The organism is Nocardioides sp. Kera G14 (assembly GCF_020715565.1).
Taxonomy (GTDB): Bacteria; Actinomycetota; Actinomycetes; order Propionibacteriales; family Nocardioidaceae; genus Nocardioides.
The window spans coordinates 2,092,268-2,322,953 of sequence record NZ_CP085839.1 but is presented as its reverse complement, the minus strand read 5'-3'; the positions used below and the strand labels follow the sequence as shown (position 1 = coordinate 2,322,953).

217 protein-coding genes and 1 pseudogene (2 of these 218 cut by a window edge) are annotated in these 230,686 nt (G+C 69.3%); 137 read left to right on the top strand and 81 right to left on the bottom strand.

Going from position 1 to position 230,686, the window contains the following annotated elements; genetic code table 11:
- The 3 genes from LH076_RS11400 to LH076_RS11390 form a co-directional block, all read right to left on the bottom strand.
- Window positions 1-57 carry the 5' portion of a glycosyltransferase gene (locus LH076_RS11400; protein ID WP_227780829.1) on the bottom strand. It extends 4,104 nt beyond the left edge of the window, so 57 of the gene's 4,161 nt are visible here — the first part of the coding sequence; it begins with the start codon at window positions 55-57; its stop codon lies beyond the left edge, outside the window.
- Window positions 54-410, bottom strand: a complete 357-nt coding sequence (locus LH076_RS11395; RefSeq protein ID WP_227780828.1) for a DUF4214 domain-containing protein — start codon at window positions 408-410, stop codon at window positions 54-56. The genes LH076_RS11400 and LH076_RS11395 overlap by 4 nt, the downstream gene beginning before the upstream one ends.
- Window positions 411-553: 143 nt before the next feature.
- On the bottom strand, window positions 554-3,049 hold the full coding sequence (locus LH076_RS11390) for a glycosyltransferase (protein WP_227780827.1): 2,496 nt from the start codon (window positions 3,047-3,049) through the stop codon (window positions 554-556).
- Between the two features lie 131 nt (window positions 3,050-3,180).
- Here LH076_RS11390 and LH076_RS11385 point away from each other — a divergent pair, with 131 nt between their 5' ends.
- The 5 genes from LH076_RS11385 (at window position 3,181) to mutM (ending at window position 7,769) form a co-directional block, all read left to right on the top strand.
- Window positions 3,181-5,253, top strand: a complete 2,073-nt coding sequence (locus LH076_RS11385; protein WP_227780826.1) for a hypothetical protein — start codon at window positions 3,181-3,183, stop codon at window positions 5,251-5,253.
- Between the two features lie 93 nt (window positions 5,254-5,346).
- A complete protein-coding gene (locus LH076_RS11380) occupies window positions 5,347-5,907 on the top strand; it encodes a YceD family protein (protein ID WP_227780825.1) in 561 nt (186 codons plus the stop codon).
- Window positions 5,908-5,993: 86 nt separating this feature from the next.
- Entirely contained in the window at window positions 5,994-6,179 is a 186-nt protein-coding gene (gene rpmF / locus LH076_RS11375; RefSeq protein WP_227780824.1) for a 50S ribosomal protein L32, read from the top strand.
- Window positions 6,180-6,201: 22 nt separating this feature from the next.
- Window positions 6,202-6,915, top strand: a complete 714-nt coding sequence (gene rnc, locus LH076_RS11370; RefSeq protein ID WP_265333816.1) for a ribonuclease III — start codon at window positions 6,202-6,204, stop codon at window positions 6,913-6,915.
- A 2-nt stretch (window positions 6,916-6,917) separates the two neighbouring features.
- Window positions 6,918-7,769 (top strand): bifunctional DNA-formamidopyrimidine glycosylase/DNA-(apurinic or apyrimidinic site) lyase, encoded by an 852-nt coding sequence (gene mutM / locus LH076_RS11365; RefSeq protein ID WP_227780823.1) that lies wholly within the window; start codon window positions 6,918-6,920, stop codon window positions 7,767-7,769.
- Between the two features lie 36 nt (window positions 7,770-7,805).
- Here mutM and LH076_RS11360 read toward each other — a convergent pair whose 3' ends face one another.
- The 3 genes from LH076_RS11360 to LH076_RS11350 are packed head-to-tail and all read right to left on the bottom strand — an operon-like array spanning window position 7,806 to window position 13,170.
- Window positions 7,806-8,423 (bottom strand): sulfotransferase family 2 domain-containing protein, encoded by a 618-nt coding sequence (locus LH076_RS11360; protein ID WP_227780822.1) that lies wholly within the window; start codon window positions 8,421-8,423, stop codon window positions 7,806-7,808.
- Window positions 8,423-10,795, bottom strand: coding sequence for a CDP-glycerol glycerophosphotransferase family protein (locus tag LH076_RS11355; RefSeq protein ID WP_227780821.1), 2,373 nt, complete (start codon window positions 10,793-10,795; stop codon window positions 8,423-8,425). The genes LH076_RS11360 and LH076_RS11355 overlap by 1 nt, the downstream gene beginning before the upstream one ends.
- The gene (locus LH076_RS11350) at window positions 10,792-13,170 is read right to left on the bottom strand and encodes a rhamnan synthesis F family protein (protein ID WP_227780820.1); all 2,379 of its coding nucleotides are present in this window, start codon (window positions 13,168-13,170) and stop codon (window positions 10,792-10,794) included. The genes LH076_RS11355 and LH076_RS11350 overlap by 4 nt, the downstream gene beginning before the upstream one ends.
- A gap of 168 nt (window positions 13,171-13,338) precedes the next feature.
- Here LH076_RS11350 and LH076_RS11345 point away from each other — a divergent pair, with 168 nt between their 5' ends.
- The gene (locus LH076_RS11345) at window positions 13,339-13,554 is read left to right on the top strand and encodes a hypothetical protein (protein WP_227780819.1); all 216 of its coding nucleotides are present in this window, start codon (window positions 13,339-13,341) and stop codon (window positions 13,552-13,554) included.
- 38 nt (window positions 13,555-13,592) lie between these two features.
- Window positions 13,593-14,834 (top strand): MFS transporter, encoded by a 1,242-nt coding sequence (locus LH076_RS11340; protein ID WP_227780818.1) that lies wholly within the window; start codon window positions 13,593-13,595, stop codon window positions 14,832-14,834.
- Here the strand turns inward: LH076_RS11340 and LH076_RS11335 are convergent.
- A complete protein-coding gene (locus LH076_RS11335) occupies window positions 14,831-16,000 on the bottom strand; it encodes an MFS transporter (RefSeq protein ID WP_227780817.1) in 1,170 nt (389 codons plus the stop codon). The genes LH076_RS11340 and LH076_RS11335 overlap by 4 nt on opposite strands.
- A gap of 49 nt (window positions 16,001-16,049) precedes the next feature.
- On the opposite strand from LH076_RS11335, the gene smc reads away from it, so the two are divergent.
- The 3 genes from smc (at window position 16,050) to LH076_RS11320 (ending at window position 23,181) form a co-directional block, all read left to right on the top strand.
- Window positions 16,050-19,607, top strand: a complete 3,558-nt coding sequence (gene smc, locus LH076_RS11330; protein ID WP_227780816.1) for a chromosome segregation protein SMC — start codon at window positions 16,050-16,052, stop codon at window positions 19,605-19,607.
- 79 nt (window positions 19,608-19,686) lie between these two features.
- Window positions 19,687-20,790, top strand: coding sequence for a signal recognition particle-docking protein FtsY (gene ftsY / locus LH076_RS11325; RefSeq protein ID WP_227780815.1), 1,104 nt, complete (start codon window positions 19,687-19,689; stop codon window positions 20,788-20,790).
- 3 nt (window positions 20,791-20,793) lie between these two features.
- Window positions 20,794-23,181 carry a glycosyltransferase gene (locus LH076_RS11320; RefSeq protein WP_227780814.1) on the top strand — a complete coding sequence of 796 codons (2,388 nt, stop codon included), beginning with the start codon at window positions 20,794-20,796 and terminating at the stop codon, window positions 23,179-23,181.
- Here the strand turns inward: LH076_RS11320 and LH076_RS11315 are convergent.
- Genes LH076_RS11315 through LH076_RS11305 form a run of 3 tightly spaced genes read right to left on the bottom strand, consistent with a single transcriptional unit; the run spans window position 23,151 to window position 28,698 of the window.
- Window positions 23,151-25,721, bottom strand: coding sequence for a CDP-glycerol glycerophosphotransferase family protein (locus tag LH076_RS11315; RefSeq protein WP_227783634.1), 2,571 nt, complete (start codon window positions 25,719-25,721; stop codon window positions 23,151-23,153). The two genes, LH076_RS11320 and LH076_RS11315, sit on opposite strands and share 31 nt — an antisense overlap.
- Entirely contained in the window at window positions 25,721-28,213 is a 2,493-nt protein-coding gene (locus tag LH076_RS11310; protein WP_227780813.1) for a rhamnan synthesis F family protein, read from the bottom strand. The genes LH076_RS11315 and LH076_RS11310 overlap by 1 nt, the downstream gene beginning before the upstream one ends.
- Window positions 28,210-28,698 (bottom strand): hypothetical protein, encoded by a 489-nt coding sequence (locus LH076_RS11305; RefSeq protein ID WP_227780812.1) that lies wholly within the window; start codon window positions 28,696-28,698, stop codon window positions 28,210-28,212. The genes LH076_RS11310 and LH076_RS11305 overlap by 4 nt, the downstream gene beginning before the upstream one ends.
- Before the next feature lie 207 nt (window positions 28,699-28,905).
- Between LH076_RS11305 and LH076_RS11300 the strand changes: the two genes are divergently transcribed.
- The 13 genes and pseudogenes from LH076_RS11300 to LH076_RS11240 all read left to right on the top strand — a co-directional run bounded on the left by LH076_RS11300 (window position 28,906) and on the right by LH076_RS11240 (window position 40,288).
- Window positions 28,906-30,213 carry an ammonium transporter gene (locus LH076_RS11300; RefSeq protein ID WP_227780811.1) on the top strand — a complete coding sequence of 436 codons (1,308 nt, stop codon included), beginning with the start codon at window positions 28,906-28,908 and terminating at the stop codon, window positions 30,211-30,213.
- Complete coding sequence (locus tag LH076_RS11295; RefSeq protein ID WP_227780810.1) at window positions 30,210-30,548, top strand: P-II family nitrogen regulator; 339 nt, start codon at window positions 30,210-30,212, stop codon at window positions 30,546-30,548. Before LH076_RS11300 ends, LH076_RS11295 begins: the two co-directional genes overlap by 4 nt.
- A gap of 24 nt (window positions 30,549-30,572) precedes the next feature.
- Complete coding sequence (locus LH076_RS11290; protein ID WP_227780808.1) at window positions 30,573-30,911, top strand: P-II family nitrogen regulator; 339 nt, start codon at window positions 30,573-30,575, stop codon at window positions 30,909-30,911.
- 16 nt (window positions 30,912-30,927) lie between these two features.
- Window positions 30,928-33,147, top strand: coding sequence for a [protein-PII] uridylyltransferase (locus tag LH076_RS11285; RefSeq protein WP_227780807.1), 2,220 nt, complete (start codon window positions 30,928-30,930; stop codon window positions 33,145-33,147).
- 11 nt (window positions 33,148-33,158) lie between these two features.
- Window positions 33,159-34,715 carry a signal recognition particle protein gene (gene ffh, locus LH076_RS11280; protein WP_227780806.1) on the top strand — a complete coding sequence of 519 codons (1,557 nt, stop codon included), beginning with the start codon at window positions 33,159-33,161 and terminating at the stop codon, window positions 34,713-34,715.
- 2 nt (window positions 34,716-34,717) lie between these two features.
- On the top strand, window positions 34,718-35,086 hold the full coding sequence (locus tag LH076_RS11275) for an NYN domain-containing protein (protein WP_227780805.1): 369 nt from the start codon (window positions 34,718-34,720) through the stop codon (window positions 35,084-35,086).
- Window positions 35,087-35,095: 9 nt separating this feature from the next.
- The gene (locus LH076_RS11270) at window positions 35,096-36,172 is read left to right on the top strand and encodes an amidohydrolase family protein (RefSeq protein WP_227780804.1); all 1,077 of its coding nucleotides are present in this window, start codon (window positions 35,096-35,098) and stop codon (window positions 36,170-36,172) included.
- A 161-nt stretch (window positions 36,173-36,333) separates the two neighbouring features.
- On the top strand, window positions 36,334-36,819 hold the full coding sequence (rpsP, locus tag LH076_RS11265) for a 30S ribosomal protein S16 (protein WP_227780803.1): 486 nt from the start codon (window positions 36,334-36,336) through the stop codon (window positions 36,817-36,819).
- Complete coding sequence (locus LH076_RS11260) at window positions 36,819-37,061, top strand: RNA-binding protein (protein ID WP_227780802.1); 243 nt, start codon at window positions 36,819-36,821, stop codon at window positions 37,059-37,061. The genes rpsP and LH076_RS11260 overlap by 1 nt, the downstream gene beginning before the upstream one ends.
- A gap of 67 nt (window positions 37,062-37,128) precedes the next feature.
- Window positions 37,129-37,716, top strand: a complete 588-nt coding sequence (rimM, locus tag LH076_RS11255) for a ribosome maturation factor RimM (RefSeq protein WP_227780801.1) — start codon at window positions 37,129-37,131, stop codon at window positions 37,714-37,716.
- Window positions 37,713-38,396: pseudogene (trmD, locus tag LH076_RS11250) on the top strand (tRNA (guanosine(37)-N1)-methyltransferase TrmD); the annotation flags it as partial. The gene rimM and the pseudogene trmD, both read left to right, overlap by 4 nt.
- 69 nt (window positions 38,397-38,465) lie before the next feature.
- Window positions 38,466-38,891 carry a GNAT family N-acetyltransferase gene (locus LH076_RS11245; protein ID WP_321573742.1) on the top strand — a complete coding sequence of 142 codons (426 nt, stop codon included), beginning with the start codon at window positions 38,466-38,468 and terminating at the stop codon, window positions 38,889-38,891.
- A 158-nt stretch (window positions 38,892-39,049) separates the two neighbouring features.
- On the top strand, window positions 39,050-40,288 hold the full coding sequence (locus LH076_RS11240; RefSeq protein ID WP_227780799.1) for an ammonium transporter: 1,239 nt from the start codon (window positions 39,050-39,052) through the stop codon (window positions 40,286-40,288).
- 61 nt (window positions 40,289-40,349) lie between these two features.
- On the opposite strand, the gene LH076_RS11235 is transcribed toward LH076_RS11240, so the two are convergent.
- Window positions 40,350-41,582, bottom strand: coding sequence for a Fic family protein (locus tag LH076_RS11235; protein ID WP_227780797.1), 1,233 nt, complete (start codon window positions 41,580-41,582; stop codon window positions 40,350-40,352).
- A gap of 112 nt (window positions 41,583-41,694) precedes the next feature.
- Here LH076_RS11235 and rplS point away from each other — a divergent pair, with 112 nt between their 5' ends.
- From rplS to LH076_RS11195, 8 genes are all read left to right on the top strand, one after another.
- Window positions 41,695-42,045 carry a 50S ribosomal protein L19 gene (rplS, locus tag LH076_RS11230; protein ID WP_227780796.1) on the top strand — a complete coding sequence of 117 codons (351 nt, stop codon included), beginning with the start codon at window positions 41,695-41,697 and terminating at the stop codon, window positions 42,043-42,045.
- Window positions 42,046-42,081: 36 nt separating this feature from the next.
- The gene (lepB, locus tag LH076_RS11225) at window positions 42,082-42,816 is read left to right on the top strand and encodes a signal peptidase I (protein WP_227780795.1); all 735 of its coding nucleotides are present in this window, start codon (window positions 42,082-42,084) and stop codon (window positions 42,814-42,816) included.
- A gap of 7 nt (window positions 42,817-42,823) precedes the next feature.
- Complete coding sequence (locus LH076_RS11220; RefSeq protein ID WP_227780794.1) at window positions 42,824-43,528, top strand: ribonuclease HII; 705 nt, start codon at window positions 42,824-42,826, stop codon at window positions 43,526-43,528.
- A complete protein-coding gene (locus LH076_RS11215) occupies window positions 43,525-43,827 on the top strand; it encodes a DUF2469 domain-containing protein (RefSeq protein ID WP_227780793.1) in 303 nt (100 codons plus the stop codon). The genes LH076_RS11220 and LH076_RS11215 overlap by 4 nt, the downstream gene beginning before the upstream one ends.
- A 192-nt stretch (window positions 43,828-44,019) precedes the next feature.
- Complete coding sequence (locus tag LH076_RS11210) at window positions 44,020-44,517, top strand: TadE/TadG family type IV pilus assembly protein (RefSeq protein ID WP_227780792.1); 498 nt, start codon at window positions 44,020-44,022, stop codon at window positions 44,515-44,517.
- Between the two features lie 41 nt (window positions 44,518-44,558).
- A complete protein-coding gene (locus tag LH076_RS11205) occupies window positions 44,559-46,319 on the top strand; it encodes a pilus assembly protein TadG-related protein (protein ID WP_265333815.1) in 1,761 nt (586 codons plus the stop codon).
- A 131-nt stretch (window positions 46,320-46,450) separates the two neighbouring features.
- Window positions 46,451-46,939 carry a TadE/TadG family type IV pilus assembly protein gene (locus LH076_RS11200; RefSeq protein ID WP_227780790.1) on the top strand — a complete coding sequence of 163 codons (489 nt, stop codon included), beginning with the start codon at window positions 46,451-46,453 and terminating at the stop codon, window positions 46,937-46,939.
- Complete coding sequence (locus tag LH076_RS11195; RefSeq protein ID WP_227780789.1) at window positions 46,939-48,774, top strand: TadE/TadG family type IV pilus assembly protein; 1,836 nt, start codon at window positions 46,939-46,941, stop codon at window positions 48,772-48,774. Before LH076_RS11200 ends, LH076_RS11195 begins: the two co-directional genes overlap by 1 nt.
- Before the next feature lie 12 nt (window positions 48,775-48,786).
- Here LH076_RS11195 and LH076_RS11190 read toward each other — a convergent pair whose 3' ends face one another.
- Window positions 48,787-48,930, bottom strand: a complete 144-nt coding sequence (locus tag LH076_RS11190; protein ID WP_227780788.1) for a hypothetical protein — start codon at window positions 48,928-48,930, stop codon at window positions 48,787-48,789.
- A gap of 261 nt (window positions 48,931-49,191) precedes the next feature.
- Here LH076_RS11190 and LH076_RS11185 point away from each other — a divergent pair, with 261 nt between their 5' ends.
- Genes LH076_RS11185 through LH076_RS11170 form a run of 4 tightly spaced genes read left to right on the top strand, consistent with a single transcriptional unit; the run spans window position 49,192 to window position 53,242 of the window.
- The gene (locus tag LH076_RS11185; RefSeq protein ID WP_227780787.1) at window positions 49,192-49,560 is read left to right on the top strand and encodes a YraN family protein; all 369 of its coding nucleotides are present in this window, start codon (window positions 49,192-49,194) and stop codon (window positions 49,558-49,560) included.
- Window positions 49,560-51,140: a YifB family Mg chelatase-like AAA ATPase gene (locus LH076_RS11180; RefSeq protein WP_227780786.1), complete on the top strand. Its 1,581-nt coding sequence runs from the start codon at window positions 49,560-49,562 to the stop codon at window positions 51,138-51,140. Before LH076_RS11185 ends, LH076_RS11180 begins: the two co-directional genes overlap by 1 nt.
- The gene (dprA, locus tag LH076_RS11175; RefSeq protein ID WP_227780784.1) at window positions 51,137-52,279 is read left to right on the top strand and encodes a DNA-processing protein DprA; all 1,143 of its coding nucleotides are present in this window, start codon (window positions 51,137-51,139) and stop codon (window positions 52,277-52,279) included. Before LH076_RS11180 ends, dprA begins: the two co-directional genes overlap by 4 nt.
- A 9-nt stretch (window positions 52,280-52,288) precedes the next feature.
- Entirely contained in the window at window positions 52,289-53,242 is a 954-nt protein-coding gene (locus LH076_RS11170) for a tyrosine recombinase XerC (RefSeq protein WP_227780783.1), read from the top strand.
- Here LH076_RS11170 and LH076_RS11165 read toward each other — a convergent pair.
- Entirely contained in the window at window positions 53,132-53,800 is a 669-nt protein-coding gene (locus LH076_RS11165) for a M23 family metallopeptidase (protein WP_227780782.1), read from the bottom strand. The two genes, LH076_RS11170 and LH076_RS11165, sit on opposite strands and share 111 nt — an antisense overlap.
- Window positions 53,801-54,157: 357 nt before the next feature.
- On the opposite strand from LH076_RS11165, the gene rpsB reads away from it, so the two are divergent.
- Window positions 54,158-55,003, top strand: coding sequence for a 30S ribosomal protein S2 (gene rpsB / locus LH076_RS11160; RefSeq protein WP_227780781.1), 846 nt, complete (start codon window positions 54,158-54,160; stop codon window positions 55,001-55,003).
- Between the two features lie 54 nt (window positions 55,004-55,057).
- Window positions 55,058-55,867: a translation elongation factor Ts gene (gene tsf, locus LH076_RS11155; protein ID WP_227780780.1), complete on the top strand. Its 810-nt coding sequence runs from the start codon at window positions 55,058-55,060 to the stop codon at window positions 55,865-55,867.
- Between the two features lie 78 nt (window positions 55,868-55,945).
- Here the strand turns inward: tsf and LH076_RS11150 are convergent, their stop codons facing one another.
- From LH076_RS11150 to LH076_RS11135, 4 genes are read right to left on the bottom strand one after another with little or no spacing between them, the layout of a single operon-like run.
- Window positions 55,946-56,491, bottom strand: coding sequence for a cysteine hydrolase family protein (locus tag LH076_RS11150; RefSeq protein ID WP_227780779.1), 546 nt, complete (start codon window positions 56,489-56,491; stop codon window positions 55,946-55,948).
- Window positions 56,491-57,276, bottom strand: a complete 786-nt coding sequence (locus LH076_RS11145; protein ID WP_227780778.1) for an MFS transporter — start codon at window positions 57,274-57,276, stop codon at window positions 56,491-56,493. Before LH076_RS11145 ends, LH076_RS11150 begins: the two co-directional genes overlap by 1 nt.
- Window positions 57,261-58,187 (bottom strand): MFS transporter, encoded by a 927-nt coding sequence (locus LH076_RS11140; protein WP_227780777.1) that lies wholly within the window; start codon window positions 58,185-58,187, stop codon window positions 57,261-57,263. Before LH076_RS11140 ends, LH076_RS11145 begins: the two co-directional genes overlap by 16 nt.
- Window positions 58,184-58,609, bottom strand: coding sequence for a MarR family winged helix-turn-helix transcriptional regulator (locus LH076_RS11135; RefSeq protein ID WP_227780776.1), 426 nt, complete (start codon window positions 58,607-58,609; stop codon window positions 58,184-58,186). The genes LH076_RS11140 and LH076_RS11135 overlap by 4 nt, the downstream gene beginning before the upstream one ends.
- A gap of 71 nt (window positions 58,610-58,680) precedes the next feature.
- Between LH076_RS11135 and pyrH the strand changes: the two genes are divergently transcribed.
- Genes pyrH through LH076_RS11115 form a run of 4 tightly spaced genes read left to right on the top strand, consistent with a single transcriptional unit; the run spans window position 58,681 to window position 61,201 of the window.
- Complete coding sequence (gene pyrH / locus LH076_RS11130; RefSeq protein WP_227780775.1) at window positions 58,681-59,397, top strand: UMP kinase; 717 nt, start codon at window positions 58,681-58,683, stop codon at window positions 59,395-59,397.
- Between the two features lie 59 nt (window positions 59,398-59,456).
- Entirely contained in the window at window positions 59,457-60,011 is a 555-nt protein-coding gene (gene frr / locus LH076_RS11125; RefSeq protein WP_227783632.1) for a ribosome recycling factor, read from the top strand.
- The gene (locus tag LH076_RS11120) at window positions 60,008-60,865 is read left to right on the top strand and encodes a phosphatidate cytidylyltransferase (RefSeq protein WP_227780773.1); all 858 of its coding nucleotides are present in this window, start codon (window positions 60,008-60,010) and stop codon (window positions 60,863-60,865) included. Before frr ends, LH076_RS11120 begins: the two co-directional genes overlap by 4 nt.
- A gap of 9 nt (window positions 60,866-60,874) precedes the next feature.
- Window positions 60,875-61,201 carry a hypothetical protein gene (locus LH076_RS11115; protein WP_227780771.1) on the top strand — a complete coding sequence of 109 codons (327 nt, stop codon included), beginning with the start codon at window positions 60,875-60,877 and terminating at the stop codon, window positions 61,199-61,201.
- A 4-nt stretch (window positions 61,202-61,205) separates the two neighbouring features.
- Here LH076_RS11115 and LH076_RS11110 read toward each other — a convergent pair whose 3' ends face one another.
- Window positions 61,206-61,901: a hypothetical protein gene (locus LH076_RS11110; protein WP_227780770.1), complete on the bottom strand. Its 696-nt coding sequence runs from the start codon at window positions 61,899-61,901 to the stop codon at window positions 61,206-61,208.
- A gap of 87 nt (window positions 61,902-61,988) precedes the next feature.
- On the opposite strand from LH076_RS11110, the gene LH076_RS11105 reads away from it, so the two are divergent.
- From LH076_RS11105 to rlmN, 6 genes are all read left to right on the top strand, one after another.
- Window positions 61,989-63,239 (top strand): HupE/UreJ family protein, encoded by a 1,251-nt coding sequence (locus LH076_RS11105; RefSeq protein ID WP_227780768.1) that lies wholly within the window; start codon window positions 61,989-61,991, stop codon window positions 63,237-63,239.
- 157 nt (window positions 63,240-63,396) lie between these two features.
- Window positions 63,397-65,310, top strand: coding sequence for a purple acid phosphatase family protein (locus tag LH076_RS11100; protein ID WP_227780767.1), 1,914 nt, complete (start codon window positions 63,397-63,399; stop codon window positions 65,308-65,310).
- A 167-nt stretch (window positions 65,311-65,477) separates the two neighbouring features.
- Window positions 65,478-66,809, top strand: a complete 1,332-nt coding sequence (locus LH076_RS11095; protein ID WP_227780766.1) for an EfeM/EfeO family lipoprotein — start codon at window positions 65,478-65,480, stop codon at window positions 66,807-66,809.
- Window positions 66,806-68,029 (top strand): Dyp-type peroxidase, encoded by a 1,224-nt coding sequence (locus LH076_RS11090; RefSeq protein ID WP_227780765.1) that lies wholly within the window; start codon window positions 66,806-66,808, stop codon window positions 68,027-68,029. Before LH076_RS11095 ends, LH076_RS11090 begins: the two co-directional genes overlap by 4 nt.
- Window positions 68,030-68,106: 77 nt before the next feature.
- Window positions 68,107-70,191: a phospholipase C gene (locus LH076_RS11085; protein ID WP_227780764.1), complete on the top strand. Its 2,085-nt coding sequence runs from the start codon at window positions 68,107-68,109 to the stop codon at window positions 70,189-70,191.
- A 140-nt stretch (window positions 70,192-70,331) separates the two neighbouring features.
- The gene (gene rlmN / locus LH076_RS11080) at window positions 70,332-71,456 is read left to right on the top strand and encodes a 23S rRNA (adenine(2503)-C(2))-methyltransferase RlmN (RefSeq protein WP_227783631.1); all 1,125 of its coding nucleotides are present in this window, start codon (window positions 70,332-70,334) and stop codon (window positions 71,454-71,456) included.
- A gap of 58 nt (window positions 71,457-71,514) precedes the next feature.
- Here the strand turns inward: rlmN and LH076_RS11075 are convergent, their stop codons facing one another.
- Genes LH076_RS11075 through LH076_RS11065 form a run of 3 tightly spaced genes read right to left on the bottom strand, consistent with a single transcriptional unit; the run spans window position 71,515 to window position 74,437 of the window.
- Complete coding sequence (locus LH076_RS11075; protein WP_227780763.1) at window positions 71,515-72,468, bottom strand: alpha/beta hydrolase; 954 nt, start codon at window positions 72,466-72,468, stop codon at window positions 71,515-71,517.
- Window positions 72,465-73,094: a TetR/AcrR family transcriptional regulator gene (locus tag LH076_RS11070; RefSeq protein WP_227780762.1), complete on the bottom strand. Its 630-nt coding sequence runs from the start codon at window positions 73,092-73,094 to the stop codon at window positions 72,465-72,467. Before LH076_RS11070 ends, LH076_RS11075 begins: the two co-directional genes overlap by 4 nt.
- A complete protein-coding gene (locus LH076_RS11065; protein WP_227780761.1) occupies window positions 73,091-74,437 on the bottom strand; it encodes a flavin-containing monooxygenase in 1,347 nt (448 codons plus the stop codon). The genes LH076_RS11070 and LH076_RS11065 overlap by 4 nt, the downstream gene beginning before the upstream one ends.
- Before the next feature lie 94 nt (window positions 74,438-74,531).
- Here LH076_RS11065 and LH076_RS11060 point away from each other — a divergent pair, with 94 nt between their 5' ends.
- The 3 genes from LH076_RS11060 (at window position 74,532) to LH076_RS11050 (ending at window position 77,755) form a co-directional block, all read left to right on the top strand.
- Window positions 74,532-75,269 (top strand): SDR family NAD(P)-dependent oxidoreductase, encoded by a 738-nt coding sequence (locus LH076_RS11060; protein WP_227780760.1) that lies wholly within the window; start codon window positions 74,532-74,534, stop codon window positions 75,267-75,269.
- A gap of 128 nt (window positions 75,270-75,397) precedes the next feature.
- Window positions 75,398-76,540 carry a family 16 glycosylhydrolase gene (locus LH076_RS11055; RefSeq protein ID WP_227780759.1) on the top strand — a complete coding sequence of 381 codons (1,143 nt, stop codon included), beginning with the start codon at window positions 75,398-75,400 and terminating at the stop codon, window positions 76,538-76,540.
- A gap of 69 nt (window positions 76,541-76,609) precedes the next feature.
- Window positions 76,610-77,755, top strand: a complete 1,146-nt coding sequence (locus tag LH076_RS11050; protein ID WP_227780758.1) for a glycosyltransferase family 4 protein — start codon at window positions 76,610-76,612, stop codon at window positions 77,753-77,755.
- Window positions 77,756-77,778: 23 nt separating this feature from the next.
- Here the strand turns inward: LH076_RS11050 and LH076_RS11045 are convergent, their stop codons facing one another.
- The 3 genes from LH076_RS11045 to LH076_RS11035 all read right to left on the bottom strand — a co-directional run bounded on the left by LH076_RS11045 (window position 77,779) and on the right by LH076_RS11035 (window position 80,564).
- Window positions 77,779-78,678, bottom strand: coding sequence for an LOG family protein (locus tag LH076_RS11045; RefSeq protein WP_227780757.1), 900 nt, complete (start codon window positions 78,676-78,678; stop codon window positions 77,779-77,781).
- A 78-nt stretch (window positions 78,679-78,756) separates the two neighbouring features.
- Complete coding sequence (locus LH076_RS11040) at window positions 78,757-80,091, bottom strand: NAD(P)/FAD-dependent oxidoreductase (RefSeq protein WP_227780756.1); 1,335 nt, start codon at window positions 80,089-80,091, stop codon at window positions 78,757-78,759.
- Entirely contained in the window at window positions 80,091-80,564 is a 474-nt protein-coding gene (locus LH076_RS11035) for an Lrp/AsnC family transcriptional regulator (protein ID WP_227780755.1), read from the bottom strand. The genes LH076_RS11040 and LH076_RS11035 overlap by 1 nt, the downstream gene beginning before the upstream one ends.
- A 148-nt stretch (window positions 80,565-80,712) precedes the next feature.
- Between LH076_RS11035 and LH076_RS11030 the strand changes: the two genes are divergently transcribed.
- From LH076_RS11030 to LH076_RS11005, 6 genes are read left to right on the top strand one after another with little or no spacing between them, the layout of a single operon-like run.
- The gene (locus tag LH076_RS11030; RefSeq protein ID WP_227780754.1) at window positions 80,713-82,269 is read left to right on the top strand and encodes an APC family permease; all 1,557 of its coding nucleotides are present in this window, start codon (window positions 80,713-80,715) and stop codon (window positions 82,267-82,269) included.
- Window positions 82,266-83,432, top strand: coding sequence for a spermidine/putrescine ABC transporter substrate-binding protein (locus LH076_RS11025; protein ID WP_227780753.1), 1,167 nt, complete (start codon window positions 82,266-82,268; stop codon window positions 83,430-83,432). Before LH076_RS11030 ends, LH076_RS11025 begins: the two co-directional genes overlap by 4 nt.
- The gene (locus LH076_RS11020; RefSeq protein WP_227780752.1) at window positions 83,416-84,582 is read left to right on the top strand and encodes an ABC transporter ATP-binding protein; all 1,167 of its coding nucleotides are present in this window, start codon (window positions 83,416-83,418) and stop codon (window positions 84,580-84,582) included. Before LH076_RS11025 ends, LH076_RS11020 begins: the two co-directional genes overlap by 17 nt.
- Window positions 84,582-85,493 carry an ABC transporter permease gene (locus tag LH076_RS11015; RefSeq protein WP_227780751.1) on the top strand — a complete coding sequence of 304 codons (912 nt, stop codon included), beginning with the start codon at window positions 84,582-84,584 and terminating at the stop codon, window positions 85,491-85,493. Before LH076_RS11020 ends, LH076_RS11015 begins: the two co-directional genes overlap by 1 nt.
- Window positions 85,490-86,761: an ABC transporter permease gene (locus LH076_RS11010; RefSeq protein WP_227780750.1), complete on the top strand. Its 1,272-nt coding sequence runs from the start codon at window positions 85,490-85,492 to the stop codon at window positions 86,759-86,761. Before LH076_RS11015 ends, LH076_RS11010 begins: the two co-directional genes overlap by 4 nt.
- An 11-nt stretch (window positions 86,762-86,772) precedes the next feature.
- Window positions 86,773-88,161, top strand: coding sequence for an NAD(P)/FAD-dependent oxidoreductase (locus LH076_RS11005; RefSeq protein WP_227780749.1), 1,389 nt, complete (start codon window positions 86,773-86,775; stop codon window positions 88,159-88,161).
- Between the two features lie 12 nt (window positions 88,162-88,173).
- Here the strand turns inward: LH076_RS11005 and LH076_RS11000 are convergent, their stop codons facing one another.
- From LH076_RS11000 to LH076_RS10965, 8 genes are read right to left on the bottom strand one after another with little or no spacing between them, the layout of a single operon-like run.
- Window positions 88,174-89,004 carry an SDR family NAD(P)-dependent oxidoreductase gene (locus LH076_RS11000; RefSeq protein ID WP_227780748.1) on the bottom strand — a complete coding sequence of 277 codons (831 nt, stop codon included), beginning with the start codon at window positions 89,002-89,004 and terminating at the stop codon, window positions 88,174-88,176.
- A gap of 40 nt (window positions 89,005-89,044) precedes the next feature.
- Window positions 89,045-89,821, bottom strand: a complete 777-nt coding sequence (locus tag LH076_RS10995) for an enoyl-CoA hydratase/isomerase family protein (protein WP_227780747.1) — start codon at window positions 89,819-89,821, stop codon at window positions 89,045-89,047.
- Window positions 89,818-90,858, bottom strand: coding sequence for an acyl-CoA dehydrogenase family protein (locus tag LH076_RS10990; protein ID WP_227780746.1), 1,041 nt, complete (start codon window positions 90,856-90,858; stop codon window positions 89,818-89,820). Before LH076_RS10990 ends, LH076_RS10995 begins: the two co-directional genes overlap by 4 nt.
- Window positions 90,855-92,012: an acyl-CoA dehydrogenase family protein gene (locus LH076_RS10985; RefSeq protein WP_227780745.1), complete on the bottom strand. Its 1,158-nt coding sequence runs from the start codon at window positions 92,010-92,012 to the stop codon at window positions 90,855-90,857. Before LH076_RS10985 ends, LH076_RS10990 begins: the two co-directional genes overlap by 4 nt.
- Window positions 92,009-93,172: a CaiB/BaiF CoA transferase family protein gene (locus tag LH076_RS10980; protein ID WP_227780744.1), complete on the bottom strand. Its 1,164-nt coding sequence runs from the start codon at window positions 93,170-93,172 to the stop codon at window positions 92,009-92,011. The genes LH076_RS10985 and LH076_RS10980 overlap by 4 nt, the downstream gene beginning before the upstream one ends.
- On the bottom strand, window positions 93,169-94,164 hold the full coding sequence (locus tag LH076_RS10975) for an NAD(P)/FAD-dependent oxidoreductase (protein WP_227780743.1): 996 nt from the start codon (window positions 94,162-94,164) through the stop codon (window positions 93,169-93,171). The genes LH076_RS10980 and LH076_RS10975 overlap by 4 nt, the downstream gene beginning before the upstream one ends.
- Window positions 94,165-94,171: 7 nt before the next feature.
- Window positions 94,172-95,335 carry a hypothetical protein gene (locus LH076_RS10970; RefSeq protein WP_227780742.1) on the bottom strand — a complete coding sequence of 388 codons (1,164 nt, stop codon included), beginning with the start codon at window positions 95,333-95,335 and terminating at the stop codon, window positions 94,172-94,174.
- On the bottom strand, window positions 95,332-95,880 hold the full coding sequence (locus tag LH076_RS10965) for a hypothetical protein (RefSeq protein ID WP_227780741.1): 549 nt from the start codon (window positions 95,878-95,880) through the stop codon (window positions 95,332-95,334). Before LH076_RS10965 ends, LH076_RS10970 begins: the two co-directional genes overlap by 4 nt.
- Window positions 95,881-95,972: 92 nt before the next feature.
- Between LH076_RS10965 and LH076_RS10960 the strand changes: the two genes are divergently transcribed.
- On the top strand, window positions 95,973-97,319 hold the full coding sequence (locus tag LH076_RS10960; RefSeq protein WP_227780739.1) for a D-arabinono-1,4-lactone oxidase: 1,347 nt from the start codon (window positions 95,973-95,975) through the stop codon (window positions 97,317-97,319).
- A 29-nt stretch (window positions 97,320-97,348) separates the two neighbouring features.
- Complete coding sequence (locus LH076_RS10955) at window positions 97,349-97,774, top strand: MarR family winged helix-turn-helix transcriptional regulator (RefSeq protein WP_227780738.1); 426 nt, start codon at window positions 97,349-97,351, stop codon at window positions 97,772-97,774.
- A 24-nt stretch (window positions 97,775-97,798) separates the two neighbouring features.
- On the opposite strand, the gene LH076_RS10950 is transcribed toward LH076_RS10955, so the two are convergent.
- Complete coding sequence (locus LH076_RS10950; RefSeq protein ID WP_227780737.1) at window positions 97,799-98,104, bottom strand: putative quinol monooxygenase; 306 nt, start codon at window positions 98,102-98,104, stop codon at window positions 97,799-97,801.
- A 27-nt stretch (window positions 98,105-98,131) separates the two neighbouring features.
- Window positions 98,132-99,529 (bottom strand): aspartate aminotransferase family protein, encoded by a 1,398-nt coding sequence (locus tag LH076_RS10945; protein WP_227780736.1) that lies wholly within the window; start codon window positions 99,527-99,529, stop codon window positions 98,132-98,134.
- Window positions 99,530-99,616: 87 nt separating this feature from the next.
- Here LH076_RS10945 and LH076_RS10940 point away from each other — a divergent pair, with 87 nt between their 5' ends.
- From LH076_RS10940 to LH076_RS10915, 6 genes are read left to right on the top strand one after another with little or no spacing between them, the layout of a single operon-like run.
- Complete coding sequence (locus tag LH076_RS10940) at window positions 99,617-101,275, top strand: amidohydrolase (RefSeq protein ID WP_227780735.1); 1,659 nt, start codon at window positions 99,617-99,619, stop codon at window positions 101,273-101,275.
- Window positions 101,276-101,289: 14 nt separating this feature from the next.
- On the top strand, window positions 101,290-102,729 hold the full coding sequence (locus LH076_RS10935) for a gamma-aminobutyraldehyde dehydrogenase (protein WP_227780734.1): 1,440 nt from the start codon (window positions 101,290-101,292) through the stop codon (window positions 102,727-102,729).
- Window positions 102,730-102,731: 2 nt separating this feature from the next.
- Window positions 102,732-103,739: an ABC transporter ATP-binding protein gene (locus LH076_RS10930; RefSeq protein WP_227780733.1), complete on the top strand. Its 1,008-nt coding sequence runs from the start codon at window positions 102,732-102,734 to the stop codon at window positions 103,737-103,739.
- Window positions 103,740-104,960, top strand: a complete 1,221-nt coding sequence (locus LH076_RS10925; protein WP_227780732.1) for an ABC transporter substrate-binding protein — start codon at window positions 103,740-103,742, stop codon at window positions 104,958-104,960.
- 12 nt (window positions 104,961-104,972) lie between these two features.
- Window positions 104,973-105,821, top strand: coding sequence for an ABC transporter permease (locus LH076_RS10920; RefSeq protein WP_227780731.1), 849 nt, complete (start codon window positions 104,973-104,975; stop codon window positions 105,819-105,821).
- Window positions 105,821-106,618, top strand: coding sequence for an ABC transporter permease (locus LH076_RS10915; protein WP_227780730.1), 798 nt, complete (start codon window positions 105,821-105,823; stop codon window positions 106,616-106,618). Before LH076_RS10920 ends, LH076_RS10915 begins: the two co-directional genes overlap by 1 nt.
- A gap of 64 nt (window positions 106,619-106,682) precedes the next feature.
- On the opposite strand, the gene LH076_RS10910 is transcribed toward LH076_RS10915, so the two are convergent.
- Complete coding sequence (locus LH076_RS10910; protein ID WP_227780729.1) at window positions 106,683-108,176, bottom strand: HNH endonuclease signature motif containing protein; 1,494 nt, start codon at window positions 108,174-108,176, stop codon at window positions 106,683-106,685.
- A 186-nt stretch (window positions 108,177-108,362) separates the two neighbouring features.
- Here LH076_RS10910 and LH076_RS10905 point away from each other — a divergent pair, with 186 nt between their 5' ends.
- Window positions 108,363-111,080: a hypothetical protein gene (locus LH076_RS10905; RefSeq protein ID WP_227780728.1), complete on the top strand. Its 2,718-nt coding sequence runs from the start codon at window positions 108,363-108,365 to the stop codon at window positions 111,078-111,080.
- Between the two features lie 74 nt (window positions 111,081-111,154).
- Here LH076_RS10905 and gabT read toward each other — a convergent pair whose 3' ends face one another.
- Window positions 111,155-112,486, bottom strand: a complete 1,332-nt coding sequence (gabT, locus tag LH076_RS10900; RefSeq protein WP_227780727.1) for a 4-aminobutyrate--2-oxoglutarate transaminase — start codon at window positions 112,484-112,486, stop codon at window positions 111,155-111,157.
- A gap of 18 nt (window positions 112,487-112,504) precedes the next feature.
- Between gabT and dxr the strand changes: the two genes are divergently transcribed.
- The 7 genes from dxr (at window position 112,505) to LH076_RS10865 (ending at window position 120,713) form a co-directional block, all read left to right on the top strand.
- Window positions 112,505-113,605, top strand: a complete 1,101-nt coding sequence (dxr, locus tag LH076_RS10895; protein ID WP_227780726.1) for a 1-deoxy-D-xylulose-5-phosphate reductoisomerase — start codon at window positions 112,505-112,507, stop codon at window positions 113,603-113,605.
- Window positions 113,602-114,924 (top strand): M50 family metallopeptidase, encoded by a 1,323-nt coding sequence (locus LH076_RS10890; protein ID WP_227780724.1) that lies wholly within the window; start codon window positions 113,602-113,604, stop codon window positions 114,922-114,924. The genes dxr and LH076_RS10890 overlap by 4 nt, the downstream gene beginning before the upstream one ends.
- 50 nt (window positions 114,925-114,974) lie before the next feature.
- Window positions 114,975-116,105, top strand: coding sequence for a flavodoxin-dependent (E)-4-hydroxy-3-methylbut-2-enyl-diphosphate synthase (gene ispG / locus LH076_RS10885; RefSeq protein ID WP_227783630.1), 1,131 nt, complete (start codon window positions 114,975-114,977; stop codon window positions 116,103-116,105).
- A 31-nt stretch (window positions 116,106-116,136) separates the two neighbouring features.
- Complete coding sequence (locus LH076_RS10880; protein WP_227780723.1) at window positions 116,137-116,985, top strand: GNAT family N-acetyltransferase; 849 nt, start codon at window positions 116,137-116,139, stop codon at window positions 116,983-116,985.
- Window positions 116,986-116,998: 13 nt separating this feature from the next.
- Window positions 116,999-117,361 (top strand): DoxX family protein, encoded by a 363-nt coding sequence (locus LH076_RS10875; RefSeq protein WP_227780722.1) that lies wholly within the window; start codon window positions 116,999-117,001, stop codon window positions 117,359-117,361.
- 79 nt (window positions 117,362-117,440) lie between these two features.
- Window positions 117,441-119,201, top strand: coding sequence for a proline--tRNA ligase (locus tag LH076_RS10870; RefSeq protein WP_227783629.1), 1,761 nt, complete (start codon window positions 117,441-117,443; stop codon window positions 119,199-119,201).
- Between the two features lie 3 nt (window positions 119,202-119,204).
- A complete protein-coding gene (locus tag LH076_RS10865; protein ID WP_227780721.1) occupies window positions 119,205-120,713 on the top strand; it encodes an acetyl-CoA hydrolase/transferase family protein in 1,509 nt (502 codons plus the stop codon).
- Between the two features lie 128 nt (window positions 120,714-120,841).
- On the opposite strand, the gene LH076_RS10860 is transcribed toward LH076_RS10865, so the two are convergent.
- Together LH076_RS10860 and LH076_RS10855 are read right to left on the bottom strand one after the other, a co-directional pair.
- Window positions 120,842-121,300, bottom strand: a complete 459-nt coding sequence (locus LH076_RS10860) for a DUF4439 domain-containing protein (RefSeq protein WP_227780720.1) — start codon at window positions 121,298-121,300, stop codon at window positions 120,842-120,844.
- Entirely contained in the window at window positions 121,297-121,746 is a 450-nt protein-coding gene (locus LH076_RS10855; RefSeq protein ID WP_227780719.1) for a hypothetical protein, read from the bottom strand. Before LH076_RS10855 ends, LH076_RS10860 begins: the two co-directional genes overlap by 4 nt.
- An 81-nt stretch (window positions 121,747-121,827) precedes the next feature.
- Between LH076_RS10855 and rimP the strand changes: the two genes are divergently transcribed.
- The 7 genes from rimP (at window position 121,828) to LH076_RS10820 (ending at window position 128,999) form a co-directional block, all read left to right on the top strand.
- Window positions 121,828-122,325 carry a ribosome maturation factor RimP gene (rimP, locus tag LH076_RS10850; protein ID WP_227780718.1) on the top strand — a complete coding sequence of 166 codons (498 nt, stop codon included), beginning with the start codon at window positions 121,828-121,830 and terminating at the stop codon, window positions 122,323-122,325.
- A 1-nt stretch (window position 122,326) separates the two neighbouring features.
- Complete coding sequence (nusA, locus tag LH076_RS10845; protein WP_227780716.1) at window positions 122,327-123,304, top strand: transcription termination factor NusA; 978 nt, start codon at window positions 122,327-122,329, stop codon at window positions 123,302-123,304.
- Window positions 123,305-123,364: 60 nt separating this feature from the next.
- Window positions 123,365-123,691, top strand: coding sequence for a YlxR family protein (locus tag LH076_RS10840; protein ID WP_227780715.1), 327 nt, complete (start codon window positions 123,365-123,367; stop codon window positions 123,689-123,691).
- 100 nt (window positions 123,692-123,791) lie between these two features.
- Window positions 123,792-126,644, top strand: coding sequence for a translation initiation factor IF-2 (infB, locus tag LH076_RS10835; protein ID WP_227780714.1), 2,853 nt, complete (start codon window positions 123,792-123,794; stop codon window positions 126,642-126,644).
- Between the two features lie 24 nt (window positions 126,645-126,668).
- Window positions 126,669-127,148: a 30S ribosome-binding factor RbfA gene (rbfA, locus tag LH076_RS10830; protein ID WP_227780713.1), complete on the top strand. Its 480-nt coding sequence runs from the start codon at window positions 126,669-126,671 to the stop codon at window positions 127,146-127,148.
- Window positions 127,145-128,041, top strand: a complete 897-nt coding sequence (gene truB, locus LH076_RS10825; RefSeq protein ID WP_227780712.1) for a tRNA pseudouridine(55) synthase TruB — start codon at window positions 127,145-127,147, stop codon at window positions 128,039-128,041. The genes rbfA and truB overlap by 4 nt, the downstream gene beginning before the upstream one ends.
- Window positions 128,042-128,063: 22 nt before the next feature.
- Complete coding sequence (locus LH076_RS10820) at window positions 128,064-128,999, top strand: bifunctional riboflavin kinase/FAD synthetase (RefSeq protein ID WP_227780711.1); 936 nt, start codon at window positions 128,064-128,066, stop codon at window positions 128,997-128,999.
- A 15-nt stretch (window positions 129,000-129,014) separates the two neighbouring features.
- On the opposite strand, the gene LH076_RS10815 is transcribed toward LH076_RS10820, so the two are convergent.
- Entirely contained in the window at window positions 129,015-129,725 is a 711-nt protein-coding gene (locus tag LH076_RS10815) for a L,D-transpeptidase family protein (protein ID WP_227780710.1), read from the bottom strand.
- 182 nt (window positions 129,726-129,907) lie between these two features.
- Between LH076_RS10815 and rpsO the strand changes: the two genes are divergently transcribed.
- The 3 genes from rpsO to LH076_RS10800 all read left to right on the top strand — a co-directional run bounded on the left by rpsO (window position 129,908) and on the right by LH076_RS10800 (window position 133,868).
- Window positions 129,908-130,183 carry a 30S ribosomal protein S15 gene (rpsO, locus tag LH076_RS10810; protein WP_227780709.1) on the top strand — a complete coding sequence of 92 codons (276 nt, stop codon included), beginning with the start codon at window positions 129,908-129,910 and terminating at the stop codon, window positions 130,181-130,183.
- A 155-nt stretch (window positions 130,184-130,338) separates the two neighbouring features.
- Entirely contained in the window at window positions 130,339-132,570 is a 2,232-nt protein-coding gene (locus LH076_RS10805) for a polyribonucleotide nucleotidyltransferase (protein WP_227780708.1), read from the top strand.
- On the top strand, window positions 132,567-133,868 hold the full coding sequence (locus LH076_RS10800) for a M16 family metallopeptidase (RefSeq protein ID WP_227780707.1): 1,302 nt from the start codon (window positions 132,567-132,569) through the stop codon (window positions 133,866-133,868). The genes LH076_RS10805 and LH076_RS10800 overlap by 4 nt, the downstream gene beginning before the upstream one ends.
- A gap of 14 nt (window positions 133,869-133,882) precedes the next feature.
- Here LH076_RS10800 and dapB read toward each other — a convergent pair whose 3' ends face one another.
- Complete coding sequence (gene dapB / locus LH076_RS10795) at window positions 133,883-134,626, bottom strand: 4-hydroxy-tetrahydrodipicolinate reductase (RefSeq protein ID WP_227783628.1); 744 nt, start codon at window positions 134,624-134,626, stop codon at window positions 133,883-133,885.
- A gap of 68 nt (window positions 134,627-134,694) precedes the next feature.
- Here dapB and LH076_RS10790 point away from each other — a divergent pair, with 68 nt between their 5' ends.
- Window positions 134,695-135,210: a class I SAM-dependent methyltransferase gene (locus tag LH076_RS10790; protein ID WP_227780705.1), complete on the top strand. Its 516-nt coding sequence runs from the start codon at window positions 134,695-134,697 to the stop codon at window positions 135,208-135,210.
- A gap of 102 nt (window positions 135,211-135,312) precedes the next feature.
- Here the strand turns inward: LH076_RS10790 and LH076_RS10785 are convergent, their stop codons facing one another.
- Complete coding sequence (locus LH076_RS10785; protein ID WP_227780704.1) at window positions 135,313-135,930, bottom strand: DUF3043 domain-containing protein; 618 nt, start codon at window positions 135,928-135,930, stop codon at window positions 135,313-135,315.
- 135 nt (window positions 135,931-136,065) lie between these two features.
- Between LH076_RS10785 and LH076_RS10780 the strand changes: the two genes are divergently transcribed.
- The 9 genes from LH076_RS10780 (at window position 136,066) to erpA (ending at window position 145,636) form a co-directional block, all read left to right on the top strand.
- On the top strand, window positions 136,066-137,241 hold the full coding sequence (locus tag LH076_RS10780; RefSeq protein WP_227780703.1) for an efflux RND transporter periplasmic adaptor subunit: 1,176 nt from the start codon (window positions 136,066-136,068) through the stop codon (window positions 137,239-137,241).
- Window positions 137,238-137,945, top strand: coding sequence for an ABC transporter ATP-binding protein (locus LH076_RS10775; RefSeq protein ID WP_227780702.1), 708 nt, complete (start codon window positions 137,238-137,240; stop codon window positions 137,943-137,945). The genes LH076_RS10780 and LH076_RS10775 overlap by 4 nt, the downstream gene beginning before the upstream one ends.
- Window positions 137,942-139,171 (top strand): ABC transporter permease, encoded by a 1,230-nt coding sequence (locus LH076_RS10770; RefSeq protein WP_227780701.1) that lies wholly within the window; start codon window positions 137,942-137,944, stop codon window positions 139,169-139,171. Before LH076_RS10775 ends, LH076_RS10770 begins: the two co-directional genes overlap by 4 nt.
- Window positions 139,172-139,179: 8 nt before the next feature.
- Entirely contained in the window at window positions 139,180-140,115 is a 936-nt protein-coding gene (locus LH076_RS10765; protein WP_227780700.1) for a hypothetical protein, read from the top strand.
- The gene (locus LH076_RS10760; protein ID WP_227780699.1) at window positions 140,112-141,815 is read left to right on the top strand and encodes an HlyD family efflux transporter periplasmic adaptor subunit; all 1,704 of its coding nucleotides are present in this window, start codon (window positions 140,112-140,114) and stop codon (window positions 141,813-141,815) included. The genes LH076_RS10765 and LH076_RS10760 overlap by 4 nt, the downstream gene beginning before the upstream one ends.
- 67 nt (window positions 141,816-141,882) lie before the next feature.
- Entirely contained in the window at window positions 141,883-142,605 is a 723-nt protein-coding gene (locus LH076_RS10755) for a response regulator transcription factor (RefSeq protein ID WP_321573698.1), read from the top strand.
- A 7-nt stretch (window positions 142,606-142,612) separates the two neighbouring features.
- On the top strand, window positions 142,613-144,034 hold the full coding sequence (locus LH076_RS10750) for a sensor histidine kinase (protein ID WP_227780698.1): 1,422 nt from the start codon (window positions 142,613-142,615) through the stop codon (window positions 144,032-144,034).
- Complete coding sequence (nadA, locus tag LH076_RS10745) at window positions 144,031-145,233, top strand: quinolinate synthase NadA (protein ID WP_227780697.1); 1,203 nt, start codon at window positions 144,031-144,033, stop codon at window positions 145,231-145,233. Before LH076_RS10750 ends, nadA begins: the two co-directional genes overlap by 4 nt.
- A gap of 49 nt (window positions 145,234-145,282) precedes the next feature.
- Window positions 145,283-145,636, top strand: a complete 354-nt coding sequence (gene erpA / locus LH076_RS10740) for an iron-sulfur cluster insertion protein ErpA (protein ID WP_227780696.1) — start codon at window positions 145,283-145,285, stop codon at window positions 145,634-145,636.
- A gap of 180 nt (window positions 145,637-145,816) precedes the next feature.
- On the opposite strand, the gene LH076_RS10735 is transcribed toward erpA, so the two are convergent.
- The 3 genes from LH076_RS10735 to LH076_RS10725 form a co-directional block, all read right to left on the bottom strand.
- Window positions 145,817-146,011 carry a hypothetical protein gene (locus tag LH076_RS10735; protein ID WP_227780695.1) on the bottom strand — a complete coding sequence of 65 codons (195 nt, stop codon included), beginning with the start codon at window positions 146,009-146,011 and terminating at the stop codon, window positions 145,817-145,819.
- 91 nt (window positions 146,012-146,102) lie between these two features.
- Window positions 146,103-147,086 carry a carbohydrate kinase family protein gene (locus LH076_RS10730; RefSeq protein WP_227780694.1) on the bottom strand — a complete coding sequence of 328 codons (984 nt, stop codon included), beginning with the start codon at window positions 147,084-147,086 and terminating at the stop codon, window positions 146,103-146,105.
- Window positions 147,087-147,097: 11 nt separating this feature from the next.
- On the bottom strand, window positions 147,098-148,231 hold the full coding sequence (locus tag LH076_RS10725; protein WP_227780692.1) for a cysteine desulfurase family protein: 1,134 nt from the start codon (window positions 148,229-148,231) through the stop codon (window positions 147,098-147,100).
- Window positions 148,232-148,432: 201 nt separating this feature from the next.
- Here LH076_RS10725 and coxB point away from each other — a divergent pair, with 201 nt between their 5' ends.
- Genes coxB through LH076_RS10710 form a run of 3 tightly spaced genes read left to right on the top strand, consistent with a single transcriptional unit; the run spans window position 148,433 to window position 151,310 of the window.
- Window positions 148,433-149,206 (top strand): cytochrome c oxidase subunit II, encoded by a 774-nt coding sequence (coxB, locus tag LH076_RS10720; RefSeq protein ID WP_227780691.1) that lies wholly within the window; start codon window positions 148,433-148,435, stop codon window positions 149,204-149,206.
- The gene (ctaD, locus tag LH076_RS10715) at window positions 149,203-150,888 is read left to right on the top strand and encodes a cytochrome c oxidase subunit I (protein WP_227780690.1); all 1,686 of its coding nucleotides are present in this window, start codon (window positions 149,203-149,205) and stop codon (window positions 150,886-150,888) included. The genes coxB and ctaD overlap by 4 nt, the downstream gene beginning before the upstream one ends.
- Window positions 150,885-151,310: a cytochrome c oxidase subunit 4 gene (locus LH076_RS10710; protein ID WP_321573697.1), complete on the top strand. Its 426-nt coding sequence runs from the start codon at window positions 150,885-150,887 to the stop codon at window positions 151,308-151,310. The genes ctaD and LH076_RS10710 overlap by 4 nt, the downstream gene beginning before the upstream one ends.
- Window positions 151,311-151,498: 188 nt before the next feature.
- Here LH076_RS10710 and LH076_RS10705 read toward each other — a convergent pair whose 3' ends face one another.
- The 5 genes from LH076_RS10705 to LH076_RS10685 are packed head-to-tail and all read right to left on the bottom strand — an operon-like array spanning window position 151,499 to window position 156,887.
- Window positions 151,499-152,548 (bottom strand): LLM class flavin-dependent oxidoreductase, encoded by a 1,050-nt coding sequence (locus tag LH076_RS10705; RefSeq protein WP_227780688.1) that lies wholly within the window; start codon window positions 152,546-152,548, stop codon window positions 151,499-151,501.
- Between the two features lie 44 nt (window positions 152,549-152,592).
- Window positions 152,593-154,224 carry a cytochrome b gene (locus tag LH076_RS10700; protein ID WP_227780687.1) on the bottom strand — a complete coding sequence of 544 codons (1,632 nt, stop codon included), beginning with the start codon at window positions 154,222-154,224 and terminating at the stop codon, window positions 152,593-152,595.
- Entirely contained in the window at window positions 154,224-155,336 is a 1,113-nt protein-coding gene (locus tag LH076_RS10695) for a ubiquinol-cytochrome c reductase iron-sulfur subunit (RefSeq protein ID WP_227780686.1), read from the bottom strand. The genes LH076_RS10700 and LH076_RS10695 overlap by 1 nt, the downstream gene beginning before the upstream one ends.
- On the bottom strand, window positions 155,333-156,202 hold the full coding sequence (locus LH076_RS10690; RefSeq protein ID WP_415753125.1) for a c-type cytochrome: 870 nt from the start codon (window positions 156,200-156,202) through the stop codon (window positions 155,333-155,335). The genes LH076_RS10695 and LH076_RS10690 overlap by 4 nt, the downstream gene beginning before the upstream one ends.
- 34 nt (window positions 156,203-156,236) lie before the next feature.
- Window positions 156,237-156,887, bottom strand: a complete 651-nt coding sequence (locus tag LH076_RS10685; protein WP_227780685.1) for a heme-copper oxidase subunit III — start codon at window positions 156,885-156,887, stop codon at window positions 156,237-156,239.
- 53 nt (window positions 156,888-156,940) lie between these two features.
- On the opposite strand from LH076_RS10685, the gene LH076_RS10680 reads away from it, so the two are divergent.
- Genes LH076_RS10680 through LH076_RS10665 form a run of 4 tightly spaced genes read left to right on the top strand, consistent with a single transcriptional unit; the run spans window position 156,941 to window position 160,548 of the window.
- A complete protein-coding gene (locus LH076_RS10680) occupies window positions 156,941-157,873 on the top strand; it encodes a cytochrome c oxidase assembly protein (RefSeq protein ID WP_227780684.1) in 933 nt (310 codons plus the stop codon).
- Between the two features lie 10 nt (window positions 157,874-157,883).
- The gene (locus LH076_RS10675; protein ID WP_227780683.1) at window positions 157,884-158,288 is read left to right on the top strand and encodes a hypothetical protein; all 405 of its coding nucleotides are present in this window, start codon (window positions 157,884-157,886) and stop codon (window positions 158,286-158,288) included.
- Window positions 158,285-159,316, top strand: a complete 1,032-nt coding sequence (gene trpD / locus LH076_RS10670; protein WP_227780682.1) for an anthranilate phosphoribosyltransferase — start codon at window positions 158,285-158,287, stop codon at window positions 159,314-159,316. The genes LH076_RS10675 and trpD overlap by 4 nt, the downstream gene beginning before the upstream one ends.
- Window positions 159,313-160,548, top strand: coding sequence for a hypothetical protein (locus LH076_RS10665; RefSeq protein ID WP_227780681.1), 1,236 nt, complete (start codon window positions 159,313-159,315; stop codon window positions 160,546-160,548). The genes trpD and LH076_RS10665 overlap by 4 nt, the downstream gene beginning before the upstream one ends.
- Here LH076_RS10665 and LH076_RS10660 read toward each other — a convergent pair.
- From LH076_RS10660 to LH076_RS10630, 7 genes are all read right to left on the bottom strand, one after another.
- Window positions 160,527-161,504, bottom strand: coding sequence for a Gfo/Idh/MocA family oxidoreductase (locus LH076_RS10660; RefSeq protein ID WP_415753343.1), 978 nt, complete (start codon window positions 161,502-161,504; stop codon window positions 160,527-160,529). The two genes, LH076_RS10665 and LH076_RS10660, sit on opposite strands and share 22 nt — an antisense overlap.
- 5 nt (window positions 161,505-161,509) lie before the next feature.
- A complete protein-coding gene (locus LH076_RS10655; protein ID WP_227780679.1) occupies window positions 161,510-162,595 on the bottom strand; it encodes a DegT/DnrJ/EryC1/StrS family aminotransferase in 1,086 nt (361 codons plus the stop codon).
- Window positions 162,592-163,176 (bottom strand): acyltransferase, encoded by a 585-nt coding sequence (locus LH076_RS10650; RefSeq protein ID WP_227780678.1) that lies wholly within the window; start codon window positions 163,174-163,176, stop codon window positions 162,592-162,594. The genes LH076_RS10655 and LH076_RS10650 overlap by 4 nt, the downstream gene beginning before the upstream one ends.
- Complete coding sequence (locus LH076_RS10645; RefSeq protein WP_227780677.1) at window positions 163,173-164,603, bottom strand: DUF2142 domain-containing protein; 1,431 nt, start codon at window positions 164,601-164,603, stop codon at window positions 163,173-163,175. Before LH076_RS10645 ends, LH076_RS10650 begins: the two co-directional genes overlap by 4 nt.
- A complete protein-coding gene (locus LH076_RS10640; RefSeq protein ID WP_265333814.1) occupies window positions 164,600-165,505 on the bottom strand; it encodes a glycosyltransferase family 2 protein in 906 nt (301 codons plus the stop codon). The genes LH076_RS10645 and LH076_RS10640 overlap by 4 nt, the downstream gene beginning before the upstream one ends.
- A 170-nt stretch (window positions 165,506-165,675) precedes the next feature.
- Window positions 165,676-165,954 (bottom strand): Lrp/AsnC family transcriptional regulator, encoded by a 279-nt coding sequence (locus LH076_RS10635; protein ID WP_227780676.1) that lies wholly within the window; start codon window positions 165,952-165,954, stop codon window positions 165,676-165,678.
- Between the two features lie 4 nt (window positions 165,955-165,958).
- Complete coding sequence (locus tag LH076_RS10630; RefSeq protein WP_227780675.1) at window positions 165,959-167,749, bottom strand: DEDD exonuclease domain-containing protein; 1,791 nt, start codon at window positions 167,747-167,749, stop codon at window positions 165,959-165,961.
- Between the two features lie 89 nt (window positions 167,750-167,838).
- On the opposite strand from LH076_RS10630, the gene LH076_RS10625 reads away from it, so the two are divergent.
- From LH076_RS10625 to LH076_RS10615, 3 genes are read left to right on the top strand one after another with little or no spacing between them, the layout of a single operon-like run.
- On the top strand, window positions 167,839-168,045 hold the full coding sequence (locus LH076_RS10625; protein ID WP_227780674.1) for a hypothetical protein: 207 nt from the start codon (window positions 167,839-167,841) through the stop codon (window positions 168,043-168,045).
- Window positions 168,046-168,072: 27 nt separating this feature from the next.
- Window positions 168,073-169,062 (top strand): C40 family peptidase, encoded by a 990-nt coding sequence (locus tag LH076_RS10620; RefSeq protein ID WP_227780673.1) that lies wholly within the window; start codon window positions 168,073-168,075, stop codon window positions 169,060-169,062.
- 14 nt (window positions 169,063-169,076) lie between these two features.
- Window positions 169,077-170,246: a hypothetical protein gene (locus LH076_RS10615; protein WP_227780672.1), complete on the top strand. Its 1,170-nt coding sequence runs from the start codon at window positions 169,077-169,079 to the stop codon at window positions 170,244-170,246.
- A gap of 50 nt (window positions 170,247-170,296) precedes the next feature.
- Here the strand turns inward: LH076_RS10615 and LH076_RS10610 are convergent, their stop codons facing one another.
- The 10 genes from LH076_RS10610 to LH076_RS10565 form a co-directional block, all read right to left on the bottom strand.
- Complete coding sequence (locus tag LH076_RS10610; protein WP_227780671.1) at window positions 170,297-170,446, bottom strand: Flp family type IVb pilin; 150 nt, start codon at window positions 170,444-170,446, stop codon at window positions 170,297-170,299.
- Between the two features lie 82 nt (window positions 170,447-170,528).
- Window positions 170,529-170,747: a Flp family type IVb pilin gene (locus LH076_RS10605; RefSeq protein ID WP_227780670.1), complete on the bottom strand. Its 219-nt coding sequence runs from the start codon at window positions 170,745-170,747 to the stop codon at window positions 170,529-170,531.
- A gap of 143 nt (window positions 170,748-170,890) precedes the next feature.
- Complete coding sequence (locus LH076_RS10600; RefSeq protein ID WP_227780669.1) at window positions 170,891-171,550, bottom strand: response regulator transcription factor; 660 nt, start codon at window positions 171,548-171,550, stop codon at window positions 170,891-170,893.
- Window positions 171,547-173,157, bottom strand: coding sequence for a sensor histidine kinase (locus LH076_RS10595; RefSeq protein WP_227780668.1), 1,611 nt, complete (start codon window positions 173,155-173,157; stop codon window positions 171,547-171,549). The genes LH076_RS10600 and LH076_RS10595 overlap by 4 nt, the downstream gene beginning before the upstream one ends.
- On the bottom strand, window positions 173,157-174,080 hold the full coding sequence (locus tag LH076_RS10590) for a type II secretion system F family protein (RefSeq protein ID WP_227780667.1): 924 nt from the start codon (window positions 174,078-174,080) through the stop codon (window positions 173,157-173,159). The genes LH076_RS10595 and LH076_RS10590 overlap by 1 nt, the downstream gene beginning before the upstream one ends.
- Window position 174,081: 1 nt before the next feature.
- Window positions 174,082-175,077, bottom strand: coding sequence for a type II secretion system F family protein (locus LH076_RS10585; RefSeq protein ID WP_227783623.1), 996 nt, complete (start codon window positions 175,075-175,077; stop codon window positions 174,082-174,084).
- Between the two features lie 5 nt (window positions 175,078-175,082).
- Window positions 175,083-176,651 carry a CpaF family protein gene (locus LH076_RS10580; protein WP_227780666.1) on the bottom strand — a complete coding sequence of 523 codons (1,569 nt, stop codon included), beginning with the start codon at window positions 176,649-176,651 and terminating at the stop codon, window positions 175,083-175,085.
- A 5-nt stretch (window positions 176,652-176,656) separates the two neighbouring features.
- A complete protein-coding gene (locus LH076_RS10575; protein ID WP_227780665.1) occupies window positions 176,657-177,847 on the bottom strand; it encodes an AAA family ATPase in 1,191 nt (396 codons plus the stop codon).
- Between the two features lie 14 nt (window positions 177,848-177,861).
- The gene (cpaB, locus tag LH076_RS10570) at window positions 177,862-178,605 is read right to left on the bottom strand and encodes a Flp pilus assembly protein CpaB (RefSeq protein WP_227780664.1); all 744 of its coding nucleotides are present in this window, start codon (window positions 178,603-178,605) and stop codon (window positions 177,862-177,864) included.
- A 79-nt stretch (window positions 178,606-178,684) separates the two neighbouring features.
- Window positions 178,685-180,487, bottom strand: coding sequence for an AMP-dependent synthetase/ligase (locus tag LH076_RS10565; protein ID WP_227780662.1), 1,803 nt, complete (start codon window positions 180,485-180,487; stop codon window positions 178,685-178,687).
- A 114-nt stretch (window positions 180,488-180,601) separates the two neighbouring features.
- Between LH076_RS10565 and LH076_RS10560 the strand changes: the two genes are divergently transcribed.
- From LH076_RS10560 to LH076_RS10540, 5 genes are read left to right on the top strand one after another with little or no spacing between them, the layout of a single operon-like run.
- Window positions 180,602-181,048, top strand: coding sequence for an SRPBCC family protein (locus LH076_RS10560; protein WP_227780661.1), 447 nt, complete (start codon window positions 180,602-180,604; stop codon window positions 181,046-181,048).
- Between the two features lie 11 nt (window positions 181,049-181,059).
- Complete coding sequence (locus LH076_RS10555) at window positions 181,060-182,238, top strand: ArsA family ATPase (RefSeq protein WP_227780660.1); 1,179 nt, start codon at window positions 181,060-181,062, stop codon at window positions 182,236-182,238.
- On the top strand, window positions 182,235-182,588 hold the full coding sequence (locus LH076_RS10550) for a DUF5304 family protein (protein WP_227780659.1): 354 nt from the start codon (window positions 182,235-182,237) through the stop codon (window positions 182,586-182,588). Before LH076_RS10555 ends, LH076_RS10550 begins: the two co-directional genes overlap by 4 nt.
- The gene (locus LH076_RS10545; protein WP_227780658.1) at window positions 182,585-183,523 is read left to right on the top strand and encodes an ROK family glucokinase; all 939 of its coding nucleotides are present in this window, start codon (window positions 182,585-182,587) and stop codon (window positions 183,521-183,523) included. Before LH076_RS10550 ends, LH076_RS10545 begins: the two co-directional genes overlap by 4 nt.
- A 4-nt stretch (window positions 183,524-183,527) precedes the next feature.
- The gene (locus LH076_RS10540) at window positions 183,528-184,592 is read left to right on the top strand and encodes an ROK family protein (RefSeq protein WP_227780657.1); all 1,065 of its coding nucleotides are present in this window, start codon (window positions 183,528-183,530) and stop codon (window positions 184,590-184,592) included.
- Here the strand turns inward: LH076_RS10540 and LH076_RS10535 are convergent.
- Both LH076_RS10535 and LH076_RS10530 read right to left on the bottom strand, forming a co-directional pair.
- Window positions 184,549-184,998: a hypothetical protein gene (locus tag LH076_RS10535; protein WP_227780656.1), complete on the bottom strand. Its 450-nt coding sequence runs from the start codon at window positions 184,996-184,998 to the stop codon at window positions 184,549-184,551. The genes LH076_RS10540 and LH076_RS10535 overlap by 44 nt on opposite strands.
- 4 nt (window positions 184,999-185,002) lie before the next feature.
- On the bottom strand, window positions 185,003-185,779 hold the full coding sequence (locus LH076_RS10530; RefSeq protein ID WP_227780655.1) for an alpha/beta hydrolase: 777 nt from the start codon (window positions 185,777-185,779) through the stop codon (window positions 185,003-185,005).
- A gap of 25 nt (window positions 185,780-185,804) precedes the next feature.
- On the opposite strand from LH076_RS10530, the gene LH076_RS10525 reads away from it, so the two are divergent.
- Window positions 185,805-186,509, top strand: coding sequence for a lysophospholipid acyltransferase family protein (locus LH076_RS10525; protein WP_227780654.1), 705 nt, complete (start codon window positions 185,805-185,807; stop codon window positions 186,507-186,509).
- 57 nt (window positions 186,510-186,566) lie between these two features.
- Here the strand turns inward: LH076_RS10525 and glpK are convergent, their stop codons facing one another.
- Both glpK and LH076_RS10515 read right to left on the bottom strand, forming a co-directional pair.
- Window positions 186,567-188,030, bottom strand: a complete 1,464-nt coding sequence (glpK, locus tag LH076_RS10520) for a glycerol kinase GlpK (protein ID WP_227780653.1) — start codon at window positions 188,028-188,030, stop codon at window positions 186,567-186,569.
- 21 nt (window positions 188,031-188,051) lie between these two features.
- Complete coding sequence (locus LH076_RS10515; protein WP_227780652.1) at window positions 188,052-188,993, bottom strand: NADP-dependent oxidoreductase; 942 nt, start codon at window positions 188,991-188,993, stop codon at window positions 188,052-188,054.
- Between the two features lie 23 nt (window positions 188,994-189,016).
- Between LH076_RS10515 and LH076_RS10510 the strand changes: the two genes are divergently transcribed.
- The gene (locus tag LH076_RS10510; RefSeq protein WP_227780651.1) at window positions 189,017-190,369 is read left to right on the top strand and encodes a class II 3-deoxy-7-phosphoheptulonate synthase; all 1,353 of its coding nucleotides are present in this window, start codon (window positions 189,017-189,019) and stop codon (window positions 190,367-190,369) included.
- Window positions 190,366-191,358 (top strand): threonine aldolase family protein, encoded by a 993-nt coding sequence (locus tag LH076_RS10505; protein ID WP_227780650.1) that lies wholly within the window; start codon window positions 190,366-190,368, stop codon window positions 191,356-191,358. Before LH076_RS10510 ends, LH076_RS10505 begins: the two co-directional genes overlap by 4 nt.
- 77 nt (window positions 191,359-191,435) lie before the next feature.
- On the opposite strand, the gene LH076_RS10500 is transcribed toward LH076_RS10505, so the two are convergent.
- Genes LH076_RS10500 through pknB form a run of 4 tightly spaced genes read right to left on the bottom strand, consistent with a single transcriptional unit; the run spans window position 191,436 to window position 195,682 of the window.
- Window positions 191,436-191,915, bottom strand: a complete 480-nt coding sequence (locus tag LH076_RS10500; protein WP_227780649.1) for a GNAT family N-acetyltransferase — start codon at window positions 191,913-191,915, stop codon at window positions 191,436-191,438.
- A gap of 43 nt (window positions 191,916-191,958) precedes the next feature.
- On the bottom strand, window positions 191,959-192,843 hold the full coding sequence (locus LH076_RS10495) for a DMT family transporter (RefSeq protein ID WP_227780648.1): 885 nt from the start codon (window positions 192,841-192,843) through the stop codon (window positions 191,959-191,961).
- Entirely contained in the window at window positions 192,840-193,736 is an 897-nt protein-coding gene (locus LH076_RS10490) for a deoxyribonuclease IV (protein ID WP_227780647.1), read from the bottom strand. The genes LH076_RS10495 and LH076_RS10490 overlap by 4 nt, the downstream gene beginning before the upstream one ends.
- 20 nt (window positions 193,737-193,756) lie before the next feature.
- A complete protein-coding gene (gene pknB / locus LH076_RS10485; protein WP_227780646.1) occupies window positions 193,757-195,682 on the bottom strand; it encodes a Stk1 family PASTA domain-containing Ser/Thr kinase in 1,926 nt (641 codons plus the stop codon).
- A gap of 24 nt (window positions 195,683-195,706) precedes the next feature.
- On the opposite strand from pknB, the gene LH076_RS10480 reads away from it, so the two are divergent.
- Window positions 195,707-196,105 carry an Rv2175c family DNA-binding protein gene (locus tag LH076_RS10480; RefSeq protein WP_227780644.1) on the top strand — a complete coding sequence of 133 codons (399 nt, stop codon included), beginning with the start codon at window positions 195,707-195,709 and terminating at the stop codon, window positions 196,103-196,105.
- Window positions 196,106-196,123: 18 nt separating this feature from the next.
- On the opposite strand, the gene LH076_RS10475 is transcribed toward LH076_RS10480, so the two are convergent.
- Window positions 196,124-197,197, bottom strand: a complete 1,074-nt coding sequence (locus tag LH076_RS10475; RefSeq protein ID WP_227780643.1) for a polyprenyl synthetase family protein — start codon at window positions 197,195-197,197, stop codon at window positions 196,124-196,126.
- Window positions 197,198-197,229: 32 nt separating this feature from the next.
- Between LH076_RS10475 and metF the strand changes: the two genes are divergently transcribed.
- Window positions 197,230-198,126, top strand: coding sequence for a methylenetetrahydrofolate reductase [NAD(P)H] (metF, locus tag LH076_RS10470; protein ID WP_227780642.1), 897 nt, complete (start codon window positions 197,230-197,232; stop codon window positions 198,124-198,126).
- A gap of 2 nt (window positions 198,127-198,128) precedes the next feature.
- Here metF and LH076_RS10465 read toward each other — a convergent pair whose 3' ends face one another.
- Window positions 198,129-199,403 carry a phytoene desaturase family protein gene (locus LH076_RS10465; RefSeq protein ID WP_227780641.1) on the bottom strand — a complete coding sequence of 425 codons (1,275 nt, stop codon included), beginning with the start codon at window positions 199,401-199,403 and terminating at the stop codon, window positions 198,129-198,131.
- Between the two features lie 15 nt (window positions 199,404-199,418).
- On the bottom strand, window positions 199,419-199,994 hold the full coding sequence (locus tag LH076_RS10460) for a DUF4126 domain-containing protein (RefSeq protein WP_227780640.1): 576 nt from the start codon (window positions 199,992-199,994) through the stop codon (window positions 199,419-199,421).
- 45 nt (window positions 199,995-200,039) lie between these two features.
- Here LH076_RS10460 and LH076_RS10455 point away from each other — a divergent pair, with 45 nt between their 5' ends.
- The 3 genes from LH076_RS10455 (at window position 200,040) to LH076_RS10445 (ending at window position 201,537) form a co-directional block, all read left to right on the top strand.
- A complete protein-coding gene (locus LH076_RS10455) occupies window positions 200,040-200,564 on the top strand; it encodes a hypothetical protein (protein ID WP_227780639.1) in 525 nt (174 codons plus the stop codon).
- Between the two features lie 42 nt (window positions 200,565-200,606).
- Window positions 200,607-201,032, top strand: coding sequence for an SAV_6107 family HEPN domain-containing protein (locus LH076_RS10450; protein ID WP_265333813.1), 426 nt, complete (start codon window positions 200,607-200,609; stop codon window positions 201,030-201,032).
- A gap of 85 nt (window positions 201,033-201,117) precedes the next feature.
- Window positions 201,118-201,537 (top strand): DUF3040 domain-containing protein, encoded by a 420-nt coding sequence (locus LH076_RS10445; RefSeq protein ID WP_227780638.1) that lies wholly within the window; start codon window positions 201,118-201,120, stop codon window positions 201,535-201,537.
- A gap of 9 nt (window positions 201,538-201,546) precedes the next feature.
- Here the strand turns inward: LH076_RS10445 and LH076_RS10440 are convergent, their stop codons facing one another.
- Genes LH076_RS10440 through LH076_RS10430 form a run of 3 tightly spaced genes read right to left on the bottom strand, consistent with a single transcriptional unit; the run spans window position 201,547 to window position 205,869 of the window.
- Complete coding sequence (locus LH076_RS10440; protein ID WP_227780637.1) at window positions 201,547-203,703, bottom strand: transglutaminaseTgpA domain-containing protein; 2,157 nt, start codon at window positions 203,701-203,703, stop codon at window positions 201,547-201,549.
- Window positions 203,696-204,880, bottom strand: a complete 1,185-nt coding sequence (locus LH076_RS10435; RefSeq protein ID WP_227780636.1) for a DUF58 domain-containing protein — start codon at window positions 204,878-204,880, stop codon at window positions 203,696-203,698. Before LH076_RS10435 ends, LH076_RS10440 begins: the two co-directional genes overlap by 8 nt.
- 11 nt (window positions 204,881-204,891) lie before the next feature.
- Window positions 204,892-205,869, bottom strand: a complete 978-nt coding sequence (locus LH076_RS10430) for an AAA family ATPase (protein ID WP_227780635.1) — start codon at window positions 205,867-205,869, stop codon at window positions 204,892-204,894.
- A gap of 157 nt (window positions 205,870-206,026) precedes the next feature.
- Between LH076_RS10430 and mraZ the strand changes: the two genes are divergently transcribed.
- The 21 genes from mraZ (at window position 206,027) to LH076_RS10325 (ending at window position 226,539) form a co-directional block, all read left to right on the top strand.
- Window positions 206,027-206,452, top strand: a complete 426-nt coding sequence (gene mraZ / locus LH076_RS10425; RefSeq protein WP_227780634.1) for a division/cell wall cluster transcriptional repressor MraZ — start codon at window positions 206,027-206,029, stop codon at window positions 206,450-206,452.
- Window positions 206,453-206,621: 169 nt separating this feature from the next.
- Entirely contained in the window at window positions 206,622-207,656 is a 1,035-nt protein-coding gene (gene rsmH, locus LH076_RS10420; RefSeq protein ID WP_227780633.1) for a 16S rRNA (cytosine(1402)-N(4))-methyltransferase RsmH, read from the top strand.
- Window positions 207,657-208,103 carry a hypothetical protein gene (locus LH076_RS10415; RefSeq protein ID WP_227780631.1) on the top strand — a complete coding sequence of 149 codons (447 nt, stop codon included), beginning with the start codon at window positions 207,657-207,659 and terminating at the stop codon, window positions 208,101-208,103.
- 59 nt (window positions 208,104-208,162) lie between these two features.
- Window positions 208,163-209,941, top strand: a complete 1,779-nt coding sequence (locus LH076_RS10410; protein WP_227780630.1) for a peptidoglycan D,D-transpeptidase FtsI family protein — start codon at window positions 208,163-208,165, stop codon at window positions 209,939-209,941.
- 11 nt (window positions 209,942-209,952) lie between these two features.
- The gene (locus LH076_RS10405) at window positions 209,953-211,506 is read left to right on the top strand and encodes a UDP-N-acetylmuramoyl-L-alanyl-D-glutamate--2,6-diaminopimelate ligase (RefSeq protein ID WP_227780629.1); all 1,554 of its coding nucleotides are present in this window, start codon (window positions 209,953-209,955) and stop codon (window positions 211,504-211,506) included.
- A gap of 36 nt (window positions 211,507-211,542) precedes the next feature.
- Window positions 211,543-212,631, top strand: coding sequence for a phospho-N-acetylmuramoyl-pentapeptide-transferase (gene mraY / locus LH076_RS10400; protein ID WP_227780628.1), 1,089 nt, complete (start codon window positions 211,543-211,545; stop codon window positions 212,629-212,631).
- Window positions 212,631-214,118: a UDP-N-acetylmuramoyl-L-alanine--D-glutamate ligase gene (gene murD / locus LH076_RS10395; RefSeq protein WP_227780627.1), complete on the top strand. Its 1,488-nt coding sequence runs from the start codon at window positions 212,631-212,633 to the stop codon at window positions 214,116-214,118. Before mraY ends, murD begins: the two co-directional genes overlap by 1 nt.
- Before the next feature lie 29 nt (window positions 214,119-214,147).
- On the top strand, window positions 214,148-215,404 hold the full coding sequence (ftsW, locus tag LH076_RS10390) for a putative lipid II flippase FtsW (protein ID WP_227780626.1): 1,257 nt from the start codon (window positions 214,148-214,150) through the stop codon (window positions 215,402-215,404).
- A 17-nt stretch (window positions 215,405-215,421) separates the two neighbouring features.
- Window positions 215,422-216,495: an undecaprenyldiphospho-muramoylpentapeptide beta-N-acetylglucosaminyltransferase gene (gene murG / locus LH076_RS10385; protein ID WP_227780625.1), complete on the top strand. Its 1,074-nt coding sequence runs from the start codon at window positions 215,422-215,424 to the stop codon at window positions 216,493-216,495.
- Window positions 216,492-217,931 carry a UDP-N-acetylmuramate--L-alanine ligase gene (gene murC, locus LH076_RS10380; protein WP_227780624.1) on the top strand — a complete coding sequence of 480 codons (1,440 nt, stop codon included), beginning with the start codon at window positions 216,492-216,494 and terminating at the stop codon, window positions 217,929-217,931. Before murG ends, murC begins: the two co-directional genes overlap by 4 nt.
- Window positions 217,924-218,679, top strand: coding sequence for a cell division protein FtsQ/DivIB (locus tag LH076_RS10375; protein ID WP_227780623.1), 756 nt, complete (start codon window positions 217,924-217,926; stop codon window positions 218,677-218,679). Before murC ends, LH076_RS10375 begins: the two co-directional genes overlap by 8 nt.
- A gap of 177 nt (window positions 218,680-218,856) precedes the next feature.
- Window positions 218,857-220,026, top strand: coding sequence for a cell division protein FtsZ (ftsZ, locus tag LH076_RS10370; RefSeq protein ID WP_227780621.1), 1,170 nt, complete (start codon window positions 218,857-218,859; stop codon window positions 220,024-220,026).
- A gap of 14 nt (window positions 220,027-220,040) precedes the next feature.
- On the top strand, window positions 220,041-220,760 hold the full coding sequence (gene pgeF, locus LH076_RS10365; RefSeq protein WP_227780620.1) for a peptidoglycan editing factor PgeF: 720 nt from the start codon (window positions 220,041-220,043) through the stop codon (window positions 220,758-220,760).
- On the top strand, window positions 220,757-221,476 hold the full coding sequence (locus LH076_RS10360; protein ID WP_227780619.1) for a YggS family pyridoxal phosphate-dependent enzyme: 720 nt from the start codon (window positions 220,757-220,759) through the stop codon (window positions 221,474-221,476). The genes pgeF and LH076_RS10360 overlap by 4 nt, the downstream gene beginning before the upstream one ends.
- A gap of 35 nt (window positions 221,477-221,511) precedes the next feature.
- Window positions 221,512-221,985: a cell division protein SepF gene (locus LH076_RS10355; RefSeq protein ID WP_227780618.1), complete on the top strand. Its 474-nt coding sequence runs from the start codon at window positions 221,512-221,514 to the stop codon at window positions 221,983-221,985.
- A 24-nt stretch (window positions 221,986-222,009) separates the two neighbouring features.
- The gene (locus LH076_RS10350; protein WP_227780617.1) at window positions 222,010-222,300 is read left to right on the top strand and encodes a YggT family protein; all 291 of its coding nucleotides are present in this window, start codon (window positions 222,010-222,012) and stop codon (window positions 222,298-222,300) included.
- A gap of 141 nt (window positions 222,301-222,441) precedes the next feature.
- Window positions 222,442-223,263: a DivIVA domain-containing protein gene (locus tag LH076_RS16975; protein ID WP_321573696.1), complete on the top strand. Its 822-nt coding sequence runs from the start codon at window positions 222,442-222,444 to the stop codon at window positions 223,261-223,263.
- 217 nt (window positions 223,264-223,480) lie between these two features.
- On the top strand, window positions 223,481-224,353 hold the full coding sequence (locus LH076_RS10340; RefSeq protein ID WP_227780616.1) for a TraR/DksA family transcriptional regulator: 873 nt from the start codon (window positions 223,481-223,483) through the stop codon (window positions 224,351-224,353).
- A complete protein-coding gene (gene lspA / locus LH076_RS10335; RefSeq protein ID WP_227780615.1) occupies window positions 224,326-224,856 on the top strand; it encodes a signal peptidase II in 531 nt (176 codons plus the stop codon). Before LH076_RS10340 ends, lspA begins: the two co-directional genes overlap by 28 nt.
- Window positions 224,853-225,794: an RluA family pseudouridine synthase gene (locus LH076_RS10330; RefSeq protein WP_227780614.1), complete on the top strand. Its 942-nt coding sequence runs from the start codon at window positions 224,853-224,855 to the stop codon at window positions 225,792-225,794. The genes lspA and LH076_RS10330 overlap by 4 nt, the downstream gene beginning before the upstream one ends.
- 70 nt (window positions 225,795-225,864) lie before the next feature.
- Window positions 225,865-226,539 (top strand): hypothetical protein, encoded by a 675-nt coding sequence (locus LH076_RS10325; protein WP_227780613.1) that lies wholly within the window; start codon window positions 225,865-225,867, stop codon window positions 226,537-226,539.
- Here the strand turns inward: LH076_RS10325 and mmuM are convergent.
- Entirely contained in the window at window positions 226,529-227,422 is an 894-nt protein-coding gene (gene mmuM / locus LH076_RS10320; protein WP_227780612.1) for a homocysteine S-methyltransferase, read from the bottom strand. The two genes, LH076_RS10325 and mmuM, sit on opposite strands and share 11 nt — an antisense overlap.
- Before the next feature lie 99 nt (window positions 227,423-227,521).
- On the opposite strand from mmuM, the gene dnaE reads away from it, so the two are divergent.
- Window positions 227,522-230,686, top strand: the 5' portion of a protein-coding gene (dnaE, locus tag LH076_RS10315; RefSeq protein ID WP_227780611.1) for a DNA polymerase III subunit alpha. The gene runs 405 nt beyond the window's last position; the window shows 3,165 of its 3,570 coding nt (coding positions 1-3,165); its start codon is at window positions 227,522-227,524; its stop codon lies beyond the right edge, outside the window.

The following is a 230,686-nucleotide window of genomic DNA, read 5'->3' as shown; positions in this document are numbered from 1 at the left end:
GGTGAAGCCCAGCCGCGTGACGTCCGTGACGTCGATGTAGGTGGTGGGGTGCTTCATCGGACGATCGCCCCCATCCGCTGGCCCTCGTCGGAGGTGTGGATCTCCTCGAGGAGGTCACTGCGCGAGAGACCCTCGTTGAGCCGTCGGCGCCACGCCCGAACCTCGCGCGGTGCGGGGAGGCGGTTGAGCAGGCGGGTGTACAGCGCGGTGACGAAGACAGCGTCATCGTCGAGCCCGAGGAGTGCGGCACGCGGAACGTCGAAGAGCGACCAGGAGACCACTTCGGCGGGCTCGAGCGCCGGCACGCGAGGGTTGATGCCCTCCTCCTGCCAACGCTCGGCGACAGACTGGGCTACAGCTTCGTAGATCTGAGCGAATCCGGCGGGCGCCGAGCCCTGGTGCTCTTCCACGTCATCCTCCTCGTGCTCGCCGCATTCACCTCCACGGTGCGGGCGCCAACGGGAGGGCGGCTGGAGCATGCAGAGTCTTACGGGCGCATCCTCCAGCGGCAAATTCTGCCGGTCAGTGCGGTGAACAGTGCGTGCCGAGCGTCTCAGCGCGTCCTCGCGTGGACCTTCCGGCGGACCGAGCGGAGGCTTCTCATGCCCCGTGCGGCGATACGACGCCAGAGTGGAGTCCGACGGGATCCGTCCGTGCTCTCGAGTGAACGACGGGCAGCGGCACGCCTCTCGGAGCGGCCCTGCGCAAGCGCGGCACGCATGCGGGCGCCGGCGATCTCGACATTGTGCAGCTCACGAATGTCGGCGGCTGCCCGCTCTCCGACCGCGGCGGCACGCTCCGGCTGCTGGATGACCGTGCGCATGAGGTCGGCTGCCTCGTCGAGGTCGGGCTCAGCCCAGGGCACGCCCTTGAGGTACGGCCCCATGTCCTCCGGGACGGTGCCCGGCTCCCACCCCACGAGGAAGGAGTTCTCGTCGTCCATGAACTGGACTACGCCGCCGTACCGCGTGGCGATGACCGGCTTGCCCCAGGCCATGGCCTCGGCAAGAGTCAGACCGAGCCCCTCGGCCTTGTGCAGGGAGACATAGGCGGCACAGTGCGCGACGAGGACGTGGCGCTCGTCGTTGGGCAGATACTCCTCGATCAGGATCAGGTCGTCGCGGGCTGCCATCTGGATGCGCAGTCGCTCGGCATCGGTCGACCGCTTGTCGCCGTTGATCGTCTTGATGACCAGCTGAGGGCCGTCGGGCGCCGGCTCCGGAAATGCCCTGAGGAACGCGGTGACGAGTCCGAAGGGGTTCTTCCGAGCGGCGTAGCTCATGAAGTCGAACGTGAACAGGAAGTACGGACGGTCGGGAGACAGCCCGAAGCGGGTCGGCAGCTCGGCGAGTTCGCCTTCACGCTGAGGTAGCGGAGGAAGCACCGTCCGGACCGGGACGCCAGGGGACTTGGCGGCGATGGCGTCGCGGATGAAGTCCGTCGCCGCCCACACCTCGTCGACGAAGCGGAATCCGCGGGCCTGACCCTCAGGAAAGTCCTCGAGCTCCCAGTACCACATCCCGATCCGGTGGGTGCCGCGCACGGTGTCCCCGACCTGTCGGACGACGTCCCGGGTCTCCGCTCCGTTCACGCACAGCAGAGTGGTGTCGTACAGGTACGGGTCAGAGACACGGTAGGCGGCAGCCTGGCGGTGCGAGAGGCGGCGCGAGACGTCGAAGGTGGACGTCGGCTCGCCGGCTGCATGGAGGGCCTGGTCGACGAGCCGACCCGACTGCCCCAGGCCCAGCTCGGCCGACAGGTAGCCGACGAGATTGACGCCCTCGGGTCGGCTCCCTTGGACCGCCTCCGACGGCTGTGCGGCGAGGGTGACCTCGCCAGCACGACGCAGGAGCGCCGAGTCGAATGCCGTGGCTCCCTGGGTCCCACGCTTGAGACCCCACTGACCGAGCCGGGCGCTGTCGACGCCGGGCACGTGGGGCAGTTTGTGCTGGAGGTCGCGACGTGCGCCGCGGGCCCCGATGAGGTAGCGGGCGGCCGGGCGCGGGTGGGCCGGGGGCAACAGCTCGAGACTCCACCGCTCGACGTCGTCGCTCGTGGCAGGGTCGCCGACGGCGCCGATCAGGTCAGGGACCTCCCCGCCGATGAGGTGCGATCGCCGGGCCTCCTGCCGGAGGACACGGTCGAAGAGTGACCGGGGAGGCTCCTCGTACGAGGCATCCACGATCTCGCCGTCGGCCAGGCGCTCGGCCGCGATGCGAGACAGGGGAGTGAGCAGCGCCCGGTGCTCGCTCGCCAGCAGGGCAGGCCGTACGACGTCCGACGGTGCCAGGATCCACGGCTTCGTCGGGTCGAAGCCGCTGAGGTCGATCGCAGTCACCGGCTCGCTGTCGAGGCGAAGCGTGCTGTCGTCGCCGTACTCGAACCGCGAGTCCTGCGAGCCCCGCCACGGTCCGACGAGTACCGAATCGCCCCGAAGGACGGTCGTCGGTGTCGACGCGGCGAAGCTGTCCAAGGCGCCGAGCGCGTGGCGCCAGTCGGCGGCGAGGATTCTCAGTGCATCCAGGTCGGCGCCCGGACCGAACCCGACCAACGAGCGGGTGAACAGGGTCGTGGTGGGCGTCGGCACTCCGATCGCGCCGAATTCCGTCGCGTGCGTGACGCGGGAATCGGGAAGACCGCGGCTCCCGAGCATCTGCGCACCCACGCGTGGCAGCACAGCGGTGGAGGCACCCGCTTGCGGGACGACGGTCTCCAGGTCTCCGAGTACGACGACCCCTGCGCGGACCAGTGCGGCGGCCGGCGCGCCGGCCGACAGGGCGGCCGCGACGCCCAGAAGGCCGGCGTAGAAGGACAGCTCGTCATGGTCGAGAGTGGCTACCGCGAGCCTCGCCTCGTCGGCCACGCCGGCGGACCGCGCGAGCTCGGCGAGGTCCAGGACGTCCTCGCTCCCGACGCTCTGGTAGCGGCCGTCGACATCGACGACACAACAGGCCGCTGCTCCGGCTGTCAGCACGGATCGGACGGTGGAGCGCGCCAGGCCGACCTCGTCGTAGGTGGCGACGACGACGGCTGTCGGACGGATGATCACGGCTGCACAGCCTACGGGGGCCGATCGAGGGCGGGCGAATCCACCGTCGGGCGCTTTACGGGCAGTCGCCGTCGAGCTCCGGAGGTGGCCCATTAGGGTGATCGCCGCCCATGCTCGCGCGAGGAGGACCGGTGCCGCACTTTGTGAACGACACTGATGAGCGGCGCACCGGGATCGTGCGCCGGTTCCTCGTCGCGGCGCCGGATCTCGTCCTGGCGCTGTTCATCGCCGCATGCCTAGCGGTGACGATCGCGGTCGTCTTGGAGGACTTCACGCCGTGGCTGGTTGGCCTGGCCTTCGTGATCTGCGTCCCCATCCTCATGCGCCTCCTTCCTCCACTGCCGGAGGGAGGCACCGCCCAGGTGGTCGGAGCGGTGGCCTCGCTGCTGGTGCCGACGGTGTGGGTCGTGCTCAACGCGAGGTATGTCGCCCAGCTGTTGTGGGTCACTCGAGACCCGGCCATCTACACCGTGAGCGCCATCTGGCTCACCCACCACCGCACGGCTGGCATCGACACCCATGCGACGTTGGACCTCCAGGCTCAGGTGCACGGGCTCAGCGCCTCCTTGCTGCCGTTCTCGGCGGGCGACGCCAGCGGCGTGGTGCATGGGCAGGGCGGCCTGACGCTGCCCGCGCTGATGGCGGTCGGTGGCTGGCTCGACGGGCTCGACGGAGTCCTCAGGACGAACCTGCTGATCGGAGCGGTCGCTCTCGTCGGCATGTACGCCGTTGCGCGGCGGTTCATGCGGCCGTGGCTGGCTCTGGTCGCCCAGGCGGCCCTCGGTCTGGCCGTCGCCTTCCTCTATCTGATGCGGGCTCCGTACTCGGAGGGGATCATGACGATCTCCGCCATGGCGGGACTGATCTGGTTGGTGACCGCGCTGCGGTCGGGTCGCCCCGCCCTCGCGGCCGCCGGCGGCGTCTTCCTGGGCGTGGGGTCGATGGCGCGCATCGACGGTCCGGTGGTTCTCGTCGGCGCTGCTGTCCTGGCCGTGATCGTGCTCTCCGCCGCCCCTCTGACCGACTTCGCGGTGACGCGCCGGCTCATGCTGACCTTTCTCGGCGCAGGATTCCTGTCCAGCGTGGCCGGACTGGGATCGCTGTGGATCAGCCAACGCCGCTACGTGCACGACCTTCGTGGCCAGGCCGTGCAACTCTGGGCCGGGACGCTGTGTTGCCTGGTCCTGGTCGGCGCTGTCCTCACTGTCCGTGCCGTCGCGCGCCGCCGCGGCTGGTCTGGAGGGGTCGGTGAGGTGTGGCGACGACGCGTCGGCGTGGCAGCCGGCGTCGGCGTACCGCTCGCGTTCCTCTTCTGGTGGAGCCGTCCGCTGTGGTGGCAGGCTCACTTCACTCCGGCCGGCTCCGTCTATGCGAGCGTCATCGAGACCTGGCAGCAGCAGGCCGGGCTCACGGTCGACGGCACCCGCTCCTACGACGAACTGACGCTCCACTGGGTCGTCTGGTACTTCGGCTGGAGCACGGTCGCGCTGGCTGCGGTCGGGCTGGGCATCATGTTCACGAGGGGCATCACTGCGAGACGGCTCGATCTTCTGGCCGTGGTCGTGCCCGCAGCCGTGGTCGCGACCCTCTACTTCGACAAGGTCAGCATCACACCGGACCAACCGTGGGCCTATCGCCGGCTGCTGCCCGTGATCACGCCCGGCCTTCTCGTGGGTGCTGCCTTCGCCATCGAGTGGTGGCTGTCACGGACGCGTCCCGCGTGGCAGCGGTACGGCGTCGGGGGAGTCGCCGCGGTCCTCGTCGTGGGTGGTCCGATCCTGTCCTGGAGCTCGCTGCTCACCATGCCGGAAGGGGTGGGGACCCGCGCCGCCGTCGAGAAACTGTGCCGCGGCCTGACCGCCGATGTGGTCCTGGTCGCGACCGGCCACGAGCCGGCCAATCTGCCCGTGACGGTGCGAACCGTCTGCGGACGTGAGGTCGTGAGTGGAGACGCGACCGACGTCAACCTGCTGCGTGAGCTCCAGGCGCGGGCCGGGCGGGTCCAGGTCGTCGCCTTCTCGAGCAGGGACCTGCCGCAGGGGACCGAGCTCGGCGATCCCAACGTGCGGCAGACACTCCGCTTCTGGAAGCACGGCCTGGCCGAACTCCCGCAGGGCTACGCCCAGACGACCTGGCGGATCTGGATCGGCCATCTTGAGCACGGCCGCGTGCTCCAGGACCCCGCCCCCGATTCCGTTCCCTGAGGCGCTCCTCACCTTCCGGCCTCGCCGATCGGAATGTGCGAGATGGCTCCGCAGATGAGGGCCCTGAACCGCGGGCGACGTTATCGTGACAGAGTGCCTTCCCTTGACCCGCGTGCCCCGCTGGTGATCGACACCCACGAGCTCGGTCGCCGCCCCGGCTCGCAGCGCGAGCTCTCCCTGACGGTGCCGGCGCCCGCGGACCTCGGCATCGAGATGTTGAAGGTCCCCGAGGGAGCCGAGCTCGACCTCGACCTGCGCTTCGAGGCGGTCATGGACGGCGTACTCGTGACCGCGGACGTCACCGCCGAGCTGAGCGGGGAGTGCGTGCGCTGCCTGGAGCCGATCGACGACGAGATCGACGTCCACTTCCAGGAGCTCTACATGTACGACGACACCCGCGACGCGGCCACGCTGGACGAGGACGAGGACGTCAGCCTCACCGACGGTGACCTCGTCGACCTCGAGCCGGTGCTGCGCGACGCGATCGTCCTCGACCTCCCGCTGCAGCCGCTGTGCCGCCCGGACTGCGCCGGCCTGTGCCCCGAGTGCGGCGCCAACCTCAACGACGAGCCCGACCACGGCCATGAGGCGCCGATCGACCCGCGCTGGGCCAGCCTGACGGGTCTCGCCGAGGCCGGGAACGACGCCGAATAACGCCCGGCGGGCAATCCGCCCTAGACTCTTCCGGTTGCCGAAAGTTGGCGACCCCCATCTTGTACGTTCGGTTAGAGGAGAAGATCGTGGCTGTTCCGAAGCGGAAGATGTCGCGCAGCAACACGCGCCACCGTCGTTCGGCGTGGAAGGCCGTTGCGCCGACCCTGGTCACCTGCGCCAACCCGGCGTGCGGTGCGAAGCACCTGCCGCACCGCGCCTGCGGTGAGTGCGGCCAGTACGGCGCCAAGGCCGAGCGCCGCCAGGTTCTCTGAGCCCATCACAGGTAGCAGTCGGGTGACCGACTACACCGACTACCAAGCACTCCGCTCGCAGCTCGGGGATCCAGTACTGGACCCCGAGCTGCTTGAGCTTGCGCTGACGCACCGCTCCTACGCCTACGAGCACGGGGGCCTGCCGACCAATGAGCGCCTCGAGTTCCTCGGCGACTCGGTGCTCGGCGTCGTCGTCACGGAGACGCTCTACCGCATGCATCCCGACCTCCCCGAGGGTCGGCTCGCGAAGCTGCGTGCCGCGGTCGTCAACGCCCGCGCCCTTGCCGGCGTCGGCCGCAGCATCGGCCTCGGCGCCGAGGTCAAGCTCGGCCGGGGCGAGGAGGCCACCGGCGGCCGCGACAAGGACTCGATCGTCTCCGACACCGTCGAGGCGCTCATCGGCGCCGTCCACCTCTCCGGTGGCATCGAGGTCTCCTCGGTGCTCGTCCACCGCCTCTTCGATCCGCTGATCGAGGCCGCCTCGGCGCTCGGTGCGGGTCTGGACTGGAAGACCTCCCTCCAGGAGCTCGCCGCCGAGCACGGTCTCGGCGTGCCCGATTACGTCATCACCGACGAGGGACCCGACCACATGAAGGTCTTCCACGCCCAGGTGCGCGTCGGCGGCAACCTCTACGGCAACGGCTCCGGCGGCTCGAAGAAGGTCGCCGAGCAGGGCGCAGCCGAGACCGCCTACCTTGAGATCCAGGCGGCCGCGGCTCCTTCCGCCGATGCCTGACCGTGCCTGAGCTGCCTGAGGTCGAGGTCGTCCGCGCGGGCCTCGAGCGTCATGTGCTCGGCTCGCTGATCTCCTCGGTCGAGGTCCTGCACCCCCGCCCCGTCCGGTCGTACGTCGCCGGCCCGGACGCCTTCGCCTCCGCGATGACCAGCCGCTCGATCGTCGCTGCCCGACGTCGAGGCAAGTACCTCTGGCTCGCGCTCGACGACCCGGAGTCCGGTGACGCGTTGACCGTCCATCTCGGCATGAGCGGGCAGATGCTGGTGCAGCTGCCCGGCGCTGACCCGGAGCGGCACCTGCGCGTCCGCTTCGGCCTCGATGCGCGCGAGATGCGCTTCGTCGACCAGCGCATGTTCGGCGGCCTGGGGATCAGCGTCGGCGGAGCCACCATCCCGCCGGAGATCGCGCACATCGCGCCCGACCCGCTCGAGGCGGCCTTCGACCCGGATCTGGTCGTCGCCCGGATGAAGCGCTCCGCGTCGGGCATCAAACGGCTCCTCCTCACCCAGACCCTGATCAGCGGAGTGGGGAACATCTACGCCGACGAGGCGCTCTGGCGGGCCGGCGTACACGGGGAGCGGGCGGGCAACAGGCTCACCAAACCGCAGCTGCACAGGGTGATCGAGGCCGCCACCGCGGTGATGCGGGAGGCGCTCGGCCAGGGCGGCACCTCCTTCGACGCGCTCTATGTCAACGTCAACGGCGAGTCCGGCTACTTCGACCGCTCGCTCCACGCCTACGGGCAGGAGGGTCGGCCGTGCGACCGCTGCGGCACGCCCATCCGGCGGGTGCAGTTCATGAACCGGTCGTCGTACTTCTGTCCGGTGTGCCAGCCGGCACCGCGCGCCCGCTGAACGGTTGTCTCAACGGTCCGGCTCCGACCACTCGACTCAGTAGCCCAGGAGGCGGAAGTCGTCGGCGTAGTACTCCCGCAGCATCGCCTCGACGGTGCTGTTGATCTCCACGCTGCTGCTGGGCAGCGCGAATCCGGAGCTGTCGTGGACGTGGCCCATGTGCTCGGAGATGCCGAGGTCGAAGCGTGCGTCGAGGCCAGCGGCGATGACGTCCAGGCCCTCCTCGAAGCGATAGATGTCGCAGTCGTCGAGCGCGAACTCGACCTGCGGGCGCATGTGGTTGTCGCCGTGGAACGGGTTGTCGGCGAGCCTGACGAGCTGATCCTTGAGCCAGAGCTCGACGACGTCCGCCGCGCCGAGGGTGGGGTCGCGCGAGCCGCGTCGGCGCCATGAGTACTCCGACCGGAAGCGGGCGACCGGGTCACGCACGATCATGAAGACGGCGTCCACCTTGCTCACGTCGACCGTGGCCATGAGAAGCGGCGCGTGGAAGTGCTGAGGGGCGCAGGTGAGGCGGGTGACGACGGCGCGGTCGTCCTCGTACATCCATCGCGTCCAGCCCGCCGCGATCATGGCGAGCTCGAACGAGGCGCCGCCCGTCTTCGGCACGTGGACGAAGAGGACGCTGCGCTCGCCCTTGGTGAAGATCGGCATCAGCGGAACTCCGCCCTCACCCGGGCGACGACGCGCGCCGCCGCGCCGTCATCGACGTGGTCGAAGAACATCGAGCGCTTCCTCTCGTACGTGGCGCGCTCCTCGGCCGTCGGCTCCTCGAAGACGTCGTCGAGGGCGGCGGCGAGCTCGTCGAAGGTGCGGCAGACAGGGCCCGGCAGGACCTGGTCGAGCGGATAGAAGAGTCCCCGCTCATCGGAGGAGTAGCGGTCGAGGTCGTACGCGAAGCTGAGGACCGGCCGACCCGTGAGCTGGAAGTCAACGAGGCAACTGGAGTAGTCGCTGATCAGGGCGTCCGCCGCACGGTACAGCACCTCGAGATTCGGGAAGCGCTCGCTCGACAGGTCGATCGGGTCCAGGGGGGCGAGCAGCTTCGAGTAGGTCCGCGCCGTGTCGGCCATATGCTCACGGACGCCGATGACGGCGTTGTGGTGCTCGGCCCATTTGGCGAGGCGCTCGATCTCACTGGGCGAGAAGGCGTAGTAGGCGTTCTCCTGGCCGTTCTTGAAGGTCGGCAGGAACATGACGAGGCGGCGGTCACCGACGTCGCGGCGGAGACTGTCCAGGTCGGCGCGCATGTCGGCGGGCAACCGCGTCTCATCGCACGTGATGAAGTCGTTCCGCGGCAGCCCTGTCGGCCACATGTCGTGGACGGTGAGGGGATGGAAGGCCGCGCCCATCGCGAGGCTGTCTATCCGGCTCGAGGTGATCACGGCGGTGCAGCCCAGATGGATGTTGGAGATGATGCTGCGGGCGGACGTGTCGACCGAGGCGTTGCCGAAGCGCTTCAGCGGGATGCCGTGCCACAGGTTGATCACCCGGTGGGCCGGGATCAGCGGCCACGGGATGTTGAGCAGCGGTCCGTGCTTGGTGAAGACGAAGCCCGCCTGCAGCAGCCAGTCCTGGCCCTCACGGCTGCGAAGCGGCACCACGACCACGTTCTTCCCTTCAACGTCGATGTCGAGGGCGCGGGTCAGCACCACCTTGGTGATCGACGGGTCCATCCGGACCTGTTCGAAGACAGCGCGGTCGTTGCCTCCGAGGGTGTTGTCGTAGGCGCAGACGGGGAACGCCCAGACGTCGTCGCGTGGGTGTGCGGACTGGTCAGCCAGGACGAACTGTTCGTCGGAGAGCGGCAGCCGGCGGGTCAGGGCCTCGATCTCGGTGGCGGTGTCGCGGTCGGCTCCCGAGCGCAGACGCCAGTCGGTCACATCGACGCCGTAGGGGTTGTCGGTGAGCAGCCGTCGCTTGAGCAACGGAAAGCCGGCCGCCACCAGGTCGAACGCAGGATCGCCGAGGACCGGATGGTAGGGGTACAGGTCGGGCACGAAGGTCGCGAACCGGTGGCCGTGGCCGATCAGCAGCTGGGTGAGACCGATCTCCAGGCTGATGGCGCCGGTCTTCGATTCCACGCCGCGCGCTCGGCCCAGCCACTTCCGGAACTCCGGGCGGTCCACGACCGGCCGACGGAACGCCAAGAAGTAGGAGCCAAGGTGGAAGTCGGCCAGCTCGGCACCGACCAGCATCTCATCGAACACGTCGGCGAGCTCTGCGGCGGGGATTGTGGCCGCTTGTCGGGCACTGTCGTTCAGCGGGCAGAAGCGCCGCGTCACGGGATTGGCGGTCGCCTGCAGCGCCCACCAGTCGCAGGGCTCCGCGGCCATCCGGGTGAAGGTCTCCTCGAGCGGGCGGACGAGCAGTGCGCTGTCGTTCACGAGCAGGAGCTCGTCGTACGTCGTCAGCCTCTCCCAGCCGACATGCTCCTCGGCGAGGAGCGCATAGGAGCCGAAGTCGTAGGTGCTGTGGCGGCCATCCCAAGCGCCCTGCGTGAGCGGTCCGAGCTTGTCGATCTCGCCGGGGAGGAGGTCGGTGTCGAAGCGCACGAAGACGTCGCCGTAAAGGGAGAGCTCGCGTATGTAACGGACCAAGGTCGCGTCCACCAGGCCGTCAGGATCGTAGGCGGCCACCAGCACACACCGACGTACGTCGTCCCCCAGTGCCGCCGGCTCCCGCCACTGCGGCGCGCTTGGCCGGTGGGTGGCGAGCCGCTGCCGCTGCCCCACGGCGGCGAAGTGAGCGAGCGGATTCATGTCCGGCGCCTGCGACAGGTGGGTCATCGAGTACCAGAGGCTGTCGAAGCCACGCATCGGCACCCGACCCTCGCGCCAGCCGTAGAGGCAGTAGTGCGCGAGCGGATCGAGCTCGGAGCGGTCCACCTCGGGATACATCCGGACGTAGAACTCCGGGTCGAAGTGCGATCGCGCAGCCAGGGCCTCGGTCAGCAGCCGCGTGTCGGCGTCGAGCCCGTCGAGATGCCGGAGGAAGGTCTTCGTGGTTGGGAAGGACACGCTCATCGCGCGACTCCTGTCGTGGCCAGCGCCCGGAACGTGCGCGTGATCGCCTCGCCCCGGATGGTGAACATGGGCCGCGGTGCGGGCACGGTCTCGAGGTCGTCGATCCCGCCGTCGGCGTACGTCGGCAGGCCGGCCAGCTCGCGCAGGCCGACCATCGGGGCCTGCCCGTCGCCGATCCTGCGGCACGGGATCCCGTGGGCGATCAGGTCGAGCAGGAGGCCGTCGTCGTCGGAGACGACGGCCGCGGCCGAGCGGAGCACGGCGGTGCGCCACGCGTAGCGCGAGGCCGAGAGGTCCAGCGCTGCGCCGCCGAGGAGACGCGCCCAAGGCCGGTCGAGATCACCGGCGACGGATCGGACGCCGAGGACCAGGTCGTGACGGCTGGCGTCGGCGATCAGCTGGTCGGCCTCCGCCCGGGTGAGCGTCGCGGTCTCGAAGGCGGAGGGCGCGAGAAGCAGGAGCCGGCGGCCGGCAAGCTCGGTGCTGAGCCGGTCCATGTCGACCCGGATCTCGTCCGGGAGCCGCTCCGGCGGCAGGGCGAGCAGATCATGCGCGGGGAGACCGGTCATCCACCCGAGGTCGTAGGTGGCGGGCCAGTGGTGGGGGAGGGCCAGCAGGAGGTCCATCTCCCCAGCGGAGAGCAGGGCGGTCGCTCGTGCCAGTGGCAGCACGCGGTCGGGATTGATGGGCGCTTCGGAGAGCACCGGCGCGGTGAACCCGTCGCGCGTCACGACCACCCGGCGGTGCTCGGTCTGCATCGCGACGCCGACCGACTGCCATGGGTCACCGGAGACCAGGACGGTGGCGGATGTGAGCAGGGCCTGCTGGCCCGCGGGGCTTGTGACGGGATGCGTGGTCACAGGGCTTGCTGCGGCAGCGTATGGCGACGTGTCGAAGGCGATCGCGCGGGTGAGGACAGTCAGCTTCCGCCCGCCGGAACGGGCTGCCTCGTGGAGCAGGGCCAGGTTGCTCTCCGAGAGTCGGTGGGTCGTGGGGTCGACGACGAAGGTCCACTGCCGGTTATCCTTCGGCGTCGCCTCGTCGGCCTCCCAGAACTGGTCCGGATTCATGGTGTGAGGCACCGTGACCGTTCCGTTGGGAAGGGGGCGGACCGCGAAGCTGCGGGCGATCCGGCTGTGGTCGCCCGTGCGGTCCAGTCGCTCCTGCATCAGGTCGACGCGAGCCTCGGGTACGAGCGCGAGCAGCTTTTCACGCCAGGCCGCAAGGCCGGGCGTCTGGTAGTGGTTGTGCTCGAGAAAATACTGCTTGAGCAGCGGGAAACCGCTGTCGATCAGCCTCAAGGCCCATTCCGTGAAGATCGGGTGGAAGGGATACAGGTGCTCCATGAAGGTGGCCATCCGGTGGCCGCGGCCCAGCAGCAGATGGGTGAGGCCGACCTCGTACTTGAGGATGATCAACAGCTTCGAGGGCTGGCGGGCGACCGAGCCGATGAGCTGACGGAACACCGGGTCGTCAAGCACCGGGCGACGGAAGGCCAGGAAGTAGGAGCCGACGTGGAAGTCGTAGACCGGGCTGTCCTCGAAGGCGATGACGCGCTCATTGACGACGTCCTCCAGCCGGATCGGCTCCGCGAAGTGGCTCATCGAGTCGTCCAGGACCGTTCCTGCGAGGCCCTTCGTCGCCTGGAGTCCCCACCAGTCGGCGGCCGTGGCGTCCATCCGGGCAAACACCTCGTCGAGCGGGCGCACCAGGTAGCAGCTGTCGTTGACGAACAGGACCTCGTCGTACTCCTCGAGCCGCGACCATCCGACGAGGTCCGTGGCGAGCATCGAATAGGAGCCGAAGTCGTAGGCGCCGTGACGGACCGACCAGGCGCCGGCCGTCACGTCGGCGAGTTTGGCCAGCTCGTCGGGGTGGAGGTAGCAGTCGGCGAGGAAGAAGACGTCGCCGTGTCGGGCGAGCTCGGTGACGAAGTGGATCGTGGCGTCGTCGACCAGGCCGCCGGCGTCGTAGGCCGCGAACAGGATCGCGCGTCGGACCTGGCCGGGCGTGAAGGTGACGCCCTCGCTCCGGGGACGCGGGTCCGGTCGCGCCTCCAGTCCCGCCTCGCGGCCGAGCACGGCGTAGTGCAGGAGCGGGTTGATCCGGTCCTGGCTCGGGTCGAGGTGGTTCGCCCAGTACCACCAGACGTCGAAGTCGCGTCGCGGCTTGCGCAGCTCGCGCCAGCCGAACCGGCAGAAGTGGTCGACCGGGTCCATGCCGGCCTCGGCGACGGCGGGATTGGTCTCGAGATAGAACGACCGATCGAGGAGGTCCGCGGCCGCCTGGCGCTCGAGTGCCTGCACCTCGTCTGCAGGGATGGCATCGAGCGCAGCCGTGAATGCCTCGGCGAGAGACGCCGCTTCCTCCGACACGTGATGGCCCTCTTCCTCTCTCGGTGACCAGGTCGAGAGCTCCATCGGCGTCGGGACCTCGGTCCTGATGGGTTCCGGGACAATCGACGCGGGTTTGACCCAGCTCACACTCGGTGGGACGATTCGAGACGGTCCAGCACACTCCCCGATCCCCGCGAAGGACTCGTCATGGCCAAGGCACTGATGGGGCATCTCCCCACCGATCTGCGGACTCCCCACCCCCTCGTCACCGACAACGCGAAGCTCCGCGCCCGCGTTACCGAGCTGACCGAGCTCGTGAACTCCCTCAAGGCTGAGAACGACACTCTGGTTGCCCGTGTGGCCGAGCTCGTCGAGGCCTCGATGACCACCACGACCGAGTCGGCGGAGCTCCAGCCCGCCTGATCCACCCGGTCCTTTCCGGGCACTAGGCTGCCCGGATCATGAGCCGACTCCTGACGCTGATCGCACCCGATCAGTTGGGGGTCGGCTTTCGTCTTCTCCTGGCACAGTCGTGGCTCAACGCGCTCGGCGGCGGCATGGCCACGGCAGCCGGCCCCCTCCTCGTCGCCAGCCGCACCCATGATGCGCGCCTGGTCTCGCTGGCCGCGCTGCTGGACTGGCTCCCCGGCTTCGCCTTCGGTCTGTACGCCGGCATGCTGGCCGACCGCCACGACCGCCGTGTCCTCATGATGATCGGCAACGCCCTGCGGGCGGCGGTCCTGGCCGTGCTGGTCGGCTGCCTGGCGTTCGGTGCGGCGCCGATCGTCGTGGTGCTGCTGACGATGCTGGCCCTCGGCATCGCCGACACGCTGGCCCAGAGCGCCGGGCGCACCGTGCTGCCGATGATCGTCGACAGGGTGGACCTCGGCATCGCGAACGCGCGCTTCCAGTTCGGCTGGATGGGGATCAACCGGCTGATCGCGCCGCCGCTCGGCGCCGGCCTCTTCGTGGTGGCGCAGTGGGTGCCGTTCGTGACACAGCTGGTCTGCGCCGGTCTCGCGATCGTGCTGCTCGCCCAGCTCGCGCTGCCGCCGCACGGCGTCGCGCCGGACGACCGGCGCCATCCTGTGTCGGAGATCCGAGACGGGTGGTTGTGGGCGTGGCACAACCCGGCTGTTCGGACGCTCAACCTCCAGATCGTCTGCTTCAACCTCGCCTACGGCGCTGTCTGGGCGACGATGGTGCTGTACGCCCACGAGCGGCTCGGCCTGGGCGACCTCGGCTACGGCCTGCTGCTCGCCGCGATCGCCGTCGGGGGCGTGATCGGCTCCTTCACGTACGGACTCGTCGAGCGGCACGTCAGCATCGGCGACATCATGCGCTACGGCCTGGTCTGGGAGACGTCGAGCTGGGCGCTGCTGGGGTGGACCGACCAGGCGTGGGTGGCGTTCGTCGTGCTCGGCCTCTTCGGCGTGCACGAGGGCTACTGGGGCGCCACCTACAGCTCCGTGACGCAACGCCTGATCCCGCACGACCTTCAGGGCCGGGTCGGCTCGGTCTACATGGTGCTGCTCACCGGCGGGCTGGTCCTCGGAGCCGCCGTCGCCGGGCCGATGTCCCACCACTGGGGCATCACCGCGCCCTACTGGTTCGGCTTCGCCTCCGCCGCGATCTGCCTGGCCGCGCTCTGGCGCGAGATCGGCCGGCTCGCCCGCGAGGACGAACAGGTCCGCGCGGCCTAGGCCGCTTCGCGGCGCTGGTCGAGGACCAGGATCGCCAGCGCACCGAGCGCCAACGCCGCGACCAGTCCGGAGAAGACCGTCGCCGACGACGTCAGGCTCCAGGCCCGCGCCGCGAGACCCTCGCCGATGACGGGCAGTGAGATGGCGACGTACGCGACGACGAAGAAGGCCGAGGACACACCCGCCTTCTCGTGCGGCTCGACGCGGGCGAGCAGCGTCGCGAGCCCCTTGGAGAAGGAGACCCCCTGACCGGCGCCGGCGACCGCGGCGGCCACGATGAGCACCCAGAGGTCCTCGGTCTGGACACCGACGATCAGGATCAGGAGGCCGAGCACGAGCAGGCCGATGCCGAGGTTGATCCCGACCGGAGTGCTGAGCGGTGTCAGCGCGACCTGCGCAAGCGCGGAGGCGCACATCGGCACGAACGCCACGAAGCCGACCAGCAGCGGGCTGGGGTCGGAGACCGCCAGCGCGACCAACTTCGGCGAGACCGCCATGATCAGCCCGGTCACCGCGAAACCGGCGAACCCGGCGGCCGCCGCCCCCACGAAGGTGCGGGCGATCGGCGCCGGCACGTCCGGCCGTTGGAAGGAGAGCCGCTCACCCGGTGTGCGCTCCACCGTCTCCGGTACGCCGACCAGCAGTGCCACGCCCACGAGGACGGCCATGACGAGGTGGATCCAGAAGGCGATCGTCAGCGGGTGGTCGAAGGCGTCGACCAGCGCGCCCGCGAGGAGCGGCCCCAGGCCGAGGCCGCCGATGTTCGCGACCGTCGCGACGAGCGGCGCCCGGCGCTGCCATCCGGAAGGTGCCGCCTCCAGGACGGCCGCAGTCGCCGTACCGACGTAGATGCCGGCCGACAGCCCGGAGGCGACCCGCGCGACCAGGAGCACCCACGTGGCGTCGGCGGTCAGGAAGACCACGTCGCTCAACGCCGACAGGCAGAGCCCGGCGAGCAGGAGCGGACGCCGACCGACCACGTCCGACCAGCGCCCGAAGGCCAGCAGCGCGACGAGGACCCCGAAGGCGTAGGTCGCGAAGATGACGGTGACCGTCGTGAGCCCGAAGCCGAGCTTCGCCTGGTAGAAGCCGTAGAGCGGAGTCGGCATCGTCGTGCCGAGCATCGTCACCAGAAACGCCGACACCACGACGAGGAATGAGCGCACCCGCTCAGGCTAGGCTGCTGCACCAGCGCGACTGAGACGGGGAGCCCGGATGTACCTGAAGAGCCTGACCCTCAAGGGGTTCAAGTCCTTCGCCTCCTCCACCACCCTCCAGCTCGAGCCGGGCATCACCTGCATCGTCGGCCCGAACGGGTCGGGCAAGTCCAACGTCGTCGACGCGCTCGCCTGGGTGATGGGCGAGGCCAGCGCGAAGAGCCTGCGCGGCGGGAAGATGGACGACGTCATCTTCGCCGGTACGTCGGGCCGTGCCCCTCTGGGCCGCGCCGAGGTCGTCCTCACCATCGACAACGCCGACGGCGCGCTTCCGATCGAGTACGCCGAGGTCACGATCTCCCGCACCATGTTCCGCTCCGGCGGCTCGGAGTATGCGATCAACGGCCAGTCCTGCCGCCTGCTCGACGTCCAGGAGCTGCTGTCGGACTCCGGCATCGGCCGCGAGATGCACGTCATCGTCGGCCAGGGGCAGCTCGACACGATCCTCCACGCGAGTCCGGAGGAGCGGCGCGGCTTCATCGAGGAGGCTGCGGGCGTCCTCAAGCACCGAAAGCGCAAGGAGAAGGCGCTCCGCAAGCTCGAGTCGACCGAGGGCAATCTCACCCGGCTCAACGACCTGCTCACTGAGATCCGCCGCCAGCTGAAGCCGCTGGGCCGGCAGGCGGAGGTCGCGCGGCAGGCGGCCACGGTCCAGGCCGACGTACGGGATGCGCGGGCGCGACTGCTCGCCGACGACCTCACCACCGCACGCCAGTCGCTCGAGGCCGAACTCGCCGACGAGTCGGCCCTCCTCGCCCGCCGGCAGGAGGTCGAGAAGGCCCTGGCCGAGGCCCGCGAGAACGAGAACGCCCTCGAAGCCGCGCTGCGTGAGGACCTCCCGGCGCTCTCCAAGGCGCAGGAGACGTGGTTCGGGCTCAACGGCCTGCGTGAGCGGCTGCGTGGCACGGCCTCGCTGGCCGCCGAGCGCCTCCGCAACGCCGGCTCGATCCCCGAGGTGGAGCCCGGTCGCGACCCCGAGGAGCTCGAGGCCGAGGCCTCTCGCGCACGGGAGCGGGAGGCAGAGATCGACGCCGAGGTCACGACCCATCGCGCAGCGCTGGACGAGGCGGTCAACAGGCGCAAGAGCGCCGAGGACGCCGCCGCCGAGGAGGACCGCCGGGTCGCCGCGCTCCAGCGTGCGGCCGCGGACCGCCGTGAAGGCCTGGCCCGGCTCACCGGCCAGGTCAACGCGCTGCGTACCCGCGCCGCTGCCGCGGACGAGGAGGTCGGCCGCCTCACCCTCGCCCGCGAGGAGGCCACAGCCCGCGCCGATCGCGCGCAGCGCGACTTCACCTCCCTGGAGACCAAGGTCGCCGGCCTCGACGCGGGGGAGGAGGGCCTCGACGCGGAGCACGAGGCCGCCTCCGAGTTGCTCGAGGACATCGAGGAGCAGCTCGCCAAGGTCCGCGAGGAGGCTTCCCAGGCCGACCGCGACCGCACCGGACTCGCGGCACGCAAGGACGCCCTCGAGCTCGGCCTGGCCCGCAAGGACGGTGCTGGTGCCCTGCTCGCCGTGAGCGACCGGGTGTCCGGCCTGATGGGCTCTGTCGCCGCCCTGCTCGCCGTCCGGAGCGGCTACGAGACGGCGGTCGCGAGTGCGCTCGGCTCGGCAGCGGATGCTGTGGCCGTCACCGACCCCGACGCGGCCGTGGCCGCCATCGGCCTGCTCAAGAGCGACGACCTCGGCCGCGCCGGGCTGCTCGTCGGCGGGGCGAGCGGCGACAGCTCCGGCTGGCCCACGATGAGCGGCGGCGCGACGTACGCCGTCGACGTCATCGACTGCCCTGAGGTCCTCCGCCCGGCACTCGCCCGGCTGCTCGACCGTGTCGCCGTCGTCGACGACCTCGACGCCGCCCGGGCGCTCGTGGCCTCCACCCCCGGGGTCACCGCGGTCACCCGCGACGGCGACCTGCTCGGCACGCACTTCGCCTCCGGTGGCTCCTCTGCCGGACAGAGCCTGATCGAGATCCAGGCCGCCGTCGACGAGGCCACCGAGAGGCTCGCCGAGGCCGTCGCCTCCTCGGAGCGACTCACCTTCGAGATCTCCCGCCTCGAGGCCGAGCGCCTCGAGGCCCAGAAGCGGGTCGACGTCGCACTCGCGAAGCTCCACGAGTCCGACGCGACCCTCGCCGCCGTCGCCGAGGAGCTCGCGCAGTACGGCGCCCACGCCCGTGCCGCCCGCGGCGAGGCCGAGCGCCTCACCCAGTCGATCAACCAGGTGCTGGCCTCCAAGGCCGAGGCGCTTGCCGGCCTGGCCGAGCTCGAGACCCGGCTCGCCCACGCGGAGGAGGCCGGCGACGAGGACGCCGAGCAGGAGGCGGTCAGCGCCCGGGAGGAGCTCGCGGAGGCCGCCCGCGTCGCCCGCCAGGCGGAGATGGATGCGCGCCTCGCCCTCCGCACCTCCGAGGAGCGGGCACGCGCTATCCACGGCCGCGCCGACGCCCTGCTCCGAGCTGCCGCGGCCGAGCGCGAGGCCCGCGCGAGGGCGATCGCCCAGCGCGAACGGCTGATCCGGGAGGGACGCGCCGCCGAGGCCGTCTCCGCAGCCGTCGCCCACGTGCTCGTCCGGCTGGAGACGGCGATCCAGTCCGCGGCCGAGGCCCGGACGGCCGTCGAGGAGGCCCGACGTGGACGGGAGCAGCAGCTGCTCGACGTACGCGCGACCGTGCGTCGGCTCGACGGCGAGCTCGCCGAGCTGGTCAACTCCGTCCACCGCGACGAGCTCGCCCGCAGCCAGCAGCGGATGCGGATCGAACAGCTCGAGGAGAAGGCCCTCGCCGAGCTCGGCCTCGACCCCGAGGTGCTGGTGACGGAGTACGGGCCGGAGGTGCCCATCCCGGTCGCGCCCGATTCGTCGGACCCGGAGGCTGAGCCGCCAGCGCCGATCCCCTACGTCCGCGAGGAGCAGACCAAGCGCCTGCGTACGGCGGAGCGTGCCCTGTCGATGCTCGGCAGGGTCAACCCGTTGGCGCTCGAGGAGTTCACCGCGATGGAGGAGCGGCACCAGTTCCTCACCGAGCAGCTCGAGGACCTGCGCTCCACCCGCCGCGACCTCCTCGACATCGTCAAGGAGGTCGACGCCCGCGTCGAGCAGGTCTTCACCGAGGCGTACGCCGACGTCGAGCGTGCCTTCGACCACGTCTTCGCCCGCCTCTTCCCCGGCGGTGAAGGCAGACTCGTCCTCACCAACCCGGAGAACATGCTCGAGACGGGCATCGAGGTCGAGGCGCGTCCTGCGGGCAAGAAGGTCAAGCGGCTCTCGCTGCTGTCGGGCGGCGAGCGCTCACTGGTGGCCGTCGCGTTCCTCGTGAGCCTCTTCAAGGCGCGGCCGTCGCCCTTCTACATCCTCGACGAGGTCGAGGCGGCGCTCGACGACACCAACCTCGGACGGCTCCTGGAGATCTACGAGGAGCTGCGGGAGAACAGCCAGCTGCTCGTGATCACGCACCAGAAGCGGACCATGGAGGTCGGCGACGCGCTCTACGGCGTCACCATGCGCGGCGACGGCGTCTCGACGGTGATCAGCCAGCGTCTGCGCGAGGTCGAGCCCGCCTGAGTGTGAGGCCAGTCGACGTCGCTGACGGGCGGCGCTCCTCGAAAGGGAGACGCTGGCAGCTCTCTGGTTGGATTGGGACATGACCTTGATCCTCATCCTGGTGGCCGTGGTTCTGCTGGTGGCAGTGGCGCTGACGACGGGGCTGGTCGTCGCGACGCGGCGCCGTCCACGGAGCGTCACGACTCTCACGCCGGAGAAGACCGCGCCGGAGGAGAGGACCTCGGTAGAGCCCGCCCGGCCCCAGGCGACGACGCCAACCCTCGAGCGTCCCGAGCCGACCGCCTCCCGGCTGGTGCGGCTGCGTCAGCGACTGGCCGGCTCCAACACCGCGTTCGGGCGCGGCCTGCTCTCCCTCCTCTCCAGTGACCGGCTCGACGAGGACGACTGGGAGTCCGTCGAGGACCTCCTGCTCACCGCCGACATCGGCGTGGCCCCGACGCAGGAACTGACCGAGCGGTTGCGCACCCGGTTGCGGGTCGAGGGCCCCGGCGATGCTCGTGCCGTCCTCCGCGACGAGCTGGTCACGCTGGTCGACCCGACGATGGACCGCCGCCTCCAGATCAGCGGCGCGGACGGCGCTCCCGGCGTGGTCCTCGTCGTCGGCGTCAACGGCGCCGGCAAGACGACGACGGTCGGAAAGCTTGCCCGCATCCTCGTCGCCGAGGATCACTCGGTCCTCCTCGGGGCGGCCGACACCTTCCGCGCCGCGGCCGCAGACCAGCTCCAGACCTGGGGCGATCGCGTCGGCGTCGACGTCGTGCGGGGGCCGGAGGGCGGCGACCCGGCGAGCGTCGCGTTCGACGCGGTCAAGCAGGGCCTGGACACCGGTGTCGACACGGTCGTCGTCGACACCGCGGGACGCCTGCAGAACAAGCAGGGCCTGATGGACGAGCTCGGCAAGGTGAAGCGGGTGATCGAGAAGACCGCTCCGGTCACCGAGGTGCTTCTGGTCCTCGACGCCACCACCGGCCAGAACGGCCTGATCCAGGCCCGGGTCTTCAGCGAGGCCGTCGCCGTCACCGGCATCGTCCTGACGAAGCTGGACGGCTCGGCCAAGGGCGGCATCGTCGTGCAGGTGCAGCGGGAGCTCGGCGTACCCGTGAAGCTCGTCGGCCTCGGCGAGGGTCCTGACGACCTCGCGCCCTTCAGCCCCGACGCCTTCGTCGACGCACTGCTGGGCTGACGGGTGGGCCTGCTCCGCTCCCTCCTGCGCCTTCCTCCGACGCCGGACGAGGACGAGCAGCGGCTGCTGGACAGCCCCCTCTTCGACGAGGAGTGGTACGCCGGCCAGGCAGACACTGCGTTCACCAGCCGCCTGGAGGCCGTCCGTCACTACCTCGCCGAGGGCGTCCGCCAGCGTTGGCAGCCCGGGCCGCTCGTCGACCCGGTGTGGCTGAAGGGCCGCTGGGACCTCGCCCGTCAGGCCCGCGTCGGCCGCCGTGACCCGCTGGGCATCTACCTCAAGCGTCAGCTCTGGCGCTTCCCGACGCACCCTCTGGTCGACGTCGAGCACTACCTCGCGCAGCGGCCGCAGGCGCTCGGCGACCCCGACGGACCGATGGGCGACTACCTCCGCGCCGGCCGTGACGCGGGAGCCCGGATCAACGACTGGCTCGACGTCGACCCCGTGGACTGGCTCCGGAGGCAGCGCGACCTCGTCGAGCGGCCCGTAGCCGATCCGCCTGAGGCAGCCGCCGTCCACGCAGCGCTGCCTTGGGACGAGCTTGCGGCCCGCCAGCAGGACGAGGCCGTGGTGAGCGTCATCATCCCGACGTACGACGACCTCGCTATGACGTGGTCCGCCGTCGATACGGTCACGGCTGCCGGCGCTCCGGCAGGCCGCACGCTGGAGGTCCTCGTCTGGGACAACGGTTCACGGCCTGAGATCGCGGCCGGCATCCGGGCCCTCGAGCTGCGTCACCGGCAGGAGGTGCAGGTGTTGCGCAGCCCGGTCAACCTCGGCTTCTCGGTCGGCAACGATGCCGCGCTTCCGGCGGCCCACGGCGCGGTCGTGCTCTTCCTCAACAACGACACGACCGTGCCCGAGGGCTGGCTCGAGCCGCTGCTCGCACGGCTCGACGAGCCCGGGGTGCTCGGCGTGCAGCCGCTCCTCATCTACCCGAGCGGGGCCGTGCAGTCGGCCGGTGTGGCGTTCCCGAGCACGGGCGGACTGCCGCACCAGCTGCTCCAGGGCTTCCCGATCGAGGACGCGGCCGCCGTCGACGCGCTCGGGCTCCACGCCCTCACCGGCGCGGGGCTGATGCTCCGCTGGGACGACGTCGTGGCGGCCCGTGGCTTTGACCCTGCCTTCGTCAACGGCATGGAGGACGTCGACCTCTGCCAGCGGATCGAGGCCGCCCGTCCGGGGGCGTTCCGGGTCGTGACCGCCCGGCCGGTGACGCACCACGAGTCGCGGAGCAAGGGCCGCTATCGCCGCTACAAGGAGAACCGCCGACGCTGGCTCGACCGCTGGGGAGACGGGCCGCTGGCTGCCGACGACGAGCGGCTCTGGGCCGCGGCCGGGTTCCGCGTCGTCGGCCACGAGCGCCGGTCGAAGGACCCCGACGCCGACCCGCGGCTGCTGGTCCCGGAGCCGGTGATCGAGCCCGAGCTGCGGTTCCACACCTCGCCGCGCCCGCTGCGGTGGGCGATCAAGAACCCCGCCGTCTCAGGCCCGGCCGGCGACCTCTGGGGCGACACGCACTTCGCCGATGCGCTCGCTGTGGCTCTGCGCGAACTCGGTCAGCAGGTGGTCATCGACCGGCGCGGCGAGTTCGAGCGCAGCAGCCGGGTCCACGACGACGTCGAGCTGCTCATCCGGGGACGCCTGCCGCTCGCCGTCGCGACCGACGGACCCGCGAGCATCGCCTGGGTGATCTCCCACCCCGAGCTCGTCACCGCGGAGGAGCTCTCCAGCTACGACCGCGTCCTGGCCGCCAGTGAGGGCTGGGCGGCGCAGCGTGGCGCGGAGTGGGGGATCCGCATCGACCCCCTGATGCAGGCGACCGACGCGGCGCGCTTCACCCCCGACGCCCCCGCGACCTCGGTCGACGATGGCGAGCTGCTCTTCGTCGGCAGCACAACCGGTCGTACCCGCCGGATCGTCGGCGACGCCCTGGCGGTGGGCCTGCGGCCGGCTGTCTACGGCAGCGGCTGGGAGGGGCTTCTGCCCGACGGCGTACTGCGCGCGTCGTATCTCGCCAACGACGACCTGCCCTCGTCCTACCGGTCGGCGCGGGTGGTGCTCAATGACCACTGGGACGACATGCGGGCGGCCGCCTTCATCTCCAACCGGGTCTTCGACGCGGTCGCGTGCGGCGCCCGCGTGATCAGCGACCATGTCGACGGCCTCTCCGAACTCTTCGGTCCTGCCGTCCAGACCTATCGCACGCCCGAGGAGCTGCTCGCGCTCGCCACCGCCACCGACCTCGACGCCGTCTTCGGCAGCACCGCTGAGCGCCTGGCCCTCGCCGCCGAGGTACGTCGACTCCACTCCTTCCACGCCCGCGCGGTCACCCTCGTGGAGATCGCGCAGGCTCTGGTTCAGGAGCGAGCTGCGAACTCGCCGAGGTAGAGCTCCTTCACCCGTTGCACGACCCGCCAGGAGGCACCGTCGTCGACGTGCTCGTGGAAGATCCGGCGCCGCCAGTCGTACTCCTCGCGGGCGGCCTCGTCGATGGGGGCGAAGACGCCGTCCAGCGCCTGCTCGAGCTGGTCGAACGTCCGGCACACGGGGCCGGGCAGCACCTGTTCGAGGCTGTAGAAGAGGCCGCGCTCCTGGTCGGAGTAGCGGTCCAGGTCGTAGGCGAAGCTGATCACGGGACGCCCTGTGATCATGAAGTCCACGAGGCAGCTGGAGTAGTCGCTCACCAACGCGTCGGCCTCGCGGTAGAGCACCTCCAGGTCCGGGTAGCGGCGGGACGACAGGTCGATCGGGTGGAGCGGGGCGAGCAGCCGGGAGTAGGTCCGGGCTGTGTCGGCCATGTGCTCACGCACGCCGATCACGGCGTTGTGTCTCTCGGCCCAGGCCGCGAGCCGGGTGACCTCCTCCTCGTCGAAGTGGTAGTAGGAGTCGGCCTGGCCGTCCTTGAACGTCGGGAGGAAGAGCACCAGGCGGCGCCCGGCCATCTCCCCTCGCAGCTGCGTGATCGTGTCTCGCAGGTCGGCCGGCAGCTCGTCGTCCGGTCGCATCACGAAGTCGTTGCGCGGCAGGCCGGTCGTCCAGACGTCGGGGAACCCGAGCGGTGCGAAGGCCGCCGCCATGGCGAGGCGGTCCATCCTGCTCGAGGCGATCACGACCCGGCTGCCGCCGTTGTTGCGCTGCATGGCGCGCTCGAGGCTCTCGGAGATGCTCACCGCCGCGGACCCGAACCGCTTGAGGGGGGTGCCGTGCCAGAGGTTGATGAAGTTGTGCGTCGTCGGCGGCACCGGCCAGTGGGCGTTGATCCGTGGACCGTGCTTGACGAAGATCTGGCCGCAGCGCGCCAGGAGTTCCTGACCGCTCCGGCTGAGCAGTGGCACGACGACGACGTTCTCGCCCTCGGCGTACACACGCCGGGACCGGGTCAGGATCACCTTCCTGATCGACGGGTCGTCCTTCACCTCCTCGAAGACGGCCCGCTCGTTCCCGGCGAAGGTGTGTTCGTAGGCGCACACCGGGAAGGCCCACCAGTGGTCGTACGTCGGCGTCCGGGCCTCGAGCCTGCGGAACTCGGGGAACGTCAGCGGGACGTCGCTGCGGATCGACCCGTCGGGCTCGCGGACGAAGGAGAAGCTCAGCTCGAGCTTGTCGGCGTCGGCGGCACGGACGAGGTTGCGCTCGAACATGTCGACCGGCGCGTCAGGCACCGACGCGCGGATGCGTGACTTCCACGTGAGCAGGTCGGGTGTCGCGCACGGGTTCTCTCCCAGGAGGTCGCGCTTCAGCAGCGGAAAGCCATGGTCGAGCAGGGTGAAGTACTCGTTCGTGTAGAGCGGGTGATACGGGTGGAGCTGATCGGACCAGGTGCGGAAGTCGAAGCCTCGACGGATGAGATGGTCGCTGAGGCCGATCTCGTACTTGAGGACTGACTTCGTCCGCTGCGACTGGGCCGCGACGGCCGTCAGCCGGCGTCGGAATCCCGGGTCGGTGAGGACGCGTCTCCGCACCGCCAGGAAGTAGGAGCCGACGTGCAGCCGGCAGTGCGGCCCCCACGGCTCGGCGCCGGTGCGATAGACCTTCCCCCGCTCGAGCGGAATCGGGTCGGTGGCGCCGTGGGCCCGGTCGAAGTCGAGCTTCGCGGCCTGGAGCCCCCACCAGTCCGTCCGCACGCCGGTCATCCGGGCGAAGACGCCGTCGAGCGGCCGCACCAGGTAGCAGCTGTCGTTGGCGAACAGGACCTCGTCGTACCCCTCGAGGCGCTCCCATCCCACGTAGTGGCTCGCCAGCAGCGCGTAGGAACCGAAGTCGTCGCCGCCGTGCGCCTCGGCCCAGGCCGCCGTCGCGAGTCCGTCCAGCTTGGCGAGCTCGTCGGTGGAGACGAAGCCATCCGCCAGGTAGTAGACGTCCGCGTGCCGGGAGAGCTCGCGGACGTAGTCGATCACGTACTCGTCGACGATGCCGTCGCGGTCGAAGCCTGCAAAGAGGCAGGCGCGGCGGGTGTCAGCGGCCAGCGGGGGAGCCTCGTGCCGGACGGGCTCGGTGGGCTGGGTCGGGAGGAGCCCGTGGTGTCGGCCGAGTATGAGGAAGTGCAGGAACGGGTTGATTCCCTCGGACGTCGGATCGAGGTACTCCGACCAGTACCACCACAGGTCGAAGTCAGCGGTCGGGTTGTTCAGGTACGTCCAGCCGCGGTCGCAGAAGTGTTCGAGCGGGAGTCGGCCTGTCAGCTTCCCACCGACGCGTGCGAGGTGCATGCGGTAGCCGATGGCGTCGAAGAGACCCGACGCCTTGACGATGTCCATCTCGCACGCGCGCCGATCCGACTCGGTCGGCGCCGGAGAATCGTGATCACCGCCTGGCTGCAGACCTTCCTTCAGTACGTCGCCGACGAGCGCCGTGCGTTCGGCGGGTGCCGCGGCGGCCCACCGCGACGCGAACGCCGACCAGGCCTCCTCGAACCGGGCGAGGTCCATCACGCCGACCCCTCCCTCGTCGCGGCACGGGTCCGCTCGACGACACGTTCGGCGCTCCGGTCATCCCGGAAGTCGAGGAACAGGTCGCGGAACCGCTCGTAGCGCGGCGTCGGCACCTCGCCGTGCGCATCCAGCGCCGCGTCGAGATGGGTCAGGAGGGACTCCGCGTCGTGTGTGACCGGCCCCGGGAAGAGATGGTCGAGGTCGTAGACCGTGGGCTCGGTCGCTTGGCCCGCGGGCCGGTGGCTCACGACGGCGGTCCCGCGGACGGTGACGTCGAGGGCCGCGCCGTGGACGTCGGTCCACACCAGGTCAGCCGCCCGCAGTACGGCGTTCGTCGAGCCGTATCGCAGGAACGAGGCGTCGATTGCGTCGACCTTGTCAGCGAGCAGTGCGGTGTGGCCGCGGTGGAGGTCGCCGTACGGCTCCCGGATGGCGAGGACGGCGTCATGACGGATCAGGAGGCTCCGCAGGCCACTGACGAAGGCCGCAGAGTACCGTTCCGCCGCCTCGCCCGGGCTGATGGCCTCCTCCGGGATGAGCAGCACGATGCGGCGACCCGCCGCCTCGGCGCGGAGCCGCAGGTACTCCTCCTGCAGTTCGTCGGGCAGCGAGTCGACGGGCATGGTCAGGAAGTCATGGGCCGGGATGCCCGTCCGCCAACCCCGGCCGTAGAGGGCTGGGGAGTGGTGGTTCGCGGCGAGGATCTGGTCGGCGTCCGAGCTGGTGGCGAACCCGGTCAGAGGTGCGTCGGCGAACTCGTGCAACCACACCGTCGGTTCGTCGGGCTGTGGATGCTCCAGTTCGGTGGGATCGACCGCCTTCGCCGTCATCCCGCCGGTGGGTGTGAGGGTGAACCCGTCACGCAGGCCGACGATGACGTGACGGTCGACGCTGATCGGCGCCCGGACGGCGCTCTGGGGAGGCGTCCCGGTGAAGATGACGCCGGCGCGATAGAGCTCGTCGCGGCTGCGCGGGTCGATCACGGGGACCGTCACGAGGTTGGTGCCCCGGAGGTCGAGACGCCGGCCGCGGGTCAGCACCACCTTCGTCAACGTGTCATCGTCGGCGACGTGGTGGAGGACGGCACGGAGACTCGGAGGGAGACGGCCGGTCCGCGGGTCAGCGGCGAACACCCAGACGGCGGGGTCCTTTGCACGCTTGGCGTCCATGCGGCGGAACGCCCCGCTCCGGACCAGAGCAGGCCGCTTGCCGACGCCGCTCGCGTCGGCCGGGACGCTGAGACTCTGCGCGAGACGGTCGGCGGGGGTGGTCCGCACCAGCGCTGCCTCGAAGAGGTCGACCGGAGCGGTCGGAACGAGCTCGAGGACCCGCTCCTTCCAATCGCCCAGATCCGGAACGTGGTAGTGGTTCTGCGCGAGGAGATATCGCTTGAGCAGGGGGAAGCCTCGGGCGATGAGCGTGAAGTGCGTCGCGGTGAAGAGCGGATGGAGCGGGTGTACCGCCGGCACGAGGGTGTCGAACCGGTGGCTCCTCCCGAGCAGCACGTGGGTCAGGCCGACCTCGTACTTCATCACCACGTTGCGCTTGCTGCGCTGGGGGTGGATGGAGTCGACCAGCTTGCGGAAGATCGGATCGTTCAGGACCGGTCGGCGGAACGCGAGGAAGTAGGAGCCGACGTGGAAGTCGTACTCCGGGTCCTGCTCCCACAGGTCGAGCAGTTCATTGCGCACGCGATCGACGGCGATCGGCTCGGTGAATGACGTGGTCGGCTGATGGGCGGTGCTGACCAGGCCCTTGGTGGCCTGAAGTCCCCACCAGGCGCAGTCCCGGTCGGCCATGGTGGTGAAGACCTCGTCGAGTGGCCGGAGGAGGAAGGTGCTGTCGTTGACGAACAACACCTCGTCGTACTCCTCGAGCCGCTCCCAGCCGACGAGATCTCGGGCGAGCATCGCGTAGGAACCGAAGTCGTACGACGCGTGCCGCACGGCCCACGCCCCGCGGGTGTGCGGGCGCAGCTTGTCGAGCTCGTGCTCAGGGAGCCAGTTGTCCGCCAGGTAGAAGACGTCACCCCAGCGGGCGAGTTCCGCGACCATGAGTACGACGACGTCGTCGACCACACTCTCCGCGTCGAAGCCTGCGAAGAGGATCGCTCGCCGGACAGGGTGGGAGGGGTCGAGCCGGACCCCGTCCTCCTGGCGGATGCGGCCGGGCCCGATGGGCAGGCCCGCGGCGTGGCCGACCACTGCGTAGTGGACCGCCGGGTTGATCGTCTCCGTGCCCGGGTCGAGATGGGTGACCCAGTACCACCACGTGTCGAAGCCTGCGTGCGGCTTGAGCAGCTGGGTCCAGCCGGCGCCGAGGAAGTGGTCGAGCGGGTCGCTGAGCCCGTCCCGCTTCATGACCTCGGCATAGCTCTCGAGGTAGAAGACCGCGTCGAAGAGGGGTCCGACGAGACGGCGCTCGACCTCACGGCGGCGAGCCGCCGGCAGGGCGGTCAGCTCCTGGAGCGAGACGGCCTTCTCCGTCATGCGGTGTCGGCCCCGCGCAGGTGGCGGAGCAGCGGGTTGTCGTCTCCGATGTCGGGATGGGAGTCGCGGTATGCGCGGGTCCGGAAGTGCGGCCCGGGGTCGTAGTTCTTCGCCGCCCCGAGGCGCAGGTAGTGCAGCTCGGGTGAGAGCCCGCTGGCCGCCACCGTCGGGTTGCTGAGCAGGTACCACGCGGCGTCGAAGAGCGGCGAGGCCGCCAGCGTCCGCATGTCGCGCGTCTCCTCGTCGTTGGGCAGGTAGCGGAAGAGCCGCCGCTTCACCCAGCCGCGCAGTCCGGACCCCGAGGAGCTGATCGCCGCGAGACCCGTCGCCGTCGCCTCAGCGAGCCGGTGCGCGTTGGCCGCGGCCTCGTCCGCGGCGGCGCGGGGCTCCATGAGTGACTCGAGCCGCGAGCGCGCCTGCGCCAACTCCGCCTGCGTGAGCCTGAGCGACTCGCGGAGCTTGGCGATCTCGTCGTGCGGCGTCATCAGGGTCGGATCCTAGCGTGGCGTCACCTCCCGGTGCTCCGGTCGGGCCGGGTGACGGCGGACCGCCTCCCCAAACCTGTTACATGTCCGAAACATGTGACGCCCGGCACTGAAACGTAGGGCCACCAAGGTGAGGGCCCGTGAGGGTGGACCGCCCCGTCCGTGAGACGGGGTCGGCACACCGCAGACACTTCTCCTGGAGGTTCCGTGGACGGCTACTACGCCTTCTTCATCGTGGCCACCGCGCTGGTCCTGATGATGACCACGCCGGCGCTCGCCCTGTTCTACGGCGGCATGAGCCGCTCGAAGTCCGTACTCAACATGATGATGATGTCGTTCACGGCCATGGGCCTGATCGGCATCATCTACGTGCTGTGGGGCTGGTCGATGTCCGGTCTCGACGACGCCAACGGCTTCGGCAACGGCAAGCTGATCGGTGCCGTCTTCAAGGGCTTCGGCCTCAACGGTGAGACCTGGTCGGTCGACGACCCGACCGGCACCGGGTCGACGTACCTCTGGGTCGCCTTCCAGTTGACCTTCGCCGTGATCACCGCGGCGCTCATCTCCGGCGCCATCGCCGACCGCGTGAAGCTGAGCGCCTGGCTCGTCTTCATCGGCATCTGGGTGACCCTCTGCTACTTCCCGGTCGCGCACAACGTCTGGGGTGGCGGCTGGCTCGTCGGCAAGTGGGCCGCGCTCGACTACGCCGGTGGCACGGTCGTCCATATCAATGCCGGTATCGCCGGACTCGTCCTGGCGCTCGTCATCGGCAAGCGCGTCGGCTTCATGAGCGACGCCATGAAGCCGCACAGCCTCCCGCTCACCATGATCGGTGCCGGCCTGCTGTGGTTCGGCTGGTACGGCTTCAACGTCGGCTCGATCGTCTTCTACAACGGCACCGTCGACGACTCCGGCAAGGACATCGGCGCCACCCAGTTCATGAGTGAGACCGGTGCGACGTTCCTCAACACCACCCTCGCCACGATGGCCGCGATGCTGGCCTGGCTCGTGGTCGAGCGCCTCGTGCACGGCAAGGCGTCCGCCCTCGGCGCGGCGTCGGGCATCGTCGCCGGCCTCGTCGCGATCACGCCGTCCTGTGGTGCGGTCGACATCTGGGGCGCGCTCATCATCGGTGTCGTCGCGGGTGGCCTCTGCGCCGTCGCGGTCGGCCTCAAGTACCGGCTGAAGTTCGACGACTCCCTCGACGTCGTCGGCGTCCACCTCGTCGGTGGTGTGGTCGGTGCCCTCATGATCGGCCTCGTCGGCACCAAGGGCGCTCCGCAGGGCCTGGACGGCCTCTTCTACGGCGGTGGCCTCGACCTGCTCGGCACCCAGTTCATGGCGGTCCTCTTCACCATCGTGTGGACCGGTGTCCTGACCACGATCATCGCGCTGGCCATCAAGTACACGATCGGCTGGCGGGTCACCGCCGAGGCCGAGGTCGAGGGCATCGACGGTGACCAGCACGGTGAGACCGCCTACGACATCGCCGCCGGCACCGGAGTCCTCTCGTGAAGCTGGTGACGGCGGTGATCAAGCCGCACAAGTGGGAGGACGTCCGCGAGGCCCTCGAGACCTTCGGCGTGACCGGCATGACGGTCAGCGAGGTCAGCGGCTACGGCCGCCAGAAGGGTCACACCGAGGTCTACCGTGGTGCCGAGTACGACATCGCGCTCGTACCCAAGATCCGGATCGAGATCGTGGTCGAGGACGGTGACGCGGACGACGTGGTCGGCCTGATCGTCAAGACCGCACAGACCGGTCGCATCGGTGATGGCAAGGTGTGGGTCAGCAGCATCGAGACCGTCGTCCGGGTCCGCACGGGCGACCGCGACGCCGCCGCACTCTGAGCCCCTAACTCTGGAGGAGTCCGCATGAAGCTCGTCACCGCGGTGATCAAGCCGCACAAGTGGGAGGACGTCCGGGTCGCCCTCGAGGCCGTCGGTGTCACCGGCATGACGGTCAGCGAGGTCAGTGGCTACGGCCGGCAGAAGGGTCACACCGAGGTCTACCGGGGCGCCGAGTACGACGTCGCGCTGGTCCCCAAGATCCGGATCGAGATCGTCGTCCCGGACGGCGATGCCGAGGGTGTCGTCGACGCGATCGTCGGCAGCGCCCAGACAGGTCGGATCGGCGACGGCAAGGTCTGGGTGACCAGCATCGAGGGCGTGGTCCGCGTGCGTACCGGCGACAAGGACGAAGCGGCGATCTGACGGTTCGTCTCTCGAGGTGACGACAACTGAACGGGCAGCGCGCACGGCCCAGGCCGACGCGCTCTGCCAGCAGGCGTACGGCGACAACGCCGGTCTCACGCAAGGCGCGACGCTCGTCGCGGTCGGTGGTTACGGCCGCGGCGAGCTCGCGCCGTTCTCGGACCTCGACGTCGTGCTGGTCCACGAGGAGGGCGTCGAGCTCGGCGAGCTCCCCACGAAGCTCTGGTACCCCATCTGGGACTCGGGCGCGAAGCTCGACCACTCCGTCCGGTCTCTCCCCGAGATGCTCGAGGCGGCCGGCGCTGACGTACGGGTGGCGCTGGGGCTGCTCGACGTGCGCCACCTCGCGGGTGACGCGAGCCTGAGCCTGCGGTTGCGCAGCGAGGTGCTCGCGCACTGGCGGCGGCAGGCACGCGAACGGCTGCCCGAGCTCCGGCAACTGGTCGAGCAGAGGCACGCGATGATCGGCGAGCTGGCGCACGTCAGCGTCCCGGATCTCAAGGAGGCCGCCGGCGGGCTGCGGGACGCCACCATCCTCAAGGCGATCGTCGCGACGTGGCTGGTCGACGTGCCGCACACGGACCTCGAACCCCGGCGCCAGGACCTGCTCGACATCCGCGACCACGTCCACGACCTCGCCGGCCGGGCGACGGACCGGATCACGCCCGAGCTGTGGGCACCGCTCGCCGAGCGGCTGGGCCTGCCTGACGAGCGGGCCGCGCAGCGGCACATCCGGCAGGTCGGTCGCCGGATCAGGCACCTCTCCAACCTGACGTGGCGCCGCGTCGACGCCGTCCTCAGCCGTCCGCGCGCCGCCGCACCGCGACGTCCTGAGCTGACGCCGCTAGGTACGGGCGTCGCGATGTCGGCGGGCGAGGTCGTCCTCGCCAAGGGTGCGGATCCGAGGCGCGACCCGCTCCTCTTCCTCCGCGCGGCGGCGCTGGCCGCCGAGAACGACGTGATCCTCGCGCCGCCGACGGTCGCGCGCCTCTCGGCCCAGACGCCGCCGCCGACGGGCGTGTGGAGCCAGGAGGCGCGCCAGCTCCTCGTGCGGCTGCTCGCCGCCGGCCGAGGGCTGCTCCCGGTCTGGGAGACGCTCGACGAGACCGGCGCTCTGATGAGGATCCTGCCGGAGTGGGAGGCCATCCGGCTGCTTCCGCATGCCAGCGTCATCCACCGCTTCACCGTCGACCGTCACGTCATCGAGACCTGTGTCGAGGCCTCCTCCCTGATCCGTCACGTCGCCCGTCCCGACGTCCTGATGGTGGCTGCGCTGCTGCACGACATCGGCAAGGGCGGCCTGGTCGAGCACAGCGTGGCCGGTGCGCCCATCGCCCGGGACGTCGCGATCCGGTGGGGCTTCGACGACGAGGCGGTCGACCTGATCGAGACCCTCGTCCGCTGGCACCTGCTGCTCTCCACGACGGCGACCACGCGTGACCCGGACGACCCGGCGACCGTCGCGGCGATCACCGCACACGTCACCAACGCCGAGGCGCTCGCATTGCTCACCGCGCTCACCGAGGCCGACGCGCGAGCGACGAGCACGAAGGCCTGGTCCTCCTGGCGGGCCTCGCTCATCCTCGACCTCTCCCGGCGTGCCCGGGCCGCGCTCGCCGGTGGTGCGTCGCTGCCGGCGGTGCTCTCCGACGATGTGGAGATCCCCCGCAGCGTGAAGAAGGGGGGCACCTCCTTCGAGGTGCTCCGCCACCCCGACGGCGAGCGCGTCACCGTCATCGGCGCCGACCGCGTCGGCCTCCTGGCCGACACTGCCGCCACCTTCGCCTTCCAGCGGCTCAAGGTCCGCGCAGCCCGGGCCTGGGCCCAGCCGCCGTACGCCGTCTCCGTCTGGGACCTCGCCGAGGAGGGTGTCGACGCGGCGGTCCTGCGCAGTGGCTTCGAGGCGATCAGTGAGGGCCGGGTCGATGCGGCGGCGCGGCTCAGGCCGACGGGGCCCGACCCACTTGCCCCCTCGGTGGTCGTGCGTCCCGAGGCCAGCACCCAGTCGACCGTGATCGAGGTCCGGACGGCCGACCGGCCGGGCATCGTCTACCTCGTCTGCCATGCCCTGGCTGCGCTCGGCATGACGGTCCGCTCGGCGCATGTCGACACGCTCGGGCCGCAGGCGGTGGACGTCTTCTATGTGCAGGAGGCGCACGCCGGAGCGCTGGGGGACCAGCGTGCCGCTGAGGCGGCCCATGCCGTCCGTGCGGCACTCTCGGGCGACTCCACGTAAACTTCGCTCTCGTGTTCGCGACTCTCTCCGACCGGCTGGCCGAGACCTTCAAGTCCCTGCGGGGGAAGGGCCGGCTCTCCGAGGCCGACATCGACGCCACGGCGCGCGAGATCCGCATCGCGCTGCTCGAGGCCGACGTCGCGCTCCCGGTCGTCAAGGAGTTCGTCGCAGCGGTCAAGGAGCGCGCCCGCGGTGCCGAGGTCAGCCAGGCGCTGAACCCCGCCCAGCAGATCGTCAAGATCGTCAACGAGGAGCTCGTGACGATCCTCGGTGGCGAGACCCGCCGCCTGCGGTATGCCAAGAACGGTCCGACGGTCATCATGCTCGCCGGCCTCCAGGGTGCCGGTAAGACGACCCTCGCGGCGAAGCTGGCGCTGTGGCTCAAGGACCAGGGCAAGTCGCCTCTGTTGGTGGCGTGCGACCTGCAGCGCCCCAACGCCGTCAAGCAGCTCCAGGTCAACGGCGAGAAGGTCGGCGTCAAGGTCTTCGCCCCCGAGCCGGGCAACGGCGTCGGCAACCCCGTCGACGTGGCCCGTGCCGGTGTCGACGAGGCGAAGCGGACGCTCCACGACGTCGTCATCATCGACACCGCCGGTCGTCTCGGCATCGACGCCGAGTTGATGCAGCAGGCCTCGGACATCCGGTCCGCGACGAACCCCGACGAGGTCCTCTTCGTCGTCGACGCGATGATCGGCCAGGACGCGGTCACGACCGCCCAGGCGTTCCTCGACGGCGTCGGCTACGACGGCGTCGTGCTCACCAAGCTCGACGGTGACGCCCGCGGTGGTGCCGCGCTGTCCATCGTCAGCCTCACCGGCAAGCCGATCATGTTCGCCTCCGCCGGCGAGAAGATGACGGACTTCGACCTCTTCCACCCCGACCGCATGGCCGGCCGGATCCTCGACATGGGCGACATGCTCACCCTCATCGAGCAGGCCGAGAAGGCCTTCGATGCCGAGGAGGCGGCCAAGGCCGCCGAGAAGATCGGCTCCGGCGAGTTCACCCTCGACGACTTCCTCGTGCAGATGCAGCAGCTCAAGAAGCTCGGCTCGATGAGCAAGCTGATGGGGATGCTGCCCGGCATGGGCCAGTTCAAGGAGCAGCTCGCCAACTTCGACGAGCGGGAGATCGACCGGATCCAGGCGATCATCCAGTCCATGACGCCGGCCGAGCGCGCCAACCCGAAGATGCTCGACGGCTCACGCCGCACCCGCATCGCCCGCGGCTCGGGCCGCGCGGTCTCCGACATCAACCAGCTCGTCGAGCGGTTCACCGAGGCGGCGCGGATGATGAAGCAGCTTGCCTCCGGCGGTGGGATGCCCGGCATGCCGGGCGCTCCCGGCGCCGGGTTCGGCAAGCGTGCGGGCGCGAAGCAGGCCCCGCAGCAGAAGAAGGGCAAGGGCGCCCGCCGCTCGGGCAACCCCGCCAAGGCCGCTCAGCAGGCCGCGACGAAGGCGACCGCCCCGGCCGCCAAGGCCAACCCCTTCGGCACGCAGGGGGAGACCGACTACGCCGACGCCCTGAAGAACCTCGACCTGCCCGCGGACTTCTCGAAGTTCCTCAAGTAGCCGTGCCTACGGTCCTGATCGTCGACGGGGCCAACGTCGTCGGTGCCACGCCCAACGGCTGGTGGAACGACCGGGCGGGTGCCGCCTCGAAGCTGTACGACGACCTCTGCGCCGCCCACCTCGAGGCCGACCTGATCGTCCTCGTCCTCGAGGGACAGGCCAAGGCCGGCGTACCCGCCTCGAAGACACCGGGGATGCGGGTCGTGCACGCTCCCAAGGACGGCGACTCGATGATCGTCACCCAGGCCAGGACCGCCCACGAGCGGGGTGACCGCGTCACGGTCGTGACCTCTGACAGGGCGCTGGGCGCCAACGTCGCCCCCTTCGGCGACACCCGGCCCTCCACCTGGTTGCTCGGCCTCCTTCGCTAGCGTGCGAGCGTGAGCGCGCTCAGGTTCCACGGCCCTGTCCTCCCGTCCGGCGAGGTCCGCGACCTCTTCGTCGTCGGCGACCGCGTCACGTATGAGTCTCAACCCGGCGCGGAGCTCGCGGCCAGCGGCTGGATCGTCCCCGGCCTCGTCGATGCCCATTGCCACATCGGCCTCGGGCCCCGCGGTGCCGTGAGCCGCGAGGAGACCGAGGCACAGGCGATCGCCGACCGGGACGGGGGAGCGCTCCTCATCCGTGACTGCGGCTCGGCCTCGGACACCCGTTGGGTGCAGGAGCGTGAGGACCTGCCGCGGCTCGTGCGGGCAGCCCGCCACATCTCGCGCACCAAGCGTTACATGCCCGGCTATGCCGACGAGGTCGAGCCCGAGTCCCTGGTCGAGACGGTCACACGTCAGGCGCGGCGGGGCGACGGCTGGGTGAAGCTCGTCGGCGACTGGATCGACCGCGCCGAGGGCGACCTCAGGCCGAGCTTCAGCGCCGAGGAGTTCCGGGCGGCGATCGATGCGGCCCACGCAGCAGGGGCGAAGGTCACGGCGCACTGCTTCGGGACCGAGGTGCTGCCCGGGCTGATCGACGCGGGCATCGACTGCATCGAGCACGGCAGCGGTCTCACGCCGGAGCTGGCGGCGGCGATGGGGGAGAAGGGCATCGCGCTGGTGCCGACCGTCGCCCAGCTCGAGCTCTTCCCGCAGCTCTCCGCCGCGGCGGAGGCGAAGTTCCCGGCGTACGCCGGCACGATGGACGACCTCTACGCCCGGCGTCGCGAGACGCTGATGACGGCCCACGAGGCGGGCGTGACGTTCTACGCCGGCTCGGACGGCGCGGCCATCCAGCAGCACGGGACGCTGCACAAGGAGATCGCCGCGCTTGCAGGCCTCGGTCTCCCGAGCGACTACGTCCTGGGGGCGGCCAGCTGGCGGGCGCGGGAGTGGCTCGGCTTCACCCCCGACCTCGCCGAGGGCTCCGAGGCCGACTTCGTGGTCTACGACCGCGACCCGCTCGCGGACCTCTCCGTCACCGCCGAGCGCCCCGCGGCGATCGTGCTGCGGGGCCGCGTCCGGCACTGATTTCACGGCTGCTGCCTGCTCTGGCAAGATTCTCTGTTGAGTCCTGCTCGGTCGGCCCCTCTCACCAACCGTGGCAGTGCCCATCCGAGATCCGACGTGCCGGTGTTCCCCACCTGAGCGCCGACGAACTCAACCTACTTACGAAAAGGAACACCACACTCGTGGCTACCAAGATCCGCCTGAAGCGTCTCGGCAAGATTCGCGTCCCGCAGTACCGCATCGTCGTCGTCGACTCCCGCGCCAAGCGCGATGGCAAGGTCATCGAGGAGATCGGCAAGTACCACCCCAAGGAGGACCCCTCCTTCATCGAGATCAACGGCGACCGCGCCGCCTACTGGCTCGGCGTCGGCGCCCAGCCGACCGAGGCCGTCGAGGTCCTGCTCAAGATCACCGGTGACTGGCAGAAGCACAAGGGTCTCCCGGGCACCGAGGGCACCCTCAAGGTCGCGGCCCCGAAGGCCGACAAGCTCGACCTCTTCAACAAGGCCCTCGCCGAGGCGCACTCCGAGCCTGAGCTCGCCGCGGTGACCGCCAAGAGCAAGAAGAAGACCGAGGCGCCTGCTGACCAGGACGCCGAGGCTCCCGAGAACAAGAACGCCATCGAGGCCGAGGCCGGCGAGGTCCAGCCTGAGGATTCGGGTCTCTGATGCTCGCCGAGGCGCTGGAACACCTCGTCCGAGGTGTGGTCGACCACCCCGACGACGTCGTCGTCCGCGACAAGCAGCTCCGTCGCGGCTCGATCCTGGAGGTTCGGGTCCACCCCGACGACCTCGGCAAGGTGATCGGCCGCAGCGGTCGCACCGCGAGCGCCTTCCGCACCGTCATCAACGCCCTCTCCGGGCGTGACGGTGCGCGCATCGACTTCGTCGACGTGGACAAGCGTCGCTGAAGCAAGACCGCAAGGACGGCCCTCTCCCGAGTGGAGGGGGCCGTCCCGCATTTGGGAGGATCACCCTGTGACTGAATCCATCGAGGTGCTCGTCGGCCGCATCGGCAAGCCGCACGGCCTTCGCGGGCACGTCACGGTCGACGTCCGCACCGACGAGCCCGAGCGCCGCTTCGTCCAGGGGGCGAAGCTCAAGGCCGAGGCGCCGAAGGGCTCGGCGTTCGCCCCGAGGCAGCTCACCGTGGAGGCCCTGCGCTGGCACGGTGGCGTCCTGCAGCTCCAGTTCGCGGAGGTCCCCGACCGCACCGCCGCCGAGGCCGCCCGCGGTGTCCTGCTGTACGCCGACATCCCGGCGGACGCGACGCCCGAGGATCCGGACGAGTTCTACGACCACCAGCTCGTCGGCCTTGCGGCCTACGACACGCAAGGCGCGCACCTCGGCGAGGTCACCGGTCTCGTCCACGGCGGCGCGCAGGACCTCCTCGAGCTGCGCACCACAGAAGCGCTGGGCCGACGCAACGTGCTGATCCCGTTCGTGAAGGCCCTGGTGCCGACCGTCGACCTCGCCGCCGCGCGCGTGGAGATCGCCGACCGCCCCGGCCTGGTCAGGCCGCTCCCCGAGGACGACGCGGACGAGGCCGAGGAGCAGCAGCCGTGAGGTTGGACTACCTCACGATCTTCCCCGCCTACCTCGAGCCGCTCCAGCTCAGCCTGCCGGGCAAGGCCGTCGAGAAGGGCCTGCTCGAGCTGCACGTCCACGACCTCCGCTCGTGGACGACCGACAGGCATCGGACCGTCGACGACACGCCGTACGGCGGCGGCGCCGGCATGGTGATGAAGCCGGAGCCCTTCGGTGCGGCCTTCGAGGAGCTCGGCGTCGACTCGGGCACGACGATCGTCTTCACCACGCCGAGCGGCGAGCCGATGACCCAGCAGCTGGCCCATGAGCTGGCCGGCCGCGAGCGGCTGGTCTTCGCCTGCGGGCGCTACGAGGGCATCGACCAGCGCGTCCTCGACCATGCGCGCGACGTCGCGGAGGTCCGCGAGATCAGCCTCGGTGACTACGTGCTCAACGGCGGAGAGGTCGCCGCGCTGGCGATCACCGAGGCGGTCGTACGCCTGATCCCCGGCTTCATGGGCAACGCCCACAGTCTCGTCGAGGAGTCCCATGCCGTCGGCGGGGGTGCGAGCCTCCTCGAGTACCCCGTCTACACCAAGCCGTCGGTCTGGCGGGGCCGCGAGGTGCCGTCGGTCCTGCTGTCGGGTGACCACGGGAGGATCGCCGCCTGGCGGCGCCAGCAGCAGCTCGAGCGGACGGCCGAGCGCCGACCCGACCTGCTCGCCCCGGAGCACGCCGCCACCGAATGGGATGTCGTGCCGGCCAGGCGGGGTGACGCGGGTGAGCTGATGACCCTCATGCGAGCGTGTTGGGTCTCGGTCGCCCTCGAGAACGAGGATCTCAACGTTCCGGCGCTGCGCGAGTCGCTCGACGAGGTGCGGGCCAACCTCGACGTCTGGCAGACGTGGGTGGTGCGTTCCGGCGGGCGGATGGTCGGCTCTGTCCGGGCGCGGCTGGAGGACGACGGCAGCTGGAACATCGGTCGGCTCTGCGTCGCTCCGGATCTCGAGGGTCGTGGGCTCGGGCGGGTCCTGCTCGACCACATCCAGGCCGTCGCGCCCGCCGAGGCCTCCCGCTTCTGGCTCTTCACCGGCGGCCGTAGCCTGCGCAACCAGCGCTTCTACCGCAGGAACGGCTTCTCGATCCGACCCGGTGAGGAGCCGGTGGAGGGCACCGTCGCGATGACGAAGCCCCGTCGGCGTACGACCGGCTGAGAGGGCGACGGAGCGCCTCGGACGTTCTGTTACACCGACGAAACACGTCATGCGGCCAGTTGTCACCTCCGGTCGAGAGTGTGCGGCGCAATGCGGTGCCCGTAGTTCTCGGGGAGCGGTGCCGTTCCACTCCACACGAGCTACTCGAAGAGGTAGGTATGACCGCCGACAACGTATGGCTGCTGATCTCAGCGGCTCTGGTCATTTTCATGACGCCCGGCCTGGCGTTCTTCTACGGAGGCCTGGTCAAGGCCAAGTCCGTCGTCTCCATGATGATGCTGAGCTTCGGCGCCCTCGCCCTGATCAGCGTCCTGTGGGTGCTCTACGGCTACAACATGGGCCAGCAGGGTGCCTCCGGCTTCAGCCACATCGTCGGCAACCCGTTCAGCGACTTCGGCCTGCTGGACAACATCACCGGCAAGGACGGCCAGTACAACATCATCAGCGTGATCTTCGACGGCTCCTTCGCGATCATCACCGTCGCGCTGATCTCCGGTGCCGTCGCCGACCGCGCCCGCTTCTGGCCGTGGATGCTCTTCGCCGGCCTCTGGGGCACGATCGACTACTTCGTGGTCAAGGGCTGGGTCTGGAACGCCGACAACGGCTGGATCTTCAACTTCGGCTCGACCGGCGTCCTCGACTGGGCCGGTGGCACCGCGGTGCACATCAACGCCGGTGCGGCCGCTCTCGCGCTCGCGCTCGTCCTCGGTCGCCGCAAGGTCGGCTTCTCCAAGGAGGAGGCCGTCCCGCACAACGTCCCGCTCGTCCTCATCGGCGTCGCGATCCTGTGGTTCGGCTGGTTCGGCTTCAACGTCGGCTACAACGGCGGCTCGGACGCCGGCGCCGGCCTGATCGCGCTCAACACCCTCGTGGCTCCGGCTGCGGCCATGCTCGGCTGGATCATCGTCGAGAAGTTCAAGGACGGTAAGTCCACCGCGGTCGGTGCCGCCTCCGGCATCGTGGCTGGTCTCGTCGCGATCACCCCGGCCTGCGCCCACCTCAACCCGGTCTGGGCGATCGTCCTCGGCATCCTCGCCGGCGTCGTCTGCGCCTTCGCGATCGAGCTGAAGTTCCGGCTCGGCTTCGACGACTCGCTCGACGTCGTCGGCATCCACATGGTCGGCGGCTTCATCGGCTGCTGGTTCCTCGGCTTCTTCGCCGAGTACCTCCCGACCGGCGACGGCGTCACCGCCAACCACACCGGCCTCTTCTTCGGTGGCAACGCCGACCAGCTGGTCGCCCAGGTCGTCTGCTCCCTGGCCGTCGGCGCCTTCTCCTTCATCGTGGCCCTCGTGATCGGCCTCGCGATCGAGAAGACCATCGGCTTCCGCGCCAAGGAGGAGGACGAGCTGGCGGGCATCGACATCCAGCACGAGACGGGCTACGAGCTCGTCTGAGCCTCACCCGCTCCACTCGACAGGCCCGTCCCGCAAGGGGCGGGCCTGTTGTCGTTGGAAGTCAGGCGTGGTCCTGCAGCCGCCGGCTCGCCGCCTGGATGCTCTGCCGCAACCTCTCCACCAGATCGAGTACGTCGGGCGCCAGCCAGACCGGAGCACGACGCGACCGAGGGGCCCGTCGCAGGACCTTCACCCCGGCGACGGCCTCGATGGCGGCCGTCGCCTCCTCGACCGCGAGGTCGAGTCGTGAGGCGACGAGCTCGGCGTTGATGATCGGCTCCTCGGTGAGCAGGTCGAGCAGCCGGAAGAGCGGAGTGCCCGGCCGTGCCCCCGGGACCACCGGCGTCCACGCTGCCCTGATGCGGATGAGCTGGTCGGCCGCCGTACGCGCCTCGGAGGTGGCGATGTTCGTCGCCGAGGCCAGCATCGCGACGATCGTGTGGGCGTTGCCGGCCCGGTAGTCGATGAGGGCACCGAAGTACCGCTCCCGGTTCGCGACGAGGGCGGAGGCGATGGGCACGACGAGATGCCGGGTGGCGCGACGGCGGCGCAGGACGGCGTGGATGAGGGCCCGGCCGATCCGGCCGTTGCCGTCGATGAAGGGGTGGATCGACTCGAACTGCGCGTGCACGATCGCGGCCTGGGGGAGGATCGGCACGTCGTCGCGATTGGCGAAGGCGAGCAGGTCCTCGAGGTAGGGGAGCACCGTCTCCGGTGGGGGAGGCACGTGCAGGGTCCCGGTCGGCGCGTAGTCGGAGCCACCGACCCAGTTCTGCACGGTGCGGACCTTCCCGGCGCGAGGCCGCTCGTCCGGGTTGTGCCAGAAGAGCTCGCGGTGGGCCTCGAGGATCGCCGCCAGGCTCACCTGGTGGGTGCGGTCGGCGTCGGCGATCAGGCGGCTCATCGCCCGCGTGGCCGAGGCCATCGATGTCGCCGAGGCGTTGGCTCCCACACCCAGCAGTGCGCGGCCGTAGTCGTCCAGGCTCGCCGAGATGTCCTCGATCCTTGAGGAGTCGACCGCCTCCGTGCGCAGTTGCAGCGGGTTGAGACCCTCGAGCGTGCGGCCGTGGACGAGGTCGAGATTGCGCAGGTTGCCAAGACTGGCCGTGGTCATCGCGGCCAGCGGTCGCTCCATCGGATAGTCCAGTTCTGCGATCCACGGGGGCAGCGCGACGGTGATCTCGCGGATCTTGCGGTCCGAGCTCGGGCCGCGCACTGTGCGTTGGCGCCAGGGCCGGGTCTCGGCGGTGTGCGGCGACCAGTCGATTTCGGGGTCCCCCTCGGACTGTGGCAAACTTCTTCGCTGGTGCGGGGCGCTTCTGCCACCGGGGAACCGTTCGACCCACACCAACCGCAATTCAACCACTAGATCCGCGGCTGACCGGTGCGCATACGCGAGGAGAATCATGACCAACCTGCTTGCCGAGATCGGCAACGTCAACAAGCGCGAGGACGTCCCCGCCTTCCGTGCCGGTGACACCGTCAAGGTCCACGTGAAGGTCGTCGAGGGCAACCGCTCGCGTATCCAGGTCTTCCAGGGCGTCGTCATCCGCATCCACGGTGCCGGCATCGGCCGCACCTTCACCGTCCGCAAGGTCTCCTTCGGCGTCGGCGTCGAGCGCACGTTCCCGCTGCACTCCCCGATCTTCGAGCAGATCGAGGTCGTCACCCGTGGTGACGTCCGTCGCGCGAAGCTCTACTACCTCCGCAACCTCCGCGGCAAGAAGGCGAAGATCAAGGAGCGTCGCGAGGCCTGAGCAACCGCTCAGGTCCGCTCCTCTTAGTCTTTCCGCATGACGCCCGTCTCCGCCCGTCGACACCTGTCGGCGTGGCAGGAGACGGGCGTTCTGCTTCTCATTGCCCTCGTGCTCGCGATCGCGATCAAGGCCCTGCTCGTGCAGGCCTTCTACATCCCGAGCGAGTCGATGGAGCCGGGGCTGGTCCGCAACGACCGCATCCTCGTCGAGAAGCCGTCCTACTGGTTCGGCGGAAGCCCGGCGCGAGGCGATGTCGTCGTCTTCAAGGACCCGGGTGGCTGGCTCGGTCCTGAGGACATCTCGACACCCGGCAACCCCCTGACCCAGTTGCTGACGAAGATCGGGCTCTACCCCTCAGGCGGTCACCTCGTGAAGCGCGTCATCGGTGTGCCCGGCGACGTCATCGAGTGCTGTGACGCCAAGGGCAGGATCAGCGTCAACGGGCAGGTACTCGACGAGTCCTCGTACGCCCGGCCCAGCAAGCACACGTGTGACAACCAGGCCGCGGGCATCTGTTACGGACCCGAGCCCCGCGTGGCGCACTGGAAGGCCGGCCCGGTGCCGGCCGGCATGCTCTTCGTGATGGGCGACAACCGCGACCACTCCGCAGACTCGTCCTACCACCTCTGCACCGATGCCGAGACCGACTGCTCCGACGTCCCTTGGGTGCCCGAGAGCCTCGTCGACGGCAAGGTGGCGGCGGTCGTCTGGCCGTTCGGACACGCCAAGCGTGAGCACCGGCCGGCGGACTTCGAGGCGCTCGACCGATGATGGTGCTGTGACACCCTCGCCCACGCTCCGGATCGAGCGCAGCCTGCTGCGCGGGGGAGTGGCGCGTCTGGCCGCCGCCGACGAGGTCGGCCGTGGTGCGTTGTGCGGCCCGGTCACCATCGGCATGGTCGTCATCTCCGCCTCCACCCGTACGGCGCCGCAGGGCGTCCGGGACTCGAAGCTGCTCACCCCCGAGGCCCGCGCCCGGTTGGCGCCGAAGGTCATGCGCTGGGCCGAGGCATGGGCGGTCGGGCATGCGACCTCGGCCGAGATCGACGAGTTCGGCGTCATCGCCGCGCTCCGGCTCGCCGGGCATCGCGCCCTGGTCGGTCTCGGAGGTGCGGTCGACCATGTCCTGCTCGACGGCAACCACGACTACCTGACGCCCCCGGCGCAGGACTCGTTGTTCGGTACGCCGGAGACGAGTCCGCTCGCGGTGCAGGGGCTGGTCGGCGTACCTCCGGTGTCGACGCGGATCAAGGCCGACATGACCTGCGCGGCGGTGGCCGCGGCGAGCATCCTGGCCAAGACGGCACGGGACGCGATCATGACCGAGCTGCACGACGACTTCCCCGAGTACCTGTGGGCGGAGAACAAGGGCTACTCCGCGCCGGCCCACATCGACGCGCTCGCGCGGCTCGGCGCGACGGTGCACCACCGTCGGAGTTGGTCCCTCCCCGGCCTTTCGGACGGACTAGAGTCGGCGTCGTGAGCGCCGAAGAACTCGAGAAGTACGAGACCGAGATGGAGCTGACGCTCTATCGCGAGTACCGCGACGTCGTCGGCATCTTCAAGTACGTCGTCGAGACCGACCGCCGCTTCTACCTCTGCAACGGCGTCGACGTGAAGGCCCGCACCGAGGGTGAGGTCTTCTTCGAGGTCTCGATGACCGACTGCTGGGTCTGGGACATGTACCGCCCGGCCCGTTTCGCCAAGAACGTCAAGGTCCTGACCTTCAAGGACGTCAACGTCGAGGAGCTCCAGCCGGCGGAGATCGACCCGCCCAAGTAGAGCGTCTGCCTTCGCGATCCGCATCCGTGCGGAGCGGGTCGGTCGGCTGATAGGTCCAAGGTCCTAGTCCGAACGGACCATATCCGTTACTGATTTGTGTCGTTTTCCCTGCGAAGCCTCATATCCTGACCGCAGGATGGTCTCGGACCATCCGGCGCGTGTCATGGGGGCCGGTAGGGAGAGGACAGACCGATGGTGCGGACACGTCGGGCGATGCTTCGGGAGAAGGCGCCGTCACGCGGCGCTGCTGCCGTTGAGTTCGCGCTCGTCGTGCCGATCCTGTGCGTCCTTCTCTTCGGCATCATCGCGTTCGGGGTCATGCTGAGTTTCCGGCAGAACCTTTCTCAAGCTGCCGCCGAGGGGTCACGCGCGACCATCGGTGCGTGGTCGGCCACGACGTGCCCGTCGATCGGTACCACGGGATGCCTGGTCTCGACGTCGGCCCGTGCCGCGATCAAGTCGTCCTTGGCCAGTCAGGGCATCGACTGTGACTCGGGGTATCTGACGTGCACGGTCGCGCTCATCGACTCGAAGACCACCACTGCGCCAGGCTGCGCGCTCGGCCACATCTGCGCCAGTGTGACGGTCTCGTACCCCTATGACGCTCATCCGAAGGTCCCCAACTTCCCTGGGCTGGGCTTGGTGATGCCCTCGACCCTCAGTTTTACCTCGGTGGTTCAGCTCTCATGACGCATCGTCGACGTAGCCGGATCCAAGACGCACGCGGCGCGGTGGCGATCATGACGGCCGTCTTTCTCATGGCTGTGATGATTCCGATCGCAGGGCTCGCCGTGGACATCGGCATGCAGCGGGTAGGACGGAGCGATGCCCAGGCCCTCGCGGACTCGGCGGCTCAGGACGCCGCGCGCGTTCTCGGCAACGCCATCGCCGCGGGCACGACCTCGAACACGTCCTTCACCGGCAGTGTTACTGACGCAGCTGTGTCCGCAGTGGCGTCCCAGTCGGGGTACGTCGGCTCATCGGCCCCGGTCGTCAAGGCCTACCTCGGCGTGCTCAGCGCCGGCACCCACAGCAGCGATCAGTCGCTCGGCTGCGACGGCAATCCGTTCCGAGACAGCTACTTCCAATCGGCGGGTACCGGAGTGCCGAACGCCGTGCTCGTGACGGTCAGCAACAACGTGAAGTTCAGCTTCAACCCCGGCTCTGGTGCCTACTGCCGCTCTGCGCTGGCGACGTCAGACGGGACGGCGTGCTTCCGGCTCGGGTCGTACGCGGCGCGGCTCGCGACGTCCAACTCCGCCCTGTTCACGTCCCTGCTCAACGGAGCGCTCGGAAACATCTCGATCGATGCCGCCTCGTACCAAGGGCTGGCGAGCGCCAGCATCCCCCTCGGGCCGTTGGCGACCCAGCTCGGCGTCGGTACCGTCGACCAGTTGTCCTCCGCGTCCGTCCAGATGTCGACGCTCATGATCGCGGCAGCGCAGGTGTTGCGCGACAATGGGGACACGGTCAACGCGAACATTCTCGACACGATTCGTGCGGCCACGCACCTCACGACATCGGTGCCTGTTGGGAGCATTCTCAATATTGCCACCGGTAACGGGGCTGCCCTGGGCGCATCGATCAACGCGCTCGACCTCATCAGCGGCGGGGCTTTCGTGGCCAACGGCACCAATCTGCTGTCAATCCCGGCGCTCGCGGCCAATCTCGGCGCGACGGGTACGAACCTCACGACCTCGCTGAAGTTGATCGAGGCCGCCCAGCAGGCATGCGGTCGTGTCGGCACGCAGGCCTCGACCAGTCAGGCAAGCATCTCCATTAAGGGGACGCTTGCGGACGTCTCGACACCGTCGGGCCTCACCGGTCTGGCTCTTTCGGTCGGCGCCGGCAGCACTGACATCAGCCTCGATCTCGCCAGTGCCACGGGGACCCTCACCAATATCGTGTGCGGCACCGGGACCGTTGCCAGCCCGCAAGGGATCGACGTCTCCGTGGCTTCCAAGCTGGTCTCGACGACCGTCACCCAGAATCTCGACATCAGCGGGGGGATCACGTCCAGCGGCATCCTCGGGAATCTGCTCGGGAGTCTCCTCGGCGGCATCGTCAAGGTCGAGGTGGGCGGATCGATCAAGCTGACACTCTCCAACTCGAAGCCGGCGGCCACGTCGACCGCCAGCCTTCGAATTCCAATTTCGCCGACGACGTACAGCAATGGGGTGTCCACGGGAAGTGGGACGCTCGGCCTGAGCAGCCTCGCCGCCACGGTCGATTTCAGCGGTTTGACGCTGCATGCCTACACCGGTGTGCTCGGGATCGGTCTCTTCGATGCGACGCTCAGCCTCAGTCAACAGACGACGTTGATCAACAACCTTGTCTCGAGCGTGATGTCAGGGATCGTCAGTCCTCTGTTGGCCAACGTGGAGTCGAACGTGTTGCGTCCGGTGGAGGAGCTGCTCGGGCTTGAGGTTCCCGGCGCCGAGGTCTTCGCTGTGCCGTCTCCGACGTGCGACACCCCCCTGCTTGTTGGCTGAATCACCGCGTCGATCAGCGCCGACCCTCGGGGTCCCGGGACATTCGTCCCGGCCGGGCCGATCAGATTTGGTCATCAAGCCCAACCGGCTGAATCTGTAGAAGGCGTCTGTCCGAAACCTAGGGTCACCGCATGGACGTATTCGGGCGTCTTCGTGCTTCATGGCGTCGACCGGGCAGGGCGCATCGAGGCGCGGCGGCGGTCGAGTTCGGGCTCGTGGTGGTGCCGTTCCTGCTTCTGGTTTTCGGCATCCTCCAATACGGGATGTACCTGTGGGCGATGCAGGCTGGAACCTCGGCCGCTGGCGACGCGGTCCGTCGGCTCGCGGTCGGCGACTGTCGGGACGCCACGCAACTCCACTCGCTCATGGTCGAGCGGCTGGGGATCACTGCGGTCGACCAGGACACTGTGTCCGCCGATGTCGTCTATCGCAGCTCCGGCACGAATGCGGTCGTTGCTCCCCTCAACGTCCAGATCGGGGACAGTATCGATCTGACGCTGACCTTCCGGGCACTGGATCTGCACCTGCCCCTCGTCCCGATGCCGTCCGGTGGTGAGGTCACCCGGCAGATCGTCAGCCGTGTGGAGGACACCACGTCCGTGGCGAACGGATGCCTTTGATGCAGGGCAGCAGCGCGGAGCGGGGCGCCATCGCGGTCATGGCCGCAGCCCTCTCGGTCGTCATGTTCGTGGCGGCCGCCTTCGCCGTCGACCTGGGCCAGGCCTACGTCGTACGTCGTGACACGCAGAACTCGGCGGACTCGGCCGCACTTGCCGGGGCAGGCATCGGCGGCGCGAACCTCCCCGTGACCACGACCGGGGGGAGCTGTCCCTATGGTCCGCGGGCGAGCACAGCTGACCAGGCGATCCTCGACACGGTGACCTACCTGAACGACAATGACTCCTGGTCACACGCGGTGTCCGCGTCCGAACTGGTCGACTGCGACCTGACGAACGGCGAGGCGGCGTACGGCCGCTTCGTCTCCGCTGCAGGTGGCGCGACCCTTGCGGCCGACGTGACCCAGCTGAGCGTGATCGCGCCGCAACGACACGTCGCGTTCTCGTTCGGCCAGACCGTCGACGTCGGCGGTGTCGACCTCAGTGCGCAGGCGACCGTGCAGATCAAGTCGCCGGAGATGAGCACGTTGCCCTTCTACGCCTTCACCGGTTGTGACTACGGCGCACAGACCATCGCCCAGCCGACCAATGGGCACGCGGCCGACATCGTGTTGCTCGCGAACCCGGCCGACACCAACGCGGCCGTCTTCACGACCCCGACGGCGACGCTGCCGAACCCCGCGACGACGCCGTACTCCAGCCCGGCCGCCGTACCGCTGGATGTCACCGACCCGAACGACGTGATCCAGATCAACGGCAGCGGCCTCGGCGCGGTGAGTGACATCGGGTTCTTCGAGTCCGGCGTCGTCAGCAGTGGGCCGGACCCCGTGACCGTTCCGATCGCGAATGCGGTCAGCGCCTCCTCGACCCAGATCTCACTCCATCTCCCGACAGTGGTCGCCAGCACGCAGACGGTCTGGTACATCAGGGTCAAGATCGGTTCGACCTGGTCGCGCGCGACGCATACTCAGGGCGGGAGCCTCATCCTGGACGCGCTGCCGCTGCAGGTCGGCTCGCCGACCCTCACCTGCGGGCAAGGCTCGATGGCAGGCAACTTCGGCACCCTCAAGCTCACCAACAGTCAGGGGCCGACCGGGCAGTCGGCCAATATCGCGTACAACATCGCTGCCGGCGTCGAGCACTCGGTGGCCACCTATCCACTCGCCTCTGCGATTCCGATCCTGTGCACGACCCTCGGGCTGGCCCCGCTGCGCCTCACCTGGCCCCACGATCCGACCAACTGCGTCGACACCAAGACCGGGCTCGACCTCGACGCAGCCCAGGCCGGCTTTCTCGACGGAGTGGCCGGCCGCCCGGGCCGGCTGCATGACATTGAGGACGGTGGGTGCGCTGCGGATGGAGTGCCGTCGAGCACGCTGAGCCTCCGAACGGCGAGTGGCACGGCGATCACGCAGCCGTCAGCGGTCAACAACGACACGCTGTCCTGTTTCCTCACCGATTCCACGACCACCGTCGGCGACATCGCGAGCGGCGCGTACGACGGCGGCCCCGTGCTGTCCCAGAAGATCTACCAGTCGGCGCGCTTCGCTCTCGTCCCGGTGCTCGGGATGCAGCCCGACTCGGGCGGGAGCAAGCTGTACACCGTCATCGATCTGCGCCCGGCGTTCATCACGGACGAGTCGATGGCCGCGACCAGCTCCTACACACTGCCGACGTCGAGCCACAACGGTGTCACGCTGAGCGACACCGGGCAGCACGGCATCGCCTCGGTCCAGATCATCTTCTTCAGTTCGGACGCTCTCCCTCCGCCGCCGGACGGCGTGGGGCTCGAGGCGTGGTTCGGCTCCGGAGCGAAGCGGGTCGTCCTGGTCGACTGAGCGGACGTCAGCTCACGAGCCGCAGGCCGGGCCAGACGGGCCGACGGCGTAGACGGTGTGCCCCGGCCCGTCGTGGCATGCGCTGGCGTGGGCGTCCCGCATCATCACGGCCATCAGCACGATGCTGACGACGATGGCAGCCAGAAGCGGAGCCACGAGCGCCGCCTCGATGATCGCGGCTGCTCGCGGCCCAGAAGTTGAATGAACAGGCATTGTGGTTGCTCCCTCCGAGACAAGCCCCCGTGATGGACGGTAGGCGGCGGCGTACGGCGGTCGGAAGGGTGTCCCGTGTAACTCCCTCCCCATGTGTCACAAAATGAGCCTTTCGGACTACAGGTCCTAGGACCGGGTCCCGGCTCTCCACAGCCGAAGCCTCCGACGCCCGCCGTCGGGGGAGGCGGCCCGGAGGCTGGCCCCATGACATCGACGGCAGCACAGCGCACGGAGCTCGGCGCGTTCGGCGAACACCTTGCCGAGGAGACCCTCGTGAAGCAGGGCATGGTCCTGCTCGATCGCAACTGGCGATGCTCCGAGGGTGAGCTCGACCTCGTTCTCCGCGACGGACCCGACCTGGTGGCATGTGAGGTCAAGACCCGAAGCGGGCTGTGGTGCGGTACTCCGCACGAGGCCGTGACCCCGGCCAAGCTCGAGCGACTGCGACGTCTCGGCGCCCGGTGGGCACTCGACCATGGCCTGCGCCCACCCGGCATCCGGGTGGACGTCGTGGCCATCGTCCGGCCGAGGCGGGGCGAGGCGCGGATCGATCACGTGAAGGGACTGCTCTGATGTTCGCACGCGTCCATGGCGTTGCCCTGCTGGGCGCACTCGGCCAGCTGGTCGACCTCCAGGCCGACGTCTCCTCCGGCACGCCCGGGACGACGATCGTCGGCCGCGCCGACGCGATGCTCAACGAGGGCCGGGATCGGTCGCGGATGGCCGTGCAGAACAGTGGGCTCGAGTGGCCGACGAGTCAGCGTGTCACCATCCTGCTGTCTCCGGCCGATCTGCCGAAGTTCGGCACCCACTACGACCTTGCGATGGCGATCTCCGTGCTGGCTGCAACGGGCGTCGTGCCGCCGGGGTCCCTCTCGGGCACCGCACTCATCGGTGAGCTGAGCCTCGACGGCGGTCTGCGCTCCGTGGCGGGTGTGCTCCCGATGGTCCTCGCCGCAGAGCGCCAGGGCGTCCATCGCGTGATCGTTCCGGAGCCGCAGGCCGCAGAGGCGGCGATGGTCGCCGGCGTCGAGGTCCTGGGCCTGCGGTCACTGGCGCAGGTCGTCGCCGAGCTCAACGGTGACGAGGTGCCCTGGGCGCCCGTCGTCCCTCCGCTCGGCAAGGGCGGGTTCCTCGGCTGGCGCGGCCAGCACCGGCTCGACGACCTCGACATGGCGGACCTGCGTGGTCTCGACGACGCGAAGTTCGCGATCGAGGTGGCCGCGGCAGGCGGTCATCACATCCTGCTGAGCGGAGCGAAGGGATGCGGCAAGACCTCGCTGGCCGAGCGCATCCCCGGCATCCTCCCGGACCTGGACCACGACACCGCCGTCGAGCTGATGGCGCTCCGCTCACTCGCCGGTCGCCTCGACCCGAGTGAAGGGTTGGTCCGGCGGCCGCCGTACGCCGCCCCGCACCACGATGCGAGCAAGGGCGCCCTGGTCGGGGGCGGATCGGGAAAGGTCTCTCCGGGCCAGTTGAGTCTCGCCCACGGTGGAGTCGTCTTCCTGGACGAGTTCCCGCTCTTCCAGACCGACGCCATCGATGCACTCCGCGAGCCGATGGAGAGTGGCGAGATCTGCGTCTCCCGGATGGAGGAGACCCTCCACCTGCCGGCCCGCGCGATGATCGTGCTGGCCTCCAACCCGTGTCCGTGCGGCGACCTCGGCAACCGTCGTGCCTCATGCCAGTGCAGTGCGGCAGAGAAGCGGAACTATCAGAAGCGGATCCGGGGCCCGATCTACGACCGGCTCGACATCACCCGGCTGTTGCAGCCACCCACGCCGGGCGAGGGCGACAGCCTCGCCCCAGCACGGTCGAGTGCCGAGATGCGGTTCGCGGTCGCCGAGGCGCGCGCCCGCCAGGCCAGCCGGTACGCCGGCACCGACTGGCGGCTCAACAGCGAGGTGCCGGGCGCCACCCTGCGGGAGCGCTGGCCGCTCCCCGGCGAGGCAGAGAGGGAGCTGCGCATGGCGGTGTCCGACGGGACCTTCACCAACCGTGCTGCAGTTCGAACCCACCGGCTCGCCTGGACGGTGGCAGACCTGCTGGGCCTAGCAGAACCCGGGCTGTCGGAGGTCCGGATCGCGATGGCCCTACGCACGGGCGCCGCGCTCAACAGCGGAGTCGTGCAGCGGAGGTTGGTCGGATGAGTGCCAGCGAGCAGGACTGGCGGTCACGTCTCGTCCTCAGCCTGATCTTCGAGCCCGGTGACACGCGGATCGAGGCATTGGTCAAGGACCATGGCGCCGCGGGTGCCCTCGCCCTCGTCCAGGAGTCGCTCGTCGCTCCGGAGGTCCTCACGGAGTCCGGCCAGCGACTGGCGGAGGTCCGGCCGGACGCGGTGCTCGAGCACGCGGCGCAGGTCGGTGCCCGCTTCATCGTCCCGGGAGACTCTGAGTGGCCCGGTGAGTTGGCAGACCTGGAAGGCCTGTCGACCAATCCGCGCTGCGGAGGCGTGCCTCTCGGCCTCTGGGTGAAGGGACAGCCCTTGAACACCCTGGGTCCTCGTCTTGCCATCGTCGGCTCCCGTGCCTCGACCACCTACGGCACGCAGGCCTCCGGGATGATCTCGGCGGAATGCGCGAGTGCCGGGTGGGTCGTGGTCTCCGGCGGGGCCTATGGCATCGACGAGGCGGCACACCGTAACGCGCTCGCCGTCGGCGGCCGGACGATCGTCGCCCTCGCCCATGGCCTCGACCGGGCCTATCCGATCGGCAACAGTGCCCTGATCGAGCGTGCCGCGGAGACCGGCGCGCTGATCTCGGAGTTGGCACCAGGGACGGCCCCGATGCGGCAGCGCTTCCTCTCCCGCAACCGCGTCATCGCCGCGCTCGCGGTCGGAACCCTCGTCGTCGAGGCAGACATCCGGAGCGGGGCGCTGAGCACCGCCCGCTGGGCGGCGCGGCTCTCGCGTCACGTGCTCGCCGTGCCGGGGCCGACGTCATCCGCCGTCTCCCGCGGCACCCACGAGTTGATCCGCTCCGGCGGTGCCGTGCTGGCCTCGACGGGCGCGGAGGTGCTCGAGGTGATCGACCCGACCGGCTCGTCACTGCTCGAGGAGCCCCGCGCTCCGGAGAAGCTCGTCGACCGGTTGACCTGGCACGACCGCCAGTTGCTCGAGGCCGTCCCGTGGGGACGACCGCAGGAGCTGCGCAGGATCGCCCTGACGGCGGGCATCGGGATCGTCGATGCCCAAGGGTCGATCGGGCGCCTCGCGGACCGCGGGCTCGTGCGACAGGACGCCGGCGGGTGGTGCTTGTCCGAGGCTGGACGGGCGCGTTCGGCCTAGAGTGGCCGTGTGACCGATGTGGCAGGAGGGACGACAGGCGTCACCGACGCGCTGCCCGAGTCCTTCGCGCGCCTGCTCGGCGACTACGAGTGCCACCTCACCAAGGAACGCGACCTGACGCCGCACTCGGTCCGTGCCTACCTGGGAGACATCGCCGGACTTCTCGAGCACGCCGCCCGCCTGGGCCACAGCGACATCGCCGAGCTCGACCTGCGGACGCTCCGCAGTTGGCTCGCCAAGCAGCAGTCACTCGGCCAGGCGCGCACCACACTCTCCCGACGAGCGACGGCCGCGCGCGTCTTCACGGCCTGGCTCGCCAGAACGGGACGGATCGGCAGGGACGTCGGCTCGACCCTCGGATCCCCGAAGGCCCATCGCACACTGCCGCCGGTCCTGCGGGTCGACGAGGCCGAGGACCTGATCCGGGCGGCCGCCGAGCTCGCCGATGACGGCAGCGCGATGGGCCTCCGCGACGTGGCCATGCTCGAACTGCTCTATGCGACCGGTATCCGGGTCGGCGAGCTCGTCGGTCTCGACGTCGACGATGTCGACCACGACCGGCGCGTGCTCCGCGTCCTCGGCAAGGGCAGGAAGGAGCGCAGCGTCCCCTACGGCGGCCCTGCCGCGGCTGCGCTCGACTCCTGGCTGGTCCGCGGTCGACCGCAGCTCGTCGCCCCAGGAGCGGCCGGCGCCCTCTTCCTGGGTGCGCGCGGAAGGCGGATCGACCCGCGTGCAGTCCGGACCCTTGTGCATCGCCGCATCGCCGACGTACCGGGTGCGCCGGACATCGGTCCCCACGGGCTGCGCCACACCGCCGCCACCCATCTCCTCGAGGGCGGCGCCGACCTGCGCTCAGTCCAGGAGCTTCTGGGGCACGCGTCGCTGGCCACCACCCAGCTGTACACGCACGTGAGCACCGACCGGTTGCGACGCGCGTTCCAGCAGGCGCACCCGCGCGCCTGAGGTCGGGGCCGGGCCGGAGTCGGCAGGCAGCTCCCGCCACAGCGGCAGCAGTCGGACCTCCACGGCTCCGACCAGCGTGAGCGGGTCGAGGTAGACGTCGTCGCTGTTTCGGATCAGTCCCCAGTGCAGGCACGCGGCGGGGGAGCAGTGGGAGAAGAGCGCGGCCAGTGTGCCGATCACGGCGCCTCCCGCCACTAAGTCACCCACAGCCACGGACGCCACCACCGGCTCGTACGTCGTCCGGGTCTCACCCTCATCGACGACGACCACCGGCTTGCCGGCGATCGATCCCGCGAAGCTGACCGTCCCGGCGACCGCGGCATGCACCTGCTGGCCGACCGACCCTGCCAGGTCCACGCCACGATGGCCTGCGCCCCACTCGACCGACGGAGGGTCGAAGCCGTGCACCACGGACGGCGTCGGCGAGAGCGGCCACACGCCACCCGGGTCCGGCTCCCCGCCCGCTCGGGCTGCTCCCGATGAGCAGGCCCACTGGACGACGACCACGAGAGTGAACAGAGCGGAGAGCCGGACCGGGGTGGCGGTGACACGTGGCATGCACCGATCCTCTGACGCGCTTCCGTCGCCCCGCGGCGAAGCAGACCCTCCTGTGGAGAGCGCTGCCGGGGCGACGTACGGGGAGAGCGGCCGGCCCGTCCTGTGACCGGTGTGATGAGGGTCCCGCGGGATTCGCGTGCGGAGCGCGCCTGCGTCTACGCTTGACGTCGCAACCTTCACGGGTTGACTTCGCGCGCCTGCACCCGCCTCTCCGAACGACTTGGGAAGGCACAGACCGCGACAGCCGTCAGTCCCTCCAGGCAGCACCTACGGAGGGTTCGGCTGCGCGCAGGCGCTAGGGCTCACGGGCACCCGCCCGCGGGCAGACAACTGAGAACAGAGCAGGAGACAGCCATCATGGCAGTCGTGACCATGCGCCAGCTCCTTGAGAGCGGCGTCCACTTCGGGCACCAGACCCGTCGCTGGAACCCCAAGATGAAGCGCTTCATCGTCACCGAGCGCAACGGCATCTACATCATCGACCTGCAGCAGTCGCTGGCCTACATCGACCGCAGCTACGCCTTCATCAAGGAGACGGTCGCCAAGGGCGGCACCATCCTCTTCGTCGGCACCAAGAAGCAGGCCCAGGAGGCCATCGCCGAGCAGGCGACCCGTGTGGGTCAGCCCTACGTCAACCAGCGTTGGCTCGGCGGCATGCTCACCAACTTCTCCACCGTGCACCAGCGGATCAACCGCATGAAGGAGCTCGAGGAGCTCGACTTCGACGACGTGGCCGGTTCGGGCCGCACGAAGAAGGAGCTCCTCCAGATGCGTCGCGAGAAGGACAAGCTCTCCAAGACGCTCGGTGGTCTGCGTGACATGGGTCGTACCCCGTCCGCGATCTGGATCGTCGACACCAACAAGGAGCACCTCGCCGTCGAGGAGGCGCGCAAGCTGCGCATCCCGATCATCGCGATCCTCGACTCCAACTGCGACCCGGACGACGTCGACTTCCCGATCCCGGGTAACGACGACGCCATCCGCGCTGTCGGCCTGCTGACCCGCGTGGTCGCGGACGCCGTGGCCGAGGGCCTCATCGCCCGCTCCGGTGCCAAGACCGCCGAGGGTGAGGCCGCTGAGCCTCTCGCCGAGTGGGAGCGCGAGCTTCTCGAGACCCCGGCCGCCGAGGCGACCGAGGCTCCGACCGCTGAGGCGACCGAGGTTCCTGCGGCTGAGGCCCCCGCGGCCGACGCTCAGGCCTGATCAGCGTCACCTTTCACAGCACGTACACCGACGTACTCCAGTAAAGGAACATCCATGGCTTACACCGCTGCCGACGTCAAGAAGCTCCGCGAGCTGACGCAGGCCGGAATGATGGACTGCAAGAAGGCGCTCGACGAGACCGACGGCGACTTCGACAAGGCCGTCGAGCTCCTCCGGGTCAAGGGTGCCGCCAAGGCTGCCGCCCGTGGCGCCGAGCGTGAGGCCTCCGCCGGCCTTGTGGCTGCCTCGGGCAGCGCCCTGATCAGCCTCAAGGCCGAGACGGACTTCGTCGCCAAGAACGAGGCCTTCGTCAACGCCGCCCAGGCCATCGCTGACGCCGCCAACGCGAACAAGGTCGGCGACGCCGAGGCACTCAAGGCCGTCTCGCTCGGCGACAAGACCGTGGGCGAGGTCGTCCAGGAGCTCGCCATCACCATCGGCGAGAAGATCGAGCTCGGCGAGGTCGCGTACTTCGAGGGCACGACCACGGTCTACCTCCACAAGAAGGCCTCCGACCTTCCCCCGGCCCTCGGCGTCCTCGTCGAGTACACGGGTGACGAGGCTGCCGCCAAGCAGGCCGCCCAGCAGGCTGCCGCGCTCAAGGCGCAGTACCTCACCAGCGACGAGGTCCCCGCGGACGTCGTCGAGGCGGAGAAGAACGTCCTGACCAAGAAGACGCTCGAGGAGGGCAAGCCCGAGGCTGCCGTCGCCAAGATCGTCGAGGGTCGCATCGGCGCCTTCTTCAAGGAGATCGTCCTGCTCGATCAGGAGTCGGTCTTCGAGGCCAAGAAGTCCGTCAAGCAGGTGCTCGACGCCGCCAACACGCAGGTGACCCGTTTCGCCCGCTTCGAGGTCGGCGCCTGACGCCAGGCACCCCAACGTAGGAAGGCCCCCGCCGGTTGGCGGGGGCCTTCTTCGATTTCGTACGTCGACCCCGAGCGCTCAGAGCGCCGCGAGGACCTCGTCCGTCGTGGCGGTCTCCGACCACTTGGGGAAGACCTTCGACACCACGAAGTCGTGGATCTCGGGATCGGAGTCGGCCATCGCGTCGATCACCGTGACGACGTTGAGGCCGCGGGCGAGTGCTTCACGGCCGGTGGCCTCGACGCCCGTGCCGGTGGCCACACCGGTGAGGAACACCTGCGTCACGCCGCGCTCGGCGAGCCACGACTCCAGCGGCGTGCCGTGGAAGGCCCCGTGGCTCTGCTTCTGGATGACGACGTCCCCCTCGCCCAGCTCGGGCACGATCGGCAGGGCAGCCTCCGGAAGGACGCGGCCGCCGCCGGCCGGGTTGCGGTCGGAGCGGCCGGGCACGCCGTGGGTGACCCGGACGAGGACGACGGGGTGGCCGGCGGCGCGGAACGCGTCAGCCAACGTGGCGGAGCGTGCGATGACCTCGGCCGTGCCGGGCACACCGATGCCGACGATGCCGGCCTGGAGGTCGATCACGATGAGCGCGGGCTTGGAATCAACGAGGGAGAGCGGCATCAGGAGGCCGTCCTTTCAGCAGTGGTTTCAACAGTGGCGGCAGCGGTGGAGCGGGTGCCCGACGTACCGGCCCCGCGGAGTGCGGAGGCGAGGGCCGAGAGCAGGCCGAGGGCCGCACCGAAGGCGAAGACCACGACGAGTCCGGTGTGGAACGGCCCGGAGATCAGGTGTGGGAAGAAGTCCTGTCCGCCGACCGGGTGGCCGACGAGCTGCTTGATCGGGTCGACACCGAGGATGGCGGCGAAGAGCGACGCCACCGGCGGCTGAGCCCCGATGGCCGCTGCCTGGGACGGATCGACGCCGTTGGCCACCAGCCCGGAGGTCAGCGTGTGGGGGAGTGAGGAGGCGAGGCCGGCGATCATCAGCGAGAAGAAGACGCCGATCGACAGGGCCGTGCCGGAGTTCTGGAAGGTCGCCCGCATCCCCGACGCCGCGCCCCGGTGCTCGGCAGGCACCGAGCCCATGATCGCGCTCGTGTTGGGGGAGGTGAACATGCCGTTGGCGATGCCGTTGAGGAAGATCAGCGCAGCAAAGGCCCAGTAGGGGAAGTCGATCGGCAGCAGCATCAGTCCGAGGAAGGTGCCGGAGAAGAGCACCATGCCCGACGTCGCGATGCCGCGGGACCCGAAGCGGTCCGACAGCGAGCCCGCGATCGGTCCGGCGACGAGGAAGCCGACCGACAGCGGCAGCAGGAAGATGCCCGCCCACAGCGGCGTCTGGTCGTAGTCGTAGCCGTGGAGCGGGAGCCAGATGCCCTGCAGCCAGATGATCAGCACGAACTGCATGCGCCGCGCGCGATCGAGGCCATCAGCGAGGCCAGGTTGCCGGCGGCGAAGGCCCGGATGCGGAAGAGCCCCAGGTGGAACATGGGGTTCTTCACCCGCCCCTCGATCAGGACGAAGACGACGAGCAGCACCAGGCCGCCGATCAGTTCGACCATCACGCGCGGTGCGGTCCACGACATCGAGTGGTCGCCGTGCGGCTGGATCGCCTCGGTGATCCCGATGAGCAGCGCGGACAGGCCGACCGCGAACGTCAGGTTCCCCGCCCAGTCCAACCGCGCCGACGTACGCCGACGGGTCGAGGTCTCGTGCAGGCGGGTGTAGGCCCACCAGGTCCCGAAGATCCCCACGGGGACGTTCACCCAGAAGACGGCTCGCCAGTCCCAGACCGCCAGCAGCCCGCCGAGCGTCAGTCCGATGAACTGGCCGGCCAGTGCCGCGACCTGGTTGGTGCCGAGGGCGAAGCCGCGTCGCTCCGGCGGGAAGGCGTCGGTGAGGATGGCGGCCGAGTTGGCCGTGAGCATCGATCCGCCGAGCGCCTGCACGATCCGCCAGGCGATCAGCCAGATGGCGGCGGACCGCCCGTCGAAGGGGTCGAAACTCAGCAGCAGCGAGGAGACCGTGAAGACCATGAAGCCGGCGTTGTAGATCTTCACGCGGCCGAAGAGGTCGCCGAGCCAGCCGACCGGTACGACGAAGACCGCCTGGACCAGGCGGTAGCCCATGATCATCCAGAGCAGGAAGCCGATGTTGGACGGGTCGAGCGGGTCCAGATGGATGCCCGCGAAGATCGCCGGCAGCGCGATCAGGACGATCGAGCCGTCCAGCGTCGACATGAAGACGGCCGCGGTCGTGTTGGCCAGCGCGACCCAGTGGTAGTTGGCCGGAAGCTCCCGGCCGCGGGTGCGGCTCACAGTTTCTCCAGCAGTCGTTCGAGGGCGGGAAGCGCCGCCGCGAGCGCCGACACATCGGCCGGGTCCAGCTCGGCAAGGGCGGCGGCCACCTGCCCGGCCCGCACCCCGCGCTTGCGCAGGACGATCTCGCGGCCCTCGGCGCTGAGGGACCAGACGACCCGGCGACCGTCCTCGGGGTCGGAGGCACGGGACACCAGCCCCTTGCCCTCCAACGAGGTCACCGTCGCTCCCACCGCCTGCGGACTGATCTGCTCGACCTTGGCCAGCGCGCTTCCCGTCTGCGGTCCGAAACGGTCGAGCCGCGCCAGCACCTGCAGCTCGGGGATGGTGACACCGTCGACGTGGGGGAGCTGGAGGAGCCGGCGCCGGAGGGCGCCGATGCAGAGCAGCAGCCCGCCGCCGAGGGATTCGAGATCACTCACAATTCGTCAGTCTAGATTGATCAATCTGCCTTGAGTAAATCGTCACGTCCACGATCCGATACCTTTGGCGCGTGCCTCAGTCGTTCAAACGGGTCCTGCTCAAGCTCTCCGGTGAGGTCTTCGGCGGCGGCCAGGTCGGCGTCGATCCCGACGTGGTCTCCGCGATCGCCCACGAGATCAAGTCGGTCGTGGACGCGGGCGTCCAGGTCGCGATCGTGACCGGCGGCGGAAACTTCTTCCGCGGAGCGGAGCTGCAGCAGCGCGGCATGGACCGCGTCCGCGCGGACTACATGGGCATGCTCGGCATCGTGATGAACTGCCTGGCGCTCCAGGACTTCCTCGAGAAGCTCGGTGTCGACACCCGGGTACAGACCGCCATCACGATGGGCCAGGTCGCCGAGCCCTACATCCCCCGTCGCGCGATCCGGCACATGGAGAAGGGTCGCGTCGTCATCTTCGGTGCCGGCATGGGCATGCCGTTCTTCTCGACAGACACCGTCGCCGTACAGCGCGCTCTCGAGAGCAAGTGCGACGTCGTCCTCGTCGGCAAGAACGGTGTGGACGGCGTCTACTCCGCTGACCCGCACAAGGACCCGACAGCGACGAAGTACGACCACCTCACCTACGACGAGGCGATCTCCAAGGGTCTCAAGATCATGGACCAGACGGCCTTCACGCTCTGCCGCGAGAACAAGCTGCCCATGGTCGTCTTCGGCATGGAGCCGGAGGGCAATATCCTCCGTGTCGTCCAAGGTGAGAAGATTGGCACGCTCGTCAGCGCTGGCTGACGAACTCACGAATCACGGCAACGCCGCCCCGTTTCGCTAGCAGCCAGGAGCACATGGTGATCAACGACATCCTCAACGAGGCCGACGACAAGATGGGCAAGTCGGTGGAGGCCACCCGCGAGAACTTCAACACCATTCGTGCCGGTCGCGTGACGCCGGACGTGTTCAGCAAGCTGACCGCGGAGTACTACGGCACCCCGACGCCGCTGCAGCAGCTCGCCACCTTCACCGCGCCGGAGCCGCGCGTCATCAACATCGCGCCGTTCGACCAGTCCGCCATGGGCGCGATCGAGAAGGCCATCCGCGACAGCGACCTGGGCGTCAACCCGTCCAATGACGGCAGGATCCTGCGCGCCGTCTTCCCGGACCTCACGCAGGAGCGCCGCAAGGAGTTCGCCAAGCAGGCCAAGGAGAAGGCCGAGCAGGGGCGCGTCTCCGTCCGCCAGGTCCGCCAGAAGGCCAAGCAGAACCTCGAGGCCCTGGAGAAGGACGGCGAGGTCGGCAAGGACGAGGTCGCCGGCGCCGAGAAGCGCCTGGACGCGCTCACCAAGAAGCACACCGACGTCATCGACGAGCTGCTGAAGGCCAAGGAAGCCGAGCTGCTCGAGGTATGACGGAGGTCAAGGATCACGGCCGGGCGGGCCGTGACCTGAAGGCTGCCGTCGCCTCGGCCGTCGTCCTCCTCGGCGCTGCCGGGGCGACGCTCTTCTTCTGGAAGACCGCGTTCGTCGCACTGGTGGTCGTCGTGCTGGTCGTGGCGATCTGGGAGCTGCGCCGCGGCCTGCTGGCGAAGGAGATCGACCTACCCGAGCAGCCGCTCATGATCGGCGGCGCGGTGATGATCGTCGTCGCCTACTTCTGGGGCGCTCCGGCGCTCGTCACCGCCACGGCGGTCACCGCGCTCGTGATCATGCTCTGGCTGCTGCACCGTGGCATCGACGGCTACGTCCGTACGGCGACGGCGGCGGTGTTCAGCCTCATCTACGTGCCCTTCCTCGGCTCCTTCGTCACCCTCATGCTGGCCGAGGGCGGCACCTGGCGTGAGACCGGCATCGACGACGGCGTGAAGGGCATCATCACCTTCGTCCTCGTCACCGTCGCCTCCGATGTCGGTGGGTACGTCGCCGGCGTGCTCTTCGGCCGCCACCCGATGGCTCCGGTCATCAGTCCGAAGAAGTCGTGGGAGGGCTTCGCCGGCTCACTTCTGGCCGGCATCGCCGCGGGCATCGCCCTCGTCGTCTGGTTGCTGGACGGCGACTGGTGGGTCGGCGTCGCGCTCGGCGTGATCGGCGTCTGCATGGCGGTCCTCGGCGACCTCGTCGAGTCGGTCATCAAGCGGGACCTGGGCATCAAGGACATGAGCCAGGTGATCCCGGGCCACGGCGGCATCATGGACCGGCTCGACTCGCTCCTGGCCACGATCGCGCCGATCTGGTTGTTGCTGCACTACACCGTCTTCTCGGCGTAGCCTCGAGGGGTGACCGCGCACCTCAGCCCCCACGCCGCCTCCGAATGGATGCACGAGGACCACCCGGTCGTCACGCCGCTCTCCGGCTTCTACGCAGGCCTGGCCTTCGTCATCGTGGTGCCGGCGCTGTTCGCCACGGTGCTCAACGCCCTCTTCCCGCGCCACACCGTCGAGGACCTCTTCCCCTTGGTCGTCCTCGCCCTGGGAGTGCCGATCTGGCTCCTCGCGCGCCAGCACACCCGCCGCTTCGGCCTCTACTTCTGCCTCGGCATGGCCGCCACCGCCGTCGTCGTTTTCGGCGTCGGCTGGCTGGTGCTCTGGGCCCTGATGTCCTGAGGCCTCACTCGACCCAGACCACGATGCCCGTGATCAGGTTGAGCACCGCCGCGGTTCCGGCAGCGACGGCATCGGCGGCCCGCTCCGGAGTGAAGCTCTTCGGGTCGAAGCCGTTGGGGAGCCCGAGCCCCTCCCCGCGGAACATTGCGCCCTTCCAATCCACGGCCGTCACGTTGTGGGTGGGCTCGGCGATCTCCGCACCGACGATGAGGAACTGCGTCGCATCATTCGACGCCGAGACCAGGGCGAGCGGGTCGACAAGCCCGTTGCCGACGACGACGACCAGGTCGGGCGCGGCGTCGATCGCCTGTTGAAGTGACTGCACGTAGTGGGCCGGGTCCGGGCTGACGACTTCGGTCAGCGCGACCTGGTTGGCCACCGCCCACGCGTGCACGGCGTAGCGGAGAACGTCCGTCTCCTGCTTCAGGTCCGACTTCACCCCGTCGACGACCAGCTGCACGCGGTATCCGGCCTTGGGGTGTACGCCGGTCCACGACGCCGGCGAGGGCGTGAGAGTGCCTTCCGGTGCAGGCGGGTTGGACGGGTCCCAGAAGCCGGCTCCGAGTGTCCCCTCAGCCAGTGGTGCAGCGGTGGCGGACGACGGAGCCGCTGTCGCGTCCCCATCGACGAAGCTGCAGGCGGAGAGAAGGGCGGCGAGGGCCGAGAGGGCCATGACATTGCGCAGACGAGTGAGAGGCACGCGCGAAGTTGTACAGGAACGAACCGACGGGCTCGGCCACCCTCGGTTCGCCATCCGTTCACGTCGTGCCGAAACAGTGCGCAGGCCATGCATAGATTCAGAGCCCTAGCCCTCGCCTTCGGAGCCGCGCTCCTCCTTCTGCTCGGACTGCCGTCGGCGGCCGATGCGCATGGGTTCACGACAGTGGTCTATGTCGACGCATCGTCGCCCGGGGCGGACCATGTTGTGGTCAAGTTCGGCCTCGAGTACGACCTGCTGCTCGTCTCGGTCGCGGACACCCAGAAGGACGACCCCTTCTACCGCGAAGGACAACCGGCCTGGGACGACGGCGACATCGCTGGAATGACGGCAGCACTGGAGGACCACAAGCAGTCGGTGCTGGGCTATGTGACCCAGCATTTCGGCATCGCGTACGGCGGCAGCGACTGTGCGCCCACGCTTGCTCCCGACGCGAGCGTCGACATCAACGAGGAGCAGGGCGTGCCCTACGCCCACATCGCCATCGACTTCGCGTGCGAACCGAACGCTGACGCCGACGTGCTCAAGGACGGCCACACGTTCCACAGTGACCTCTTCGCCTCGAGCGAGGGCTACGTCAAGGGCGCCAAGACCATCGTCACCTACCAGCTCGACGACCAGGACGGCACGGCCGCGCTGGACGAGAACAAGACCTCCTTCACGACCAAGCAGACGTGGGGGCAACGGTTCTGGGAGTTCTACCGCCTCGGCGCCGAGCACCTGCTCAAGGGCCTGGACCACCTGCTCTTCCTCACCGCGCTCATCATCGGCTCGCGGAAGCTGCGGGAGATCGTCCTGGCTGCGACGACGTTCACCCTCGCACACTCGACGACCCTGATCCTGGCGGCGTTCGGCGTCGTCCACGTCACCGCCGACGTGGTCGAGCCGCTGATCGCGCTGTCGATCGCGGCCACGGCCGCCTGGTACCTCTGGCGGGTCGTCCGCAAGCGGGAGCACGCCACCGACCTCGACGTCACCAGCAGGAGCCATTTCGCCCTCGACCGTGCCGGCTGGGTGCGTCTCACCGTCGTCTTCGGCTTCGGCCTCATCCATGGCATGGGCTTCGCCGGTGCCCTCGGCATCGACCACTCCTGGTCATGGCCGCTGCTGTGGTCGCTGCTGATCTTCAACGTCGGCATCGAGACCGTCCAGCTCGGTCTCATCGTCCTGATCTTCCCGGTCCTGATGCTGCTGCGTCACCGGGCTCCGACGGCCGCGCTGTGGATCACGACGGCCGTCGCGCTTGGGGTCTCAGTGATCGGCCTGATCTGGTTCGGCCAGCGAGTCTTCGGCTTCGAGCTGATCGGCGAGGGTGGCTGACGTGACTGAGAGTATCCATAGTTGATCAATAAGGAAGCCTAAGATTCCGTTCAGCGCCCCCCGTGACGGCTCCCGGAGTTTCCCGGTGGTTCACGGTGTCTCGAAAGGTTGCGGACGCACGCCTTCCGTCCCTCTTTCACCGCTAAGGGAATCCTTGATGAAGCTCAACAACCCGCGCCGCGCCCTTGCGGTCGGCGCCTGCACCGTGACCGCGGTTGCAGCCCTCTCGGTGTTCGGCATCACTGCCGCGAACGCCGACGGCCAGACTCCGATCGACATCGTGCTCGGCGTCGGCACCGACCAGTCCAGCAAGGTCGTTTCGTGGTATTACCCGACGAACGCCCAGCAGGCGATCGAGATCTCCGAGGGTGACACGCTCGGCACCTCGAAGAAGAAGATCGTCGCCGTCTCGGCCAAGAACGAGGTTGCCGACTCCGTCCAGAGCCTGAAGAACGACGACGGCACTGGGGCGACGATCACCGCGCAGACCGGCTACTACAACGCCCACGTCGCGCTGCCGGACCTCAAGCCCAACACCAAGTACACCTACCACGTGGGTGCCGCTGACGGCTCGGGTTGGTCGCCGGCCTACACGTTCTACACCGGGACTGCGAGCAGCGACTTCACCTTCGCCGCCTTCGGCGACCCGCAGATCGGCTCCTCGGGTTACGCCCACCTCGACGGCCGCGGCTGGGCGCAGACACTGGACTACATCGCCGACACCGCCCCGGAGACCGAGCTCCTCGTCTCCACCGGCGACCAGGTCGAGACCGCCAACAGCGAGTACGAGTGGACCCAGTGGGCCGACCCGGACAACTCGCAGGCGGGTGACGGCTCGTCGATCAGCCCGGTGCTCAAGCAGTTCACCTACGCCTCGCAGATCGGTAACCACGAGTCCGGCGGCCGCGCCTACAACCAGCACTTCGCCCCGCCGAACGAGGACTCCGACGCCCTCTTCGCGCCCGGCGGAAACACCGCCACCAACGCATCCGGCGACTACTGGTACATCTACAAGGACGTCCTGTTCATCAACATCAACTCGAACGCGTACAACGGCACCGGCGACGCGAACTCGGACGCCGCCCACGCGGCGTACATCAAGGACGTCGTCGCCAACCACGGCGCCGGCACGAAGTGGCAGATCGTCGACTTCCACCACGCCATCTACTCGCCGGCGTCCCACGCCAACGACACCGACAACAGCCAGCGCCGCAAGGACCTGACCTACACGATGTCGCAGGAGGGCATCGACATGGTCATCCAGGGTCACGACCACGCCTACTCGCGCTCCTACGAGCTCAAGTCCACTGCCGCCGGCACCGCGCCGACCAAGGTGAAGGCCGACGAGCAGCCGGGTGCCGAGGCGGTCCAGACCGGCCCCGGCGGCGTCATCTACGTCACCACCGACTCGGCCTCCGGGTCGAAGTACTACGACCTCACCGCGCCGGACCTCACCAAGAATGGCGGCGACTACGGTCCTGACACCATCGACGGCAAGAACGACGCCAACCAGACGCGGCACTGGGCCAACTCGGTGGAGAGTCAGCAGTACACGCCCACCTACCTCCAGGTGAAGGTGACCGACTCCGGTCTCCAGGTCAAGAACATCACGACCCAGGCCTGGAACGCGCCCACGAACTCCTCCGTCGTGACCAACTCCGGCAATCTCACCAAGGCGACTGCCGGTGACAAGCGGCTCCCGGCCAGCGACCCCTCCGTGCACCACCTGCAGACGCCCGGCGCGCTGACCGACAAGTTCACCCTTTCGGGTGGTAACAGCAACGCGTTCCCGCCGTCCGGTGTCCAGACCGAGACCGTCACCGTGCCGGGTCCGACGGTCACCGCCACAGCTACAGCTACGGCAACGGTGCCCGGAGCGACGGCGACCGTCACCCAGACGGTTGGCGGCAAGACAGTCACCCTGCCGGCGAACACCACGGCGGCGGCGAAGCTCGTCAACGCAAAGATCACGGCCCTGACCAAGAAGATCAAGCACGCCAAGGGCACCCGGAAGGCCAAGCTGAAGGCTCAGCTGGCTGCCTTCAAGGCGGTCCAGAGCACGCTGAAGTGACCTAGCTCCGGTGACGGCGACCGGCCCCGGGCAACGCCCGGGGCCGGTCGTCTTTTCTTCACCCCGCGCTCGCCGGTTGTTTCCATAGACAATCCATGTGATTAGCGGTCCGCCGTCACAGTCCCTCCGTGCCGGTGTTCAGGATCCTCTTAGCAACAGCCGTCGCCATGGCACTCGTGCTCACCGTCGCTCCCTATCTCAGCGGGCCGTCCCAGGCTGAGTCGCCGAGCGGTGACGCGTCGATCCCCGGCACGCCCGTCACTGTCGGTGTCAGCAACTGCGGTGCGGGATGGAGTGGCGGCGCGGCCGGGCCGCTCAACTTCGCCGTCTGGAACTCGAACAACGCCGTCGCCGAGGTCCAGGTCGAGAACGTCGACAACCACAAGGTCTACGCCCTTGTCGAGGATCTCGGGGTCGGCGCGACTCGGAACCTCTCACTCGTCCTGGGCGCCGGCTCCTACCGGTTCCTCTGCCTCTTCGGTGACAGCCCGCCCGCCGCGAGCAAGGCTTGGCAGCTCACCGGCGACTACGACGGCAGTACGACGCCGGGCAACGAGCCGGCCACCGACCTCGCCCTCACCGGGCCCAACGAGACCTACACCGCCTGGGTGATCAAGCAGTTCCCCGGCATCCGCGGCGAGCTCGTCGCGCTGCGTTCCGCGGCACAGCGGGGGCAGCTCCTTGCGGCACGTAACGCCTGGGCGGAGGCCCACCGGCGTTACCTGCTCCTCGGTGCCGCCTACGACGCCTTCGGAGACGACGGCGAGGCGATCGACGGCGACGTGGGCGTCGGCTTCCCGAAGCTCGAGTCGCAGCTGTGGGGGATGAGCCAACCGACTCTCGCCGTCGCACCGGCGAAGGTTCCCACGCTCAAGCAGATGCTCAAGGGGAAGCTCAAAGGGAAGAACGCGGCCACCCGGGCGAAGATCACCCGGCGGATGAGAGCGGCACACGCGAAGGCGTTGAAGAAGGCGAAGGCTCGGCAGAAGGCACAGGTGCTTGCCACCCAGAAGGCGCAGCAGCAGTTCGCCGCCTCAATCGGGGGACAGGTCGTGCCGGTCATCAACGGCCTGCTCGGCAGCCTCGACCATCTGGCCGCCACCTTCGGCAATCCGGTCATGCCGAGCAACATCGACCTCGGCCTGCGTACGCACGAGATCCTCGAGGACGCGCTCCGCTTCGAGGTCACCGGGGAGAACGACCACGGCTCGCATCTGACGTTGTCCAACATCGACGCGATGGTGGAGGCGACCCGCGACATCATGTCGCCTCTGCGAAGCCTCCTGGTCGTCCGAGACCCTCATCTCGACGTCACGGACCAGTGGCTCGCCCGATTGAAGGCGTACGTCGACTCCTTCCACCACGGCAGCACCTGGACCCCGCTGTCCGCGTTGACCGCCGCCCAGCGGCGCGTCCTCAACGCCACACTCAGCCAGACGCTCGAGTACCTCTCCGAGATCGCCGTGATCCTCGATCCGGTCCAGAAGGGACCCCAGTGAGTACTCCCGAGTTCAGCCGACGTCTCTTCGTCGGAGGTGCGGCCACAGCCGCTGTCGCCGCGGCGGCGGTGGCGGCCGAGAGTCTGGGGGCCTCGGCCCGGGCCACGGACGCGGCGTCGACAGACACCAGGTACCCGTACGAGGGCGCACACCAGTCAGGCATCCTGACGGCGCAGCAGGCGTCGTCGGCCTTCCTCGCCTTCGACGTCGTTGCCACGACTGCAGCCGAGCTGAAGTCGATGTTCCAGGCGCTGACGACCACCAGCCGGTGGCTGACGGCCGGCGGTCCGGCGCCCGACCACGGCATGACCGCGACCGCCACCGACAACGGGGTCCTGGGCGACGACGTGTCGGCGGACGGCCTGACGATCACGGTGAGCGTCGGTCCGGGCCTCTTCGACGACCGCTTCGGGCTCCATGCGCGCAAGCCGGCGCGGTTGACCCGAATGCCGGAGTTCGACGATGACGCGCTCGACCGAGCGATGTGCGACGGCGACTTGATGCTGCAGGTCTGTGCCGACCACCCCGACACGGTCAACCGCGCCCTGCGCATCCTGCTCCGCGCCACCCGCGGCGCACTCGCCATCCGCTGGCGCATGGACGGCTTCCTCTCACCATCCCGTCCCGACGGCGCTCCGCGGAACCTCATGGGCTTCAAGGACGGCACCGCCAACTCGTCGATCGCTGGCCACGAGGACGACCTCGTGTGGACCCATGGCGGGGGCGCCGAGCCGGCCTGGGTCGAGGGCGGCAGCTACCACGTGGTGCGTCTCATCCGGATGAACGTCGAGTTCTGGGACCGCGTCTCCGTGCGCGAGCAGTCCACGCTGATCGGCCGCGAACGCTCCAGCGGCGCTCCACTGACCGGAAGTCGCGAGACCGACGAGCCGGCCTTCACCGGTCCCGGGGCTGACGCGATCGCCGGCAACGCCCACATCCGTCTCGCCTCCAACTCGGGCCGGTCGAGCTCGGACGGGTCGCGTCTGCTGCGCCGCGGTTACAACTACGACGCCGGCTTCCTGCCGAACGGCAATCTCGACATGGGACTGATCTTCGTCACCTACAACCAGGACCTCGAGCGCCAGTTCGCCACGGTTCAGCGACGGCTCTCCGGGGAGCCGCTCACCGACTACGTCTCGTCGTACGGCGGCGGGTACTTCTTCGTACTTCCTGGCGTCCGGGGGAGCGATGACTGGCTTGGCCGGGCGATGTTCGCCTGACCACTTACCGAAAGGTGCAATTCCAGATGAGTAACAAGAGGAAGGCCCGCCTACGTGCGGGACTAGGGCTCGCCACGGTGAGCCTCGTGGGCGGTTCGCTCGCCTTCGTGGCGCAGCCTGCTGCGCAGGCCGACGACGCCACCACGACCACGCCGATCAAGCACGTGGTCGTGCTCTTCGACGAGAACATCTCGTTCGACCACTACTTCGGCACCTACCCCTATGCGGCCAACACGGACGGCGTGAAGTTCACGGCCAAGGCCGGCACTCCGACACCGACCAACTTCGCCTCGGACCCCCAGTATCTGGCTACGAAGGGCACGACGGTGAGCAACACGGTCGTCCCGGGTGCCAAGGGTGTCGCCGGTGCCAACCCCAACAGCATGGCGCCGTTCCGGCTCGGCATGGGGCAGGCCTGGACCTGCTCCCAGGGTCACGGCTACCTCGCCGAGCAGAAGGCCGAGGACGGTGACGCCACCACGGGTGTTCCGGCCATGGACAAGTTCGTCGAGTCCACGTCGTCGTCGGCGACGTGTGCGTCGACCGCGGCTCCGGCTCCGGCTGGGAACCTCGAGTTCGAGCACGCCGGACTGGCGATGAGCTACACCGACGGCAACGTGGTCACCGGTCTGTGGAACTACGCCCAGAACTATGCGATGAGCGACAACTCCTGGGCGGACAACTTCGGTCCGTCCAGCGTCGGCGCCGTCAACCTGGCCGCGGGCCAGACCGGTGGAGCGGTGATGTACGTACCCAACACGGCCCACGACTCGGCCGTCGCTGCCAACCCGGTCCTGATGACGGCCGCCACTGACAACGACGCCACCTCCACAGGTACCGGCATGGCCTCGCCCTGGCCGGGTGACATCGAGGGCGTCAAACTCGTCGACGCCACCGACCCGACCAAGGGCACCGTCGGCGCGATGACGGGCGACCCGACGCCGGCGTACGACATCTGCACCGACGCCAGCGTCGCCGCCGGCATGCAGGGCAAGAACATCGGCGACCTGCTCAACGAGAAGGGCGTGAGCTGGGGTTCCTTCATGGGCGGCTTCCGCAACCCGAGCCTTCCGGCCAACGCCTCCAACGCTGACATCTGCAACTACGTCTCCACGGTGAACCCGGACGGTGGTCAGTTCAGCGCCAACAACTACAACAAGGACTACATCCCGCACCACGCGCCGTTCCAGTACTACAAGTCGACGGCCAACCCGACCCACGCCGCTCCGGCCAGCCCGGCCGAGATCGGTCACGACGGCGCCGCCAACCACGAGTACGACCTCACGCAGTTCTACGACGCGGTCGACCAGAAGGACGGCGCTGCGCTGCCGGCCGTCTCCTTCCTGCGTCCGATCGCCAACGAGGACGGTCACGGCGGATACTCCGACCCGATCGACGAGCAGCACTTCCTCGTCCGCACGATCAACGCCATCCAGAAGTCGGCCTACTGGAAGGACACGGCGATCGTCATCGCGTACGACGACTCCGACGGTTTCTACGACCAGGTCGCCCCGACGATCATCAACGGCTCGTCCGACACCACGGCCAACGGCAACGTCTGCACCAAGGTGGCGTCGGCCGCGAGTCCGATGGGTGGCTGGCAGGACCGCTGCGGCCCGTCGCAGCGCCTGCCGTTCCTCGTGATCTCGCCCTACTCCAAGTCGAACTACGTCGACCACACCCAGACGTCGCAGGCCTCGATCGCCAAGTTCATCGAGTCGAACTGGCTCGGGGGCAAGAGCGTCGACGAGGGCGGGACCGTCACCGGCTCGTTCGACAAGACCGCGGGCGACATCAGCTCGATGTTCGACTTCTCGGCCCCGAAGGCACCGTCGATCCAGTTGCGGCCCGATGGCTCCGTCATCTCCGCGGCGGTCATCCCGAAGCCGGTCAGGCTGACGCTCTCGTCGGTCCGGATCACGGGCAGGGCGAAGGTCGGCAGGAGGCTTGGCGTCTCCGTCGGCGTCTCGCCGGCGACGGCCACGAAGACCTTCCAGTGGCTCGCCAACGGCAGGGTGATCAAGGGTGCCAGGGGCTCGACGCTCAAGCTCAAGAAGAAGTTCAAGGGCAAAAGGGTCTCCGTCCGGGTGACCGTCTCCTACAGGGGCGCGACCCCCGCCTCGGCCTCGAAGACGAGCGCCGCGGTGAAGGTCAGGAAGTAGTCAGTTCCCATACAAACGGCCCCGGGCACTGCCCGGGGCCGTTTGTCATTTCGGTCGCTCCGCGGGGACGGTGGGAGACTGGAGCGGTGACTGAGCTGAGCGAGGAGATCGGACCGGGCGAGACGCCCGAGGAGGCCGCTATGCGCGGTCGCGCCATCCCGCTGGTGCTCTCGCCGCCGAAGGGCCGTGGCAAGCCGCCACGTCACCTCGCCGACCTCGACCTCGTCGAGCGGCAGGCCGCCGCCAAGGAGCTGGGTCTGCCGGGGTTCCGCGCCAAGCAGCTCTCCGTCCACTACTTCGAGCGCCTGGTCCACGACCCCGAGCAGATGACTGACCTCCCCGCCGCGCAGCGCGACGAGCTGGTCAAGGGCTTCCTGCCGGAGCTGCTCACGCCGGTCCGCACGCAGACCGCCGACCGGGGCACGACGGTCAAGACGCTCTGGAAGCTCTTCGACGGTGCCCTCGTCGAGTCGGTCCTCATGCGCTACGCCGACCGTGCCACCATCTGCATCTCCAGCCAGGCCGGCTGCGGGATGGCCTGTCCCTTCTGCGCGACCGGCCAGGGCGGTCTCCAGCGCAGCATGTCCACCGCCGAGATCGTCCACCAGGTCGTCATCGCCGCCCGCGCGATGGCCGCCGGCGAGGTCGCCGGGGGACCGGGGCGCCTCTCCAACGTCGTCTTCATGGGCATGGGGGAGCCGCTCCACGCGTACAAGGCCACCCTGGGCGCCGTACGTCGCCTGACCGATCCCGCGCCCGACGGACTCGGCCTCTCCGCCCGTCACGTGACCGTCTCCACCGTCGGCCTCGTGCCGCGGATGCGGCAGCTCGCCGACGAGGGCATCCCCGTGACGCTCGCGCTCAGCCTGCACGCGCCGGACGACGAGCTGCGCAACGAGATCGTGCCGATCAACACCCGCTTCAGCGTCGCCGAGACCGTCGAAGCGGCCTACTACTACTTCCAGCAGACCGGTCGGCGCGTCTCGATCGAGTACGCGATGATGCGCGGCATCAATGACCAGGCCCATCGTGCCGAGCTGCTCGCCGACGTGCTGTCAGGTGAGGGCCGCGGCACCAACTGGACGCACGTCAACCTGATCCCGCTCAACCCGACGCCGGGCTCCAAGTGGACCGCGAGCGACCCCGCCGACGAGCGCGAGTTCGTGCGCCGGCTCGAGGCGCGCGGCATCTCGACCACCGTCCGGGACACCCGCGGGCGCGAGATCGACGGCGCCTGTGGGCAGCTGGCCGCGGCGGAAGGATGATCGCAGCGCCGAAGGGGCTGCCGATCAGCCAGTGCGGCCAGGTGGCCGCGGCCGACGCTTAGACCCCCTCAGCGACCGCGTCGAGCTGCTCCCGCTGGCCGCCGAGGGCGAGCGTCCGCTGCAGGAAGAGCAGCGCGTGACGGACCGCGGCGTCGTGGAACGCCTTGCCGGGGAAGAGGTCGAAGTGGTCGCCCGGGTAGTGCCGGACCTCCGCACGGCCCGCGAAGGCGGCCTTCGCCGTGGCGTGCGTCGGGGCGCTGCGGTCGAAGTCAGCGATCTGCACCAGCCAGGAGACGTCTGGACGATCCGCCAGGCGCTTGGCCGCCTTGGTCGGGTCACGACCGCCCAGCTCCATGACGACGTCGGCGGCGATCTCGTTGCGCCAGGTCGGTCCGGCGATGGCGAGGTAGTCCTCGTAGGCGCCGGGCAGGGTCAGCGCGCCGACCTCGCCGGGCTTGGCCACGACGGGGATCATCGAGGGCGCCCGACCGGCGCGGCGACGTACGGCACTGGCGACACCGCGGGCCGTGGAGGCCAGCAGCTGCCCGGGGGAGTGGTGCTTGGTCGCGAGCCGTGCGGCGGCCAAGCCGTCGACGAGCGGCACCGCGGAGATCACCGCGACCACGTCCTTGCGCTCGGCGGCGACCTGGATGACATGACCACCTCCGAGCGAGACGCCCCAGAGCACCACTCGTGTCGGGTCCACGCCGGGCAGCCGGCGTGCGGCGTCGACGGCGGCGTTCAGGTCCGCGACCTGCCCGTCGATCGAGACCGCCTGGCGGGGCTGCCCGGGCGCGACGCCAGAGGCACCGAAGCCCCGGTAGTCGAAGGTGACCGCGTGCAGACCGGCCGCGGCGAAGGCCTCGGCGAACGGCGCGAGGCCGGCGTCCTGCGTGCCCGCGAGTCCGTGCGCGAGTACGACGACGGGGGCAGACCCCGCGGCATCGACGGCAGGGAAGTGGGTGGCGGCGCAGGTCACGCCGCTGGAGGTGAACGAGAAGGTCGTGCTCACTGGTGGCTCCCGTAGATGGTGGTGATCCAGATGTGGGTGAGGGCGTCGATGTGCCGCTCCCGCGGCGGCGCGGCGGCCAGGGCGTGGCGTTCGACGGCGTTGTCATTGAGGTCGAGCAGGACGGCCGCGAGTGCGTGCGCATCGGGCCCGGGCGGGGCATGCCCGGCGGCGCGCTCCCGTTCGATCATCTCCGCGACCATCGTGGCGAACTCCGTGCGACCGGCATCCCAGAGCTCGCGCACCCCCGGACTCGTGGCGCGGGCCTCGAGGAGGGCGCGGTAGGTGTGCGGCGTCTTGTCCACGGAGTCGAAGAGCGTGGTGATCACCGCCCGGATCCGGGGGACCGGCTCGCCCTCGGCCTTGACCAGCTGGTCGGTGGCGTCCGAGGCGTCGTCGTACAACTCGGCCATGAGTGCGAGGACGGCTGCGGCCTTCGACTCGAAGTAGAAGTAGAACGCCGAGCGGGTGACACCGGCACGTCGCGAGATCTCCGCGACGTTGACCTGCTCGAGCGTCTGCTCACGCAGCAGCTCGTCGAAGGCGGTGAGGAGGGCGGCACGCCGCTGGTCGCCGCGGTTGACGCTGCGCCGGTCGACCATCCTCGCCCAAGGGCGGTCCTCGCTCACGGCACGGCCACCGGCGTCGTCCGAGCGGCTCGCTCCATGCCTGCCGGGATCTCGTGTGTCCGCAGGTTGTGCTCGTAGAGGAAGTAGTCCAACTGCTGGGTGTGCCGGGGCCGCTGGACCATGTGGGCGGTGTACTTCTGCGTGTCCTCGTCGATCACGCGCTCCATCTCCTCGATGCTCGGCGGCTGGTAGCGGCCCACCAGCCATGCCGCGACCAGGCGGGTCTGGCACTCCACGAAGGGGAAGAGCGTCGGCGTCGCCTGGGCGAAACCGATGAAGGCGAGGTCGTCGATGCCCGGCTTGAAGATCCGCTTGTAGAGCCGGATGTTGTTCTCGGGTGCGCTGATGAACTCCTCGTCGAAGAACGGGAAGGTGATGTTGTAGCCCGTGGCATGGATGACCACGTCGAACTCCTCGGCGGTGCCGTCGACGAAGTGCACGGTGCTGCCGTCGAAGCGCTCGATGTCGCCCTTGGCCCGCAGGTCGCCGGAGCCCAGTCGCAGCGGGAGCTCGACCGACTGGGTGGGGTGCGCCTCGAAGAACTTGTGGTTGGGCTCGGGCAGCCCGTAGTCGGTCGGGTGGCCTGCGGTGAGGGGCTGCATCACCTGGACGAACTTGCGCTGCCAGGCCGTCGGGATGTGGGGGGAGGTCCGGTAGTACTTGTCGGCGGGAGTGCCGGCGAAGTACTTCGGCACGATCCACGCCCCTGAGCGGGTGGAGATGACCACGTCGTTCCCAGTCGTCTTGCTCGACAGCTCCACGGCGAGGTCGGCCGCGCTGTTGCCCAGGCCGATGATGAGGATGCGCTTCCCGCTGAGGTCGTACGGCGTCTTCGGGTCGATATAGCTGTGGGAGTGCATCGTGAGGCCGGTGAACTCGCCCGGCTTGTCGGCGAACCGCGGGTCCCAGTGATGTCCGTTGGCCACGAGCAGGACGTCGAAACGACGGGTGCCGGTGCGCTGGGTCTCGAGCTCCCAGCCGTCCCCCTCGTCGGCCCCGAGACGGCGGGCGTGGAGCACCCGGTTCTCGAATTCGATGTGGCGCCGGACGTCGAAGGCGTCCGCGTAGGAGTCGAGGTACTCCTTGATCTGGGTGTGGTGGGGAAAGTCCGGATACTCCTCGGGCATCGGGAAGTCCTTGAAGGACAGCTGGTGCTTGGAGGTGTCGATGTGCAGCGAGCGGTACGCGCTGCTGCTCCCGTTGGGATTCTCGAAGGCCCAGTTGCCACCCACGCGGTCGGAGGACTCGAAGACGGCGTACTCGAGTCCGTAGTCCTCGAGCATCTTGGCCATCGTCAGCCCGCTGATGCCGGCGCCGATGATCGCGACGGTCGGTGTGCTCATCGATCTCCTCCTTGACAAGGTCATGTGACTCGCGTCACGTTAGATCCATCAATTGACACATGTCAATAAGTCTCGACCTCTGTCAGGAGCTGTCATGCAGACCACGATCGTGATCGGAGGCGCCTCGGGCATCGGGGCGGCCACCGTCGGAGTCCTCGCCGCCCCTGGGCACCGAGTCATCGCCGCCGACCTCCCCGGAGCCGGGGCGGAGGCGGAGGTCGACGTCACCGATGAGGCGTCGGTCGCGGCACTCGTCGAGCGCGTCGCCGCAGAGCATGCAGGCGATGGCGGCCTGACCGGCGTCGTCAACTGTGCCGGCGTCAGCACACTCTCCCGCGTGGTCGACCACGACGTCTCCGAATGGCGGCGGGTCGTGGACGTCTGCCTCACCGGCGCCTTCGTGGTGCTCAAGCACGCTGGGCGGCATGTCGCGGACGGAGGGTCGCTGGTCTCGCTCACGTCGCTGAACGCACGCCAACCGGGGACGGGCCTCTCGGCCTACTGCGCAGCGAAGGCGGGCCTGGTGGCCCTCACGGAAGTTGCCGCGCTTGAGCTGGCTCCACGCCGGGTGCGAGTGAACGCGGTGGCGCCCGGTCTCGTCGTCACGCCGTTGACGCAGCCGGCGATGGACATCCCGGGGATTCGGGAGGGCTATCTCGAGAACACGCCGCTGGGCCGTTCCGGCGAGCCGGAGGAGATCGCTGCCGCGATCCGCTTCCTGCTTTCCGACGACGCGGCCTGGATCACCGGCGAGACGCTCGACATCAACGGTGGCGCCCATCTCCAGCGCTATCCCGACCTCGCCGGTCTCATCGACAAGGCCTTCGGGTGACCGCGTGCTCTGGCGCGCAGGTTAATCGCTTCGGTATTGGGTAGCCCTTCAAGGTAAAGGTCCGTCACACTGATCCCGGAACGCTTGAGACCCGGGCGGGACCGATCTCAGCGTTGAGAGGAACCCACATGCGTACGACGTCCGTTGCTGCTGCTGCAGTCTCCTTGGCGCTGACACTGACCGCCTCGCCGCTGCTGGGTCCGGTCACCTCGGCGTCAGCCGCGGCCACCCCGACGTCGGTCCCGGATGGCGGCGGCCCGCCCGTGACCCGCACGGCAACCGCGTCGACCACGCATGCCGCCAAGCCCAAGAAACACAAGAAGAAGCACCACAAGCACAAGAAGAAGAGGAAGAAGAAGCAGGCGAAGGTCCTGCAGCCGAGCGCCACGAAGCCGATCACCGTCCTGCCCACCCCCAGCACGGCGACGCCCACTCCGACACCGACTCCGATGCCCACCCCCCTCCCGACGGTCCTACCCACGCCGGACTCGGAGGCCACCACCGCGTGCGGAGACGGCATCACGATCATCGACGCCACCCCGTACGTGTGCACCTTCGACGACGAGTTCGACGAGACCGAGTTGGACCGCACCAAGTGGGCGGTCAACGTCGGCCTCCCCACGGGCGGGCCGGACTATGCCTGCACCGTCGATGACCCGCGCTACATCAACGTGGCCGACGGTGCGCTCCATCTGACGATGGCCAAGGTCGACACGCCCGTGCCCTGCAGCCCTGGCTATGCCCCGGCCTCCATCGAGGCCCCCACCATCTCGAGCTACCACCTCTTCAGCCAGCAGTACGGCCGCTTCGAGGCACGGGTGCGCACCACGGCGACCACGGCACCGGGTCTGCACGAGGCGTTCTGGCTCTGGCCCGACGATCGCTACAGCGAGATCAACTGGCCGACCTCGGGTGAGATCGACGTCGCCGAGACCTACTCGAACTACCCCCTCATCGCCATCCCCTTCCTCCACTACTCCGAGGAGGTCGTCCATCCGCCGTGGACGATCGGCGTCAACACGGCGATGTGCGCCGCAGTGCGTGGCGTGTGGAACACGTACACGCTCGACTGGACGGCGACATCGATCACGATCTCGATCAATGGCATTCCCTGCCTCGTCAACACGTCGGCCGACCCCGCCTTCGCCAAGCGCTACATCGTCGCCCTCTCGATGGCACTGGGCGACAGTGCCAACGCGGCCACGGCGGCGACACCGTTCCCGGCGACGACCGATGTGGACTACGTGCGGGTCTGGCAGCGGACCTCCTGACAGGAGGCATTCACCGACACGTCACCTCGGGCCACCCGAGGTGTCAGGCGCGGCACTCACCGTGGAGGCATGAGCGAGCTCCGCGTCCTGGTGGTGACTGAGTCCTTCCTGCCGCAGATCAACGGCGTGACCAACTCGGTCCGCCGCGTACTCGAGCACCTCGAGGCCGAGGGCCATGAGGCCGCCCTCATCGCACCCACCGGCCCCGCGGAGTACGCCGGCTTCCCGGTCCTCCGCGTCCGCGGTGCGACCCTCCCGTTCTACAGGGACTTCCGACTCGGCCTGGAGACGCGCAGCCGGCTGCGCGCGATCTTCGACCGTTTCGGTCCCGACGTCATCCACGTCGCAAGTCCCGCCACGCTCGGCTATCAGGCGATCAAGGTCGCCAACGAGATGGGGATCCCGGTCGTCGCGATCTACCAGACCGACCTCGTCGGCTTCGCCGAGCGCTACCCGCTGCTCCACCACACCGGCGGACCCAAGGCCGCGGCCGCGCTGACCCGCAAGATCCACAGCAAGGTGGACCGCACCCTCGTCCCGTCGACGGCCAGCCTGAGCCAGCTCGCCGAGCTCGGCATCGGCGGCACGGCGCTGTGGCCGCGCGGATGCGACACCGAGCTCTTCCACCCCGAGAAGCGGGACTACCGCCTCCGCCTCAAGCTCGCTCCCCACGGCGAGACCATCGTCGGGTACGTCGGCCGGCTCGCCCCCGAGAAGGAGCTCGGCCTCCTTCAGCAGCTCTCCGAGGACCCGCGCTACTCCGTCGTCCTCGTCGGCGGCGGCCCGGAGGAGGAGCGGCTGCGGCGCCTGATGCCGAAGGCCACCTTCTTGGGCCTGCTGCACGGGGAGGAGTTGGCGGCGGCGTACGCCTCGCTCGACATCTTCGTCCACACCGGCCGGCACGAGACGTTCTGCCAGTCCGCCCAGGAGGCGCTGGCCTCCGGTGTCCCGGTGGTGGCGCCGCGTCAGGGTGGCCCGATCGATGTGGTCGACGACCTCAAGTCCGGCTTCCTGTACGAGCCGGGTTCGGCCGAGGACCTCACCCGCTACGTCGGCACGCTCTACAACAACCCGCGGCTGGGTCGCCGGATGGGTGCCTTCGGGCGCGCCAGGACCGAGGGCCGCTCGTGGTGTGCGATCAACGGCCTGCTGGTGGGGCACTACCGCGAGGTCGTCGCAGGCCGTCGAGGCCTCCGGCCCGTCGCCGCCGCCTGACCGCCGAATCCGGGCTCTCCTCCTCAGCCGAGGAGCTCAGCAGCGTCCGTCGGGGTGTCGACGAGGTGCACGTGCCCCTCCATGGGCGAGCCGTGCGAGAGCCGCTCGAGCAGGGGCCAGACCGGCAGCAGTTCGGTCCAGTAGGCCCGCCCGACCAGCACCATCGGCGCGGCGCGGCCGGGAAGCGCGTAGTAGTTCTCGCACGCGTCCTGGAAGACCTCCTGCACGGTGCCGGCAGCGCCCGGTAGGAAGACGATCCCGGCGTCGCAGATCTCGAGCAGGATCGCCTCTCGCGTGGCGTTGCGGAAGTACTTGGCGATCGCGTCGCAGAAGACGTTGGGCGGTTCGTGCCCGTAGAACCACGTCGGCACACCGAGCGAGCTCGCCTGCGGCCGCTCGCCCACGTCGCGGACGACCTCCAGCGCAGGGGCGACCCAGGCCTGCACGGAGGGCAGGAACGTGGGTACGCCGACCAGCCGGTCGACCACACCGGCGACCTCGCCCCACGGGCGGGACATGAGGAAGGCGCCGAGGTTGGCGGCCTCCATCGCGCCCGGTCCACCACCGGTCGCCACGACGTGCTTCGCGCCGAGCTCGTGGCCGAGCCGGACCGCATCGAGGTAGGTGGGATCGCCCCGGAGCGCGGCATGTCCGCCCATCACGCCGACGATGCTCCGCTGATCGATCCAGGCGTCGAGGGCCTCATCGATCGCGAAGTCGTGCAGCGCCCGTAGGCGCGCCCGCTCGGGGGACTTCGGTTCCCGTGACCAGGCATAGGCGCGGGCGTCCAGCGAGTCGGCGTACGAGGTGGTGTCGTAGAGCTCAGTGGCGGTGTAGAGACCGCCACGCTCAGGATCGATCGGTGCCTCGGGCACCGGGAGCGCCACCGGGTCGGGACGGTGTCGGACATGCCGTCGGGTCACGCCGTGACCTTATCCCCGGCTCGATCGCGGGAAAGCCCGGATTCGGCGGGAGGAAAGCCCCGATTCGGCAGGGCGCGGTCAGTGGCCGCCGAGAAAGGGAGTCATGAGACGTGCAGCGAGTGAGGGGCGGCCGGAGACCCGCTCCTCGGTGTCGGCGAAGGTCATCGTGCGTAGGCCCGCGTTGACGCCGAGCCACCGGAACGGCTCGGGCTCCCACGTGGGGGAGCGGTGGTTGACCCACGGCAGCTCGACGAGCGGCGAGGGCGTGCCGAGGATCAGGTCCCGGAGCGTCCGGCCGGCCAGGTTGGTGGTGGTCACGCCGTCGCCGACGTACCCACCGGCCCATGCCAGCCCCGTCCGCCGGTCGATCCCGACGGACGCACACCAGTCGCGGGGGATGCCCAAGGCGCCGCCCCACGAGTGGGTGACCTTGGTGCCACGCAGCACCGGGAACATCTCGAGAAGGGTCGCGTAGAGCGAGGCGAAGACGCGCTCGTCGCGGTCGTTGCCGGCCGCGATGCGGGAGTTGAAGTGGTACGGCGCCCCGCGACCGCCGAACACGAGGCGGTTGTCGGCGGTGCGCTGGCCGTAGATGATCAGGTTCCGGTAGTCGCTGAACGTCTCGCGGCGGCGCAACCCGATCTCGGCCCAGACCGACTCGGGCAGGGGAGCGGTCGCGATGACGAGGGAGTAGACGGGGATCAGCTCGCGCTCGAACCCCGGAAGGGTCGGGGTGTAGCCCTCCGTCGCACGGACGACGACGTCGGCGGTCACCGAACCGCTCGCCGTCGTGACGACGTGGTCGCCGATCCCGATGACCGGCGACTGCTCGTAGAGGGGGACGCCTCGCGCCTCGACCGCACGGGCCAGGCCGCGGACGAGCTTGGCGGGATGGATCGCTGCACAGTCGGGCGTGTAGGTCCCGCCCAGCGTGTCGGTCGCGTTGAGCAGGGCGCGCGCATCGATCTCGTCGAGGAGCTGCAGGCCGGAGTGGGCCGCATCAGCCTGCGCTCTCGCCCACTGCGCGGCCGAGCGGGCGAGGACGACGGTGCCGCCCTTGGCGATGTCGGCGTCGATCCCTTCCGCCGCGGCCGCACGGATCACCTCGTCCACGGAGTCACGCATCGCGGCGTCGAGCGCGGGCGAGCCCAGGTCCTTCGGGAAGAGCGCGGAGGCCCAGCCGCCGTTGCGGCCCGACGCCCCGAAACCGGCGATCTCCTTGTCCACCACGACGATGCGCATGTCCGGGCGCGCCTCGGCGAGGTAGTACGCCGTCCAGAGGCCGGTGTACCCCGCGCCGACGATGCAGACGTCCGCGACGAGATCGGTCGTGAGCGACACCCGCGGCTCGAGCGGATCACCCGCCGTGGCGTGCCACAGCGAGAGGTCGCCGTACGACGACGTCTGGGGCATCAGCGCACGCCCCAGGCGTAGGACTGCTTGCGCAGCTTGAGGTACATGAACGTCTCGGTGCTGATCACGCCGGGCACGGCGCGGATACGCGTGGAGATGAGCTCGAGCAGCCGCTCGTCGGACTCGCAGACCACCTCGACGAGCACGTCGAAGGTGCCGGCCGTGATGACGACGTAGTCCACCTCGTCGAGCTCGGCGAGCGCATCGGCCACCGTCTCGAGCGAGCCGGTCACCTTGAGGCCGACCATCGCCTGCCGTGCGAAGCCGAGCTGCAGCGGGTCCGTCACGGCGACCACCTGCATCACGCCGGAGTCGACGAGGCGCTGTACCCGCTGGCGCACGGCAGCCTCCGAGAGGCCGACGACCTTCCCGATGGCGGCGTACGAACGGCGCCCGTCCGCCTGCAACTGCTCGATGATCGCCTTGCTGACGTCGTCGAGCGCCACCACGGGCCGGGTCGGGTCTGGAGACATGCGGACATTCTGGACGATGGTTTCCATTGTTTGGAACACCGCGCACAGCGGTACTTCGTTGCGTTTGTGTTTCCTGACCACGGATTCCCTTGTTCAGCCGCTCGGCTCCGTGACACGATCCCGGTGCTGGCCATCAGAAGGGACCGTCATGACCACCGCACGCCCCGACGACCTCGTCGTCTCAGCCGACACCGCTGAGGAGACGGCGAAGCTGCAGAAGCACTTCGGTCGCAGCGACATCTACTTCTTCCTCGTCTGCACCCTCTTCGGGGTCGACGGTCTCGGAACACTCGCCGGAAGCGGTGGGTCGGGGTTCACCTGGCTCGTGCTGTGCCTGGTCTTCTTCGCTGTGCCGTCGTCCCTCATCCTCGCCGAGCTCGGCGCGGCCTACACGGAGGAGGGCGGCCCGTACGTGTGGGTGCGGATGGCGTTCGGCCACCTCGTCGGGGCGGTCAACAACTTCTTCTACTGGATCACCAACCCGGTCTGGATGGGCGGCACGCTGGTCGGCACCGCGATCGGTGGCCTCTCGGTCTTCATCCACTCGGGCTCTGACTGGTCGAAGCCAGCCTGGTACGTCTTCGGCCTGATCTTCATCTGGGCAGGAGCGCTCTTCGCGATCCTCTCCTTCCGGGTCGGCAAGTGGGTCGCCACGGTCGGTGCCTTCGCACGCTTCGCCCTGCTCGGCGTCTTCCTGCTCACCGTCCTCCTCTACGCCGCGAAGCACGGCGTCCACGGTCTCGGGTTCTCCGACTACAAGCCGGACTTCTCCAGCTTCGTTGCGCTGGTCCCGCTCATCCTGTTCAGCCTCGTCGGCTTCGAGCTCCCGAGCGCCGCGGGCGAGGAGATGGAGGACCCGGCACGTGACGTGCCGCCCGGCATCATCAAGTCGGTCATCACGACCGCCCTCCTGTACGGCGTCCCGGTGCTCGGCATCCTCACCGTGATCCCCTCGGACCAGGTCTCGGGTCTCGACGGTTTCCCGTCCGCCGTACGCCAGGCGCTGACCGTCTTCGGCGGCTCGGTCGACGTCGCCGGTGACGGCACCGTGACCGCGTCACTGAGCGGCTTCGGCCAGCTGATCGGCCTGATCATGGGCATCCTGATCGCGATCGTCGCCTTCACCTCGGGCCTGACGTGGGTGATGGGCTCGGACCGCACCCTGGCGGTCTCCTGTTACGACGGCGCAGGGCCGCGCTACTTCGGCCAGTTCTCCGCCCGCTTCGGCACGCCGGTGCGCGTCAACGTCCTCTCCGGCGTCATGTCGACGATCGTCTTCGTCGCGACGCTCGAGATCACCGACGGCAATGCGGCCAAGTTCTTCTCGGTCGCCCTCAACATGGCGATCTCGACGACGCTGATCTCCTACCTCTTCATCTTCCCTGCGGCCTGGGTGCTGCGGCACCGGCGTCCGAGTGACCCACGGCCGTTCAGGGCGCCGTGGCTGCCGGCCCTCACGATCATCTCCACGGTCGCGATCGTCTTCTGCACGATCCAGATCCTCTTCCCCGGGCTCGGTGACGACTGGTTCGGCCCGGACTACATCTGGGACGGCTGGAAGCACAGCGAGCGCTGGACCTTCTTCCTCACCGAGTTCATCCCACTGCTCGCCTTCATCGCGATCGCCGTCGGCTTCTGGGCTCTGGGCCGGGCCCACATCCGACGGTCCGAGGCGGAGTCGAAGACCGAGGTCGGAGCGGCATGAGGCGACGTACTCTCCTCAAGGGCGGGGGCGTGGCGGTCGCAGGGATCGCCGGCGTCGCCTCACTGCCGCTCTTCTCCTCGCCCGACAGGCACCAGGACCCCACGAAGCGGCGGGCGAAGGACATCTCGGCGAGCGACCCGGTGCTGACGATCAGCAACTGGCCGCTGTACATCGATGAGGATGACGACGGTTACGTCTCGACGCTCACGGCGTTCAAGAAGAAGTTCGGGGCCAAGGTCAACTACCACACCGACGTCACCGACAACGTCGTCTTCTTCCAGAAGGTCGTCAACCAGCTCGGCTCGGGCGCCTCGACCGGTCGCGACATGTTCATGCTCACCGACTGGATGGCGGCCCGCATGATCCAGATGGGGTGGATCCAGCCGATCGACCCGGCCAAGGTGCCGAACCTCCACCAGAACATCATCAGCTCGCTCAAGGCGCCCGACTGGGACCCGGAGCGGAAGTACTCCGCCCCGTGGCAGGCCGGTTTCACGGGCATGGCCTACAACAAGAAGTACCTCGACAAGCCACCCGCCACGATCAAGGAGCTGCTCACCCGGCCCGACCTCAAGGGCAAGGTCGCGGTGATGACCGAGATGCGCGACACGATGGGGCTGGTCCTCCTCGGCCTCGGCTACGACCCCGCCAACTTCACCGACGCCCAGTGGAGCGAGGGCATCGAGCTCCTGGAGAAGGCCAAGGCCTCCGGTCACATCCGCGCCTTCTCCGGGCAGGAGTACACCGACGACCTGACCGCGGGCAACACCGTCGCGTGCCTCGCGTGGTCCGGCGACATGGCGGCCTCGGAGGATCCCCACCTCAAGTTCGTCGTGCCCGAGGAGGGGATGATGATCTGGTCGGACAACATGCTGATCCCCAACCAGGCCCAGCACCAGTCGCTGGCCGAGGAGTGGATCAACTACTACTACGAGCCCGAGGTCGCGGCGAAGCTCGCTGACTACAACTGGTACGTCAGCCCGGTGAACGGCATCCGTCCGTTCCTCGAGGACCTCGACCCCGACATCCTCGCCGACCCCGACCTGTCCAACCTGATCCTTCCCGACGAGACCTACCTGAAGCAGACCCATGGGTTCATGGCGCTGAAGGAGTTCCAGATCCGCAACTACGAAGGGGACTTCTCCCATGTCTCAGGTGTCTGAGCTCAGCTCACCTGCCGCCACCGGCAGTCGCGACCTCACCCTCTCCCAGCTGGAGAAGACGTACGCGAACGGCTTCACCGCCGTGCACCCGCTCGACCTCGTCGTCCCACAGGGCAGCTTCTTCGCCCTGCTCGGTCCCTCGGGCTGCGGCAAGACGACGACCCTGCGGATGGTGGCAGGCCTGGAGATCCCGACGGCCGGCTCGATCTCGATCGGAAACGCGGACATCACCTACGACAAGCCCTACAAGCGCCCGGTGAACACCGTCTTCCAGAACTATGCGCTCTTCCCGCATCTCTCCATCCGCGAGAACGTCGCCTTCGGGCTCAAGCGCCGCGGGGTCAAGCAGATCGCCAAGCCGGTGACCGACATGCTCGAGCTCGTCGAGCTCTCCGCCCAGGCCGACAAGCGCCCGACCCAGCTCTCGGGTGGCCAGCAGCAGCGTGTCGCCCTGGCCCGCGCGCTGATCAACGAGCCCGAGGTGCTCCTGCTCGACGAGCCGCTCGGTGCGCTCGACCTCAAGCTGCGTCGCGGCATGCAGATGGAGCTCAAGCGGATCCAGACCGAGGTCGGGCTCACCTTCGTCCATGTCACCCACGACCAGGAGGAGGCCATGACGATGGCCGACACCATCGCGGTGATGAACGCCGGGCGGATCGAGCAGATGGGCTCGCCGACCGAGCTCTACGAGAACCCGGCGACGACCTTCGTCGCGAACTTCCTGGGCCAGTCGAACCTGATCAAGGGCGTCATCCTCGGGGAGGACACGCTGGCGGGTCAGCCGGTCGTGAAGGTCGACATGCAGGGGACCACCGTGTCGGTGCCGAGGGACCGGGCACATGTCAGCAGCGGCGCAGGGTGGATCGGCATCCGTCCCGAGAAGGTGCTCGTGGCACCGGCCGGGGAGTCCCTCGACGCGCCGGGCAACCACTTCACCGGGGGCACGGTCGTCGACACCAGCTTCATCGGTGTCTCCACCCAGTACGTCATCCGGACCGCCTGGGGCCAGGAGATCGGTGCCTTCGAGCAGAACACCGGCGCCCGTGGCGTGATGGCGCCCGGCACCCCTGTCGACTTCTCGTGGCGGCCGGAGTTCGCCTTCCTGCTGCCGCCGGACCAGGACGCCACCGCCGGCATCGAGGGGGAGTGATGACCTCCGCAGCCATCCCCGCACCGCCGCAACCGAAGCTGCCGGAGAACCCGAGGACACCGGGGCGCCGCAGTCGCTCGCTGCCGTACTACCTGATCCTCCCGATCGCCGTCTGGTTGGCGCTCTTCTTCATCATCCCGTTCGTGTCGCTGGTCGCGACGAGCCTCTACGACCCCGAGGGTTCGGTCCTCACGGGCTACGACATGACGTGGCACTTCGCGAACTTCGGTCACGTCATCTCGACGTACGGCTCGCACCTGTGGCGTTCGGTCTGGTGGGCGCTGATCGCGACCGCGTTCTGCCTCGTCTTCGGGTACATCCTCGCCTACACGATCGCCTTCAAGACCGGTCGCTGGAAGAACGTGGCGCTGGTGCTGGTGATCGCGCCCTTCTTCACCAGCTTCCTGATCCGCACCAACGCCTGGAAGCTCATCCTCGGCGACCAGAGCTGGCTGGTGCACACCCTGCAGTCACTGCACATCCTCGGCGCCGACGACCGCATCCTCGCCACGCCCGTGGCGGCGATCGCCGGCCTGACCTACAACTACATGCCCTTCGCGATCCTGCCGCTCTACACGAGCATCGAGAAGATCGACCAGCGGCTCGTCGAGGCCGCCGGCGACCTCTACGCCAACGCCTCCAAGACGTTCCTGCGGGTGACCCTGCCGCTCACGCTGCCGGGCGTCATCAGCGCGACGCTGCTGACCTTCATCCCGGCAGTCGGCGACTACATCAACGCCCAACTGCTCGGCTCCACCGCCGACCGGGTGATCGGCTCCGACATCCAGAGCCTCTTCACCTCCACGCAGGACTACGCCTCGGCCGGTGCCCTGTCGGTGCTGCTGCTGTTGATCATCCTGGTGTCCACCCTCGTGTATGTCCGTCGCTTCGGGACGGAGGAGATCCTGTGAGTACGTCGACCTCCACCGTCGAGCGCAAGCCGGTCAGTCTGGTGCTGGGCGTCGAGCTCGCGCGGGTGCTGTCCGGTGTCGCCGTACTCGGCCTCCTGCTGGCCGTGGTCGGCTTCTCCCTCCACCGCTACAACGTGAGCGGCACCGCGTTGAACTTCGCGGGCCCGCCGTTCGCCTTCCTCATGTTCGTCCTGGTCGTGCTGGCCGTGGTCGCCTGCTTCGCGATCCAGGCAGCGACCCGGACCCTGACGCTCGACGACACCGGGGCTCGCGATCGGCTCTTCGGGTTCGGCGCGGCGGCGGCGGTCGCCACGGCGCTGCTGGCGATCAAGCTCTTCAACTCCGACCTGACGATCGCGGCATGGTTCGCTGTCGGGTGGCTCGTGATCACGCTGGTCTCGCTGGTGCTGATGTCGACGAAGGCGGCCAACGTCTGGCTCGAGGGCCGCGCACCGATCCACAACGTGCTGCGCTGGGTGCGCGGCAACATGATCGCCTTCATCGGCCTGCTGGTGATGCTGTTCCTCTACATCCCGAACATCGTGGTCGCCGCGATGAGCTTCAACATCGAGCACGGCAAGAAGACGACCTACCAGTGGTACGAGTTCGGCACCTCGAACTGGACCCACCTCTGCGCGCCGTCGCAGCTCTGCGGCTCGGTGGTGACGTCGCTGTGGATCGGCGCTGTCGCCACGGTGATCGCGACCCTCATCGGCACGCTGGCGGCGTTCGCTCTGATGCGGCACCAGTTCTCGGGGCGAGGCACGACGAACACCGTCCTGATGCTCCCCATGGCGACGCCCGACATCGTGCTCGGAACCTCGCTGCTCGCCTTCTTCATCGCGCTGCGGATGGGTGGGCACCTCGGCCACGTCACGATCATCATCGCCCACGTCACCTTCTGCCTGTCCTACGTCGTCATGACGGTCAAGGCGCGCCTCGCCGGCATGGACTCGACGTTGCAGCAGGCGGCGATGGACCTGTACGCCGACGAGAAGACCACCTTCTGGAAGGTGACCTTCCCCTTGGTCTTCCCGGGCATCCTGTCGGCGGCGCTGCTCGCCTTCTCGCTCAGCTTCGACGACTACATCATCACGAACCTCAACGCCGGTACGGTCAGCACCTTCCCGATCTTCGTCTGGGGTGCGGCGCTGCGCGGCCTGCCCATGCAGGTCAACGTGATCGGCACGTTGATGTTCCTGCTCGCGATTCTCTTCGTCGCCACCGGCGAGATCCTGTCGCGGCGTCGCAACCGGGCCTCGCTCTGAATCCGACGCCGATGCATCCGTCCCTCCAGGATTCGGTCCGGACGTCCTACTGGCTCGACGACCAGGTCCGCCCCGCGCCGCTCCCGCCGCTGGTGGGAGCGGCCGAGGCGGACCTGGTCGTCGTGGGCGGTGGCTACACGGGGCTGTGGACGGCACTCCTCGCCCGAGAGCGATTCCCCGAGAAGTCGGTGCTGCTCCTCGAGGCAGGACAGTGCGGCGACCAGGCCTCCGGGCGCAACGGGGGCTTTGCGTCAGCGTCGTTGACCCATGGCTTCGGCAACGGCCTCGAGCGCTGGCCCTCCGAGCTCGACGCACTGGACCGCCTGGGGGCGGAGAACCTGCGCGAGATCGGCGCGACGATCGAGCGCCTCGGCATCGACTGTGACTGGCGGCTCTCGGGCGAGCTCGCGGTCGCCACCCAGCCGCACCAGGTGGAGGAGCTGCACGAGCTGTCGGCCACACTGGCCGAACACGGCGTCGCCCACTCGGTGCTGGACCAGGTCGCGACGCGAGCACGGCTCGACTCGCCGACGTACCTCGGCGGGCTCGCCCTCCCCGACGAGACCGCGCTCCTCGAGCCGGCGCGACTGGCCTGGGGCCTGCGGGCCGCCTGCCTCGAGGCAGGGGTCGTGATCCACGAGGGCTCGCGTGTCACCTCGCTGCAGCGGGCGAGCACGTCACTCCGCCTCACGACCGACGCCGGCTGGGTGCGGGCAGGTCAGGTGGCCCTCGCGACCAACGCGTTCCCGTCGCTGCTGCGCCGGCTGCGCCTGATGACCGTGCCGGTCTACGACTACGTGCTGATAACCGAGCCGCTGTCGGGCGCCCAGCTCGCGTCGATCGGCTGGGGAGGGCGCGAAGGCGTCGGTGACTCGGCGAACCTCTTCCACTACTACCGCCTCACGCGTGACAACCGGATCCTGTGGGGCGGCTACGACGCGGTGTACCACTACGGCTCCAAGATCTCGCCGGTGTTGGAGACGTCGGGGCGGACGCACGACCTGTTGGCCGCGCAGTTCTTCGAGACGTTCCCGCAGCTCGAGGGGCTGCGGTTCACCCACCGCTGGGCCGGTGTGATCGACACCTGCACCCGCTTCTCCGCCTTCTTCGGCACCGCGTACGGCGGCTCGGTCGCCTATGCGCTCGGCTACACCGGCCTCGGCGTGGCCGCAACGCGCTTCGGCGCGCAGGTGATGCTCGACCACCTGGCCGGTGAGATCACCGAGCGGACCAAGCTCGAGATGGTCCGCACCAAGCCGCTGCCGTTCCCGCCCGAGCCCTTCCGCTGGGCGGGCATCAAGGCGATGACCGCGTCGCTCGAGGCCTCGGATGCCCACGGAGGAAGGCGCAATCTCTTCCTGAGATCCATGGACCGCCTCGGCTTCGGCTTCGACTCCTGAAACCCCAGCGGGTCAGTCGTTGATCCGCATGTGGTTCAGCAGGATCCTGTCACGGACCCTGGTCGGCAGGTGCTGGTTGAGGAAGAAGAAGATCGAGCTCATCGTGTCGACCTGGTTGAAGAGCTTGGGCTTCTCGGCCAGCACGACGGCGGCGATCTTGTCAGCGGCGACGGCCGGCGTGGTGGCGCCTTCGACGAGCTCGTTGTCGCGGTCGATGAAGCGCATCGCCCGCTGGTAGTAGGGCGAGCTCGGGTCGGGCAGCTTGAGCGACTTCTTGGCGAAGCCGGTCGAGACCTGCGCCGGCTCGATGAGCGCGACCTTGATGCCGAACGGCTCGACCTCGTACTTGAGCGACTGCACCATGCCCTCGACCGCGAACTTCGTCGACGAGTAGATCGACTCGAACGGGAACGGGATCCGGCCGACCAGCGAGGCGACCGCGACGAGCTTGCCGGCACGACGCTCGCGCATGCCGGGGATGAACGCCTGGAACAGAGCGGCGGCACCGATCACGTTGATCTCGAAGGCCTTGAGCGCACGCTCGAGGTCGACCTCCTCGAACGGCCCGAAGAACGGCACGCCGACGTTCGACATGACGGTGTCGACGTACCCGAACGTCGAGAGCACCGACTCACGGAACGCCAGGATCCCGGGGCGGTCGGTGATGTCGAGGGGGATCAGGTGGTGCTGGGCGCCGAGGGCGTCGAGCTCGACGGCGAGGGACTTCAGGCCGGCCTCGTCGACGTCGAAGCCGGCGATGGCGACGCCCTTCTGTGCCAGTAGCAGGGCGGTCTGCCGGCCCATGCCGTCGGCGAGGCCGCTGATCACAACGTGCTGGGTCATCTGGTTCTCCTGGTGCTGCTTCAACAGAGGGTGGGTGGGTTCAGCGTCCGAGAAACACGGGGGCGCGCCGCTCGAGCGAGGCGGTGATGCCGAGGGCGGCGTCCTCGGTCTGCCAGAGCCGCTCCTGCTCGTCGAGCTCGTGCTCGAGCGCCGCCTCGATCCCGGAGAGCAGGCCCGCCCGCAGCGTGCGGCGCATCGACTGCACGGCCAGGGGAGCCGCAGCCGCCAGGTCGGCGGCCAGGGCGAGTGCGACCGTCCGCTCCTCACCGGCGTCGGCGAGGCGATCGGCGAGGCCGATCGCGAGTGCCTCCTCGGCGTTCACGCGAAGCCCGGTGAGCAGCATCCGTGCAGCCGCGGACTCGCCGACGATGCGGGGGAGGGAGACGCTGAGCGCGAAGCCGCAGTGGAAGCCGAGTCGGGCGAAGTTGGCCTCGAACCGTGTGGTCGGGCCGGCGACGCGGAAGTCGGCTGCGCAGGCGAGGCCGAGCCCCCCACCCACCGCGGCACCCTGCACAGCGGCGACGACAGGCAGATCGAGCCGGAAGATCCGCACGGCCTGCTCGTAGACGGCCGCCGCTGCGGCCCGCGGGTCGCTGGCGCTGTCGCCGTCGACGCTTCCGGTCGGAGCGAGGCTGGCGCCGGCGCAGAAGTGCTTCCCCTCCGAGGCCAGCACGATCGCCCGCGCTCCCTCGGCGGATGCCTGCTCGCCGGCGTCCGCGATCGCCGCGAGCTTGTCCCGGTCGAAGAAGTTGGCCGGCGGGTCTCGCAGCTCGACCAGGGCGACCCGGCCGTCGTGCGTCAGGGTCACCCTGCTCATACGGTCAGCGCTCCTCGGTCGGTGGCGATGGTGGCGACGCGGCGCGCGTCGATGACGGCACTGCCGATCCGGCCGGCGAGTGCACGCTCGGTGCCCCAATCGCCACGCCACGCGTTGAGCCGGCGGGTGAGGTCCTGCAGGACGTACTCCTGGGTCATGCCGATCGCTCCGTGCGCCTGGTGGCCGGACCTGGTGCTGAGGGCGGCGTTCTGGTTGGCCAGCAGCTTGGAGGCGTACGCCGGGAACGACCCCTCCTCGCCGGCGGCGAGTGTGGCCGCGGCCCGGTCCACGCAGAGCCGCGTCATGACCGCGACCTGGGCGAGCTGGACGAGGTGCGAGCGGACGGCCTGGAAGGTGCCGACCGGCCGGCCGAACTGCTCGCGCTGGTAGACGTAGGTGTTGGTCACGTCGTACACGCGCTGCATCGCGCCGTCCATCTGGGCCGCGCGGAGCACGGCGGCCCGTTGGCGCAGCTGCTCCGCGCTGACGACGGCCGCCAGGAGCTCGACGGTCGCGCCGTCGAAGGAGAGGTGGTCGCGCGGCTGGCCGGCGAGGTCGCGGCCCTCACGCACCCAGGCGTCGGAGGGGTCGAGGACGACGAGCTGCTCACCGAGGAGGGTGACGACCCGCTCGGCCGAGCCACCCCAGGCGACGTCGTGGAGCACGCCGGTGGCACGGTTCCCGTCTACTGTGAGGGTGTCGGCCGGCGTACCGGGGGCGACGGACCAGGGCGCTCCTGCGTCGACCGTGCCTCCGGAGGCGGCGAAGGCCCACGTGGCGAGGTGGGTCTCCAGAAGCGGCAGCGGCACGGCATGCGTTCCGGCGGCGCGCAGCAGTGTCACCACGTCGGCGAGCCCGCCGCCGGAGCCGCCGGCCGATTCGTCCACCCCGATCCACGGCAGGCCGAGCTCGGCGACCCTCTGCCACAGGCCCGCGAGCAGCGTGGTGCGCTCGGCCTCGAGGACCACCTCGTGGTCGACCCGCTCGGCGAAGAGTCGGGTGACGAGGTCGTGCAGGTCGTTCCCGGGGTCGCTCACCGTCGGAGCTCCTTCGCGATCAGGTTGTGCAGGATCTCGGTGGTGCCGCCGCGGATCGTCCACGACGGCTTGCTGAGCACCGCAGTGGCCAGCAGGGCCTCGAACGGGTCCTCGGAGGTCGGGTCGGGCATGCGACCGAGGTGGCGCACGACGATCTCGATGCACTCCTGCTCGAAGCGGGTGGCCATGTCCTTGACCAGCGCGGCCTCGGTCTTCGGCAGCTCCCCGGCGTCGACCATGCGGGCGACCGCGAGCGACATGCCGTGGAACGCCCAGCACCGCGACGTGATGCCGGCGAGGTCGTCCTTCAGGCGCGCGTCGGCCGCCGCATCCGTGGCGAGCTCGCGCTGCACCCACCGCTCGAGCACCGGCATGGCCGACATCCAGCGGTCGACGCCGCCCCGCTCGAGGACGAGCTCGCCCTGGTTCTGCATCCAGCCCCAACCGACCTCGCCGAGGCGACGGCTGTCCGGGACGAAGACGTCCTCGAAGGTGAGGAGGCAGAAGTGCAGCTCGCCGTCGATGAAGGGGATCGGGTCGATCCGAAGGCCCTCGGTCTCGCGGTCGATGATGAACTGGGTGAGGCCCGCGTGCTTGTCGTTGCCCGTGCGGAAGAGGCCGAGGATGTAGTCGGCGATGTGCGCGCCGGAGGTCCAGATCTTGCTGCCGTTGATCACCCAGCCGGAGACCCCGTCGCGCTCGGTCGGCTCGGCCTTGCTCCTGATCGAGGCGAGGTCGGAGCCGGAGTCCGGCTCGGACATGCCGATCGCGAAGCAGAGCTCGCCGCTGGCGATCCGTGGCAGGAACTCCTGCTTCTGCGCTGGTGTGCCGTGCAGTGCGATGCTCGGGCCCGACTGCCGGTCGGCGATCCAGTGGTGGCCGACCGGGGCGCCACGGGCGAGCAGCTCCTCGACGACGACCAGCCGCTCCACGGCGGTGCGGCCCCCGCCGCCGTACTCCTGGGGCAGGGCCATGCCCAACCAGCCCTTGGCGCCGAGGTCGCGGGAGAACTCCGGGTCGACGTGGCCCACCATGCCGAGGCCGATCGGGTAGCCGCCCTCCGGCAGCCGCTCATCGAGCCACGCCCGGACCTCCGCCTGCAGCTCGCGCTCGGCGGCGGTCAGCTCGGTCGCCTGCAGTCCGATCGTGCTCATGCCTCCACCTCCGCGCCGGCCCAGAGGGAGGCGGCCTCGTCGGTGTGCTCGCCGATCCCGGGCGCGGGCAGGCGTACGTCGGCAGGCGTGAGTGAGAAGTTCGCCGTCGGCGGGATCGTCCGATAACTGCCGGCGGTCGGGTGCTCCGCGAGCACCAACCCGTCGACCATGTCCTGGAGCGTCACCATCGGGACGGCCGGGATCGACTCACGGCGGCAGAACTCCAGCCACTCGGCCGTCGTGCGGCGCGGCACGATCGCACGGAAGAGCGGGTAGAGCTCGTGTGCGTGCTTGATCGCCTCGGCGAGCGAGGAGAAGCGCGGGTCGTCGAGCAGCTGGGTCTCGCCGACGTCGACGAAGATCTTGAGGAAGTGCCCGGGGTGGTAGGGGAGGATCTGGATCCACCCGTCCTTGGTCTGCTGCGGACGGCGCTCCGGCGTCATGACCCGCGGGTAGCCGGTGGCGGGGGAGTCGCCCTGCGGTGTCGGCGGCTCCGGGATGGCTCCGGCGCCGTGCTCGGCGAGCATGAAGGCGGTCATCGCCTGCACCATCGGCACTTCGACGTGTTGTCCTTGGCCGGTCCGCGCCCGGTGGAAGAGCGCCGCCGTCACCGCCTGTGCGATCGCGAACCCGCAGACCTTGTCGGCGAGGATCGTCGGCAGCAGGCTCGGCTCACCGGCGACGCGGTCCATCATGTCGCCGACCCCGACGGCGGCCTGGATGATGTCGTCGTACGCCGGCAGGTCCTCGTCAACGGAGCCGAGCGCCCAGCCCTGGGCCTGGCAGTAGACGATCTCGGGGTTGAGCTCCCGGATGCTGTCGTAGTCGAGTCCGAGCTTCCGCAACGAGCGCGGCAGCATGGTCGCGACGACGACGTCGGCCTGCTCGACGAGGGTGCGGACGGTGATCGCCTGGTCGGGGTCCTTGAGGTCGAGTGCGACCGACCGCTTGTTGCGCAGCAGGTTGAGCGAGATTCCGGAGAACTGCGGTGTCGGGCCGGGGCCCATGACCCGGTTGGTGTCGCCGCTGGCGGCCTCGATCATCACGACGTCGGCCCCTTGGTCGGCGAGGATCTGTGTCGCGAACGGCCCCATCACCACGCGGGTCAGGTCGAGGACGCGGATGCCGCTGAGCGGTCCGGTCGGGGTCGCGGTGGTCATGCAGGGTGCTCCTCGAGGTAGCGCTGGCAGGCGAGGGCGGCGGCGCAGCCGGCGCCCGCGGCGGTGATGGCCTGGCGGAAGAGGTCGTCGGCGACGTCCCCGGCGGCGAAGACGCCGGGGACGGCGGTGACGCCGCCGGATCCGGTCAGGTGGAGGTGGTCGGTGGGTGTGAGCGAGAGCGCGGTGCCAGCCTTGGCGGCGAGCTCGGTGCGGGGCGTGTGGCCGATCGCGACGAAGAGGCCCTGCACGGAGAGGTCGCACGTGCCGCCGTTCCGGGTCTCGATGCGGGCGGTGGCCAGCCTGCCGCTGTCGTCGGCGTGGATCGACGTGACGACGGCGTCGGTGTGGACCTGCACGTTGGGTCGCGTCCGGACGCGCTCGAGCAGCACCGGCGCGCAGCGGAACGTGTCGCGACGGTGGACGAGGTGGACCCGGCGGGCGTGCTTCGAGACGGCCAGGACCTCCTCCATCGCACTGTCGCCGCCGCCGACGACGGCGACGTCCTTGCCGGCGAAGAGCGGTGCCTCGCAGACGGCGCAGTACGCCACCCCGTTGCCGCCGCCCAGCTCCGCCTCCCCGGGTACGTCGAGGCGCCGGGGCGACGAGCCGGTGGCGAACACCACGGAGCGGGTCCGCAGCGTGCCCTCGGCCGTGTCGATCTCGTGCACCCCGCCCGCATCCGGCACGAGGCGCAGGGCGGTGGCTTCGCGGGTGAAGACCCGAGCACCGGCGTTCTCGGCCTGCTCCCGCATGCGGCCCATCAGTTCGGGGCCGTCGATGCCCTGCGGGAAGCCGGGGAAGTTCTCGACGATCCCGGTGTCCATCAGCTGGCCGCCCACCGCGCCTCCGGCGAGGACGACCGGCGAGGCCTTGGCGCGGGCGAGGTAGATCGCCGCCGTCCAGCCCGCCGGCCCGCCGCCGACGACGACGGCGTCGAGGACGCCGTCGGTCGGCAGCGACGGGACGGCAGGCGCGTTGGCCCAGATACTCACTGCTGGTTCACGACTCCAGGTCGTTCGCCCAGGCGGCGGTCTCATTGAGCGGCGCGACGTCGAAGCCGACACCCTCGCCGGCGCCCGGTACGCGCACGGTCTGGCTCCACATGGCACCGAAGGTCGGCATCCAGGCGGAGTGCTTGCCGGTGCCGCCCGCGACGATGAGCCGGATGTCCTCGGCTGCCCGGGAGATCGGGACGCGGTTCTCCCACTCCTCGAGGCGGAGGCGGTAGCCGCCCCAGAGGCTGGCCTCCTCGAGCTTCTCGACACCGACGCGGGTGGCGTCGACGCGGGCGTGCTCGTGGAGGTACTCCTGCGCCTTGCGCCGGTCGAAGCCGGAGTCGTGCAGGACCTTCGCGTGCTCGGGGCCGAGCGCGACGAACTGGTCGCCGCCGCGGTAGATCGTGTTGGCGCCCGGCGTCGACATGGTCGCGGCGATCGTCTTGAGCAGGTTCTCACCGGTGGTCGACTGGTGATCGTTGATGTTGTGCGGCCCCTCGACCGCGCCGACCGTGACGAAGCTGTCGTCGGCGCTCCAGGCGTCGCCGTACAGCTCGGAGGCGAAGGTGGGCCACGGGCTCTCCGCCTGGTTCTCCGCGAAGCAGAAGGACCACTTGGCCGGCGTGCCCTGGGTGGCGCGGTCGATGTCGCCGGCGACTTCGCCCTCGCCGGGACGGGCACCGCCGATGTTCATCGCGATGAGCCGGATCGCGCGCCCGATGGTGCCGTTGGCGCGGTGGCCGGAGCCCATGCAGCCGGCGCCGCTGCTCACTCCCAGCTGTGCGGCGATCGGGCCCTGGACCACGACCATGAGCGCGCACGGGTGCGTGGTCATCTGCATGCCGTAGAGGTTGAAGTCGGGCTGTTGCATCGCGACGACCGCGGCCTCGATCACCGGCATGTACTCCGGCAGGCAGCCGGCCATGACGGCGTTGGCGGCGAGGCTGCGCAGGGTCAGCTCCGCCCCGCGCGGGGCGATCGGCCCGAGCGACGCGTCGGCGTCGCGGACGGCGGCGGCCAGGAACCGGTCGACCCGCTCCGGTGTGGGTACGACGACGGGCAGCCCGTCCGTCCATCCCCATTGGTGCAGGCGCTCGGCGGCGGCCTCCTCGTCTCCTGCGTCGGCGATGTCGAGCAGGTCGCTGGGCGCGTTGCTGAGGGTCGTCATGCTGCAGACTCCTGGGAGGTGGGGACGGTCAGGCCGGTGATGACCTCGTCGAGGGCGGTCGGGGTGACGCGGTCGAAGGCCTCGCGCGGCGGGATGCCGCCGATGGGGTGCTGCACCACGGAGAGGCCGAGCGCATCGGCGCCCTGGATGGCCAGCACCTGACGGGAGAAGCCCTCGAACTGGGTCGACGCCATGCCGGCGACCGGCAGGCCGCGCTCGGCGAGCGCGGCCATGTCAGCGACGGCCCACGACGCGCACGAGCCGCAGTCGAGCATCGCGACGACGACGGCGTCGCACTCGTCCTTGATCTGGTCGAGTAGCTCGTCGGTGGCAGCGATCGACGGCACGCGCTTGGCGTAGAGCCGCGGCGTGATGCCGAAGCGCTCGACCAGGCCGGTCGCGACACCCTCGAGGACCTTGTCGGCGTTCATCTTGCTGTTGCTGAGGAAGCCGACGGTCAGCCCCCGCAGCTCGGTGAGGGTGTGGCGGGGGATCGAGCGAGGCGCGGCCTCGAAGCTCGTCGGGTTGACGATGGTGACACCCATCGGAGGGCCTCCTTGACGCGATGACGTTGTGATGTCGATCATATGCATCTCGGAAGTTACGTACAAGAGATATTACGAGACAAGGAACATTTATGGGATCACGTCGCCCGGCCGGCGCGGAGGTCTCCGCCGACGGCACCTGGACCAACTTCGCCCAGCGCGTGAGCGTGCGCCCTCAGTGCGCGGTCGCGCCGGCCGACCTCGATGAGCTGCGGACGATGCTGAAGCAGGCGACGGCCGACGGCATGCGGGTCCGGGTGGTCGGCAGCGGCCACTCCTACAACGACGTCGCGATCGCCCCCGAGGTGCAGGTCTCCCTGCGGCACGTCAACCGGGTGCTGCACGTGGACGAGCGACGGGCCCAGATCACCGTGCAGGGCGGCGCGACGCTGCACCAGATCCGCGACCACATGCGACCGCTCGGCCTGGCCTTCGCCAACATGGGCGACATCGACCACCAGTCGATCGGCGGCGCGCTCTCCACCGGCACGCACGGCACCGGCCTGCACATGCCCGCCTTCGCCTCGCAGGTCGTCGCGCTCGAGCTGATGCTCGCCGACGGCTCGATCATCTCCTGCAGCGCCGAGGACACCGACTCCGACCTTTGGGACGCCGCGCGCGTCAGCCTCGGCGCCCTCGGGATCATCGTCTCCGTCACGATCCAGGCGGTGCCGACGTACCACCTGCGCCGCTCGGACTCGGTGGTCAGCCGCCAGCAGGCGTACGCGATCCTCGCCGCACCGCCGGAGACCGGCCATGTCGGCCTCTACTTCATGCCCTACATCGATCAGGTGCTGATGTGGACCGCCGAGCGCACGCAGGATCCGATCGACAAGCCGTCGGCACTGGGCGAGTGGTTCCGCGACGTCGTGAAGGTCAACCACGGCCTCAACGCCATGGGCATGGTCGCGCGCCGGGCGCCGCGGCTCGTTCCGGCCCTGAGCCGCGCCTTCGCCAAGGGGATCAGGCCCGAGACCACGGTCGACAGCTACGACAAGGTCTTCCTCCGACCGCTCTTCGTACGCCACGACGCCTGGGAGTTCGGCGTGCCGCTCGAGCGGGCGCACGACGCCGTGAGCACGCTGATGAGCACGATCGAGGACGCCAAGCTGCCCTACGCCTTCCCATGCGAGACGCGTATCGCGCCCGCCGAGACGGCGTGGCTGCACCCGACACACGGCCGTCCGACGGCCTGCATCGGCGCGGCCATCTACCCGGGCGTGGACGTCGAGACCGCGTGGCAGCAGGCACAGGACGCCGCCGTCGCGCTCGGCGGCCGGCCGCACTGGGGCAAGTGGCACACCCTCGATGCCGCGACGTTGAGCACGCTCTACCCGCGCTGGGACGACTTCGCCGTGCTGCGCGGGCAGCTCGATCCGGACGGCCGCTTCGGCAGCCCGTCGATCGACCGGATCCTCGGGCCGGTGTCGCGGCCGTGAAGCCGGTGAACGGTCAGTAGGGTCTGCGCATGGCGAAGCAGGAGTCCGGAGCGACCGAGCGCGAGATCGAGTCGCTCATGCGGCTGGTCCACGTGATCGAGGCCGAGCACCGCGCGCGCCCGACCTCTGCGCTGGACCTGCGTGCCCGGATGCTCATCCAGGACCTCGGCCTCAACGGCGCGACCCCGATCCTTGCCGTACGTCGCCGCCTGCGCCTGACGCCCTCGACGATGACCAGCCTCGCCGACCGGCTCGAGCGTGACAGTTACATCGAGCGCCGCGCCCACCCGACGGACCGGCGCACCGTCGTGCTGGCGCTCACGCCGGAGGGCGAGCGCGCCTTCGCGGCGGAGAAGGAGTTCTACCGCCACCTCATCGACGACTCGCTGAAGTCCCTCGGCGACGAGGCCCGGGCGCTCGTGCTCTCTGCGCTCGGCGGGATGATCCCGCACTGACGCGCGCTGGCGCGCCGGCGCGCCCTACGCCTGCCGCAACGGCGAGCCGGCAACCTCGAACCGGAAGCCGCCGAACTCGCCCGACAGGATCGGGCGCGCCTCCGCGATCGACCCGCGGACGTCCGGGTGCTCGAGCGAGCGCTGGTGCGCCTCGGCGGAGTCCCAGAGCTCGACGACGAAGACCGTGTCGGGCGACTCCTCCGAGACACCGACCTCGTACAGCTGACAGCCGAGCTCGCGCAGCAGATCGTTGCGACGGGTCAGCGTGGCGACGAGCTCGTCGCGGTGGCCGGGCAGGGTGCCGATCGTGCCGGCGTTCACGAACGTCATGCCGACAACGTAGCGCCGGGCCGGGCCTCAGAGCATCGAGCTCGCCTTCTCCAGCACCACGCGGATGATCTGCTCGATCTCGTCGAACTCGCGCTGACCGATGATCAGCGGGGGAGAGAGCTGGATGACGGGGTCGCCGCGGTCGTCGGCGCGGCAGTAGAGGCCCTCGTCCCACAGCGCCTTGGAGACGTAGCCGTAGAGGATGCGCTCGCACTCCTCATCGCTGAACGTCTCCTTGGTGTCGCGGTCCTTCACGAGCTCGATGCCGTAGAAGTAGCCCGACCCGCGGACGTCGCCGACGATCGGAATGTCCTTGAGCTTGGACAGCGTGGCGAGGAAGGCGGCCTCGTTGGTGTTGACGTTCTCCAGCAGGCCCTCGGACTCGAAGAGGTCCAGGTTGGCCAGGGCGACAGCACAGCTCACGGGATGACCACCGAACGTGTAACCGTGGTAGAACACGTCACCGCTGTCCTTGAACGGCTCGAAGAGCCGCTCCGAGGCGATCATCGCGCCGAGCGGGGAGTAGCCCGACGTCAGGCCCTTGGCCGAGGTGATGATGTCCGGGATGTAGTCGAACTTCTGGCCGCCGAACATCGCCCCGAGTCGCCCGTAGGCGCAGATGACCTCGTCGGAGACCAGCAGGACGTCGTACCGATCGCAGATCTCGCGCACCCGCTGCCAGTAGCCCTCCGGCGGCGGAAAGCAGCCGCCGGCGTTCTGGACCGGCTCGAGGAAGACGGCCGCGACGGTCTCGGGGCCCTCGTTGAGGATCGCGATCTCGATCTGGTCGGCCGCCCACTGGCCGAAGGCCACGGGGTCGGAGCCGTCGAGCAGGCCCGACGTCATCTCGGCTGCGCGGTAGATGTTGGTGTTCGGCACTCGGAAGGTGGACGGCACCAGCGGCTCGAAGGGCGCCTTGAGCGCCGGGATGCCGGTGATCGAGAGGGCGCCCTGGGTCGTGCCGTGGTAGGCGATCGCCCGCGAGATCACCTTGTGCTTGCCGGGCTTGCCCTGCAGCTTGAAGTAGTTCTTGGCCAGCTTCCACGCGGTCTCGACGGCCTCGCCGCCACCGCTGGTGAAGAAGACCCGGTCGAGGTCGCCGGGTGCGGCAGCCGCGATCCGGTCGGCCAACTCGATCGCCGTCGGGTGCGCATAGGACCACAGCGGATGGAAGGCGAGCTCCTGGGTCTGCTTCGCCGCGGCCTCCGCGAGCTCGGTGCGGCCGTGGCCGACCTGGTTGACGAAGAGGCCGGCGAGACCGTCGAGGACCTTCTTGCCCTTCGCGTCCCAGATGTAGGCGCCCTCACCCTTGACGATGATGGGCACGTCGGCCTCGGCATAGGACGAGTGGCGCGTGAAGTGCATCCACAGGTGGTCCTTCGCAGCGCGCTGCATCTGGTCGTACGTCATCGGTTCCCGGGCCATGTCCCGAGTCTAACAACGGAATCCGTTGTTACATGCGTGTCACAAACGTGAATGCGAAGCAAAGCCCGGCTCTGATAGACAGAATCCATGGCTACGACGCTCTTCACAGGTGGTCCGATCTTCGACGGGCACCGCCATCGCAGCGAGGTCGCCGGTGTGCTCGTGCGCGACGGTGTGATCGACACCGTCTATGCCGCCGACGCTGCCGCCCACCTGCCCGGCCCGGGGGAGGTCGATGAGCTGGTCGACCTCGCTGGCGGGCTGCTCACGCCGGGCTTCACCGACGCCCACATCCATGCGGTCCAGGGCGGCCTCGAGCGGATCCGCTGCGACCTCTCCCAGCTCTATGGGCGCGAGGCCTACCTGCAGGCGATCAGGGCGTACGCCGACGCCCACCCCGACCTCCCGTGGATCGTCGGAGGGGGTTGGGCGATGGCCTGCTTCCCGGGCGGCACCCCGCTCGCAGCAGACCTCGACGAGATCCTCCCGGACCGTCCGGTCTTCCTCGTCAACCGCGACCACCACGGTGCCTGGGCCAACTCGAAGGCCTTCGAGATCGCCGGTGTCACGGCCGCCACGCCCGACCCCGCCGACGGCTACCTCGAGCGCGACCAGGACGGCACACCCACCGGCACGCTGCACGAGGGCGCGATGGCGCTGGTCGCCGACCGCCTGCCCGAGACCACCGCGGAGGAGCTCCTGGCCGGGCTGCTCGAGGCCCAGGCCTACCTCTTCTCGGTCGGTGTGACGGGCTGGCAGGACGCGATCATCGGCGCCTACGCGGGCATGTCGGATCCCGGGCCGACGTACGCCTCGGCAGCGCGCAGCGGGCAACTGGCCGCCGATGTCGTCGGCGCGTTGTGGTGGGACCGCGACCGCGGCGTCGAGCAGATCGCCAACCTGGTGGCACGCCGCGAGGCCTACGCCGCCGGGCGGTTCCGCGCGACCAGCGTCAAGGTGATGCAGGACGGTGTGGCCGAGAACGGCACGGCGTCGATGAGCGCGCCCTACCTCGACCGGTGTGGTCACGCGACGCACAACCAGGGGCACTCGTTCGTCGACCCCGGCGTGCTCGCGGAGGCCGCCCCGCTCCTGGCCGCCGAGGGCTTCCAGGTCCACATCCACGCCATCGGTGACGGCGCGGTGACCGAGGCGCTCGATGCACTCGAAGCGGCGATCGCCGCCCACCCCGAGGCGGACCGCCGACACCACGTCGCGCACCTCCAGTTCGTCCGGCCCGACGACCAGCCTCGCTTCGGCCAGCTGGGTATCGCCGTCAACATGCAGACCCTCTGGGCCTGCCAGGACGCACAGATGATCGACCTCACCCTCCCGCACGTCGGGCCGGAGCGCGCGACCTGGCAGTACCCGTGGGCCGCGATGGTGGGCCACGGTGCCCCGCTCGTCGCCGGCAGTGACTGGCCCGTCTCCACGCCCGACCCGTGGAAGGCGTTGCACGTGGCCGTCAACCGCACCGATCCCGACGACGGCGGTGAGCCGCTCAACCCGGAGCAGGCCCTCACTCTCGAGGTCGCGCTCGAGGCCTACACCTCGGGCAGCGCCTGGGTGAACCACCGCGACGACGCGGGCGTGATCGCGCCCGGCCGGACCGCCGACCTCGTCGTCCACGACCGTGACCCCTTCGCGAGCGAGCCGGACGGGATCGCCGACGTGCGCGTCGTCTCCACGTGGGTCGCGGGCGTCAAGGTCCACGACGCGACCATCGCCACATCGCCTGAGAAGTGAGTAGGTTCCGAGCCATGCAGCAGCTCAAGAACGTCATCGACGGTCAGCTCGTCGACGCCGCCGAGGGCACGACGTACGACGTCCACGACCCGGCCACGGGGGAGGTCTACGCCCAGGCGCCGATGTCCGGGGCGGAGGACGTGGACCGTGCCTACGCCGCCGCGGCGAAGGCCTTCGAGGCGTGGGGCGAGACGACGCCGCGCGAGCGCTCCGAGCGGCTGCTCCGCCTCGCCGACGCGATGGAGGCCCGCGCCGAGGACCTGCTCGCCGCCGAGGTCAAGGACACCGGGAAGCCCTACTCGCTCACCAGGAGCGAGGAGATGCCGGCGACCATCGACCACATCCGGTTCTTCGCCGGTGCGGCCCGCACCCTCGAGGGCCGCTCGGCCGGGGAGTACCTCGCCGACCACACCTCGATCATCCGGCGCGAGCCGATCGGCGTCGTCGGGCAGGTCTGCCCGTGGAACTACCCGCTCAACATGATGGCGTGGAAGATCGGCCCGGCGCTGGCGGCGGGCAACACCATCGTGCTCAAGCCCTCGGACACCACTCCGGCCGCGAGTTTGCTGCTCGGCGAGATCGCCCAGGAGTTCCTGCCGCCTGGTGTGCTCAACGTGATCGCCGGCGACCGCAGGACAGGGGCCGCGATGACCGTCCACCCGACGCCGCAGATGATCGCGATCACCGGCTCGGTCCGTGCCGGCATCGAGGTCGCCCAAGCTGCGGCCGTCGATGTGAAGAAGGTCCACCTCGAGCTCGGCGGCAAGGCGCCGGTGATCGTCTTCAACGACGCGGACCTCGGCAAGGCGGCCGCGGCGATCGCCGAGGCGGGCCTCTTCAACGGCGGCCAGGACTGCACCGCCGCCACCCGCGTCCTGGCGCAGGAGGGCATCCACGACGAGTTCGTCGCCGCGCTGGCCGAGGCCGTGCGCTCGCTGAAGACGGGCATGCCGTACGACGATGACACCTACTTCGGTGCACTCAACAACCCCGGCCAGCTCGACCGCGTGGCCGGCGTCGTCGACCGGCTGCCCGACCACGCGAGCGTGGCCACCGGTGGCCGTCAGGCCACGGTGACCGGGGGAGAGGGCGGCTGGTTCTACGAGCCGACCGTGCTCGCTGGACTCCACCAGGACGACGAGCAGATCCAGTCCGAGATCTTCGGCCCGGTCATCACCGCCCAGAGGTTCACCGACGAGCCGCAGGCGCTCGCCTACGCCAACGGAGTGAAGTACGGCCTCGGCTCGTCGGTCTGGACCAGGGACCACGGCACCGCGATGCGCCTGGCCAAGCGTCTCGACTTCGGCGTGGTCTGGATCAACACCCACATCCCGTTCGTCTCCGAGATGCCGCACGGCGGCTTCAAGCACTCCGGCTACGGCAAGGACCTCAGCGTCTACGGGCTTGAGGACTACACCCGGATCAAGCACGTGATGTCCTACATCGGGGAGTGACGATGGCCAGTACGTCGACCCCAGCCATCCGCCTCACCGGGCTGCGTCGCGACTACGGCGAGGTGCGGGCGGTCGACGACATCTCCCTCGAGGTCGCCGACGGTGAGTTCTTCTCCATGCTCGGCCCGTCCGGCTCCGGCAAGACCACCGTGCTTCGGCTGATCGCCGGCTTCGAGCAGCCCACCGCCGGTCTCGTCGAGCTCGGGGGAGTCGACGTCACGAACGTCCCGGCCCACCGGCGTGACGTCAACACCGTCTTCCAGGACTACGCGCTCTTCCCGCACCTCAGTGTGCGGGGCAACGTCGAATACGGCCTCAAGGTCAAGAAGGTGCCCGCGACCGAACGCCGCAAGCGCGCCGAGGAGGCACTCGCACAGGTGCGGCTCGAGGGCTTCGGTGACCGCAAGCCGCACCAGCTCTCCGGTGGCCAGCGGCAGCGCGTCGCCCTCGCCCGCGCCCTGGTCAACCGGCCCACGGTGCTGCTCCTCGACGAGCCGCTCGGAGCCCTCGACCTCAAGCTCCGTCGTGAGATGCAGCTGGAGCTCAAGGAGATCCAGCGCGAGGTCGGCATCACGTTCGTCTTCGTGACCCATGACCAGCAGGAGGCCTTGACGATGAGCGACCGGATCGCCGTCTTCAACGCCGGCCTGATCGAGCAGCTCGCCACGCCCGTGGAGCTCTACGAGCAGCCCGCCAACGCCTTCGTCGCGGGCTTCGTCGGCACGACCAACCTGATCGACGGAGGTGCCGTGCGCCCGGAGCGGTTGCGGCTCGGTGCCCCGGCCCCCGGCGACATGAGCGCGGACGGGGAGATCGTGGAGGTCGTCTACCTCGGCGCTGCCACGCACACGATCGTCGCCCTCGCCGACGGCTCGACCATCACCGTCTCCCAGCCCAACAGCAGTTCCGCGCACCTCGGCGCGCTCCCGAAGCGCGGTGACCGGGTCACGGTCAGCTGGAGCCCCGACGACGTCGTCACTCTGTCACCCACCCTCACCAAGGAGAAGTAGATGAAGAAGTCGCTCACTCTCCGAGCCGGTGCCCTGCTCGCGGTCGGGGCGTTCGCCCTGTCCGCGTGCGGCTCGTCGGACTCGTCCACGGGATCGAACGGGGCCTCCGGGGGCTTCAAGGCGCCCGACGTCCCGATGGTGAAGTCGCTCGGGGACAACGAGGGCTCGGTCAACATCCTCGCCTGGCCGGGCTACGCCGAGGACGGCAGCAACGACCCGGCGTACGACTGGGTGACGCCCTTCGAGAAGGCGACCGGCTGCCAGGCGACGGTGAAGTACTTCGGCTCGTCGGACGAGGCGCTCAACCTGATGAAGACCGGCGACTACGACGTCGTCTCGGCCTCCGGTGACGCCACGCTGCGTCTCATCGCCGGTGGCTACGTGCAGCCCGTCAACACCGACCTGCTCAAGAACTATGCCGACATCCAGCCCTTCCTCAAGGACACGGCCTACAACTCGGTCGACGACCAGATGTACGGCATGCCGCAGGGCTGGGGCGCCAACCTGCTGACCTACAACCCCGACGTCGTGAAGCCGGCCCCGACCAGCTGGGCCGACATGTTCGACCCGTCGTCGCCGTACGCCGGCAAGATCTCGGCCTACGACAGCCCGATCTACATCGCCGACGCCGCGCTGGTCCTCATGAAGACCAAGCCGGAGCTGAAGATCACCAACCCCTACGCGCTCGACCAAAAGCAGTTCGACGCCGCAGTGGCGCTGCTCAAGGACCAGCGCAAGGCCGTCGGTGAGTACTGGAGCGACTACGCAGCCCAGCAACAGGCCTTCGAGAAGGGCGACGACGTCCTCGGCACCTCGTGGCAGGTCATCGTCAACCTGGTCCAGGCCGACAAGAAGCCGATCGAGTCGCTCGTGCCGGACGAGGGCGCGACGGGCTGGTCGGACACGTGGATGATCAACGCGAAGTCCGAGCACCCCAACTGCGCCTACGCCTGGCTCGACTACATCGGCGGGCCGGAGGGGAATGCCGCCTCGGCGTACTACTTCGGTGAGGCACCGGCCAACGCCAAGGCGTGCGACACCATCGCCACGGTCGACAAGGACCCGGGGTTCTGCGACAGCTTCCACGCCGCCGACGCCGACTACGCCAAGAAGATCTGGTACTGGACCACGCCCATCTCGCAGTGTCTCGACGGCCGCACGGACACCAAATGCGTCCCGTACTCGGACTGGGCCAAGGCCTGGACCGAGATCAAGGGCTGATCCGAGACACGCATGAGCAATCAGTCAGGGTCCCCGAGGAGTCGCGCGGCGGGTTGGTCGACGCTGGCCTTCCTCACGCCACCGATGCTGTGGCTCGGTGTCGCCTACCTCGGGGCCCTGGCTGCCCTGCTCCTGACGGCCTTCTGGTCGGTCGACGAGTTCACGGGCGCGGTCGTCCGCACCTTCACCCTCGACAACCTGAACTCACTGCTGACCAACGGCGTGTATCGGACCGTCGCCCTCCGCACGGTCGGCATCGCCGTCGTGGTGACGATCATCGACGCCGTACTGGCGCTGCCGATCGCGTTCTTCATGGCCAAGGTCGCCTCTGCCCGGTGGCAGCGGATCCTGGTGATCGCGGTGCTGATGCCCTTGTGGGCCTCGTACCTGGTCAAGGCCTACGCCTGGCGGGCGATGCTCTCCCACGAGGGACCGCTCGCCTCGCTCGGCATCCACCTCGGCTACGGGCTCACGGGGCTGGTGATCACACTCGCGTACCTCTGGCTGCCCTTCATGATCCTTCCCGTGTACGCCGGCTTCCAGCGCCTTCCGGCCTCCCTGCTTGAGGCCTCGGCGGATCTGGGCGCCTCGTTCGGAACCACCCTCCGTCGCGTGATCGTCCCATCGGTCTTCCCGTCGCTCGTCGCCGGCTCGATCTTCACCTTCTCGCTGTCGCTGGGTGACTACGTGGCCGTGAAGATCGTGGGCGGCCCGACCCAGGTGCTGGGTGGTGTCGTCTATCAGTCCGTCGGTACGGCGAACGACCTGCCGTTCGCCGCAGCGTTGGCCTTCGTGCCGGTCGTCGTGATGCTCGTCTACCTGTGGGCCGTCCGTCGCACCGGCGCTCTGGAGAACCTCTGATGCTCTCTCGTCGCCTCAAGGCCATCCTCGGCGCCGCGACCGCGGTGGTGCTGGCCGTCGTCTACGCGCCGCTGCTGCTCGTGGTGCTCAACTCGTTCAACGTCTCCAAGACGTTCGCCTGGCCACCGACCGGTTACACGCTGACCTGGTGGGACCACGCGGCGCATTCGTCGGGTGCCAAGCATGCGCTGGCCGTCTCGATCGAGGTCGGTCTGATCGCCACCGCGATCTCGCTGGTGCTCGGCACCCTCGCCGCCTTCGGGCTGCAGCGGCAGCGGTTCTTCGGCCGCAACGTCGTCTCGCTGCTGATCATCCTGCCCATCGCCTTGCCGGGCATCGTCACCGGTGTCGCGCTGAACAACATGTTCCAGTCGGTCTTCGGGCTCCGGCTGGGCTTCCTCACCATCGTCGTCGCGCACGCGACCTTCTGCATCGTCACCGTCTTCAACAACGTCCAGGCTCGCCTCCGCCGTCTGCAGGGCTCGCTGCAGGAGGCCTCCGCCGACCTGGGTGCCTCGCCGTTCACGACGTTCCGGCTGGTCACTTTCCCCTTGCTGCGTTCGGCATTGCTGGCTGGTGGTCTCCTCGCCTTCGCCCTCTCGTTCGACGAGATCGTCGTGACCACCTTCACCGCGGGCGCGAATCAACAGACGCTGCCGATCTGGATCTTCTCCAACCTCTTCCGGCCCAACCAGGCCCCGGTCGTCAATGTCGTCGCGGCCTTCCTGATCGTCGTCTCGATCATCCCGATCTGGCTCGCCCAGCGCCTCAGCGGCTCCGACGAGCCCGTGCGTTAGTCGACCGATCGGGCGTCGGCGTCGGCGTCATCGACGTGGCCGGACGCCCGCGACGATCCCGGCGTCAGGCTGCGGGGTGGAGTGGTCGGCTGCCGGGTGGGAGCCAGGTGTAGCGCTCCCGATCGTCGACTCTGGGTGGCGGTTGCCAGACGGGTTGTCGTGTCTCGGGGTCGATCGACACGGTCCATGAGGTGTGGTGGGTCATGGTGTGGTGCCTGCGGCAGAGCAGGATGAGGTTGTCGAGGCTGGTCGAACCGCCGTCGGCCCAATGGACGATGTGGTGGGCGTCGCAGGCGATCGGGAGTCGGTTGCAGCCGGGGAAGGCGCAGTGTCGGTCGCGCAGGACGAGGGCGAGCCAGATCGCTGTGGTGACGAGGCGGTGGGCGCGGCCGACGTCGAGGATCTGGCCGTTGGTGCCGAGGACGCCGGGGATGATCTCCGCGTCACACGCGAGTCGTCGTACGGCGGTGGCGGAGAGGGGGATGCCGTCGGCCAGGGTGGCCGTCTTTGGCGCGGTGGCGGGTCGCTCACCTCGTGGTGGCGTGCGGAACCCCGCGGTGGTGGCGGCTTCTTCGGTGGCCGCGCGTTGTTGTGCCTGCTCGTCGTGGTCGGCGAGTTGCTGGCGGAGGGTGTCGAGGTCGGTGGTGACGAAGATGCGTGCATTGGTTCCGTGGGCGTGGGGGAGGGAGTCGGTGGCGCGCAGGCGGGTGCAGGCGTCGAGGAGGGCGTCCCACATCCGGGCGCCGGAGTCGCGGGGGTCACGGCCGTCGTGGGCGCAGACGGGGTCGGGGCAGCCGCCGGCGTGCTCGAGCCGGTGGCCGTCGGCGTCGCGCTTCCCGACGAGGGCGGGGTCGCCGCCGCAGGCGCCGGGTTCGGTGGTGACGGGTGCGGCGAGGGGCATGAGGACGGCTTTGATGAGCTCGGCTTCCTCGGGCGAGCCGTAGCCCTTGATCTTCACGCCGCCGAAGCGGTCGGTGGAGAAAGAGAGGAACCTTGCCTGGTGGGCTGCTCGTTCGCGGATGGGGAGGTCGAGGTCGTAGGCGTGGAGGGTGTCATCAAAGTCGATCTCGGTGAGGACGTCGTCGAACTGCTTCTCCAGGTCGGTGGCGTCGAACTGCTCGGCGCGGGCCAGCATCGCCTCGACCGCCGCAGCCCGCAGATCCTCGGCAGGTCGCGGGAGCTTCGCCACGGACTGGGCGATCACCCGTGCCTGGGAGAGCGACACCTCACCGGCGCTGAGTGCCTCGCGGAGTCGGGGGAGGAGCTTGGTCTGCTCGGCGAGCCGGACCAGTCCGCCGCCGGAGCCCTTGTAGCCCCCGAGCTGTGCGGTGAGGAAGTCCTTCGCGCTCGCCCACCCGTGCTTCGCCGCGGCGTCGGTGAGCTCGAGCTCGTGGGCCACCGCGACGAGGGCACCCTCGATGACTGCCTTCGCCTGCGCGAGAGCCGCCGCGGCTGCCGGCAGATCCTCTTCAGGAAGCTCACTCCAGCACACGCCGGCAAGGCCCTGGAGCCCGGTGAGGGCTGTCAGGGCCTGCTGTGCAGGGGCCGAGAGTGCCATGCACTCAGCCTACTCGAACGTGTGTTCGAAATCAAGAGGATCGAGACATTTCTCCTGGTCTAGACACGGGCCAGGCGTTTGTTGCCACACTGGCTTGCTGGCAGCAGGAAGTGCGATTGCCCGTAACGGTGGTGAGCAGGCTCACGTTCTACGAGCAATCATCTCTTCCGCCAGGGGGTTCCACCCGTGCTGCACCTTCACCGCGCCACATGGCGCACGCCGTTCCGCGGCCTGGCCCTCGCGGTGCTCCTCGCCGCGATGCTGGCCTACGTCGCACCGTCCTATGCCGCGGCGTCGCCCGCGGTCTTCGTCTCCGGCACCGTCACCGATGACAACGCCACGCCGATCAGCGGCGTGAAGGTCAAGGCCTTCGCGCTCTCCGCCGACGCGGGCACCGGTCGACACTGGACGGAGATCGCGCCGATCAACAGCACGAGCAACACCACGGACGTCAACGGCAAGTGGGCGGTCCAGCTACCGCCGGGCACCTACAAGTTCGAGTACGTCGGCGCGGCGTACGCCGACCAGTACGACCCCGACGCGGGCTTCATCGACCAGGGCACCAGCAGCGCGGTCACGACCGCCAACCAGACCAAGGACCTCGGCATCGCCAAGCTGCACCGCCCGGCGACGTTCAAGGGCAAGCTGACCGACTCGGGCGGCAACCCTCTCGCGGCCGGGACCGTCACGGTCGAGTACCGCTTCCCTGACGGCACCTGGGGCAACGGCCCGACCGCGACGACCGCCACGAACGGCTCGTGGTCCGTGGTCGCCCCGCCGACGACCCCGCTCAACTCCGCCTACCGGATCCGGATCGACGCCACCGGCTTCCGCACTGCCTGGCGCTCGACCGTCGGGACGGACGGCACCACGACCGACTCCGCGCAGGCAAGCTCCACCACCGGCTCGGCCGGCACCACCACCGACCTCGGCACGGCGGTGCTCCGCGCGACCACCTCCCAGGCGGGGACCCTCAACGGCACTGTCCGCACCGCCGCAGGTCAGATCCCGGCCAGCGGCTCGGTCCAGCTCTACTCGCGTCGGGTGACCACCACCGCCAGCGGCGCACGCCACGAGACCTGGAGCACCGCGGCTGTCGTCGCGTCCTACGCCAACGGCACCTACACCGCCGATGTCCCGCAGGGCGACTACCGGCTCGCGTTCTTCCCGGGCAACGACGCTCCGACATTCTACCCGGCGGCCCGCGGCCTCGACGGCGCCACCACGCTGACCGTGGGCCCGGGCACCACGAAGACCGCCAACCTCATCCTGCCCGCCCCCGGCACCGTGTCGGGCCACGTCACCTTCGCCTCCACTCCGGTCGACGCCAGCCTGACCGCGATCGCGCCGTACGTCAGCTCGATCGACAACGGTGTGCCGTCGGTGACCTACCTGCGCGTGACCCCGGCGTCGAACCTGACCACGGGCTCTGACTCGGCCTTCAGCTTCAGCCTCAGTGCAGGCTCATGGCTGATCGAGGCCTCCGACAGCGCGGGCCACACTGCGCTGTACCCGAACGCTCCCTCGAGCGTCACCGCCCAGGCTGTGCCCGTCACGGCCGGCGGCACCATGTCGAACGTCGACATCGAGATTGCTCCCCAGCCCGCCGCCCTGACGGCCGTGACCAACACGGTCAGGCCGACCATCTCGGGCAACACCGCGCAGGGCAGCACTCTCACCGCAGACCCGGGGGCGTGGCTACCTGGCGGGGCCACGTCTCCGGCCTACCAGTGGAAGGCTGATGGGGTCGCGATCACCGGCGCCACCAGTTCGACCTTCACGCCGGGCTCGGACCAGGCAGGCAAGCAGATCTCCGTCACCGTGACCGTCGGCAAGACCGGCCTCGCGAGCGGCACCGCCACCTCGGCCAGCACGTCGAAGATCCCGGCCGGCCTGCTCGACGGCCTCACGGGCGGCGGGACCACCAGTGGCGGGACCGATCCCATCACCGGTGTCGTCTGCGGCCTGCTCCCGATCTGCCCCACGGAAACGTCCGACTCGCCCCTCGACGACCTCCTGGGCGGCTTGACGGGCAGTGGCGGCGACTCGTCGCCGACCAACTCGGCCCTCCCGACCATCACCGGCACCCCGGCGGTCGGCTCGCTCCTCACCGTCAACCCGGGCACGTGGAGCAGCACGGGCACGGCCCAGTACCAGTGGCTCTCCGACGGCGTCCCGCTCGCGTGGGCCAACGGTCCGCGGCACGTCGTGAGCCTCGCCGAGGGCGGCAACAAGCTGTCGGTCAAGGTCTGGTTCACCGACGGCACCACCGGCCTCACCGGTTCCGCCCTGACCGCGGTCACCGCGGCTGTTCCCGTGCCGGTGATCGCCAACCTCACGGCACCCACGGTCACGGGCACCGCCCGGGTAGGCGAGACCCTTGTCGCCGGCATCGGCACCTGGGACCCGCAGCCGACCACGTGGCGCTTCCAGTGGAAGGTCGGCGGCACCGCCGTCTCCGGCGCCACCAGCAGCACGTACGTCGTCCGGCCGGCCGACCTCGGCAAGACGGTGACCGTCGACGTGACCCCGTCACGTCTCGGGTACACCGGCTCCGCAGTGACCTCGTCGGCCTCCGCCGCAGTCGCGCCAGCTGTTGTGGTCCCGCCGAAGACCACGCCCGCTGCTCACCCGAAGGCCGTCATCGGGGTGGCCACGAAGGCGCTCAAGCACCGCAAGCTCCGCGTCACCGTCACGCTGTCCGCGTCGGGCGTCCGCGCCTTCACCGGCTGGCTGACGGTCCGCGTCGGAGGCCGCAGCAAGGTCGCGCTCGCGCACAACGGCCGGATCGTCGTCACGCTGACGAAGCTGCGCAAGGGCAAGCGGACCCTCAAGGTCACCTTCGACCGCTCGACGGCCGTCACCTCGACGTCGGTCACGAAGAAGGTGAAGATCAAGGCGTAGGGACTCCTCGATCAGGGGGAGGCACGGGCGGCACCGCTTCGGCGGGGCCGCCCGTGTCGCGTTCGGTCTGGCGTCTAAGCCGTCGCGGCGAAGGCCTCGGCGACGACGTCGAAGGCCTCCTCGAGCAGCTCGTCGCTGATCGACAGCGGCGGCAGGAAACGGAAGACGTTGCCCCACGTACCGGCGGTGAGGACCATGATGCCGTTCTGGTGGCAGTACGCCGCCACGGCGTTCGTCCGCAACGGGTCGGGCTCCAGCGTGCCGGCCTTGGTGATCTCGATGGCCTTCATCGCGCCGCGGCCCCGGACCTCGGCGACGGTCGGGTGCTCGGCCTTGATCGCCTCGAGCCGCCGCTGCATCAGGTCACCGATCGCGCGTGCGCGGGCAGCGAGGTCGTGGGTCTCCATCTCCTCGATCGCACCGAGTGCGGCGGCGCACGCGACCGGGTTGCCGCCGTACGTGCCGCCGAGGCCGCCGGCGTGGACGGAGTCCATGAGCTCGGCCCGACCGGTCACTGCGGACAGCGGAAGTCCACCGGCGATGCCCTTGGCGGTGGTGACCATGTCGGGGACGACGCCCTCGTGGTCCACGGCGAACCAGTCACCGGTGCGGACGAAGCCCGACTGGATCTCGTCGGCGATGAAGACGATCCCGTTCTCGCGGGCATAGGCGGCGAGCGCCGGCAGGAAGCCGGGCGCCGGGACGACGAAACCGCCCTCGCCCTGGATCGGCTCGATGACGATCGCGGCCACGCGGGTCTCGCCCACCTGCGCGTGGATCATGTCGATCGCGCGGGCGGCGGCGTCGGCGCCGGAGAGGCCGTCGCGCAGCGGATAGGACATCGGGACGCGGTAGACGTCGCCGGCGAACGGACCGAAGCCGTCCTTGTACGGCATGTTCTTCGCCGTCATCGCCATCGTGAGGTTGGTGCGGCCGTGGTAGGCGTGGTCGAAGACGACCACGGCGTTGCGGCCGGTCGCGTGGCGGGCGATCTTGATCGCGTTCTCGACGGCCTCGGCGCCGGAGTTGAAGAGTGCGGACTTCTTGGCGTGGTCACCCGGCGTGAGCTCGGCCAACTTCGCCGCAACGTCGACATAGCCGTCGTACGGCGTCACCGTGAAGCAGGTGTGCGTGAACGCGGCGAGCTGCTCGCTCGCGCGGGCGACGACCTTCTCGGCGCTGTTGCCGACCGTCGTGACGGCGATGCCGGAGCCGAGGTCGATCAGGGAGTTGCCGTCGACGTCGACGAGGATGCCGCCACCGGCCGCCTCGATGAAGACCGGCAGCGTGGTGCCGACACCGTCGGCGACGAACGCCTTCTTGCGGTCCAGTCGTTCCTGGGACAGGGGGCCGGGGATGGCCGTGACGAGGTTGCGCTTCTGGGGAATCGTGGGGCCACCGCTCATGTGGGAAACAATATCGCCATGCGTGCCCCCCGTGATGTGGTCATCCTCGGCTCGACCGGCTCGATCGGCACCCAGGCGCTCGATCTGGTCCGGGCCAACCCGGCCCGCTTCCGCGTGGTCGGGCTGACGGCGGGCGGCTCCAACCGGGAGCTCTTCGAGGCGCAGGTACGCGAGTTCGCGCCGGCCTTCGCCGGACTGGGTGAGCAGGCGTCGATCGAGGCCGCCTCCATGTCGTGCGACGTGGTGCTCAACGGGATCACGGGCGCGGTGGGGCTGCGGCCGACACTGGCCGCCCTCGACGCCGGCACCACGCTCGCGCTGGCCAACAAGGAATCGCTCATCATGGGCGGCCCACTTGTCCTCGACCGGGCCAAGCCCGGCCAGATCGTGCCCGTCGACTCCGAGCACTCCGCCATCGCGCAGTGCCTCCGCTCCGGCGCTCCCGACGAGGTACGCCGACTGGTGCTCACCGCGAGCGGTGGACCCTTCCGCGGCCGATCCCGCGCGTCCCTGGCGACGGTGACGGTGGAGGAGGCGCTCAACCACCCCACCTGGGCGATGGGTCCGGTCATCACGATCAATTCCGCGACGCTCGTCAACAAGGGGCTCGAGGTGATCGAGGCGCACCTGCTCTTCGGGATCCCGTTCGACCGGATCTCGGTCGTCGTCCACCCGACGTCCGTCGTGCACTCGATGGTCGAGTTCATCGACGGCTCCACCATCGCCCAGGCGAGCCCGCCGACCATGCTGATCCCGATCGCGCTGGGCATGGACTGGCCCGAGCGGGTCCCGCGGGCCGCGCCGGCGGTGGACTGGACGCAGTCCAACACCTGGGAGTTCTTCCCCCTCGACGACGAGGCCTTCCCGGCAGTCTCCCTCGCACGACAGGCGGGGGAGCGTGGCGGCACGGTGCCGGCGGTCTACAACGCGGCCAACGAGGTCGCCGTCGATGCCTTCCGCACCGGAAGGCTGCCGTTCACGGGCATCGTGGACACGGTCGGCTCAGTGATCGCTCAGGCTGTCGACGTACGCTCGGAGACGGCCCTGACCGTGGACGACATCCTCGACGCGGACGCCTGGGCCCGCGAGACCGCCGCCGCACTGATCGGACATAAGTGACCGCCGCCCTCCTCTACACCGTCGGGATCGTCGCCTTCTTCGCCGCGATCCTGGCCTCCATCGGCCTGCACGAGCTCGGCCACCTGATCCCGGCCAAGCGCTTCGGCGGCAAGGTCACGCAGTACTTCATCGGCTTCGGCCCCACGCTGTGGTCGCGCCAGCGCGGCGAGACCGAGGTCGGGATCAAGGCGATCCCGCTCGGCGGCTACGTGAAGATCATCGGCATGCTCCCGCCCGGACCGAAGGGCGAGCAGCGCGATTCCAATACCGGCATGTTCACCCAGCTGATCCACGACGCGCGCAAGGCCGAGTGGGACCTCGTGACGCCGGAGGACGAGGGCCGGCTCTTCTACAAGCTGCCGTGGTGGAAGAAGGTCATCGTCATGGCCGGCGGACCGACGGTGAACATCCTCATCGCGTTCGTCTGCTACCTCCTCATCTTCGGTGCGTACGGGGTCCGCGAGCAGGTTCCGAACGCCGGCCGACCGGTCATGGCCGAGGTCACGCAGTGCGTCGTCCCCTACGCCGAGCAGCGCACCGACTGCCGAGCCAGCGATCCCAAGTCACCCGCGGCCATCGCCGGGCTGCTTCCCGGTGACGAGATCACCTCGTTCAACGGCTCACCGGTGACCTCGTGGGCCGACCTGAAGGCCGCGGTGCGGGCCAATGCCGACGGCGCCGCGACGATCGGCTTCCTTCGCGACGGCCAGGCCATGACGGCCCGCACCAACACGACGGTCGAAGCCCGCCCGACGTCCGAGACCGACGAGACCCTGCGCCAGGTCGGCTTCCTCGGCGTCACGCCCGCCTCGCACATCAGGGTCACCCACGGGGGGCCGATCTTCACGATCAAGCAGATGTGGGGGATGACCAAGGCCTCCGTCACCTCCTTCGTCCACCTTCCGAGCAAGGTGTGGGGCGTCGCCAAGGCGATCGTCGGCGTCGAGCCGCGGGCCGTGGACTCGCCCGTCTCGATCGTCGGCGGCGGCCGGATGGCCGGCGAGACCGTCGCCGAGAAGGGCTTCCCGCTCGTCGACAAGCTGGTCTTCCTGCTCACCCTCGTGGGCGGTTTCAACCTCTTCATCGGGCTCTTCAACTTCATCCCGCTGCTCCCGCTCGACGGCGGCCACATCGCCTCCGCGCTGTGGGAGGGCGTCCGCCGGGGATTCGCTCGCCTCGCACGTCGCCCCGACCCGGGTTTCGTCGATGCCGCCAAGCTGCTCCCCATCGCGTACGTCGTGGCCGCAGGGATGCTCGTCATGGGAGTCGTCCTCATCGTGGGTGACCTGGTCGTTCCTGTTCACCTGCCGGCTGAGTGATTGCGGCCTCCCCGACCTAGGATCGATCTGTGACTGCTGTTTCGCTCGGTATGCCGGAGGCGCCGGCCCCCGTGCTGGCCCCCCGCCGTAGGACCCGCCAGATCAAGGTCGGCAAGGTGGGCGTCGGCTCCGAGTCGCCGATCTCGGTGCAGTCGATGACGACCACCCTCACCTCGGACGTCAACGCCACGCTGCAGCAGATCGCCGAGCTGACCGCGTCGGGCTGTGACATCGTGCGCGTGGCCTGCCCCTCGCAGGACGACGCGGACGCGCTGCCCGCCATCGCGCAGAAGGCGCAGATCCCGGTCATCGCCGACATCCACTTCCAGCCGAAGTACGTCTTCGCCGCGATCGAGGCCGGCTGTGCCGCCGTACGGGTGAACCCGGGGAACATCCGGGCCTTCGACGACCAGGTCAAGGAGATCGCGAAGGCGGCCAAGGACCACGGCACGTCGATCCGGATCGGGGTCAACGCCGGCTCGCTCGACAAGCGCCTGCTGGAGAAGTACGGCAAGGCGACGCCCGAGGCACTGGTCGAGAGCGCCGTCTGGGAGGCGAGCCTCTTCGAGGAGCACGACTTCCACGACTTCAAGATCTCGGTGAAGCACAACGACCCCGTCGTGATGGTGCGCGCCTACGAGCTGCTCGCCGAGGCCGGGGACTGGCCGCTGCACCTCGGCGTCACCGAGGCGGGGCCAGCCTTCCAGGGCACGATCAAGTCCTCCGTCGCCTTCGGCTCCCTGCTGAGCAAGGGCATCGGTGACACCATCCGTGTCAGCCTGTCCGCGCCTCCGGTCGAGGAGGTCAAGGTCGGCATCCAGATCCTGCAGTCGCTCAACCTCCGGCCGCGCAAGCTCGAGATCGTCTCCTGCCCCAGCTGTGGGCGTGCGCAGGTCGACGTCTACTCGCTCGCCGAGCAGGTGACCGCCGGCCTCGACGGGCTGGAGGTGCCGCTTCGCGTCGCCGTCATGGGCTGCGTCGTCAACGGCCCCGGTGAGGCCCGCGAGGCCGACCTCGGCGTCGCCTCCGGCAACGGCAAGGGGCAGATCTTCGTCAAGGGGGAGGTCATCAAGACCGTCCCCGAGCACGCCATCGTCGAGACCCTCATCGAGGAGGCGATGAAGCTCGCCGAGGCCATGGAGCCGGTCGAGGGCGCAGCCGCGTCCGTGTCCATCTCCTGAGGACTCCAGCGCCCCGGCTAGGGTGACTCGCATGCTCGCCATGCGTCAGGGGATCCGGGTGCTCGGCCCGCCGGACCTGGACGCGTTCCTCGGTCTGCTCGAGCGCGACCCGGTCGTCAACGTCTTCTCCGACTACCGCGCCCGCACGACGAGCCTGGAGCCACGCTGGCTCGGCGGGGAGATGTGGGGACGTTTCGACGGCGGCGAGCTCATCGCCGCCTGCCATGTCGGAGCCAACCTCGTCCCGGTGATGTGCGAGCGCGACGACGCCCGGGCCTTCGGCGAGCGGGCGCTCAGCCGCGGCCGGACGGTCTCGACGATCGTCGGCCCCCACGACGCCGTCGCGGCGCTCTGGAACGTCCTCGACGGCGCGTGGGGGACACCCCGCGACTTCCGCTGGCACCAGCCGCACCTCGAGCTCTCCGGCCCGCCCCTGGTGACGCCGGACGCGGCGGTGCGCCGGACCAGCCGGGACGACATCGCCGCCGTCTACCCCGCCTGCGTCGCCATGTACACCGAGGAGGTGGGCGTCTCGCCGGAGTCCGGAGGTGGCACCGACCTCTACCGGGCGCGAGTCCTCCAACTGATGTCCCGCGGCTGGTCCTTCGGCCGCTTCGACGACGACGGCCGCCTGATGTTCAAGGCCGAGGTCGCCTGCTCCTCACCCTTCGCAGCGCAGATCCAGGGCGTCTATGTCGTCCCGGAGCACCGCGGCCAGGGTCTCGCGACCGCCGGGATGGCCGCCGTCGCCGAGATCGTCCGCCGGGAGATCGCCCCCACGGTCAGCCTCTACGTCAACGACTGGAACACGCCCGCACGACGCGCCTACGAGCGGGTCGGGTTCCGCCAGACCGCAGAGTTCTCGACCGTGATGTTCTGAGTAGGGTCAGGCCATGCCCCTCGCTCACGGAACCCGAATCCTCACCGTCGCCTTCGCCGTCAGCGGCACGATCCACCTGCTGCTGCCGAAGACGTTCGCGCCGGTCATGCCCTCCTGGGTGCCCGCACACCGGGAGGTCATCGTCGCGAGCGGTGTCGCCGAGCTCGTCCTGGCCGCAGGTCTCAACCTTCCCGCCACCCGACGGCTCTCCGGCTGGGGAAGCGCCGTGCTGCTGGCCGCTGTCTTCCCGGCCAACGTGAAGATGGCGACCGACTCCACCAAGACCAACAGTGTCCCCTTCAAGGCCGCCGCCTTCGGTCGCCTCCCGCTCCAGGCGCCGCTCATCCGCAGCGCCCTCCGCGCCGCCCGCGGCTGAGCCAGCTATCGGTTGGAGCCCGGCGCGTCGGGGGCCGTAGCCTTCTCGCGTGTCTCTCACCGCCGGCCAGCTCGACCGCATGTCCCACCTCTTCCTGCGCACGCTGCGCGACGACCCCAACGACGCCGAGGTGCCCAGCCACAAGCTGCTCGTGCGCGCCGGCTACATCCGTCGTGCGGCGCCGGGCATCTACAGCTGGCTGCCGCTCGGTCTGCGGGTCCTGGCGAGGGTCGAGGCGATCGTCCGCGAGGAGATGCACGCCATCGGCGCCCAGGAGGTGCACTTCCCGGCGCTGCTGCCGCGCGAGCCCTATGAGGCGACGAACCGCTGGACCGAGTACGGCGACGGTATCTTCCGGCTCAAGGACCGCAAGGACGCCGACTATCTGCTCGGCCCCACGCACGAGGAGATGTTCACCCTCCTGGTGAAGGACCTCTACGGCTCCTACAAGGACCTGCCGGTCAGCCTCTTCCAGATCCAGACGAAGTACCGCGACGAGGCCCGCCCCCGCGCCGGCCTGCTGCGCGGCCGCGAGTTCATCATGAAGGACTCCTACTCCTTCGACCTGACCGACGAGGGCCTGCAGAAGTCGTACGACGACCACCGCGCGGCCTACGTGAAGATCTTCGACCGCCTCGGCTTCGACTACGCCGTCGTGAAGGCGACGTCGGGCGCGATGGGCGGCTCGGCGTCGGAGGAGTTCCTGGCTCGCACGGACGTCGGCGAGGACACCTACGTCCGCTGCACGAACTGCGACTACGCCGCCAACGTGGAGGCGGTCACGGTGCGCGCCCCCGCCCCCCTCGCGTACGACGCCATCGGCGCCGCCCACGCCGAGGACACGCCCGACACCCCGACCATTGCAACCCTCGTCGACGCCCTCAACGCCGACCACCCCCGCGCCGACGGTCGGGAGTGGACGGCGGCGGACACGCTCAAGAACGTGCTCCTCACGCTCAAGCACCCCGACGGCACCGTCGAGCACCTCGCCGTCGGCCTCCCCGGTGACCGGGAGGTCGACCAGAAGCGGCTCGAGGGCCAGCTCGAGCCGATCGAGGTCGAGCCGATGTCCGAGGCGACGTTCAAGAAGTTCCCCGACCTCGTGAAGGGCTACATCGGCCCCGGCGTCCTGGGCTCGGAATCCGCGACGGGCATCCGCTACCTCGTCGACCCGCGGGTCTCCGAGGGCACCGCGTGGGTGACCGGCGCGGACCAGCAGGGTAAGCACGTCCTCGACCTCGTCGCCGGCCGCGACTTCACGCCCGACGGCACCATCGAGGCCGCGGAGGTCCGCGACGGCGACGCCTGCCCCCACTGTGAGAGCGGCACGCTCGAGACCGCCAAGGGCATCGAGATGGGCCACGTCTTCCAGCTCGGCCGCAAGTACGCCGAGGCGCTCGGCCTGCAGGTGCAGGACGAGGGCGGCAAGCTCGCGACCGTGACGATGGGCTCCTACGGCATCGGCGTCACCCGCGCCGTCGCAGCTGTCGCCGAGGGCACCCTCGACGAGATCGGCCTGTGCTGGCCCCGCAACGTCGCGCCCTACGACCTCCACATCGTCGTTGCGGGCAAGGGTGAGGAGCTCTTCGAGGCGGCCGAGAAGCTCGCCGCGGACCTCACTGCGGTCGGGGTCGACGTACTGCTCGACGATCGGGGAGGCAAGGTCAGCCCCGGCGTGAAGTTCAAGGACGCCGAGCTGATCGGCGTACCGACGATCGTCGCGGTCGGGCGGGGCCTGGCCGAGGGTGTGGTCGAGGTCAAGGACCGCCGCTCGGGTGAGACCTCGGACCTGCCGCTCGCGGACGCGGTCGAGCAGCTCGTCGCGATCGTCAGCCACTGAGCCATGGCCCGCAGGATCCTCGACCCGGTCCTTGCGGGTCGCGTCATGTCGGCCGACGACGCGGCGGCGCTCATCGGGCACGGAGACTCCCTCGGCATCAGTGGCTTCACCGGCGCGGGCTATCCCAAGGCCGTGCCGGCGGCTCTCGCGCGCCGGGCGGAGGCAGCTCACGCCGCGGGGGAGGAGTTCCGCGTCCAGCTCTGGTCGGGCGCCTCGACGGCCCCGGAGGTCGACGGCCTCCTGGCCGGCGCGCACGCCCTCTCCAAGCGGCTGCCCTACAACTCCGACCCGACGCTGCGTGGTGAGATCAACTCCGGTGAGGTGGAGTACGTCGACGCCCACCTGTCCCACTCCGCGCAGCACATGTGGTTCGGCTTCTACGGCTCCCTCGACGTGGCCGTCGTCGAGGTGACCGCGATCCTCCCCAACGGCCTGCTGGTCCCGAGCAGCAGCGTCGGCAACAACAAGACCTGGCTCGACCAGGCCTCGAAGGTGATCCTCGAGGTCAACTCATGGCAGCCACGGGAGTTCGAGGGCTTCCATGACGTCTACTACGGCACGACCCTCCCGCCCCACCGGGTGCCGCTGCAGCTGACGACGTCCATGCAGCGCATCGGCGAACCGTATCTCCGCGTCGACCCCGCGAAGGTCGTCGCGGTGGTCGAGACGGACGCACCGGACCGCAACAGCCCGCTGAAGCCTCTCGACGACGACTCGCGCGCCATGGCCGACCTGCTGGTCGACTTCCTCCGCCATGAGGTGGCCCACGGCCGCGTGCCCGCGGAGCTGCTTCCCCTGCAGTCCGGTGTCGGCAACGTCGCCAACGCGGTCATGGCCGGTCTGCTCGACGCCGAGTTCGAGCGGATGACGGCGTACACCGAGGTCATCCAGGACGGGCTTCTGGACTTGCTCGACGCGGGCAAGCTCACCGGCGTCTCGGCCACCAGCTTCGGTCTCTCGCTCGAGGGCGCGCGACGCTTCATGGAGAACATCGACTCCTACAAGGGCCGGATCCTGCTCCGCAGCGAGGAGATCTCGAACCACCCCGAGATCGTGCGGCGCCTCGGGGTGATCGCGATCAACGGCATGATCGAGGCCGACATCTACGGCAACGTCAACAGCACTCACGTCATGGGCTCGGCGATCATGAACGGGATCGGCGGGTCGGGCGACTTCGCCCGCAACGCCTTCCTCAACTTCTTCGTCTCGCCGTCCACGGCGAAAGGTGGCGCGATCTCCTCGATCGTTCCGTTCGCCAGCCATGTCGACCACACCGAGCACGACGTCCAGGTCCTGGTGACCGAGCAGGGGCTCGCCGACCTGCGGGGGCTCTCACCCCGTGCGCGCGCCACGCGCATCATCGAGAGCTGTGCTCATCCGGACTATCGCGAGCAGCTCCGGGACTACGTCGCCCGGGCCGAGGCCGCCCGGCCGACCGCACGCCACACGCCGCACCTGCTCACCGAGGCGCTCGGCTGGCACCAGCGCTTCCTCGACACCGGGCACATGTGACTTCTGCAGCTTTCTGCAATGCAAATACATGGGGAAGCGCATCGCTGGCACCGCTCGGAGGGCTCCTGCATGATTGTGCACACGGAGGGCGGTCCCACCGCAGGTCCCCACAACAGGCGGAAGCTCTCCTACGGCCCAGTGTCCAGGCCAATGCGGTCCGCGAGTTCGGCGGCTCCGGGGAACGTCTCGGGAGTTCCTCGAAGCCCCAACTCGCGGACCGCGCCCATTTCCAGCGCTGTGATGGCCGCGATCCGCGTCGCCCCGGTGCTCCGCGACACCAGCCAGGCGTAGACCTCGCAACAGTGTGCCTCGACGGCCGCGGCCGCGGCCTTGAGTGCGGCGGGGGAGTCGAGCCGCGCCGGCAGTGGGTACGACGGCGACGCGATCGCAGGCGCCACCTTCTCCTTCGACAGCGCGACCAACAGTGCGTCGCGGGCGCCGACGTGCGCGCGATAGGCGCGGGTGAAGAGCGCGACGAGGGCGGGATTCGCCGACGAGCTCGTCCTTGCCGCAAGGACGCCGTAGCTCCACACCGCCGCGTGCTCAGCGGCGAGCGCCTCGTTGCGCGGGTCGTCGTCGGCGGTCATGCGAGGACCACCAACTGCTGCGCGACGGCAGCGGACATCGAGGCGAGGGCCCGGGCCAGCGCCCCCGACTCCGCGGCCGCTGCGCCGGCGGCGAGGGTCGACTTCAGCGCCTCCTCACCGGCCCGGACGTCGGTGGGCGGCGGAGCGGCGGGCGCGGCAGAGGTGGCAGGCGCGGCGGCGCCAGAAGGCGTTGTCGAGGAGGAGGCGGTGACCGGAGGGGCCAGCACGCCCAGGTGCGCCTCGTGCATCGCGGCGAGCGCGGGCAGGTGCTTGGCGACCGCCAGCTCCCGCATCTGACCGACCGCAGCGGTGATCTGGGCGACCAGGAGTTCGTCCTTCGTGGGGCCGGTCGGCGAAGGCGCCGAGGAGTCGAAGGGATCGCATGCGGCGGTCAGCGCGACCACCCCCGCGAGGCCCGGCAGTGCACGACGCGGGAGGGCAGGCATGCCCCCGATTATCGACTAGGCTGGCCCGCACAACTGCACCGGACAACTGGACAGCAACACGAGAGGGAGGGGTCGCCCGTCATGAGTGACACCACCAAGGACCGGATCGCCGACGAGCTCACGGCGCCACTTGCTGCCCTGGCCCTCGATGTCGAGGCCGTCGAGATCAGCCCGGCCGGCAAGCGAAGGATCCTCCGGATCGCCGTCGACAAGGACGGTGGCGTGACCCTCGACGACGTGGCCGACGCGACACGGGCCATCAACGAGGTGCTGGACGAGTCCGACGTGATGGGCGAGCAGCCCTACACCCTCGAGGTGACGAGCCGTGGCGTCGACCGCCCGCTCACGCTGCCCCGCCACTGGCGCCGCAACGCCGGCCGCCTGGCCAAGGTCAACCCGGTCGAGGGCGGGACCTTCACCGGCCGCATCCTGAGCAATACCGACGACGCCGTCACGCTCGACATGGACGGCGCGCAGCGCACCCTCGCCCTGGCCGACATCGCCAAGGCGCTGGTGCAGATCGAGTTCAACCGGGCCGCCACCGCGGACCTCGGCGACGACACTGACATGGAGGACTGACATGGACATCGACATGAGCATCCTGCGCATGCTGGAGCGGGAGAAGGAGATCTCCTTCGACGTGCTCGTGGAGGCCATCGAGCAGGCCCTCCTCACGGCGTACCACAAGACGCCCGGCGCCAAGACTGACGCCCGCGTCGACCTCGACCGCAAGACCGGCCACGTCCGCGTCATGGCGGCGGAGGTCGACGAGGAGGGCACCCGCCTCGGTGAGTACGACGACACCCCGGCCGACTTCGGCCGCATCGCCGCAACGACGGCGAAGCAGATCATGCTGCAGCGCCTCCGCGACGCCGAGGACGACGTGAAGTTCGGCGAGTTCTCCGGCCGCGAGGGCGACCTGATCAGCGGCGTCATCCAGCAGGGCCGCAACCCGGAGGAGGTGCTGGTCGACCTCGGCAAGATCGAGGCCGTCATGCCGCTCGCCGAGCGCGTCCCCGGTGAGGACTACTCCCACGGCACGCGCATCAAGGCGCTCGTCACCAGCGTCCGCAAGGGCATGCGCGGCCCGCAGATCACCCTGTCGCGCTCGCACCCCAACCTTGTCCGCAAGCTCTTCGCGCTCGAGGTCCCCGAGATCGCCGACGGGACCGTCGAGATCGCGGCGATCGCCCGCGAGGCCGGCCACCGCACGAAGATCGCGGTGAAGTCGACCGTCGCCGGCGTCAACCCCAAGGGCGCCTGCATCGGCCCGATGGGCCAGCGCGTGCGGAACGTGATGGCCGAGCTGCACGGGGAGAAGATCGACATCGTCGACTGGAGCGACGACCCGGCGACCCTCGTCGCGAGCGCGCTCTCGCCCGCCCGGGTCAACTCCGTCGAGGTGCTCGACGCGGACGCCCGCGCCGCCCGCGTGATCGTGCCGGACTACCAGCTCTCCCTCGCCATCGGCAAGGAGGGCCAGAACGCCCGCCTCGCAGCCCGCCTCACCGGCTGGCGGATCGACATCCGCTCCGACGAGGAGACTCCCGCCGGTTGAGCCGTGACGGCCCCTCCCGGTTCGTGGTTACGACCGCCCACCCGGTAGTGTTGCCGTTTGGTGACCCAATCCGACGAAACCCCCGACCACGGTCCGGTTCGGACCTGCCTCGGCTGTCGGAGACGGGCCGCCAAGCGCGAGCTGTTGCGGATGACCGCGGGCCTCGACGAGCACGGCCGACAGGTCGTGGTCCCGGATCCCGAAGCCACCGCACCCGGCCGTGGAGCGCATCTGCACCCCACGACCGAGTGTTACGACCTCGCGGTGCGCCGGAAGGCTTTCGGCCGAGCCCTCAAGCTCGGCGAAGGGCCCTCCAGCGCACCGGTGGGGGAGTACGTCGCAGCAGCAGGAACGTTCGACCCACCCGACCAGGAATCGGAGCACTAGCTCATGAGCACTCGATGAGTCCCTCGAAATGAGCATCACCCACCCCTGACGGTCACGTCTCCCGAGAACCGGGTCTGTGGCCGCCCACACAAGGAGCATTGTGGCTAAGACCCGAGTTTCCGAACTCGCCAAGAAGTACGGCATCCCGAGCAAGGAGGCCGTAGAGAAGCTGAACGCGATCGGCGAGTTCGTCAAGACGGCCTCGTCGAGCATCGAACTGCCCGCCGAGAAGAAGTTCGAGGCGACGTACGGCGCCGAGCTGAAGGCCAAGATGGCGCCCGCTGGCGACGCCCCGGCCTCCGACGCTCCGGCGCCCGCCGCGAAGAAGCCGGCGGCCAAGAAGGCCGTCGCCCCTGAGGCTCCGGCTGAGACGGCTCCGGCCGCCCCGGCTGCTGAGGCTCCTGCGACCCCGACCGCGCCGCGTCCCGGCCCGGCCAAGAAGGCCGCCCCCAAGCCCGCGCCCCAGGCTCCCGCAGCCCCGGCGGCTGCTGCCCCCGCCCAAGCCCCTGCGGCTCCGGCGCCGGCCAGCACCCCCGAGCCGCCCGCCGGCTCCGCGCCGACTCCGGCCGCGCCGCGTCCGGCTCCCCGTCCCGGCGCTCCGCGTCCGGGCAACAACCCGTTCGCCTCGAGCCAGGGCATGGGCCGCAAGCCCGCCCCGGCTCCCCGCAGCGACGCCCCGCCTGCGAGCCCCGGCGACGCCCAGCGTCCGCCGCGTCCGCCGGCAGGCCGTGACGGCGCTCCGACGCCGCGTCCCGGCATGCCACGTCCCAACCCCGCGATGATGCCCAAGGGCGGCAACGCCTTCGGTGCCCGTCCCGCCGGTGGTCCGGGTCGTCCCGGTGCCCCCGGTCGCCCGGGCGGTCCCGGTGCGGGTCGTCCCGGCGCGGGTGCCGGTACCGGTCGTCCCGGTGGCGGTGCTCCCGGTCGTCCCGGCGGCTTCGGCGGCGGCCCCGGTGGCGGTGGCGCCCCCGGCGGTGCTCCCGGTCGTGCCGGTGGCGGCGGCAACCGTCCCGGCCAGCGTGGCCAGACCCAGGGTGCCTTCGGTCGCGCCGGCGGTCCGTCGCGTCGCGGACGGAAGTCGAAGCGCGCCCGTCGCATGGAGTTCGAGGCGATGGAGGCCCCGACGATCGGCGGCATCCGCGTCCGCAAGGGCAACGGCGAGACCGTGCGTCTCGCCCGCGGCTCCTCGCTGACGGACTTCGCCGAGAAGATCAACGTCGACGCGGCCCAGCTCGTCCAGATGCTCTTCAGCCTCGGCGAGATGGTCACGGCGACCCAGTCGGTCTCCGACGAGGTGCTCGAGCTGCTCGGTGAGGAGCTCAACTACGTCGTCGAGGTCATCTCCCCGGAGGACGAGGACCGCGAGCTCCTCGAGGGCTTCGACATCGAGTTCGGCACCGACGAGGGCGACGAGTCCGACCTGGTCGTCCGACCGCCGGTCGTGACCGTCATGGGTCACGTCGACCACGGTAAGACGAAGCTCCTCGACGCGCTCCGCAGCGCCAACGTCGTCGCCGGCGAGGCCGGCGGCATCACGCAGCACATCGGCGCCTACCAGGTCTCGACCGAGGTCGGTGGCGAGGACCGCAAGATCACCTTCATCGACACCCCGGGTCACGAGGCGTTCACCGCCATGCGTGCCCGTGGTTCGCAGTCCTCCGACATCGCGGTCCTCGTGGTCGCGGCGGACGACGGCGTCATGCCGCAGACGGTCGAGGCGCTCAACCACGCCAAGGCCGCCGGCGTCCCGATCGTGGTCGCGGTCAACAAGATCGACAAGCCGGAGGCGGACCCGACCAAGGTCCGTGGCCAGCTGACCGAGTACGGCCTGATCCCCGAGGAGTACGGCGGCGACGCGATGTTCGTCGACGTGTCGGCCAAGTCCAATCTCAACCTGGACAAGCTGCTCGAGGCGATCGTCCTCACGGCCGACGCCTCCCTCGACCTGCGGGCCAACCCGACGCAGGACGCCCAGGGCCTGGTCATCGAGGCGCACCTCGACCGCGGTCGCGGTCCGGTCGCCACGATCCTCGTCCAGCGCGGCACCCTGCGGGTCGGCGACTCGATCGTCGCCGGTCCGGCCCACGGTCGCGTCCGCGCCATGCTCGACGAGTACGGCAACGAGCTGCAGGAGGCCACCCCGGCACGTCCGGCGATGGTCCTCGGCCTCTCGGCCGTCCCCGGCGCCGGCCAGAACTTCCTCGTCGTCGAGGACGACCGGATGGCCCGCCAGATCGCCGAGAAGCGTGAGGCGCGCGAGCGTGCGGCCAACCAGGCCAAGCGTCGTGTCCGTCGCACCCTCGAGGACTTCATGGCCTCCATGGAGAAGGGCGAGAGCCAGGAGCTCAACCTCATCCTCAAGGGCGATGTGTCCGGTTCTGTCGAGGCGCTCGAGGACGCCCTGTCGAAGATCGACGTGGGCGACGAGGTCGGCATCCGCGTCATCGACCGTGGTGTCGGTGCCATCACCGAGACCAACGTCGACCTGGCCGCCGCCTCCGACGCGATCATCATCGGCTTCAACGTCCGCCCGCAGGGCAAGGCGACCGAGATGGCCGACAAGGAGGGCGTGGAGATCCGGTACTACACCGTCATCTACCAGGCCATCGAGGAGATCGAGGCCGCGCTCAAGGGCATGCTCAAGCCGGAGTACGAGGAGCGCACGCTCGGCCAGGCCGAGATCCGCGCGATCTTCCGCTCGTCGAAGATCGGCAACATCGCCGGTTGTATGGTCACCAGCGGCGTCCTCCGTCGCAACGCCAAGGTCCGGGTCATCCGCGACGGCAGCGTGGTCTACGACAACGCCGACCTCGCCTCGCTCAAGCGGGAGAAGGACGACGCTGCCGAGGTCCGCGAGGGCTTCGAGTGTGGTCTGGTGGTGCGCAACTTCCAGGACATCAAGGAAGGCGACATCATCGAGGCCTTCGAGCTCGTCGAGATCCCGCGCGGCTGATCGAATCCCCAAGGTAGGTACGCCATGGCCAGTCCACGCGCTCGCAAGATCGCGGACCGCATCCAGGTGATCGTCGCCCAGATGCTGGAGCGCCGGATCAAGGACCCGCGTCTCGGTTTCGTCACCGTGACCGACGTCCGGGTCTCCGGCGACTCCCAGCAGGCGTCGATCTTCTACACCGCGATGAGCGACGACCCGACCGAGCTCGCGAGCACCGCGGCGGCGCTCGAGTCGGCGAAGGGACTCATCCGGTCCGAGGTCGCCAAGCAGCTCGGGATGCGGCACGCGCCGACCCTCGAGTTCCACCACGACGCCCTGCCCGAGACCGCGCGGCACCTCGACGAGGTGCTCGCGCGGGCCAAGGCGCAGGACGACGCGGTGGCGGCGGCCCGGGTGGAGCAGTACGCCGGCGACGCCGACCCCTACAAGAAGCCGCGCGACCTCGATGAGGACGACGACTTCGATGAGGACGGCGACGAGCTCGACGGTGACGATGAGGAGTGACTAGCGCCTTGCCCTCCGGGCTGGTGATCGTCGACAAGGGCCCGGGCTTGACATCCCACGATGTCGTGGCCCGGGTCCGTCGTCTCGCCGGCACCCGCAAGGTCGGCCACGCCGGCACCCTCGACCCGATGGCGACCGGAGTGCTCGTCCTCGGCGTCGAGCGCGCGACCCGCCTCCTCGGGCACCTGATGCTGACCGAGAAGTCGTATGACGCCACCGTCCGCCTCGGTGCCTCGACCACGACGGACGACGCGGAGGGAGAGACCCTCAGCGTCACGTCCGCGTCGCACCTGCTCGAGGCAGCGATCCGCGACGCCTTCGCCTCACAGGTCGGAGACATCGAGCAGGTTCCGACGAAGGTCAGCGCGATCAAGGTGGACGGCAAGCGGGCCTATGCCCTCGCCCGCGAAGGCGTCGAGGTCGAGCTCAAGGCCCGTCCGGTGACGATCCACGAGCTGGCCGTCCACGACGTCCGCGCGTCCTCGTCGTCCGGAGGGCCCGACGAGACCATCGACGTCGACATCTCGGTGCGCTGCAGCTCCGGCACGTACATCCGAGCCATCGCCCGCGACGTCGGTGCACTCCTCGGCGTCGGCGGTCACCTCACCGCGCTCCGCCGCACCGCCGTCGGTCCCTACACGCTCGACGACGCGCGGACGGTCGAGCAGCTGACCGAGTCCTTCGAGATGCTGCCGATCAGTGATGCGGCACGGGCAGCATTCCCGGCGTACGAGCTGGTCGACGACCAGGAGCGGGAGGTCCGCTACGGGCGCAAGCTCCCGATCGCGATCGACTCCCTGACCGCCGTCTTCGCGCCGAGCGGCGAGTTCCTGGCGCTCTACGAGCCCGCCGGCCCGTCCACGGCCCGACCCACCGCCGTCTTCGTCGGCTGAGCCACTGGATATGGTGGCCGACGTGACGTTGTGGCATGCGCTCGACGAGGTGCCGGCCGATCTGGGCCGCACGGCAGTCGTCATCGGCAACTTCGACGGGGTCCACCGGGGCCATCAGCACGTGCTGGCCACCGCCCGCGCCCGCGCCGACACCGACGGGCTCACGCTCGTCGCCGTGACGTTCGCGCCGCACCCGATGGCCGTCCTACGCCCCGAGCACGCGCCCACGACGCTCACCTCGCTCGAGCACCGCGCCGAGCTGCTCGTGCACTATGGCGCCGACGCCGTCCTCGCGCTGCCGTTCGATCGCGAGATGGCGTCCTGGTCCGCCGATGACTTCGCCCAGCGGGTGCTGGTGGATGCGTTGCATGCCGCCTACGTCGTCGTCGGCGCCAACTTCCGGTATGGCCAGAAGGCCTCCGGCGACGTCGGATGCCTGGCCGACTTCGGTGCCGGACATGACTTCGAGGTCACCGCGGTGCCGCTCGACGGCGGACCGCAGGTCTGGTCCTCGACCTATGTGCGCACCTGCATCGCCGCCGGGGACGTCGCCGGTGCCGCTGAGGCGCTGGGCCGTCCCTATGCCGTCCGGGGCGTGGTGGTCCAGGGCGACCAGCGCGGCCGGGAGCTCGGCTTCCCGACCGCCAACGTCCCGACCGAGGCCCTCGACGCAGTGCCGCCGGACGGCGTGTACGCCGGTTGGCTGACCCGTCTCGACACCGGCGAGCGCTTCCCGGCGGCCATCAGCGTCGGTACCAACCCGACCTTCGAGGGTGTCGTCGGTCGTCGCGTCGAGTCCTATGTGCTCGACCGCACCGACCTCGAGCTCTACGGCGTCGAGGTCCAGGTCGAGTTCGTCGACCACCTGCGCGGTCAGGTCGCCTACACCGGTGTCGACCCGCTCATCGAGCAGATCACCGCGGACGTCGAGGACACCCGCCGCGTCCTCGAGCTCTGAGAGCGGCGCGCAGGCTCAGAGCTGCTGGACCACCTTCGGGTGGGCGGCCGGCTTGAGCCACTTCAGCAGCCACTTCATCTGGGCCGGGACGCCCAACTGCGTGCAGCCCTCGGTCGGCTTCCACGCCCGGGCCTTGGACGGCGAGGTGTGGTAGAAGATCCCGCTGCCCTTGCCGGGAACGGGCTTCGGCCCACGGCCGGGGTGCAGACGGAAGTTGTTGTAGCTGGTGATGAAGCCGTAGCGCATCGACGGCCGGTTGCCGGAGCGACGGCCGGGGACCTCGACCCACGAGTTGTAGTTCGGCCCTCCGGTCGGGACGGCCGACGTCGCCTTGCGGCGCTTCCACGGCATCGCGCCCACACGGTGGGACGTGGTGAAGGTGACCGCGATGTCGAAGACACCGACGGGGGAGTGCATGTCACCCTCGCGCTGCTTGCCCCAGCCGCGCGGCGCGATCACCGAGCGCATCTCCCGCACCAGCGTCCATGTCCCGGTGGCGTTCTTCTGCCAGGCCTGCGTCACGGTGCAGTAGATCTGCGTGCACCAGCGGTGCGAGGAGATCGTGCGCACCACCTGGGTCGTGGTCGCCGGCACCTTCGTCGCGAAGGTGGCGACGTCAGCGGCCGGAGTGGCCGCGGTGGCCGAGGGCAGCGGCGCGATTGCGACCAGGGCGACCAGCGCCACGAGCATGGGTCCGAGACGACGTACGACGTGCATGGGCGCCATCCTGCCTGATGGTTCGCACCGGCGGATTGGGTCCGAACGTCGCAGCGCTGATAATCTTCTCCGGTTGCCTGCAGAGGCAGGCGACATGCCGTCGAACGGCCACGGATCAAGAGTGCCCCGGTGAACAGGCCCGGGCGCGCCGTGCAACGAGGCCCAGCAATGGGGGATAAGGAGTCGCCAGTATGTCTATCGGTACTGACGCGGAGACCAAGAAGAAGATCGTCGCCGAGTACGGCAAGTCTGAGGGCGACACCGGCTCGCCCGAGGTGCAGATCGCGCTGCTCTCGCACCGCATCGCGCACCTCACCGAGCACCTCAAGCAGCACAAGCACGACCACCACAGCCGTCGTGGTCTGCTCCTGCTCGTGGGTCAGCGTCGTCGCCTGCTCAACTACCTGCAGAAGTCGGACATCAACCGCTACCGCAGCATCATCGAGCGCCTCGGCCTGCGTCGCTGATCTTCTTGATCGCAGTCTTCGCTTAGTCCGGCACCCCCGGCACCGTCATTCGGTGCCGGGGGTGTCGTGCTTGTAGGCTGGAACGCGATATTCGAGAGTCCAATTCGCGGGCGCAAAAACAGACGAGCGTCCGCCGTAAGAAAAAAGAGAACACTGTGACTGAACCCGTCATCTCTGCCGTCGAGACCGTTCTCGACAACGGCAAGTTCGGCAAGCGCACCGTCAAGTTCGAGACGGGCCTCCTCGCCCGTCAGGCCGCCGGTTCGGTGACCGCCTACCTCGACGACGACACCATGCTGCTGAGCGCCACCACCGTCTCCAAGCAGCCGAAGGACCACTTCGACTTCTTCCCCCTCACGATCGACGTCGAGGAGCGGATGTACGCCGCGGGCAAGATCCCCGGCTCCTTCTTCCGCAGCGAGGGTCGTCCCGGCGAGGACGCCATCCTGGCCTGCCGCCTGATCGACCGCCCGCTGCGCCCGACCTTCAAGAAGGGTCTGCGCAACGAGGTCCAGGTCGTCATCACTGTGATGGCGCTCAACCCCGACCACCCCTACGACGTGCTGGCGATCAACGCCGCGTCGATGTCGACCCAGCTCTCCGGCCTGCCGTTCTCCGGCCCGGTCGGCGGCGTGCGCGTCGCCCTCATCGACGGCCAGTGGGTCGCCTTCCCGACCCACAGCCAGCTCGAGAACGCCGTCTTCGACATGGTCGTCGCCGGCCGCGTCACCGAGACCGGCGACGTCGCCGTCATGATGGTCGAGGCCGAGGCCACCGAGCAGGTCTTCGACCTCATCGCCGGTGGCGCCCAGGCGCCGACCGAGCCCGTCGTCGCCTCCGGCCTCGACGCTGCCAAGCCGTTCATCAAGCAGCTCGTCGAGGCCCAGGCGGAGCTCGCCAAGCAGGCCGCCAAGCCGGTCGCCGAGTTCCCGATCTTCCTCGACTACCAGGACGACGTGTACGCCGCCGTCGAGGCCGCCGTCCTCGCCCCGACCGCCGAGGCGATGACGATCGGTGACAAGCAGGAGCGGGAGGCCAAGCTCGACGAGATCAAGGCCTCCCTGCTCGACCAGATCGGTGGCCAGTTCGAGGGCCGCGAGGGCGAGATCGGTGCGGCTTTCCGCTCGCTCAACAAGAAGGTCGTGCGCGAGCGCGTCCTGCGCGACAAGGTCCGCATCGACGGTCGTGGCCTCTCCGACATCCGTCCGCTGCACGCCGAGGTCGAGGTCGTTCCGCGCGTCCACGGCTCGGCCCTCTTCGAGCGTGGCGAGACCCAGATCCTCGGCGTCACCACTCTCGACATGCTCAAGATGGAGCAGCAGCTCGACACGCTGTCGCCGGAGACCCACCGGCGCTACATGCACAAGTACATCTTCCCGCCGTTCTCCACCGGCGAGACCGGCCGCGTCGGCTCCCCGAAGCGCCGCGAGATCGGTCACGGCGCCCTCGCGCGTCGCGCCCTCCTCCCGGTCATCCCGGACCGCGAGACCTTCCCCTACGCCATCCGCCAGCTTTCCGAGGCCATGGGCTCCAACGGCTCGACCTCGATGGGCTCGGTCTGCGCGTCGACCCTGTCGCTGCTCCAGGCCGGTGTGCCGCTCAAGGCTCCCGTGGCCGGCATCGCCATGGGTCTCATCTCCGGCGAGGTCGACGGCGAGACGACGTACGTCGCGCTGACCGACATCCTCGGTGCCGAGGACGCCTTCGGTGACATGGACTTCAAGGTCGCCGGCACGCCGGAGTTCGTCACGGCCCTCCAGCTCGACACCAAGCTGGACGGCATCCCGGCCGAGGTCCTCGCCGCCGCGCTCAACCAGGCCAAGGACGCCCGCGCGGCGATCCTCGAGGTCATGAACGAGGCCATCAGCGGCCCGGAGGAGATGTCGGCCCACGCGCCGCGCATCATCTCCGTCAAGGTCCCCGTGGACAAGATCGGCGAGGTCATCGGCCCGAAGGGCAAGGTGATCAACCAGATCCAGGAGGACACCGGCGCCACGATCTCGATCGAGGACGACGGCACCGTCTACATCGGCGCCACCAACGGCGACGCTGCCGAGGCTGCGCGTGCCGCGGTCAACGCGATCGCCAACCCGACGATGCCGGAGATCGGCGAGAAGTACCTCGGCACCGTCGTGAAGACCACCAACTTCGGTGCCTTCGTCTCCCTGCTTCCGGGCAAGGACGGCCTGCTCCACATCACCAAGCTGCGGGCCCTCAACGACGGCAAGCGCGTGGAGTCCGTGGACGACGTCGTCGAGGTCGGCCAGAAGATCCAGGTCGAGATCGTCGAGATCGACGACCGCGGCAAGCTCTCCCTGGCCCCCGTGGTCGAGGAGGCCGAGGGTGCCGCGGCACCCGCCGAGGCTGAGGGTTCGACCGAAGAGTGAGTGACGCGGTCAGCACCCCGGGTGCCGTGACCGCCGAGTTGTCGCCGGGCGTGCGCCGGACCACTCTCCCCAGCGGCCTTCGGGTCGTCACGGAGGAGATGGCCGGCGTGCGCTCGGCTGCTGTCGGGGTCTGGGTGGGCGTCGGCTCGCGCGACGAGTCGACGACAGTCGACGGAAGCAGCCTGCACGGCTGCTCCCACTTCCTCGAGCACCTGCTCTTCAAGGGCACGCCGACGCGGTCCGCGCTGGAGATCTCCCTCGCCCTCGACGAGGTCGGCGGGGAGTTCAACGCCTACACCGCCAAGGAGTACACGGTCTTCCACGCGCGGGTCCTCGACGAGGACCTGCCGATGGCGATCGACGTGCTCGGCGACATGATCACGTCCTCATTGCTGACGGCGGAGGACGTCGAGGCCGAGCGTGAGGTGATCCTCGACGAGATCGCCATGCACGACGACGACCCCGACGACGTGGTGCACAACCTCTTCGCCGCCCAGGCGTGGGGTGCCGAGACGCCGCTGGGCCGCGGCATCGCAGGCACCGTTGAGTCGATCACGGCGTTGAGCCGTGAGCAGATCTTCCAGTTCTACCGCGACCACTACCGGTCCGACGCGATGGTCGTCGCGGTGGCGGGCAACCTGCGCCATGACGACGTCGTCGCCCAGGTGGCCGCGGCCTTCGGCGCCGGCGGCTTCCTCGACGGTACGTCGACCCCGCAGCTGTGCCGTGCCGGCGACCCGGTCGCGGTGCAGCCCGGCGAGGTCCGCGTGCGCAAGCCGTTCGAGCAGGTCAACCTCGTGCTCGGCATGGAGGGCCTGCCGCGTGACGACGATCGCCGCTTCGCGCTGTCGATCGTGACCACGGCACTCGGTGGGGGCACCTCGTCGCGCCTCTTCCAGGAGATCCGTGAGCGGCGCGGCCTGGCCTACTCCGTCTACTCCTTCGCCTCATCCCACGCGGAGACGGGTCTCGTCGGCGTCGCCCTGGGCTGCCTCCCGGCGAAGGTGGACGAGTCGCTGGCTGTCGTACGCGAGGAGCTGCGGCGGCTGGCGGCTGACGGCATCACCGAGGCGGAGCTGGCGATGTGCAAGGGCCAGCTGCGCGGGGGACTGGTGCTCGGCCTCGAGGACTCCGCCTCGCGGATGTCGCGCCTCGGCAAGGCCGAGCTGACCCACGCCGAGACCCTCTCGATCGACGACGTCCTGGACCGGATCCAGGCCGTCACGCTCGAGGACTGCCGCGCCATCACCGCCGAAGTCTTCTCGAAGCCGGAGCTGTTGGCCGTCGTCGCCCCCTGACCCCGAATCCGGGGTCAGAGCGTCAGGAAGTGTTCCAGCCCCACGGTGAGGCCGGGGTTGGCGCGTACGCCGGCGATGCCGGCGAGGACTCCCGGGACGAAGCCTGAGCGGTCCATCGAGTCGTGCCGGATCGTGAGGGTCTCGCCCTGGCCTCCGAGGACGACCTCCTGGTGGGCAACCATCCCGCGGATCCGCAGCGCATGGACGTGGATGCCGTCCACGACGGCACCGCGCGCGCCCTCGAGCTCCTGAGCCGTCGCGTCCGGCACGGCGCCCAGTCCCGCCTCGGCACGTGCTGCCGCGACGAGTTCGGCCGTACGCCGGGCGGTCCCGCTCGGTGCGTCGGCCTTGGTCGGGTGATGGAGTTCGACGATCTCCACGGACTCGAAGTGCGGCGCGGCCAGCGCGGCGAAGCGCATCATGAGGAGAGCGCCGAGGGAGAAGTTCGGCGCGATCACGACGCCGACCTCCGGACGGTCGGCGAGCTGGTCGCGAAGCGTCGCCAAGCGCGTGTCGTCGAATCCCGTCGTACCGACGACGGCATGGATGCCGTGACTGATCGCGAAGTCGAGGTTGGCCATCACGGCGTCGGGGTTGGTGACGTCGACGACGACGTCGGCGCCTGCGTCCACGACGGACTGGAGCGGGTCGGAGCTGCCGACCTCGGCCACGACCTCGACGACGTCGGAGGCCTTCAATCCGGTCACGATCGCGGTCCCGAGCTTGCCGTGGGCACCGAGGACAGCGACCTTCGGGATGAGCTTCGTCACGGCTGCGACCCTACCGGTCCCACCACCACTACTCCCGATCTGGCAGGCTTGCCCACATGCCGGTGCAGACAATCCCCGCGAGGATCCGTTGGGCGGTGGACTTCATGGATGTCCGCCCCACCGACCACATCCTCGAAGTCGGCTGTGGACCGGGTGCCGGGGCGGAGCTGATCTGCAGTCGGCTCGAGACCGGCAAGCTCTTCGCGATCGACCGCTCCGAGTCCGGCGTGGACCGCACCAAGCGTCGCTGCCAGAAGTACGTCGAGGCGGGCCGGCTCACCGTGCGCCAGATCGACCTCGCCACGCTGCGCGTGCCGGTGAAGCGGCTGCACAAGGTCTTCGCCTTCAACGTGAACCTCTTCTGGGTCCGTGAGGCGACCGAGGAGATCGCGCTCCTGCACGAGCGCCTCCTGCCCGGTGGCTCCGTCTTCCTCTTCTACGAATCCACGCACCGCGAGCAGATCCCGACCATCGTCGAGAACGCGTCACGTCAGCTGCAGAAGGCCGGCTTCCGCGTGTCGATCGTCGACCAGAAGGTGCCCGCGGTCATCGGCATCGTCGCCAAGAAGTGACCTCGGCGGAGCGTCCGTGGCGTTGTCGTCGCTCGCCGGCCGCTTCGCGTCCAGGCCGGCTTCGCTCCTCCGCCTTGCGGCCGCACGCGCCGAGGCCCCTTCTTATCGATACGAGTCGGGGAGCTGCTGCCCCATCCGGACCTGCGGCTTGGGCATGCGCAGAAAGCGCATCTGCAGGGTGCGGACGCAGGCGTAGTAGGTGAGGCCACGACGGTTGACGTCGGGCCAGCGCTTGATCAGCTGGCGGCGCAGGCCGAGGCTGATGATCACGAGGTTGCCTGCGGTCGCGACGAGCAGGAGCAGCATGAACATGTTCGCGAAGACGGCGAGCTGGCCGCGGCCACCGACGGCGCCGATGATCAGCGTGACCACCAGCAGCGGCAGGATCAGTTCGGCAACGGTGAATCGTGAGTCGACGTAGTCGCGCACGAACCGACGCACTGGCCCCTTGTCCCGGGCGGGCAGGTAGCGCTCGTCGCCGGTCTTCATCGCCTCGCGCATCTTGGCGCTGGACTCGAAGCGTCGTGCCCGCTCGGCAGCTGCGGCCTCCTTGCGCGTGCGCGGCGTACGGACCTTCGCCAGGCGTGCCGCCTCGGCCTCCTTGCGCGTCGGAGTGGGACGGCCCTTGCCGCCGGCCGACCCTGCCTTGGGCATGATCGAGGTCTCGCCACCGGTCGGCGAGGTCTCGGTGGGAGCAGGGGCGGACTTGCGACCAAACACGGGTGACCTCTTCAGGCGATCAAGGTTTCGAAACGACGCCTCAGCCTACCCGCCGCCCGCCCGTGAGCTGCCTTCACAGACGGATCTCAGCATGCGGCCTCGGGCTTTCTCAGATGCCGTCGAGAGAGTCCTCCCGTGCAACGGATATCGAAGAAGTGGCTGGCCGCGGCCCTCGTGGTCGTGGTGGCAGCTGGCGCAGGCCTCTGGTGGTGGCTCCGTCCCGATGACAGTACGTCGACCACGGCTGCCACGACAGTGACGGTGTCTTCTCAGACGGTCAAGCAGACCGTCTCGGCCACGGGCACCGTCGAGCCGCTCAAGTCGGCGGACCTCGACTTCGACGTCTCCGGCACCGTGACCGCGGTCCTGGTGAGCGAGGGCGACAAGGTCGTGAAGGGCCAGGCCCTCGCCGAAGTCGATGACACTTCCCTCACCGCGGCGAAGACCGCGTCCGCTGCACAGCTGAGCGCGGCGAAGACCCAGCTCTCCACCGACGTGTCCGACGACGAGTCCGCGGTGCAGATCGCCTCCGACAAGGCGGCGATCGTCTCGGCCCAGGATAGCTACGACTCCGCGGTCGCCGCGGTGAAGGACGCCGTCCTGCGTGCCACCATCGGCGGCACCGTGACCTCCGTGGGCGTCGAGGTCGGCGACACCGTGGGTTCCTCCGGAGGGTCGGAATCGACCAGCTCCAGCGGTACGAGCACGGCAGCGAGCACCACGTCCACATCGGCGGTATCGATCGTCACGAACGGCACCTGGCTGGTCGACGCGACCGTCGCCAGCTCCGACGTAGACACGGTGAAGAAGGGCCTGCAGGCCGAGATCACCGTGACCGGTGTGAGCGACACTATCTACGGCACCGTCCAGTCCGTCGGGCTGGTCGCGGAGACCAGCAGCAGTGGCGCCGCGGTCTTCCCGGTCGAGATCAAGGTCACCGGCAAGCGCACAGACCTCTTCGGCGGCACCAGTGCGACGGCGTCCATCATCGTCAAGCAGACTTCCGACGTCATCACGGTGGCGAGCAACGCGCTCAAGACCAGCGGCGACGAGACCTACGTGATGAAGGTCGTCGGCGGCAAGGCCGTCAAGCAGGTCGTCACCATCGGTGACACCTACGGTGCGTCCACGGTGGTCACCAAGGGCCTGGCCTCGGGTGACAAGGTGCAGATTCCCGGCTTCACCCGGAACGCGTCCAGCGGGTCGTCGGGCGGGAGCGGCTCCAGTCAGAGTGGCGATCTCGGCGGCAACTTCGGTGGCGGCACGCCGCCGACCGGGGGCTTCGGCGGCGGCTTCGGCGGCGGCCAGTGAGCGCCGCGCCTGAGGCAGTCGTCTCACTCTCCGGCGTACGGAAGACGTATCACACCGGTGCGATCGAGTTTGAGGCCCTGCGCGGCATCAACACCGACATCGCCGAGGGCGAGTACGTCGCTGTCATCGGCCCATCGGGTTCCGGCAAGTCGACCCTGATGAACCTGCTGGGCTGTCTCGACACGCCCACCGAGGGCATCTACCGCCTCGGCGGAGAGGACGTCTCCACGATGTCCGAGACTCAGCTCGCCCACGTTCGCAACCGGCGGATCGGGTTCGTGTTCCAGCAGTTCCACCTGCTGACCAGCCTTCCCGCCTGGCGCAACGTCGAGCTTCCCCTGATGTACGCCGGCGTGCCCCGCGGTGAGCGGCGAGAGCGGTGTGTCGCGGCCTTGGAGAAGGTGGGCCTGGGGGACCGTGTCGCCAACCGGCCCGGTCAGTTGTCGGGTGGTCAGCAGCAGCGTGTGGCGATCGCCCGCGCCTTGGTGACCGAGCCCGACATCATCCTCGCCGACGAGCCGACCGGAAACCTCGACTCCGCATCGACCGAGGCCGTCCTCGGCCTGCTCGACGAGCTGCACGAATCCGGACGCACCATCGTCCTGATCACCCACGAGCACGAGGTGGCCGCCCGTGCGAGCCGCAACCTCGTGATCCGTGACGGCCTCATCACCGACGACCTTCTGGTGGGGGCAACGGCATGAACTGGCTCGAAACCTTCCGGACCGCGGCCGACGCGATCCGGGCTCACCGGCTGCGCAGCGTTCTCACGATGCTCGGCATCGTCATCGGCATCTCCTCGGTGATCCTCACCGTCGGTTTGGGCCAGGGCGCCCAGGACAAGGTGAAGGACCAGATCAGCGCGCTGGGCTCCAACCTGCTGATCGTCAGTCCCGGGTCGACGACGTCGAGCACCGGAACCCGCGGCGGCTTCGGGTCGGCGACGACCCTCACGCTGGCCGACGCCGACGCGATCGCCGACGCGATCGCCGTGCCCGACGCCAAGCAGGTCGCGCCGGTGGCGACCGGCAGCGCTTCTCTGACGGCGGGCGAGACCAACTGGACCTCCTCGCTGGTCGGTACGACCGCGGCGTGGCTCGAGGTGCGCGCCCGCACCGTCTCGTCGGGTCGCTTCTTCACCAGCTCCGAGGTCAGCTCGGGCGCGAACGTCGTCGTGCTCGGCACCGACACAGCGAGCGAGCTCTTCTCCGGCCCGGTCAGCCCGGTCGGTCAGACCGTCCAGATCGACGGCTCTGAGCTCACCGTCATCGGAGTGCTCGACAGCAGCGGCGCTTCCTCCTCGGGCACCAGTGAGGACGACATCGCAGTGATGCCGCTCTCGACCGAGAAGCGCCTCACCGGTTCGACCTCGGCCAGTGTCTCGACGATCTACGTCGAAGGCCGGAGCCAAGACACGCTCAGCGGTGCGTACCAGGAGATCGACGCCCTGTTGCTCAACAGTCACGGTGTCACGGCGTCGAGCGCGGACTTCTCCATCTCCTCGCAGGCCTCCTTGGTCACGACCGCGAACTCCACCAACAAGACGATGACGGTGCTGCTGGCCGGCATCGCGGCGATCTCGCTGCTCGTCGGGGGCATTGGAGTCATGAACATCATGCTGGTCTCGGTCACCGAGCGGATCCGGGAGATCGGACTGCGCAAGGCACTCGGCGCCACACCCTCGGTGATCCGGCGGCAGTTCCTGGTGGAGGCCTCGATGCTCGGCCTCCTGGGCGGCCTGATCGGAGTCCTGATCGGCTACGTCGGGTCCTGGGTCCTCCCCGGACTGATCGATCAGCCCGTGTCCCTCTCCCTGCTGGCGACGTGTGCCGCACTCGGCACCTCGCTGGCCCTCGGCATCGGCTTCGGGGTCTACCCCGCGAGTCGAGCCGCACGCCTCACCCCCATCGACGCCCTCCGAAGCGAATAGGAATCACCATGTCATCACTGTCCAGCACCCCCGCCGCACGCGCGCCGCGCCTCGCCTTCGCCGGTCTCGCCGTCGTCTCCCTCGGCCTTTTCGCCGCGTGCGGTGGCGGGTCTGACACCACCGCCACCTCGGGCTCCACCTCGCAGGCGGCGGGAGGCAGTACGTCGACCGACCAGTCCAGCAACGGCCAGGGCGGTGGATTCCCCGGAGTCAGCGGCCTCGTCGCCGACGTCTCCGGCACCACGGCCCAGGTCCAGAGCCAGACCGACGGCCAGGTGGCCGTCAGCTGGAGCACGTCCACGACGTTCACGGCCGAGGTCGCCACGAAGCTCGCTGCGGTCAAGGTCGGCTCCTGCGTCTCGGTCACACCGGCCGACTCCTCGTCCTCAAGCACGGACACCACCACGGTCGCCGCGGGGACGGTGCGGATCACCGCTGCCGCCTCGGACGGCACCTGCAGCCGCGGCGGCATGGGGGCAGGCGCCGGTGGCGGCTCCGGCCAGCGCCCGAGCGGCGCGCCGAGCGACATGCCCAGCAACATGCCGAGCGGGGCCCCCGGCGGCGCCGGGGGCAGCAGCGGTGGGGGCGGCTTCGGCACGTTCGGCACCGTGACCGCGGTCTCGGCCAGCGGCTTCACCGTCGAGGCCACACAGCTCGCGGGGCCCGGCAGCTCGAGCAGCACGGACACCTCGGCCACGCCGACCACCTCGTCCGTCACCGTGACGGTCGACAGTTCCACGACATACACGACGACCAAGACCGCCGCCGCGTCGGCGGTCAAGACCGGCGTCTGCGTGACGGCCACCGGCGAGGCCGATGACACCGGTGCCATCGCCGCCACGAAGATCGCCGTCAGCCAGGCCGTGGACGGCGCCTGCACGAGCGGCTTCGGTGGTCGAGGTGCCGGCACGGGTCAGAGCGCCTCCACCGGGAGCGGTTCGTGAAGCTTCGCCGCATCGGCGCCGCGACGGGCGCCGCCGTGATCCTCGCGGGCGCGGGGTGGGGGGTGCACAGCGCCACCGCCGATGCCGCGCCCAGCTACCGGCTCGCCGCCGCCACCACGGGTGACGTCGAGAAGGTGTTGGCCCTCTCCGGCACGCTGGAGCGCACGTCGTCGGCCGATCTCTCCTTCACCACCTCCGGGACCATCTCCGCGCTTCCGATCTCGATCGGTGCGAAGGTCAAGAAGGGCCAGGTGCTGGCGCGCCTCGACACCACCGACCTCAGGGCGGCGGTGACCCAGGCGGAGGCAAAGGTGGCGTCGACGAAGGCGCAGCTCGCCTCCGACAAGCAGGCCCAGGTCGACGCTGCTGAAGCGGAGGCCGAGGCCGCCGCAGCAACGGCGAAGGCGAAGAGGCAGGCCAAGGCCGCGGCTGCGAAGGAGAAGCAGGCCGAGGCCAAGGCCGCGGCCGAGGCCAAGGCGCAGGCGGCCGAGGCCACGGCCCAGGCGGCTGCCGCAGCCGCGAAGGCCAAGCAGGCGGCGCAGCAGCTCGCGGCGCTGCAGGAGGACGTCACTGACGCGCAGACATCGGCGACCGATGCTCTCGACGATGCGAAGAGCGCCTTGGCCGCCCAGGCCGCTGCCTGTGCTGCCGACCCGACCGCCCAGAGCTGCTCCGATGCCCTGGCCGACGTGCAGGATGCGCAACAGAAGGCCCTCGACGCGCAAGAGACCTTGCAGAAGGCGCTCTCAGCTCTCGGTCAGAATCTTTCCAGCTCCTCCAGCTCCTCCAGTTCTTCCTCCGGTTCCTCCAGCTCCTCCAGCGGATCGACGGGCGGTACGTCCGGCGGGTCCACGTCCGGTGGCGCAAGCGCCACCAGCGGCTCCTCCTCCGCGAGCGGCTCGAGCTCCGGTTCCACCAGCGGCTCCTCCACTGGCGCCTCCCGCACGGTCACTGCTGCCGACCTGGCCAACGACCAGGCCTCGATCGATGAGGCTGAGGCCGACCTGGTCAGCGCCCAGCAGGATCTTGAGGGCGCCGTCCTCACCGCGCCCTTCGGCGGCACGATCGCCTCGCTCAGTGCGGCGAAGGGCGACAGCGCCACGGCCGGTACCGCGATCGGCGTCCTGCTCGGCTCCGGCGAGACGACCGTCGACGTCTCGGTCAGCGCGACCCAGGCGGCTCAGCTGAAGGTCGGCCAGAAGGCCGAGGTGACACCCGCCGGCGCCGACAAGGCCCTGACCGCGGAGGTCACCCGCGTCAGCCACGTCGCGGCGAGCTCTTCGAGTTCGTCCAGTTCCACGAGCTCGTCGGACTCCACGACGTACCCGGTCGTCCTCACCCTCGCCGACAGCAGCGTCAAGCTGCCCAACGGCACCACCGCCTCGGTGCAGATCGCCACCGGTGCCTCGACCGGCGTGCTCACCGTCCCGACGAGCGCGGTCTCCAACGGCTCGGTGCTCGTCGTGAAGGACGGCACAGCGACCCGCACCCGCGTGACCACGGGCGTGGTCGGCAGCACCCGTACCGAGGTCACCGACGGTCTGAAGAAGGGCGATGAGGTCGTCCTCGCAGACCTCGACGAGGAGTTGCCGACCAGCAGCACCAGCTCGACGAACACCCGCGGCTTCGGCGCCAGCGGTTTCGGCGGCACCGGTGGCGCGAGCTTCGGAGGCACCGGTGGCCCGCCCGGACGGGGCTGACCGCCGCGCCGCCGGCGACACAGAGGAGGCACAGAGGACTCACAGACAACGGGTTCAGGATTGGAGCGTGGCTGAGAGCACCCTGACCCGAAGTGACGGCTCGCCCCTCCGGGTGCTGGTGGTGGACGACGAGATCAACATCGCCGAGCTCGTCTCGATGGCCCTGCGGTTCGAGGGCTGGGAGGTGCAGGCCGCGCATACCGGCACGGACGCCGTGAACACGGCGCGGCAGTTCGGCCCGGACGCTGTCGTCCTCGACATGATGCTGCCCGACTTCGACGGCATGGAGGTCCTCCGGCGCCTCCGGGCGATCGACACCGACCTGCCCGTCGTCTTCCTCACCGCGAAGGATGCCGTCGAGGACCGCGTCGCCGGGCTCACCGCCGGGGGAGACGACTACGTCACCAAGCCCTTCTCGCTGGAGGAGGTCGTGGCGCGGCTGCGGGGCCTGATGCGTCGTGCCGGCGCCTACCGGACCCAGACCTCGGCGGTCCTCACGGTGGGCGATCTCGTCCTCGACGAGGACAGTCACGAGGTCTTCCGCGGCGAGGATGCCATCACCCTGACGGCCACGGAGTTCGAGCTGCTGCGCTACCTGATGCGCAACCCGCGCCGCGTGCTCTCCAAGGCCCAGATCCTCGACCGCGTCTGGAACTACGACTTCGGTGGCCAGGCCAACGTGGTCGAGCTCTACATCTCCTACCTGCGGAAGAAGATCGACGTCGGCCGGGACCCGATGATCCACACCCTGCGCGGATCGGGATACGTGCTCAAGCCTGCCGTATCGTGACGGGCCCATGAAGCTGACGCTGACCACGCGCCTGATCGTCACGGCGATCGTCCTCGTGGTCGCGGTCTCCGGCCTCGTGGCCGTCCTGACCACGGTGGCGATGAAGAGCTACCTGACCTCCCGGCTGGACCAGGACGTACGCCGGTCGGTGCGGATCTTCGCCGCGCAGGCCGATCCCTCGCAGCCCAGCGGCCCCGGTTTCGGCGGGCGCTACCAGGCGCCCGGCACGCTCAACGCCGTGGTGGCCGACGGCCTCCACGCCGGCCAGATCCTGGGGGACACGCCCGGGGCGGGCACGTCGGTGCCGTCGTCGGTGCTGACCGCTCTGGGCAAGCTCCCCGTCGACGACGAGATCCACGACGTCCTCGTCCCCGGCGAAGGATCCTTCCGGGTCGGCGTCCATCCGGTCCGGCTCTCCACCGCAGAGGGAGGCGTCGATGAGGGTGTGCTCGTCAGCGGCCTTCCGACCTCGGCCGTCGACGCCTCGGTCCGGTCGCTGATCCGGTGGGAGATCGCCCTCCTCCTGCTCGGCGTCCTTGCAGCGGGATCGACCGGCTTCGTCGTCGTACGTCGACAGCTCCGTCCTCTGCGCGACGTGGCGGCCACCGCGCACGCGGTCGCCGACATCCCCCTCGCCCAGGGTGAGATCGGGCCCCTCGAGCGCGTCCCCGAGGCGCTGACCGACGAGCGCACCGAGGTCGGCCAGGTCGGCGCGGCGCTCAACATCCTGCTCGAGCACGTCGAGAGCTCGCTGGCCGATCGGTACCGCAGCGAGCAGCGGGTCCGTCAGTTCGTCGCCGACGCCTCGCACGAGCTGCGCACGCCGCTGACCACGATCCGCGGTTACACCGAGCTCGCCCGCGCCCGTCCGGAGGCGGTGGAGACCGCACTGGCCAAGGTCGAGGAGGAGTCGGGCCGGATGACCACCCTCGTCGAGGACCTGCTGCTGCTCGCGCGCCTGGACTCCGGGCGACCGCTGGAGCGCAACCCGGTGGACCTCACCCGGCTCACGATCGAGGCGGTCGCCGACGCCCAGGTCCTCGCTCCGACCCACGCCTGGATCGTCAGTGCGCCCGATGAGCCGGTCGAGGTCATCGGTGACGAGATGCGGCTCCACCAGGTCCTCACCAACCTGCTCACCAATGCCCGTCGCTACACCCCGCCCGGCACGGCCGTCACGGTCTCGGTCAGGGAGGACGGGTTCACGGTCCACGACAACGGTCCCGGCTTCCCGGAGGGCATGGACCCGTTCGAGCGCTTCGCCCGCGGCGACACGTCCCGCCATCACGACGCCGAGACGGGTGCCGGCCTCGGCCTCGCTCTGGTCAAGGCGATCGTCACGGCGCACGGCGGCACCGTGACGCTCACGTCCCAACCGGGGGACACGATCGTGGGGATCACGCTCCCGAGAACTACGATTCAGCCATGACGACTGTCGATCTTCCGCTGCTGCCGCTCGGGCGTGGCGTCGATCTCACCTCCGAGCGTGGTGTCGAGTGCCCCGGCGACCTGCCGGCCGCCTCGGACCCGACGCTCGTCGAGCGCGCGCGTGCCGCGAAGGCCGCCCTGGGTGACCGCGTCTTCGTGCTCGGCCACCACTACCAGCGCGACGAGGTGATCCAGTTCGCGGACGTCACCGGCGACTCCTTCAAGCTCGCGCGCGACGCGGCCGCCCGTCCCGACGCCGAGTTCATCGTCTTCTGCGGTGTGCACTTCATGGCGGAGTCTGCCGACATCCTCACCGCACCCGAGCAGAAGGTCGTGCTGCCAGACCTCGCCGCCGGCTGCTCGATGGCCGACATGGCCCGGCTCGTCCAGGTTGAGAAGGCGTGGGCCGCGCTCGAGGAGGCGGGCATCGCCGAGAAGGTCATCCCGGTTACCTACATGAACTCCAGCGCCGACATCAAGGCCTTCTGCGGCAAGCACGGCGGTGTCGTCTGTACGTCGTCCAACGCACAGACGGTCCTCGAGTGGGCCCTCGCGGAGAAGGGGGGCGTCGAGAACGGCGCCAAGGTCCTCTTCCTCCCCGACCAGCACCTCGGCCGCAACACCGCCGTCCTCAAGCTCGGCATCCCGCTGGAGCGGAGCGTCCTCTGGAACCCCCTCGCCGAGGGTGGCGGCCTGACCCGTGAGCAGCTCGAGGACGCCACGATGATCCTGTGGAAGGGGCACTGCTCCGTCCACGGCCGCTTCAGTGCCGACACCATCGACGAGCTGCGCGAGCAGATCCCTGGGCTCAACGTGATCGTGCACCCCGAGTGCCAGCACGAGGTCGTGCTCAAGGCCGACCTCGTCGGCTCCACCGAGTTCATCATGAACACGATCGAGCAGGCTCCGGCCGGCTCGGCCTGGGCGATCGGCACCGAGCTCAACCTGGTGCAGCGTCTGGCCAAGGCCCACCCGGACAAGCGGATCGTCTTCCTCGACAAGAACGTCTGCTACTGCTCGACGATGAACCGGATCGACCTGCCCCACCTCGTGTGGGCGCTCGAGTCGCTCGTCGAGGGCGTCGTGCCGAACGTGATCGAGGTCGACCCCGAGACGGAGCACTACGCGAAGCTCGCGCTCGAGCGGATGCTCGACCTGCCTGGGGGAATAACTCCTCCCGTGTCACACTTGAACCCTTGAGACAGACCTGTTCAGCCCAGCCACACCCGCACCCACGAGGGAGCCAGCAATGACGGACACCACGTTCGAGCACCGCACGGACAGCATCAACATCAGCCGTGAGGCCGCCGCCAAGGTCAAGAGCCTGCTCGAGCAGGAGGGCCGCGACGACCTTGCGCTCCGCATCTCCGTCCAGCCCGGTGGCTGCTCGGGCCTGCGCTACCAGCTCTTCTTCGACGAGCGCACGCTCGACGGCGACGTCACCACCGACTTCGACGGCGTCAACGTCGTTGTCGACCGGATGAGCACCCCCTACCTCAACGGCGCGACGATCGACTTCGTCGACACCATCGAGAAGCAGGGCTTCACGATCGACAACCCGAACGCCACGGGTTCCTGCGCCTGCGGCGACAGCTTCCACTGATTCCTGCACGCTGACGGGGGCCACTTCGTTCAGACCCCTCCGGCGTTGTCGTCGGTCGGCGGCCGCTTCGCCCCAAGGCCGCCTTCCCTCTCCGCCTTGGAGTCGCACGCGTCAGCGCACAGGAATACGCAAAGAACCCCCGGTCAGTTGGCCGGGGGTTCTTGCATGTCGAAGGGAAGGTCACTCCAGGTCGTACGACACGGTGCGCGCGAGGCCCGAGAGCTCCTCGAAGCGGTGCTCGGGGGCGACGGGCGGGACGGGCGTCCGCGGGGTGGGAACGGTCAGGTGCGCCTCGGCGGCGCGGCAGTCTGCGGTGTACTCGGCCGGGGTGGACATGTCCTCCCAGGCGGTCCGGGCAAGCGTCGAAGCAGTCATGTCTTCGACGCTAGGCATTACCGACCGGTAGACCTACCAGTACCCCGCAGTAACACTCGCGGGTAACGGAAAATCTTTCGCCGAGCTCGGCTCAGGCGAGGAACGGTCGCACCTCGGCGGCCGCGTCGTCGCCGTACGAACCCTCGAGGCGGGTCAGGAACGACTGGTTCGTGAAGTGGTACTCCTGCGTGCCGACCGTCTCGACGACGTACGCCGCCAGCGTGCACCCGACCTGCGCGGCCCGCTCGAGGGAGAGGCCCCACGTGATCGCGGCGAGGAAGGCGGAGCGGAACGCGTCGCCCACTCCGGTCGGCTCGACGGCCTTGACGCCCTGGCAGGCCGGGACGGTGATCGTCTCGATCCCGTTGCCGGTGATCCGGACGCCGTCAGCGCCGAGCGTGGTGACCTGGTAGCCGACCCGGTCGAGGACCTCGTCGGCGCTCCAGCCGGTCTTGGAGGTGATCAGGTCGGCCTCGTACTCGTTGGAGAAGAGGATGGCGGCACCGTCGACGAGCTTGCGGATCAGGTCGCCGTCACCGAAGGCGAGCTGCTGGCTCGGGTCGGCGATGAACCGGTAGCCGCGCTGGCGGCATTCGTCGGTGTGGCGCAGCATGCCTTCGGGGTCGTCGGCGCCGATCAGGACGTACGACGGCTCGCCGACGGCCTTGACGATGGGCTCGATCTCGATCTGCCGCGCCTCGCTCATCGCGCCGGGGTAGAAGGACGCGATCTGCGCCATCGTCGGGTCGGTCGTGCAGACGAACCGAGCGGTGTGACGGGTCTCCGAGACGTGCACGTGGTCGCAGTTGACGCCGTGGCGCACCAGCCACGAGCGATAGTCGGCGAAGTCCTCGCCGACCGCGGCGACCAGGATCGGCGCGAGGCCGAGCTTGCCGAGGCCGTAGGCGATGTTGGCCGCGACGCCGCCGCGACGGATCTCCAAGTCGTCGACGAGGAAGCTCAGCGAGATCTTGTCGAGCTTGTCCGCGACGATCGAGTCGGCGAACTTCCCGCCCGTGAAGGTCATCAGGTGGTCGGTGGCGACAGATCCGGCGATCAGCAGAGGTGCAGGCACGGGAGGTGACCCTACTGCGCGGCCGGTCCGGCGCGAAGATCTGCGACGACGCGGGGGAGCGCGTCGAGGAGGCGCTCCACGTCCGCGCGCGTGGTCTCCCGGGTGAGGGAGAGCCGCAGGTTGCCGTGCGTGAGCGCGTCGAGTGCGCCGAGCGCACTGAGGACCGAGCTCGGCTCGAGGGTCGAGGCGGCACACGCGGAGCCGCTCGCCACCCCGAAGCCCTCCTTGTCCAGCGCCGTGACGACGGCCTCGCCGTCGAGCCGCTCGAAGGCGAAGGTGACCAGGTGGGGGAGCCGGTCCACGGGGTCACCGAGCACCTCGACCCCGTCGATCTGTCCCACTCGCGAGCGGACGAGGTCGATGAGCGCACTCTGCTGTGCGTTCGTCTCCTCGCGCTCGGCGACGACGGCCTGGAGCGCGGCAGCGGCTGCGAGAGCCGCGGGAACGTTCTCGAAGCCGGAGCCGCGCTCGTCGATCCGGTCATCGCCGGGGAACGGGCTCTCCCACGCGACTCCCCGACGGACGAGGAGGATGCCGACGCCGGGGGGACCGCCCCACTTGTGGGCGCTGCCCGCGGCCGCGTCCCAGCCCCGTGGGAGTGGAAGGCGCCCCATCGACGCACACGCGTCCACGAAGAACGGGACGCTGGGATCGACCGCGGCGCGGACCTCTGCGATCGGCTGGAGCGTCCCCACCTCATGATTCGCCGTCTGTACGCCGACCACCGCCGCTTCGGCCGCACGCCGGCCCACACGCGCCGGATCCACCCGTCCGACGTGGTCGACCGCCACGACGGACGGATCACCCCACCAGTGCGCCGCGTGGAAGACCGACTGGTGCTCGACCGCGGTGTGCACGATCTGACGTCCGGCGCGGCGCTCGCGCGCCCGCGCCAGGCCGAGGAGCCCGCGGTGGACGGCGCCGGTGCCCGACGCAGTGAAGGTCACCTCGTCGCGTCGGACCCCGAGCGATTCGGCGACCGCCTCGCGGGCGTTGTCCAGGAGCAGGCGGGCGTCACGGCCGGGTCCGTGGAGCCGTCGCGGGTCGGCGTACCCACGCTCGTAGGCGGCCATCAGGACGTCCCGTGCGGCGGGGTGCAGCGGCTCGGAGGAGGCCGAGTCGAGATACACGGGGGGAGGGGCCACCAGGCAAGCGTATTCGGCCTGGAACCGGGCCCCCGGTGGGTGAAGGGGAGGGCGGGTTCCGCTAGGGTGCGAGTCGTGGAATCGTCTGCTGTGCGCCTCAGGAGCCGACGCTGGTTGGCAGGGTCTTCCCTGCTCGGCGTTGCCGTTCTGCTGTTGTCGGGATGCTCGTCGGAGAGCGAGGGCGCGTTCAAGCGTCTGGGGATGCCGGAGACGGTCACCGTCCAGGGCAAGCACAACCTCGACCTGTGGCAGGGTGCGTGGATCGCGGCCCTGATCACGGGTGGTATCACGTGGGCGCTGATCTTCTACGCGATCTGGCGCTTCCGTCGTCGCAGTGACGCCGACATCCCGGTCCAGACGCGGTACAACCTGCCGCTCGAGATCTTCTACACGATCGCGCCGGTCCTCATGTGCATCGTCTTCTTCACCCACACGGTGAAGGCCGAGAACGCACTGCTGGACGACAGCAACGCGACGAACACCATCGAGGTCGTGGGCCAGCAGTGGCAGTGGACCTTCAACTACGGGCTGGGCGAGCGCGACGCCTCGGCGGACGACTTCGACGCCGTGCAGAAGTCGTTCCCCTACTCCGACTACGTCTACGAGGTCGGCACCGCGTCGTACATCCCGACGATCTACCTGCCGGTCAACGTGACGACCCGTTTCAACCTGCACAGCCCGGACGTCATCCACGACTTCGGCGTCCCGAGCTTCCACATGCGTATGGACGTCGTGCCCGGCCGCGTCAACCACTACGCGGTGACGCCCACGAAGACCGGCACGTACAAGGGCAAGTGCTACGAGCTCTGCGGGGTGTCCCACTCCCGCATGCTCTTCAACGTCAAGGTGGTCAGCCAGGCTGACTACGACGCCTACCTGGCCAAGCTGAAGGAGCAGGGCGCTGAGCGTTCGACGCCGCTTCTCGGTGGTTCGGAGGCCTACACCCAGGATGGCCTGAACGGAGACTCAGAGTGACCGCCACAGCGACACCGTCGACGGCGACCCCGAGCGGACGCCGCTCCCTCGGCCAGCAGGCCTACCGCCTGCTGACCACCACCGATCACAAGCTGATCGGCAAGATGTACTTCGTCACCGCGTTCTCGTGGTTCATCGTGGGCGGCATCATGGCGCTGCTCATCCGTGCGGAGCTCGCCTTCCCGGGCCAGCAGGTCGTCAACGACGAGCTCTACAACCAGCTCTTCACGATGCACGGCACGATCATGCTGCTGCTCTTCGCGACGCCGCTCTTCTTCGCCTTCGGCAACGCGATCATGCCGCTCCAGATCGGCGCGCCCGACGTCGCGTTCCCGCGACTGAACATGTTCAGCTACTGGCTGTTCCTCTTCGGCGGCCTCATCGCCGCGTCCGGCTTCCTCACCCCTCTCGGCGCCGCCGACTTCGGCTGGTTCGCCTACACGCCGCTCTCCGACGCCGTCCGCTCGCCGGGCGTCGGTGGTGACCTCTGGATCATGGGCCTCTGGATGGCTGGTCTCGGCACCATCCTCGGCGCGGTCAACTTCATCACCACGATCATCTGCATGCGCGCCCCCGGCATGACCATGTTCCGGATGCCGATCTTCACGTGGAACACGCTCATCACGTCGCTCCTCGTGCTCATCGCCTTCCCGGTCCTCGCCGGCGCGCTGCTCTCGCTGGAGGCCGATCGTCAGCTCGGTGCCCACGTCTTCGACGCCGCCCACGGCGGGTCGATCCTGTGGCAGCACCTGTTCTGGTTCTTCGGGCACCCGGAGGTCTACATCATCGCGCTGCCGTTCTTCGGCATCGTGTCCGAGATCCTGCCGGTCTTCAGCCGCAAGCCGATCTTCGGGTACGTCGGCCTCGTCGGTGCCACGCTCGGTATCGCGATCCTCTCCGTGGCCGTGTGGGCCCACCACATGTTCGTCACGGGTGCCGTCGACCTGCCGTTCTTCTCCGGCATGACGTTCCTGATCGCCGTCCCGACAGGTGTGAAGTTCTTCAACTGGATCGGGACGATGTGGGGCGGGTCGATCAGCTTCGACTGCGCGATGCTGTACTCGCTCGGCTTCCTGACGACCTTCCTCTTCGGTGGTCTCACCGGCATCATCCTGGCGTCGCCGCCGCTGGACTTCCACGTGTCCGACTCCTACTTCGTGGTGGCGCACTTCCACTACGTCGTCTTCGGCACGGTCGTCTTCGCGATGTTCGCCGGCTTCTACTTCTGGTGGCCCAAGATGACCGGCAAGATGCTCAACGAGCGTCTCGGCAAGATCCAGTTCTGGCTGCTCTTCATCGGCTTCCACACGACCTTCCTCGTCCAGCACTGGCTGGGTGTCGAGGGCATGCCGCGCCGGTACGCCGACTACCTGCCCTCCGACGGCTTCGAGACGCTCAACCAGATCTCCACGGTCGGTGCGTTCCTGCTGAGCCTCTCGATGATCCCGTTCTTCTGGAACCTCTGGGTCACGCGGAAGTCGCCGAAGATCCTGGTCGACGACCCGTGGGGCTGGGGTCGGTCGCTCGAGTGGGCCACCTCCTGCCCGCCGCCGCGTCACAACTTCAACATGCTGCCGCGCATCCGCTCGGAGTCCCCGGCCTTCGACCTCCACCACCCGGAGATCGCCGCACTCGAGCTCGATGACAACGAAGCCCTGAACGAGAAGGATGCCCTCGAATGAAGTCGATGAAGGGCGAGACCTGGATCTTCATCTCCTGCACGATCTTCCTCGTGCTGGTGACCCCGACGTACTACTTCGTCACGGACGGCTCCGACCACGGGGTCGACTGGACGGGCTTCTCCGCACTGGTCATGTGCACCCTGCTGGTCGCGATGGTCTCCTTCTACCTCGGCTTCCACGCCGTGAAGGACCCCGCGCGGCCCGAGGACCTCGACGACGCGGAGATCGCCGACGGCGCCGGTGAGCTGGGCTTCTTCGCCCCGCATTCGTGGTGGCCGCTGTGGGCTGCGCTCACGCTGAGCACGATCGTCTTCGGGGCGGCCATGGAGGCCTACTGGCTGATGATCATCGGTGGCGTCCTCGGCGCCCTCGCCGTCTCCGGTTGGATCTATGAGTTCTACCGCGGAGAGCACGCTCACTGAGTTCGCCGCTTCAGCGACGCCCCCGGCCCTACGGCCGGGGGCGTTCCGCATGCCTACCACCCCACGTCCGGGACGACTTCGCCCACCGAGGGTGGCACCGTCCGGGTTGGTTCGTCCCGGACGGCGCTGTGTCCGGGACGACTTCGCCGGGTCGGGTGGCGGAGCCCGGGTCGGTTGGTCCCGGGCGCTCAGTCGGCGAGGAGCTCGCGCACGCGCGGGATGACCTGGGTCGCGTAGAGCTCGATCGAGCGGAGGTTCTGCTCGTGGGTCAGGCCGTTGTCGTACTTCAGCACGAAGCGCTGGATGCCGAGCCCGCGGACGGTCCGGGCGATCTTCTGCGCGACCGTCTCGGGTGAGCCGACGTACATCGCGCCCTGCTCGATCTCTGCGCGGATCTGGGCCTCGGTGCTGACGCCCCAGCCGCGCTCACGGCCGATCGTGTTCCGGGTGGCGAGCGCGGCGGGCGTGACGAGCCGCGCTGCGGTCTCGTCGTCGTCCCAAACGAATCCGGGGGAGTGCGTCCCCACCGGCAGCGAGCCGGGTGCCGCGGCACCGTCGTGGAGCTCGCGCAGGGCGCGGTGGTAGAGCTCGACGAACGGTGCGAAGCGCAGCGGGTCGCCGCCGATGATGGCGAGCATGAGCGGGAAGCGGTAGTCGGCGGCACGCACGACGCTCTCCGGAGAGCCTCCGACGGCCACCCAGGACGTGAACGGTGACTGGGGCGGAGGATAGAGCACTGCATCCACGGGAGGCCGTACAGAGCCCTCCCAGCGGACACGGCCCTCGGGGCCGGCGTCCCGGATCGCGGCGAAGAGGTCGAGCTTCTCGGCGAAGAGCCGCTCGTAGTCGGCCAGGTCGTGGCCGAAGAGGGGGAAGGACTCGGTGAAGGAGCCGCGTCCCAGCGTGACCTCGGCGCGGCCGCCCGAGAGCGCGTGCACCGTCGAGGTCTGCTCGAAGACCCGGATCGGGTCGTCGGAGGAGAGCACGGTGACGGCGGTGCCCAGTCGGATCTGTGACGTCGCGGTGGCGAGACCCGCCTGGATCAGCGAGGGTGCGCTCACCGCGAAGTCCCGCCGGTGGTGCTCGCCGACGTTGAACGCATCCACGCCCAGCCGGTCGGCGAGCACGCCCTCCGCGACGACGTCGCGGATCACCTGGGCATGCGGGACCGCTGTGCCTGCCGGGTCGCTCGGCACGCCGCCGAAGGTGTCGAGGCCAAATTCAAGAGGGGCGTTCACGTGATGTGAACGCCCCTCATGACTTGAAGATTCCCGTGACGGGGTCAGTGGCCGTGGCCACCCTCGAGCTCGGCGTGGTCGTCGCCGTGGCCGTGCTCGAGATGAGCCCGGGCCTCGTCGTACTCCGCCAGCGTCGGCTTGTCGACGTCGTCGGCGTACCAGAGCTCACGCAGCTTGCCGCGCAGGCCCTTGGCCGGCGGCTCGGTGCTGAGGGCGTCCGCGCTGCGGTCGCCCACGGTCCACGTGAAGGCCTTCTCGACCGGGAGGGGGAGGTGCCTCTCGTAGTACTCACCCTCGGGGGTGCGCATGAGCACGCCCGACTCGTAGCCGTGGAGGAGCTCCTCGTTGGTGTGCCGCTGGAGCGAGATGCAGATCCGGCGCGTGACGATGAAGGCGATCAGCGGGCCGATGAAGACCAGGGCACGCAGGTAGTACGTGATCTGGTTGATCGACGCGTGCAGCTTGATCGCGATCAGGTCGTTACCACCGGCCGTCCACGCCATCGCGTAGAAGGTCATGAGCGAGACCATCAGCGCGGTGCGGGTCGGAGCGTTGCGCGGACGCTGGAGCAGGTGGTGCTCGCGCTTGTCGCCGGTGATCCACGACTCGACGAACGGCAGCATCAGCAGGATCGTGAACATGACGCCCGGGGTCAGGATGACCGGGACGAAGACGTTCCAGCTCCACGTCGAGCCCCAGAAGTGTGACTCCCAGCCCGGCATGATGCGGAGGAGGCCGTCGGGCCAGCCCATGTACCAGTCAGGCTGCGAACCGGCGGTGACCTTCGTCGGGTCGTAGGGGCCGAATTTCCACACCGGGTTGAGCGACAGCAGGCCGCCCATGAGGGCCGTGACGCCGAAGACGATGAAGAAGAAGCCGCCTGCCTTGGCGGCGTAGACCGGGAGCATCGGGAAGCCGACGACGTTGTTCTCGGTCCGGCCGGGGCCCGCCCACTGAGTGTGCTTGTGGTAGACGAGCAGCAGCATGTGGGCTGCGATCAGGGCCAGCAGGAGGCCCGGGATCAGCAGCACGTGGATCGTGTAGAGGCGCGGGATGATCGAGTCACCCGGGAACTCGCCTCCGAAGAGGAAGAACGACACGTACGTGCCGACCAGCGGGACCGCCTTGATGAAGCCGTCCGCGGCCCGGATACCGGTGCCGGACAGCAGGTCGTCAGGCAGCGAGTAGCCGGTGAAGCCCTCGAGCGTGCCGAGCAGGAGCAGCAGCGAGCCGATCACCCAGTTGAGCTCACGCGGCTTGCGGTGCGCGCCGGTGAAGAAGACACGCAGCAGGTGGATCATCATCGCGGCGATGAAGAGCATCGCGGCCCAGTGGTGCATCTGCCGCATGAGCAGTCCACCGCGGACGTCGAAGCTGATGTGCAGCGACGAGGCGTAGGCCTGCGACATCTCGATGCCGCGCAGCTGGTTGTAGGAGCCCTGGTAGGTGGTCTCCGCCATCGAGGGCTGGAACCACAGCGTCAGGAAGACGCCGGAGAGCAGCAGGACGACGAAGCTCCACAGCGCGATCTCGCCGAGCATGAAGGACCAGTGGTCCGGGAAGATCTTGCGGAGGTTCTTCTTGCCCATGGCTGCGAGGCCGAGGCGCTCGTCGGCCCACTCGGCGGCCTTGCCGACGCGCGTGGTGGGGGCGCCGGTCGGTGCGGTGGTGGTCATCAGATGCCCGCCTTCTTCTGGACCTCGTCAGGCGACTCGGTGTTGCGCTGCCAGTAGCTGGGGCCGACCGGCTCCGGGAAGTCGGACAGCGCGATGAGGTAGCCCTCGTCGTCGACGCCGAGGGGCAGCTGCGGGAGGTGGCGGCCGGCCGGGCCGAAGACGACCTTGCCGGAGTCGGCGAGGTCGAACGTCGACTGGTGGCACGGGCACAGCAGGTGGTGCGTGGTGCGCTCGTTGAGCGAGATCGGGCAGCCGACGTGGGTGCAGATCTTGGAGTAGGCGACGATGCCGTCGACCGACCAGTTGCGGGTCGCGTTGCTGACGATGTCGTCGGGGTTCATCCGGAGCATGACGATCGCGGCCTTGGACTTGGCGACCTGCAGCTCCGTGCCCTCGAGCTCGGGCTGGCCGTTCTCCTCGGTCGGGAAGATCGCTTCGGGCTCGGCGTTGAAGAGGTCACCGATCTCGACGTCGGAGGCCTTGATCGGTGTGCCGACGACGTCGCGGACGACGCGCATGCCCTTGCTCCACACGGTGTGCTCGAGGCCGGCGCCGGCGTACTCGCCGACGACCTGGTTGGGGAGCGGGCCGAGGTCGCGCAGCAGGACGACCACCGGTGCGACGAGGAGGGTCACCGCGCCGAGCAGCGAGTTGCGGACGAGGGGGCGGCGGGCGATGCCCGACTCCTCGATGCCCTGCTGGAGCGCGGCGACGGTGGCCGAGCGGTCCTCGAGGGAGGAGGAGGCCGGGTGGCGCTCCTCGGCGAGCTCGACGTCGGCCATGAGCTTGCGGGCCCACTGGATGATGCCGATGCCGATGAAGAGGAGCGCGAGGCCGAGGAAGACGCCGAGGGCGACGTTCGAGGCGCCGAGGCCGATGAACGTGTCACCGTCGATGCCGCTCTTGATCGCGAAGTAGGAGACCACGAAGAGGATCGTGGAGACGGCCGAGAGGCCGAACAGGACGGCCACCTGACGCTCCGCGCGGCGCTCGGCCGCGGGGTCGACGTCGGTGGGACGCCAGACGTGCTCGTGCAGCCCCGGGTCCGCGAGCAACGCGTCGGTCGACACGTTCAGCTCGTGGTGAGACTCCGTGTGCTGGTCGGTGCTCACGCGCTCAGGCCCTTCCTCTTGCTGGTACGGGTGGTGTGGGCGGCGATCCAGACGGCGAAGCCGACGAGGACGCCCAGGCCGACGATCCAGGCGAAGAGGCCTTCGCTCACCGGACCGAGGTTGCCGAGGGAGAAGCCGCCGTAGCCGGGCTCCTCCTTCATCGAGCCGATGTAGGCGATGACGTCACGCTTCTCCTCGGGCGACAGGTTGCCGTTGGAGAAGGTGTCCATCGACTGCGGACCCGTGAGCATGGCCTCGTAGATGTGCTTCGGGGTGGTGTCGAGCAGCTTGGGGGCGTAGCCGCCGCGCGGCATGGCGCCACCCTCACCGGTGAAGTTGTGGCAGGCGGTGCAGTTGGTCAGGAAGATCTGGCCACCGCGGACGATCGCCTCCTCCTTCTGCTCCTTGGTGAGGCCGTCCGTGGAGTAGTCCTTGGCCGTCGGGATCGCGGGGCCGGGGGCCAGGCTGGCGACGTACGCCGCGAGGTCCGCGATCTCCTCGTCGGTGTAGACCTTCTTCTTCGACGGCGCCTGCTGGCCGGGGGCGGCCAGCGGCATCCGGCCGGTGCCGACCTGGAAGTCGACGGAGGCGGCACCCACGCCGGCGAGGCTCGGGCCGATGAGCTTGCCGTTGATGTCGGTCTGACCCTCGGCGTTCTGGCCGTGGCAGAAGGCGCAGCCGACGAGGAAGAGCTCCTTGCCCTTCGCGGCGTCACCGATGCTGGAGTCGTCAGCCGCGGAGGACGGCGAGAAGGCGGCGTACAGGCCACCGGAGAGGCAGAGGGCTGCCAGCAGCACGACGAGGCCGGCGATGGGGCCACGACGGTGCCGCGAGAGGCGACCGGCGGAGCGGTTCAGGAGGCGCAAGGGACAGTCCTAACTTCGGTGCGTGCGGCCGGTGTCACTTGATGATGTAGATCGAGGCGAAGAGCCCGATCCACACCACGTCGACGAAGTGCCAGTAGTACGAGACGACGATCGCGCTCACGGCCTGCTCGTAGGTGAAGCGGCGCGCGATGAAGGTGCGGCCCAGGATGAGCAGGAAGGCGATCAGGCCGCCGGTGACGTGGATGCCGTGGAAGCCGGTGGTCAGGTAGAACATCGTGCCGTACGCCGACGAGGGGATCGTGATGCCCTCCTGGATCAGCGAGGCGTACTCGGTGGCCTGACCGGCGATGAAGATCGCACCCATGATGTAGGTGAGGACGAACCACTCACGCAGGCCCCAGGTCATCGGGTTGAAGACCGAGCCGGTGCGGCCCACGAGGCCGGCCTCGGCCTTGAAAACACCCATCTGGCAGGTCACCGAGCTGAGCACGAGGATGATCGTGTTGGTGAGCGCGAACGGCACGTTGAGGTGGCTCGTGTTCTGCGGCCACAGCTCGGGGCTGACCGAGCGGATCGTGAAGTACGCCGCGAACAGGGCGGCGAAGAACATCAGCTCCGAGGAGAGCCAGATGATCGTGCCGACCTGGACCATGCTCGGTCGGTCGTGCTGCCCGTGAAGACGGGATGCCGGAAGTGCTGAAGCTGCAGTCGCCACGGGCCTCATTATGTCGGTAGCCGGACAGAGAGCCACCCCGACCCCCCGATTACAGTGGATGCGTGCCTGATCTACCCCCGTTCGGCTGGTCCTCGTTCTTCGAGCAGTGGGGGATGGCGCCGATTCCGTTCGTCGTGACGGTCTGGGCGGTCGGCCTCTACGTCTGGGGCGTGGTGGTGCTGCGGCGCCGCGGGGACCGCTGGCCGATCGGCCGGACGATCTCCTTCGTGGGGGTCGGGATGGGCTCCTTCTTCGTCGTGACGCAGTCCGGGTGGGCGGCGTACGACACGACGCTGCTGTCGGTGCACATGGGCCAGCACATGGTCCTCTCGATGCTGGTGCCGCTGTCGCTCGCGCTCGGCGCACCGGTGACGCTCGCACTCCGGACGCTGCCGCCGGCGCCCCGCCGCTGGCTGCTGGCCGTCCTGCACTCACGAGTCGTCAAGGTGCTCAGCTTCCCGCCGCTGACGTTCCTGCTGTACGTCGTCTCCCCGTGGGCCCTCTACTTCTCGGGCTGGTACCCCGCCTCCCTCCACCACGACTTCGTGCACGAGATGATGCACCTGCACCTCGTGCTCGTCGGCTCGCTCTTCTTCTGGCCCCTGATGGGGGTCGACCCGATCCCCGGTCGCGTCTCGTACCCCTTCCGGGTGCTGCTGACCGTCATGACGCTGCCGTTCCACGCGTTCCTCGGCATCACGATCATGGGGCAGTCGACCCTGCTCGGCGGTTCCTGGTACCCCGATCTGCACCAGGGGCCGATGGGCTCCTGGCTTCCCGACCCTGCTGCGGACCAGAACCTCGCCGGTGGCTTGTTGTGGGGTGCCGGTGACTTCGTGGGCCTGATCTTCTTCGGCGTGCTCTTCACCCAGTGGGTGCGGCAGTCGATGAGGGAGGGGGAGCGGGAGGACCGCCGCCTCGATCTCCTGGAGGCGCGTGAGGCGCGCGAGCGGGCTGCCGCCAAGGCGGCTGCCGAGAAGGCTGTCGCGGAGTAGAGTCACGAAGGTGACCGCATCGAAGCCGTTGAAGGTCCTCGTCTACAGCGACGACATCGAGACCCGCGCGCAGGTCATGCGTGCGCTGGGCCGGCGGCCGCATCCGAGCCTTCCCGAGCTGGAGTACCTCGAGGTCGCGACCGAGCCGGTCGTGATCCGGTACGCCGACGAGGGCGTCGACCTGATGATCCTCGACGGCGAGGCCGTGCCCGCCGGGGGACTGGGGATCGCGAAGCAGCTCAAGGACGAGCTCTCGACCTGCCCGCCGATCGTCGTCCTCACGGGTCGGCCGCAGGACTCGTGGCTCGCGTCCTGGTCGCGTGCGGAGGCGGCGGTGCCGCAGCCGATCGACCCGATCGAGCTCGCCCAGAAGGTCATCGCGCTCCTGCGCGAGCACGTACCTGCGACCGCATGAACGCGCAGCTCTCCTGGCCCGACGTCCTCGGGCCCCTCGTCGCACGCGCCGACCTCTCTGCCGAGCAGGCCGAATGGGCGATGGGCGAGATCCTGTCCGGTGAGGCGACGCCGGCGCAGATCGCCGGTTTCGCGATCGCGCTCCGCGCCAAGGGCGAGACGGTCGACGAGCTCGGTGGTCTCGCGGCCGCGATGCTGGCCAAGGCCAACCCGATCTCCGTGCCCGGCCGACTCCTCGACATCGTCGGCACCGGCGGGGACCGCTCGATGTCGGTCAACATCTCCACCATGTCGGCCCTCGTCGCCGCCGGCGCCGGTGCGAAGGTCGTGAAGCACGGCAACCGCTCCGCCTCCTCCCAGTCCGGGTCTGCTGACGTGCTCGAGGCGCTGGGCATCCGCCTCGACCTGCCGATCTCCCGGGTGGCCGAGGTCGCCGACGAGGTCGGCATCACGTTCCTCTTCTCCGCCGCCTTCCACCCCGCGATGCGTCACGCCGCCGTGCCGCGCCGCGAGCTCGGCGTCGGGACGTCCTTCAACCTGCTGGGGCCGCTCACCAACCCCGCCCGACCAGCAGCGTCAGCGATCGGCTGCGCCGACCTGCGCTCGGCACCGGTCATGGCGGGCGTCTTCGCCGCCCGCGGCGTCGACGCCTGGGTCTTCCGCGGCGACGACGGCCTCGACGAGCTGACCACGACCGGTCCGTCGACAATCTGGGCCGTCCACGACGGCGACGTGTCGACGCATGCGATCGACCCCGGTGACTTCGGCATCGAGCTCACCACCGCCGAGGACCTGCGCGGCGGCGACGCCGCCTTCAACGCCCAGGTGATCCGCGACCTGTTGGCCGGCAAGACCGGGGCGGTCCGTGACGCCGTACTCCTCAACGCCGGCGCCGGCCTCGCTGTGCACGAGGCCGCCGGCACGGCCGTCGCCACCGCCCTCGCGGCCGGCATCGCCAAGGCCACCGAGGCGATCGACTCCGGCGCCGCCCAGGCCGTCCTCGACCGCTGGGTTGCCGCCACCGCGTGACGCTCGGCAAGCCCGTCAAGCGGTGGGTCAAGGGCCGGCTCCCGTCGGCCAGGCGCGCGTCAGCGGCCGCGGCGAGCGGCGCCAGCGCCATCGCGTCGATCGGTGCCTGGGTCGCTACCGTCATCGTGGCGAGACTCTCGAGCACTGCGGACTACGCACTGTTCGCCACACTGTGGTCGCTGCTGTTCGGCTTCGGTGGCCTGGCGCTCGGCCTCCAGTTCCATGCCATGCGGGAGGAACTCCGGGGCGAAACCGCATCAGGCTCGACCGGAGTCGGCCTGGTCAGCGCCTGCGGTTTCGCGCTGATCGCGTGGGCCCTGCTGCCGCGTGGGGAGTTCGGCGGCTTCACGCTCGCGGCCCTCGTCATCGGGTGTGTGGGCATGGTCCCCCTCTTCACGGCTCTCGGCCGAGCATCGGCGCGAGGCGCTTGGGGCTGGTACTTCGCGCTCACGGCACTCGACTCAGTGGTTCGTCTGGTCCTGGTGACCCTCTGTGGATTGAGTGATGCTCCGACATGGGTGTGGGCGCTCGCCTTGGGCCTTCCCGCCTATGTGTGCGCTGCGTACCGAGCGCCGCGGAGGGCAGGTGCCGCCGACGGCTCGGGTTTACCTGCCGGTCGCTCGCGACTTCGTCTGGTGCTGACCATGACGGCCACCGGCTGTGCGTCTGTGCTCCTCAGCGGAATGCCCATGCTGGCCGGCTTCTTGAGGGGCCTTCCCACCGGTGACGTCGCGCCGGTGTTCGCGGCCCTCCTCCTGTTCCGCGCGCCGCTGGTCCTGGTGAGCGGCTTGCGTCCGATCCTCCTCATCAGGGCCCTGAGGTCTCATGCTTCTGCGGGGGCGGCTGTGTGGTGGTCGTGGAGAGCGGTGCTGGTCGCTGCTGTGCCGCTCTCGGCCCTGGCCGTAACAATCGGCCCCGCGGCCCTACGCGCCGTCTTCGGGCCGGACTACCAGATCACTCGCGGCGCAGCGATTGAGCTCAGCGTCGGAACGCTCCTCCTGGCGCTCGCCATGACGTCGGGCATGGTGCTCACCGCTCTGCGCCAAGGCGCGCCCGAGATCGCCGGATGGGTCGCAGGTCTTCTAGTAACGGTCGTGGCGCTGCTGCTGCCCTTGGGAGTTGCGGACGCGGTCCTCCTTGCCGGAATGGTGGGGCCGTTGTGCGCGGCCGTCGTGAACCTGTTTCAGAGCCTCCGCCGGCAGAACGATGCTCATGCTCGGCCAGTCGCCTGACCGCGGCTGCTCTGAAGCATCTCCTCTGCCACGGCGACTGTCAGAGCGGCGTCCTCCACGCCGACCACGTCCATGGACTCGCCACGGACGGCATCTCGGAAGGCCATGAGTTCGTTCCGAAGCGGCTCCTGCTTCGCGATGGCGAACCGGGTCATATCGCCCTGGACGACGCCGCGGAAAGACTTGAGCGCCTCCCACTCGACTGGCTGTGCCCCGTTCTCGTAGATCGTGAGGTCAGCGGTCAGGGTGTCAGCGACGAAGGTCCCACGCTCACCTGTGACGACGGTCACCCGTTCCTTCAGGGGTGAGAGCCAGTTGACCAGGTGGTTAACCACCGTGCCGTCGGCCAATGTGCCCACCGCAGCGACAAGGTCTTCGTGCTCACGACCCGATCGGTTGGCCGTCTGGGCCGAGACCGCCGTATACGGCTTGCCTGCGACCCACGCAGTCGTATCGATGTCATGGGTGGCGAGGTCGAGAATCACGCCGACATCGGCGATGCGCTCCGGGAAGGGTCCTTGCCGGCGAGTGGCGATCTGATAAATCTCGCCGAGGTCGCCACGAGCCAGGCGCTGGCGCAGGGACTGGAGGGCGGGATTGAATCGCTCGATGTGACCCACGCAGGCGATCACCCCGGTTCGCGCTGCAGCGTCGGCGATCATGCGTGCCTGAGCAGCTGTCGGCGCGACGGGCTTCTCGATTAGGACGTGCGTTCCGCGTTCGAAGAGGAGTTCGGCCACCGACGCGTGCACGGCCGTCGGCACAGCGACGATCGCCATGTCAAGCGTGAGCCGTTCGAGTGCCGCGAGGTCATGCACCCTCAGGGACTCCACGTGTGGATCGGATTGTGGTCGGGGATCGACCACTGCGACCAGCTCGACGCCCTCCATCGACGAGAGCACCCGCGCGTGGTGCCGGCCCATCTGCCCCACGCCCACGACGGCAGCTCTCAACATCCCGGTCATCGAAGGTCGCCGAACTCGTTGACGGCGTCGATGACACGCGACTGATCGTCCGGCGACAGGCCTGGCCGGATCGGGAGGGACAGGACCTCGGTCGCTGAGCGGTCCGTCTCGGTCAGCGGCTCGCCCGAACTGGCGAAGGAGGGCAGCCGATGGGCGGGAATCGGGTAGTACACCGCACTGTCGATGCCTCGAGCGTCAAGGAACGCCATCAGCTCGTCACGCCTGTCAGAGCGCACCGTGTACTGGTGGAAGACATGCGAGAAACCGTCGCGAACCTGTGGCAGCACCAGGCCCCTAATCGTGGCGTCATAGTTGAGGGCGATCGCGCGCCGCGCTGAGTTCATTGCCGGCAGCTTGGTCAACTGGATCCGCCCCAGAGCCGCCGCAACGTCGGTCATCCGATAGTTGAGCCCGATCAGCTCGTTCTCGTACCTGCGCTCCATCCCCTGGTTCCGTAGCAGGCGCGCTCGCAGGGCCAGTTCGGGATCTTTGGTCGTGAGCATCCCACCCTCACCGGTCGTCATGTTCTTAGTGGCGTAGAAGCTGAAGGCAGCCATGTGGCCGAGCGAGCCGACTGGTGCGGTGTCCACTGCCGCGGCGTGCGCCTGACACGCGTCCTCGATCACCAGGAGATCGTGTCGAGAGGCGACCTCGAGCAGGCGGGGCATGTCGGCGGGATGGCCGTAGAGGTGCACCGGCACGATTGCCCGCGTGCGCCGCGTAATCCGGGCTTCGACTTCCCGTGGGTCGAGACAGAAGGTCACCGGTTCGATGTCAGCGAAGATGGGCGTCGCCCCTGTCAGAGCCACAGCATTCGCCGTGGCGGCGAAGGTGAACGACGGCACGATGACTTCGTCACCGGCTCCGATGCCGGCAGCGAGAAGCGCAACATGGAGTGCACTCGTGCCCGAATTCACCGCTACGCAGTGCGCGCCGGCGACGAGGTCGGCGAACTCCGCCTCGAAATGCGCGACCTGCTCGCCCTGGACAAGCCGTCCAGATCGGAGGACCGCGGTCATGGCCTCAATCTCATCGTTGGTCAGCTCGACCGCGACGGCCCCCACGCGTGAGCGGCGGTTCATGTCAGCTCCCTGAGGGTCCCGGCATCTTCCTCGAAGCGCACCGCGGTGACGGGACACTCCCACGACCCGTCTTCGAGCTCGACGAGCCGGTGGCCGGTCGGGCCCACCCACCCGATCTGACGTGCGGGAACTCCGGCCACAAGGGCAAAGTCCGGGACGTCCCGAATGACGACTGCTCCGGCCGCGACCATCGCCCACCTGCCGATCGTCACAGGGGCGACGCACACGGCCCGAGCTCCGACCGAGGCACCCTTCAAGATCGCCACGCCTACTGGCGTCCAGTCCGTGGCTGACTTCAGTTCGCCGTCGGGTGTGACGGCACGCGGGTTGTGATCGTTAGTTAGTATGACCGCCGGTCCGATGAAGACGCCGTCCGCGATTACCGCGGGTTCGTACACCAAGGCGTCGTTCTGGATCTTCACCTTGTCACCCACGGTGACCCCGGCGCCGATGTAGGCGCCTCGGCCGATGACGCAGTCCTCGCCGATCACCGCCTGCTCGCGGACCTGGGCCAACCCCCAGATGCGGGTCCGCTCGCCCACCTGTGCTGTCGGGGCTATCAGAGCGTCTGCGGCGATCATGCTGCCGTCCGGTCTGATCGAGGCCACGGAGCGGTCCCCGCCACGAGCGCCGCACAGCCGAAGGCGGCCACGATGCCGATGACCGGAAGCGGTGGAATCCAGCGGGCCGGGTCGACAGCGTCGTGCGCCAGTTGCCGGTGGGCGGCAAGAACGACTGCGGCAACCTGTGCGATCGCAAGTGCGGCAGGAACGAGCATGCTGGCGAGGTTCCGGATGACCTCGGGTATGTCCCCGTCGAGGTGTGCCGCCGCGAGGAGCGGAATACCGACGAGGAACGGCAGGAGATAGCGCCCCTGCCACGCGCCGCCGTAGTCGTTGTATGTAGCGAAGGTGATGCCGCCGGCGATGATGATCGCCGTCGCGATGGCACCGATCGTCACGACTCGAACCCGGATGGGCATCTGACTGACACCGAGGCCGAGCACGGTGAGGAGAGCAAAGAAGTAGACAAGATAGACAGTGGGGGCACTCGCCTCATTTCGCAGGGGAAACGCGGCGACCGACTGGAGCAACCAGAGCGGAATCTGTCCTCCGACGATCTTGAGACGGTCAAGGCTATTCGCGTCTGGGCTCCCATCGGCGCCTACGGTCAGTGCACGCATCGAGAGGATCCACCAAAGGCTGGCCACCGAGGCAAGGGCGACGAGGCCGGCCGCGATCCAGGTGGTTCGTCGGCCGAAGTAACTCATCCACCACTGCCGAGCGGGCATCTCCGCCAACACAACGGCCAGAACGATCATGACGAGCCACAACGGCCCCAGAGATCGGACCGTGACGAGGACAGATGCCGAGAGCGCAGCGACCACTGTGTTGAGCGGACGATTCGGCGTACGGATCACCCCTATGAGGGAGGTCCAAGCGGCCAACCCTGCAGCCATTTCGACGCCGTTTGGCGCCAGCACCGCAGTGCTGTAGAGGAGAACGGGACTTAGCGCCACGCCAAAGGCCAGGACGGGCCATCGGGACGACGCCCAGGTACGCATCGAAAGGAGCCCGGCCACGAGTACCAGCAGAGCGAGGGTGGCAGACACGACCCGCATGCCGTACAGCGCAGCATCGCCTTTGAGTATGAGCGACGGGAGTCCGGCGAGGGCATAGAAGACGGGGTTGTAGCGGCCAGCACCGCTGGCGATCCGCACCATTCCATCGCTGCTCGGGGTTCCTACGCAGTCGGCCGCGACGGTGTAGGGCAGCGCGCGGCACTGGGCTGATGCCGCCGTCACGATGTCTTGAGGCACGCGCAGCCATGCTCCCGTCCCGCGAGTGGCCGCTGTCGGTTGGACATGCCACTGCCCGTGCGCCACGGCAGCAGCCCGGTAGGAGTGATCGAACTCGTCGATCCCGCGAAAGGGCGCGATCGCGAACAACCAGACCAGCTGAAGGATCGCGACACCGGCTGCGATCAGCACGACCTGCAGACGGCTCACTTGTTGCCTTCTTGGATGTCCAGCATCAAGGCATTGATCGTCAGATGGAGCCCGGTCAGGAACGGTGCAACGGCGAGGAGAACCGTGCCGGCGCTCGCGGTTGGAGGCCCGAGCGTATGGACGACGACGAACGTGCCGGCAATGAATGAGAAGAAGAAGCACAGAAGCCCGGTAAACAGCAGCAGGGCCACGGGAGAGAAGGACTGCAGGACGTACTTCCACCAGATCCTTCTCCAGAATCCTCCGACCAAGGTCCGGAGGATCCGGGGTGCCACCTTCGTGAGCTTCATTCCGGAGATCTCGTCGCCGTAGATCGCGGGCACAGCAATATCTCGCGCGCGAGCGCCGGAGATGTTCAGGTTGATCAGAAAGTCGTTCTCGAAGTCGTAACGCTGGGAGACGGAGTCAAGGTCAAGGCGTGTGAGAGCTGCAACGGAGGTTGCCGTGTAGCCGTTCTGTGGATCGAAAAGGCTCCAGTAGCCCGAAGCGGCCTTGGTCAGGAACGACAGGGCGATGCTGCCGAAGATCCTCATCCGTGGCATTCCCTTGAGCGATTTCGGAGAGTAGAAGCGATTGGCCTTGGTGAAATCGGCGGTCCCGTCGACGATCGGGTCGAGGAGGGCGGGGAGGAAGTTCGGATCCATCTGGGCATCGCCGGCCATCACGACGCTCACGTCCGCTCCCAGTTCGATCGCGCGTCGGTGACCGGTGATGATCGCGCCACCGACTCCGAGGTTCCTGGCCAGGGTTCGAACTTCAAGCCTCGGGTCGTCCGAGGTGCGGGCGATCTCGGCCGTCCGATCAGTGCTGGCATCGTCGATCACGAGGATGAAGTCGACCAGTTCCGGCGCGGTGTCAATGACTGTCCGGATGAGGCGTTCCTCATTGTGCGCTGGCACCACGACTGCCACTCGAGCACCTAGATACAAGATTTCACCCTCGCCGTCGGCCGATGTCCGGGAGGAATGACGTTAAGGCATGCGGATGCGGCGCTATAGGAACGCGGAGAAGATCTGGCCGACCGCATCCCGGTCACTGGCCCGGGAGGACTACTCCGGATGGCGGAACGGGCTCAAGCCAAACCGAGGGAGAACGCCGACTCGAGATCATGTTTCGAGAAGGCACGGAACGCGATGTGTGTCTCGGTGTCGAGCACGCCGGCCACCTTGTTGAGCTGATCGGAGACGACGGTGGCGATCTCGTCGTGGCTCCTGACCCGCACCATGACGATGAGGTCGATCTGGCCGGTCGTGGAGTAGACCTCGCTCACGCCGTCCAGGTCCGCGATCGCCTGTGCGACCTCGGGGATCCGGGCGGTATCCGCTTTGACGAAGACGATGGCGGTGATCACGCTCTCACCGTAGCGGTTGATGGCTCGGCGCGAGCGTGCGTCGATCGTCGAAAGGCACGAGCTGCCGACGCGACTCCTCGACGGCGTCATGGACCGATAGGTGTCGCGCCGCACCGCGGACTGGACACGTCCATTCGCCCTCGACATCGACGAGTCGGACGCCAGGTGACTCCAGCCAGCGCAGGATCAGGTCGCTCTCCTCGGCCGTCGCCGCAGGAGCGGGACCGAGGCCGGCCAACACCGTCTCCGCGCTCGTTCGGAGCCCTTCGACGAAGGCATGCGCGTCGGCGCCGCGGGGGATGACTCCGGCAGCGGCCAGGCGCCCGAAGCGGACGACATGGACAGCCCAGCGGCCATCGTCCTCACGCCGGATCGCCACCAGCTCGGGGCATCCGGTCAGCGCGGTCAGACGCTGGCCCTTGGCAGCGCTCCGTACGAAGGTCGCGAGCCGGTCGCGGTGGAGGCCTGCCTCCTCGAATCGCTCCTCCTCTGCAAGGGTCACCATCCGCTCGGCGAAGTGGTCGACGACCGGATCGGCGTCGAAGCGCATGGCAGCCCGCACCCGGCGTACGACGGCGGCGTAGTCCTCGGCGGTGGCGGAGCCGTCACAGGGGGAGAGACACCGACCCATCTCGGCCAGCACGCACGCGGAGCGGGACGGCTCGCGGGCGAGGCGCTCGGTGCACTGCCGGATAGGGAAGGCCTCCTGAAGTGCTTCGAGGACGCGCTCGGCGGTCCGACGGGAGCCGAACGGGCCGAGGTAGTCGGCACCGTCGTCGAGCACCTTCTTCACCATCGAGAGCCGCGGCCACGGCTCGACCGTCAGCTTGACGAAGGTCACCCGCTCGGGGAAGCGCGAGCGCCGGTTGTAGCGCGGCTTGTGCTGGGCGATCAGGCGCAGCTCACGGACCTGGGCCTCGAGGGTGGTGGTGCAGGTTACCGACTCGACGCGCTCGGCCAGATTGACCATCTCGCCCATCCGGGAGCGGGTCTCCGACGCCGTGAAGTAGGTGCGAACGCGGGTCCGGAGGTCTCTCGAGGTGCCGACATAGAGGACGCGGTCGTCGGAGTCCTTGAAGAGGTAGACGCCCGGAGCGTGGGGGAGTGCCTCGGCCAGGTGTCGTTTGCGGCGCTGCGCCGTCGAAACCTTGCCTGAGAAGGTCTGGAGCTCCTCGAATGTGTGGACACCAAGGCCGCCGAGTCGCTCCATCAGGCCGTGCAGCACATCGACCGTCGCTCGGGCGTCCGAGAGCGCCCGGTGGTTGGGCGTGGTCGTGGCGTGGAAGAGCTGGGCGAGCGAGGAGAGCTTGCAGTTGGGCGCGTCATCGCGGGTGATCACGCGACGGGCCAGCCGCGCGGTGTCGAGCACCTCGAAGTCGGGCCAGGTGATGTCCTGGCGGGCGGCGAAGTGCTTGAGGAAGCCTACGTCGAAGGGCGCGTTGTGGGCGACGAGGATCGTCCCAGCGGCGAACTCGAGGAAGGCCGGCAGTGCGGACTCGATCGTAGGCGCGTCGGCGACCATCGGGTTGCTGATCCCAGTGAGGACCGCGATGAAGGCCGGGATGGCGCTCTTCGGATTTACCAGTGTCTGGAACTCGCCGAGGATCTCACCACCGCGGACCTTCACCGCCCCGATCTCGGTGATCATGGAGCCCGCCTCGGCGGACCCGCCGGTCGTCTCGAGGTCGACGACGCAGAAGGTGAGGTCACGCAGCGGCCGCCCGAGCTCGTCGAATCCCCGTTGTGCCTCCCAACGACCGACCGAGGAGGCCCGTTCGTCGACCGTGCTGCTCATGCCGATGACGTTAGGTCCGTACGCCGACAAAACCGGGTGGACGCGCGGGACGAGTGCTTTTGTCGGTGCTCGGTGCGACCGTCATCGACATGACGACACGGATCGACTGCGACTCCTGCGTGGTGCGCGGGCTCGCCTGCGATGACTGCGTGGTGACGGTGCTCCTCGGGCCTCCACCCGAGCTCACCTTCGACGACGATGAACGGCGCGCTCTGGACATCCTGGCCTCGGGCGGATTGGTTCCTCCGCTGCGGATGGTGCGGCCTGAAACGGGTCCGGTCATCGAATCTGCATGAGCAGAAATGCTGGGGTAGGGTGCCCGGGTGCTTCTCGCAAAGGTTCGCGTTTCCGCGGTCGCAGCGGTGGCGGGTCTGACGCTCGCAGCATCGCTGGGCTTCGTCTCCACGACCCCTGCCGACGCCAAGCCGGACGTCAAGAGCGTGCAGGCCAAGGTGGATGCGCTCTACCGGCAGGCCGACCAGGCGACCGAGGACTACAACCAGGCGAAGCTCCGCCTCGCCAGCCTTCAGTCCGAGCTCAAGGGCCTGCAGGCCGACCAGAGCCGCCAGGACCAGGCCCTCTCCGCGGTCAAGGACCAGCTCCGCGACTCGATGCTTCAGCAGCTCGAGGGATCGAACCTCTCGGCCGTCGGCGAGGTTGTCCTCTCGGATGACCCGCAGCGGTTCGTCGGGCAGCTGACCACGATGTCGGCGTTCGACAACCTCCAGACCAGTCTGTACGACGACTACGCGACGCAGGCGAAGGCGCTCGACCTGCGCCGTCAGGCCACCGAGAGCCGGGCCGCCGAGGTCGCTGCGACCGAGAAGAAGCTCGCCGCTGACAAGAAGTCGATCGACGCCAAGCTCGCCGACGCCAAGGAGCTCCTCAGCAAGCTGCAGGTGGCGGAGCGGGAGGCGATCCTCTCCCGCGGCGAGGCCCGCCTGCCGCTGGACATCCCCGCCGAGGGCCGCGCCGCTGCCGCCGTCGCTTTCGCGACCGCCCAGAACGGCGACGCCTACGTCTGGGGCGCCGCTGGCCCGAACGCGTATGACTGCTCCGGCCTCACTATGGCGGCGTGGGCCGCAGCCGGCGTCTCGCTGCCGCACTCCTCGGCTGCGCAGTACAACTCGGGTCCGCACGTCGCCGAGTCCGACCTGCGCCCCGGCGACCTGGTCTTCTTCTACCACCCGATCAGCCACGTCGGTATGTACATCGGCAACGGCCTGATGGTGAACGCGCTGAACCCGGGCGCTGGCGTCCGAGTGCAGAGCATCCACTCCTTGCCGTACGTCGGCGCCGTCCGGCCCGGCTGATTCTGAGCTGACCGGTGTCCCTCCGGCCCCGCCGTTGGTGGTGGCTCGTCGGCGCCGTCCTGGCGGCCGTCATCGGCTCGTGGCTGCTCCGGCCCGATACCTACGTCGCGACACCACAGCAGACGAAGCTCCCCGCGGCACGCGTCGACCTGGCGCAGGCCTCCTTCGCGGCGTGGGTCAACCAGCGCGCTACGTCCCCGGCTCTGGAGGCGCTGAGGCTCAGCCACGTCGCCGCGACCCTGGTCACGCAGAGCGGTGCGATGGAGTCCAACGGCAGTTGGACCGCCGCCGGCCACCTCACGTGGCAGTACGACGGCGTCGACCCCAGCCCCGCTTCTGCAGACGTCACCGTGCGACTCAGGACGGTGGGCGGCGCCGTGACCGTCACTGGCCTGTCAGCGCCCGGCCGCGTGCCGGTGTGGCTCGATGAGGGCGCCACGGCCACGCGGTCGGAGTCCATCGTCGTGGTGACAGCGAAGGGCGTCGACCACGACAATTACGAACGGTGGGCCGACCGCGCCGTGACGGTCGTCGGACGCGTCCTCACGAAGTGGAACGGGCCGCTCGTCGTCGAAGTGCCGAGCGACGCGACCGAGCTCGAGCAGGCGCTGGGGGCGGAGGTGGGCAGCTATGCCCAAGTCGCCGCCATCACCGCGTCGGTGGATGGCTCGTCGCGGCAGGACACCCCGGTGCACGTCTTCGTGAACCCGGCAGTGATGGGACGACTCGACGACCGGAGCGCCCAGATTGTGCTCAGTCACGAGGCCACGCATGCGGCCACCGGAGCGGCGCTCGACACCGCTCGGCCGCTCTGGCTGAGCGAGGGTTTCGCCGACTATGTTGCGCTGCGCGACGTGAACGTTCCGCTGACCGAGAGCGCCGGACAGATTGCAGCGCTGGTGCGGAAGGAAGGTGTTCCGTCGCATCTGCCTGAGAGCCAGGACTTCGATGCGAAGTCTGACCACTTCGGCGCGGAATACGAGTCGGCCTGGCTGGCGTGCATGCAGCTTGCCGGCGATGCCGGCGAAGCTGCGCTGCTGAGGTTGTACCGGCAGTCGCGGGAGGGTGGTGACGTCAACGCCGTCATGACCCGCACCATCGGATATGGCATGCAGGTCTTGGTCCGAAGATGGGGCCATCGCCTCTTGCAGCTTCCCGGCGCTCGCCCGTCCGGACCCGGCTAGCGCTGAAGAGCCGTGGCAGCCTGACGGCTGCCACGGCTCTTCATCGGGTCCTACTTGCAAGTCTCGGCGCCCGTGCCGGCTGAGCCGGCCGAGATGGCGCCGCAGGTCTTGTTGAAGGCGTCCTTCACCTTGTCACCGAGGACCATGACGATCACGACGATGACGGCGGCAATGCCGGCGACGAGGAGGCCGTACTCCACGGCGGAGGCGCGCGCTCTTCCATCTTGGCCAGGCGGGCGTTGAGCAGGATGCGAATGTAATCGGTCATGACGATCAACTACATCACTTGCAGGTCGAGCTGGCGGTGGCGCTGGCGCCGGCCGAGATGGCGCCGCAGGTCTTGTTGAAGGCGTCCTTCACCTTGTCACCGAGGACCATGACGATCACGACGATGACGGCGGCAATGCCGGCGACGAGGAGGCCGTACTCCACGGCGGAGGCGCCGCGCTCTTCCATCTTGGCGAGGCGGGCGTTGAGCAGGATGCGGAGGTAGTCGACCATGGTGAACTCCTAAAGAATGTGGTGTAGGTCCGAGAGCTTGAGCTCCGTGTGCCGCGGAGCCCCATGCCCCACACCAGAAATCCTGCTCCTTCGCCTGTCTGAGGTAATCGGGAGAGCGATCCGAGCTACGTAGTCATTTCTGACTAGGGACGCTGTACGGTCGAGAGCAGCCCGATGCGCATCGCTGTGACCAAGGCCTGCGCCCGGTTGGCTGCTCCGAGTTTCTGGTAGATCTTGGCGATATGCGATTTGGCCGTCGACTCGCTCAGGTAGAGCTTGTCGCCGATCTCCTTGGCACCCAGGCCGTCTGCCAGCAGCAGCAGGACTTCGTGCTCCCTGTCGGAGAGCCGAGTCGACTCCGAGGTGGCCCGACGCATCATGGCGTGGGCGAGACCAGCACAGACAAAGGATCGGGGCGAGACCGACGAATGCCGCGCGGCACGCACCACCTCACCGGACGGCGCATCCTTGCCGACGAAGCCTGAGGCTCCCGCCTCCATCGCAGCGAAGATCTGATCGTCTCCCGAGTGCATGGTGAGGACGATCAGGCCCACGCTCTCGTTGGACTTGCGAACTGTGCGGACAATGTCGAGACCGGTTCCGTCTGGCAGTTGCAGGTCGGTCACCACCACGTCTGGAGAGCTGGCGGCGTACGCGCGCATGGCCTCTGCCACGGAAGTGGCTTGGCTCACGACCTCCATGTCGGGCTGTTGGTCGAAGACGCCGGCCAGCCCGTCACGGATCAACTCGTGGTCGTCGACCAGGAGGACGCGTATAGTCCCGGTGCCCGCTTCAGCGTTCATGCGCCCACTCTCGTCTCACTCTCGAACGGTGATCCCACAACGGTCACCTCTGGAGGAAGGTTGCCACCGTCCCCGTGAAGGATGACGGACACTTGGACGCCGCCCGTGGGCGACGTGCCGAACTCGAGGGTGGCATCGATCAGGGCTGCCCGCTCGCGCATGATAGTTAGGCCGTAGGAATCGTCACGCGGATCGCCCATGCCGCGTCCGTTGTCACAGATCACGATGTGCGCTTCTGGGGCCCTGACCTGGCAGTGGACCTCGATCTCGGTCGCCTCGGCGTGCTTGAGTGCGTTGTTGATCGACTCCTGCACGATCCGGAAGAGCTCGGCCTCCACCTCCGGACGAAGCCGGTCAGTGGTCTCGTCGGCCGTCACATGGATAGCCACGCCAGAGGATTCCGAGAGGCTGCGCGCGAGAGTGGCGATCGCCGCGCCGAGGCTCTCGCTCTCACCGATGTCCGTCCGGAGATTCACCAGCGAGCGGCGGACCTCAGCCACGATCGCCGTGAGCCTTTCCCGAAGGATCGCGATCCGATCCTGCTGTCGCTCAACCGTCGAGTCCCCGGCGATGGCATCGACCAGATAACCGAGGGAGGCGATGTCCTGAGCGACGCCATCGTGCATCTCACGCGCGAGCCTACGTCGCTCTTCAGTGCTGGCGCGCTCGCGGAAGGCCGCGAACAGGAGCGCTGTGTCGAGCTGGACGATGAGCGGATGCAGTTCCTCGATGAGGACGTCGAGCTTGGCATCCGAGATGAGTCCGCTCGTCTTCAAGCCGGACGTGAGCTCTGCGACCAGAATGACGGTGACATCGCTGCCGGCGCGGAGCGGCAGCGCGACGATGGGGAACTCACGGATCCGGTGGCCGGACGCGAAGGCACGGCGGGCGACGTCCTCGAGAGAGGTGAGATTGCCGTCCAGGGTCTTGCCCACCAAGGCGGTCAGGCCGTGCCCACGCGGCGTGTAGAGCGCGATCGCAGTCGACGGCAGTCTTTCCCGGACTGACCAGAGCAGTTGACCGCCGAGGGTGATGGCGTTGAGTCCGCTCTCCAACCCATCCGAGAGGTCGATCAGTTGCCGTAGTAGGCCCTGTGCGTAGTGATACGGGGCAAGGGGAGTGCGTCGCTCTTGGAGGACGGCGTAGATAAAGCAACCGACCAGGCCGACGCCGAGACCGACGACGAACCAGCTGAAGGCCGCGTAACCCTGTTCCGCAGTGAAGTCGCGGTTGACCAGCCATGCGGTGGCGAAGAGGGTCCCGACCTCGCAGACTAGGACCCGTGCGACGCCCGCAGGGCCGAGAAAGAGTGCAGCCGTGAACGGTGGTACAGCGACGCCACCGAGGACGATCGGGGCCGTGCCGACAGCGACGCCGCAGATGGCGCCCACCAGCAAGGCGTCACCAATCACGGTGGCCACCAGAGGCAGCCGTCCGCGAAACTCAAGCACCGTGGCCATCAGCCAGACGATGCCGGTGGTAATCAGCCCGAAGATTCCGGCAGTGTCTCGCGCCCACAGCACCGGTGCGCCAAGGGCCAAGAGCGCTACGGCGCGCACCACCAGGGCTGCCCGATAGGGCAGACGGTCGGAGACAGTGATGGGCACTATCCAAAGTTATCGAGGATATTGATCACCGCGGGGCCCATTACGGCCACAAAAAGTGCCGGAAGAATGCAAAAGATCAGTGGCACCGTGATCTTGACGGGAACCTGCTGGGCCTTCTCCTCCGCGCGCTGTCGCCGCTTGGTCCGCATTTCGCCGGACTGGACCCGGAGAACCTGCGCGACGGGGATGCCGAAGGAGTCTGCCTGCACCATGGCAGAGACGAATGAGCGGATGTCATCCACGTTGGTGCGATCGCCGAGGGAACGGAGCGCTTCGCTGCGACCCATGCCGAGCTGCATCTCTCGCAGCATGCGGCCGAACTCGTCGGCCAGCGGGCCGTCGGTATTGGTGGCAACCTGCTGGACCGCGGCGTCGAATCCCAGTCCCGACTCAACGCTGATCGTCATCAGGTCGATTGCGTCGGGAAGGTCCCGCTGCAGCTTGTTCGAGCGGTCATAGGCGAGTTGGTAGAGGTAGAGGTTCGGCCCGAAGAACCCGACGATCGTCCCTAGGATGGTGAACGCCAGCCGGAAGGTGAGGCTGTCCGCGATCACCAGACCGACGGCGAGGCCGATCAGGAGTCCGACGCCTGCCCCGAGCACCTTGCTTGCCGTGACTTGGTCGACGCTCCAGCCCGCGGGGTTGCCCGCAAGGTCGAGCTTGGCTCGGATCCGTTCTGCCGAGTCGGCGCCGGAGATGCGCCGACCGACCTTAAGTGAACGCGCCCGCAAAGGTGCGAGCACACGATCGGCGAAGGGCTTGTCGAGGTCCTTGGTCAGCTCCTTCGGCGCATCCGTCATGGCGCGCAGGACGGCCAAGGAGCGGTTGATCGAATTCGACTCCTCGGCGGGACGCAAGGCCATACCCACGAGAGCGATGGCTGAGAGCACGAGACCGACGCCCAGGATGAAGAGGATGACCATCTCAGACCTCAACCTTGATCAGACGGCTCATCCAGAAGACACCGACCCCCAGCCAGAGCGTCCCACCGACGAGCATGATGTTGCCGCGCAGGTCGGTGAAGAGCGGGCTCACGTAGTCCCAGTTGGTGAAGCAGAGATATAGGACGAAGAGCGGCGGCAGCAGCCCCAGCACGACCGCGGAAAGCTTGCCTTCGGCCGCCAGCGCATTGACCTGACGCCGCAGGTACTCACGCTCACGCATGGTGGCAGCGACGGTGTCGAGCAGCTCGGCCAGATTGCCACCGACCTGCCGCTGGATCCGGATCGCCATGACGACCCAGCTGAAGTCCTTGCTCTCGTACCGCTGGGCGACACCCTCCATCGCGTCCTCCACGGAGACACCGAGCCGGGTCTCGACGAGGATGCGGCGGAACTCGCTCGCGACGGGCTCGATCCCGTCATTCGTCACGGTGTCCAGCGACTGCTGCAAGGAGAGCCCCGCGGAGAGGGCTCCTGAGATGAGCTGCAGAGTGTCGGGCAGGGCTCGGTTGAACGCCTTGCGGCGCGCGTTCTGCTTGAAGCCGAGGTAGACCCACGGCACGACGATGCCGAGGACGAGGAAGAGGAAGCCGATGATCAGGTTGCCTCCGCCGAGCGCAAGCCCGACGAGCGTGGCGATCAGGGCGATGCCGGTGTGGAGCAGCAGCCACTCTGCGGGCTTGAGCTCGGAACCGGCGCCTTCGAGTCGAGCCGCGATCCTTTGCTCCAGGCCCTGATTGCGCTTGAGCAGGTCGGCGGCGGCGTCCTTGGCCGCGGCCGCGACCTCACTGGTCTCTCCGCCCTTGGACTTCTCCTTGACGGCGGTGACCCGGCTGGTCGTGTGCGTGTACGTCGTCAGGCGATCGGCCGGCGAGGCGGCGCGCTGCCCGCGGGGCATCAGGGCTGCGATGAGACCGAAAAGCCCGACGAAGACAGCCGCGACGGCGACGTACATCACCCACTCGGGGAGGTTCTGCATGCTGATCACCGGTCCACGAAGAGCAGGGGGTCGACCGCAACATTGGCGTCGGCCATCTTCTCGAGGAACTTCGGCCGGAGTCCTGTGGCCTTGAGTCGACCGAGGGCGCGGCCCTCGGCGTCGAATCCGGCACTGTTGTCGAAGACGAAGATGTCCTGGAGTGTGATGACGTCTCCCTCCATCCGCTCGACCTCGGTGATGTGCGTGACCCGGCGGGTGCCGTCCTTGAGTCGGGTCTGGTGGACGATCACGTCCACCGCGGAGGCGATCTGCTCGCGGATCGCCCGCATCGGCAGGTCCATGCCGGCCATGAGGACCATCGTCTCCATGCGGGAGAGCGTGTCCCGGGGACCGTTGCTGTGCAGGGTGCAGATCGAGCCGTCGTGGCCGGTGTTCATCGCCTGCAGCATGTCGAGTGCTGAGGCGTCGCGGACCTCACCGACGATGATGCGGTCGGGGCGCATACGCAGGGAGTTCCGCACCAGGTCGCGGATGGTGATCGCGCCCTTGCCCTCGATGTTGGCCGGACGGGACTCGAGCCGGACCACGTGGTCCTGCTTGAGCTGGAGCTCGGCGGCGTCCTCGATGGTGACGATCCGCTCGTCGCCGGGGATGAAGGACGACAGCACGTTCAACGTGGTCGTCTTTCCGGCGCCGGTACCACCGGAGACGATCACGTTGAGCCGGCCGCGCACACAGGCCTCGAGGAAGCGGCGCGAGGCTGCCGTGAGCGAGCCGAACCGCTCCAGGTCGTCGGCCGTCAGCGGGTCGGCGGCGAACTTCCGGATCGTGAGTGCAGAACCGTCGATCGCCAGCGGCGGCACGACCGCGTTGACACGCGAACCGTCGTGGAGGCGGGCGTCCACCATCGGGCTGGACTCGTCGACGCGGCGTCCGATGCGGGAGACGATCTTGTCGATGGTGCGTCGCAGGTGTGCCTCGTCCGTGAAGTAGGCGTCGGCCTGGATGAGCTTGCCCCTGCGCTCGAGCCAGATGTCGCTGGCACCGTTGACCATGACCTCGGAGACCTCCGGGTCGCGGAGGTAGGGCTCGATCGGCCCGAGGCCGAGGATGTCGTCGGAGATCTCCTGCGTGACGCGCTGGCGGTCGGCGCTCGAGAGCGGCCGCTCCTGCGTGGACAGCACGTCCTGCAGCACCGCACGCACCCGGTGGTCGAGCTCGCGCGCGTCCATGTCGGAGTCGTAGAGCTGCGGGCCGAGCTGCTTGAGCAGTTGCTCGTGCACGCTGACCTTGATGGCCTCGATCCGGTCGGTCTGCTGACCGCCGAAGCTCCGTCGGGGGCTGCCTTCCGCAGGCACATTGGCGGTGGTGAGAGTCGGCGCCACGACGGGCTGTGCCGCCGGCGGCGGCGTGACCGCGGGGCCCTCGGCCCGGCGCTTGCCGGCCACCTCCTCGGCGGTGGGCGGGAGACTCTCGTCGGCGGGAACTGCGGCGGCGTGGGGATGCGCGCTGCCGGAGGGCTCCTCGTCGGCCGCGGGCGGGTCGGACGGAGTGGCCGGAATGACCGGGGCGGGCTCGGTTCGAGCGGCGGCGATGCGATCGGCAAGGGACATCAAGCTCACCTGCGCTTGCGGAGTCTGCGGCCGAAGAGGCCGGTCGATTCGGTGGTGGTCTGCTCGACCCGCTCGGTGGCCGGCGCCGTGATGTCCTGGCCGGCGAGGAGCGAGGCCATCTGGATGATCGCGGTGCTGGACGGGTGGTAGGGGTTCTTGACGACGATCGGGTTGCCCGCATTGGTGGACGCGGCCACCTCGATCGACGTCGCCACCTGGGCATCGGGGCGCATCCCGAGGATGCCCTCCACACGATCCGGGCTGATGCCGACCTCGTCGTCGGCACGGTTGAGCAGCAGATGGCGGTGGTCCGGCGCGATGTTGAGCATGTCGAGCGTTTCCAGCGCCACCTTGACGTTCTTCAGCGTCGGCACGTCCAGCGTGGCGACGATGACGATCTCGTCGGTCTCGTCGAGCGCCGTCAGGGTCTGCTCGTCGAAGGCCGGGGCGGTGTCGATCACGACGTAGTCGAAGGTCTGCGCGAGGGTCCGGATGATCTGCGAGACCAAGGTGGGGGAGACGCGGTCGCGCACGTCCGGGTGCGACGGCGCCGCGAGGATCATCAGCGTGTCCTGGTGTCGCGTGAGCAGGCCATTGAGCAGCTCAGCATCGACACTTCCCTCGGAGCCGATGGCGTGCTCGATCGAGTGCGTGGGAAACAGCTGCATCGTGATCGCGACGTCGCCGAACGCGAGGTCGAGGTCGACCAGGCAGACCTTGCGGGCGCCACCCTCCGTGAGCGCCAGGCCGAGGTTGACCGACATCGTCGTCTTGCCGACGCCGCCCTTGGGCGACCACACGGTGATGATCTTGCCCGCGTGGTTGGCGCCGCCGGGGCCGCGCAGCGCAGTGTAGAGCTGGTAGGCACGTGCCACGGCCGAGCTGACCGCCTCGAGGGAGCCACTCGGGATGACGTCACGGGCGCCGGCCTGCATGGCTGAGCTGAGCACCTCGGTGGTCAGCTCGTCGCGGACCAGGACGACGCTGACGGTCGGCCGGCTCGTGCGGAGCGTGTCGCAGAGGCTGAGCGCCTCGGCCAGCTCGACGTTGGGGCCGAGTACGACGACGTACTCGTCGCTGTGCTGGCTGAGCCAGGCGCGGGCGCGGTCCATCGAGCCCACGCCCTGCGATCCGGCCGGGAGGGCGCGGAGCAGGACGTCGACGGCGTCGTGGTCGGGCTCGACGAGAACTGGCATCAGTGTCCCTATCGTCAGCCGAAGAGGTTGTCGAAGTCGGTTTCGGCGCCGGGCTTGATCGAGGTGCTGCCGTCAGCCGGGAGGAGGGCGAAGGCAAGTTCGCCGTTGCCTTGGGCGAAGAGGATCTTCTGCGCGTCGGCGGGAGAGACCGCCAGCGTCAGCAGCGTGCGGGGGAGCTGCTCCGTGGTCTGGTTGCCCGTGGTCTGGTCCGTCGTCGTGGTGGAGACCGGCGTCGTTGACCCGACGCCGATGACGGTGATGCTCGGCAGGAGCACCTGGGCGAACGGCTTACCGCTCTTCGGGTCCGTGCCGGTCATGTAGATGCCGACCTGCGAACCCGGGTTGACGAATCCGGCGACGCGGGCCGGATCGGTCAGGTTGACCGAGACCGCGACCTGGTTCTTTGGGATCTGCAGCGCGCTCGCCGGCGCGGCCGTGGTGCCGAACTTGGAGGCCACGATCTGCTCACCCGGATAGATCGTCGTCAGCGCGACCTGGGAGGTGAGCGCCGAGGTGTCGGTCTGGTAGTCGGCGAGGAGCGAGCCGTTGGCGACGGCCTTCTTGACGATCTTGCCGGCGCCGGTCGCTGCCTCGATGGTCTCGCCGGGGTTGATCTGGCTGGCTGCGACGAGGACCTCGGTGGTCTGGTACTGGTCCTCGGCACGGTTGTCAGCGCTGCGCACGTAGAGGAACACCAACACGGCGCCAAGCGCTGCGACCAGCGCCGCAGCAACAACCAGAATCCTGCGTCGCTCCATGGCGAGCACTCTAGGGAACTTTCGGTGCCCGGGGGCATCATCCGAACGGTTGCTATGACTAGTCCCCCAGAGTATGGCCTCAGGAGTGGTAGAGCGCCTCGACCTGGTCGCGGAACTCCTTCATCACCACGTTGCGCTTGAGCTTCAGACTCGGGGTCAGCTGACCGCCCTCCTCGGTCCACGCGTCGGGCAGGATGCGGAACTTGCGGATCGATTCGGCTTTCGACACGGCCTTGTTGGCGTCGTCCACTGCCTTCTGCACCTCGGCGACGACGTCAGGGTCCTCCACGAGCGTCGCCAGGTCGAGTGTCTTGCCGTGCGCCTCACACCAGGCCGGCAGGGCCTCGGTGTCCAAGGTGACAAGGGCGGAGATGAAGGGCTCACCGTCGCCGACGACGAGGCACTGGTCGACCAGTGCATGGGCGCGGAGGCGGTCCTCGAGGACGGCCGGGGCGACGTTCTTGCCGCCCGCGGTCACGAGGATCTCCTTCTTACGGCCGGTGATCCGGACGAAGCCCTCGCTGTCGATCTCGCCGACGTCGCCGGTGTGGAACCAGCCGTCGCCCTTGGCCTCGGAGGTCGCCTGGCCGTTGTTCCAGTAGGAGTCGAAGACCTGACCACCTTGGAAGAGCAGCTCGCCGTCGTCGGAGACACGGACGGTCGTGCCCTCGATCGGGCGACCGACACTGCCGATCTTGACCGCGTCCGGGGTGTTGACCGTCAGGGCGCCGGTGGTCTCGGTGAGGCCGTAGCCCTCGAGCACCGTCAGGCCGATGCCGCGGTAGAAGTGGCCCAGGCGCTCGCCGAGGGGGGCGCCGCCGGAGACGGCGTACTCACAGTTCCCGCCCAGCGCCGCGCGGAGCCTGCTGTAGACGAGACGGTCGAAGACCGCGTGTGCCGCCCGCAGGCCGAGACCCTTGACGCCCCCGGCGCCGCCGCCCTCGAGCGAGCGGCTGTAGGAGATGGCCACCTGCGTGGCCTTGTCGAAGATGGTGCCCTTGCCGTCGGCGTGCGCGTTCTGCGAGGCGGTGTTGAAGACCTTCTCGAAGACGCGCGGCACGGCGAGGATGAACGTCGGCTTGAACTCCCCGAGGTCGCCGATCAGGTTCTTCACGTCGGGGGAGTGGCCCAGGCGGGTGCGGGACTTGATGCACCCGATCTGGATGATCCGGGCGAAGACGTGGGCCAGCGGCAGGAAGAGCAGGGTCGAGCGGCCCTTCACGTCGAAGAGGTCGTCCAGCATGTGTACGGCGACACCCAGCTCGAACATGAAGTTGCCGTGCGTCAGCACGCAGCCCTTGGGCCGACCGGTCGTGCCGGAGGTGTAGATCAGCGTCGCCGTGGACTCGGGAGTGGCCGCCGTACGGCGCTGCTCGAGCTCGTCGTCGGAGATGTCGCCGCCCAGGCGGGTGAGGACGTCGACGCCGTTGTCGGCGAAGGACCAGACCTGCTGCAGGTCGGCCAGGACGCTGTGGCTCTCGGCGATCCGGGCGAGGTGGTCGGGGCCCTCGGCCATGACGGCCCGGGCGCCGGAGTCCTTGAGGATCCAGTGCACCTGCTCGGCCGACGACGTCTCGTAGATCGGCACGGTGATGGCACCGGCGAACCAGATGGCGTAGTCCATCAGGGTCCACTCGTACCGGGTCTTGGAGAAGAGGGCGACGCGGTCACCGGCCTCGACACCGGCCGCGATCAGGCCCTTCGCCACGCTCCGCACCTCGGCGAGGAACTGGGCCGAGGTCACGTCCTCCCAGGCTCCGTCGGCACCGCGCCGCGAGAGCAGAGCCGAGTCGGGCGCCTCGGCCGCGTTGGTGACGACGTCATCGGTCAGGTTGCCGGTCGTCGGCAGCTCGGTCGTCAGCGGCGTGGTGTACTCGCGCACGGTGGGGCCCCCTGGGGAGTTGGGAGGTCGGTGTTACCGACCGGTAATCGCAGCCAGATTAGTCCCGGCATCGGACCACGTGGGACCCGGTGCCCATCCGGTAGCGTGGTGCGGGTGGCCGAACAGACCAGCTCGTCGATCATCGTCGCCGCCTCACCGGCCGCTGTGATGGAGGTGATCGCGGACTTCCCGCACTACCCGGCGTGGATCAAGGGGATGAAGTCCGCCGAGGTCGTGGCGACCTCCGGCGACCACCCCGAGCGTGCCGAGCGGGTGCGCTTCGTGCTCGACGTCCCGCCGATCAAGGACAGCTACACGCTGGCCTACGACTGGAAGAGCCCGACCGAGGTCTCCTGGACCCTGGTCGAGGCCACCCTCCTGCGCTCGCTCGACGGCGTCTACCGCCTGCGTGACCTCGGCAGCAACCGCACCGAGGTCACCTACGTCCTCACGCTCGACCTCAACGTCCCGATCATCGGGATGCTCAAGCGCAAGGGCGAGAAGATCCTGATCGAGACTGCGCTCAAGGGGCTCAAGACCCGCGTCGAGTCCCTCGCCTGAGGGGGCGACGCGTGCGGATCCTTCTGTTCACGGGCAAGGGCGGCGTCGGCAAGTCGACCGTCGCCGCGGCGACCGCGGCACTCGCGGCTGCCGAGGGCCTGCGCACCCTCGTGCTCTCGACGGACGCGGCCCATTCGCTGGGTGACGCCTTCGGCGCCGTCGTCGGGCCGGAGCCGACCGAGGTCGCCCGGAACCTCTACGTCGAGCAGGTCGACGCCCAGCTGCGGTTCGAGCAGTCCTGGGCCGACATCCAGCGCTATCTGCTCTCCGTGCTCGACGTCGCCGGCATGGACCCGGTGGCCGCCGAGGAGCTGACCGTCATCCCCGGCGCCGAAGAGGTGCTGGCGCTGCTCGAGCTCCGGCTGCGCGCACGCTCGGGCGAGTGGGACGTCATCGTGATCGACTGCGCCCCGACCGCCGAGACGCTCCGACTCCTCGCCCTGCCCGAAGCACTGGGCTGGTACATGACCCGCATCTTCCCGATGCAGCGCAGGCTGGTGAAGCTGCTCGGACCGATGCTGACCAAGGCGTCGGGCGGCGTCCCGATGCCGGGCGACACCGTCTTCGACGCGATGCAGCGGCTCCACGACGAGCTCCTCGAGGTGCGCGACCTGCTCACCGGTCCGGACGCCTCGGTGCGGATCGTGCTGACCCCCGAGACCGTCGTCGTCGCCGAGGCGCGGCGGTCCTGGACGATGCTCTCGCTCTACGGCTACCGCGTCGACGGCGTCGTGGCCAACCGGATCTTCCCGTCGGAAGGCGCTGACGACTGGCGTGCGGGCTGGGTGGCGGCGCAGCAGCAGGTGCTCTCCGACGTCGAGGCCTCCTTCGCCGGGCTGCCCGTGTGGCGCTCGGTCTACCGGCCGCGCGAGCCCGTCGGCGTACAGGCTCTGGAGGCGCTGGCCTGCGAGGTCTTCGTCGACCTCGCCGACACGGACCCGTTCGCCCCCGCCGCCGGCGAGGGCCCCTTCACCGTCACGCGTACGTCGACCGGCGCGATCGCCCACCTCGCCCTGCCTGGCGCGACCAAGGAGCAGGTCGATCTCGCCCGCAACGGAGACGACCTCGTCGTGACGGTGGGGTCCTATCGGAGACTATTGACCCTTCCGGCAGGCTTGGCGCGACTCCGGGTCTCCGGGGCCCGGGTCGAGGGAGGCGAGCTGCAGGTGCGTTTCGAGGAGGCGTCGTGAGCGCGGAAGGTCCAGGAGAGCCGCAGGATCCGATCGGGTCCGCGGCCGAGGAGGCTGCGAAACTCCTCGGTGCGCTCAGCGGCTGGGCCAAGGATCACGGCACCGGCGTCAGCGAGCATCTCGCCACGGGCGCGGCGGAGTGCACCTACTGCCCGATCTGCCGCACCGTGCACGTCGTCCGCGAGATCAGTCCTGAGGTGCGCGAGCACCTGGCCACGGCGGCCGCCTCGCTGATGCAGGCCTTCGCGGGCCTGGTCACCGCCGCTGCATCCCATGCCACACCGCCATCCACCCGCGGTCCGGGGGTGGAGAAGATCAATCTCGACACGACGGAGTGGCCTGAGTCATGAGTCTGACCCTGGGAGTGGATGTCGGCGGGACGAAGATCCTCGCCGGCGTCGTCGACGACGACGGCAGGATCCTGGAGCAGGTGCGCGTCACCTCCCCGGCCACGGATGCCGGAGCGATCACCGCCGCGATCGTCGGGCTCGTGAAGGACCTCACCGGCCGGCACCAGATCGAGGCGGTCGGCGTCGGCGCCGCCGGTTACATCGACCGGGGCCGCTCGACGGTGATGTTCGCACCCAACATCGCGTGGCGAGACGTCAACCTCCGCACCCCGATCGAGGAGGCATCCGGTCTGCCCGTCGTCATCGAGAACGACGCCAACGCCGCGGCGTGGGGCGAGTTCGCCTTCGGTGCCGCGGCCGAGGTCGAGAGCTCGCTCATGGTGACGGTCGGCACCGGTGTCGGCGGCGGGATCGTCCTGGACGGTGCCCTCCAGCGCGGCGCCTTCGGGGTCGCCGCCGAGATCGGCCACCTGCGCGTCGTGCCCGGCGGCCTGATCTGCGGCTGTGGCAACCACGGCTGCCTGGAGTCCTACGCCAGCGGCTCCGCACTCGTCCGTTACGCCCGCGACGCGGCCGACGCCGGCCACGCGCCCGGCCTGCTCGAGCGTGCCGGCGGCTCGGTCAAGGCGATCACCGGCCCGCTCGTCACCGAGGCCGCGCAGGCCGGCGACGAGGCGGCGATCGCCGCCTTCGCCGAGCTCGGGCGCTGGCTCGGTGAGGGGATCGCGTCGCTCGTCGCCGTCCTCGACCCGGACGTGATCGTGCTCGGTGGCGGAGTCTCCGAGGCGGGGGACCTGCTGCTCGAGCCGACCCGTGCCGCCTTCCGCAGCCAGCTCACCGGTCGTGGCCACCGCCCCGAGGCCGAGCTGCGCCTCGCCACGCTGGGCAACGAGGCGGGACTCATCGGAGCCGCCGACCTGGCCCGCCACCGCTAGCTCGATGAGCATCACGATCGGCGTCGACATCGGTGGGACCAAGGTGCTCGCCGCCGAGGTCCTCCCCGACGGCACCGTCGCCCGCACGGCCCGTCGCTCGACGCCGGGTCGGCTCGTGCCCGTCGAGGTGGTCGAGGACGCCCTGACCGAGGCCGTCCTCGAGGTCGCCGACGGCCGCCGCATCGACGCGGTCGGCCTGGCCGCAGCAGGATTCGTCGACGCGGCGGGCGAGAAGGTGATGTTCGCGCCCCACCTGCCGTGGCGGCTCGACCCCGCCCGTGCCCGGCTCGAGCTCCGCTGGGGCGTCCCGGTGGCGCTCGACAACGACGCCAACTGTGCCGCCCGAGCCGAGTTCTCCTACGGCGTTGCGCGGGGCCACACCGATGTCGTGATGGTCAACCTCGGCACGGGAATCGGCGGAGGAATCGTCCTCGGCGGCACCCTCATGCGTGGGCACAACGGCATGGCCGGCGAGTTCGGCCACATGCAGGTCGTCCCCGACGGCCGTGAGTGCGAGTGCGGCCGCCGCGGCTGTTGGGAGCAGTACTGCTCAGGCAACGCCCTCGTCCGCGAGTTCCGCCGGCAGGGCGGCGCCGAGGGTCTCACCGGCCCGATGATCACGGAGGCCGCCCAGTCGGGGGACCGGCTGGCGCGGGCCGCCTTCGACGAGATCGGCCGCTGGCTCGGCGTCGGACTGGCCAACCTCACCGCCGCCTTCGACCCCGAGCTCGTCGTGGTCGGCGGCGGCGTGAGCGCTGCGGGCGACCTCCTCCTCGGTCCGGCGGTCGAGGCGTTCGGCAGCTCGCTCGTGGGTGCCGAACACCGCGACCTTCCCGACGTACGCCGGGCTCGATTCCTCAATGACGCCGGCGTCATCGGCGCGGCGGACATGGCGCGCACCGAGGCGATCCGTCCGATGTTCCGCCGCCGCCGTGGCGAGCTGGTCAAGCGTGCCCGCCGGCGCGAGCGGCTGCGTCGCTTCCTCGCCCCGCTGGATCCGGCCGAGGCCGCGCGGATCGCAGAGGTCAGAGCCGCGCGCCGTCGTCCCAGGGGTCGTCGCGCTCCTTAGGCATGGTCGCGACCAGGTAGCCGAAGCCGCCGAGGAAGGCCGCGCCGAGGAGATAGCCGAGCAGCGTCGGCGCGTGCCAGCCGGTGAGCTGCACCACCAGTGTCCAGATCAGCGCGAGCGCAGGGGACCCGAGCACACCGATCCAGGCGACCGAGCGCCAGCCGTGCCAGCCCAGCGGGCCGGGGTCGGGTGCGACGAAGCCGCCCGGGAGGAACGGGTCGTTGTCCTCCTGCCAGACAGGCTCCTCGTCCACGTCGTCATCGAAGACGTGTGCCACGACCGGCTCGGGTGTGGGCTCCGTGAATTCCGGGTGGTCGCCGTAGTGGGCGACGATCTCGGCCCACGCGGCGTCCTCGGAGACGCGATCGCCGGAGTCGCCCGGCTCCTCGGGCTCGCGCGTGGACATGGAGTCAGACTACCCGCGCGATGAACGCCGCGGACTCCTTGTGGATCTGCTCCGCATCGTGGTCCATCGTCGCGACGTGGAAGCTGTTCTCCAGTCGTACGACGGTGACGTCGGTGGAGCTGATGCCGGAGAGGATCGCGGGCTCGGACGCGCCGTCGACCACGTGGTCGATCGTCGACCGGAGGTAGAGGACCGGCGCCGTGACCTTGGGCAGGTCGGCGCGCAGGAGCTTGAGCGCCTGGAAGAGCGAGTGGATCGCCTTGAGCGGGGTGTGCGTGTAGGACGCCTCGACGACGCCCTCCTTCTTGATGTCGCTGCCGATGCCCTTGAGGCCCGGGATGACGTGCTTGAGCACCGGAAGCAGCTTCACGTCGAAGCGGTCGGTCTTCATGATCGGGTTCACGATCACGACGCCGGCCACCTGCTGGGGATGGTCGGCTGCCAGGCGCAGCACGAGGGCGCCGCCCATCGACAGCCCGGCGACCACGACCTTGTCGTTCTCGGCGGCCAGCTTCTCGAAGGCCCGGCTCGCCTCGCCGTACCAGTCCGGCCAGCGCTTGGTGTTGAGGTCCTGCCACGTGGTGCCGTGGCCGGGGAGTCGCGGCACCTCGACGGCGTACCCCTGATCGGCCAGGAACTGGCCCCACTCCCGCATCGAGGCGGGGGAGCCGGTGAAGCCGTGCTGGACGAGGACGCCGATCCGCACGCCTCCCGTGAGCTCGGGGCGGGCGGGGAGGGACAGCGGCTGGGCAGAGTCCAGCACGGGTGGGGTGGAGGTCACAGGGTCATTCTGCAAGGATCAGCCTGTGTTCGAGCGACTCTTCTACGGAACGTTGAAGTGGATGGCCATCGGCCCGTGGCTGAAGCTCGTCTTCCGTCCGCGCTGGCAGGGCAGCGACCACGTCCCGACCAGCGGCCCCGCGATCCTCGCGAGCAACCACCTGTCGTACTCCGACTGGCTCTTCATGCCGCTCGGCCTGCCGCGGATGGTGCGCTTCGTCGCGAAGGCCGAGTACTTCACGGAGCCGGGCATCAAGGGACGCTTCAAGAAGCTCTTCTTCGGCGGCACCGGCAACGTGCCGATCGACCGCGGCGGCGCCTCTGCCGCCGAGGGCGCGCTGATCGCCGCCAAGAAGGTGCTGGCGGAGGGTGAGCTCTTCGGCATCTACCCCGAGGGCACCCGCTCGCACGACGGGAAGCTCTACCGCGGCCGTACCGGCGTCGCCCGCCTCGCACTCGAGACCGGTGTGCCGGTCATCCCCGTCGCCGTCATCGGCACCGACGTGATCGCCCCTCCGGGCAAGGCCTTCGGCCGGATCGTCCGGCCGACCGTCCGCTTCGGCAAGCCGCTGGACTTCTCCCGCTACGCCGGCATGGAGAACGACCGCTTCATCCTCCGCGCCATCACTGACGAGATCATGTACGAGATCCTCAAGCTCTCCGACCAGGAGTACGTCGACATGTACGCCTCTGAGGCGAAGAAGCTGTCCAAGGAGCAGAAGGCGGCCTGATCCCGGATCTCGCGGGGCCGGAAGCCGGACCTCGCGGGGCCGTAAGCCGGATGTCGGCTAGGCCCAGTTGCGTGAGCGGCTGACCGCGTCCTGCCACTTCGCGTAGGCCGCATCGGCGTGCTCGCGCCCGAGGGTCGGGTCGAAGGTCCGGTCGACCGACCAGGTCTCGCGAATCTCGTCGAACGAGCTCCACACGCCTGAGCCCAGTCCGGCGAGGAAGGCCGCGCCGAGCCCGGTCGTCTCGACCTGGGTCGGCCGGGAGACCGGCACGCCGACCTGGTCGGCCTGCAGTTGGCAGAGCAGGTCGTTGGCGGCGGCGCCGCCGTCGACCCTCAGGTTGCTGAGCGCAGGCATGGTCTCGAGCACGTCGCGCACCTCGAAGGCGATGGCCTCCAGCGTGGCCCGGACGAGATGCGCCTTCGTGGTGCCGCGGGTGAGGCCGACGATCGTGCCGCGCGCATGCGGATCCCAGTACGGCGCCCCCAGACCGGTCAGCGCCGGCACGAAGACGACGTCGCCGGAGTCCTCGACGGACCGGGCGATCGCCTCGGTCTCGGCGGCGGACCCGATGATCCCCAGACCGTCACGGAGCCACTGCACGGCAGCTCCGGTCACGAAGATCGCGCCCTCGACGGCGTACGTCATCTCGCCCTCGGGCGAGCGCCAGGCGGCGGTGGAGAGGAGGCCCGCGTCGGACCTCTCGATCGACGAGCCGGTGTTGGTGAGGATGAACGAGCCGGTCCCGTAGGTGCACTTGGAGTCACCGACCTCGAAGCACGCTTGGCCGAAGAGGGCCGACTGCTGGTCACCGGCCTGGCCACAGATGGGCAGGGTGAGTCCCAGGAAGGTGCGCGGGTCGGTCGTGATGTCGGCGCCCCAGTTCGGGACGAGGTCGGGCAGGGCGTCGCGCGGCACCCCGAAGAGGCCGCAGAGCTCGTCGGACCAGTCGCCACGTTCGAGGTCGAAGAGCAGTGTCCGGCTCGCGTTGGAGACGTCGGTGACGTGGTGCAGGCCGCGCGTCATGCGTGCGATGAGGTAGGAGTCGATCGTGCCGATCGCATAGCGGCCGGACTCCACGAGCGCCCACGTGTGCGGCTCGTTCTCCTGGATCCAGACCAGCTTGGTCCCGCTGAAGTAGGGGTCGAGGCGCAGGCCGGTGAGCTCGGTGACCCGCTCCTCGTGGCCCTCCTCCTTGAGCCGCTCGCAGATCGATGCGGTGCGGCGGTCCTGCCAGACGATCGCGCGACGCGGCGAGCCGAGCGTCTCCCGGTCCCAGAGCACGATCGTCTCGCGCTGGTTGGTGATGCCCAACGCAGTCAACTCGCCGCTGAAGGACCTGGTGGCGGCGGTGACGGCCGCGAGGGTCGCGGCCCAGATCTCCTCGGGCGAGTGCTCCACCCAGCCCGGCTGAGGGAAGTGCTGCGGGAACTCCTGGTAACCCCGAGCGGCGATCCGGCCGGTCTCGTCGACGATCAGTGCAGTCATGCCGGTGGTACCGGCATCGATCGCGAGCACGCTCATGCGCCCGACCTTAGTGGGCGGTCAGGGCAGGAGGATGACCTTGCCGGCGGCGTGGCCCTCGCCGACGAAGCGGTGCGCCTCGACGGCCTCCGTGAGCGGGAAGGTCTTCACGATCGGCACCTGCAGTCGGCCCTCGCCGGCAAGGGCGACGAGGTCGGCGCGGGCGGCGTTGCGCAGCTCCACGCCGAGATCGGAACCCGGACCGCCACCGATCTTCTGGACGCCGGCCTCCTCGGCGTGCGGCCCGCCGATGATCGTCGTGATCCGGTCCTTGTCGGCCACGAGCGCGAGCGAGACGTCGAACGCCTCGGCCGTGCCCGCGAGGTCGATGGCCGCGTCGAAGGGACCGACTTCGCTCGCGCGCTCGAGCAGGCCGTCGCCGTACGGGATCGGCGTCGCGCCCAACTGCGACAGCAGATCGTGGTTGCGTGGTGATGCGGTGCCGACCACGGTGGCGCCGCGGGCGTTGGCGAGCTGGATGAGCAGCTGCCCCACGCTGCCCGAGGCGCCGTGGACGAGGACCCGGTCACCGTCGCCGACTCCGACCTTCTCCAGCGCGTGGACGGCGGTGACGCCGACGAGCAGCAGACCGCCCGCCTCCTCCCAGGAGAGGGTCGCGGGCTTGCCGAAGACGTCCGAGGCAGGCACGTTGAGTGCGGTCGCGTAGCCGCCCTTCACTCGGAAGGCCAACACCTCATCACCCGCCACGAACTCGGTCACCAGGTCGCCGACGGCGGTGACGACGCCGGCCACCTCCTGGCCCGGTGTGAAGGGCAGGGGAGCCGGCTCGGAGTACTTGAACCCGCTGCGCTGTTTGAGGTCGATCGGGTTGACTCCGATCGCGCGGGTCTCGACTTGGACCTCGTCGGGAGCCGGGTCGCCGAGCTCGTCGGTCTCCGGCTTCATGACCTCGGGATCGCCCAGTTCATGGGCCCGGATGACGGTCACGGTGCGCGCACTCACGCGCTTCACCGTACCCTTGACCGGTGAGTACGATCCCCAGCCTCGAGGAGCTGCACGCCCTCGGTGCCGCCCAGCAGCCGAACTACCCCGATCCCGACGCCCTCGCCAAGGTCGTCGGTAAGCTGCGCTCGGTGCCGCCGCTGGTCTTTGCGGGCGAGTGTGACGAGCTCACGGACAAGATCGCGGCCGTCACCCGCGGCGAGGCCTTCATCCTGCAGGGCGGCGACTGCGCCGAGACGCTCGAGGGTGCGACCGCCGACAACGTCCGCGCCAAGCTGCGCGTCCTGCTGCAGATGGCCGTCGTCCTGACCTACGCCTCCTCGGTGCCGGTGGTGAAGATCGGGCGACTCGCGGGGCAGTACGCGAAGCCGCGCTCCAAGGACACCGAGACCAGGGTCGGCCCCGAGGGACCCGTCACCCTGCCGGCGTACCGCGGCGACGCCGTCAACGGCTTCGACTTCACTCCCGAGTCGCGCATGCCCGACCCGCAGCGACTCCTCGACGTCTACCACGCCTCGGCCTCGACGCTGAACCTCGCGCGCGCCTTCGTCACCGGTGGGTACGCCGACCTCCGCCAGGTCCACACCTGGAACCAGGACTTCATCAAGGACAGCCCGTTCGCCTCGCGCTACGAGGCGCTGGCCGGCGAGATCGACCGCGCGATGGCCTTCATGCAGGCGATCGGCGTGGCCGACGCCGACGAGTTCCACCGCGCCGACTTCGCCTCCTCGCACGAGGCCCTCGTGCTGGAGTACGAGCACGCGCTGACGCGGATCGACTCCCGGACCGAGGAGCCGTACGACGTCTCCGGTCACTTCGTCTGGATCGGGGAGCGCACCCGCCAGCTGTCCGGTGCCCATGTGGAGCTGCTCTCGCGGATCAAGAACCCGATCGGCGTGAAGCTCGGCCCGACCACGTCGCCCGACGACGCCATCGCGCTGGCCTCGAAGCTCAACCCGGCCAACAGCCCCGGCCGCCTGACCTTCATCACCCGCTTCGGTGCCTCCAAGATCCGCGACGGACTCCCGCCGATCATCGAGAAGGTCACGGCTGAGGGGCTCCAGGTCGCCTGGATCACCGACCCGATGCACGGCAACACGTTCGAGGCCTCGTCGGGCTACAAGACCCGCTCCTTCGACGACGTGCTCGACGAGGTCCAGGGCTTCTTCGACGTGCACCGCTCACTCGGCACCTGGCCCGGCGGTCTGCACGTCGAGCTCACCGGTGACAACGTCACCGAGTGCGTCGGCGGCGGCGAGCAGCTCTCCGACGCCGACCTGGCCACGCGTTACGAGTCGGTCTGCGACCCGCGCCTCAACCGGGTGCAGTCGTTGGAGATGGCGTTCCTCGTGGCGGACATGCTGCGCAAAGCATGATCGATCTGCGTTCTGACACCCTCACCAGACCGACCGAGGCGATGCGGGCCGCCATGGCCCGCGCCGAGGTGGGGGACGACGTCTACGGCGAGGACCCGACGGTCCGGGCTCTGGAGTCGAGGGTCGCAGAGCTGTTCGGCAAGGAGGACGCGGTCTTCACACCGACCGGATCCATGGCCAACGTGCTGGCGGTGCGCACGCTCGTCGGCGTCGGCCAGGAGGTGTTGTGCGAGTCACTCGCCCACATCGCCCGAGCCGAGCTGGGTGCGCACGGTGCCTTCACCGGCCTGACCATGCGCACGTGGTGGCACCCGACCGGAGGCGTCGACATGGAGGCGATCCGCCGGATGTTCGCCCCCGACATGGGCGTCTACTTCGTCCCGACCCGCGCCGTCTCCGTGGAGAACACACACAACTTCGGTGGCGGGACGATCACGCCGCTCGCCGACCTCCAGGAGTTGCGGACCTTCGCGGACGCGATGGGCATCGGGGTCCACATGGACGGCGCCCGCCTCTGGAACGCCCACGTCGCGACGGGCACGCCCCTGTCGTCGTACGGCGACATCGCCGACGTCCTCGCCGTCTGCCTGTCCAAGGGGCTCGGTGCACCGGTGGGCTCGCTCGTCGTCGGGTCGAACGACGCGATGGCCGAGACGCGTGTCTGGCGCAAGCGGATGGGCGGCGGCATGCGCCAGGTCGGCATCCTCGCGGCGGCCGGCCTGCATGCACTGGACAATCACCTCGACCGCCTGGCCGAGGACCACGCCCACGCCGCGCTGCTGGCCGAAGCCGTTGGCGTCGATCCCGCCACGGTCCAGACGAACATCGTCGTCGCCGAGCGCGAGGACGCCCCGGGCTTCGTCGCCCGCGCGGCCGAGGCCGGTGTGCGGATCAGCGCAGTCGGCCCTCGGACCGTCCGCCTCGTCACTCACCTCGACGTCAGCGACACCGACGCCGACGAAGCCGCCGCGATCCTCGCGAAGCTCTGAGGTCGCCGCGCCAAAGGTCACCGTGATGCTCTGCGCTGTAGGTGACGGTTGCGAAGGGTCACCCACACCGCGGAAGGTCACGGTGACGCTTTGGTCGGGCGCTGCCATACGAGCTGGCGGATCTCCTCGCCGTCCTGGAGGTGGCTGACGTTGTCGACGTCGACGAAGCCGCAGGCGAGGTAGAGGCGTTCGGCCCGGCGGTTGTCGGGCCGCACCCAGACCGACAGTCGCGACCAGCGCTGCTGCAGATGGCGGATGAGCCGGCCGCCGACGCCGGAGCCCCAGATCGCGGGGTCCACGGAGATCATCGAGATGTGGCCGGTGTCGGGGTCGGCGTACTCGCCGTCGTGGAACGTCTCGGCGAGCGCCATGCCGGCCGGCCTGTCGCCGTAGTGGGCGAGCAGGACGAGCTGTCCCTCGGCGACCTTCTCCCGCACGCGTTCCGTGCGCAGGGGGCCGGCGGGGCGGCGACGGGTCTGGTTGGCCGCCGCCCAGATCTCCATGACGAGGTCGAGCTCATCGGGCGAGCTCACTTCCGTCACTGAGATCCGGGGCACGCTCAGAAGGGTAGGCGAGCAGCGGCGCGGGGAGCGTAGCTGGTCAGACCGCGAGGTGCGGCTGCTCCACCTCGGGGTGCTGCCGCGGCCCCATCTCGGCGAGCAGCATCGCGACCAGGACGATGACACAGCCGATGCCCATCCGCAGGGTGACGGAGTCGCCACCGAAGCCGACGCCGAAGATCGCCGCGAAGACCGGCTCCATCGACATGATGATCGCGGCCCGCGTGGCCGGCAGATGGGCCTGCGCCCAGGTCTGGCCCAGCATGCCGATCAGGCCGGCCACGATGGCCATGTAGATCAGTGCCGCCCAATCCACGCCGCGGGAGGGCAGCGTCACTCCGCCCGGGACGGCGCAGGCCAGGCAGAGCAGGCCGATCACAACCAGCTGCACCGCCGAGACGCCGATCGCGTGCTCCGGTTCGCTCCAACGGCCGAGGCCGACGATGTGCAGCGCGTAGAGGACGGCCGAGAGGACGGTGAGGCCCTCGCCGAAGCCGATCGAGAAGCCGTTCAGCGACAGCACGCCGAGCCCGACCGCAGCGAGGGCGACGGCGATCCAGGTCACCGTGCCGATCCACTGCCGCAGGATCAGCCAGGCCAGGACGGGAGTGAGTACCACGTAGAGGCCGGTGAGGAAGCCGGACACCGTGGCCGAGGTGTGCTGCAGGCCGACGGTCTGGACGATCTGGCCCAGGCCGTAGACGACCCCGAGCAGGACCGACTGCAGCAGGAGGGGACGGGGGAGGCGACGTACGGCGCCCGGCGCGATCGCACACAGGACGACTCCGGCGACGACGAACCGCACACTGAGGTAGTCAGCGACGGGCACGCGCGTGACGAGGTCCTTCGTCAGCGGGAACGTCGAGCCCCAGCTGGCGGTGACGATGAGGAGCGCGAGCGTGGGGAGCAGGGCACCGCGCTTCACGCGCGCGGCCCAGCGGCGACCTCGGCACGAAGCGTCCTGAGCGCCTCGAAGTCCGCCGGCTCACCCTCGGCCGAACCGGGCGTCTCGAGGATGAACGGCACGCCCTCGGTCGCCGGATGTGCGAACAGCTCGCGGAAGGCGCCGAGCCCGATGTGGCCGTGGCCGATCTTCTCGTGCCGGTCCAGGTTGGCGCCGCGGACGTCCTTGGAGTCGTTGGCGTGGATCAGCCGCAGGCGCTCCGGCCCGCCGATCTCGACGAGCCGGTCGAGGGTCGCCGTCGCACCGCCCTCCTCGTCGAGCGGATCGCCGGCGGCGAAGACGTGGCAGGTGTCCAGGCAGATGCCTGCCTTCGGGTGCAGGTCGAGCGCGCCGAGATAGGTCTCGAGGTCGTCGACGACACCGCACAGCGAGCGGCCCTGTCCGGCGGTGGGCTCGAGCAGCAGCCACGGGCTGAACTCCCCGAGGGTGTCGAGGATCGGCAGGAGGGCCTCACGCACCTGCGTCATCGCCACGGCGAAGAGCGCCGCCGCCTCATCGGCATCGGTCGTCTGCGACACGAAGGAGCCGGTGTGCATGACGACCCCGTCGGCGCCGATGTCCGCGGCCCGCTTGAGGTTGTGCGCCATCACGAGTGCGCTCTTCTCGTACGTCGCCGAGGTCGGTGATCCGAGGTTGACCAGGTACGGCGCGTGCACGAACGCACGCATGTCGCGGCGCTCGAGCTCGAGGCGGAAGGCCTTGTCCTCCTCCGGCTTCCCGGCGCTCAGCGCCCAGCCGCGCGGGTTGCCGACGAAGATCTGGAGCGTCTCTGCGCCGAAGGCGTCGGCGTCGGCCAGCGCTCCCTTGACGAGGCCTTTGCCGACCTTGAGATGGGTGCCGATGGGGTTGCGCATGGTCCGCGCAGATTATCGGCTCAGACGAGGTAGAGCGTGATCGTCGAGCCCTTCGGGATCTTCTCGCCGGCGTTGGGCGTCCAGTCCCAGACATAGCCGAGTCCGAGGTAGTGGTCGCTCTGCTGGGTCACGACCTTGAAGCCCAGGGCCTCGAGCTTCTCGGTGGCGTCCTTGACGCCCATGGCGCGCAGGCCGTGAGGCACCTCGACGAGCTCGGGGCCCTTGGAGACCAGCAGCGACACTGTGTCGCCCTTGTAGAGCGTGCCGGTGTCGGGACTCTGCGTCATCACGAGGCCCTTGGCGACGGAGTCGTCGTAGCGGCTCGTCGTGTCGACCTTGAGCCCGGCCTTCGTCAGTGCCTTCTTGGCCTGGTCGGCATCCTTGCCGACCCAGCTCGTCACGGTGATCGGCTGGCGGCCCCTGCTCACCCAGACATCGACGTTGCTGCCGGGCGGCAGTTCGGTGCCGGCCTTCGGATCCGTGCGGATCACCTGGCCGCTGGGGACCGTCTCCGACCACGTGTCGACGGCCTTGCCGAAGCTCATCTCGAGGCCGGTGATGGCGTCCTGGGCCTCGTCGAGTGTCTTCCCGGCGAGGTCGGGAAGCTTGTAGACCTCCGGGCCCTTGGACAAGGTGATCGTCACGGTGCCGTGGTCCAGCACGCGATCACCACCGCCTGGGTCGGTGCGCATCACGAGCCCTGCCGCGGTGGCGTTGGACCAGTCAGGCGCAGCGACCTCGACCTTGAGACCTGCCTTCTCCAGCCTGGCGACCGCGGCGCTCTGCGAGAGGCCGAGCACGCCGGGGGTGGTCGTGTACCGCGCGAAGCCGAACCACCAGGCACCACCACCCACGACGGCGACGAGGAGCACGGCGAGGAGTACGGCGAACGGGCCGCGGCGACGCTTGCGGGGCTCCTCGGGCGGGGCGGCGACCGGCACCGGCGTGGGCCGGCTGACCTCGACGGTGCCTCGGCTGCGCGGTCGGACCGCCGTCGCCTCGGCGTCAGGCAACGCCTCCACGGCGGTGGCCTCGTGCACCGGCCGACGTGGTGGGGCCAGGTCCGTGGTCAGCTCGACGTCCTCCGTGACACCGGCGGCGAGCGCCTGGGAGACGCGCTGGAGATGGCGGAGCATCACGCCCGCGTCGGTCGGTCGGAGATCCGGATCGCGGGCGGTGGCGCGGGCGACCAGCGCGTCGACGTACGGGGGGAGGGAGGGGACGAGCGCCGAGGGTGGCGGCACGTCCTCGTGGACGTGCTTGTAGGCCACCTGGATCGGCGACTCGCCTTCGTGCGGCTTCCGGCCGGTGAGGAGCTCGTAGAGCATCACGCCGGCCGAGTAGACGTCGCTGCGCTTGTCGGCGCGGCCGTCGGTGACGATCTCGGGTGCGATGTAGGAGACGGTCCCGATCAGGACCCCGGTCGACGTGTGCTGGGTGGCGGCGGTGACGGCACGCGCCAGGCCGAAGTCGGCCACCTTCACGCGACCGTCCTCGGCGAGCAGGACGTTCTCAGGCTTGACGTCGCGATGGATGAGGTCGGCCTTGTGGGCGGCACCGAGGGCGGCGAGCACCGGCTCCATCAGCGCGACGGCCCGCCCCGGGAGTGCGGGCTGGCCGGGCGTCATGCGGTCGCGCAGCGTCGTCCCGCGAACCAGTTCCATGACGAGGAAGAGGGTGCCGTGGTCGTCCCCCTGGTCGAAGACCTGCACCACGTTGGGGTGATCGAGCCGGGCGGCTGCCCGGGCCTCGCGGACGAAGCGCGCGGCATACGCCTTGTCGTCGCCCAGGCCGGAGTGCATGACCTTGACCGCGACGATCCGGTCGAGGCGGCGGTCGTGGGCCTCGTAGACCCCGGCCATGCCGCCGCGCGCGATACGCGCGGTGAGGAGGTAGCGGCCCTCGAGGATGCGGCCCAGCAGTGGATCACTGTCGGGCTGTTGCATAGCGAGCATCGTACGATTCGGGCCATGAGCGACACCGACGGCGCGCCGCGCCCCCTGCCACTCGCCGAGCACGACCTCTCCGCCCTGGTCGAGGACTGGCTCGAGTGGTCGGAGGCTGCCGACCTCCTCGGCGTGACCGTCGGCAGCGTCCGCACGCTCGTCCGCGAGCACCAGCTCGCTCAGGCCGTGCCCGTCACCGGCGGCAAGGGCGTCCGCATCCCGGCGCTCTTCTTCCAGAACGGCGAGATCGTCAAGGGCCTCTCGGGCCTGATCACCATGCTGCACGACGGTCGCTACGACGACCGCGAGATCATCGCGTGGCTCTTCCTCGAACAGCCCGACCTGCCCGGCCGGCCGATCGACGCCCTGCGCGAGAACCGCGGCGCCGAGACGAAGCGGCGCGCGCAGGCCATGGCTCTGTGAGCTGAACGCGCGAGCGGCTCAGACGGAGCGCTGGGTGGCGGCGTCGGCGAGGGCGGTGAGCACCTCGATCGCGTCGGGCTCGAAGTCCGACGAGCGCAGCGCGGTGAGCGCCTGATCGGTCAGCGCGCTGATTCGCGCCTCGACCGCGTCGAGGGCACCGGACGAGGAGATGATCCCGCGAAGCCGCTCCACCTCAGCCTCGGCGAGAGCCGAGCCGAGCGAGCGGTCGAGCAGTGCAGCGTCGGCGGCGGAGGCCCGGGCCAGTGCCTCGGCGACGAGCACCGTCCGCTTGCCCTCGACCAGGTCGTCCCCAGCCGGCTTGCCCGTCACGTCCGGGTCGCCGAAGACGCCGAGCACGTCATCACGCAGCTGGAACGCCTCGCCCAGCGGTAGTCCGAACTCGGTATGCGCCGAGAGGTGGGCAGCGGAGGCGCCGGCCAGTGCGGCGCCGAGGTGCAGCGGCCGTTCGATCGAGTACTTCGCCGACTTGTAGCGCAGCACCGTCATCGCGGTCTCGACGTCCGCCGAGGCACGCGCCTGCACCGACACGTCGAGGAACTGACCGGCGATCACCTCGGTGCGGCAGGCGTCGAAGACCTCCATCGCCGGGCCGAGCACGTCCCACCCGAAACCGGAGCGGCGCAGCAGCTCGTCGGCCCAGGAGAGGAGCAGGTCGCCCAGCAGGATGGCCGCCGCGGCGCCGTACGTCGTCGCCGGACCGCTCCAGCCGGCGGAGGCATGCTCCGCGGCGAAATGGACGTGTGTCGACGGCCGCCCGCGACGCGTGTCGGACCCGTCCATGTAGTCGTCATGGACGAGCGCGGAGGCATGCAACAGCTCGAGCGAGGCACAGGCACGCACCAGCGCGGCCTCGTCCGGAGGGAAGCCGAGTGCGCGGAAACCCCAGTAACAGAAGGCGGCACGGAACCGCTTGCCGCCGGCGACACTCACCCGTGCCTGCTCGAGGAGGCGTGTGGCGTCATCACCCAGCGGAGCGAGCAGCGGGACCTGGCGGCCGAGGAACGTGTCGAGCTCGGCCTGGACCCGCGCGCGGAAGGCGTCGTCGTCCCACGCCGTGTCCGATGAAGTCACGTCCGGAGCCTAGGCTCCCTACACTGACCGGCATGACGACGGGTCGAGGACAGTCACTGGCCGAGCGGATCGCGGCAGGCGACCGCTCGTTCTCCTTCGAGTTCTTCCCGCCGAAGGACGAGGCGGGCGAGGCGCAGCTCTGGGACGCCATCCGCGCGCTCGAGTCCTATCGCCCCACGTTCGTCTCCGTGACGTACGGCGCCGGCGGGGCCACCCGTGACAAGACGGTCGGCATCACCGGACGGATCGCCCGCGAGACCTCGCTCCTTCCCGTCGCGCACTTGACCTGCGTCGGTCACACCCAGGACGAGCTGGTCGGCATCCTCGACACCTACGCGAGCGAGGGCGTCCACCACGTGATGGTGCTCCGTGGAGACCCTGCCGAGGGCCCGCGCGCCGAGTGGACCCCGACCGAGGGTGGCTTCACCCACGCCATCGAGCTGGTCGACCTCGCCCACCGTCGCGGTGACTTCCGGGTCGGTGTCGCCGCCTTCCCCGAGGGTCACCCCACCGCCGAGTCGCTCGACCACGACGCAGACGTGCTCGTCGCGAAGGCCAGGGCGGGCGCCGAGTTCGCCGTCACCCAGATGTTCTTCCGGGCCTCGGACTACTTCGGCCTCGTCGAGCGGATCCGCGCCCGCGGCGTCGACATCCCGATCCTCCCGGGCATCATGCCGATCCTGAACCTCGCCGCCATCCGCCGCCAGGGCGAGCTGATCGGCACGTCCGTGCCCGACGAGATCGTCGCCCGGATCGAGGCGAAGTCCGACGACCCCGCCGCCGTCCGTGCCGAGGGCATCGCGCTCGCCGCCGAGCTCTGCGAGGAGCTCCTGGCCGGCGGCGCCCCGGGCCTGCACTTCTACACGCTCAACCGCTCCAAGGCGACGCTCGAGATCTTCGAGCAGCTCAAGATCTCCGCGCCAGTCTGATCTCAGGCCGCGCCGATCGCGGCTGCGACGAGGGCGGCGGAGAGCCCCACGAAGGGCAGGCCGTCACCGCTGACCGACGCGGCGCCGGCGGCGTACACGTTCGGGATCGGCGTCCTGGGGCCGACGCGCTGGAAGGTCGTCGTGCGTCCGCCCCAGACCACACCACTCGGCGAGCCGTGCCACTGACCGACGAGTTGGGCGGGGGAGCGGCGGTGCTCGGCGACGATCTGTTCCGGCTTGATCTTGATCCCGTGGCGCCACAGCACGAGGTCGATGTCCTCGAGGATCTGGCCGCGGACCAGGAGCGTCCAGGCCGTGGCTCCGTCGGGGGCTCGGCCTCCGGGCCGCACGACCACGAGCGGCTCACCGTGCAGCACGACGTCGGTCGTGATCTCGGGCAGGTCGCCGACGAGGCCGAGGTGGACGATGGTCGGCGGCATCACCGGCATCGTGGACGTGGTCAGCGGCTCCAGGGCGGGAAGCGACCGGGGATCGATCGCCACGACGACGACGTCCGCGTCGACGTCCCCCTCCGTCGTCCGTACGCCGACGGCCCGGCCACCCTCGACCACGACATCGGTCGCCATCGCACTCACGACCGAGACGCGGCGGGTCTCGAGCCGGTCGATGAGCACCTCGCGCAGCGCGGCCATCCCGCCGACCGGTCGCCAGGCGCCGAACCGCTGCTCGAGGTAGGCGGTGAGGCCGGCCCACGCCGGCACGTCCCGCACGTTGTGGCCGGCCACCTCGAAGGGGAGTGCGGCCACCTCGCGCAGGCGCTTGTCGCGGAAGTCGCCGCGCAGCCGGCTGCGCAGCATCTCGCGTGAACGCAGCATGCGGTCGACCTCGCGCGGCAGCTCGGCCGAACGGGATTCGAAGAGGTGCTGTCGGGTGAGCTCCCAGACGTCGGCGTACGACTCGACGTGGTGCACCCACGCCTGACCGAGCTCCTCGAGCTGGGCCGCCCGCGAGGCACCGCGGACCCGCAGCACCGTGCCGTCGCGCCAGTGGTGCTCGCGGACCACCTCGACGTGTTCGAGCTCCAGCTCACGCTCCAGCGGGCGGCCCGACTTGCGGAAGAGGTCGCGCGTGACGGCGGGCAGCAGGGTCGAGGAGGCGACGTCCCACGAGAACCCCGGCGACTCGGCGTCCTCGAAGGGCACCAGGGCGCCGCCGAGATCAGGGGAGACGACCGTGACCTCGTGACCGAGCTTGGCCAGGCGCGCGGCCGAGGCGAGACCGCCGAAGCCGCCGCCGACCACCACCACCCGTGCCACGGGCGGCAACCCTACTCAGACAGGCCTCCTCTTCCAGCGACGCCATCCGCGCCGGACCATGCTGCCCAGGACGTAGGCCAACAGCAGGCCGAGGATCAGCAGCACGGCGGCGATCGACGCCGCGATCTGCGGATGCTGCAGTGCGAGCAGCCCGACACCCAGCACCGACAGGTCCTCGGTGAGACTGGCGCCGATGTTGCTGAACGGCTCGGGTGAGGCGTTGATCGCCAGCCGCCCGCCGGACTTCGCCAGATGGGCGAGGAAGGCGGTCAGCCCGCCGGTCACACCCCCGACAGCCTCGTTGAGCGAGTCGGCCTCACCGGCGAGCAGCACGCCGATGACCGCACCCACGGTCGGGCGGATGACGGTCGAGATGGCGTCCCAGGTCGAGTCGACGTACGGGATCTTGTCGGTCACGAACTCCAGCGCGTACATCCCGCCGGCAGCCGCCAGCACCGGCCAGGAGCCGAGCACGTCCGGGATCCGGTCCAGGTCTCCGACGCGGTCGGCGATGCCGAGCACGAGCACGACGAGGTAGGCGTTGATGCCGCTGGCCCAGCCGGTCGAGAAGGTCAGCGCGAGGGTTTCCATAGCTGCATCATGGACGAGCCGGGACGGAGCTAGGGTGGGTCCGCCATGCTGAACGACAACGCCCTCTCGACCGACGCGATCGACCCCGACGCGCCACCGCGCTCGCTGGTGATCGCGCTCCGCCTCGTGATCGCCATGGTGATCGCCGGCGGCATCACCGTCGCCCTGGTCGTCATCCGGCACGACGACCTGATCCGCGTCTGGGCCCAGGGCAACCCTGCAGTCCGGGAGGTGCTCGCCCAGCGTGGCCTGCAGGCGGTGAAGGACGGCTCCATCACGCCACCGCGCTTCATCCCGGTCGGGATCACGGAGTACGTCGTCCTGGCGACGCTCGTCTGTGTGCTGGCCGTGTTCCTGCGCAACGGCTTCGAATGGGCACGGATCGGCATCACCCTGCTGCTCTTCTTCACCGCGGTGGCGAGCTTCGCCGGCTTCCGGGTGGGGCAGCCGGCCCTCTTCTCGGTCTGCACCATCGTGCTGATGGTCATGTTCGTCGCCCTGATGGTGCCGCTGTGGCATCCGGCGACGTCGGCCTACATCCACGCGAACATCGAGGACCCGCTCGAGTAGACGTCGCTGGAAATGTCGGTGGTCCCCTCTTCACTGGGAGACATGACCGCACCGGCTTTCCTCCCTGCGACGACCCACGTCTACCTCGAGCGCGCCGCCGAGTCCCTCGCCGAGGCACTCGACAGGGACGACGCTGGGGGCCGCTTCGCCGCGGCCCACATGTCCGCACTCCGCTCCGCGGCAGCCTGGCTGGCGGCCCGCGCCAAGCCGGGTCCCGTCAACCGGCGCAAGCGCAACGCTTGGGTGCTGCTCTCCGACACCTCACCCGAGCTGGCCGACTGGGCCACCTACTTCTCCTCCGGCGCGGCCAAGCGGGCGGCGGCCGAAGCCGGCTCCGTCACCGCGGTCACCCCCACCGAGGCCGACGAGCTCCTGGCGGCCGCGGACCGGTTCCTCGCCGTCGTGGAGGAGGCCCTCGGCCTGACCGCCCACCACCCGTTCGTCGCCGAGGTCCGCGACGCCGTGTGACGGGAAATCGACCATCTCCCTACCGTCTTCCCAGAGGCCTGCCTACACTGGCCCTGTTCACCGCTGAAGACCGTGGGAGGAATCGGTGCCACTCTCGGAAGAGGAGCTGCGACTGCTCGAGCAGATGGAGCGCGCCCTCCTTCAGGAGGACCCGAAGTTCGCCTCCACGCTCCGTGGGACCAACCTCCGTCGTGCCGCGCAGCGTCGCGCCATCCTCGCCGGCGTCGTCTTCGTGGTCGGTATCGGCCTGCTGATGACCGGCGTGATTACCCAGCTCCCGATCGTCAGTGTGCTCGGCTTCGTCGTCATGCTCGGCGCCGCCACGTTCGGCCTGGCCGCCCTCCGCGCCAAGCTGCCCCTCGCGCATGACACTGCCCCCCACGCCAGTCACGGCTTCACCGTCTTCGACGGCGGCAGGACCAGCCGGGTCAAGCGCCAGAAGCGCTCCGGCACCTTCATGCAGCGGATGGAGCTCCGCTGGGAGAAACGCCGCCGCGACTTCTGACCCCGGCCACTATCGGAACAGCGACGGCGGCAGTGCGCGCGCCCTGCGCTTGGCGCGCGGGCCGGCGTTCTCCCACAGTGCTGACCGGACGGCCTCGAGCTCGGCACTGCCCGACGCCCTGCCGGCCTGCGGGGCGTAACGCGACTCCTCCAGCACGGTGACGAGCCGCCCGAGTGCCTGACCCGCGTCGCCGGACACGCGCACGGCGGCGGCCTGTCTGCGTACGGATGCCTCCTCGGGCCAGACCGCACCGAGGTCGACGGCCGTGTCACGCAGCTCCGCCCAGAGGTCCTCGGGTGTCGAGCGGGCGAGCCTGCGGCGTCGGCGGAGCCGCCGGAGCGAGGCGGGAAGGACGAGGAGCAGGATGACGAGCAGCCCGAGCCCGAGTGACACGAACAGGGTTCGATGCGAGTCAGCCGGAGTGGTCGCGGTCGGCGTCTCGTCGATCGGCTTCTCGGCCGGCGGGGCGGCGGGCGTCTTCGTGGGCTCAGCGGTGGGGGAGGCGGGGACGGACGGCGCCGGGACCTGCTCGGAGACCTTCTCGGTGTAGCTCGGCACCTCGGGTGCGCGCACGGACGGCGTCGGCTCGAAACGCACCCAGCCGGCCCCTTGGAAGTAGAGCTCCGGCCACGCGTGCAGGTCGTGGGCGGAGTAGACCCAGGTGTCGTCGCCGGTCTGCTCCGGCCGCAGGAATCCGACGGCGACGCGCGCGGGGATGCCGAGCGAGCGCGCCATCGCCGCCATGGCCGCCGAGAACTGCTGGCAGAAGCCGGCCTTGGAGCGGAAGAGGAAGTCGGAGAGGTCGTCGGTGCCGTCGCCGAGGTCGGTGGAGGTGTCGTAGACGAAGCCGCCGGTGGAGCGGAACCAGTTCTGCAGCGTGACGGCCTTGGCGAACGGCGTCTGTGCGCCGGCGGTGACCTGGGTCGCGAGGTTCTCGACGCTCGAGGGGAAGTCGTCGGGCAGCTCCTGGAACTTCACGCCGGCCCAGCTGTTCGTGAGCACCGACGACATCAGGTCGGAGGTGAGGTCCAACTGGACGCCGCTCATCGACCAGGACCTACCGCTGGTGGTGAGACCCTTGTCTCCGGCCAGGAAGTCCATGGTGCTGACGTCGTAGCGCCAGTTGCCGTCGACCTGGAGGGCGGTGATCGGCGACTGGGTGGGGAGCCAGCGTGAGTCGAAGTCACGCGTCGCCGTGACGTCATAGGTGTACGTCGTCCGACCGACCGAGCTGCCGACGCCCGTGAGGGGCAGGTCCTCACCGGCCACATTCGTGGCGGGGACGCTCCGCTCGCCGGGGGTCCACTGGTCGTTGCGGAAGTTGGTGAGGACGGCGACGCGAAGATACTCGGGATGCGGGTCCTTCGTCGTGACGGTCAGCAGGTCGTCGTCCGGCCCCTGGATGAGCTCCTTGCGCATGCTCGTCATCGGGTTGTCGACCGTCAGGCCGGAGCCCGTTCCGCTGCCGTGGCCGATCTTGAGCAGGTGGAGATCCGTCGTCGGGACCGCCTTCGGTACGACGACGGCCGCCAGCACCGCGACAGCGCCGAGTGTCGCGCCGGTGGTCAGGAACGGCCGGCCGAACCCGCGACCCCACCGGCTGAGTGCCATGTGGTTCTGCTGGAGCAGCATCACGCAGAAGCCCGCCGTGGGAAGCGCCACCGCCCACGCCGACAGGTGGACGGGACCGTTCCAGAAGATCACCGACCAGATGCCCAGCAGTCCGGCCCCGGCCAGAGCGGGGCGCCGCAGCCCGACGGCGACGAAGTCGATCACGAGGATCGCGAGCAGCACCCCGCCGAGCATGATCGGCTGCACACCGCCCTCGACCGGCACCGGTGGACGCAGACGCGTCGAGAGGTCGATGGCGTGCCGGACCATGTCGGCGAGATAGACGGCGCGACCGCCCAGCGGCAGGGGACTCCGGGTGAGCTCCCAGCAGATCAGTGCCAGTCCGAGCAGCAGCTGGACGAGCAGGGTCAGGAGCGCTCCGGCGCGGGCCGCCCGCATGCCGATGCCGACGGCGGCGACGAGCACGAGGATGAAGACGGAGGGGCCGATCCAGGTGCCGTCGTCGATGGTGAGGATCTGCCACGACAGGGCTGCGGTCCAGGCAGTGACACAGGCGAGGACGGTCGCCACGGCCACTCGAACGAGATCACGCACGACCGGCCACCCCCAACATCGCCCAGACCTCCGCAAGCGCATCAGCCCGACCGAACTCCACGGTGCGCCACCCGGCGTGCCTGATCAGGGCGGCGGCCTCGGCCGTGTGGGAGGGCGGCTCGGGGCCCCACTGGCCGGAGCTGACCACGACGGCGAGCGCCATCCCGGACTGCACCCGCGCCCGCCGCAGCGGCTCGAGTCCCTCCGGGCCGGTCCCGCCCACGACGCCGACCGTGAGCGCCGTCTGCTCGGCGAAGACCCTGGGGTCGACGACCCGGGCGGGCGTGGTCTCGATCTCGGCGAGCGCCTCCAGCAGGGGACTGCTGACCGTGGCCGCCGGCACCACCACCTGCGCGGCCGAGACCAGCCGGACGGTGAAGCCGAGGCCCACAAGGTGGGCACAGATCGAGGCTGCAGCGCTGACGGCGGCCTCGAAGGAGGAGGCCGGGCCGGGTCCGCGATGGGCGCCGGCACGGTTGTCGAGGAAGACCGTCGCGCGTGCCTGCCACGGCTGCTCCTCGCGGCGGACCATCAGCTCGCCCACGCGGGCGGTCGAACGCCAGTGCACCCGGCGCAGGTCGTCGCCCCGTCGGTAGTCGCGCACCGTGACGTCCTCGGCGGACCCGGACGCGAAGGCTCGTGGTCTCTGCTCGCCGGACGCCGACATCGCTCCACCCAGCCCGAGCACCGGCAGGGTGACGGTCGCCGGGGTCACCAGGAGGGGTGTCTCCCCACCGGCACTCCACCGGCGCTCCACCAGGCCGAACGGGTCTCCACGACGCACCTCCATCGGCCCGAGCGGAAAGCGTCCCCGCGTCGGTGGCGCCACCCGGTAGTCGAAGTGGTGCCACTCGCGACCGGTCGTCACCACCCGCGGGCGGGGCCCGAGCGACCAGGGCAGCTGCTCCTCCCACTGCAGTGCTGCCGCCGTGTCGGCGCCCAGCTGCGCCCGTACGACGACGGGCGACCCGGCCTGCACCACGCCGCTGGAGAGCACCCGGCTGACCGTCGTGTCGTCCGCCCGGCGCCCCGACACCGCAAGGCTCAGGGCCACCAGCACGAGGACGAGCAGCCCGCCGGCGAGCAGTAACGGCTGGCCTGCGAGCGGTGACGCGACCACGCTGACGACGCCTCCGGCCAGGAGTGCCCGGCCACGCACGGTCAGCGAGGACAACATCAGGGTGCGCCCTAGGTCCGCGGGACCGGGGTGGTCTCGACGATCCGCTCGAGTGCCTGCTCGGGCGTGCGACCGCCGAGCGAGGCCTGCACGGTCGGCAGCAGCCGGTGGCTGAGCACCATCCGGGCCCGGTCGGCGATGTCGTCGGGGATGACGTAGTCACGCCCGGCGAGAGCGGCCGATGCCTTGGCTGCGCGCACCAGGTGGAGCGTGGCGCGAGGTGAGGCCCCGAGAGCCAGGTCCGGATGGGTCCGCGTGGCGGAGGTCAGGAGGACGGCGTACCGCTGGACCGCCTCGGAGACGTGGAGCGCCGCCACCGACGCGATCAGGTCCCGGATCTCGGCCACGTCCGTGACGGGGGTGAGCGTATCGAGCGGGTTGCTCGCCGCGTGCCGGTTGATCATCGCGAGCTCCGCCTCGACGGCCGGATAGCCGATCGAGACCCGGGCCATGAAGCGGTCGCGCTGCGCCTCGGGGAGGGGGTAGGTGCCCTCCATCTCGATCGGGTTCTGGGTCGCGATCACGAGGAACGGCGAGTCCAGGTGGTACGTCGTCGCATCGACGGTCACCTGGCGCTCCTCGAGGCACTCGAGCAGTGCCGACTGGGTCTTCGGCGAGGCCCGGTTGATCTCGTCGCCGATCACCACGTTGGCGAAGACGCCGCCCGGGCGGAACTCGAACTCGCGGGTGTCCTGGTTGAAGATCGAGACGCCGGTGACGTCCGAGGGCAACAGGTCGGGCGTGAACTGGATCCGCCGCACGGTGCCGTCGATGGAGCGCGCCAGCGCCTTGGCCAGCTGCGTCTTGCCGACGCCCGGCACGTCCTCGAGGAGCAGATGGCCCTCGGCGAGAAGGACGACGAGCGCTGCCTCCACGACGTCCGGTTTGCCCTCGATCACATGGCCGATGTTCGCCCGGAGGCGCTGGGACACCGTCGCCACGTCCGCCAGGGACCGGCTGGATCGAAGCGCGTCGTCGAGTTCCGTCACGCCGTGAACGCTACCGGCGCGGCGGCTGCTGCGGCAGTGGTCGCGAAAAAGGGCGCGAAAGGGGAGAGAAGTGGTTGACGGTGGAGGAAAGTGGGGTAGCGTGGGGCAAAGTGGAGGACGAGGCCACTGAGGTGGAGCCGAAGGGAGGTGCCCCGAGATGTTCTTCATGGGCACCTACACCCCGAAGCTCGACGACAAGGGACGCCTCTTCCTCCCGGCGAAGTTCAGGGAGCGCCTGAGTGAAGGAGTCGTCGTGACGCAGGGTCAGGAGAACTGCCTGGTCGTGTGGCCCGAGGACGTCTTCATGGAGGAGGCGAAGCGCGCGCAGCAGACCCCGCTGACCAATCGGGGGGCGCGTGACTACGCCCGTGTCCTGTTCGGCGGTGCCGAGCAGGGGACGCCCGACAAGCAGGGCCGGATCGGCATCTCACCGCTCCTGCGGAGCTACGCCGGCCTGGACAAGGACGTCGTGGTCATCGGCGTCATGGACCGGATCGAGATCTGGGACCCGCAGAAGTGGGCTGACTACAGCTCGGGGGCCCAGGCGAAGTTCGCGGAGCTGGACGAGCAGCCCCCGAGCTAGCAGGACACAACAGAACAGCGGCCTTTGTAGGACGAGGTCTCAGACCCGCTCTCCCGCCTCAGCGATCACTTCCCCGGTTGCTGACGCACTTCCCCGGGAGCGGGCATGAGACCTGGCTCTACAAGGGCCGCAGCCGATTTTTCAGGGACGAAACACAGGCAGGGTCGAGATGGGCGAGAACGACCGCGTGCGCACGCGTGGGGGCGACGACCCCCGCCACGTGCCCGTCCTCCTCGACCGCTGCGTCGAGCTGCTCCGCCCGGCCCTCGAGCACGACGGCGCGGTGATGGTCGACTGCACCCTCGGTCTCGGCGGGCACGCCGAGGCGGTGTTGGACCGGATCCCCACGGCCACGGTTATCGGCATCGACCGCGACGTGCACGCCCTCACGATGGCGGGGGAGCGGCTCGCCCCATTCGGTGACCGCTTCGTCGGCGTCCACGCCACCTACGACGAGATCCCCGACGTGCTGAGCGGCCAGGGCCGGAGTGCGCGCGCGGGAGCCGATGCCTTCCTCTTCGACCTCGGCGTCTCCTCGATGCAGCTCGACGTCCGCGAGCGCGGCTTCATGTACGCCGAGGACGCCCCACTCGACATGCGGATGGACGACACCACCGGCAAGACCGCCGCAGACATCCTCAACACGTACGACGCCCGCGAGCTCACCCGCGTCCTGCGGGAGTACGGCGAGGAGAAGTTCGCCTCCAAGATCGCCCGTGCCATCGTCGCCCGGCGGGCCTCTGTCCCGTGGACCACGAGCGGTCCCCTGGTGGAGCTGCTCTACGTCGAGATCCCGGCGCCCGCCCGGCGGACCGGCGGACACCCGGCCAAGCGGACCTTCCAGGCGCTGCGCATGGAGGTCAATGACGAGCTCGGCGTGCTGCGTCGCGCCATCCCCGCCTCGCTCGAGGCGATCAGGGTCGGTGGGCGCGTGGTGGTCGAGTCCTACCACTCACTCGAGGACCGACTGGTGAAGCAGTTCTTCACCAAGGCGACGCGACTCGACGTACCTCCCGACATGCCCTTCATCCCCGAAGGGATGGAGCCGGAGTTCCGGCTCGTCACCCGCGGCGCCGAGCAGGCCGACGACACCGAGAACTCCCACAACCCGCGCGCCGCCTCCGTCCGACTGCGCGCCATCGAACGCGTCCGCCCCGCGTCCTCATCCTCTCCGAGCCCTTCTTCCCCGTCCCGAGGTGCCTGAATGTCCAACTCCGCTGCTTCCGCCCGCCGGCTCCCCTGGCTCGAGCCCGGTGCCCTCGAGCGTGCCCGGCTCCGGGTCGTCCCGCGCCGGCGGGTCCAGACGTCCGGCCTCCCGTTCGTCCTGCTCGTGAGCCTGATCCTCGTCGGCGGCGTCGTGGCGCTGCTGATGTTCAACACCTCGATGCAGGGTGCCTCCTTCACCCAGACCCGACTGGAGAAGCAGGCGACCACCTTGGCCGCCCGCCAGCAGACCCTCGAGATGCAGCTCGAGTCCCTCCGAGACCCGCAGCACGTCGCAGAGGCGGCCGAGAAGCGCGGCATGGTGATCCCGGCCAACGTCGCGATGCTCCAGGTCACCACCGGCCACGTGCTCGGCGAGGCCGCGCCGGCCGACAACACCTATACGCCGCCGCTGTGGGTCCAGGTCCGCAAGCCGGTCTTCCACTGACCTGCCCCTGCGCGGCGAGTCATCCATGAACGACCGTCGAGTTCGGGGAGACTGAACCGGTGGCGACGAGGGGGACCCTGAAGGGACGCGGGGCACCGCACGTACGGCTCCGGGTCGGGTTCGTCCTGATCGCCATCGTGCTGTCGTTCTTCGCCGCGCGCCTGATCCAGCTGCAGGGCTTCGACCCGCACGCCTACGCCGCCGCCGCCCGTCAGGCGGACCTCCAGGAGGTCGTGCTGCCGGCTGAACGTGGCGACATCCTCGACCGCAACGGGGAGCCGCTCGCCGACTCCGTCGACGGCCTGATGGTGGTCGCGGACCCCAAGATGACCCGAGCGCAGGCACCGCAGCTCGCGAAGTTCCTCGCCAACAAGCTCGACATCGACTACTTCACGGCGCTCAAGGCGCTGCGCGGCAAGAACGCCGACTCCCGCTTCGAGTACGTCGCCCGCCGGATCCCGGCCACCCAGGCGACCGAGGCCGTCCAGCAGGCGACGGACCTCGGCTTCAAGGGCCTCACGACGCGGCGCGACCCGATCCGCGACTACCCGGGCGGTGACCTGGCGGCCAACATCATCGGCTTCGTCGGCACTGACGAGTCGCTCGGCGGCATGGAGCGCTCCTTCGAGAAGACGCTCGCCGGCAAGGACGGCAAGGAGACCTACGAGGTGGCCGGCGGCAGCCGCGTCCCGCTCGGCGAGAGCTCCACGGTCGCGCCGGTCAACGGCCAGACGATCACGACCACGATCGACCGCGATGCCCAGTGGTACACCGACAAGGTGCTCGCCCAGGCGGCCTCCGCCTCAGGTGCGGCCTCGGCCGTGGCGGTCGCGATGGACACCCGCACCGGCGAGATCCTCGCGCTCTCGGACTACCCGACCTTCGACGCCAACAACCCGCAGGGCACAGCCAAGGCCGACCTCGGCGCCCGCTCGCTCTCCGACGTCTACGAGCCCGGCTCGGTGGAGAAGGTGCTCACCCTCTCGGCCCTCATCGACGCCGGCAAGGTCACCAACCGGACCAAGCTGACGGTTCCGAACGAGCTGCACCGCCAGGACCGCGTCATCCACGACTGGTTCGACCACCCGACGATGCACTGGACGCTCGCCGGCGTGATCGCGCAGTCGTCCAACATCGGCACCGTCCTGGCCTCCGACAGCTTCGAGAAGGGCCAGCTGCGCAACTACCTCGTGAAGTTCGGCCTCGGCCAACGCACCGGCCTCGGCCTCTCGGGTGAGTCGCCGGGCATCCTGCCGAGTGGCGCCGGGTGGACCGATCAGGTCGAGGACCGCGTCGACTTCGGCCAGTCGGTCTCCGTCAACGCCGTGCAGATGGCCGCGGCCGTCAACACGATCGCCAACGGCGGCGTACGGGTGTCGCCGTCGCTGGTCAAGGGCAGTGCGACCAACGACGCCGGCCAGACGGTCGGCACCGACCACGCCACGACGGAGCGGGTCGTCAGCCAGGAGGCCGCGACCCAGATGATGCAGATGATGGAGCGCGTCCCGGACCCCGCCACCGGCACCGCGCCGGGCGCCCAGGTCGCCGGCTATCGCGTCGCCGGCAAGACCGGCACCGCGCAGGAGGTCGGCAAGAACGGGACGTACGACGGCACCCTCGACGTCTCCTTCGCCGGTTTCGCCCCGGCCGACAACCCCCGGTTCACCGTGTACGTCGTCGTCAAGGACCCGAAGAGCAACAAGGGTGGAGGCACCAACGCCGGCCCGGTCTTCGGCCGGATCATGAGCTTCCTGCTCCGCCGCTACGGTGTCGCACCGACCGGGACCAAGGCCTCGCACCTGCCCGTCCAATGGGGCAAGGGCGCGCTCAAGTACTAGCCTCACCGTTCATGCCAGCCGTGGACCGAGTCGCCGTCGCCGCCACCCGGCCGCAGCGGCCGCCGCGCACCCGGCTCGGTGACCTCGTCCGGCCCGACATGCGACTCGTCGGCGATGCCGACGTGACGGTCACCGGTGTCTCGCTGAGCTCCCAGCGGCTCCTGCCGGGGGACCTCTATGCGGCACTGCCCGGCAGCCGGGTCCACGGCATCGAGTTCGTCTTCGACGCCCTCGACGCGGGCGCGGTCGCCGTCCTCACCGACGACGTCGGCGCTGCGAGGATCAAGCCCAACTCGCCGATGCTGGCCGGCGTTCCGGTCCTCGTCGCCGAGAGCCCGCGCGCGGCGCTGGGAGAGCTCGCGGCGACGGTCTACGGCCATCCGGCCACAGCGTTGACGATGATCGGTATCACCGGTACCCAGGGCAAGACCACGACCACGCGCCTCCTCGAGGCTGGGCTGCAGAAGTCCGGGACGACGGCCGGCGTGATCGGCACCGTCGGAACCCGAATCGCGGGCCGCGACCTCAAGACCTCGCTCACGACCCCCGAGGCGCCGGACCTGCATGCGCTCTTCGCCCTGATGCGGGAGAAGAAGGTGAAGGCCTGTGCGATGGAGGTCTCGAGCCACGCCCTCGTGCTCGGTCGCGTCGACGGCGTCGTCTTCGATGTCGCCGTCTTCCTCAACCTGGGTCGTGACCACCTGGACTTCCACAAGGACGTCGCCGACTACTACGCCGCCAAGGCCTCCCTCTTCGCGCCCGAGCGCGCCCGACGCGGCGTGGTCAACATCGACGACGAGCACGGCCGTCGCCTTGCCTCCGAGGCGCGCATCCCGATCGCGAGCATCACCACGCTCCCCGACACCCGCGAGGCCGACTGGGAGGCCCACGACATCGAGCTCGGTGCCGACGGCTCCACCTTCACGGTCGTCGGACCCAACGGCGAGCGGATCGAGGCACGTAGCCCGCTGCCGGGTGACTTCAACGTCGCCAACACCCTGGCCGCCATCGCGGCCGCCGCCGAGGCGGGGCTCGACCCGCGGAAGGTCGCGACGGGCATCGGAACCTCAGCGGGTGTTCCGGGTCGACTCGAGCGGGTGAGCATGGGCCAGGACTTCACCGTCGTCGTCGACTACGCTCACAAGCCCGATGCGGTCGAGGCCGCGATCCGCACGCTGCGGCCGCTGACCGCCGGGCGGATCCTCACCGTGATCGGCGCCGGTGGTGACCGGGATCAGGGCAAGCGCCCGATCATGGGGGAGATCGCCGCCAGGCTGAGCGACGTCGTCATCGTCACTGACGACAACCCGCGTACCGAGGCCCCCGCGGCCATCCGCGCGGAGGTCCTCGCCGGAGCGTCCAGGGGCGGTGCCGACGTACAGGACATCGGGGACCGTCGTGCCGCCATCGTCGCAGCCATCGAGAGCGCGCAGACGGGCGACATCGTCCTCATCGCAGGGAAGGGTCACGAGACCGGGCAGGAGATCGCCGGCGATGTGCACCCCTTCGACGACCGCGATGTGGCGAGGGACGCACTGCGGGCCCGACTCGGCACGCCGCTGTAGGGCTCGGGGACAGTTCCCTGACAAGATGGGGGAACCATGAGAGCGATCCTCCTGGGTGGCGGCCTTGCCCTGCTCATCTCCCTTCTCGGGACCCGTGTCGCCATCGCGCAGTTCACCCGGCTGGGCTACGGCCAGGAGATCCGCGAGGACGGTCCGACGACCCACCTGTCCAAGCGCGGTACGCCGACCATGGGCGGTGTGGTCATCGTGCTGGCCACGGTGATCGCCTACTTCGCGGCGCGCCTCGCCACCGGGATCGGTCCGAGCGCGAGTGCGCTCCTGCTGCTCTTCCTCTTCGTCGGAACGGCCCTGGTCGGCTTCCTCGACGACTTCATCAAGATCTTCCGTCAGCGCAACCTCGGCCTGCGTTCCCGTGCCAAGTTCATCGGCCAGACGCTCGTCGCCGTGGTCTTCGGCGTACTGGCGCTCTGGGACAGGCTGGCCGACGACCGCGGCCGTGATCCGGCGAGCCACAACATCTCGTTCCTGCGCGACTGGGGCTGGACCCTGCCGTCGGTCGTCGTGGTCATCATCATCTGGTTCCTCGTGACCGGATTCAGCAACGCGGTGAACCTCACCGACGGCCTCGACGGTCTCGCCACAGGGGCGAGCGGGTTGGTCTTCGCGGCGTACACGATCGTCGCGATCTGGCAGTCGAACCAGTCGTGTGGCCGGGTGAACACCGCTGACTCCAAGTGCTACCTCGTGCGCGACCCGCTCGACCTCGCCGTCATCGCCGCCTGCATCACGGGCGCCTGTATCGGCTTCCTCTGGTGGAACGCCTCGCCCGCCCGGATCTTCATGGGTGACACCGGCTCGCTGGCGCTCGGCGCGGCCCTGGCCGGCTTCGCCGTCCTGAGCCGCACCGAGCTCTTGCTGGTCGTCCTCGGCGGACTGTTCGTCCTCGAGACCCTGTCGGTGATGCTCCAGGTCGGATTCTTCAAGGTCAGCAGGATGAGGGGCGGATCGGGCAGACGGCTCTTCAAGATGGCGCCGATCCACCACCACTTCGAGATGCTCGGCTGGGAGCAGGTGACCGTGGTGATCCGCTTCTGGATCATCACCGGCCTCTGCGTCGCGGTCGGAGTCGGCATCTTCTACGGTGAATGGGTCACCGGTAGCTGATGGCCGCGCATCGTGACCCCGCGGCACTCGGACGCCACGACTCCTGGGAGGGCGTGAAGGCCGTCGTCGCCGGCTTCGGCGTCTCCGGCATCGCCGCGGCGGACAACCTGCTCTTCCTCGGTGCCGACGTCACGGCGCTCGACGAGAAGCCGGCCGACCAGGGAAGCAGCGAGCGGAGCGAGCGCGCTTCCCTCCTGGAATCCCTCGGTGCCAACCTCCGGCTCCACCCGGGCGCGACGCAGGAGCTCCCGGCAGAGACGAGCCTGTTGGTCGTCAGTCCCGGCTGGCGCCCCGACGCCGCCCTCATCGTCCAGGCGCAACAGCGTGGCATCCCGGTCTGGGGCGAGGTCGAGCTCGCCTGGCGCCTGCGCGACCCGGGCCCGGACGGCCGTCCGGCCCCGTGGCTCGCCGTCACAGGCACCAACGGCAAGACCACGACGACGGAGATGCTCGACACCATCCTCCGCACCGCCGGCCTGCGCAGTGCCGCGGTCGGCAACGTCGGCCTGCCGATCGTCGAGGCGGTCATGGTCCCGACCCCGCACGACGTCTTCGCGGTCGAGCTCTCCAGCTTCCAGCTGCACTACACCCAGACCATGCAGGCCGAGAGCGCCGCGGTGCTCAACCTCGCCGAGGACCATCTCGACTGGTACGACCAGCTCGGCGGGATGGCCGGTTACGCACGCGACAAGGGCCGCATCTACGAGGGCGTCAGCCGGGCCTGCGTCTACAACGTCGCCGACCCCGTCACGCAGCACTTGGTCGAGGAGGCCGAGGTCGTCGAGGGCGCCCGGGCGGTCGGCTTCACGCTCGGCATGCCGAGCGTCGGCATGCTCGGCGTCGTCGAGGACATCCTCGTCGACCGCGCGTTCATCGAGGAGCGCCAGAGCAGCGCCGCCGAGCTCTGCACGATCGCCGACCTCGCCTCCGACGCCCCCCACTTCGTGGCGAACGCCCTGGCCGCAGCAGCGCTGGCCCGCGCCCACGGCGTGAGCCGCCAGGCCGTCCGCGACGGACTGCGTGCGTTCAAGCCCGGAGGGCACCGCATCGAGGTCGTCGCCCAGCACGCCGGCATCACGTGGGTGGACGACTCCAAGGCGACCAACCCCCACGCGGCGACCTCCAGCCTCCGCGCCTACGACCCGGTCGTCTGGGTGGCCGGCGGCCTGGCGAAGGGTGCTCACTTCGACGAGCTCGTTCCGGCGGTGAAGGACAGGCTGCGGGCCGTCGTACTCACGGGGCAGGACCGCGCCGTGATCGCCGACGCTCTTGCGCGACACGCGCCCGATGTCCCGGTCGTCGAGGCTGGGACGCATGAGACTGGTGTGGCAGTCATGCGGGCAGTCGTCGAGGCCGCTGCCCGGCTCGCTCAGCCCGGTGACACCGTGTTGCTCGCGCCCGGATGCGCCTCGATGGACCAGTTCCGTGACTACGCCGCCCGGGGCGATGCCTTCGCCCAGGCGGTCAAGGAGCACACCGGGCAGTAGGCGCGCACGAGCAGCAGGGGGACCAGCGGGTGACGACCGTCAGCGACGAGACCGCAGTCCGTCCGGCCCTGAAGCTCTCCCGGCTCGGCGAGGGCCTGCGCCGGCTCACATGGTTCCGTGCGCTGGGGGAGGCACTCGACCGGCCGCTCACCAACTACTACCTCCTCCTGGTCTCCAGCGCGCTGCTGCTGACGATCGGCCTGATCATGGTGCTGAGCGCGTCGAGCGTCTATAGCCTCCGGGTCTTCGGCAACTCCTACTCGGTCGTCGAGCGCCAGTTGATCTGGGTCGCGATCGGCCTGCCGGCCGCGTGGATCGCCACTCGTCTTCCGCTCAAGGTGGTCCGCGGCTTCGCCTACCCCGCCTTCGGTCTCTCGCTGGCACTGCTCGGCGCGACGATCTTCGCCGGACACGCGGTCAACGGAAACCAGAACTGGCTCGGCGTCGGCCCCTTCCAGATCCAGCCGTCCGAGATCGCCAAGCTCGCCATCGTCATCTGGGGCGCCAACATCTTCGCCAACAAGGAGCGCCGGCTGGCCTCGCAGAAGCACATGCTGCTGCCGTTCCTGCCCGGCATGCTCCTCGCCTTCGGCCTCGTCATGGCCGGAAACGACCTCGGCACCGCGCTCGTCTTCGCCGCCATCGCCGGGGGACTCCTCTGGGTCGTCGGCATGCCGCTGCGGACCTTCGGCATCTTCGCCGGCCTCGGCGCCGTCGGAATCGGCACCCTGGCGGCCGTCAGCCCGACCCGGGTGAGCCGGCTCGCCAACTTCGGCGACCCGTTCAAGGACTTCCAGGGTGCCGGCTGGCAGCAGGCCCACGGCCTCTTCGCACTCAGCTCCGGCGGATGGTTCGGCGAGGGCATCGGCGCCTCGCAGCAGAAGTGGGGCCAGTTGCCCGAGGCCCACACCGACTTCATCTTCGCCGTCCTCGGCGAGGAGCTCGGCCTGATCGGCACGCTGCTGGTCATCGGGCTCTTCCTGGTCATCGCCTTCGCCGCGATCCGCGTCGCCCGCCACACCGCGCAGCCGTTCGTCCGCTACCTCATCTTCGGCGTCGTGGTCTGGCTCGTCGGCCAGATGATCATCAATGTCGGCATGGTCCTCGCCGTGCTCCCCGTCATCGGCATCCCGCTCCCGCTCGTGTCGTACGGCGGCTCCGCGCTGGTCCCGTCGCTGGTCGCCCTCGGCCTGATGATCGGTGCCGCGCGACGCGAGCCCGAGGCCGCCCGTGCCCTCGCGGCGCGTCGGAAGCAGCGCTCCGCCGGCCTCTCGGTCACCCGCTAGATAGATTCGGCATCACCATGAAGGTCCTGCTCGCCGGCGGTGGCACCGCCGGCCACACCTCTCCGCTGCTCGCGACCGCGGACGCCCTGCGCCGGCTCGCGCCCGAGACCGAGGTGACGTGCCTGGGCACGGCACGTGGCCTCGAGACCCGTGTCGTGCCGGAGGCCGGCTACCCGCTCGAGCTGATCCCGCCCGTTCCCCTGCCGCGCCGGATCACGGGCGAGCTCTTCCGCGTCCCCGCGAACCTCCGTCGGTCGGTCAAGGCGGCCGGTGAGGTGATCGACCGCACCGGTGCGGAGGTCGTCGTCGGTTTCGGCGGCTACGTCTCCCTGCCGGCCTACTTCGCGGCGCGACGGCGCAGGCTGCCGATCGTCATCCACGAGCAGAATGCCCTGCCGGGCCTGGCCAACAAGATCGGTGCCCGCTTCGCGGCGAAGCGCGGAGCCGTCGCCGTCAGCTTCCCCGGCACGCCGCTCCCCGCAGCGCAGTACGTCGGCCTGCCGATCCGTCGCATGATCTCGACGTTGGATCGCGCGGCGTCGCGGCCCGAAGGCCTCGCGGCGTTCGGCCTCGACCCGGCGAAGCCGACCCTCGTCGTCACCGGCGGCAGCCAGGGCGCTGTGAGGATCAACGAGGCGATCACCGCGGCAGCTCCGAGCCTCATCGAGCAGGGTGCCCAGATCCTCCACGTCATCGGGCCGAAGAACGAGCCGGCGCTCACCATGGAGGGCTACCACCCCGAGAAGTTCGTCACCCGGATGGACCTCGCCCTGGCCGTGGCCGACCTGATGGTCTGCCGTTCCGGTGCCTCGAGCGTCGTGGAGGCGGCCGCCACCGGCGTACCTGCGGTCTTCGTGCCGCTCGCCATCGGCAACGGCGAGCAGGCCCGCAACGCCGCACCCGTCGTCGAGGCCGGGGGAGCGCTGCTGGTCGACAACGCCGCCTTCACCGCTGACTGGGTGAAGACCCATGTCGGGCCGCTCCTCCATTCGCCCGAGCAGCTTGCTGCGATGGGCGCCGCGGCGAGCCACCTGATCCCGAGCGACGCCGACGAGCAGCTCGCCCGGATCATCCTGGGGATGAAGCGATGAGGGTTCCCGTCCCGGAGGTCATCCTCCCCGCCCACCAGTTGGGCCACGTGCACTTCGTCGGCATCGGCGGCGCGGGCCTCTCCGCCATCGCCCGCATCATGCTGGCCCGCGGCATCCGCGTCTCGGGCAGCGACGGTGTCGACGCGCCGATCCTCGACACCCTGCGCGACCTGGGGGCCACCGTCCACGTCGGCCACGACGCCGGCAACGTCACGGGGGCCGACACGCTGATCGTCTCCACCGCCGTCCGCGAGGACAACGTCGAGGTCGTCGCGGCACAGCAGGCAGGACTGCGGATCTGGCCGCGCTCTGCCGGTCTCGCCAGCATCATGGCCGGCCGGAAGGTCCTCGCCGTCGCCGGAACGCACGGCAAGACCACCACCACCTCGCTGCTGGCCGTCGCGCTCCAGGCCGCCGGTGCCGACCCGACGTACGCGATCGGCGGCGAGCTCACGACCACCGGCACGAACGCGGCCGACGGCAGCGGCGACCTCTTCGTCGCCGAGGCCGACGAGTCCGACGGTGCCTTCCTCGTCTACCGTCCGCACGCCGCGATCGTGACCAATGTCGAGGCCGACCACCTCGACTCGTGGGGGACCGAGAAGGCCTACCGCGAGGCGTTCGCCGAGTTCGTCGAGCGGATCGACCCGGCCGACCAGGGCGGACTCCTGGTGGCCTGCGTGGACGACCCGGGCGCAGCAGCCCTCAGGGCCGTGGCCACGAGCCTCGGACGACACTTCGTCGGTGTCGGCACGACCGACCTCGCCGACGTACGCGCCGTCGACGTCGTGCTCGAGGGCTCCACCTCCTCCTTCACCGTCAGGGACTTCGGCGTCGAGCTCGGCCGTGTGACGCTGCAGATCCCGGGCCGCCACTACGTCCTCGACGCACTCGCGGCGCTGACGCTCGGCCTGCGGATGGGCTACGACTTCGCCGATCTCAAGCGCGGTCTGGAGTCCTTCGGCGGCACCCGCCGGCGGATGGAGCTCAAGGGCACCGTGCCCGTCGACGGCGGCGAGATCCGGATCTATGACTCCTACGCCCACCACCCCTCGGAGATCGCCGGCGACCTCGAGGCCGCCCGCTCGCTCGCCGGTGACGGCCGCGTCGTCGTCGCCTTCCAGCCACACCTCGTCTCGCGCACCCGCATCTTCGGCCCTGACATGGGACACGCGCTGGGCGCGGCGGACGAGGTCGTCGTACTCGACATCTATCTCGCCCGCGAGGATCCCGACCCCGAGGTCACCAGCGCGCTCGTGGCGGGTGCCGTGGACCTGCCGCCTGCGCGTGTGGCGCAGGTCGCCGGCCTCGCCGAGGCGGCGGAGGAGCTCGTACGTCGTGCCCGACCCGGCGACCTCGTGCTGACCCTCGGCGCGGGCACCATCACCCAGGTCGGGCCGATGGTCCTCGAGGAGCTCAAGGCCCAGCGTGGCTGAGAAGCCGTCGCGCCCGGAGCGACGCGAGGCTCGTCGCACCCTCCGCACACAACGCAGGTTCAGCAGGCGCCAGTGGCGACGCCGCTGGTTGCAGTGGAAGCCGCTGGTCATCGTCGTCGGCGTGCTCGCCGTCGCCGCGGTCGCGGTCTGGCTGGTGTGGTTCTCCTCGGTGCTGGCGGTGAAGTCCGTGGTCGTCACCGGCACCTCCGCGATCAGCCAGCGCGACGTCCGGGATGCGGCTGCGATCGAGTCCGGCTCGCCCCTCGTGTCCGTCGGCCTCGACAAGGTTCACGACCGGGTCGCAGCGCTGGCGGCGGTGGAGTCGGTGACCGTGACGCGACGCTGGCCCGACCAGGTCGTCATCGCGGTCACGGAGCGCACGCCGATCGCGGTCATCGACCTCGGCGGCCGGCTCCGCGGTCTCGACAAGGACGGCGTCGTCTTCCTCAGCTACAAGAAGGCGCCTGCCAACCTGCCGAAGGTCGTCAGCCCGGCAGGCACGGACGCCCGGGCGCTGCGGGAGGCCGCCCAGGTGGTGCGCTCGCTGCCGCCGGAACTCGCGAAGATCACCGACCACGTCGAGGTCGCCACGGTGGACGAGGTCTCGCTGGCCCTCACGAAGGACCGGACCGTGCAGTGGGGGAGCAGCGCCGACTCCGAGCAGAAGGCCGAGGTGCTCGCCGCGCTGCTCAAGCACCCCGCGAAGGTCTACGACGTCTCCGTCCCGGGACAACCCACCACCAAGTAGCGCGAATCCGGGCTTTCCTGCCGTCGAATCCGGGGTTGCCTGCGTGTCGCCGCGTCGTCAGGCCCGGCGCTGCCTACTGTCTTTCACAACAGCAGGTTGACATAACTATAACCCTCAGGCTGAGGGTCACAGTTGAAAGTCACCGAAGAGGCACCAGAGTCGAAACGGGGCGGAACCGTGGGAGCAGCACAGAACTACCTGGCGATCATCAAGGTCGTCGGCATCGGCGGTGGCGGCGTCAACGCCGTCAACCGCATGATCGAGGTCGGGTTGAAGGGCGTGGAGTTCATCGCCATCAACACCGACGCACAGGCGCTGCTGATGAGCGACGCCGACGTCAAGCTCGACATCGGTCGCGAGCTCACTCGCGGTCTGGGTGCGGGCGCCAACCCCGAGGTCGGCAAGAAGGCGGCCGAGGACCACGCGGAGGAGATCGAGGAGGTCCTCAAGGGGGCCGACATGGTCTTCGTCACCGCGGGTGAGGGTGGCGGCACCGGCACCGGCGGCGCTCCCGTCGTCGCGAAGCTGGCCCGCTCGCTCGGCGCCCTGACCATCGGTGTCGTCACGCGCCCGTTCGCCTTCGAGGGCCGTCGCCGCTCGAAGTCCGCCGAGGACGGCATCGACGGGCTGCGTGCCGAGGTCGACACGCTGATCGTGATCCCGAACGACCGGCTGCTCTCGATCTCCGACCGGAACGTCAGCGTGATGGACGCCTTCCGCCAGGCCGACCAGGTGCTCCTCCAGGGTGTCGCCGGCATCACCGACCTGATCACCACCCCGGGCCTGATCAACCTCGACTTCGCCGACGTGAAGTCCGTGATGTCCAACGCCGGCTCGGCGATCATGGGCATCGGCTCGGCCCGCGGCGAGAACCGCACGGTCGAGGCGGCTCAGTCGGCCGTCTCGAGCCCGCTGCTCGAGGAGAGCATCGACGGCGCCCACGGTGTCCTGCTCTCCATCTCCGGGGGCTCGGACCTCGGCCTGATGGAGATCAACGAGGCTGCCGGTCTCGTCGCCGAGGCGGTCCACCCGGACGCCAACATCATCTTCGGTGCCACCATCGACGACGCTCTCGGTGACGAGGTCCGTGTGACCGTCATCGCCGCGGGCTTCGACGGCGGCGAGCCGAAGAAGATCGGCGAGGCCACCAACCTGCGCCGTCCGCCGGTGCAGGCCCAGACGCAGGAGGAGACCCGCGCCGCCGTGGCGGCCGCCGTCGCCGCCCGCCAGGAGGCCGCGGTCGCCGCTCCGGCCGCCCCCACCCACACGCCGGCCGCCCCGGCCACGCCTGCGCCGTCGGTCACCTTCGCCGACGACGACCTGGACGTGCCCGACTTCCTCAAGTAAGTCGCGCTGCTCCCGTGTACCTCTTCCGCACCAGCACCGGCCCCGTCGACCTGGCCTTCACGGACAGGCTCGACGGGGTCAGTGCTGCCCCCTGGGACTCGCTGAACCTCGCGGTCTCCGGGGACGACGCGGAGGAGTCGAAGCGACGCAACCACGAGCTCCTGCTCGCCGACTTCGCACCGGGCGCCCAGCTCGCCGACCTCTACCAGGTGCACAGCGCCACCGTGGTCGACGCCATCCCCGGTGCGAAGCCACAGGCCGACGCGCTGGTGACGACCGACCCGGACGTCGTCCTCATGGTCCGCGCCGCCGACTGCGTCCCGGTCCTCCTCGCAGACGAGAGGGCCGGCGTGATCGGTGCCGCCCATGCGGGCCGCAAGGGCATGGCCTCAGGCGTGGTGCCGGCGACCGTCGAACGGATGCGCACGCTCGGAGCCACGGACATCACCGCCTGGATCGGCCCGTCGATCTGTGGCGACTGCTACGAGGTGCCCGCGGACATGCGGGCCGAGATCAGCTGTGTTGAGCCCGATTCGGCCTCGACGACCTCGTGGGGCACACCCGCCCTCGACGTCGCCGCAGGCGTCCGGGCCCAGCTCTGGCGTGACCGTGTCGAGGTGGTCGACGACGCTGCGGCGTGCACCCGCGAGCGCGCCGACCTCTACTCCTTCCGCCGTGACGGTGAGGGTGCGGGTCGCCTCGCCGGAGTCATCCGACTGAGGAGCGCGGCATGACGGCCGAGCCGAGCACGCCACGCGCAGCCGAGCTGTCGGCCAACCTCGACCGGGTCCGGGCGCGGATCCGCGACGCGGAACGCGCAGCAGGTCGTCCCGAGGGCGACGTGAGACTCATCGTCGTCACCAAGTTCTTCCCGGCCTCCGACGTCCGGATCCTCGCCGACCTCGGCGTCGCCGACGTGGGGGAGAACCGCCACCAGGAGGCCGCGGCGAAGGCCGCCGAGTGTGCGGATCTCGACCTCACCTGGCACTTCATCGGCGGCCTGCAGTCCAACAAGGCGGCCGCGGTGGCTGCGTACGCCGGCGTGGTCGAGTCCGTCGACCGGGCCAAGCTGATCAACCCGCTGGATCGTGGCGCCGGCGAGGCCGGCCGGGTCGTCGACGTACTCCTGCAGGTGAGCCTCGATCCACCGGACCGAGCAGGCGAGCGCAGTGGAGCGAGCGAAGCGGACCTCGAGCAGCTCGCCGAGCGCAGCGAGGCGGCGCACCACCTCAACCTGCGAGGCCTCATGGCCGTCGCACCCCTCGGCGAGGACCCGGGCGACGCCTTCGAGAGGCTTGCCGGGATCCGACAGCAGTTCCTCCAGAACCACCCCGACGCGACCGTGCTCTCGGCGGGGATGAGCGGCGACCTCGAGCAGGCGATCGCAGCCGGCGCGACACACGTGCGTGTCGGGTCCGCGGTCCTCGGCTCGAGGCCGGCGGTCCTTTAGTGTCAACTCCAAGTTCAACCGGAAGGTCAGATGCAATGAGCGGCGCGATGCGCAGGATCGGTGAATACCTCGGCCTGCTCGAGGACACCGGTCGTTACGACGACTACACCGACGAGGTCCCGGCGTACGACGCCGGCGACTGGTCCCAGCGCCCTCCCCAGGCTGCGCGCCCGGCCCCGGTCGCCGACATCTCCGAGCGGCGTCGCCCGCAGGTGGTGCCCGACGTGGAGCTGTCGAAGATCGTCACCGTGCAGCCGCGGACCTACAACGACGCGCGCACCATCGGTGAGAACTATCGCGACGGTGTGCCGGTGATCATGAACCTCAACGAGATGGACGACTCCGACGCCAAGCGTCTCGTCGACTTCGCCGCGGGCCTGATCTTCGCCACGCGCGGCGACATCGAGCGCGTCACGAGCAAGGTCTTCCTGCTCTCGCCGCCCAACGTCACGGTCGCCGCGGAGGCGAAGGCTCGGATCGCCCAGGGCGGCTTCTTCAACCAGTCCTAGCGCGACCCTCTACAGTTCACCCTTATGCACATCGTCGGGGAGGTCCTCTATGTCCTCCTGTGGGCCTTCATCGGGTTGCTCTGGGTCCGGTTCATCGTGGACTGGGTGCAGGTCTTCGCCCGCCACTGGACGCCGAAGGGTCCGCTCCTGGTTGGACTGGAGGTCGTCTACACGATCACGGACCCGCCCATCAAGGCGCTGCGTCGGGTGATCCCGCCGTTGCGACTGGGTGCGATCGCGCTGGACCTGAGCTTCCTGATCGTGCTGCTGGCCGCCTACATCGCACTCCGTGTGGTCGAGAGCGCCCTGCTCTGAGAGATTCCGAAGCGCCGGCGAGCATGCTTCTCGACACGCGCTATGGTGTCGTCTCAGCATTACCAAGAGCAACACGGCAGCGCAGGACAGGCTGCTTCTTCCCAAGACCGGCAGTAACGAAGAGAACGAATAGGTGGGGTCATGCCGCTGACGCCAGAGGACGTGAGCAACAAGAGGTTCACGCCCGTACGTCTCCGCGAGGGCTACGACATGGGCGAGGTCGACCAGTTCCTCGACGAGGTCGAGGCGGAGCTCGCTCGCCTGAACAAGGAGAACGAGGAGCTGCGCAGCAAGGTGTCCGGTGCCCAGACGGGTGACGGAAGCGTCCCTGCTGCAGCCACGTCCGACCTTGCGCCTCTCCGCAAGGAGAACGACGACCTCCGCGCGCAGATCGCCGACCTGCAGAGCAAGCTCGCCGCCGCGCCTGCCACCACGAACGGCGATCAGGGCAAGGCCGAGGCCGCCGTGGCCCCTGTCGCTGCCGCACCGGTTCAGCAGACCCTCCGCGTCGAGACGGTTCCGGAGGCCTCCAACGCGGCCGCCCGTCTGCTCGAGATCGCGACGCGCAACGCCGACGAGCTCGTCGACGGCGCCAAGGACGACGCCGACAAGATCATCGGCGAGGCCCGCACCAAGGCCGAGCGACTGGAGTCCGAGTCCAAGGCCAAGGCCGACCGCCTTGAGTCCGACGCCCGCCAGCGGGCGCAGATGCTCGACCAGGAGACCGCCGAGCGCCGTACGCAGCTCTTCGGCGACCTGGAGAAGGAGAAGGAGAAGCTCGACGCCGAGGTCGCGAACCTGCGCTCCTTCGAGCGCGAGTACCGCTCGCGGCTCAAGGGCTACTTCACCCAGCAGCTCGAGGCGCTGAACACGATGGGCACCGAGCCCGCCGCAGCGCCCGGCGAGGAGAGCCCGGCCGCCCCGAAGCGGCTCCGCTCCATCCTCGGCGAGGAGCAGGAGTGATCCTGAGGGGCTGATCCCTCAGCAGTACGTCGGCCGGTGGCCGTCCCGAAGAAGCATGTCGTTCTTCGGGGCGGCCATCGGTCATTTGCCCGCTCTTTGTCCGCGTTTGCGGTGTGGCTCGTTGAGTGGCTTGTGCCCCCGGGCTAGTCTCCCCGCACGTTGTGGCTCGGCTCACGTACCGATCGACGGTGCGGGCCGGCTGCCCAGGAGGAAGACGATGGCTCGTCCCACGCTCACCAAGGCCGTTTCGGCGGCCAAGAAGCTGACCAGCCGCAAGGCGACCTCCGCTCCCGCGAAGAAGGCCGCGCCTGCCAAGAAGGCCGCACCGGCGAAGAAGGCCACACCGGCGAAGAAGGCGGCGCCCGCGAAGAAGGCCGCGCCCGCGAAGAAGGCCACACCGGCGAAGAAGGCCACACCGGCGAAGAAGGCCACACCGGCGAAGAAGGCGGCGCCCGCCAAGAAGGCCGCGCCCGCGAAGAAGGCCACACCGGCGAAGAAGGCCGCACCCGCGAAGAAGGCCGCGCCCGCCAAGAAGGCGCCGGCTCCCGCGACCAGGGCCGCCCCTGCTCCCGCGCCGGCGAAGAAGGTCCGCGTGACCAAGCCCTCACCGGCGAAGAAGACCCCCGCAACCAAAGCCCCCTCATCGACAAGGCACACTTCTCCCGTGGTCAAGAAGGCTCCCGTGACATCCGCATCGGCAACTCTGGTGGTCAAGGAGGGCGAGGAGGCCTGGACCAAGGCGGAGCTGGCCGAGATCGTCGACGAGCTCAACGAGCAGCGCGACCATTCCCTGCGCCTCCTCGAGGCGCAGGAGCTCGAGCTCTCCGCCATGATGAAGGACAGCGGTGACGGTGCCGGCCAGGACCAGGCCGACGTCGGCTCGACGAGCTTCGAACGCGACCAGGAGCTCAGCGTCGTCAACTCCGAGCGCGACAAGCTCGCCCAGATCGAGCGTGCCCTGATCCGCATCGAGGACGGCTCCTACGGCATCTGCGAGTCCTGCGGGGAGCCCATCGGCAAGATGCGGCTCATGGCTTTCCCGCGTGCCACACTGTGCATGACATGCAAGCAGCGAGAAGAGCGCCGGTAAGCCCCTCCAGGAGTCGGTGGCCCGTCCCGGTCGCTGCAGCCCTCCTCGGACTCGGTCTCGACCAGCTGACCAAGTCCCTCGCGGTTGCGCACCTGACGCCGGGTGAGCCCAAGCACCTGATCGGCTCGCTGCTCCAGCTGCACATCACGCGCAACCCGGGTGCGGCGTTCAGTACGGGAACCGGCATGACCGCGGTGCTCTCCTGCATCGCCATCGTTGCCGCGCTGGTGGTCGCGTGGTTCGCGCTGGTCAAAGCCCGCAGCCCGCTCTGGGCACTCGCGCTGGGCCTTCTCGAGGCCGGCATCCTCGGCAACGTGGTGGACAGGATCTTCCGCGAGCCGAGCCCGCTCAAGGGTCATGTCGTGGACTTCCTCGAGCTGCCGCACTGGCCCATCTTCAACATCGCCGACTGCTGCATCACCGTCGCCGCGATCCTGATCGTCATTCAGGCGATGCGGGGCGTGAAGCTGGACGGCACGCTCGAGCCGAAGGCGACGGCATGACAGCGGCCAACGGCGAGCAGCGCACCCTCTTCGTCCCCGACGGACTCGAGGGGGAGCGGGTCGACGCTGCGATCGCGCGGCTCTTCGGCCTCTCGCGGACGCGCGCGGCCGAGCTCGCGGCGGACGGGTTGGTTCACCTGGACGGCAAGCAGTCCGGCAAGTCCGACCGCGTGCATGCCGGTGCGATGCTCGACGTGACGATCCCGATCCTCGCCGATCCGCTCGAGGTCCACGAGGAGATCGTCGAGGGCATCCGGATCGTCCATGAGGACGACGCGATCGTCGTCATCGACAAGCCGGTCGGTGTCGCCGTACACCCCTCGCCCGGCTGGACCGGGCCGACCGTCGTCGGCCACCTGCGCGCCGCCGGCGTCCGCATCTCCACCTCCGGTGCCAAGGAGCGTGAGGGCATCGTCCAGCGTCTCGACGTCGGCACCACCGGCCTGATGGTGATCGCGAAGTCCGAGCACGCCTACAGCGTCCTCAAGCAGGCCTTCCGCGACCGCACGCCGACGAAGGTCTACCACGCCCTCGTCCAGGGTCATCCCGACCCGATCGAGGGCACCATCGACGCACCCATCGGCCGTCATCCCAAGGCCGACTACAAGATGACCATCCGGGCCGACGGCCGGCATTCCATCACCCACTACGCGACGCTCGAGGCCCACCGTTTCGCCAGCCTCCTCGAGATCCATCTGGAGACCGGCCGCACCCACCAGATCCGTGTCCACATGAGCGCCACGCACCACCCGTGCGTCGGCGACACGACGTACGGCGCCGACCCGACGCTCACGAAGAAGACCGGCCTGACGCGGCAGTGGCTGCACGCCACCCGGCTCGGCTTCACCCACCCGGAGTCGGGGGAGTACGTCGAGTACAGCTCGCCCTATCCCGACGACCTCCAGCACGCACTCGACGTCGTCCGCGACCTGCTCTGATCCTCCTCCCACACGGTCCCAGGCCGACCGGGGCAACCTGGCCTTAGGCTGTCGGTCGGAGGGAGTGGGAATGATCGACAACGAGGTGCTGACGGACGTCCGCATCGCTGCTGAGCTTGCGCGGACGACCGTGCTGGCGGGCGGCGTGCTCGACGGCCTGGCCTGGACCGTCGATCCCTCCGCAGGCGTCGAGCTCCACCCCAGCTGGCGGGCTGAACCACGGCTGCCCGGGCACGTCCGCACGACGCTCAGCATCAGCCGCTCGGACCTCGCCTCGGTGGCTGCCGACTGCCGTCACAGTGGGGCGTGGATCCCGCTCCTCGTCGCCGTCAACGCGTGGAGCTACGGCGCCAGCGGATACGGCGCGTGGCGCACCGCGCGGACCGCCGCGCTGCCCGACGCGGAGATCCGGCTGAGCGCCGCCGTGGCGACGCTCGACGTTCACGGCCCGGTCGAGGCCTACTACCAGCTCAACAACGAGGGGCACCTCCATGGCTGGGGGCCGTCCTACTTCACGCGTTTCCTGCATGCGGCCGACCAGCGTGAGCACGGCCGCGCGATCGCGATCGACGCCTCACTCGCCGACGCCGTCAACGCGCTGGTGCCCGGCAGCGATCTGGGACCGGCCGACTGGGGCACCGCCGAGTACGCCTTCCACCTCGGCCTGGTCCACCGGATCGCCGGCGAGGCCGGCGTCGACGCAGCCGTCGTCGAGGCGGTCCTGGGAGCGAAGTTCAGCGGTTGAGCTGCGCTGCCAGTGCGGCGATCTGCTCCGGCCCGACCTGGCAGCAGCCGCCGACGTACGTCGCCCCGGCGGCGACCCACCCCGCAGCTGCAGACACGTCCCAGGACCTCTCGCCGGTCCAGTGGCCCGCGTCCTCGCCCACGCCGGAGTTCCACCCCTGGCCGCTGTTGGGGTAGCAGACCGCCGGCCTTCCCGAGGTGCTGACGGCCAGTTCGACGGCGGCTTCGGCGTCGGCCGGGTCGCAGCAGTTGACCCCCACCGCGACGATCGGCGAGGCGGTGGCCAGGGCGAACGCGTCCTTGAGTGACTGCCCTGCTCGGGTCTGCTCGCCGTCGGCGGAGAAGCTGAGCCAGCTCGGCACCTCGAGACGCTGGAGCAGCTCGACCAGCACCTCCGCCTCCTCGGCATCGGGCAGCGTCTCCACGGCGATCAGATCCGGCTCCTCCTCGGCGAGCAGCTCGAGTCGCGGTGCGTGGAACTCGCGGAGCACCTGCTTCGGGACGCGGCCGCGGTAGCCCCGGTACTCCGACCCGTCCGCCAGGGTGGCGGCGTAGGGGCCGACCGAGGCGGCGACCAGGCGGCCCTCACCCTCGGCAGCGACCTCCTTGGCGAGCCGGACACTGAGCCGGATGAGGCGCTCGGCCTCGCGCTGGCTCGACCCCGCCGCGACGAGACCGGGCACGCTGGCCTGGTAGCTGGCGGTGGTGGCGACATCGGCCCCCGCAGCGAAGTAGTCCCGGTGTACGTCGGCGATCGCCTCGGGGCTGTCCCTGAGAAGTCGCGCGGTCCAGAGATCACCGCCCAGGACATGCCCTCGGGCCTCCAGAGCGTTCGAGAGACCCCCGTCGAGGATCACGGGACGGGCTGCAGTGCTGCTGGTCACCCGGCCGAGTGTAAGCACGCCGGCTGAGACCGCACTGAGTCCTCACGAGGTCCGTCGTGGCGGCCGGTTCTGTCCCCGGCGTCGCCTAGACTCAGGCCGATGTCTGGCCCGCAGGATTTCGCCCACCTCCACGTCCACACCGAGTACTCGATGCTCGATGGGGCGAGCCTCCTCGACGGCCTCTTCACCCGCGTCAGCGAGCTCGGCATGTCCAGCATCGCGATGAGCGACCACGGCAACCTGCACGGCGCCTACGACTTCTACTCCAAGGCGAAGAAGTACGGCGTCAAGCCGATCATCGGCATCGAGGCCTATGTCACGCCCGGCACTCCCCGCGGTGAGCGCAAGCGGGTCCGCTGGGGCAAGGGCGAGACCGCCGAGGAGGGCGGCGACGACGTCTCGGGCGGCGGTGCCTACACGCACATGACGATGTGGGCCGAGACGACCGAGGGCATGCACAACCTCTTCCGTCTCTCCAGCAGAGCGAGCATGGAGGGGTACTTCTACAAGCCCCGGATGGACAAGGAGATCCTCGCCGAGCACAGCCGCGGGATCATCGTCTCCACCGGCTGCCCGTCCGGCGCGATCCAGACCCGGCTCCGCCTGGGCCAGTGGGACGAGGCCGTGCGCGAGGCCGGCGAGCTGCAGGACATCTACGGCGCCGACTCGGTCTTCCTCGAGCTGATGGACCACGGCATCTCGATCGAGAAGCGGGTCCGTGACGACCTGCTCAAGCTCGGCCGGACGCTCAACATCAAGCCGATCGCCACCAACGACAGCCACTACAACAACCCCGAGGACGCGAGTGCCCACGAGGCCCTGCTCTGCGTCCAGTCGGGAAGCCGCCTCGCCGAGCCGCCGTACAGCAAGGGCGGCAAGCGCTTCGCCTTCGAGGGCTCGGGCTACTACATCAAGTCCGCCGCCGAGATGCGTGAGCTCTGGGGCAGCCAGGACCTGATCGAGGCGTGCGACAACACCCTCCTGATCGCCGAGCGCTGCAACGTCGAGTTCACCGAGTCGACCGGTGGCTACATGGCCCGCGCCGACATCCCGGCGGGTGAGACGGAGGAGAGCTGGTTCCGCAAGGAGGTCTGGCGCGGCATCGAGGCGCGCTACCCCGGCGAGCGGCTGACCCAGGAGGTCAAGGACCGCACCAACTTCGAGCTCGACATCATTGCGACCAAGGGCTACTGCGGCTACTACCTCGTGGTCGCCGACTTCATCCAGTGGTCCAAGGACAACGGCATCCGCGTCGGACCCGGTCGCGGCTCCGGCGCCGGCTCGATCGCGGCGTACGCACTGCGCATCACCGACCTGTGCCCGCTGGAGCACGGCCTCTTCTTCGAGCGCTTCCTCAACCCGGAGCGACCCTCGATGCCCGACTTCGACATCGACTTCGACGACCACCGTCGTGGCGAGGTCATCCAGTACGTCACCGAGAAGTACGGCGCCGAGCGCGTCGCCCAGATCGCGACCTTCGGCCGGATCAAGGCCAAGCAGGCGATCAAGGACGCCGCCCGCATCCTCGACCACGGCTTCGCGATCGGTGACCGCATCACCAAGGCCCTGCCGCCCGACGTGATGGGCAAGGGCGTCAAGCTCAAGGACATCTTCAACCCCGAGGACAAGCGCTACAGCGAGGGCGGGGAGTTCCGCTCGCTGCACGACTCCGACCCCGAGGTCCGCCGGATCTACGAGACCGCCCTCGGCCTCGAGGGCCAGATCCGTCAGACCGGCGTCCACGCCGCCGGCGTCATCATGTCGAGCGAGCCGCTCATCGACATCGTGCCGCTGATGGACCCCAAGCAGGACGGGCAGGTGATCACGCAGTTCGAGTACCCGAAGTGCGAGGAGCTCGGCCTGGTCAAGATGGACTTCCTCGGCCTCTCCAACCTGCACACGCTCGAGGACGCGGTCGCCAACATCAAGGACAACCGCGGCGAGACGATCGTGCTCGAGGAGCTGCCGTTCGATGACCGGGCGACGTACGAGCTGATGGGCCGCGGCGACACGCTCGGCGTCTTCCAGCTCGACTCCACGGGCATGCAGGCGCTGCTGCGCCTGATGCGCCCCGACCAGTTCGCCGACATCACGGCCGTGTCCGCGCTCTACCGTCCCGGTCCGATGGGTGCGGACTCGCACACCAACTATGCGCTCCGCAAGAACGGCCGCCAGCCGATCGACTACATCCACCCGGCGCTCACCGAGCCTCTCAAGGAGGTGCTCGGCGAGACCTACGGCCTGATCGTCTATCAGGAGCAGGTCATGGCGATCGCGCAGGTGCTGGCCGGCTTCTCCCTCGGCGCCGCAGACAACATGCGCCGCGCGATGGGCAAGAAGAAGAAGGAGGAGCTCGACAAGCAGTACGCCGGCTTCGAGGCCGGCATGCTCGAGCGCGGTTATCCCAAGGACGCGGTCAAGACGCTCTGGGAGATCCTCGTCCCCTTCGCCGACTACGCCTTCAACAAGTCGCACTCGGCGGCGTACGGCGTCATCACCTACTGGACCGCCTACCTCAAGGCCAACTACCCCACGGAGTACATGGCCGCGCTCCTGACCTCGGTCAAGGACAACAAGGACAAGATGGCGATCTACCTCAACGAGTGTCGCCGGATGAAGATCAACGTCCTGCCCCCCGACGTCAACGAGTCGCTCGTCGACTTCGCCGCCGTCGGCAACGACATCCGCTTCGGCCTCACCGCCGTCCGCAACGTCGGCCTCAACGTCGTCGAGGGCATCGTCGCCGCCCGCCAGGAGAAGGGCCGGTACGTCGACTTCAACGACTTCCTCGACAAGGTCCCCGCCGTCGTGTGCAACAAGCGGGTGATCGAGTCGCTGATCAAGTCGGGTGCCTTCGACGACCTCAAGCACCGTCGCCGTGCCCTCGTCGCGGTGCATGAGACCGCCGTCGACCAGTTCGTCGACATCAAGAAGAACGAGGCGATCGGGCAGGACTCGCTCTTCGGCGGACTGGATGACGAGACCGGGGGCGGTTTCGGCATCTCGGTGACCATTCCCGACCTGGAGGAGTGGGACAAGATGACCCTCCTCGCCCACGAGCGCGACATGCTCGGGCTCTACGTCTCCGACCACCCGCTCCTCGGGCTGGAGCACGTCCTCTCCAACGGCACGGACGCCACCATCGGCCAGCTGCTCGCCGACGAAGCGATCGCGCACGGCCACACCGTCACCGTGGCGGGCCTGATCACCAGCATCAACCGGCGGATCACCAAGAAGGGTGACCCGTGGGCCACCGTCGTCCTC

Coding starts and splice junctions, on each gene's coding strand:
- LH076_RS11210 (WP_227780792.1), top strand. CDS start 44,020: ATGGTGCGGACACGTCGGGCGATGCTTCGGGAGAAGGCGCCGTCACGC.
- LH076_RS10750 (WP_227780698.1), top strand. CDS start 142,613: ATGAAGCTGACGCTGACCACGCGCCTGATCGTCACGGCGATCGTCCTC.
- LH076_RS10660 (WP_415753343.1), bottom strand. CDS start 161,504: ATGTTGAGAGCTGCCGTCGTGGGCGTGGGGCAGATGGGCCGGCACCAC.
- LH076_RS10350 (WP_227780617.1), top strand. CDS start 222,010: ATGCACATCGTCGGGGAGGTCCTCTATGTCCTCCTGTGGGCCTTCATC.
- LH076_RS10455 (WP_227780639.1), top strand. CDS start 200,040: ATGCTGAACGACAACGCCCTCTCGACCGACGCGATCGACCCCGACGCG.
- metF (WP_227780642.1), top strand. CDS start 197,230: ATGACGACGGGTCGAGGACAGTCACTGGCCGAGCGGATCGCGGCAGGC.
- rpsB (WP_227780781.1), top strand. CDS start 54,158: ATGGCAGTCGTGACCATGCGCCAGCTCCTTGAGAGCGGCGTCCACTTC.
- smc (WP_227780816.1), top strand. CDS start 16,050: ATGTACCTGAAGAGCCTGACCCTCAAGGGGTTCAAGTCCTTCGCCTCC.
- LH076_RS10860 (WP_227780720.1), bottom strand. CDS start 121,300: ATGACCGCCGACGACGACCCGCGCAACGAGGCGCTCGCCGCTGAGCAC.
- LH076_RS10935 (WP_227780734.1), top strand. CDS start 101,290: ATGCAGCAGCTCAAGAACGTCATCGACGGTCAGCTCGTCGACGCCGCC.
- LH076_RS11185 (WP_227780787.1), top strand. CDS start 49,192: ATGACATCGACGGCAGCACAGCGCACGGAGCTCGGCGCGTTCGGCGAA.
- LH076_RS10925 (WP_227780732.1), top strand. CDS start 103,740: ATGAAGAAGTCGCTCACTCTCCGAGCCGGTGCCCTGCTCGCGGTCGGG.
- LH076_RS10790 (WP_227780705.1), top strand. CDS start 134,695: ATGCCGGTGCAGACAATCCCCGCGAGGATCCGTTGGGCGGTGGACTTC.
- LH076_RS11050 (WP_227780758.1), top strand. CDS start 76,610: ATGAGCGAGCTCCGCGTCCTGGTGGTGACTGAGTCCTTCCTGCCGCAG.
- nusA (WP_227780716.1), top strand. CDS start 122,327: ATGGACATCGACATGAGCATCCTGCGCATGCTGGAGCGGGAGAAGGAG.
- LH076_RS10945 (WP_227780736.1), bottom strand. CDS start 99,529: ATGGCCCGGGAACCGATGACGTACGACCAGATGCAGCGCGCTGCGAAG.
- LH076_RS10910 (WP_227780729.1), bottom strand. CDS start 108,176: ATGGCACTCTCGGCCCCTGCACAGCAGGCCCTGACAGCCCTCACCGGG.
- LH076_RS11195 (WP_227780789.1), top strand. CDS start 46,939: ATGCAGGGCAGCAGCGCGGAGCGGGGCGCCATCGCGGTCATGGCCGCA.
- LH076_RS10330 (WP_227780614.1), top strand. CDS start 224,853: ATGACAGCGGCCAACGGCGAGCAGCGCACCCTCTTCGTCCCCGACGGA.
- LH076_RS10915 (WP_227780730.1), top strand. CDS start 105,821: ATGCTCTCTCGTCGCCTCAAGGCCATCCTCGGCGCCGCGACCGCGGTG.
- LH076_RS10960 (WP_227780739.1), top strand. CDS start 95,973: ATGGGATCACGTCGCCCGGCCGGCGCGGAGGTCTCCGCCGACGGCACC.
- LH076_RS10965 (WP_227780741.1), bottom strand. CDS start 95,880: ATGGGTGTCACCATCGTCAACCCGACGAGCTTCGAGGCCGCGCCTCGC.
- LH076_RS10920 (WP_227780731.1), top strand. CDS start 104,973: ATGAGCAATCAGTCAGGGTCCCCGAGGAGTCGCGCGGCGGGTTGGTCG.
- LH076_RS10600 (WP_227780669.1), bottom strand. CDS start 171,550: ATGAACGCTGAAGCGGGCACCGGGACTATACGCGTCCTCCTGGTCGAC.
- LH076_RS11145 (WP_227780778.1), bottom strand. CDS start 57,276: ATGCAGTTCGTGCTGATCATCTGGCTGCAGGGCATCTGGCTCCCGCTC.
- LH076_RS11015 (WP_227780751.1), top strand. CDS start 84,582: ATGACCTCCGCAGCCATCCCCGCACCGCCGCAACCGAAGCTGCCGGAG.
- LH076_RS10435 (WP_227780636.1), bottom strand. CDS start 204,880: ATGTTGTCCTCGCTGACCGTGCGTGGCCGGGCACTCCTGGCCGGAGGC.
- LH076_RS11040 (WP_227780756.1), bottom strand. CDS start 80,091: ATGCCCCAGACGTCGTCGTACGGCGACCTCTCGCTGTGGCACGCCACG.
- LH076_RS10580 (WP_227780666.1), bottom strand. CDS start 176,651: ATGTCCCTTGCCGATCGCATCGCCGCCGCTCGAACCGAGCCCGCCCCG.
- LH076_RS11060 (WP_227780760.1), top strand. CDS start 74,532: ATGCAGACCACGATCGTGATCGGAGGCGCCTCGGGCATCGGGGCGGCC.
- LH076_RS10710 (WP_321573697.1), top strand. CDS start 150,885: ATGAAGTCGATGAAGGGCGAGACCTGGATCTTCATCTCCTGCACGATC.
- LH076_RS10955 (WP_227780738.1), top strand. CDS start 97,349: ATGGCGAAGCAGGAGTCCGGAGCGACCGAGCGCGAGATCGAGTCGCTC.
- nadA (WP_227780697.1), top strand. CDS start 144,031: ATGACGACTGTCGATCTTCCGCTGCTGCCGCTCGGGCGTGGCGTCGAT.
- LH076_RS10625 (WP_227780674.1), top strand. CDS start 167,839: ATGACGACACGGATCGACTGCGACTCCTGCGTGGTGCGCGGGCTCGCC.
- murG (WP_227780625.1), top strand. CDS start 215,422: ATGAAGGTCCTGCTCGCCGGCGGTGGCACCGCCGGCCACACCTCTCCG.
- LH076_RS10855 (WP_227780719.1), bottom strand. CDS start 121,746: ATGCCTGCCCTCCCGCGTCGTGCACTGCCGGGCCTCGCGGGGGTGGTC.
- dprA (WP_227780784.1), top strand. CDS start 51,137: ATGAGTGCCAGCGAGCAGGACTGGCGGTCACGTCTCGTCCTCAGCCTG.
- pknB (WP_227780646.1), bottom strand. CDS start 195,682: ATGCAACAGCCCGACAGTGATCCACTGCTGGGCCGCATCCTCGAGGGC.
- rlmN (WP_227783631.1), top strand. CDS start 70,332: ATGCGCGGTCGCGCCATCCCGCTGGTGCTCTCGCCGCCGAAGGGCCGT.
- LH076_RS10875 (WP_227780722.1), top strand. CDS start 116,999: ATGCCCCTCGCTCACGGAACCCGAATCCTCACCGTCGCCTTCGCCGTC.
- LH076_RS10355 (WP_227780618.1), top strand. CDS start 221,512: ATGAGCGGCGCGATGCGCAGGATCGGTGAATACCTCGGCCTGCTCGAG.
- LH076_RS10970 (WP_227780742.1), bottom strand. CDS start 95,335: ATGACGACCCTCAGCAACGCGCCCAGCGACCTGCTCGACATCGCCGAC.
- LH076_RS11340 (WP_227780818.1), top strand. CDS start 13,593: ATGAGCCGACTCCTGACGCTGATCGCACCCGATCAGTTGGGGGTCGGC.
- ftsY (WP_227780815.1), top strand. CDS start 19,687: ATGACCTTGATCCTCATCCTGGTGGCCGTGGTTCTGCTGGTGGCAGTG.
- LH076_RS10985 (WP_227780745.1), bottom strand. CDS start 92,012: ATGAGCACGATCGGACTGCAGGCGACCGAGCTGACCGCCGCCGAGCGC.
- LH076_RS10575 (WP_227780665.1), bottom strand. CDS start 177,847: ATGCCAGTTCTCGTCGAGCCCGACCACGACGCCGTCGACGTCCTGCTC.
- LH076_RS10605 (WP_227780670.1), bottom strand. CDS start 170,747: ATGGTCGACTACCTCCGCATCCTGCTCAACGCCCGCCTCGCCAAGATG.
- tsf (WP_227780780.1), top strand. CDS start 55,058: ATGGCTTACACCGCTGCCGACGTCAAGAAGCTCCGCGAGCTGACGCAG.
- LH076_RS10405 (WP_227780629.1), top strand. CDS start 209,953: ATGCCAGCCGTGGACCGAGTCGCCGTCGCCGCCACCCGGCCGCAGCGG.
- LH076_RS10765 (WP_227780700.1), top strand. CDS start 139,180: ATGTCATCACTGTCCAGCACCCCCGCCGCACGCGCGCCGCGCCTCGCC.
- LH076_RS10415 (WP_227780631.1), top strand. CDS start 207,657: ATGTCCAACTCCGCTGCTTCCGCCCGCCGGCTCCCCTGGCTCGAGCCC.
- mraY (WP_227780628.1), top strand. CDS start 211,543: ATGAGAGCGATCCTCCTGGGTGGCGGCCTTGCCCTGCTCATCTCCCTT.
- LH076_RS10685 (WP_227780685.1), bottom strand. CDS start 156,887: ATGAGGCCCGTGGCGACTGCAGCTTCAGCACTTCCGGCATCCCGTCTT.
- dxr (WP_227780726.1), top strand. CDS start 112,505: ATGCGTGCCCCCCGTGATGTGGTCATCCTCGGCTCGACCGGCTCGATC.
- LH076_RS10490 (WP_227780647.1), bottom strand. CDS start 193,736: ATGCGCAACCCCATCGGCACCCATCTCAAGGTCGGCAAAGGCCTCGTC.
- LH076_RS11305 (WP_227780812.1), bottom strand. CDS start 28,698: ATGACGCCGCACGACGAGATCGCCAAGCTCCGCGAGTCGCTCAGGCTC.
- LH076_RS11030 (WP_227780754.1), top strand. CDS start 80,713: ATGACCACCGCACGCCCCGACGACCTCGTCGTCTCAGCCGACACCGCT.
- LH076_RS11095 (WP_227780766.1), top strand. CDS start 65,478: ATGGCACTCGTGCTCACCGTCGCTCCCTATCTCAGCGGGCCGTCCCAG.
- LH076_RS10545 (WP_227780658.1), top strand. CDS start 182,585: ATGAGTCTGACCCTGGGAGTGGATGTCGGCGGGACGAAGATCCTCGCC.
- LH076_RS10865 (WP_227780721.1), top strand. CDS start 119,205: ATGGCCCGCAGGATCCTCGACCCGGTCCTTGCGGGTCGCGTCATGTCG.
- LH076_RS10880 (WP_227780723.1), top strand. CDS start 116,137: ATGCTCGCCATGCGTCAGGGGATCCGGGTGCTCGGCCCGCCGGACCTG.
- LH076_RS11020 (WP_227780752.1), top strand. CDS start 83,416: ATGTCTCAGGTGTCTGAGCTCAGCTCACCTGCCGCCACCGGCAGTCGC.
- coxB (WP_227780691.1), top strand. CDS start 148,433: ATGCCGGAGACGGTCACCGTCCAGGGCAAGCACAACCTCGACCTGTGG.
- LH076_RS11000 (WP_227780748.1), bottom strand. CDS start 89,004: ATGACCCAGCACGTTGTGATCAGCGGCCTCGCCGACGGCATGGGCCGG.
- LH076_RS11310 (WP_227780813.1), bottom strand. CDS start 28,213: ATGACGGAGAAGGCCGTCTCGCTCCAGGAGCTGACCGCCCTGCCGGCG.
- LH076_RS10995 (WP_227780747.1), bottom strand. CDS start 89,821: ATGAGCAGGGTGACCCTGACGCACGACGGCCGGGTCGCCCTGGTCGAG.
- LH076_RS10360 (WP_227780619.1), top strand. CDS start 220,757: ATGACGGCCGAGCCGAGCACGCCACGCGCAGCCGAGCTGTCGGCCAAC.
- LH076_RS10540 (WP_227780657.1), top strand. CDS start 183,528: ATGAGCATCACGATCGGCGTCGACATCGGTGGGACCAAGGTGCTCGCC.
- LH076_RS11065 (WP_227780761.1), bottom strand. CDS start 74,437: ATGAGCACACCGACCGTCGCGATCATCGGCGCCGGCATCAGCGGGCTG.
- LH076_RS10590 (WP_227780667.1), bottom strand. CDS start 174,080: ATGGTCATCCTCTTCATCCTGGGCGTCGGTCTCGTGCTCTCAGCCATC.
- erpA (WP_227780696.1), top strand. CDS start 145,283: ATGACGGACACCACGTTCGAGCACCGCACGGACAGCATCAACATCAGC.
- LH076_RS11360 (WP_227780822.1), bottom strand. CDS start 8,423: ATGCCGATCTTCACCAAGGGCGAGCGCAGCGTCCTCTTCGTCCACGTG.
- LH076_RS11100 (WP_227780767.1), top strand. CDS start 63,397: ATGAAGCTCAACAACCCGCGCCGCGCCCTTGCGGTCGGCGCCTGCACC.
- LH076_RS11180 (WP_227780786.1), top strand. CDS start 49,560: ATGTTCGCACGCGTCCATGGCGTTGCCCTGCTGGGCGCACTCGGCCAG.
- LH076_RS10930 (WP_227780733.1), top strand. CDS start 102,732: ATGGCCAGTACGTCGACCCCAGCCATCCGCCTCACCGGGCTGCGTCGC.
- LH076_RS10340 (WP_227780616.1), top strand. CDS start 223,481: ATGGCTCGTCCCACGCTCACCAAGGCCGTTTCGGCGGCCAAGAAGCTG.
- murC (WP_227780624.1), top strand. CDS start 216,492: ATGAGGGTTCCCGTCCCGGAGGTCATCCTCCCCGCCCACCAGTTGGGC.
- rpsO (WP_227780709.1), top strand. CDS start 129,908: ATGTCTATCGGTACTGACGCGGAGACCAAGAAGAAGATCGTCGCCGAG.
- ispG (WP_227783630.1), top strand. CDS start 114,975: ATGCCGGAGGCGCCGGCCCCCGTGCTGGCCCCCCGCCGTAGGACCCGC.
- LH076_RS10480 (WP_227780644.1), top strand. CDS start 195,707: ATGAGCGACACCGACGGCGCGCCGCGCCCCCTGCCACTCGCCGAGCAC.
- LH076_RS11355 (WP_227780821.1), bottom strand. CDS start 10,795: ATGAGCGTGTCCTTCCCAACCACGAAGACCTTCCTCCGGCATCTCGAC.
- LH076_RS11150 (WP_227780779.1), bottom strand. CDS start 56,491: ATGCCGCTCTCCCTCGTTGATTCCAAGCCCGCGCTCATCGTGATCGAC.
- lepB (WP_227780795.1), top strand. CDS start 42,082: ATGACGCCCGTCTCCGCCCGTCGACACCTGTCGGCGTGGCAGGAGACG.
- LH076_RS10770 (WP_227780701.1), top strand. CDS start 137,942: ATGAACTGGCTCGAAACCTTCCGGACCGCGGCCGACGCGATCCGGGCT.
- LH076_RS10505 (WP_227780650.1), top strand. CDS start 190,366: ATGATCGATCTGCGTTCTGACACCCTCACCAGACCGACCGAGGCGATG.
- lspA (WP_227780615.1), top strand. CDS start 224,326: ATGCAAGCAGCGAGAAGAGCGCCGGTAAGCCCCTCCAGGAGTCGGTGG.
- LH076_RS10815 (WP_227780710.1), bottom strand. CDS start 129,725: ATGGCGCCCATGCACGTCGTACGTCGTCTCGGACCCATGCTCGTGGCG.
- glpK (WP_227780653.1), bottom strand. CDS start 188,030: ATGAGCGTGCTCGCGATCGATGCCGGTACCACCGGCATGACTGCACTG.
- gabT (WP_227780727.1), bottom strand. CDS start 112,486: ATGAGCGGTGGCCCCACGATTCCCCAGAAGCGCAACCTCGTCACGGCC.
- rplS (WP_227780796.1), top strand. CDS start 41,695: ATGACCAACCTGCTTGCCGAGATCGGCAACGTCAACAAGCGCGAGGAC.
- LH076_RS11345 (WP_227780819.1), top strand. CDS start 13,339: ATGGCCAAGGCACTGATGGGGCATCTCCCCACCGATCTGCGGACTCCC.
- LH076_RS10585 (WP_227783623.1), bottom strand. CDS start 175,077: ATGCAGAACCTCCCCGAGTGGGTGATGTACGTCGCCGTCGCGGCTGTC.
- LH076_RS10450 (WP_265333813.1), top strand. CDS start 200,607: ATGACCGCACCGGCTTTCCTCCCTGCGACGACCCACGTCTACCTCGAG.
- LH076_RS11200 (WP_227780790.1), top strand. CDS start 46,451: ATGGACGTATTCGGGCGTCTTCGTGCTTCATGGCGTCGACCGGGCAGG.
- LH076_RS10735 (WP_227780695.1), bottom strand. CDS start 146,011: ATGACTGCTTCGACGCTTGCCCGGACCGCCTGGGAGGACATGTCCACC.
- LH076_RS10655 (WP_227780679.1), bottom strand. CDS start 162,595: ATGAACCGCCGCTCACGCGTGGGGGCCGTCGCGGTCGAGCTGACCAAC.
- LH076_RS11055 (WP_227780759.1), top strand. CDS start 75,398: ATGCGTACGACGTCCGTTGCTGCTGCTGCAGTCTCCTTGGCGCTGACA.
- LH076_RS10650 (WP_227780678.1), bottom strand. CDS start 163,176: ATGATCGCCGCAGACGCTCTGATAGCCCCGACAGCACAGGTGGGCGAG.
- LH076_RS11290 (WP_227780808.1), top strand. CDS start 30,573: ATGAAGCTCGTCACCGCGGTGATCAAGCCGCACAAGTGGGAGGACGTC.
- LH076_RS11260 (WP_227780802.1), top strand. CDS start 36,819: ATGCTCGCCGAGGCGCTGGAACACCTCGTCCGAGGTGTGGTCGACCAC.
- LH076_RS10535 (WP_227780656.1), bottom strand. CDS start 184,998: ATGTCCACGCGCGAGCCCGAGGAGCCGGGCGACTCCGGCGATCGCGTC.
- trpD (WP_227780682.1), top strand. CDS start 158,285: ATGAACGCGCAGCTCTCCTGGCCCGACGTCCTCGGGCCCCTCGTCGCA.
- LH076_RS10940 (WP_227780735.1), top strand. CDS start 99,617: ATGGCTACGACGCTCTTCACAGGTGGTCCGATCTTCGACGGGCACCGC.
- LH076_RS11120 (WP_227780773.1), top strand. CDS start 60,008: ATGACGGAGGTCAAGGATCACGGCCGGGCGGGCCGTGACCTGAAGGCT.
- rsmH (WP_227780633.1), top strand. CDS start 206,622: ATGGGCGAGAACGACCGCGTGCGCACGCGTGGGGGCGACGACCCCCGC.
- rimP (WP_227780718.1), top strand. CDS start 121,828: ATGAGTGACACCACCAAGGACCGGATCGCCGACGAGCTCACGGCGCCA.
- LH076_RS11005 (WP_227780749.1), top strand. CDS start 86,773: ATGCATCCGTCCCTCCAGGATTCGGTCCGGACGTCCTACTGGCTCGAC.
- LH076_RS10870 (WP_227783629.1), top strand. CDS start 117,441: ATGTCCCACCTCTTCCTGCGCACGCTGCGCGACGACCCCAACGACGCC.
- LH076_RS11240 (WP_227780799.1), top strand. CDS start 39,050: ATGACCGCCGACAACGTATGGCTGCTGATCTCAGCGGCTCTGGTCATT.
- LH076_RS11315 (WP_227783634.1), bottom strand. CDS start 25,721: ATGGACCTCGCCCGGTTCGAGGAGGCCTGGTCGGCGTTCGCGTCGCGG.
- LH076_RS10630 (WP_227780675.1), bottom strand. CDS start 167,749: ATGAGCAGCACGGTCGACGAACGGGCCTCCTCGGTCGGTCGTTGGGAG.
- LH076_RS10980 (WP_227780744.1), bottom strand. CDS start 93,172: ATGACCACCGCGACCCCGACCGGACCGCTCAGCGGCATCCGCGTCCTC.
- LH076_RS11035 (WP_227780755.1), bottom strand. CDS start 80,564: ATGTCTCCAGACCCGACCCGGCCCGTGGTGGCGCTCGACGACGTCAGC.
- LH076_RS11165 (WP_227780782.1), bottom strand. CDS start 53,800: ATGCCACGTGTCACCGCCACCCCGGTCCGGCTCTCCGCTCTGTTCACT.
- murD (WP_227780627.1), top strand. CDS start 212,631: ATGGCCGCGCATCGTGACCCCGCGGCACTCGGACGCCACGACTCCTGG.
- LH076_RS11245 (WP_321573742.1), top strand. CDS start 38,466: ATGACCCTCATGCGAGCGTGTTGGGTCTCGGTCGCCCTCGAGAACGAG.
- LH076_RS11105 (WP_227780768.1), top strand. CDS start 61,989: ATGCATAGATTCAGAGCCCTAGCCCTCGCCTTCGGAGCCGCGCTCCTC.
- LH076_RS10325 (WP_227780613.1), top strand. CDS start 225,865: ATGATCGACAACGAGGTGCTGACGGACGTCCGCATCGCTGCTGAGCTT.
- LH076_RS16975 (WP_321573696.1), top strand. CDS start 222,442: ATGCCGCTGACGCCAGAGGACGTGAGCAACAAGAGGTTCACGCCCGTA.
- LH076_RS10950 (WP_227780737.1), bottom strand. CDS start 98,104: ATGACGTTCGTGAACGCCGGCACGATCGGCACCCTGCCCGGCCACCGC.
- LH076_RS11025 (WP_227780753.1), top strand. CDS start 82,266: ATGAGGCGACGTACTCTCCTCAAGGGCGGGGGCGTGGCGGTCGCAGGG.
- cpaB (WP_227780664.1), bottom strand. CDS start 178,605: ATGGAGCGACGCAGGATTCTGGTTGTTGCTGCGGCGCTGGTCGCAGCG.
- LH076_RS10460 (WP_227780640.1), bottom strand. CDS start 199,994: ATGGAAACCCTCGCGCTGACCTTCTCGACCGGCTGGGCCAGCGGCATC.
- rbfA (WP_227780713.1), top strand. CDS start 126,669: ATGGCCAGTCCACGCGCTCGCAAGATCGCGGACCGCATCCAGGTGATC.
- mraZ (WP_227780634.1), top strand. CDS start 206,027: ATGTTCTTCATGGGCACCTACACCCCGAAGCTCGACGACAAGGGACGC.
- LH076_RS10700 (WP_227780687.1), bottom strand. CDS start 154,224: ATGACCACCACCGCACCGACCGGCGCCCCCACCACGCGCGTCGGCAAG.